The sequence below is a fragment of the Microbacterium sp. NPDC087868 genome (assembly GCF_044900755.1).
Classification (GTDB): domain Bacteria; phylum Actinomycetota; class Actinomycetes; order Actinomycetales; family Microbacteriaceae; genus Microbacterium; species Microbacterium galbinum.
The window spans coordinates 114,538-338,192 of sequence record NZ_JBJDNO010000003.1; the positions used below are offsets into that span (position 1 = coordinate 114,538).

Genomic DNA, 223,655 nt, shown 5'->3' on the forward strand with positions numbered 1-223,655 from the left:
ATCCCCTGCTCCTCGGCGAAGCGGGCGATGGCCGTCTCGGTCACATCGCCGATTCCGCGACGCGGCTTGTTGAGGATGCGGCGCACCGCCATCTCGTCGGCGGGGTTCGCGACCGCCACGAGATACGCCAGCGCGTCCTTGATCTCGGCGCGCTCGTAGAACTTGGTGCCGCCCATGATCTTGTACGGCACCGCCGAACGGATGAAGATCTCCTCGAGCGCACGCGACTGGGAGTTCGTGCGGTAGAAGACCGCCATCTCGGAGTACGGCATGCCGGCGCGGTGCAGCGCCTCGACCTCGTCGGCCACGAACTGCGCCTCGTCGTGCTGCGAGTAGCCGGTGAAGCCGATGATCTTCTCGCCCTCGCCCCGGTCGCTCCAGAGCTTCTTCTCCTTGCGGTCGAAGTTGTTGCCGATCACCGCGTTGGCCGCCGAGAGGATGTTCTGCGTCGAGCGGTAGTTCTGCTCGAGCAGCACCACGCGCGCCCCGGGGAAGTCGCGTTCGAACTCGCTGATGTTGCGGATGTCGGCGCCGCGGAACGCATAGATCGACTGGTCGGAGTCGCCGACGACGGTGAGCGAGGCGCCAGCGGTGTCGGCGTTCTTCGGCTCGGGCTCCGGCTCGAAGATCATCATGCCGTTCAAGGCATACGGGTCGGGTGCCGACGACGATGCGAGGGGCCGCGTGAGCTCGTGGATGAGCGCGTACTGCGCGTGGTTGGTGTCCTGGTACTCGTCGACGAGGATGTGCCGGAACCGACGGCGATACGTGTCGGCCACCTCGGGGAACGCGCGGAACAGATAGACCGTCTGCCCGATCAGGTCGTCGAAGTCGAAGGCGTTCGCCTTCTGCAGCTGGCGCTGGTAGTCGGCGAAGACCTCGACGAAGATCCGCTCGGCGGGGTCCGACATGTTGGCCTGCCGCGCATAGGACTCGGCATCCGACAGCTCGTTCTTGAGCTTCGAGATGCGCGACTGCACGGATGCCGGGGTCAGCCCGAAGGCGTCGGCCTCGTGCTCCTTGACCAGACGCTTGATGAGCGCGCGGGAGTCACCCGAGTCGTAGATCGTGAACGACTTGGTGAACCCGAACTGCTGCGCCTCGCGCCGCAGGATGCGCACGCATGCCGAGTGGAAGGTCGAGATCCACATGCCGCGCGCCGCATCGCCGATCAGGCCCTCGACGCGCTCGCGCATCTCGCCCGCCGCCTTGTTGGTGAAGGTGATCGCGAGGATCTGGCTCGGCCAGGCCTCGCGGCTGCGCAGCAGCGACGCGATCCGACGCGTGAGCACGCTCGTCTTGCCCGATCCGGCCCCCGCGACGATGAGCAGCGCGGGACCGCGATAGGTGACGGCTTCGAGCTGCTGCGGGTTGAGGCCGGCGAGGAGGTCGTCCTGACCCTGCGGGCCGGCGGTTCCGGGAACGATGAGAGGAGCTTCGGTCATGGCTCTACGAGTCTAGGCGGCGCCACCGACACCACCGCCGCCCGTCTCCTCCCGCGCACGGTCCGGCATCCGCGACCGGAGCTCAGGCGATGCGCGTCCCCGGCGGCAGCATCCGTGCGGGCGTGCGCGTGCGCGACCACGCGCCGGCGAACAGCGACCCGGCGATCACGACCTGCACTCCGAGCCCGACGAACCAGCTCGGCACCGTGGAGTCGATCACCTCGCGCGGAGTCGGACCGGGGCTCCCCACCGCGCAGTCGTCCCAGCGCTGTTCGAGGGGCGACAGCTGCGCGCTGCGCACCCCGTACTTGATCTGCCCGAACAGATCGACCGGATACCCGCCGCTTCCGTACTCGGTGGGCGTGGCATCGGCCAGCACGACGAAGGGGTTCGCGGCGAGCGCCCACCACACGAGATCGAAGCGCGGCACCTCGTAGGTGTACTCCTCCCACTGGTCGCAGATCGGGCCGTTCTCGTCGTAGGGACGGCTGTAGTTCGTCGCCTCGCCGCGCACGGCGAGCCCGCCCAGCGCGAACACGATGAGCGTGCCGATCACCAGACCGGCGACCACGAGGTACGTCGTGGCGACCGAGAACAGCGGACGCGCGATCAGACCGCTCAGCCCCACCCCGATGGCCGCGACGATGACGATCTCCGCGGCCAGTACGAGGATCGAGATGAGCAGCACCAGCGGGTCCGCGCCCCCGCCGAGGAGTGAGAAGGCGAGGAAGGGCAGCGCGACGAGCAGGAATGCCCCGCCCGTCGCGATCGCGGCGACGAGCTTGCCGAGCATGATGTCGCCGGTCGAGACCGCGGTCACCTGGATCGCGGCGAGGGTCGCCGATTCGCGATCTCCGTTGATGGCGTTGCCGCTCAGCGTGGGCGACACGAGCACGACGAGCAGGAGCACCATGTTCACGACGATCGAGAAGATCCCCGCCCCCGGGGCGTCGCCGTAGGAGTAGACGGCGGACGACAGCGCTGTGACCCCGAGGAGCACCGCAGCGAAGACGCCGAGCAGCACGTACCAACCGACACTGCGCAGGCGCTGGGTCAGTTCGAGACGGGCGATGGTGCCGATATGGGCGATGCTCATGCTCCGGCCTCCGTTCCGGGGTGAGCCGTGGGCGGGGGTACGACCGTCGGATTCAGATGCAGGAACGTGTGTTCGAGCGCACTCTGCGCCGGCGCGAACTCCGAGATCGGGAGCTGCGCGGCGACCAGCCTCTGCAGCGCGTGCGCGGCGGACTCCTCGGTCTCGAAGCCGATCAGTACGGCTCCGCGGTCGGCGCCGAGCGACTCCGGAGCCACCCCGAGGGTCGACGCGACCTGCCAGGCGTCGGCGGCCAACCGATCGGTCGAGGCGCCGACCAGCCGGATCCGCCAGGCGCGGACGGATGCCTGGGCCGGCGCCGCGTCGACCACCGCCCCCGCGACGAGGAAGACGGCGTCGTCGACGACCTCCTCGAGCTCCGAGAGGATGTGGCTGGAGATGAGCACGGTGCGCCCCTCGGCGGCGAGACGGCGCAGCAGCACGCGCAGCTGCACACGGGCCTCGGGATCGAGTCCCGAGGCGGGCTCGTCGAGCAGCAGCACCCGGGGGTCGTGCACGAGCGCCCGGGCGAGCCCGAGCTTCTGCTTCTGCCCGCGGGAGAGCACCTTCGCGGGGGAATCGGCGAGCGGGGTGAGCCCGACGAGGTCGAGCAGCGCGGCGGCCCGATGCGCGGCATCCGTCGGTGCGATGTCGTACAGCCGACCCGTGGTCACGAGTGTCTCGCGCGCCGTCAGCGAGGGCCAGGCGCCGAGCGCGTCGGGCATCCACCCGAGCAGCCGGCGGGCGGCCAGCGGATCGACCATCGGGTCGACGCCGCCGATGCGGATCGTGCCGGTGTCGGGGGCGAGCAGCGAGGCCAGCATCAGGAGCAGGGTCGTCTTGCCCGCGCCGTTCGGCCCGACGAGTCCGGTCACCCGCCCCGGTTCCGCGCGCAGTGTGGCCGACCGGACGGCCTGCACCGTCCCGAAGGCCCGGCTGACGTCTTCCACGACGATTCCACTCATGCGGGCCAGTCTGGCATCCGGCTCCGACGCTCCCGCCGCGCACCGCCGGGTCGCTCCGACGCCGGCTCTGCCGGTGCCCGATCCCTCAGCCGCGGAAGAACGCCACGCCCAGGTCGGGGTGATCGACGAAGACGCCGTCGATCCCCTGTCGCGCGATCACGCCCCACTCCGCCTCGTAGTCGCCGAAGGCGCCCTTGCCCCCGTCGCCGCGGAACTCGGGCGCGAGGAAGGCGTTCTCGGGTCGGCACGTCCAGGTGAAGACCTTGAGGCCCCGCGCATGCGCGTCGGCGACGATCGTGTTGCCGTGTGCCAGCAGCATCTTCTTGCTCACGCTGATGCCGTCGACCGCGCCGATCAGGCCGTTGAGGCCCCGCGGTGCGACCGTCGCCTTGTAGGTGAGCGCCCTCTTGCCGTGGGCGACGAGCTGGTCGTAGGGGCGGCCGGACGATTCGATCAGGTAGATGTAAGAGGCCGGGATGCCCCGCGCCCGGAGCTGACCCAGCACGGTCTGCTCGAAGCACTCGATGATCAGCGGCAGTTCTCCGTCCGCCCAGCCGGCGGCCTGGAGATCGCGCTCGATCAGCGGCACGAGGTCGAGACCGATGCTCGCGAAGTACGTGGCGTGCTTGACCTCGAGCACCACGCCGATCTCGCGCCCGTGCTCGACCGACCCGCGCCGCACGAGGTCGAGCAGATCGACGAGACGCAGGATCGGCTGCCCGCCGTCGAAGCTGGCGCTCGTGGCGCGCACCTCGGGCAGACGCTCGCGCCCGCGGAGCGTCGAGAGCTCGTCCCAGGTGAAGTCCTCGGTGAACCAGCCCGTCAGCGCCTGCCCGTCGACCCGCTTGGTGGTGCGTCGATCGGCGAACTCCGGATGCTCCGCCACATCGGTCGTGCCCGAGATCTCGTTCTCGTGGCGCACGACCAGCACGCCGTCCTTCGTCGCGACGACATCGGGCTCGACGGCATCCACCCCCATCGCGAGCGCCAGCTCGTACGAGGAGCGGCTGTGCTCCGGGCGATACCCGGGCGCGCCCCGGTGTCCGATGACGAGGGGAGTTTTCCTGGGCACGCTCTCAGCGTAGAACACCCCATCGCGCGCCCCACGCCGGTATCGTGGAGGAAAGCGACCTACGACACCCTTCTGGAGTGAGGCCCACCATGAGCAACTTCGCATTCAACAACCCTGCTTTCAAGCAGCAGGATCCGCGCAATGTCGCGACCTACCCCGGCGCACCGCAGGGTGCTCGGGGAGCCCAGGCCGCATCGTTCCAGCACGCCACCGTCGACGCCGCGGCCAACGCGCAGCTCGAGGGCATGTACGCGGCCCCGCCGGCGGGCTCGATCGAGACCGATCGCATGTCCGTCGAGGACACCGTCTGGAAGACGGCCGGCCTGTTCGGCATCCTCCTCGTCACCGCGGCCATCGGCTGGGTGTGGACGCTCGGCGGCACCGACATCACCTCGTTCTCGACCGTCTCGCTCGTGCCGTGGATGATCGGTGCGCTCGGCGGTTTCGTCCTCGCGATGATCATCACCTTCACCTCGCGCAAGAAGGTGCGTCCGGCGCTGATCTTCGCCTACGCCGCCCTCGAGGGTCTGTTCATCGGTGGCATCTCAGCGTTCTTCGAGGTCCTCTACCCGGGCATCGTGCTGCAGGCCACGCTCGCGACGATCTCGGTCGTCGGCGTGACCCTCGCCCTCTTCGCCAGCGGCAAGATCCGCGCGTCGAAGAAGGCCACCAAGATCTTCATGGTCGCGATGGTCGGCTACCTCGTCTTCTCGCTGCTGAACCTCGTGCTCATGTGGACCGGCGTCCTGCCCGCGAGCCAGGCCTTCGGCCTCTACAGCGCCGAGATCATGGGCATCCCGCTCGGACTGATCATCGGCGTGCTCGTGGTCATCATGGCCGCCTACTCGCTGGTGCTCGACTTCGACCAGATCCAGCAGGGTGTGCGCAACGGCGCTCCCCGCGTCTACGGCTGGCTCGGCGCCTTCGGCATCATGGTCACGGTCGTCTGGCTGTACGTCGAGATCCTGCGCATCATCGCGATCGTCCGCGGCAACAACTGACGATCCGTCGTCTGTCGCTCACGAGGCCCGTCTCCCTTCGGAGGCGGGCCTCCTGCATGTTCCGACCCGCGGCGCAAGGGGTTTCCTGAAAGCTTCCTGAGAGCGCAGAATCGAGCGATCAGACGAAACTCGTCTGCACACAGGAGGTCATCATGAGCTTTCTCGGCTTTCTTCTTCTCGGTCTCATCGCCGGGGCCATCGCGAAACTGATCCTGCCCGGCAAGCAGGGCGGTGGATGGTTCATCACGCTTCTGCTGGGCGTCGTCGGCGCCCTGCTCGGAGGGTGGCTCGGCTCGCTGATCCTCAACCGCCCGCTCACCGAGTTCTGGGATCTCGGCACGTGGCTCCTCGCCATCGGTGGGTCGATCATCGTGCTGCTGATCTACGGCCTCATCGTCGGTCGTGGCAGTCGCAGCAAGGCCTGATCACCGCTCCGTGCGCTGATCGCGGCGCTTCGCCCCCTCCGGCCCCCGGTGGGGGCGAAGTCATGTCCGCTCGCCGCGCGATTTCGCCTCGAGCAGCGCACGTTCACGGTCATTGCCGGTGAGGGCGGCGGCCGTCGCGAACTCGCTGCGCGCTTCGTCCTCCCTCCCGAGGCGGCGCAGCATCTCCGCCCGTGTCGCCGGCAGCAGGTGGTACCCGCGCAGAACTCCGGATGCCTCCAGCTGATCGAGTACCTTCAGCGCCGAGGCCGGCCCCGTCGCCATCGCGACGGCGGCCGCGCGGTTGAGTTCGACGACGGGTGACGGGGCGAGCCGCCCGAGCGCCTCGTAGAGCACGACGATCCGTTCCCAGTCGGTCTCCTCGATCGACGAAGCGAGCGCATGGCACTCGGCGATAGCCGCCTGCAGTCCATAGGCGCCACGGCCTCGGCCGACGGCATCCGCCCGCGCGAGTGCGGCGCGTCCTCGCGTGATCCGGCTGCGGTCCCACAGCCGTCGGTCCTGGTCGCCGAGCAGCACCGGATCTCCCTGCGCGTCGGTCCGCGCCGGGAACCGCGCCGCGGTGAGCTCCATCAGAGCGAGCAGCCCGAGGGCGTCCGGCTCGCGCGGCATCAGCCCGACCAGCACACGCCCCAGCCTGATCGCCTCGTCGGCGAGGTCCGGCCGCATCCATTCCGGCCCGCTGCTCGCCGCGTGGGCCTCGTTGAAGATCAGGTACACGATGCCGAGGAGCGCCCCGAGACGGGCGGTGTGCTCCTCGCGCGGAGGAGTCTCGAACGGAACCCCCGCCGCGGCCAGCGTCTTCTTCGCCCGCACGATGCGCTGCTGCACGGTGGCCGTGGGAACCAGGAACGCGCGAGCGATCTCCTCGCTCGACAGTCCCGCGACCACGCGCAGGGTGAGAGCCACCTGGGCTTCGCGTGACAGCACGGGGTGACAGGCGATGAACATCAGCCGGAGCACGTCGTCGTCGACCGCGTCCGGATCCCAGGGCACGGCGTCGATCCCCTCGGCCTGCTCGCGCTCCAGGTCGTGAGCGAGCACGGCGATGCGATGGTCGAAGCGCTCCTGCCGCCGCCATCCGTCGATCGCTCTGCGCTTCGCGACGGCCGTCAACCAGGCGGCGCCGTTGCGGGGCACACCCTCGACCGGCCACTGCCGCAGCGCATCGAGCAGCGCCTCCTGGGCGAGGTCCTCCGCCCACCCGAAGTCGCCGACCATGCGGGCGAGCGTGCCGACGATCTTCGCCGACTCGATGCGCCAGACCGCGGCGACGGTGCGCTCCACCGTCCCCGGTGGGGGAAGGGGACGCACCGTCGCGTCGTCGGAGGAGGGGGTCATCTCACTGCTGGGCGCGCTGCGCCTGCTCCTCGCGCCAGCCTGCTTCCTTCTCGATCCACTCGTTGTCGGCGGGGAAGTCCGAGGCGTCGGTCACCCGGCGCACCTCGAGGAACGATCCGGGTCCGAGCGGTGCACGGCTCGCCCACTCGGCGGCCTCCTCGCGGCTCGACACCTCGAGGATCCAGAATCCGTTGAACAGCTCCTTGGTCTCGCCGTAGGGGCCGTCGGTGATGAGCGGGGTCTCGGCGCTGAAGTCGACGACGAAGCCCTCCGCGGCATCGGTGAGTCCCTCGCCCGCTGCCAGCACGCCGGCCTTGATCATGGACTCGTTGTACTTCCCCATCGCCTCGATGACCTGCTCGAAGGGGATCTCCTTGTACGCATCGACGGCCTCGTCGGTCGCGCGCATGATGAGCATGTACTTCATGGTGTTCTCCTTGATCGATGGGATCGTGTCTCGACCCTCTCATCAAAGACGTCGAACGGGAACGCGTCGGATCGACATGCGATCCGGAATTCTCCGAGATTTCTTCTCGAGCGCTCTCTCGAGCGTGTTCTCAGCGCCGGGGCGGCCGACGCACGGCCGCATCGATCACGGCGGTGAGCGCGCTCAGCGACTTCTCGGGGCTCCATGCCGCGGCCACCTCGGGGGCCTCGGCACTCAGCCGCGCGAGCAGCGCGGGGTCGGCCAGCACGCCGCGCAGGGCGGCGGCCAACGCATCGACATCGCCGCTCGGAGCGAGCACTCCCCCGCCCGCGCCCAGGACGTCGCGGATGCCGTAGCGCACGTCGTACGACACGACCGGCGCGCCGTGCAGCAGCGCCTCGACGATCGACAGCGGTTGCCCCTCGAAGGCGGTGGCGGTGAGCACGACCGAGGCCCGGTCGAGAACGCGCCCCGGGTCGTCGGTGTACCCGGCGAGCACGACGCGATCCGCCGCACCGAGCTCGGCGATGAGGGCGGTCAGGCGCTCCTGCTCCGGTCCGCCGCCCCAGATCTCGAGGCGAGTGTCGGGCACGTCAGCGGCGAGGAATGCGCGGATGGCCTGATCGACGCGCTTGCCCGGAGCCAGGCGTCCGAGCACCACGACCAGTCCCGGCTCCCGCAGGTCGTCGCGGCGCGCGACGGCCGCGATCGGGTTCGGCACGGTCTCGTTCCGCGCCGCCGTGCCGAAGCGTGCCACGACGTCGTCGCGCTGCGTCGCCGTCGGCCAGATCACGGCGTCGAAACGGTCGGAGAGGGCGAACCAGCGCGTCCACAGGGCGTTGGTCGGGGCATCCGCCGTGTAGGGAGCCTCGAGGTGGATGGTGTGGATCGTGTGGAGGATGCGCACGCGCGGATCCTGCCACCCCACGATGAGCTCGCCGAGCTGACGCGATTCGCAGATGACGACGATCGGGCGGTCGCCGAGGCCCGCGGCCAGGTGCGACAGCCACGCGCGGTACAGTCCGCCGAAACCGGCGACGCCGCCTACGACCTCGCCGTCCGCATCGAAGATCTGCACCGGCTCGACGCTCAGGTGCCAGTCGGGATTGCCCGGGATCACCGGGAGCGCGACGAACGGCCGCCCCTCGGCATCCTCGATCGTGCGGTACTCGACCCCCGGGTTCGCGACGAGGGCGGGATCGGCGACCGATCGCAGCCACGCGGTCGCTCCGCCCTCGGCGGCGACGGCCTCGTCGAAGAGATTGCGCAGGCGGGAGGCGTCGACCAGAGCACCGCGCGAGACGAACGTCTGCCGGTGCTGCGCGTGGTCGGCCGCGGTACCCGGATCGAAGGTGAGCAGCTGCGGCCCACGCCCCTCGGCCACGCCCGCACCGGCCAGCTGCCGGGCGCGCGACAGCGTCGCGATCGTGTAGCCGCCGTCGAGGTCGGGGATGAGCCGGCTCGACAGCACCAGGTACTCGGCGTCCGGCAGGGCCGGCGCCGACGCGGGGAGCATCGTCTCCCCTACTCCCACTCGATCGTCCCCGGCGGCTTCGACGTCACGTCGAGCACGACGCGGTTGACGTCGCGCACGCCGTTGGTGATGCGGTTCGAGATCTTGGAGAGCACGTCGTACGGCAGGCGCGTCCAGTCGGCCGTCATCGCGTCTTCGCTCGACACGGGACGCAGCACGATCGGATGGCCGTAGGTGCGGCCGTCGCCCTGCACACCCACCGAGCGCACGTCGGCGAGGAGCACGACCGGGCACTGCCAGATCTCCTGGTCGAGCCCGGCCTTGGTGAGCTCCTCACGGGCGATGGCGTCGGCCTCGCGGAGGATCTCCAGACGGTCGGCCGTGACCTCGCCGATGATGCGGATGCCCAGGCCGGGGCCGGGGAACGGCTGTCGGCCGACGATCGCCTCGGGGATGCCGAGCTCGCGCCCGATCGCCCGGACCTCGTCCTTGAACAGCGCACGCAGCGGCTCGATCAGCTCGAAGTCGAGGTCGTCGGGCAGACCGCCCACGTTGTGGTGCGACTTGATGTTCGCCGTGCCCGCGCCTCCGCCGGACTCGACGACGTCGGGGTAGAGCGTGCCCTGCACGAGGAACTTGACCGGGGCACCGCCGGAGGCCTTCGCCTCGGCGACCAGGTCGAGCTGCACCTTCTCGAACGCGCGGATGAACTCGCGTCCGATGATCTTGCGCTTCTCCTCGGGATCGGTGACACCCTTCAGGTGGCCGAGGAAGGTGTCGGCGGCGTCGACCGTGATCAGACGCACGCCGGTGGACTCGACGTAGTCCTTCTCGACCTGCTCGCGCTCGCCCTTGCGGAGGAGCCCGTGGTCGACGAACACGGCGGTGAGCTGATCGCCGATCGCCTTGTGCACGAGCGCGGTGGAGACCGCGGAGTCGACACCGCCGGAGAGCGCCGAGATGACGCGGGCGTCGCCCACCTGCTCGCGGATGCGCTCGATCTGCTCGGCGATCACGTTGCCGCTGTTCCAGTCGGACGCGAGGCCCGCACCCTTGTGCAGGAAGTTCTCGAGCACGCGCTGGCCGTGATCGGAGTGTTTGACCTCCGGGTGCCACTGCACGCCGTAGAAGCCGCGGTCCTCGTTCGCGAACGCCGCGACCTTGGTCGCGTCCGTCGTCGCGAGCACGTCGAAGCCCTCGGGAGCACGCGCGACCTGGTCGCCGTGGCTCATCCACACGTTCTGCTCGACGGGCTGGCCGCCGAGCAGCGTTCCGCCGTCACCCGTGATGACCGCATCCGTCGCCCCGTACTCGCGCAGGCCGGTGTTCGCGACCTCGCCGCCCAGGGTCTGGGCCATGTACTGGAAGCCGTAGCAGATGCCGAGCGTGGGCACGCCGAGGTCGAACACCGCGGGGTCGAGGCGCGGCGCTCCCTCCTCGTACACCGACGAGGGCCCTCCGGAGAGGATGATCGCGACCGGGTTCTTGGCGGCGATCTCGGCGGCGGTCGCGGTATGCGGCACGATCTCGCTGTAGACGCCGGCCTCGCGCACGCGGCGGGCGATCAGCTGCGCGTACTGCGCGCCGAAGTCGACGACGAGCGCGGGGCGCTGCTGGGTCTCGGACTGTTCGGTCAACGGGCACCTTCCGGGGCGGGAGCGGAGACCTCTGAGGCCTCTCGGGTGGCGAGGTAGGTCTTGACTTCACGGGCCACGATGGCCTCCATGAAGAACGACAGCAGCGGGATCACGCCGCCGAGGGCGAGCAGGATGAAGCGCGGGAACGGCCAGCGCATCAGGCTCCACATGCGGAAGCACGCGAAGAGGTACACGACGTAGAACCAGCCGTGCGCGACGAGGATCGCCAGCGACACGTTGAAGCCGTCGCCGAGCGAGGTCATCTCGCACGAGTTCGTCCAGGGGGCGAACAGCGACCACCACTCGCAGTCGGCTCCGGCGAGCACGCCGGCGAACCAGAGCGGTCCGCCCGATCCTCCGAGGAACAGTTCGAGGTGGATCGGCGTGTACTTCAGCACCATCTCCGTCAGCAGCAGGAGCAGCATGACTCCGGTGATGATCGACGCGATCTGGTAGAACTTCAGCGCACCGCGGATCGCCGGAAAGCTGGCGACTTTCGGTTCGGGCATGCGTCCAGTCTAGTCGGCGCGCCGCACCGCTCGATCCGGCGCGGATGGCCCGCGCTCGACGCCCTCACTGTGCGGGCGGCCGGGCGACCAGCGCTTCACCGTGACCCGTGAGCGCGCGCTCGGATGCCGCGGCGGGAACGAGCACCGTCGACCCCGCGGGGAACCCCTGTCCTCCCAGAGCGACCTCGCCATCGACCACGACGACGATCGCGAGCCCGGGATCGAGCATCACGGGCCCTCCGTCGACCGGAACCCGATCGAGGCGGAAGTACTCGTCGGCGGCGGCCGGGAACGCCGACCCCGATCGCGGCGCCGTGCGGACGAGGGCGTCGAGCTGTGCCCGGTCACGTCCGGTGCGGTTCACCGCCGTCAGGGCCAGCTCGAACCCGAGACCCAGATGCCCCTCGCCGGAGCCGTCGATCGCGAACCCCTCCCACTCGAGCAGGATCGAGAGGTCCTCGGGCTGCTGCAGTTCGAGCAGGAGGACACCCGCGCCGATCGCGTGCAGCTCCCCCGGCGGCACCCACACCACATCGCCGGGCCCGACCTCGATCGCGTGCAGCAGACCGAGGAGCGCGGCGACGTCCTGGCGCGCGACCAGATCGGCGAGAGCATCGGCCGTCACGTCCTCCCGCAGGCCGACGTGCACCGTCCCACCCTCGAGGATGTACCAGGCCTCGGCTTTGCCGTGCGCGCGGCCGAGATGCCCGGCCGCGAAGTCGTCGTGCGGATGCGCATGCACCGGCAACCGCTCCCCCGCGTCGAGCAGCTTGACGAGCAGGCGCGCGTCGTCACCCCAACGGCGGACGTGCTCCTCCCCCAGCCAGGCGATCGGATCCTCGGCGATCGCCTCGCGCAGCAGCCGCCCGTCGGGCAGGGTGCTGAGGCCGAGGGTCTCCTCGCCGCGGACCGTCGTCACCGATCCGATCCAGTCCTCGGGTTCGCGGGGCGGACCCCGGATCGCCGCGGAACGCGCGGAGGCGCTCTCCGCCGCGGTAGAAGCGCTCGGCCGGTCGGTTCGGGGCGAGGGCGATCGGGTTCATCGGGCAGCTCCATTCACATCGGCGTGCGCTCCATTCACATCCGCGTCGGCGTGCGCAGCATCCGCATCGGCGTGCGCAGCCAGGAACCCGCCGACGAAGGTATCGCCGAGACCGATCGTCGTCGGCTCCGCGATATCGAGGGCGAAGGCCGGCACGCCGACCGCTCCGGGGATGCCGCGCTCGACGGCGGCGACGAGCTCGGCGCCGCGGCGGTTCCGCGCCATCGCGGCCGTCTCCTCGGCATCCGACGACGAGAATCCATCGCCGAGCCGGTAGCGCGTCGCCGCGACCCGGACAGCGCTCTCGAGTGCTGCGCGGTGGCGCGCGGCATCCGATCCGACGGCGATCGCCCAGTGCCGGGTGTGCACGACGAGGGCGGGGGCGGGGATCAGCCGGGCGATCTCAGTGAGCGCGGCGATCACGTCGGCCGGATCGAGCAGATCGACGGATCGGCCCAGATACTCCTGCAGTTCGTCCTCGTTCATGCCGTAGACATCGATGCGGGAGAGCAGCCGGTCGCGGACGGTGTGAGAGAAGGCCCGCGTGTAGAAACCCGCGTCCTCGTAGTACACCAGCGCCTCGTCGGGCAGCGACGCGAGCGCGACGAGCAGCTCGTCGAGCCGGCGCTCGAGCAGGTCGTGGTCCTGCATGGTGTTGAAGCCCGACACCAGGAAGACGGATGCTCCGGCCAGGGCCGCCGGCAGATCGTCGGCGAGACGCATCTCGCGATTGGGCGGGTCGTTCGCGAAGATCAGCCGGTTCGCGCTCGGGGAGACGATGTCACCGTCGATCAGCCGCACGTGCGCCCCGACCGGGTACTGCACGATCAGGTGCGGATCGAGGGTGTCGCGGTCGGCCGACGACACGTACGAGACGCGCTCCGGCAGCAGACGGCGGACGTTGTCGTCGATGCTCACCAGATGCTGCACGCTCGGGATGCCGAGGCTGTCGAGCACGAGCCCCGCCCGCACCCCCGTGCCGCCGAGCGTCACGGCCACGTCGAAGTGCGCGGCGAATCGCTCGATCACCTCGGAGGACTCGACGAAGCGCTCGGCCCCGGTCCCGGCTGCGACGAACGCGAGCACGGCCACCAGGAGCGAGCGCTCGTCGACGATCGACGCCGCGGCGGTCAGCTCGTGCCGCCGGATGCGATGCTCCCGGGCCAGCCGGCCCACGACGGCGGAGTCCCACCGCAGTTCGAAGTCGACCGTTCCGCCGAGCCCCAGCACGAGCCGACCGCCCACATCACGTGCCATCCGTCGATCGTCCTCCCCGTCGAGATCCGTGCCGGTCAGTACAGGTCGGCTTTGCCGTCCGCACCGAACAGTTCGATCTTCTCAGCCGCGGTCGCCTTCAGGGCGGCGATCGGCTCGGGCTGGATCGCGTTCGGCTCACGCAGACGCTCGTCGGTGCCGAGGATCTCACGCATGCGGTTGTGGTACGAGACCTTGATGTCGCTGGAGATGTTGATCTTGTTGATGCCCAGCTCGACGGCGCGACGCAGTTCGGCATCCGGGTTCGCCGATCCGCCGTGGAGCACGAGCGGGATGCCGACCGCGGCCTTGATCTCCTGGAGCAGGTCGTGGCGCAGCTCGGGGTTCTTCTCGGCGGGGTACAGCCCGTGCGAGGTGCCGATGGCGATCGCGAGGCTGTCGACGCCCGTCTCCTCGACGAAGCGCACGGCGTCGTCGACGTTCGTGTAGATGATCTCCGCGGCACCCGACTCGCCGTAGCTGTCGTTCGCGCCGATCGTGCCCAGCTCGCCCTCGACCTGGATGCCCACCGCGTGCGCGGCCTCGACGACCTTGCGCGTGAGCGCGACGTTCTCGTCGAACGGCAGCAGCGACGCGTCGATCATGACCGAGGTGAACCCGGCCTTGATCGCCGTGATCATCTGCTCGTAGCTGCCGCCGTGGTCCCAGTGGATCGCCACGGGGACGCTCGAGCGGTGCGCGCGGGAGTGCATCGCCGCGATCAGGTCGGTCGTGATGTGCGAGACCTCGTCCGGGTGGATCGCGATGATCACCGGCGCGTTCTTCTCCTCGCTGATGTCCATGACTCCGTTGAACATCGCCCAATCGCTGATGTTGAACGCCGGGATCGCGAAGTTGTGCGCGTTGGCGACGTCGAGGATGGATTTTCCGGTGTAGAGCACGTGTTTCTCCTGTTTTCGTGATGGTCGAGGGCCCCGGGCGGGGTGGCGGTCAGCTCTTCACCGAGCCGGCCGTGAGGCCGCTGATGAAGTAGCGCTGGAAGAAGAGGAAGAGGATGAGCACGGGGATGGACCCGAGCACGCTCATGGCCATGATCTGGTTCCACTCGTAGGAGTGCTGCCCCATCAGGAGTTGGATGCCGATGGGCACCGTGCGCATGTCGATCGTGCGTGTGAGCGTCAGCGCGAACAGGTACTCGTTCCACGCGATCATGAACGTGTAGATGCCCACCGACACGATGCCCGGCACCGAGATCGGCACGAGGATGCGCCACAGCGCCGTGAACGAACCCGCGCCGTCGACGCGGACGGCCTCGTCGAGCTCGCGCGGCAGGGTGTTGAAGTAGCCGGTCATCATGATGATCGCGTAGGGCAGCGTGAACACCATGTACGTGAGGATCAGCCCGGCGTAGGAGTTGTAGAGGCCGAGGCCGACCATCAGGCCGAAGTACGGGATCAGCAGCGTGATGGGCGGCACGGCCTGCACGCTCACGATCACCACGTTGAGGATGCGCTTGCCCCGGAAGTCGAAGCGGCTGAAGGCGTAGGCCGCCTGGATCGCGACGATCAGGGTGAGGATCGTGACCGACCCCGCGACGATGTAGCTGTTGAGGAAGAACCGCACCGTCTCGGCGTTCGTGAAGATCGCGATGTACGCGTCGAACGAGAAGGTGTCGGTGATGAGCCGCGGGGGCAGCTCGAAGATCTGGGTGTTGGACTTGAACGAGCTCGAGAGCATCCACAGCACGGGTCCGGCGGCGAAGACGGCTCCGATGATCAGTCCGATCATCAGCGAACCCTTCGCGACGACGCGGCGGTTCTTGACGGTGAGCGCCATGATCAGTCCCTCGCTTTCTGGTGACGGACGTAGAACACGGCGAGCACCATCGACATCAGCAGCACGAGCACGGCCGAGGTGGCGGCGAGCGAGAAGTCGTACTTGGCGAAGGCGAGCTTGTAGGTGAAGGTGCTGAGCACCTCCGTGACGTCGATCGGACCGCCGCCGGTGGTCATCCAGATGAGGGCGAACTGCTGCGAGGTCCAGATCAGGTCGAGCAGCACGAGGCTCACGATGATCGGCCGCAGCTGCGGGATCGTGACGTTCCAGAAGCGCTGCACGTTGCTAGCGCCGTCGACGGTGGCCGCCTCGTGCAGTTCGGCCGGGACGCCCTGGAGGCCGGCGAGCAGGCTGACCATGAAGAACGGGTACCCCGCCCAGATGTTGATGAAGATGATGGTGCCCAACGCCAGCTGCGGAGAGGCGAGCCATTCGATGTCGGTGTTGAGCAGGAAGTTGATCACGCCGTTCGGGGCGAGAAGCATGCGCCACAGCACCGCGATCACCGCGACCGTGAACAGCCACGGCAGAACGTAGAGGGCCCGGAACAGCGAGCGCGAGACCCGCCCGAGGAGCGGGCTGTTCAACATCATCGCGAACGCGAGACCGAGCACCAGGTGCGCCAGCACGCTCGCGACCGTGAACAGGATCGTGTTGCCGGTGGCCTTCCAGAAGCGGGGGTCGGAGAGGACCTCGACGTAGTTGGCGATCCCGACGAACTCGGGCGACTTGTTCAGGATCACGTTGTCCTGGAACGAGTATCCGATCACCATCACGATCGGCACGATCATCAGGACGAACAGCAGGATGATCGTCGGCGAGAGGAAGGCGTACGACTCGGTGGTCTTGCGCAGTTGCCGTCGGCGCCGCGAGTGCGGCACCCCGGTGACGATCACCTCGGTGTCGTCGGTCGTTCTCAGGCTCATGAGGTGCGGGCTCCTAGGTTGGTCGGGTGCCGCACCGCATCATCGGCGATGCGGCACCCCGTTCAGGCGGGAGGCGAGGAGCTCAGAACTCCGCTTCCCAGGACGTCTGCGCCGCCTTGAGCGCGTCGGGGATCGACTGCTGCCCGTCGAGTGCGGACTGCAGCTGCTCGCCGAACTGGCGCATCAGCTCCTCCGCCACCGGCAGCCCGGTGAACTCGTTGGCGGGGTAGCCGGCCTGGTAGATGTCGAACGCGGTCTTGAACAGCTCGTCGTCGTTCACGAAGTCGGGAACCGAGGTCGAGTTGCCGGGGAAGGCCTTCGCCATCGTCGACAGAGTCGAGTTGGTCTCCTGGCTCATGAGGAACTCGACGAGCTTGAACGCCGCCTCCTTGTGCTCGGAGTTCTCGGCCACGCCGATGCCCCACGAGGCGTAGGGAATGCCGCGTTCGCCCTCGTATCCGTCCTCGGCGGGGATCGCCGAGATCGAGAACTCGAGGTCGGGGTTCGTCTCGCGGATGAGGTTGATGTGCGCGAGCGAGTCGATCATCATGCCGGCCCGGCCGTTGGTGAACTCCTCGACCTTGTCCTGCTCCTTCATCGTGAACGAACCGGAGGCGATCACTCCCGCGTCCCACAGCTCGCCGATGTACTCGACCGCGGAGGTCACGTCGTCGTTGGTGAGATCGGGCTGACCGTCCTTCAGCATCGAGCCGCCGGATGCCCAGACCCACGACATGACGTCGTTCTGCACACCGTTCGGCGCTTCGAGGGAGAGCGGGAGGACCCACCCGGAGACGTCGCCCCCGAGGGCGGAGACCTTCTCCGCGGCATCCGCGAACTCGCTGCGGGTGGCGGGCGGAGCGTCGACACCGGCCTCGGCGAGGAGCGCGTCGTTCGTGAACATCGGATACACGAAGTTGACGACCGGGATCATGTACGTGCTGCCGTCGACCTGGATCTGGCTGGCGAGCTCGCTGTCGTCGTAGTCGTACTCCTCCATCAGCGCACTGAGGTCGGCGATGACTCCCTGCGAGGCGAAGTCGTTGACCCACGCGCCGTCGAGACCGACGACATCGGGCATGGTTCCGGACGCGGCTCCCGCGAACAGCTGCTCCTTGGTGGAGGCGTACGGCCCGCTCACGAGATCGACCGTGATCCCGGGGTTCGCCGCCTCGAACTCGTCGATGAGGGCGCGGAACTCGCCGTCGGGCAGTTCCGGCTCCCACCACTGGGCGAACTCGATCGTCACGTCGCCGCCATCCCCACCGCTGTCGCCGCCGGTGCTGGGCGCGCAGCCCGCCACCGCCAGAAGGGTCACGGCCGCCGCGGCGGCTCCGACGATGTTCCGGGTGCGTCGCTGCCCCAGTCGCACTGTGCTCATCACTTCTCCTCTTCGAGATCGTGCCGCATCACGCGCTTCAATGCTTGTTCATGCGGTTTTGAGCCATGTTATGCCCGGATTTGCCGCGACGTCAAGCGCCAATCTGGAGATGTCGTTACAGATTTCTTCCGCAGGGGGCCGATATTCCGCAGATAATCAGCCATGCACTCGATATGCCGTTTTCTGCACAAGTCTGCGGTGTTCGTCGCTTTCGTGTGCTAGAGATGTCTGCATGGAAACATCCGCACCGGCACATCGTCGTCGCCTCCCCGCGGGCAGGAAGGCCGATCTCGCCAGCTACGTCGAGCAGACGGGGCAGGTCACGGTCGGCGATCTCGCCGAGCACTTCGGCGTCTCGATCGACACGATCCGCCGCGATCTCGATCAACTCGACCGCGAAGGCGTGCTCGTGCGCACCCACGGCGGTGCCGTGAGTTCCGCGACCGGGCCGCTCAAGGACCGCGCCCTCGACGTGCGCATGCGCGTGCAGACCGAGGAGAAGGAACGCATCGCCCGCATAGCCGCCGGTCTGATCGAGGACGGCTCGGTGGTGATGCTGAACGCCGGAACGACGACGTTGGCGGTCGCTCGCGCGCTTCGCAATCATCAGGATCTGACGATCGCGACGAACAACCTGCGGATCCCCGCCGAGCTCGCCCCCACCGCGTTCCGCGACCTGTACGTGTTCGGCGGTGCGGTGCGCTCGATCACCCAGGCGACGACCGGACCCGTGACGTTCACGATGACGCCCGGCGGCCCGGAGGTCGACATCCGCTGCGACCTCGCGCTGATCGGCGTCGGGGCCGTCGACGAGGGCGGGTACTCGGCCTCGAACCTCGGCGACGCCGCGATGATGTCCGAGATGATGCAGCGCGCCGAGCGCACCGCGATCCTGGCGGACTCCTCGAAGATCGGGCGCCGGTTCTTCGCGCAGATCGCGCAACTCGACCGGGCCGACTACCTGATCACGGATGCCCCGCCGCCCCCGCACATCGCCGCAGCCCTCGCGCAGGCCGACGTGCAGGTTCTCGTCCCCTGACGACCTGACAGCGACCTGAACGACGACGGAGGCCGCCGGGATCGCTCCCGGCGGCCTCCGCTTCGATCAGCGGGGTGGGGTCACCACCATCCGCCGATCAGATCGAGGATCCAATCGATGATGCCGCCGATGATCCCGCCGATCGTGCTCGCCTTCTTGACGGTGACGGATGCCGTGGCCTCGTCTCCGTCCGACTGCGACACCGCGACGGTGTAATCGCCGGCCTTGGTGTTCTTCGGAACCGTCACCGAGCCGTCGAACGAGCCGTCGCCCGCGACCTGGATCGTACCGACCTCGATCGGCGCGCCCTTCTTCGGTCGCAGCTGCACGGTCACCGTCTCGCCCGGCGCATAACCCTCACCCGTGATCTGCAGCTTCTTGCCTGCCGTCACCTTCGAGGAGCCCAGGTCGATCGTGCCGGCGAACTCCGCCTCACCCGTGATCGTGAACGGCACCTGAACCGTCGTGCCCGTCGCCGGGACCGAGACGGTGAGCGCCTGCTCACCGCTCGCTCCCGCGGGGACGGTGAAGGTGAGCGTCGCACGTCCGGCCTCGTCGGTCGTGTCGACGATCGCCGGGTCGATCGCACCCGCGGCGAGCTGGGTGTCCCCCAGCGAGAGCGTCACCTCGCCCGGTGCCGGCTCTCCCGCGCTGAACGCGAGCGACGACAGCGCGACGGTCACCTGATCGCCCGCGCTGTACCCGTCGGCATCCGCCGGGCTGACCGTGACGCCGACGGCGCGCTGCGCCTGATCGGGCGTCGCGGTGCCGTTCGCGTCGAACCAGTCGACCATCGACTGCAGATCGATCTTGCCGGTGTCGCGCTTGCCGGTGCCCTCTCGGAAGGTGACGAAGTTGTCGCCGCCCGCCGCGAGGAACGAGTTCGCCGCGACGGTGTACTCGGCCGCCGGGTCGATCGGGGTTCCGTCGAGCGTGATCGAGGTGATCCGCGCTCCCTGCGCCGCCGTGGGGTCGTACGTGTAGACGAGCCCCTCCGAGACGCCGAGCTTCAGGAACGGACGCGCCGCCCCCGCGGGCTGCCACTGCTCCTCGAGCACGCCCTTGAGCTGCTCTCCCGTCAGGGTGAGCGTCACGAGCGTGTTGGCGAACGGTTGCACGTTCGCTGCCTCTCGATAAGTGACGTTGCCGTCGGGATCGGATGCCCCGCTCGACGCGTACGCGAGGTTCGCGCGCAGACCGCCGGGGTTCATCAGGGCGATGTCGGCATCCGTCGACCACTTCTGCACATCGGCGACGAAGTTGCCGATCGTCGACTCGCCACCGCGGTTCTCCGAACCGTTCGCCTGACGCGCCCGGTTGAAGTCCGCCGTGATCTGCCCGACCTCGACCGCACCGAGCACGTCGGCCTCGGCCTTCGCCTTCGCGACGATCTCGGCGACCTCGGGCACTGCCGGGTAGAGCGGCTGTCCGTTGGCGGTGAGGGGCTTGATCTCGTTGGTGATCGAGATCAGGTCCTTCGTGGTCGGGTCGACCTGGATGTTCATCAGCCCCAGGTTCTCGCCGTACTGCCCTGCCGAGACGACCGGGCGGCCGTCGATGACGTGGTTGTAGGCGAGGTGGGTGTGAGCCGAGACGATCGCATCGACATCGTCGTCCACGCCGTAGACGATCTCACCGAGCGGCGAGTCGGGCGTGACCGCCGCGACATCGGTGCTCTCGGCGCCCTCGTGCACGAGCAGGATGATGACGTCGGCCTCGCCGTTGGATTCGTCGCCGTCGCGCAGATCGTCGGCCACCGCGTTCACGGAGTCGGCGATGCTGCGCACCTCGAGGTCGGCGATCCCCTCCGGGGAGACCAGCGAGTCGAGATCCTCGGTGACGGCTCCGATGAAGCCGACCTTGACGCCGTCGAGCTCCTTGACCCACGCGGGGGCCAGAGCGGGCTCGCCGGTCTCGGTCACGAACACGTTCGACGCGATGTACTCCCAGTCCGCGCGTTCCTGCACGCGATCGCGCAGGTCCTCCCAGCCCTGGTCGAACTCGTGGTTGCCCGCCGAGCTCACATCCAGACCGGCCGCGTTGAGCGCGTCGATCGTGGGGTTGTCGTCGTTGATGAACGAGGTGAACGTCGATGCACCGATCAGGTCTCCCGCTCCCGCGAAGATCGTGTTCGGGTTCTCGGAACGGAACTGCTGCACGGCTCCTGCGAGCACAGCGGCACCGGCGGCGGCGCCGTCGGCTTCGATGCGTCCGTGGAAGTCGTTCACCGTGACGACGTCGATGCTCACCGGCGGGATCTCCGAGGAGACGCCGACGATGATCGGGTCGTGGTCGCTCGACCGGTAGGGCGTACCCGCCTCGGTGGCTCCGAACGCGTAGCCGCGGTCGCTCCACTCGGGCGAGTTGATGCCCCAGACGCCGGCTCCGGTGATCGAGGAGGCCAGCGACGGCGATGCGATCACGTGGTCGAGCGAACCCAGCTCGCCGTCGAACGAGTACGTGTACTGTCCGTCGGTCTTATCGGCGACGAGATCGCTCCAGCCCGCCGACGTGAACACGTCGATCGGGTCTTCCTTGCCGTAGGCGTTGAAGTCGCCGATCAGCAGCAGGTCGCTGCTCCCGGTCGACTGCTCGAGGTCGCCGGCGAAGTCGAGGATCGCCTCGGCCTGCGCCACGCGGTCGGCGTTGAAGAAACCCTGGCCGTCGGCCGGCTCGGCACCCGCGCCGGTGGGCGGGGACTTCGACTTGAGGTGGTTCGCGACGACCGTCACGACCCGTCCGTCGATGTCGAACGCCTGCGCGATCGGCTCACGGGCGTTGCCCCACACCGACTCGTCGGTCACGGTCGCACTGTCGCCGACCGGTGAGACGGCATCCTTCTTGTAGATGATCGCGTTGGTGATGTAGTCGGTCGTCGTCGCGTCGTTCAGGGCGTCGGGCGTCGGCACGAACGCCCACACCTCACCGCCCGCCGCGTCGTTGAGCCCGTCGACGAGGTCGGCGAGCGCCGTGTCGATCGGCTTGCCGAGCTTGACCGAGTTCTCGATCTCCATGAGCGAGACGATGTCGGCGTCGAGTCCGTTGATCGCCGCGACGATCTTGGACTTCTGGATCGCGAACTGCTCCGCATTCGCCGCGCCGCGGGCGTCGGGGTTCTCGCTCTTCAACGTCGTGAAGTAGTTGAAGACGTTGAACGACCCGACCTGCACGTCGCCGCCCACGTCCGGAGCTGTCTCGGGGCGCGGGTTGGTCTGCTCGAAGCCGACCTTGAGCTCGGCGGGCGAGGAGTCGTCGATCGGCACGGTCGGCTGCAGCCGCCAGTCGTCGAAGCCCCACTGCAGGATGTAGCCGGCGTCGCTGAAGTCGACGACGTCACCCGTGCGCACGACCTGGTCGGTCGTGAAGTACGGCTGCTGACCCGGGTGGTTGTTGTTGTTGACCTGCAGAGACCACGCGTCGTCCAGCAGGATGCGGTTCGCCCGGTTGGCGGCCGCGATCGCGGCGGCATCATCACCCGGACGCGTCGTCTCGGTGCTCTTGACGTTGAGGTCTTCCCCGGCGTTCAGCCACAGCGTGCCGAAGTTGTAGAGCTGGTGGCTCGACGCGAGACGATAGGTACCGGCCGGGGCGACGAGCATGTTCTCGTACTGCTCGCGGTCGGCGCCCACGACGGTGTCGGGGAGAGGGGTGACCTCGGGCAGACCGGCATCGGCCGTGACGACCTCGACACCCGCGAGAGCCGTGGGCGAGATCTGGGTCTGGCCGAAGTACTCGCTCACCCGCCCGGTGACCGAGACGAGGTCGCCGATCTCGAGAGTCGGAGCGAGGGCGTTCAAGAAGACGAACACGCCGTCGGAGGCGCCGGGCGTCGCGTCCTCGGCGCCGCCGGAGCCCTGCGTCTGGATCACGATGCCCTTGTAGCCGCCGGTCCGGTAATCGGCGGTGACGATGCCCTCGACGGTGACGGTCTGACCGTTCACGGGAGAGACGTCGCCGGTGCCCTGCACCTCGGCGATCGTGTGGGTGGCCGGCGTGCTCGCGACCGCGGCATCCTCCGCGGGGGCCGCCGGTGCTTCTTCGGGCGCGGGCGCCGCTGCCGCGTCGTCCGCCTCGTCCTCGGCGGCCGGCGGCGTGAACGGGGCCTCCTCCGGTGCGGGGGAGGCGGTGTCGTCCGGCGCGGGGGTCGCCGGAGCCTCGGTCTCGGTGCTCGACGATGCGGGGGCATCGACGGGCTCCTCGGCGAAAGCGGGGGCCGCGGCGAGCGACCCGAAGGTCAGCGCGACGGCGGTGGTCAGAGCGAGAGCGCCGGTGCGCCCCCGCTTCCGGAATTCTGACGAATCGACTCCCGTGCGGGCGTCGTCGTGGGGGGCTGACATGCGAACGGTCTCCTCGACATTGTGGATTTCGGTGACGTCGGGCCCTTGTGGGGCCTGTCGTGCGAGCGCCCGGAGCGTGTGTCCGGACGCGCGCATGTCTTCGACCCTACGGAGAGGGTCCGACATCCTCAATGGTGTTCGCCGTTTGGTCACCGACTGCTCACCGGCCGCGCACGGCCGCATTCCCGAGGTGTGCGTGTCAGGCGGACGCCGCGGCGGCGTCCTCGAATTCCTCGACCTCGCGCTCCCACGCGTCCTTCGCCAGGCGGTACCAGAGGTAGAAGGCGAAGCCCGCGAAGATCGCCCACTCGACGGCGTAGAACACGTTGAGCCAGTTGACCGGCGACATCTCGTTCGGCGCAGGCGAATCGATGTCGACGAGCCCGGCGGATGCCTCGATCGCGGCGAGATACGGCCGATACACGTCGAGCTGGTCGGTGTCGTGCCAGAAGCTGAGCAGCGCGGCCGTCGACATCCGGTTCATCCGGTCGGGCTCGTCGTGCGGCGGCGGGACCGGTCCCTCGTCGGAGATGATGCGGCCGGCGATCTCGACGGTGCCGCCGTCATCGGCGTTCAGCTCGTCGATCGCCGCGTCCGCGCTCTCGCGGTCGGGTGCCCATCCAATCGCGACGGCGATCGAGGTGCGCTCGGCGACGCGCAGCTGACCGGTCACCCAGTAGCCCTCGACGCCGTCGTTGTAGCGCTGCGAGACGACGAGGAAGTCGCCGGGCACCCAGGTGCCCGAGGTCTCGACCCGCTGACCGACGAGCGGCTCGGGAAGGTACTGCCCCGGTTCCACGACCTCATCGAGCTGTTGCACCTGCTCCGTCGCGCCCGGCTCGGGCGGGTCGGTCTCGATCGCACGTTCGAGCTGCCACTGGCCGAGCCAGGCGAACACGCCGGCCACCAGCAGGCAGAACAGCAGCATGCCGATCCATCGCCCGCGCAGCATCACCTCACGGAGGGTCGGCGGGAACAGCGGGGCGGACGACACGGCGGCGATACGGAGGATCAGGCTTCGTACGGGGCGAGGACGACCTCGACCCGCTGGAACTCCTTGAGGTCGGAGTATCCGGTGGTCGCCATGGACTTGCGCAGCGCACCGATGAGGTTCGCGGTGCCGTCGGCCACGGGAGCGGGGCCGTACAGGATCTCCTCGAGCGTGCCGATCCCTCCGACCTGCACGCGACGACCGCGCGGCAGCTTCGGGTGGTGGGCCTCGGGGCCCCAGTGGTAGCCGTGACCGGGCGCATCGGTGGCGCGGGCCAGCGCGACGCCGAGCATGACGGCATCCGCCCCCATCGCCAGCGCCTTCACGATGTCGCCGGAGGTGCCCACGCCGCCGTCGGCGATGACGTGCACGTAGCGTCCGCCCGACTCGTCGAGGTAGTCGCGACGCGCCGCCGCGACGTCGGAGACGGCGGTCGCCATCGGCGCGTGGATGCCGAGGGTCGCGCGCGTGGTCGACGCCGCTCCCCCGCCGAAGCCGACCAGCACACCGGCCGCGCCCGTGCGCATGAGGTGCAGCGCGGCCGTGTAGGTGGCTGCGCCGCCGACGATGACGGGCACGTCGAGGTCGTAGATGAACTTCTTGAGGTTGAGGGGCTCGACGTCGCTCGACACGTGTTCCGCCGACACCGTGGTGCCACGGATCACGAACAGGTCGACCCCGGCCGCGGCGACCGTGTCGTAGAACTCCTGGGTGCGCTGCGGCGTGAGCGAACCGGCGACGGTGACGCCCGCCTCGCGGATCTCGGCGAGACGCTGCGTGATGAGCGCGGGCTTGATCGGCTCCGAGTACAGCTGCTGCATGCGCGCGGTCGCCTGGGAGTCGCCGAGGCCGGCGATCTCGGCGAGCAGCGGCTCGGGGTTCTCGTACCGGGTCCACAGGCCCTCGAGGTCGAGCACGCCGAGGCCGCCGAGCTGCCCGAGCATGATCGCCGTCTGCGGGCTCACGACGGAATCCATCGGCGCCCCCAGCACGGGGATCCCGAAGCCGAAGGCGTCGATCGTCCAGGCGGTCGACACGTCCTCCGGGTTGCGCGTGCGCCGCGAGGGCACCACCGCGATGTCATCGAACGTGTACGCGCGACGCGCGCGCTTTCCTCGGCCGAGCTCGATCTCCATGGTCACCACTCCAGACTACCCGGGCGCGGAGGCGGTCGATGGCTGGGAGACTGGGAGCGACATCGGGAGGATGCATGGGAGCGGATGCCGCAGCGGTCGTCGTCGTGGGCGGCGGGGTCATGGGACTCGCCACCGCCTGGGAGCTCGCACGACGCGGGAAGCGTCCCGTCGTGCTGGAGCGGTTCGCCCGCGGCCACCGCAAGGGGGCGTCGCACGGAGCCACGCGCAACTTCAACAACGCCTACGACGAGAATCACTACCTCGACCTCCTCGTGCGTGCGCGGGAGGGGTGGGACTCGCTCGGTGACGTCGGCGGGGCTCCCCTGTTGCGGCTGCACGGCCTCGTCACCCACGGTGATGTCGACCTGCGGCGGATCCACGAGCGCCTGGCCGCGCGCGGCATCCCGGCCGAGGTGCTCTCCGCAGGCGAGGCGGCCCGCCGCTGGGCCGGCATGCGCTTCGACGACGACGCGCTGTGGTCGCCCGACGCCGGCGTCGTGCGCGCATCCGCTGCCCTGATCGAGTTCGAGCGCCGCATCCTCGCCGCGGGCGGCGACGTGCGATGGAGCACGCCGGTCGCCGCGATCGACGACCGCGGGGAGGGCATCGACATCGCTCTCGCCGACGGCTCGCACCTGCGCGCCGAGACCGTGGTGGTCACGGTCGGCGCCTGGAGCCGGAACCTGGTCGGAGAGCTCGGGCTCCCCCGCCTCACGGTCACCGAGGAGACGCCCGCGCACTTCGCGCCGGTCGACGACGCCGTCTGGCCGTCGTTCAACCACTACGTCGATCCGGCGGAGTACCCCGCGACCGTCTACGGCATGCCCACTCCCGGGGAGGGCGTGAAGGTCGGCTTCCACCGCGTGGGCGACGAGGTCGATCCCGACGCCCGCCCGCACGTCCCCACGCATCTCGACACTCTCGCCGGCTACGTGCGCGAGTGGATGCCGGGACTCGACGCGGCGAGCGCGGTGCCGATCAGCTGCACGTACACCTCGACCGACGACGGCGCGTTCGTCCTCGACCGACGCGGCCGGATCGTCGTCGGAGCGGGCTTCTCGGGCCACGGGTTCAAGTTCGCGACCGGGATCGGGGCGACGCTCGCGGATCTCGCGCTCGACGAGTCGGCGCGCGCCGCCGAGCCGTTCCGGCTCCCCCACGTGAGCTGAGAGGTCGGAACACGCCGCAGGACGGCGTCCGCACGCGGCGAGTCATGACCCCTCACCGGGATGTCAGACGTTGCGCAGGCCCTCGAGACGCAGCGCTTCCGTGCGCAGCTCGACCGGAAGAGTGAACCAGAACTCGGTTCCCTTCCCCACCTCGCTGCTCATGCTCATGGTCCCGCCGTGCGCTTGAACGATGGCGCGAGTGATCGTCAGCCCGAGCCCCACTCCGGGCACCGCGTTCCGGGTCGCCGTCGAGGCGCGGAAGAAGCGAGTGAACAGCATCCCCTGCTCTTCCTCCGGGATCCCGAAACCGGTGTCCTCGATGCAGATGCGCGCTTCGCCCTCGCGCATCTCCAGGCGCGCGGTGACTCGTCCGCCGCTCGGCGTGAACTTGATCGCGTTCGACAGGAGATTGTCGATCGCCTGACCGATTCGGCCGGCGTCGACGAGGAGACGGATGGGTTCCGCCGGGATGTCGGAGAGGAGCTCCACGCCGTTCTTCTGAGCGTTCGGCCCGGACGACTCGACGGCGGATCGCACGAGAGCGGACAGGTCGGTTTCCGCCTTCTCGAGTGGGAATCGGCCGGACTCCGCCTGCGCGGTGAAGAGCAGGTCGCCGACAAGGTTCAGAAGGCGTTTCGCGTTCCGCTCGATCACGGCCACGAAGTCCTGCTGGTCAGCGGTCAACGGTTGTTCCGGATCGTTCTGCAGCAGGTCGAGGAACCCGATGATCGCGCTCAACGGCGTGCGCAGTTCATGCGAGATCATGCCGACGAACTCGTCCTTGAGGCGTGCGACCTCGACGGCCTTGGTCTCGTCCGTGATGACGAGCAGATAGCCGCGCTGTGCGCCATCCGTCCCCTGGTACAGCGACAGCGTGAGACGCACGGGCACGCTGGATCCGCCGGCGGTGGTCATGTCGACATCGGCTTCGACCGTGCGGCCCTCGTCGACCTCGTCGAGCAGGGCGCGCATCCCGGTCGGGTCGTCGAGCGAGCGGGGAGTCGCGGGATCGGCGAACAGGCCGAGTGCCGAGGGATCGAAGAAGCGATTGACGGTCACATCATCGAGCGCCTCGTCGACGGACAGACCGATGAGGCGCTCCGCTCCGGGATTCCAGGCGATCACGACGCCCTTGCGGTCGGTGGCGATGACCGCCTGAGCGGTGATCGAGCTCCACAGGCTGCTGAACGACTCCAGGAGGAACTGGTACTGCTTCTCGCTGGCCTGGAGCTGCTGGACCATCGAAAGGTTCGCCGAGAGCGCCGCCGTGCGCTCGACGACGAGCGACTCCGCTTGAGCGGTGCGCAGACGCTGGAGGCGTGAGAGCTCGTTGACGATCGCCCCGGCCACCGCGAAGACGAGGGGGCTGATCACGCCGCGGAGCCAGGCGAGCTCGCCGGCTGCCGAGTCGAGCGCGATCGGCATCAGGAAAGCGATCGACGTCAGGACCCCGATCAGGAAGACCGGACGCAACCCCGGCGAGGCGGCGAGCCAGATCACCGGGAGCAGGACGAACGACGAGAACAGCGACGCGGTTCCCCCTGTGCCGACACGCAGCACTCCGATGGCCAGGATGTCCACCGCGGGGATGAGGAGCACGATCCAGCCGTCGTGAACGCCCCGTGCCGCGAGGACCGCGGCGAGTGCGGTGACGAGCCCCACCAGAGCGATACCGACGATCGCCGCCGCCGGATTCGTGGCCTGGATACCGGGTACCGCGATCACGAGCAGCCCTGCGACGCCGACGGCGATGGCCGTGGGGCCCTGCTTCATGAGCGGTGTGGGGTCGTCGAAGTACCGCTGCCACCCGCGCTGCACGGGAGCGGGGGCGGCCGCCGTGCCCAAGGACTCGTATCGATTCATCGGTCGACTCCCGCGACGGCCCGGCGCAGGGCTGCCCCGCGCACGGGCTTGGGGAGCGCGGCATCCGCCGTCGGGTACGACGCCACGTCGAGCACGGAGCTGATCACGAGGAAGCACCGCGGGAACGTCTCCCGCACCAGGCGCGCGCACTCCGTGCCGGAGATACCCGGGAGCAGCAGATCGAGCACCGCGAGCGAGGGGTCGATGTGCGGGAAGGCCGAGATCGCCGACTCGGCGTCACCGGCGGAGAACACGTCGAAGCCCTCGCGGTCGAGATGACGACGCAGCAGCGACATCTGGTCGAGGTCGTCCTCGACCACGAGGGCCAACGGGCGTGCGCTCATCGGAGGAACATCTCGCGGACGACGACCACCACGACGACGACGGCGATGGCGGCGAGCGCCTGCCAGATCAGCCGCTTCTCGGAGCGTGCGTCCTGCTCGATCTCCTCGGCCTCGGCCTGGGGTGTGGGCATCTCGGTCATGAGTCGACCCGTCCGACCTTCTCGGTCTTGATCCAAGAGGCGTCGGCGCGACGCCACTCCTTGATGTAGGAATCCACGGTGATGGCGCACAGCAACGAGCCGTATCCGCAGATGTAGAGCAGGAGGCCGGCGAAGAACCGCCCGCCCGGCAGCTTCTCGACGGCCCGGGCGAGCCAGACGCCCAGCATCGAGATCGGGCCCCAGAGGTAGAAGACGAGGGCCCAGACGAAGAGGGTGTCGTCGTTCAGCGACCCGCCGAGGGCGAGCACGGCGTCTTCGAACGCCCAGGGGAAAAGCGCGATGGCCATGAGGATGAGCGCGCCGAGGCCCGGGAACATGATGGCCTCGCGCCAGGAGTGCCGACCGATGCGCCCGTCGAGTTGCACGGAATAGAGCATCGAGAACAGATAGATGCACGCGGCCGCGATCCACATGAACCGGAAGACGAACTCCGCGATGTCGCTGTGGAAGATCAGCAGGATCACGAGCGCGGTCGCCGCGACCAGCATGAAGGCGGGCAGCAGCAGGATCGTGAACCATGCGAGCCCGAACGAGAAGCTGCCCAGCTGGTGGTCGGGGCTCGGTCGGAACCACAGGTGCTTGTAGATCGACGTCAGCTGCACGTTGCCGCGCGCCCACCGCAGACGCTGTTTCCAGAGTGCGTCGATCGTGCGCGGTTCCTCGGCCAGCACGACGGCGTAGGGCTCGAACACCGCCCGCCGCCCCTTCAACTGGCCCTCGAAGGTGGTCATGGTGTCCTCGGCGAGGGTGCCGGTGGGGATCCGTCCGCCGATCGCCTCGAGGTTCGCCCGCGAATGGAGCTGCGCCCCGCCGGCGAGGCACGCGATCGCCCCGAGCACGTTCTGGGTGCGTCGGGCGGAGAGCTGGCCGATGATGTACTCGACCCCGATGAACCGGGTGAGGTAGTTGCGATCGCGGCTGCCCTCGGCGATGTACGCGGTCACCGCGCCGACCTTCTCGTCGGCGAGGTGCCGGGTGAGCTTGCGCAGTGCGTCGCGGGCGAAGATGACGTCGGCGTCCATGATCAGCACGGCTTCGGTCCACGGGTCGGCGAGGGCGATGTCGAGTCCGTGATTGAGGGTGTGAGCCTTGCCCTGTCCGCCGACCTCGCGCCGCAGGTGTTCCACGCGTCCCGGGTGCTGCGCCGCCTTGGCCCGCACGATGTCAGGGGTGTCGTCGGTGGACGCGTCGTCCACGACGAAGATCCGCAGCCGCTCCTCCGGGTACTGCAGCTGCAGCAGCCGTTCGATCGCGGGCCCGATCACGAGCCCCTCGTTCCACGCGGGGATGATCACCGCGACGTTCGGGTGATGCGGGGCCGCCTTCCCGTAGTGGTTGCGGAACGCGTGCATCGGCAGCGAGAGGAACTGCAGCCCCGTGTTGATGACGGGCAGCGTGCCGACGAGGATGCAGAGGATGAGCACGATGACGATCGCCGTCTGCCACCATTCGAGCTGGTCGATCACGGCAGCGCCTCCGCTCCGAGCAGGTCGCGCACGCGGGCGTACCGGCCCACGTCACGGGCATCATGGCTGTCGGTGGAGGCCACCAGCTCCGCACCGGCGGCGCGGAGCGCGGCCAGCGACGCGGGCTCGGGGCATCCCCACTTCTCGTTGACCTCGACGAGCGTGCCCGTGCGAGCGGCGGCCTGCGCCCACGCCGTGAGGCGCTCCTCGCCCAGGTCGCTCTCGGCGAGACCGATCTTCGGCAGCAGCGAGAAGCAGTGGGCGAGCTGGTTGCCCGGGTGGCGTTCCATCGCGGCGATGACTCCGGCGACGAAGTCGTCGAGCACGTCCGTCGTCGCCCACCCGTCGGCGATGCGTTCGCGCACGGCGGTCGGGCCGAGGGGCCCGTCGGCCCCGGGGAACTGGTGGTCGGCGATCAGGATGCGATCGATCCCCGCAGGCAGTTCGGGGATGTCGAGAGTGCCCGCGGTGTCGAGGATCTTGGCCTCGACCCCCGTGAGCACGGTCAGCCCCTCGGGCACGCGCAGGGCCGCGATCGCGGAGACGTACTCGGGCACCCAGGTGGTGTCGCGGCGCACGTGGTCGACGATGCGGAGGGTCTCGAGGCCCGCGACGACGGCGGCCGCGACGTTCTCCTCGGGAGTCGAGACGGCGTCGTCGGAGAAGGTGGAGTGGACGTGGTGATCGCCGCGGAGGATGCCGATGCTCACGCTTCCTCCTGGTGACCGGCGTGCTCCGAGACGAGCACGTCATCGATCTCGACCACGATGTCCTCGAGGAAGCGCACCGAGGCGAGCTCCCGGAACGGAAGCCGCTCGGGCAGTTCGGCCCCCAGGAACAGGTCGACCACGAGCGAGGGGATGTCGACGCCCGCCGCGATCGTGAGCGGCAGCGCGCCGGGGAATCGCGGGTTGACCTCGAGCAGCACGGCGGCTCCGGTGCGGTCGCGGCGCAGTTGCACGTTGGCGACACCCACCAGCCCGATCGCCCGGGCGATCTCGGCGGCGGTCTCCTCGAGCTCGGGATCGTGCACGGTGCGCCCGGCGATCGCGACGCCGGAGTCGACACGCGCGCGGGTGCGCGGCACCGCGGCGACGACCCTCCCCGCGGCATCGGCGATGACGTCGACCGAGTACTCCTCACCGGGCAGGAAGTCCTGCACGATCAGTCCCTCGTCGAGCGGGAGCGCGTCGAGCGCGGCCCGATCGGGCACCAGGCGGATGCCGCGGCTCCCCGCACCCTGGCGGGGCTTGGCGAAGACGGGGAACTCCCACTCGATCGCGAGCGCGTCGGGACCGGCCAGCACGGTGCGCGGTGCGCGTCCGGTGGGGGCGCACCGCTCGGCGAGCAGCAGCTTGTCGAGCGCGGTGTCGAGGGTGTCGGCCGAGGGCGCGGCGAGGACGGCGGGGGCGAGTTCCTCGCGCCGGCGGGCGAGCGTGATGAGTTCGACGTCGACGGTCGAGATCACGAGGTCGAGGCGGTCGTCGACCACCAACTGCGCGAGAGCCGGCACGAAGTCGTCGGCCTTGCCCGGCGGCACCAGACGCCGTTGCTCGGCGGGCACGAGGTAGAGACCTGCCGCCCAGCCGTCCATGTCGGCTGCGAAGACCGTCAGCTCCGGTCGGCGCAGCAGCGAGCGGATGACGGCGACGCCGGCGGGTCCTCCGGCTCCGGTCACGAGGACGCGGGCCACGTCAGCCCTCCTGTCGGATGAGCTCATGAGCGCCGACGAAGGCCGCCGTCTCGCGGACGATCTCGAGCGGCTCCACCGCCACGCCGCCACCGAAGCGCGACCAGTACCGAGCGGTCGCCCGCACGAACTCCGGCTCGAGGTAGGCGCGGCTCGCGGTCTGCGATCCGAAGCAGTCGAGCAGGCGCAGCTTCTGGTCGACGAAGCCGTCGATGCGCACGAAACGCGTCGGCCGGAAGTCGATCGTCGACGAGGGGCTCTGATAGCAGGCGACCGTGCCGACGCGGCGGGTGGCGACCGTGGTCGCCTCGTTCACGGCGCGGTGATCCTGATGACGGTCGTGCGCGGAGTGCGTGTAGACGATCGTGGGCTGGATCTGCTCCACGACCTCTTCGATCAGGCGCACGGTCGACCCGCCACCGGAGATCTCCGTGTCGACCAGATCCTTGAGGAACAGGCGGGCGCCGATCAGCTCGGCGGCGGCCAGCGATTCGTTCTGACGGCTGTTGGCATCGCCCCCGCGCGCGCCTCGCGACAGGGTGAGGATGGTGATCTCGTCGCCCGCGGCGGCGTGCGCGGCGAGCACTCCCCCGACGCCGATCTCGACGTCGTCGGGATGGGCTCCGACCGCGAGCACGATCTCCTTGCGGCGCCCTTCCTCGCGACGGCGGCGGCCTTCCTCGGCGAGGTTGCGCACGACTTCGACGAGACGCGCGTTGTCCAGCGGCTTGGTCAGGAACTCGTCGGCCTGGGCGCGGAGCGCCGAGACCGCGTACTCCACCGAGACGTGGGCGGTCATGACGACGACGGGCACTGCCGGCACCTTGCGACGCAACTCCGCCAGGAGCTCGAGTCCGTTCAATCCGGGCATCTCGATGTCGGTGATGACGACGTCGGGGCGGATCTCGGCGACCTTCTCGACCGCGACGAGACCGTCGGGGGCGAGGTCGACCACGCACCCGGCCCGTCGCTCGAGCACCGTCTTCACGAGCAGGGAGACGTCCTGGTCGTCATCGACGACGAGGACGCGGATGGCATCTACGGACAATTCGGCTCTCCTTGGGGAGATTCCCGACCGCTGGGGGCGGTATACCACCGATGCGTTCGCCACCGGAAGCACGCGGGAAAGGGCGAGCAGGTTCCTCACGATTGTGGCACACGCCCTTCGCCTGACGGCGCGCGACGCCACGCAGAGAACGAGGGACGGATGCCGCGGCATCCGTCCCTCCCCTCATCCGCGCGAGCGGATCACTTCTTGTAGTTGGGCGCCTCCACGACGATCTGCACGTCGTGCGGGTGCGACTCCTTGAGCCCGGCCGAGGTGATGCGCACGAACTTTCCGCGAGTCTTGAGCTCTTCGATCGTGCGGGCGCCGACGTAGAACATCGACTGACGGAGACCGCCGACGAGCTGGTACGCGACGGCGCCGAGCGGTCCGCGGTACGGGACCTGCCCCTCGATGCCCTCGGGGATGAGCTTGTCGTCGCTGGGGACATCGGCCTGGAAGTAGCGGTCCTTGGAGTAGGAGGTCTGCTTGCCACGCGTCTGCATGGCACCGAGCGAACCCATCCCGCGGTACTGCTTGAACTGCTTCCCGGACTGGAAGACGATCTCGCCCGGAGACTCGTCCGTGCCGGCGAGGAGCGATCCGAGCATCACGGCATCCGCACCGGCGACGAGCGCCTTGGCGATGTCGCCCGAGTACTGCAGCCCGCCGTCGGCGATCACCGGCACGCCCGCGGGGCGGGCGGCGAGGGAGGCTTCGTACACGGCGGTCACCTGCGGCACACCGACGCCGGCGACGACGCGGGTGGTGCAGATGGAGCCGGGGCCGACGCCGACCTTGACCGCGTCGACTCCCGCGTCGACGAGCGCCTGTGCACCCTCGCGGGTCGCGACGTTGCCGCCGATGATGTCGATGTGCGCGAAGGACTCGTCGGCCTTGAGGCGCTTGACGAGATCGATGACACCCTGCGACTGGCCGTTGGCGGTGTCGACGACGAGAACGTCGACACCGGCGTCGCGCAGCGCCTCGGCGCGCTCCCACGCGTCGCCGAAGAAGCCGATCGCCGCACCGACGCGCAGGCGACCCTGGTCGTCCTTGGTGGCGAGGGGGTACTTCTCGCTCTTGTCGAAGTCCTTGATCGTGATGAGTCCGGCGAGCTTGCCGTCGGCGTCGATCAGGGGGAGCTTCTCGACGCGGTGCTTCGCGAAGAGGGCGATGACCTCGCCGGCGGCCACGCCGACGGATGCGGTGACGAGCCCCTCCGACGTCATGACGTCCTTCACGAGGGTCGACTGGCGCTCGAAGCCCGAGACGAAGCGCATGTCGCGGTTCGTGATGATGCCGACCAGACGGCCGTCGCCGTCGACGACGGGCAGGCCCGAGATGCGGTACTGGGCGCACAGCGCGTCGACCTCTTCGACGGTCGCGTCGGGGGTCGTGGTGATCGGGTCGGTGATCATGCCCGACTCGCTGCGCTTGACGCGGTCGACCTGCGACGCCTGATCGGCGATCGAGAGGTTGCGGTGCAGGATGCCGATGCCGCCCTCGCGCGCCATCGCGATCGCCATGCGCGCCTCGGTGACGGTGTCCATCGCGCTGGAGAGAAGAGGAGTGGCGACCGAGATGCGACGCGTCACTCGCGAGGAGGTGTCGGCCTCGCTGGGGATGACATCCGTGTGCCCGGGAAGCAGCAGGACGTCGTCGTACGTCAGTCCGACGAAACCGAAGGGATCGTGCTGTTCCATGGATGCTCCTCCTGCGCGTGTCGCGCGACGCCGAGTTCGTGGGGCCGGCCGGATCCGGCCGGGAAACCGTATGAAGATTCTAAGCGGAGAGCGGCCGAGAACATTCCCGGAGCCGGGCACCGTGACGAGCCTGATCGGCCCACCGGTGTATTGGTACCGCTCTCATTTCGATCAGATTAAAGGTGTAGGCGAAACGCAGATCGCCCACTACAGTCAAGTGCGTCGTCCAACCCGAGACGGTCGAAGTCTGTGCGAAGGTGCACTCACCCTGGAGGTTGCGTGGGATCCACAACAATCGCCGTCCACCGGAAGAAGCCGTGGCTGGTCGCGTTCATCGGAGTGCTGCTCGCACTCGGCGCGATCCTCATGCAGCCGCCGCTCGCCGCCTCGGCAGAGACGACAGACGACGGTCAAGAGGTCACCGACTTCTACTTCGGCGGGGTCATCACCTTCGACGACGAGCCGGTCGAGGGCGTCGAGCTCTCGGTCTCCGGCAGCGGCTTCGAGGGTGAGACCGAGACGGATGCCGAGGGCAAGTGGCGCCTGTACGTGCCCGAGAAGGAGACGTACACGATCACGGTGAACGAGGAGACGCTCCCCGACGGTGTGATCGTCAACGCGTCGCTCCTCCCCGAGGGCACGCAGCCGATCTCCGGCACGACGGCGTCGTTCGAGGTGGAGTTCGGTCTCACCGGAACCAAGATCCTCAACCTCTTCCTCGGCGAGGGCGAGCGCATCACCGTCAGCTTCATCGACCAGCTGGCCTCGCGCCTCGTGGGCGGCCTGAACTTCGGCCTGCTCCTCGCACTCGCGTCGATGGGCGCCGCGCTCATCTACGGCACGACCCGACTGTCGAACTTCGCACACGCCGAGATGGTCACCTGGGGCGGGCTCGTCGGAGTCGTGACGACCTCCCTCTGGATGCTTCCTCCGTGGCTCGGCATCGCCGCGGCCGTGATCGCCGGCGGTCTGCTGGGCTGGGCCATGGATGCCGGTCTCTGGCGTCCGTTGCGGCGTCGCGGGCTGGGAGTCGTGCAGCTGATGATCGTCAGCATCGGCCTCTCGCTCGCGCTCCGCTACCTCTTCCAGTACATGATCGGTGGCGGCACCTACCAGCTCCCAGGCGCGAGCCCCGAGCCCATCCGGCTCGGACCCATCTCCTTGTCGTACATCGACATGATCGCGATGGGCGTCAGCATCGTCGTGATCATCGGGGTGGCGTTCTTCCTCACTCGCACTCGGGTCGGCAAGGCCACGCGGGCGATCTCCGACAACCCGCAGCTCGCCGCGGCATCCGGCATCGATGTCGACCGGGTCGTCCGGTACGTCTGGATCCTCGCCGGAACGCTCGCCGCGATCTCGGGCGTGCTCTGGGGCTACTTCCGCCCCGGAGTGACCTGGAACATGGGCATGCAGATGCTGCTGCTCATCTTCGCCGCGATCACGCTCGGCGGTCTCGGCACCGCCTTCGGCGCGCTCGTCGGCTCGCTCATCGTGGGTATGGCCGTCGAAGTGTCGACCCTCTGGATCCCCTCCGACCTGAAGTACGCGAGCGCGCTGGTCATCCTCATCGTGATCCTTCTCGTCAGACCGCAGGGCCTGCTCGGCCGCAAGGAAAGGTTGGGCTGATCATCATGGACTTCGGATCCATCTTCACCAACACGGCCGCTTACCTGTTCAGCCCCATCACGCTGGCATACGCGCTGGCCGCCACGGGTCTCGCCGTGCACTTCGGTTACGCCGGACTGCTCAACTTCGGCATGGCGGCCTTCATGGCCATCGGCGGCTACGGCTACGCGATCTCCGTGCTCTCGTTCGGGCTGCCGTGGTTCGTGGGCATGCTCATCGGCCTGCTCGGTGGCGCGCTCTTCGCCGTGCTCCTCGGCATCCCGACCCTGCGTCTGCGCGCCGACTACCTGGCCATCGCCACGATCGCAGCCGGCGAGATCGTGCGCCTGCTCTTCACCACGCAGGTCTTCGACGAGTTCACGAACTCCGCCGACGGCCTCGCGCAGTACAACGGCGGCTTCCGCGATGCGAACCCGTTCCCCCCGGGAACCTACGGGTTCGGCCCGTGGACGTACACGGCCAACGACCTGTGGAACCGCGTGTTCGGGCTCATCGTGCTCGCCCTCGCCGTGCTCCTCGTCTGGGCGCTGATGCGCAGCCCCTGGGGGCGCGTGCTCAAGGGCATCCGCGAGGACGAGGACGCCGTGCGTTCGCTCGGCAAGAACGTCTTCGCCTACAAGATGCAGGCGCTGGTCGTCGGCGGTGTGCTCGGTGCGGCAGGCGGAATCGTCTTCGTCCTCCCGTCGGCGGTCGTCCCCGGCAGCTACTCGACGTCGCTGACGTTCTTCCTCTGGACGATCCTCCTGCTCGGCGGTGCGGCCACCGTGTTCGGCCCGACCCTCGGAGCGGTCCTGTTCTGGGTGGTCAACGCGTTCCTCGCGAGCCTCCTGCCGCAGCTGGCGAATGCCGGTCTGCTGCCGATGACCGACAAGCAGGCGGCGACCGTCGTCTACATCGTCGTCGGCGTCGCACTCATGCTGCTCGTGATCTTCCGCCCGCAGGGCATCCTCGGAGACAAGAGGGAGATGACCTTTGTCAAGTGAACTGACCCCCGAGCCGGCCGCCGCGCCGGCGACGGGAAGCATCAAGCGTCCGAAGACCACCGGTCTGACGAAGGGCGAGGTCAAGCCCGGCGTCGCCAAGGTCGACCCGATCCTCGTCGTCGACGCGGTGCAGCGGCGGTTCGGCGGCATGACCGCCGTCGACGTCGAGCACCTCGAGATCCCCCGCGGCGCCATCACGGCGCTCATCGGACCGAACGGCGCCGGCAAGACCACTCTCTTCAACCTGCTCTGCGGTTTCGACAGGCCCAACAGCGGCACCTGGTCGTTCGACGGCAAGAACCTGTCGGGCATCCCGTCGTTCAAGGTGGCCCGCATGGGTCAGGTGCGCACGTTCCAGCTCACGAAGTCGCTGTCGCTGCTCACGGTCCTCGAGAACATGAAGCTCGGGGCCACCGGGCAGCGCGGAGAGGGCTTCTGGTCGAGCCTGTTCCCCTTCCTCTGGCGCGCGCAGGACACCGAGATCGAGGGCAAGGCGCGTGAGCTGCTCGCGCGCTTCAAGCTCGACGCCAAGGAGAAGGACTTCGCCGCCGCGCTCTCGGGCGGTCAGCGCAAGCTCCTCGAGATGGCCCGGGCGCTCATGAGCGACCCGACGCTGGTGATGCTCGACGAGCCGATGGCCGGCGTGAACCCGGCCCTCACCCAGTCGCTGCTCGACCACATCCTCGACCTCAAGGATCAGGGCATGACCGTGCTCTTCGTCGAGCACGACATGCACATGGTGCGCCACATCGCCGACTGGGTCGTCGTCATGGCCGAGGGCCGCGTCGTCGCCGAAGGCCCGCCCGACCAGGTGATGGACGACCCCGCGGTCATCGACGCGTACCTCGGCGCCCACCAGGACGTCGACCTCGGTGCCGTCACCGGTCGCATTCCGGTCGTCGCCGACGCCGAGGCTGCGCGCATCCGCGAACAGATCGAGGCCGAGGCAGAGGCAGAGCTCGAGGCGACGGATCCCGTCGACTCCGACACGAAGGACAACGCATGAGCGAAGACAAGGTGGTCGTCGAACTCACGGACGTCCACGCGGGCTACCTTCCCGGCGTGAACATCCTCAACGGCGCGAATCTCGTCGCGCGTCAGGGCGAGCTGATCGGCATCATCGGCCCGAACGGCGCCGGCAAATCGACGCTGCTCAAGGCGATGTTCGGCCTCGTCAACGTGCGCGGTGGAGAGATCACGCTGAACGGCGAGAGCATCGTGGGCCTCAAGGCCGACAAGCTCGTCAAGCGCGGGGTGGCCTTCGTGCCGCAGACGAACAACGTCTTCCCCTCGCTGTCGATCGAGGAGAATCTGCAGATGGGGCTCTACCAGAACCCCAAGATCTACGCGGAGCGCCTCGAGTTCGTCACCGGCATCTTCGCCGAGCTGGGTAAGCGTCTCAAGCAACGCGCCGGGTCGCTCTCGGGCGGTGAGCGGCAGATGGTCGCGATGTCGCGGGCGCTCATGATGGACCCGTCGGTGCTGCTGCTCGATGAGCCCTCGGCCGGCCTCTCCCCCGTGCGTCAGGACGACGCGTTCATCCGCGTCTCCGACATCAACAAGGCGGGTGTGACGACGATCATGGTCGAGCAGAACGCTCGCCGTTGCCTGCAGATCTGCGACCGCGGTTATGTGCTCGACCAGGGCAAGGACGCGTACGAAGGCACCGGGCGCGAGCTGTTGAGCGACCCCAAGGTCATCGGACTGTACCTCGGGACGCTCGCCGACGACGTCGCCTGAGCGCTGCGACGAGGGGCGGGATGCTTCGGCATCCCGCCCCTTTCGCATGCCGCACGGCGGTGCATTCATGGCTACCTGCCCGCACGAAGAAGGCCCCGGATGCGAGCATCCGGGGCCTTCCGAGTGATCGGTCGATCAACTCATCGATTCGATCAGTTGGTGCGCTCGATGGTGTTGCCCGCGACGTACTTGTAGATGCCGATGGTGGCGCCCTGCGGGTCGCCGTTCTCGTCGAACGTCACGTCGCCGGAGTAGCCGTCGTAGTCGGCCGTGCCGCCGTCGTTGATGATCTCGGCGCACTCGGCGAAGCTGGTGCACTTCTCACCGTCGCCCGAACCGCCCGAGACCTCCTGCATCTTGGCCGCGATGTCGGCGCCCTCGGTCGAACCGGCCGCGAGCGACGCGAGCGCCACCAGGATCACGGCGTCGTAGGCCTCGGCCGCGTAGGTGAAGTCCTTCACCTCGGGGTTGCCGGCAGCCGTCCACGACGCCTGCAGGCGATCCGTGAAGTCGTCCTCGAGTGCAGGGCCCGCCTTCGTGCCCTGCGCGCCCTCGAGCGAGACCGAGATCTCGTCGCCGTAGTCGGACAGGTTGCCGTCGACCATGTAGAACTTGTCGGCCGAGATGCCGGCGTTCACCAGCAGCGGCGCGATGGTCTTGAACTGCTCGAACGACACGATCGCGACGGCGTCCGGGTTCTGCGCCTTGATCGACTCGACCTGCGCATCGAACTGCGCGTCGCCGACGTTGAACGAGACCGACTCGACGACCTCGCCGCCGGTGCCCTCGAACGTCGTGGTGAGCGCGTCGTTCAGGCCGGTGCCGTAGGCGTCGTTCTGGTAGATGATGCCGAGCGTCTTGGCGCCGTCCTCGGCGATCAGGTTGCCGAGCACCTCACCCTGCAGCAGGTCGCTGGGAGCGGTGCGGAAGTAGAGTCCGTCGTCCTCCCAGGCGGTGAAGTCGGGGGACGTGTTCGACGCCGAGATCTGGAGGATCCCCGCGCTCACGTTTCCGTCGAGCACCAGCTTCGAGACACCGGAGGCGGCCGCACCGACGATCGCACTGACGTCAGCGTTGCGCAGCTTCTCGATCGACGTCTCGTACGCCTTGGTGTCGGTGTCGCCCTCGTCCTCGGCGGTGAGGTCGATGGTGATGCCGGCCTCCGCCGCGTTGACCTCCTCGACCGCGAGTCCGACACCGGACTCCATGGGCGGTCCCAGGAATGCCAGCGACCCCGTCTTCGGCAGCAGCGAGCCGAGCTTGAGGGTGAGATCGGTGGCGGGCGCGCCGCCGTCGGACGAGTCATCGGACGGGGTGCTGCTGCAACCCGCGATGACGAGGGCAGACGCGCTGACAAGCGCAATGCCTGCGAAGATCTTCGCGGTGCGCGAACCCTTCAGTGCCTTCATAATGCTCCCTTGCGTAACTGAGAGTGGACGTGACCACAGTCGAGTGCTCTAACCCTAGGGCGCAGAAGCGCTCCGTAGGGGTCGCAAGTGTTTCGGTGCGTTAACGATCCGCTACGCGGTGGAATACCGGTTTCAGACGATGGGCGTGGGAGCGGTCCTTCGCCCTCGTCGCGCGGCGAGCAGCAGGTCGATCACGAACACGACGATCGCGATCCAGACGATCACGAAACCGGCCCAGCGCTCGGCCGGCATGGGCTCGTGGAGGAAGACGACGCCGATGACGAACTGCATCACCGGGGTGATGAACTGGATCATCCCGATGACGGTGAGATCGATCCGGCGCGCACCGGCGGCGAACAGAAGCAGGGGCACGGCCGTCGCGATCCCGGCGCAGGCCAAGAGCACTGCGTGCCATCCGCCGTTCACGCCCATCGTGAGGCCCGCCGGGGTCTGAGCCACCAGGATGAGCTGCACGACGGCGATCGGGATCAACCAGAAGGACTCGAGGGTCAGACCGCTGACGGCATCCACCGCCGGTCCGATCTGCTTCTTGATGAGTCCGTACAGACCGAAGGAGGCCGTCAGCGAGAGGGCGATCCACGGGAACTCGCCGTGGGCCACGATGATCACGACCACGGCGACCGAGGCGATCCCGATCGCCGCCCACTGGAGCCGGCGGATCCGCTCGCGCAGCACGAACACGCCCAGGAGCACCGTCGTAATCGGGTTGATGAAGTATCCGAGGCTCGTCTCGACCACGTTGCCCGTCAGGGTGCCGATGAGGAACACCTGCCAGTTGACGTAGATGAGCAGGCCCGCGAGCGCCGTCCAGCCGAGGAGCTTCGGCCGCCGGATGATCGCCAGGAACGAGGTCCAGCCCCGCATGACGGTGAGGAGCAGGAGGCAGAAGACGAACGACAGCAGCACCCGCCAGGCGACGACCTCCCACGGCCCCGTGGGCACGAGAAGCAGGAAGTACAGCGGCAGCACGCCCCACAGCAGATAGGCACCGCCCGCGTACGCGACTCCGGAGGTCTGGCTCGACGAAGCGCGGGGGACGGAACTCACCGCACAACACTATGCCCGCGGTGCGCATCCACTGGCGGTTCCGTGGCCTGCCGGATGATTTCGGCAGGAATCGGATGCCGCGTGGCGGATGCTGCGCTTTCTTCCCGGGGGGGGGCAGGCGCACGGCTGCACGAGATCGAGACGAGCACGTCGTGGAAGATCGGATCGCGCCTCACGTCCGTGGCGCGTGCGCTGCGACTTCCCCGACCATCGTCGCTCCGACGGCGCGGGCGCGACGACTCCGCCTCGCGCTGACGAAGAAGGGGCCCGGATGCCGAAGCATCCGGGCCCCTTCTCGGGAACGCTGAATCAGCGGACGACGACCGCCAGGACGTCGCGAGCCGACAGGACGAGGAACTCGTCCGCACCGAACTTGACCTCGGTGCCGCCGTACTTGCTGTAGAGCACGCGGTCGCCGACGGCGACGTCGAGCGGAACGCGGTTGCCGTTGTCGTCGATGCGACCGGGGCCGACCGCCACGACCTCGCCCTCCTGGGGCTTCTCCTTGGCGGTGTCGGGGATGACCAGGCCACTCGCGGTGGTCTGCTCGGCCTCGACCTGCTTGATGACGATGCGGTCCTCGAGCGGCTTGATGGAAACCGACACGGTCTACCTCTTCTTTCTTGACGCTGACACGAAAGACTTGTTCGCACTCTCAACCCGAGAGTGCTAACGCCAGTGTAGGCGCTTCGCTGGCACTCATGCAACGCGAGTGCCAGCCGCGCCGCCCGCGTAGGCTGTGCGAGTGGAGATGTCTGAGCTGCAAGCGCTGCTGACCCCCGTCGGGCTGGAGTTGCTGGATGCGCTCGGCAGCGTCGAGTCGACGGACGGGGTCGCGCGCGCGGTGTCGCGGTTGCGGGCCGACGGACACTCCCCCGAACTCGTCTCGGCCGTGGTCGGCCAGGCGCACCTGCGTGCGAAGGCAGGAGCGAAGTTCGGACCGTTCGCCGAGCGGATGCTGTTCACCCGCGCGGGCCTCGAGCAGGCCACACGTCTCGGCGTCGCCGCCCGCCACGCCCAGCGCATGCGCAGCGCCGGGCTGACCCGCATCGCCGACCTCGGCTCCGGGATCGGCGGCGATGCCCTCGCCTTCGCCGGAGCCGGTCTCGATGTGCTCGCGGTCGACGCCGACCCGGTGACCGCGGCGATCGCGGCGTACAACCTCGCCCCGTTCGGTGAGAGCGCGACCGTGCAGCACGGCACCGCCGAGAGCGCCGACCTCGACGGGCGCGACGCGGTGTGGATGGACCCCGCCCGGCGCACGGCCGGGCACAGCGAGACCCGTCGCGTCTCACCCGACGACTACTCCCCCTCGCTGGACTGGGCATTCGCGCTCGCGTCCCGCGTGCCGACCGGGATCAAGCTCGGCCCCGCGCACGATCGCGATGCGCTGCCGGCCGATGCCGAGGCCCAGTGGGTCAGCGCCGACGGCAGCGTGGTCGAACTCGTGCTCTGGACCGGGGCTCTTGCTCGGGCCGGCGTGCGCCGCGCCGCGCTCGTGATCCGCGGCGAGCGCTCGCACGAACTCACCGCCGGCGCCGACGCCGTCGACGCCGAGGTGCGCCCGCTCGGCGCCTTCCTGCACGAACCCGACGGAGCGGTCATCCGGGCTCGTCTGATCGGCGACGTCGCCCGCAGCCTCGATGCCGGCATGCTCGACGAGAAGATCGCCTACCTGACCTCGGATGCCGCGCTCACCAGCCCCTTCGTGCAGTCCTTCCGGGTGCGCGAGACGATGGCCGCGAACCCGAAGGCGATCAATGCCGTGCTCAAGGCGAACGACATCGGCACGCTGGAGATCAAGAAGCGCGGAGTCGATATCGACCCGGCGCAGTTCCGCAAGAAGCTCACGCTGCGCGGTGGTGCCTCGGCCACGTTGATCCTGGTGCGGGTCGGAGACCAGCGCCGCGCGATCCTCGCCGACCGGGTGTCGGCCGCCGAGTAGGTCAGCCGGCTCGGGCTTCGGTGATCGTCAGGTAGGGCGTCTGGCTCGCGGTGAAGGCGAGGGTGAGCGACGAGCCGGGCCCGGAACCCGATCCGTCGTCCGACACGAAGGTGGACAGGCCGACGTCGATCGCCGTCGTGGAGGGCAGGCAGACCGCATCGAGCTGTGCGGCATCGACGATCAGGCAGGCCTCGGGCTCGACCGTCTCGCCGTATCGATTCGCCATCCAGACCGGCTCGTCTCGGAAGTAGCCGACGACGCTCAGGTTCATCTCGAAGCCCTGCGCGACGAGTTCCTCCGCCCGCGTGCGCTCGTCGCCGACGAACTGGGCGAGGATCGATGACGACGAGTCCCACTGCTGGATCGATGCGATCGGATCCCCGTCGGTGGCGACCACGATGTACGCATTGATCGTCGTGAAGACGGCGGTCACCTCGTCGACGGTCTCGCCGGGGCGCATGACCGCGACGTTGATTCCGACGTTCTGGAAATCGGACGTGCGCTGGCACTGGGATTGCGTCGCCTCGTCGACATCGACGACGGCGCAGGTCAGATCCCCTTCGCCCTTGGTGCCCAGCCAGACGATCGCACCGGAGTCGTCGTCCTGCCCGACCGCGCGCAGTGTGCCGGGGTCGAAGTCGGATTCGTCTTCGAGGAGAGCGCGCCGCTCCTGCTGCTCCGCGGTCAGCGCGATCGCATCGGACGGCGGCGCGAAGACGGCCCAGCCGATGCCGATCCCCAGTGCGAGCAGCAGCGCTGCGGAGACCGTCACGAACCGCCAGTGCCGACGCAGCACCGCGCGCGTCCCCGGAGCCGCCTCCGGTTCTCGTGCGTCCGCGGAATCCTTCGCCGCAGCATCGGCATCTTCCGGTCCGGGTCCGAGCAACTCCTCGAGAGCCGGTTCGCTCTCGGCCCGCCCATCGGACGCCGGGGCCGGGGCGGGCGACGTCATACCTGGGACCGTCTCCCTCGCGTCAGGGATCGGAAGCGAGACCTCACGGACGATCGCAGCGTGCGCCTGCTCCAGGTCGCGCAGACGGCGAGCGTCTTCTGACGTGAGTCCCCCCGCACGTCCGTACGCTTTGCGCTGCAGACGGCGCAGTTCCTCGTCGGTGCTCATCCCACGCTTCCCGGCGCGGGATCGCGGGTGATCTCGAGATACGACGGCCCCGCCCCGTAGGCGTACGAGATGCGGGTCGTGCCCCCGGTCTCCTCGTCGGGCCGTTCGAAGACCAGGGACCGCGGGCCCGTCTCCTCCGCCGGGATCGGATCGCACAACGACAGCGGAGATTCGTCGGAGCCGTCGTAGATCACGCACGTCTCACCGGTTGCAGTACGCGTGGCGGCCCAGATGGGAGTCTCACGGTCGTACCCGGTGATCCAGAGACTCGTCCGCTCGAACCCGAGCGCCACGAGGTTCTCGGCGATCCTCGTCTCTTCCGCGTCGTAGAAAGTACCGAAGTCGTCCGGCTCGCCGTAGATGAAGCTGTTCGCGATGACCGCCGGGCGTCCGTCGAGAGTCAGGAACAGTTGCGCCGACACCTGGCGCTTGAGCTCGTCGTCGACGTCGACGGTCAGCACCGCATCCATCCCCGAGGAGCGCACCGCATCCGTGCCGTTGCACGTGGGTCGGTACACCTCGCCATCACTGAACACGAGGCACGTGGAGGCCCCGTCCCCCTTCGTCGCGGCCCACACGACCACGTCGGCCTCGACCGCCATGACTCGGATCGAACCGGCGTCGTACTCGCCGCCGTCGACGAGGCGCTGCTGCCACTGCTGCTGCGCCTCGCCGATCACGATGACGTGTTCGGCCGGCCTCGTGAGCAGCCAGCCGGCGACCGCGCCGATCCCGAACACCACGACGATCGCGACCGCGATCGTGATCGCCCGTCGTATCGCCGACCGACGGGGCCGGTCGATGGACGGATTCTCCGCGCTCTCCTGGTCGTGCGGGTGTGCGTCGATCTCCGATGAAACGACCTCGCCGCCGGGCGTGACCGGATCCGGACCGGAGGGATGCTCGACACGCGGGTCCCGGTCACGACGGGAACCGAGTTCCTCGAGACGTTCCAGCTCAGCGGTCGTCAGCCCGCCCTCGCGCCCGTACGCGCGCGCCTGCAGGGCGCGCAGTTCGACGGCTTCCTCGGCGTCGAGCATCCGGCGTCAGCCCAGTCTCTCGAACTGCATGCCGGCCCAGACGAGCCAGCCCAGGCTGTACACCGTCGCGGTCAGCCCGAGCACGAGCGCCCAGCGCCCCATCCCCCGACTCTCGACCGGTCGGCGCAACGACATGATCGACGCGATGATCGCGACCACCCCCACCGGCAGGCCCCAGCCGACGAAGAACGAGGCGCCGAGGGCGACGATCGCCGCGAGCAGCGCCCACGGAGCGAGACGGGCGTCATCGACGACCATCTCGGTCTCGGCGGGCGCCCACGCGGTGCGACCCGTGGGGTCGTCCGCATCCGGACCGCTCACGACCACGGGCTCGATGCCCACGGGGCCGGTCGGCAGCCGCGTGTATCCGTCGCGACGCGCTCCGGGCAGTCGTGCGGAACCTGCCGGGCTCTCGACCTCGCTGCTCGGCCGGTCGATGCGCGGACTCGGTGAAGGCGTGGGCGTCCCCGGTGCGGGCGTCGGCTCCGTGGAGTCGGTCATACGGTGACCGCCTCGGCGACCTGGATCTCCGTCACGGGAAGCGTCGAATCGGCGCCGAAGGCGAGCGTGGACGGCTGCTTGCCGGAGGAGATCAGCTCGGCGGCGAGCGCCGCGATCATGGCCCCGTTGTCGGTGCAGAGCGAGAGCGGCGGGATGCGTACCGTCACGCCCGCCGCGGCTGCGCGCTCGAGGGCGACGTCGCGCAGGCGGCGATTGGCGATCACGCCCCCGCCGAGCAGCAGTCGGGGAACCCCGAGGTCCGCGCAGGCGGCGAGCGCCTTCGTGACGAGCACATCGACGACCGCCTCGCGGAAACTCGCCGCGACATCCGCCACCGGCACCTCGACGCCGTCGGCCTCGCATTTCTCGACCCAGCGCGCGACCGCCGTCTTCAGCCCCGAGAACGAGAAGTCATAGCGGTGCTTCGCCAGGTCGGAGGCGCGGGACAGCCCGCGCGGGAAGCGGATCGCGTTCGGGTCTCCGTCGACGGCCGCCCGATCGATCTCGGGCCCACCGGGGTACGGAAGCGAGAGCAGGCGGGCGACCTTGTCGAACGCCTCTCCCGCCGCGTCGTCCATCGTCTCCCCGAGGAGTTCGACGTCGGTCGTGAGGTCGCGAACGTGCAGGAGCGAGGTGTGCCCGCCCGACACGAGAAGCGCGATCGTCGGGTACTCGAGAGGTTCGGAATCGGCCGTGAGGATGTCGGCGGCGATGTGCCCGACGAGGTGGTTGACCGCGTAGAGCGGTTTGTCGAGCGAGACCGCGAGCCCCTTGGCGGCCCCGACACCGACCATGAGCGCGCCGGCGAGACCGGGACCGCTCGTGACGGCGACGGCATCGAGGTCGGCGAGAGCCACGCCCGCCTCGGCCAAGGCCGCGTCGATCGACGACTGCAGGGCCTCGAGGTGCGCACGGGCCGCGACCTCCGGCACGACGCCCCCGTAGCGGGCGTGCTCGTCCATGCTCGAGGCGATCGTGTTCGACAGCAGAGTGCGTCCGCGTACGATCCCGATGCCCGTCTCGTCGCAGCTCGTCTCGATCCCCAGCACCAGCGGTTCGCTCATGCGCTCACCTCACTCCCCATGCCGGAGTCGTTCCCCGGCGACCTGCGCAGCACGAGCCGCATCACGATCGCATCCACATCATCCGGCTGATAGTAGCGGGGGCGTCGTCCGATCTCCTCGAAACCCTCTGAGAGGTACAACCCCTCCGCAGACGGGTTGTCGGCTCGCACCTCGAGGAACACCTCGCGCGCCCCGCGCTCGCGCGCGGCATCGAGCAGGGCGCGCAGCAGAGCCCGTCCCCGCCCCGCCCCGCGATGGTCGGCGTCGAACGCGATGGTCTGAATGTCGGCATCCGCACTGCCGCGCAGCGCGCGCACACCGCCGTAGCCGATGACCGAGCCCTCTTCGTCGTCGACGAGGTAGCGCCCGTGCTCGCTGACCAGTTCGTCGGCCATCGCCTCGGCGCTCCACGCGTCGGTCGGGAACGAACGCCGCTCGATCCCCATGATCGCGTCGAGGTCGGCGGCGGTCGCATCGCGCAGGGTCACAGCCCCACCCGCTTCGGGGCGGCCGGCTGCTTCACGTCGGGCTGGCGGAGGTAGAGGGGCTCGGCGCCTGCGAGTTCGCGACCGGCGGCGTGAGCGCGGGCGCCGACGCGAGCGAGATCGACGGCCGACAGCGCGGCGACGTCGATCCGGCGGATACCGTCGAGGTGCGCGTCAGCGTCGACGACCGGAACGAGCACGGTGTCGGCGAGCACGCGCGGAAGTCCGTCGGCATCGACGCCGTCGAAGACCGTGATCGCGACCTCGCGTCGTCGCGCGTCGGTGACGATCGCGAACGGCCCGGTGACGGCATCCGTCTCGATCGCCGTGAGCGCCGCCGCGTGATGGCTGGGTACGGGGATCACCGGGATGCCACGACCGAGCGCGAAAGCCCGGGCGGCGGCGATCCCGATGCGGAGCCCGGTGAAGGGGCCGGGGCCCATGCCCGCGACGACGTGCGAGACGTCGTCACCACCCGACGCGGCCAGCGCCTCGACGAGCAGGTCGCCGATCACCTCGGCGTGCCCGAGCGGGTCGCTCGTGCCCGCCTCGGCGCGGCACGCGCCGTCGGGATCGATCAGCGCGACGGCGCTGCCCAGGGAGGTGTCGACGGCGAGAATCACCTCTCCAGGGTAGTCGCCGTTCACGGGTGGCCGTCGGCCGGGCTGTCGCGCCGGGAGCGAGGGGACTCAGGCCTCGATGCGCGTCATGGTGAAGTAGCGCGGCGCATCGGCGTCGAGCTCGGCCGGATCGATCTCGCCGCCGTCATCGCCGACGGGACGCTCGAGCTCGATGTCCCACCAGGCATCGGCGAGGTCCTCCGCCATGCCGCGTCCCCACTCGACCACGACGACCGATCGCGCGAGATCGAGGTCGAGGTCGTCGAGCTCGGCTCCGGAGCCGAGCCGGTACGCATCGACGTGCACGAGCGGCGCTCGGCCGACCAGCGACGGGTGCGTGCGTGCGATCACGAACGTCGGGCTCTGCACCGGCCCCCGTACACCGAGCCCCTCGGCCAGGCCGCGCGTGAAGGTCGTCTTCCCGGCGCCGAGGGGACCTGTGAGGATCAGCAGGTCGCCGGCTTCGAGCTGCTCGCCGATCAGGAAGCCCAGGCGCTCCATGTCGTCGGAGGAGGCGACCTCACGGCGCCCGAGGAAGGCGGGATCGACGCTCATGTCGTCCTCCGCGGAACGCGCGCTCCGATGCGGGTGACGATCTCGTAGTTGATCGTGTCGGCGGCATCCGCCCAGTCGGCGGCCGAGGGCACACCCAGCGTGGGGTCGCCGAACAGCACGACCTCATCGCCGATCGAGACCGGGGTGTCACCCACGTCGACGACGAACTGATCCATGGCGATGCGGCCGACGTTGGTGAAACGCTGTCCGCCGATCGAGACCGGCAGCCGACCCGACGCGTGCCGGGGCACGCCGTCGGCGTATCCGAGCGGCACGAGCGCGAGAGTCGTGTCGCGGTCGGTGCGATGGTCGTAGCCGTACGAGACGCCGGTACCGGCGGGCACCCGGCGCACGGCGGCGACGGCTCCGCGGAGCGTCATCGCCGGACGCAGGCCCAGTTCGGCGGAGGTGCGGTCGTCGAACGGCGAGAGCCCGTAGATACCGACCCCGATGCGCACCGCATCGAGCCGCATCTCGGGTCGGTCGATCGCGGCGGCCGTGGCGGCGATGTGCCGGATCTCGGGATGGATGTCGAAGGATGCCGCGACCTCTACCCCCTCCTCGAACTTCGCCAGAGCTGCGCGATCGTCGTCGAGGGACGTGTTGGAGAGATGGCTGAAGAGTCCCACCACCCGCAGACGTCCGATGCGTTCGTGCCGGGCGGCCTCGGCGAGGACCCGTGCCCAGTCCGCCGGGGCGATGCCGTTGCGCGACAGACCGGTCTCGAACTTCAGATGCACGGCGACGGGGCGATCGACGCTCGCGACAGCCGCGGCGGCCTCGAGTTGATCGAACGAGGAGATGCCGAGCTCGATGTTCTCGGCCGCCGCACGGTCGAAACGCTCGCCGGGCGCGTGCAGCCACGCGAGGATCGGGGCGGTGATCCCCTGCCGGCGCAGCTCGAGCGCCTCGGGGATCTCGGCGACGCCGAGCCTCGTCGCGCCGCCGGCCAGTGCAGCCACGGCGGCAGCGGCCGCTCCGTGACCGTAGGCGTTGGCCTTCACGACGGCGATGACCTCCACACCGGTCAGACGGCGGAAGTGGCGGACGTTGTCGGCGATCGCATCGATATCGACGGATGCCTCGCGGAACGGAACGGTCACGGCTGGCCTCCCTCGGCGACGACGAATGCGGTCGCGAGTCCCGCGTCATGACTCATCGTGAGGTGCAGGGTCGCGATCCCGCGCTCGACGATCACGTCGGCCGTCGATCCCGCCAGCACGAAGTACGGCCGCCCCGATTCCTCCGATGCGATCTCGATCTCGGTCCAGTGCACGCCGTCCGAGCCGCCGAGCGCCTTGATCAGCGCCTCTTTCGCGGCGTACCGGGCAGCGAGCGACGGAAGCCGGAGGCTCCGCTCCGCGGGCGCGAAGAGACGCTCCAGGAGACGAGGGGTGCGCTCGAGGGTCCGCTCGAATCGCGGGATGTCGACGAGGTCGATGCCGGTCCCGATGATCACGGTTCCAGCCTACTCGCGGCGCACGGTCGGACCCGCGCACCGCGAACCCGGCTCATTCGACGGTGACGGACTTCGCGAGGTTTCGCGGCTGGTCGACGTCGAGCCCCTTTGCCGTGGCGAGCGCCATCGCGAAGATCTGCAGCGGGACGACCGCGAGCAGCGGTTCGAACATCGCGCCGGCGAGCGGGATGCGGATGACCTCGTCGGCGAAGGGCAGCACGGCGGCGTCGCCCTCTTCGGCGATCACGATGACCCGGGCTCCGCGAGCGCGGATCTCCTGGATGTTCGAGACGACCTTCGAGTGCACGAGCGCCGAGTGGCGGGGCGACGGCACGAGCACGAACACCGGCTGCCCGGGCTCGATGAGCGCGATCGGACCGTGCTTGAGCTCGCCGGCGGCGAAGCCCTCGGCGTGGATGTACGAGATCTCCTTGAGCTTGAGCGCGCCCTCGAGCGCGATCGGGTAACCCACGTGGCGGCCGAGGAAGAGCACCGAGCGCGTGTCGGCCATCCACCCGGCGAGCTGGGAGACGTGCTCGTTCTCATCGGCGAGCACCCGGGCGATCTTGTCGGGCAGGGCGCTGAGCTCGTCGACGTCGGTCGACGCGTCGGCGACCGAGCCGCGCACGCGCCCCATGTGCAGACCGAGCAGGAGGAGGGCGGTGATCTGCGCCGAGAAGGCCTTGGTCGAAGCGACCGCGACCTCGGGGCCGGCGTGCGTGTAGACGACGGCATCCGATTCGCGCGGGATCGTCGCGCCCTGCGTGTTGCAGATCGACAGCGTGCGTGCGCCGCGCTCGCGGGCGTACTTGACTGCCATGAGCGTGTCCATCGTCTCGCCCGACTGGCTGATGGAGACGACGAGGGTGTCGGCGCCGATCACCGGGTCGCGGTAGCGGAACTCGTGCGCGAGCTCGACGTCGACGGCGACACGGGCCCACTGCTCGATCGCGTACTTGCCGACGAGCGCCGCGTACGAGGCGGTGCCGCACGCGGTGATGATGACGCGATTGATGCCGAGGAAGAGGTCGTCGAGTCCGTCGAGCTCGGGGATCACGACCTGGCCGTCGTGGATGCGCCCGCGGATCGTGTTGGCGACGGCCTCGGGCTGCTCGGAGACCTCCTTGGCCATGAAGCTCGCCCATCCGCCCTTCTCGGCGGCGGCGGCATCCCACGAGACCTCGAAGGGCTCGGGTTCGACCGGGGTACCGGCGAAGTCGACGACGGTGACGGCGTCGGGCGTGATCGACACGATCTGGTCCTGACCGATCGCGAGCGCGTGGCGGGTGTGCTCGACGAAAGCGGCCACATCGGAACCGAGGAAGTTCTCGCCCTCGCCGAGGCCGATCACGAGCGGGGAGTTGCGGCGGGCGCCCACGACGAGCCCCGGGTGGTCCTGGTGCACGGCCAGCAGGGTGAACGCGCCCTCGAGGCGGTTGACGACGCTACGGAACGCGAGCTGCAGGTCGCCGCCGTTCTGCGCGTACTCGCGGCCGAGCAGGGCTGCGGCCACTTCGGTGTCGGTCTCGCTGCGGAACGCGACTCCGGCGGCGACCAGCTCATCGCGGAGCGACGCGAAGTTCTCGATGATGCCGTTGTGGATCAGCGCGAGCTTGTCGTCGTCGGCGAGATGCGGGTGCGCGTTGACGTCGGTCGGGCCGCCGTGGGTGGCCCAGCGGGTGTGACCGATACCGGTCGTGCCGTCGGGCAGCGGGGCGTCGGAGAGCGAGTCGCGCAGAGCGCTGAGCTTGCCCGCCTTCTTGCGCATGCCGAGCGCTCCGTCGCCGTCGATGACCGCGACGCCCGCGGAGTCGTATCCGCGGTACTCGAGGCGGGCGAGACCGGCGAGAAGGATGTCCTGGCTGGGGCGCGGGCCCACGTATCCGACGATTCCACACATGCCGTCAAGAATAGGCGCGTTTTTTTGCGAGCCGTCCGAACAATCGACCCCGCCCGACGGGTCAGAGCTTGCGCAGGAGCACGCTCTCGACCGAGTGATCCGCGCCCTTGTTCAGCACCAGGCGGGCGCGATGCTTGGTCGGCATCACGTTCTCGACGAGGTTGGGCATGTTGATCTCGTTCCAGTACCCGAGGGCCGTCGTGATCGCCTCCTCATCGGTGAGGTGCGCGAAGACGTTGAAGTACGACGACGGATTGCTGAACGCACCCTCGCGCAGGGCGAGGAAGCGCTCGACGTACCAGTTCGCGATGTGGTCGCTGTCGGCGTCGACGAAGATCGAGAAGTCGAAGAGGTCGCTGACCGCGACGTCGTTCGGCGCCGCCGGCGGCTGGAGCACGTTCAGCCCCTCGACGATGACGACGTCGGGGCGACGCACCACCACGTGCGCGTCGGGAACGATGTCGTAGCGCATGTGCGAGTAGAAGGGCGCGCGCACTTCGGGCGCCCCGCTCTTGACCTCGGTGAGGAACTCGATGAGCGAACGCCGGTCGTAGGACTCCGGGAAGCCCTTGCGCTCCATCAGGCCGCGACGCTCGAGCTCGGCGTTCGGATAGAGGAAACCGTCGGTCGTCACCAGCTCGACACGCGGCGTGCCGGGCCACCGGCTCATCAGCTCGCGCAGGAGACGGGCGATCGTCGACTTCCCGACAGCGACGGAGCCGGCCACACCCACCACGAACGGGGTCGTCGAGTCCTCCTCCTGGAGGAACGAGCTGGTCGCCGCGCCGAGACGCTTGGTCGACGTCGCGTACAGGCTGAGCAGGCGGCTGAGGGGCAGGTAGACCTCGCGCACCTCGTCGAGGCTCAGACGATCGCCGATGCCGCGGATCTCCACGACCTCGGTCTCGCTGAGCGGCTGATCGAGGTCAGCGGCCAATCGCGCCCATTCCGCCCGCCCGATCTCTCGGTACGGCGAGAGGGGCTGCGTGGGGTCGACGGTGGTCACCCGACCATCGTATCGGGGCGACGGTAGTCTCTACGCGTGCGCCTCGGAGTCCTCGACATCGGTTCCAACACCGTCCACATGCTCGCCGCCGACGTGCGGCCGGGCGGGCGTCCGCTCGCGACGACGAGCGATCGCTCGGTGCTGCGCCTGATGCGGTATCTGCTGCCCGACGGCTCGATCTCCGAAGAGGGGGTCCTCGCGCTGGAGCGGGCGGTCGCGCAGGCCCGCCGGGTCGCCGAGGAGGAGCGCGTCGATGCCCTGCTCGCCACCGCGACCAGCGCGGTGCGCGACGCCGCGAACGGTGCAGAGGTGATCGCACGGATCGAAGCCGCTCTCGGGCAGCCGCTGCAGGTGCTCGACGGCGAGACCGAGGCCGAGCTGACGTTCCTCGCGGTGCGGCGCTGGTTCGGGTGGTCGGCGGGTCAGATCCTGCTCCTCGACATCGGTGGCGGTTCGCTCGAGATCGCCGCGGGAGGCGAGGAGCTCCCGGATGCCGCGGCATCCGTTCCGCTGGGCGCCGGGCGCATGACCGTCCAGTTCCTGCCGAACGATCCGCCCGGGGAGGACGACGTCGAGCGTCTGCGCGCGCACGCCCGCGACACCCTCGATCAGGTGTTGCCCCGCTTCGCGGACCTCCCTCGTCCCGACCACGTGGTCGGATCATCGAAGGCCATCCGCTCTCTGGCGCGCCTCGTCGGGTACCCGGTGCCCGGGTGGTCGGGATCCGAGCGGATGCTGCTCCCCCGCGCGTCGCTGGGATCCTGGATCCCTCGCCTCGCACGCCTGCCCGCGTCGGCCCGGCAGGAGCTGCCGGGCATCACACCGGATCGCACGTTCCAGATCGTCGCCGCCGCGGTCTCGCTGCACACGGCGATGACGGTCCTGAAGGTCGACGAGCTCGAGGTCTCGCCGTGGGCGCTCCGCGAGGGAGTGCTCCTGCGCTACATCGAGCAGCTGGGTCAGTCCCCGACCTGAGCTGGCGTCGGCCGCAGGGGCGCGAGCGGCTGCTCAGGACGGGGACTGCGCTCGGTGAAGAGCCGGGATCCTCAGAGCGCGAGGCGCTCGCGCACGATATCGGCGAGGCGGTCGGCGTAGGCCTGCGCGGATTCCGCATCGGCGGCCTCGACCATGACGCGCACGAGTGGCTCGGTGCCGGACTTGCGCAGCAGCACTCGCCCGGTGTCGCCCAGCTCGGTCGCGACCGCGCGGACGGCGGCCTGGACGACCTCGTCGTCATCGACACGGTCCTTGTCGACGCCACGCACGTTGATGAGCACCTGCGGGTAGACGGTCATCACGGCCGCGAGCTCGGCGATCGTCTTGCCCTGGCGCGCCATCTCGGCGACCAGGTGCAGACCGGTGAGCAGGCCGTCGCCGGTGGTGGCGAACTCGCTCATGATCACGTGACCGGACTGCTCGCCGCCGAGGGCGAAGCCGCCGGCGTTCATGTCTTCGAGCACGTAGCGGTCGCCCACCGCGGTCTGACGCACCGTGATGCCGTGCTCGCGCATGGCGACGTGCAGGCCGAGGTTGCTCATCACGGTGGCGACGAGCGTGTCGTCGGTGAGATGACCGCGCTCCTTCATCGACACCGCGAGGATCGCCATGATCTGGTCGCCGTCGATGACGTTGCCCGCCGCGTCCACGGCGAGGCAGCGGTCGGCATCGCCGTCGTGCGCGATGCCGATGTCGGCACCGAGACGCACGACCGCCTCCGCGAGGTTGTCGAGGTGCGTCGAGCCGACGCCGTCGTTGATGTTGAGACCGTCGGGTTCGGCACCGATGACGATGACATCGGCTCCCGCGTCGCGGAAGGTCTCGGGCGAGACGCCGGAGGCGGCGCCGTGGGCGCAGTCGAGCACGACCTTGATGCCCTCGAGCCGATTCGGCAGCGACCCCAGGAGGTGCACGACGTACCGGTCCTCGGCATCCGAGAACCGGTCGATCCGACCGACGCCCTCGCCGGTGGGGCGCAGCATCTCGCCGGACATGGCGGCCTCGATGCGCTGCTCGACGACGTCGGGCAGCTTGACGCCGCCGCGCGCGAAGATCTTGATCCCGTTGTCGGGCGCCGCGTTGTGCGACGCCGAGATCATGACACCGAAGTCGGCGTCACGGTCGGCGACGAGGAACGCCAGCGCGGGGGTCGGGATGACGCCCGCCTCGAGCACGTCGACGCCCGAGGAGGCGAGACCGGCGGCGACCGCCGCGGTCAGGAAGTGTCCCGAGACCCGGGGGTCGCGAGCCACGACTGCGGTCAGACGCTTGCCTTCGGCTTTGCGTGCCTCCGCAGTACGGCCCTGGCCCAGGACGACAGCAGTCGCCTGGGCCAGGGTGAGCGCGAGGTCGGCGGTGAGGATGCCATTGGCAAGCCCCCGCACACCGTCCGTGCCAAAGATCGGCATCGGAAGCAGTGGACCTTAACGCTTCGAGTACTGAGGCGCCTTGCGGGCCTTCTTGAGTCCAGCCTTCTTGCGCTCCTTGACGCGAGCGTCGCGCGAGAGGAAGCCGGCCTTCTTCAGGGTCGGGCGGTTGTTCTCCTCGTCGATGCCGTTGAGGGCACGGGCGATGCCGAGACGCAGCGCACCGGCCTGGCCCGAGGGGCCACCACCGGAGATGCGCGCGATGACGTCGTAGCCGCCGGCGAGGTTGAGGACCGTGAACGGGTCGTTGATGAGCTGCTGGTGCAGCTTGTTCGGGAAGTAGTCCTCGATCGAACGGCCGTTGACCGTGATCGTGCCCGAGCCGGGGATCAGACGCACGCGGGCGATGGCCTGCTTGCGACGACCGACTGCGGCGCCCGGAACGCTGAGCACGGGGCGGGGGGCCGCCTCGACTGCGTCGGTCTCGGGGGTCGAGGTCGAGAAGCTCTGGGGGGTTTCGGTGGTGTCCTGGATGTCAGCCACGAGTATGTCCTTAAGTCTGTACGGCGCTTACTGGGCGACCTGGTCGAGGGTGTACGGCTGGGGCTGCTGCGCGGCGTGCGGGTGCTCTGCACCGACGTACACCTTGAGCTTGGACAGCTGCTGGCGGCCGAGGCTGTTCTTCGGGAGCATGCCACGGATGGCCTTCTCCACGGCGCGGACCGGGTTCTTCTCGAGGAGCTCGGCGTAGGTGACCGACTTGAGGCCGCCCGGGTAACCCGAGTGGCGGTAGGCCAGCTTCTTCTGGAGCTTCTGACCCGTGAGCGCGACCTTCTCTGCGTTCACGATGATGACGAAGTCACCGGAGTCGATGTGGTTGGCGAAGGTGGGCTTGTGCTTGCCACGCAGGAGCGTTGCCGCGTGCGAGGCGAGACGGCCGAGAACGACGTCGGTGGCGTCGATGACGACCCAGTCACGCTGGACCTCGCCGGCCTTCGGGGTGTAAGTGCGCGTCACGATAGTGCTGCTTTCTTGTGTCGAACGGAGAAGTTCGTGAATCCCACTCCGGGGTGGTTCTTCCCGAGAGGGAGGAACACGCCAGTGGAGGGCTCACGTTCGGATGATGCACCCCGCCGACGAGCGGCACGGGCACCAAAGAGACAGCATACGCTACCGAGCGCGGTCCCTCAAACCGGCCTCACGCGAGGTCGGACCGCTCCCCCGGCGTCAGCACACGCAGCCGGTGCCCCTGCTCGGCGTGCTCGAAGATCCCGACCAGCCGCTCGAGGGTCTCCGAGAAGTGGAGCCATCCCTCCGCGTGCACCGGCACGATGACGGCATCCGCCAGCACGCCCGCCGCCTCGAGCGCCGTCCGCGCGTTCAGCGTGAGATCGGTGTCGCCGAAGGCGCCGACGTTCGCGGCGCCCGTGAACAGCACGGCGATCGCGATCGCCGGGAACCGCTCGCCGATGCGGCGCACGAGATCGACCGAGGCGTTGTCGCCCGAGACGTAGACGGTGGGCTCGCCGGGCGCCTCGAGCACGAAACCCGTGACGAACCCGACCACGGCCTCCGCCCCCTCGGGTCCGTGGAGCGCGGGCACCGCCGTCACGGTGACATCGCCGATCCGATGCTCCTGCCACGGTACGAGCCCCGCGACCTGCGGGATCCGCGTCGCCGACTCCGCCGTGCCCAGCACCAGCGGCACCTCGGGCAGCAGGGCGCGACCCGCGTTGTCGAGGTTGTCGGCGTGCTCGTCGTGCGACAGCAGCACCACGTCGATCGGGCCGAGCGCGGAGGGACGCACGGCCGGACCCGTCAGCTTGCGCAGGCGTGATCCTCCCTCGTACACACCGGGTTCGTCGAACGTCGGATCGGTCAGGAAGCCGTAACCGCCGTACGTGAAGTACAGCGTCGGCCCGCCGACCAGGACTGCGGGAATCGTCGTCATGCTTCGAGTCTGCGGCATCCGGGTCTGCGGCGTCAGTCCGGATGCACCGAGACGAGGATCGGACGATGATCGCTGGTGCCCTGCGGCAGGGTCGTGATCCGCTCGATCTCGAAGCCCGTCGACGTCGCGAAGTCGTAGTGACCCCGGAACACGCGATAGCGGGTGTAGGTGTGGTCGTCGCTGAGGGTCAGGGCGTACCCGTGGTCCCGCACGGCCTGGCCGAGATTCTCCTTGAACACCGGATAGTTGTAGTCCCCGACCATGAGCTGCGGCAGCCCGTCGCCGAGGGCCGCCAGCGACGTCAGCGCCGCTCGGATCTGGTGCCGTCGCAGCGAGTTCAGCGCCGTGAGCGGAGCCGCGTGGAAGGACCCCACGATGATCTCGCGCCCCTCGTCGATGTCGACCAGCCGCGCGGCGAGGATGCGCTCGTGTGCGGGCTTGAGCATGCGGTCGTGCAGCGACTTCTTGAGCCCGATCGCCCGGATCTCGCGCAACCGGAACGTGCTCGACCGGTAGTAGAGGGCCAGCCCCAACCGGTTGCCCTGCGTCGCATCGGCGAGCACGAGGCCTCCGATGCTCTCGGGCAGGTGCTGCACGTCGCACTCCTGCAGGCACAGGATGTCGGGATCGTGCTCGCCGACGAGCGCCACGAGCTCGCTGGCGGCCCGGTGCTTGCGGAGGTTGTACGAGATGACCTTCATGATCGTTGCCACGCTACCCCCGGCCGCTATGGGTGGGCTCCGGGTTGTCTTGGCCGCGCGGGTCTGTTATTGATTCACTCGCTGTCGCGTCGCGCCCGCGTCTGCTCGGCGCGGGCGGCGAGCAGATCGTCGGCCGGATAGCCGACCTCGGTGAGGATCAGCCCCCGCGCGGCGAGCACCTTGAACTCGCTCGTGCGAGTGAGGGCGTCGCGCAGCACCACGAGGTCGCCGATGTCCAGTCGTCCCTCCCCCACGGCCACGCAGGCGCCGACGAGCGCGCGCACCATGCTGTGGCAGAACGCGTCGGCCTTGACCTCGGCGACCAGCACTCCCTCGGGATCGCGGGTCCACCGGTAGTCGAGAAGCGTACGGATGGTCGTGGCCTCGTCGCGGGGCTTGCAGTAGGCGGCGAAGTCGTGCAGGCCGATGAGGGTCTGCGCCGCGGCATCCATCGCCGATGCGTCGAGTCGGCCCCGCACGCTCGTCGTGTCGAGGCGGCGCAGCGGATCGAATCCGGCGATCTCATCCGCGAGCCGGTAACGGTAGCGGCGCCAGACCGCCGAGAACCGCGCGTCGAATCCCTCGGGCGCGATCGAGGTACGGTGCACCGCCACATCGGAGTACGCGCCGAGCACTCCGCGCATCCGTCCGGCGATCGAGGCGGCCGGGTCGAGGGCTGCGCGTCCGTGCCGAGACTCGATGCGCGCCCACTGCGCGTCGTCGAGGTCTACGTGCGCGACCTGGCCGGAGGCGTGCACTCCGGCATCCGTGCGTCCGGCGACGACCAGCCGCACGTCGGAACCCACGATCCGCGCCAGCGCCTCTTCGAGCGTGCCCTGCACGGTGCGCAGCGTCGGCTGCCGGGCCCACCCGCGGAAGTGGGTTCCGTCATAGGCGATGTCGAGCCGGATGCGCACGTCGACAAGCCTAGGACACCCACGACGACGGCCCCGGAGCATCCGCGGATGCCGGGGCCGTCATTGCGATCCGGGAAGGGTCAGATGCCGCCGTCGATCGAACGGATGGTGGTCGCCGGCTCATCCGGCACCATCACCTGGGTGTCGCGGTTCAGGCTCTCGCCGCGGAAGAACCGCTTCGACCGCGGGAACAGGTACCAGACGAACATCAGCACGAGACCGAACGCCAGCGATCCGATGCCGATCACGAAGGTGCCGCCGATGCCGAACAGCACGGTGTAGCCGTAGTCGACGTCCCACATGTCGATCGCCGACTGCACGAACGCCCCGGTGAGCATCAGTCCGCCCAGCAGCGGGAAGAGGCCCTTGAAGAAGAACTCGCGCGGCGAGCGGAAGATGTCGCGACGGAAGTACCAGACGCAGGCGAAGCCGGTGATCGCGTAGTAGAACGCGATGGCGAGGCCGAGCGACAGGATCGAGTCCTGCAGGATGTTGTCGCTGATGAGCGTCATGCCGATGTAGTAGACCGAGGCGACCACGCCCATGACGATCGTCGAGAACGACGGGGTCTTGTACTTCGGGTGCACGTCCTTGAACTTCGCGGGAAGCGCACGGTAGACGCCCATGGCGAGGGTGCCGCGCGCGGTCGGGAGGATCGTGGTCTGCGTCGAGGAGATCGCCGAGATGATCACCGAGACCACGAGAACCCACCCGAACGGTCCGAGCAGCCCGTCCTTGATGGCGAGGAAGAAGTCGTCGGCGTTGGCCTCGTTGCCGAGTCCCGTGCCGGTCTCGCCGAGGCCCGCGTACATCATGGCCGCGATCGTGACCGCGACGTAGGTGAAGAGCAGGATGACGGTGGTGAGCAGAGCCGCGCGGCCCGGGATGCGCTTCGGGTCCTTGGTCTCCTCGTTCAGGGCGAGGCAGGTGTCCCAGCCCCAGTAGATGAAGAGGGCGAGCAGGATGGCCTCGGTGAAGCCCGACCAGTCGGTGAACGCGAACGGGTTCAGCCACTCCATGTCGAAGGGCGTCGGGTTCGGCGCCGTTCCCGCGAAGAACTGCCAGAGAGCAGTGACGATGAAGATGCCGAGGGCGAGGTACTGGATGCCGAGCAGAATGTTCTGGATGCGCTCGCCGATCTCGACCCCGCGCCAGCTCACCCACGTCATCGCGGCGATGAAGACGACGGCCACGACGACCACGCGCCAGTCGTTGTTGGCGAGGTCCTGCCCGATCAACGACCAGAAGTAGACCGAGGCGATCTGCGCGAGGTTGGCGAGCACGACCATGCCCGCGACGGCGACGCCCCAGCCGCCCATCCAGCCCACCCACGGGCCGAACGCCTTGGTGCCCCAGGTGAACGTCGTGCCGCAGTCGGGCACGGCGTTGTTGAGCTCTCGATACGCGAACGCGATGAGGAGCATCGGCACGAAGGCGATGATGAAGGCGATGGGCGCCTGCGCGCCGACCGCGAGGACCACGAAGCCGAGCGTGGCGACGAGCGAGTACACGGGCGCGGTCGAGGCGAGACCGATGACGGTCGAACCCCAGAGCCCGAGTGTGCCTGCCGCCAACCCCTTGCCGTCGGGCCGTTCAAGGTGGATGGGCGTCGTAGCTGCCATGGTCAGACAGTAGGGCCATTGCGGTTATCGCGTCAATGACTTTCTCCGAACGACTGATTCCATCCGCGAATGGGTACGCGCGCGACGAAATCCGCAGTTCAGTAGTTCAGCGAAATCCGCAGTTCAGTTTCGCCCGAGCATCCCGTCGGCATGGTCGGCGATCCAGGCCATCAGCGGCAGCATCCGCTCCATGAGGTCGCGCCCGAGCGGGGTCAGGCTGTATTCGACGTGCGGGGGCACCGTCGGGAACGACTCGCGGTGCACGAGGCCGTCGTCGGCGAGGGTGCGCAGCGTGGAGGCGAGCATCTTCTCGCTTATGCCGTCGACCTCGCGGCGCAGCTCTCCCCAGCGCAGCGTTCCGTCCGACAACGACGAGAGAACGAGAACGCCCCACTTGCTCATCACGTGGTCGAGGATCACGCGGGTGCTGCACCCCTGCTCGAAGACGAGCGGGGTGCTCTCCCGGATCTGCGCATAACTCACCGTCATGTAGGTACCTTACTTCAAAGTGGGTACCCGCAGGTCGGAAGGTTTTGAATCAGCGCGGGGTTGTCGAAGGTGTCATTCCCATGAAAGGACCCTCATGACCATTCTCGTCACCGGCGCCACCGGACAGCTCGGCCGCCTCGTCATCGACAGCCTCCTCGAGCGCGGCGCGGAGCCGTCGTCGATCGTCGCGGGCGTGCGCGACCTCACCAAGGCATCCGACATCGCCGCCCGCGGCGTGCGCACCGCGGTCGTCGACTACGACCGGGCCGACACGATCGCGGCGGCGCTCGAGGGCGTCGACTCGGTGCTCCTGATCTCGGGTTCCGAGGTCGGTCGCCGCACCGCGCAGCACCAGGCCGTCATCGACGCGGCGAAGGCGGCCGGAGTCGGCAAGCTCGTCTACACGAGTGCTCCGAAGGCCCCGACGAGCGATCTCGTGCTCGCCCCCGAGCACAAGGCGACCGAGGAGCTCATCGCCGCGTCCGGCATCCCAGCCGTGATCCTGCGGAACAACTGGTACACCGAGAACTACGCCGGCGACATCGCACAGGCCCGCGAGACCGGCGTCGTGGCGGCCAGCGTCGGCGATGGCCGCGTGGCCTCGGCGAGCCGCAAGGACTTCGCGGATGCCGCGGCGGTCGTGCTGCTCGAGGACGGCCACCTCGGCCAGGCGTACGAGCTCGGCGGCGACGTCGCATGGACCTACGACGAGCTCGCCGCTGCGATCGCCGAGGTCATCGGCAGCCCCGTCGAGTACCGCGCGCTGACCGCCGAGGAGCACGCCGCCGCTCTCGAGTCCGCGGGTCTCGACGCGGGAACCGTCGGCTTCGTCACCGCGCTCGACGCGGGCATCCGCGACGGCGCACTGGCCGACACCGACGGGACGCTCGCGCGTCTGATCGGCCGCCCGACCACTCCTCTCGTGGAGGGTCTCCGCCCGCTGGCGTGACCTCGACGGCGTCTCCGTCGCAGAAGGCCCGGTGTCCCTCGCGGATTCCGGGCTTTTCTGCGCCCGGGCGCGGGCGGGCCGCTAGTCTCACGAGTATGAGCATCGACGCACAGGCCGCCCTCGACGCGATCACCGCCGAGGAGCGGGAGCTGGACGTCGATCGTTTCACCGTGACGGATGCCTGGGAGGTGGGTGCCTGGCTGCACGCACGCGCCGTCGCCGACGCACTGCCGATCGTCGTGTCGATCGTTCTCGGCGGCCAACGCGCCTTCCACATGGCGGCGCCGGACACGAGCGCTCTCAACGACGCCTGGCTGGAGCGGAAGTTCCGCGTCGTCGAGCACTTCGGCCGCTCTTCTCTGGGCGTGCACTACGACTTCCTCTCCCGGGGCGAGGACTTCGAGCGCTCATCCCGTCTCGACCCCGCGCTGTACGCGGCGGCGGGCGGCGGGTTCCCGATCCGGATCGGCGGAACGCTCGCGGGCGCGATCGGTGTGAGCGGCCTCGAGATGCACGCCGACCATGCTCTGGTCGTGGAGGCGCTGCGCGCGCACCTCTCGCGCTGAGACGATCCTCCGCCGCGTCAACCCCCTGGGCCCGGGGCGCTCGACGCGCGATGGTGGTCGCATGGCGAAGAACGTGCGCACGCTCCGTTGCACCCCGGCGGATGTCTTCGAGGTGCTCGAGAACGGATGGCTGTACCCGGCCTGGGTCGTCGGCGCCTCGCGGATGCGCGAGGTCGATGAGACCTGGCCCGCCGAGGGATCCCAGCTGCATCACTCGGTCGGTGTCTGGCCCGCCCTCCTCGACGACACCACCGTCGTCGAGGAGTGGTCACCCCCGGATCGCATGGTCATCCGTGCGAAGGGCTGGCCGATCGGAGAGGCTCGGGTGACCCTGAGGGTCCGCGCGCGGGACGGCGGCGCCATGGTGCGCATCGATGAGGAGCCGGTGAAAGGGCCCGCGACACTGCTCCCGAGCCTGATCACCACGCCGCTCCTTCGCTTCCGCAACGCGGAGACCCTGAACCGGCTGGCGTACCTCGCCGAGGGCCGCGCTCGCTGACCCTTCGGTCGCCAGCGCAGAACACTGCACCCGCCTCACTGATCGGAGAAGCACATGACCTCCCCCCTCCTCACTTCCCCCGCGCAGCTCCCCTCCGCACGCGGACCGCTCGGCGACGCGGTGCGGAAGCGCCTGACCGGCGAAGCGGACGCTGTGACCGTGCGGAGTGCGCAGGCCGCGGTGGCCGAGGCATCCGATCTCCTGCACGACGACGACGTGCAGCTGGCGCTCTTCCTGCTCTACGCCTCCGCGTACGGTTCGCTCCCCGGACTGGATCCTCGCCTGGAGTGGGATCCCGAGCTGATCGCGGTCCGTGGCGTGCTGGAGGCGGCCTTCGAGCAGCGCCTGCGCGAGGTCGTTCCGATTCCGGAGATGCCGGAGCCCACCGTCGATGCCGTCGGGCGCGCGCTGTTCGCACTCGCCGCGGACGACGACGGACCTAGCCTCTCGCGTTACCTCGCCCGCAAGGCGACCCCTGAGCAGGCCCGCGAGTTCTTCCTGCAGCGTTCCGTCTACACGCTGCGCGAGGCTGACCCCCACTCGTGGGCGATCCCGCGGCTCACCGGCCGCGCGAAGGCGGCGCTCGTCGAGATCCAGTCCGACGAGTACGGCGGTGGGCGCCCCGAGCGCGTGCACGCGGAGATCTTCGCCGCCGCGATGCGCGGTGCGGACCTCGACGACACGTATGGCACCTACGTCGATGATGTGCCGGCGATCACTCTCGCGTCGCACAACATGATGTCGATGTTCGGACTGAACCGTCGGCTGGTCGGTGCGATCGTCGGTCATCTGGCGGCCTTCGAGATGACGTCGTCGATCCCGAACAAGCTCTACGCCGACGGCCTGCGCCGACTCGGCTACGGCGAAGACGTCACCGACTACTTCGACGAGCACGTCGAAGCGGATGCCGTGCACGAGCAGATCGCCGCACGCGATCTCGCCGGTGGACTCGCCGAGGACCGACCGGATCTGCTGCCGGACATCATGTTCGGAGCCGCGGCATGCCTCGCGGTGGACGGCTGGGTCGGGGAGCACATCCTCGAGGCCTGGTCGCGCGACGAGTCCTCGCTCCGAGAGCGGGGGGACGTATGAGCGTGCACGACGAGCATCCGACGATCACCGCGTATCCCGACGGGCCGCTGTTGGTGCGCGGCGCGATCGACCTCCGCGACGCGGACGGCAACGCCATCGAGCAGCGCCGGCGCACCGTCGCACTCTGCCGCTGCGGTCTCTCGGCCATCAAGCCGTTCTGCGACGGCACGCACAAACCCGCGGGCTTCCGCACCGAGGATTGATGCGTCGCCCGCCCTTCCGTTCGGCGCTGCAGGCAGCGACGCGTCCCGCACGACTTCTGCTGGTCGCGAAGACCGCGCTGGCCGTCGGGATCGCGTGGTTCATCGCGCGATACATGCCGGGGGTCACCGACGAGTACCCCTATTACGCACCCCTCGGCGCGCTGGTGAGCATGTACCCGACGCTGATGGGGTCGGTGAAGTCCGGGCTCCAGACCCTGCTCGGACTCGCCGCCGGCATCGGGCTGGCCTCGATCATCGTGCTCACGGTGGGTCCGACGTGGTGGTCCATCCCGATCGTCGTCGGGCTCGGGGTGCTCCTCTCGGGCACGGGGTGGTTCGGGGTGGGGCGCGAGTACGTGCCCATGGCCGCCCTCTTCGTGCTGATCATCGGCGGGCAGAATGCCGACGATTACTCCCTGGGGTACCTCACCCAGATGTCGGTCGGGGTCGTCGTGGGGCTCGTCGTGAATCTGGCGATCGCGCCGGCACCGCTCACCGCCGAGGCGACGGCAAGCCTGCGTCTCTTCCGCGAGCGACTCGCGACGCACCTGCACGACATCGGTGAGGCGGTGTCGGATTCATGGCCGCCCGAGAAGGAGCAGTGGGCCGACGACGCGACCTCGCTCGCGGAGACGGCCCGTTCGCTGCGCTTCGCTCTCGTCGAGGCGGACGAGAGTCGCCGAGGCAATCCCCGCGCGTGGGGTCGACGCGGGGAGACCGACGATGCGCACCGACAGCTGGAGGCGTTGGAGCGGATCTCGCAGCACATCAGGGACATCGCGGACTCGCTCGCGGACACGATCTGGGATCGCCCCGCGGCGATCGACCTCGATCTCGAACTCCCCGCTCCGCTGACCGCCGCCTGCCATGCGGTCGCCGAGGTGATCGCTCTGCAGGATGCCTCGACGTCCGAAGCGCATCGCATTCGAGGAGAGGCGACGCGCGCCGTGCGTCTCCTCCTCGAGACGGTCGATGATCGCACGATCGAGTTGCGTCAGTCGATCGGCCCCGGTGTGCTCGCGGCGATGCATCTGCGGCGGATCCTGATCCTCAGCCGTCCCCCCGCCGATGCGCCCTCGGATGAGGTGCGGTAGCAACAGAAAACCCCGGTCCGAGGACCGGGGTGAATTCCTGTAGCAGGAGCGGGGCTTGAACCCGCGACCTCACGATTATGAGTCGTGCGCTCTGACCAGCTGAGCTACCCTGCCGCGACGCATCCGCGTTCTGCAGAGACGAATGCTGCGAGCCCCGAGTCAGGATTGAACTGACGACCCCTTCCTTACCATGGAAGTGCTCTGCCACTGAGCTATCGGGGCGTGCTGCCCCTCGCGGGGCAACCACACGAGAATACCATCACTGTGGCGTCCTCATGAAATCGAGCCGGTCAATACTCGTAGCGACCGGCGTTCGCCTTGAGCCACGGCAGCGGATCGATGGTCGATCCGTTGACGATGAGCTCGAAGTGCATGTGCGCGCCGTACGAACGGCCGGTGTTGCCGGTCTTGCCGATCACGGTTCCCACGGTGACCTTGTCGCCCGTCTTCACCTGCAGCGAGCCGTACTGCATGTGCGCGTGGTGGCTCGTGATGACCTCGCCGTCGACGACGTGGTCGATGTACACGGTGACGCCGTAGGCGCCGCCCTGCTCGGTCGCGAGGCGCACCGTGCCGTCGGCGATGGCCTGGACGGGAGCGCCGTTGCCGGGCACGAAGTCGATGCCCTCGTGCAGGCGGCCGCTGCGCATGCCGTAGCCGTAGCTCATGCCGACGCCGACGAGGAACGGCCACTGGATGGCGGCCTCGGGGTCGTTGGTGAAGACCTCGTTGGAGTAGTTGATGCCCTGTTCGGCGGCGACCTCGACGAGGGATATCGTGCTGAAGTCGTCGCCGCGGTCGAGGGCTTCGTTCTGCACGTCGGACGACGTGACGAAGGCCTGGATCTCATCGGATGCCGCGGACTTCTCATCGGCGGCCGCCGGGGCGACGAGCGACGTGGAGGCGGCCGAGGTGCCCTGCACGGCGGCGAGAGCTTCGGCGGGGAGGGTCATCGACACCGCGAGGAGACCGGCGAGGCTCATGACACCGAGGGAGGCCCCGACGGTGACGACCTTGCGGATGCGGCCGGACCGGCGCGGGGCGAGGTGCACGATCTCTTCGATCGACGACTTCTCGACGGGCACGGAGGCGGTCGCGCGGTGGAACGCCGATCCCTTGAACGCCTGCGAAGCCTGCTCGAACGCGTCGATGAGGTTCTCGGTCGGCGCGGGGATGGCGGGGCCGTCGATGATGATCGGCTCGTCGCTCACGACGAGGGGGACCTTGGCCGGCTTGGGCGTCGATTCGCCGAGCTCGGAGACGACATCGTCGGGCGCGGCGATCTTCTCGACGGACTCGTCGGCGGCGATGGCCTCGGCCGCCAGCATGCGGGCGGCGCGACGGGACAGCGGCGCGGAGGTCACGGTGGCCGCGGGGGATGCAGAGGCTGTCGCCGTCTCTCCCACCGCGGTGGCCTCGTGGGCCTGAGTGCGGAGTCGGCTGGAGCGGCGCGTGGGCGCAGATTCAGCCTGGGGATTCTCGAAGGGCAAAACGATTCTCTCGGGGTCGTACGTCAAGCTCGGGGGCGCTTACTCATCTTCCGCCTTCGGGCGGCGGAAATAACGATCGCATAAACACTACCTCGCCTCGGCTGGGAAAGCCATGAGTCATTCATCTTTCGCGCCGATCCGTTCGATGAGGCGCGCGTGCACGGCGCTGCCGCCAGCGACGATCAGCGGACGCTGAGTGTCGACATCGAACCGCGAGACCTCGCCTCCGGCCTCGCGGACGAGCAGCGCTCCGGCCGCGAAATCCCAGGGCTTCAGACCGCGCTCGAAGTATCCGTCGAGGCGTCCGGCGGCGACATAGGCGAGGTCGAGCGCCGCCGCTCCCATCCGCCGCAGGTCCCTCGCGATCGGCATCACGCGCCTCACCGTCTCGATGTCGCCGTCGTGCGTGGCCGGGTCGTATCCGAAGCCCGTCGCCAGCAGGGCGCCTGCGGGCGTCTCGTCGGTGACCGCGAGTCGTTCGTCGCCCAGCCAGGCGCCGTGCCCGCGCGCGGCCGAGAACAGTTCACCCAGCGCGGGTGCGAACACGACTCCGGCGAGATGCTCCCAGCTCGCCGGGTCTGCCGTTCCGCGCACGGCGGCGATGCTGACGTTGTAGGCGGGGATGCCGGTGGCGTAGTTCACGGTGCCGTCGATCGGGTCGACGACCCACGTGATGCCGGTCTCGCCCTGCGCCGCCTCGGACTCCTCGCCGAGGAACCCGTCACCCGGCCGCGCCGCGTCGAGCCGGGTGCGGATCAGGGCCTCGACCTCGCGGTCGGCCTCGGTGACGATGTCGGCCAGCGTGGTCTTGGTCGCCGCGAGGGTGACACCCTCGCGGCGCCGGCGCTGCGCGAGCGCGCCGGCCTCGCGTGCGATCTCCTGCGCGAGCTCGGCGAGCTCGACCTCGATCTCGTCGCTCACTGCGGAGGACGCGGGGCGGGAGGCGGCGGCGGGAAGGCTTCCTGCGTGTGCGGAGCCGAGGGCGCCGACTGCGGGGGTGCGGGCTGCGGGGGCGCGCTCGGGTACGCGAATCCGGGATCGGCGGGAGCGGTCGGCACCGGAGGCACTCCGGGAACCGCGGGCGCCTGCGGCTCGGGAGCCACCGGGAACGACGTTGCCGGGAGCGCAGCCTGCGGCACGTAGGCCGTGGGCTGTCCCGTGTAGTAGGCGTTCCAGTCGGGGCTGCCGTCGGGCAGTGCGGGCAGCGGGGTCACACCGTCGGCGAAGGTCGGCCACGAGAGGAACGCGCTGGCCGGAGGCGCCTGCTGAGCCGGCTTCTTCGGAGCAAAAAGCGCGTTGAGCAGGGGAACGAGCGTCGTTCCGACGGCGGCGAGGATCGTCAGCGCGACGACGATGCGCCAGTAGAGCTCGACGTACTCGAACGAGTCGGGGAAGGTCAGGTAGAACACGAGCATCGCCACGAGGCCACCGAGGAAGACGACCGTGATGATGTAGATCACCCGGTTGAACGTGGTGGGGTGGCGCTGCGCCGCCGGGGTGAAGAGGCGCACGTGCAGCAGCGCGAGCTGCAGGATGCCGACCACGAGGAGCAGCTGGAAGAACCGCGCCGCTCCGTTGAAGTAGTAGTCGTCTTCGGGCAGCCAGATCTTGAAGGCACCGACGATCAGCGCGATGATCCAGGTGACCATACTGGTGAGCGCCAGCCAGTCGGGGCGCTTGGGCGCGAGTCCCGCCTCGAGGATCGCGATGCCCGCGAATCCGGCGAACAGCAGGATCGTGAGGAATGCCCGGCCGATCAGGCCGTCCTGGTCACCGATCAGCACCCACACGACGCAGACGAGCGCTGCGGCGATCAGAGCCCCGATGGCGATCCAGATCGCTCCTCTGATCAGGAGCGACATGTTCTTCTTCTCTTCGGTCACGGTCTCCGGCTGGGACATGACGACCCTCCCCCTCTAGCGGCGTTGCCCCTCATCCTGCCATGCGAGCAGGGGCGGGCACTGCCCCGACGCCCCGGATGTGCACAAGCATCCGAAAGCCGACGTCGGTGCAGTCCGGGTCAGTCGGCCTTCTTCGCGAACGCGGCGATCCGCGCCTGCGCGTCGGGCGTCTGCATCGCGGCGCCGATCGAGAGCGCCTCCGCGGTCAGCTGCTCGGCGAAGGTGCGCTCGGGTTGCGCGCGCACCAGGTGCTTCGCCTGCCCGTAGGCATCCGCGGCACCGGCGAGCCAGAAGCGGGCGATCTCCTCGCCGCGAGCCCGCACGAGGGCGGCCTCGGCTGCCGAGTCCTCGCCCGTCACCGTCTCGGCCGCGAGGCCCCACTCCACCGCTTCGTCTGCGGTGAGCAGGCGATCCTGCAGCACCAGCTGCAGCGCTCGACGTTGCCCGACCGCACGGGCGAGCTGCGCCGAGACCGACAGGTCGGGCGTGAGGCCGATGTTCGCGTAGAGGCTGCCGAGCCGCGATCGTGAGCCGACCACCGCGTAGTCGCTGCTGAGCAGGATCCCGAGGCCTCCGCCCGCGGTCGTGCCGTGCGCGGCCGCGACGACCGGCACCGATGACTCCGTCAGCGAGCGGATGCCGGTGTTGATGACCTCTGCCAGGGCCGTGATCTCGTCGCCCGACCCCATCGTGGTCGCCATGTCGATCACGTCCCCGCCGGCGCAGAACGCGGGCCCCGCCGCATCGATCAGGATCGCCTTCACATCGGAACGCGACGTAGCCTCGCCCGTGGCGTCGCGCCACGCGTGCGCGAGATCGGCGTTGAAGGCGTTGAGCCGAGCCGGGCGGTTCAGCGTGAGCCGAGCCATCCCCTCATCGACCGAGAACAGGATGGCATCGCTCATGGCTTCTCCTTCGAGCACAGGACGTTGCGTCCAGCGTAATCGCGGTCAGGCGTACTGCCACACCCGCGAGACGAACGCCTCCATGCGGCGGCGAGTGCCGTCGAGGCGGAAGTCGACCTGCCCGTCGGCCAGGACCTCGTTCGGCGCGAGCGGGTGTGCGAGCCGCACGTTCTCGTGGCACGAGAGGTCGGCGCAGATGTAGGTGCCGAACGAGTCCCCCCGCTGCCCCGCTTCCCCCGCCCGTCGCGCCGAGAACAGCGTGACCTGGTTGCCCGGCTGCATGGTGCGGCAGATGTCGCACATGCCCGATCGGCCGCGCCCCGGGTCGGAGGCGCGCAGCACGATGCCGACGATCTCGCCGTCGTGCGGGATCAGCACGTACCCACGGCGCCCGGCGCCCGGATCGCGCCACGCGAAGAAGTCGAGGTAGTCCCAGTCGACCAGCACGAAGTCGTGCGGCATCTCCATGACCCGGAGTTCGTCGGCATCCGCATTGACGAACGATGCCCGCACGTCTGCTTCGGTGAGCGCTCGCATCGTCCCAGTCTAGGAAGTCGCGGGTGGGAACGGCTCGTAGAGTGGCGGGATGGCACACGCACTCGTCACCGGAGCATCCCGCGGCATCGGCCGGGCCACCGCGATCGCACTGAGCGCTCGTGGCGATCGCGTCGCGGTGCACTACGGCAGCGACCGGGACTCCGCCGCCGAGACGCTCGCTCTGCTGCACGGCGACGGCCATCACCTGGTGGGCGGCGATCTCTCGGATCCGACGGATGCTGCGGCCATCGTCGACGAGGCGATCGCGGCGCTCGGGGTCATCGACGTGCTCGTGAACAACGCCGCGATCGCGCCGAGTCCGGCGACCTTCCATCGGGTGGATGCCGTGGACTACGCCACCTGGCAGGAGGCATGGACGCGGATGCTCGACGTCGACCTCCGCGCCGCCGCCAACGTCTCCTATCTCGTCGCCAACGCGCTGATCCGCGCGGGTGCCGGCGGATCGATCGTGAACATCGGTTCACGCGGCGCCGACCGCGGCGAGCCCGACTTCCCCGCCTACGGGGCGGCGAAGGCGGGACTGCACGCGCTCGGCCAGTCGCTGGCCGTCGCGCTGGCTCCGCACGGCATCGCCGTCGCGACCGTCTCCCCCGGATTCGTCGGGACCGAACGGCAGCAGTCGAAGCTCGCCGGCGCCGAAGGTGATTCCGTGCGCGCGCAGAGCCCGTTCGGCCGCGTCGGCACGCCCGAGGAGGTCGCCGCCGCGGTCGTCTACCTCACCTCGCCCGAGGCGCAGTGGGCGTCGGGTGCGGTGCTCGATCTCAACGGGGCGTCGTACTTGCGGTGAGCTCCGCGGACCTGAACCGGAAACGAAGAAGGCCCCGCGATCGCGGGGCCTTTCTGGTGGCGAGTGAGGGATTCGAACCCCCGAATGCAGTGCAGTCTGATTTACAGTCAGATCCCTTTGGCCGCTTGGGTAACTCGCCAGAGCGCACCCGTCCAACTTGAACAGCCAACCGGGGGCACGAGTATTTATAGTACCCGTCGAACGCCGGTGGATGAAATCGAGCTGTCAGCTGCCCTGCACGCCTCGCGCAGACTCCGTGAGCGACTCGGGAGTGCGCAGCAGACCGCCCTCGGCTCGGCACGTGGCCGCCGCGATGTCCATCGCCCGATGCAGCAGCGCCTGCCACTCCTCCGCCGCCTCAGGACGCGCTCCGACGAGCCCCGCAGCGACGGCGGCGAGGGTCGCATCGCCCGCGCCGACCGTGTCGACGATCGGCCCCGGCAGCGTCGCGATCGGCGCGGAGATCGTCGCGGCATCCGTCTCGATCACCGCGCCCTCCGAGCCCGCCGTCGCCAGCACCGCGCGCACGCCGAGACCACGCAGACGCGCGCGCAGCGCGTCGAGGTCGCCGTCGTACAGCAGCGTCGCGTCATCGGCGCCCACTTTGACGATCTCGGTCGCCGCGGCGAGGCGCTCGAAGCCGCGCACGAACTCCTCCCGGTCGCTGAGCATGCCCGAGCGCGGGTTGGGATCGATCGCGAGGCGCGCGTCGCCGACGGCATCCGCCAGCGCGTCGACCTCGGCCGGAACATCGAACGGGAAGCAGCTGATCGCCACGAGATCCGAGTCGGCGATCGCCTGCCGCGCGGCATCCGAATAGCGGATGCTGCGCCGCTGCGCCGCCTCGTTGAAGACGTACTCCGGCTCGCCACCGGCGGAGCGCTGCACGATCGCGCGCGAGGAGCCGTGCGGGGCCGGCTCGGCGATCAGCGTGACTCCGTGGTCGTCGAGGTACTCGCGGATGTGCTCGCCGGCCGCATCGTCGCCCACCATGGCGATCAGCGTCGTCGGCACCCCCAACCTGCGCAGGCCCACGGCCACGTTCAACGCGGCCCCGCCCACCAGTTCGCGGATGCCCGTCTCGTCGCGGATCTCGTCGATCAGGGCGTCTCCGATGACGACCGCGGATCGGGAAGAAGTGTCTGTGCTCACCCGCCCGACATTACCGCGCCCCGCCGTCATCGTCCGCTCGCACGGCTCGGGATGACCGAGGAGTACGGTGTGGCTATGAAGGCACGCTCCGTTGCCGCCGTCGCGGCCCTCCTGCTCATCGCCGGCCTCACGGGCTGCGGCGCCGCCTCCGACGGCGACGGGGGCTCCTCCGCCTCTCCGTCGCCCTCGGAATCGGAATCGCCCACCGAGTCGGCATCCGCCTCCCCCACCCCGTCACCGACACCCACCGCCGGCGCCGTAGCACTGCCGACCGACTGCCGCGCGATCCTCTCGGAGGACGTGCTGTCGCAGCTCGGCGAGACGCCGCTCAACGACGCCGCGTTCGGACCGTCGGGCGTCGGCCCGAACGGAACCCTCACCTGCATCTGGCGAGACCCCGGCGCCGACACCACCGGCCTCGTCACCACGATCGAGCGCATGAACCGCGGACCCGCGCTCGACCTGCTCAACGACCTCGCCGACACCGAGGGGTTCAGCTGCTTCACGCCCGACGGCGGCACCCGCTGCGAGAAGATCTGGCAGAACGAGCAATACCCCGTGACCGACGGGCGCACCCTCTTCTGGCGCGACGGCATCCTCATCGACACCCAGTACTCCAACCTCGCGCCCACCGGCTACACGGCCAGCATCATCGCGAGCATCTTCGACTAGGCATCCGCCCGCTCGGATGCCGGTAGGTACGACGAAGGCCCCGGGGAGAACCCCGGGGCCTTCGTTCACTCACTCACACTCAGTTGTAAGTACCGGGCGTGATGTCGTCCGTCGAGAACGCGTCGAAGTCGACGTAACCGAAGTCACCGTCGGCGTACGCACCGTCGGATGCGAAGATCCGGTTCGGGTAGCGCTCGCTCTTGGCCTCTTCCGTGGCCTCGACCGTGACGTCGCGGTACTTCGAGAGACCGGTTCCGGCGGGGATGAGCTTTCCGATGATGACGTTCTCCTTGAGACCGACCAGCGGGTCGCGCTTGCCCTGCATCGCAGCCTCGGTGAGCACGCGGGTCGTCTCCTGGAAGGAGGCGGCCGACAGCCACGACTCCGTCGCGAGCGACGCCTTCGTGATACCCATCAGCTCCGAACGGCCCGACGCGGGGCGCTTGCCCTCTGCCACGGCCTCGCGGTTGATCGCCTGGTAGCGCTTGAGGTCGACCATCTCACCCGGCAGCAGGGTCGTGTCGGCGTGATCGACGACGGTGACCTTGCGGAGCATCTGGCGGACGATGACCTCGATGTGCTTGTCGTGGATCGGCACACCCTGCGAGCGGTACACGCCCTGGACGCCGTTGACGAGGTAACGCTGCACCTCGCGGGCACCCATGACACGCATGACCTCCTTGGGGTCGAGCGTGCCCACCAGGATCGGCTGACCGACCGTGACGTGCTGTCCGTCCTCGACCAGGAGCGTCGCACGACGCAGAACCGGGTAGATGACCGGCTCGTCGCCGTTGTCGGGCGTCAGGATGACCTTCTTGGCCTTGTCCGTCTCGTCGATCGTGATGCGGCCATCGGCCTCGGCGATCGGCGACGCACCCTTGGGGGTACGAGCCTCGAACAGCTCCTGCACACGGGGAAGACCCTGCGTGATGTCGTCTGCCGACGCGGAACCACCGGTGTGGAAGGTACGCATCGTCAGCTGGGTACCGGGCTCACCGATCGACTGGGCCGCGATGATGCCCACGGCCTCGCCGATGTCGACGGTCTTACCCGTCGCCAGCGAACGGCCGTAGCACTGCGCGCAGACACCGACGGCGGAGTCGCAGGTCAGGACCGAGCGCACCTTGATGGTCTCGACACCCGCCGCGACGAGCTTGTCGATGAGCACGTCACCCACGTCGTCACCGGCGTCGGCGAGGACCTCGCCCTTGCTGTCGACGACACCCGAGGCGAGCGTACGGGCGAACACCGAGTTCTCGACGTTCGCATCGCGCACGAGCTCACCCTGCGAGTTCGGAGCGGCGATCGGGAGCTCGAGGCCCTTCGACGTGCCGCAGTCCTCTTCGCGGATGATGACGTCCTGCGAGACGTCCACCAGACGACGGGTCAGGTAACCCGAGTCGGCGGTACGCAGAGCGGTGTCGGCCAGACCCTTACGGGTACCGTGCGTCGCGATGAAGTACTCCGCCACCGACAGACCCTCGCGGTACGAGGAGATGATCGGACGCGGGATGATCTCACCCTTGGGGTTGTTCACCAGACCACGCATACCCGCGATGTTGCGGATCTGCAGCCAGTTACCACGGGCGCCCGAGGACACCATGCGGTTGATGGTGTTGTCCTCCGGGAAGTGCGCCTTCATCGCGGCCTGCACCTCGTCGGTCGCCTCGGTCCAGATCTTGATGAGCTCCTGGCGACGCTCGGCGTCGGTCGTGAGGCCCTTCTCGTACTGGGACTGGACCTTCGCGGCCTGCTTCTCGTAGCCCGCGACGATCTCGGCCTTGTTCGGCGGCGTCAGGATGTCGCTCAGGGCGACGGTCACACCGGAGCGCGTGGCCCAGTAGAAACCGGCGTCCTTGATGCGGTCCAGCGACGCAGCCGTCTCGACCTTCGGGTACTCCTCGGCCAGCTTGTTGACGATCTGCGACAGCTTGCCCTTGTCGGCCTGCTCGCGGACGAAGGGGTAGCCCTTCGGCAGCGCGTCGTTGAAGATCGCCTGACCCAGCGAGGCGTCCACGAGACCGTGGCGCTCGTACCCCTCGGGCGCTTCGCCCTCGAGGAACGTCAGACCCGGGATGCGGATGCGGATCTTGGCCTGCAGGTCGAGGGTTCCCTCGTCCTTCGCCAGGATCGCCTCGCCGACCGAACCGAATGCACGGCCCTCACCGGCTGCGCCCTCCTTGACCGTGGTCAGGTGGTGCAGACCGATGATCATGTCCTGCGAAGGCAGGGTCACCGGGCGGCCGTCGGACGGCTTCAGGATGTTGTTCGACGCGAGCATCAGCACGCGGGCCTCGGCCTGAGCCTCGACCGACAGCGGCAGGTGCACGGCCATCTGGTCACCGTCGAAGTCGGCGTTGAACGCCGCGCAGACGAGCGGGTGCAGCTGGATGGCCTTACCCTCGACGAGCTGCGGCTCGAACGCCTGGATGCCGAGACGGTGCAGCGTGGGCGCACGGTTGAGCAGCACGGGACGCTCGCGGATGATCTCCTCGAGCACGTCCCAGACCTCGGGACGGGTGCGCTCGACGGCGCGCTTCGCGGCCTTGATGTTCTGCGAGTGCCCCAGGTCGATCAGGCGCTTGATGACGAACGGCTTGAAGAGCTCCAGAGCCATCTGCTTGGGCAGACCGCACTGGTGCAGCTTGAGCTGCGGTCCGACGATGATGACCGAACGGCCCGAGTAGTCGACGCGCTTTCCGAGCAGGTTCTGGCGGAAACGACCCTGCTTACCCTTCAGCATGTCGCTGAGGGACTTCAGGGCGCGGTTGCCGGTACCGGTGACGGGACGACCACGGCGACCGTTGTCGAACAGAGCGTCGACGGCCTCCTGCAGCATGCGCTTCTCGTTGTTGACGATGATCTCGGGGGCACCGAGGTCGATCAGACGACGAAGACGGTTGTTGCGGTTGATCACGCGGCGGTACAGGTCGTTCAGGTCGGAGGTCGCGAAGCGGCCACCGTCGAGCTGCACCATCGGACGAAGCTCCGGCGGAATGACCGGGACGACGTCGAGGACCATCGCGGCCGGGCTCATGCCGGTCTCGAGGAACGAGTTGACGACCTTGAGACGCTTGATCGCACGGATCTTGCGCTGGCCCTTGCCCTCGGCGATCTGCAGGTGCAGGTTCTCGGCCTCGGCCTGGAGGTCGAAGGCGGCGAGACGACGCTGGATCGACTCGGCACCCATGTAGGCCTCGAAGTACTGACCGAAGCGGTCCTGCAGCTCGTGGAAGACGTCGTCCTCGGGACGCAGTGCGCCGACCTCGAGCGTGCGGAAGTCCTCCCACACGCGCTCGAGCTTGGCGATCGCCTCGTCGGCACCCTTGCGGATGAGCGACATCTCCTTCTCGGCGGCGTCCTTGACCTTCTTCTTGGCGTCGGCCTTGGCACCCTCGGCCTCGAGAGCAGCGAGCTCCTCCTCGAGACGAGCGAGGCGCTCGGCGATCTTGGAGTCACGGCGGTCGCCGAGCGTCTTCAGCTCGAGACGGACGTTGTTCTCCTGCGTGCCCAGGTCGCGGTGACGAGCATCCTCGTCGACCGAGATGACCATGTACGCGGCGAAGTAGATGACCTTCTCGAGGTCCTTCGGCGCCATGTCGAGCAGGTAGCCCAGACGCGAGGGAACGCCCTTGAAGTACCAGATGTGGGTGACGGGAGCGGCGAGCTCGATGTGCCCCATGCGCTCACGACGAACGGAGCTCTTGGTGACCTCCACGCCGCAGCGCTCGCAGACGATTCCCTTGAAGCGGACGCGCTTGTACTTTCCGCAGGCGCACTCCCAGTCGCGGGACGGTCCGAAGATCTGCTCTCCGAAGAGGCCGTCCTTCTCGGGCTTCAGGGTGCGGTAGTTGATGGTTTCGGGCTTCTTGACCTCGCCGTAGGACCACGCGCGGATGTGGTCTGCGGTCGCCAGGCCGATGCGAAGCTCATCGAAAGTTGTGGACTCGAGCACTAGTTCTCCTGTGTCGGAAATTCTTTTTGAGAAGTCTGCTTCGGGGGGCCCGGGAGTTGCGTCCCGGGCCCGTCCGAAGGATTAGATCTCGTCGATCGAGGCGGCCTCGAAGCGGCTGGAGATGTTGATACCGAGCTCTTCCGCGGCGCGGAACGCCTCGTCGTCGGTGTCGCGGAGGTTGACCAGCGTGCCGTCGGCCGAGAGGACCTCGACGTTCAGGCAGAGCGACTGCATCTCCTTCATGAGCACCTTGAACGACTCGGGGATGCCGGGCTCCTGGATGTTCTCGCCCTTGACGATCGCCTCGTAGACCTTGACGCGGCCGAGGATGTCGTCGGACTTGATCGTGAGGAGCTCCTGGAGGGCGTACGCGGCGCCGTAGGCCTCGAGGGCCCACACCTCCATCTCACCGAAGCGCTGTCCACCGAACTGCGCCTTACCACCGAGCGGCTGCTGGGTGATCATCGAGTACGGACCCGTGGAACGTGCATGGATCTTGTCGTCGACCAGGTGGTGCAGCTTCAGGATGTACATGTAGCCCACCGAGATCGGCGCCGGGAACGGCTCACCGGAGCGGCCGTCGAACAGCTGCGTCTTTCCGGACGAGTCGATCAGGCGAACGCCGTCGCGCGTCGGGAGCGTCGAGTCGAGGAGACCGGAGATCTCCTCCTCCGACGCGCCGTCGAACACCGGGGTCGCGACCTTCGTACCGGGAGCGGCCTCGAAAGCCTGCTCCGGCAGACGCACGGCCCACTCGGGGGTGCCCTCGACCTTCCAGCCCTGCTTGGCGATCCACCCGAGGTGGGTCTCCAGCACCTGGCCGAAGTTCATTCGACCCGGGATGCCGAGCGGGTTCAGGACGATGTCGACCGGGGTTCCGTCCGCAAGGAACGGCATGTCCTCGATCGGGAGGATCTTCGCGATGACGCCCTTGTTGCCGTGACGGCCGGCGAGCTTGTCGCCCTCGGTGATCTTGCGCTTCTGGGCGATGTAGACCACGACGCGGCGGTTGACGCCCGAGCCGAGCTCGTCGTCGCCGTCCTCGGCGTTGAACTCCTTGACGGCGATGATCGTGCCCTGCTCACCGTGGGGAACCTTCAGCGACGTGTCGCGGACCTCGCGGCTCTTCTCGTTGAAGATCGCGCGGAGCAGACGCTCCTCGGCCGACAGCTCGGTCTCGCCCTTCGGCGTGACCTTGCCGACGAGGATGTCGCCGGGGCGGACCTCGGCACCGATGCGGATGATGCCGCGCTCGTCGAGGTCCTTGAGCAGCTCCGGGCTGACGTTGGGGAGGTCACGGGTGATCTCCTCCTTGCCGAGCTTGGTGTCGCGCGCGTCGACCTCGTACTCCTCGATGTGGATCGAGGAGAGGGTGTCGTCCTTCACCAGGTCCTGGCTCAGGATGATCGCGTCCTCGAAGTTGTAGCCCTCCCACGTCATGAACGCGACGAGGAGGTTCTTTCCGAGGGCCAGCTCGCCGTTCTCGGTGGCGGGGCCATCGGCGATGACCTCTCCGACCTCGATGCGCTCGCCGGCGGTGACGACGACCTTCTGGTTGTAGGAGGTGCCCTGGTTGGAGCGGTCGAACTTGCGCAGGTGGTACTCCTGCGTGCCGCCCTCGTCGAGCATGACGACGACGCGGTCCGCGGAGACCTCGGAGACGACACCGGCCTTCTCGGCGGTGATCACGTCACCGGCGTCGATGGCCGTGTAGCCCTCCATACCGGTTCCGACGAGCGGCGAGTCGCTGCGCAGCAGCGGCACGGCCTGACGCTGCATGTTGGCACCCATGAGGGCGCGCTGCGCGTCGTCGTGCTCGAGGAAGGGCACGAGCGAGGTCGCGACCGACACCATCTGGCGCGGCGAGACGTCGATGTAGCCGATCTCCTCCGGGAGGAAGAGGTCGACCTCACCGCTACCGCCCTTGGGGCGCGCGAGGACGTGGCTCTCGCGGAAGCGACCCTTGGCATCGAGCGGGGCGTTGGCCTGCGCGATGTTGAAGTCGACCTCTTCGGAAGCCGTGAGGTAGTCGATCTGGTCGGTGACGACGCCACCCTCGACCTTGCGGTACGGGGTCTCGATGAAACCGAACGAGTTGATGCGCGCGAACGTCGCGAGAGCACCGATCAGACCGATGTTCGGGCCTTCCGGGGTCTCGATCGGGCACATGCGGCCGTAGTGCGACGGGTGGACGTCACGGACCTCGACGCCGGCGCGGTCACGCGAGAGACCACCCGGGCCGAGCGCCGAGAGACGACGCTTGTTGGTCAGACCCGCGAGCGGGTTGTTCTGGTCCATGAACTGCGACAGCTGCGACGTTCCGAAGAACTCCTTGATCGCGGCGACGACGGGGCGCACGTTGATCAGGGTCTGCGGCGTGATCGCCTCGATGTCCTGCGTGGTCATGCGCTCGCGGACGACGCGCTCCATGCGCGACAGTCCGGTGCGGACCTGGTTCTGGATCAGCTCGCCGACCGCGCGGATGCGACGGTTGCCGAAGTTGTCGATGTCGTCGGTCGCGAGACGGATCTCGGCCTTCTTGCCGCCACGGATGCCCGAGAAGGTCTCGGTGCCCGCGTGGATGCGCACGAGGTATTTGATCGTCGCGACGATGTCTTCGACCGTGAGGACCGAGTCCGTCAGCGGCGCGTCGAGACCGAGCTTGTGGTTGATCTTGTAACGACCCACCTTCGCCAGGTCGTAGCGCTTCGGGTTGAAGTAGAAGTTGTCGAGGAGCGCGCGGGCAGCCTCGGCGGCGACCTGCTCGCCCGGACGCAGCTTGCGGTAGATGTCGCGGAGCGCATCTTCCTTCGTGACGATGGTGTCCTTCGCGAGCGTCTCCTCGATCGAGGTGAAGCCGGCGAACTCCGCCAGGATCTCTTCGCTCGTCATGCCGAGGGCCTTGAGGAAGACGGTCACCGACTGCTTGCGCTTGCGGTCGATGCGCACGCCGACCTGGTCGCGCTTGTCGATCTCGAACTCGAGCCATGCACCGCGGCTCGGGATCACGCGCGCCGAGACGATGTCCTTATCGGACGTCTTGTCGGGCGTCTTGTCGAAGTAGACACCGGGCGAACGCACCAGCTGCGAGACGACGACGCGCTCGGAGCCGTTGATGATGAACGTGCCCTTGCCGGTCTGGAGCGGGAAGTCGCCCATGAAGACCGTCTGGGTCTTGATCTCACCGGTGAGGTGGTTCATGAACTCGGCCTCGACGTACAGCGGAGCGGCGTAGGTCTTGCCACGCTCCTTGCACTCCTCGATCGAGTACTTCTCGGGCTCGAGGTACGGGTTCGTGAACGAGAGCTGCATCGTCTCGCCGAGGTCCTCGATCGGGGAGATCTCCTCGAAGATCTCGCCGAGACCGCTGATCTCGTTGACGTCGGTGCGGCCGGCCTTCTTGGCCTCGGCCACGCGGGCCTTCCAGTCGTCGTTGCCGACGAGCCAGCCGAAGGACTCGGTCTGGAGGGCGAGAAGGTCGGGGACCGTCAGCGTGTCGGAGATCTTGGCGAACGAGAGGCGGGAAGCTCCGCGTCCGTTCTTGGTGGTGGTGGATGTGGATGCGTTGCGAGCAGCAGCCAAGGGAATAACCTCCGTGAGCCCCGCAGGGCTTCTCGATTCCTTTGTCGTCAGGTGGAGTGTGCGCTCAGAAGCTCAACGAAATGCCGACCACCATATGAGGGCATGGAGAAGCGAGCGCAACTACTAACTATAGACACGAATCTGCGACATGGCAAGTGGAGTCCTTGACCAATATCGGATGCTGCGGTATTGGCATCCGTCAGCGCGGTGTGGCGAGCATCACACCCAGGTCCAGGTGACGAGCACCGACTCTGCGGTCTGCTGGCGCTCGGCCGCCGGCACCGTGTCGCTGAAGGAGAACGTCACGACGTAGGTCTGGTCGGCGCTGCTGACGTAGTACTGGTCGACGACGTAGGAGACGCCCTCACTCGACATGGCCGCCGAGATGTGCGCGGACTCGGAATCCGCGACGACGACGCGGTCGTGCACGACGACGTCGGTGGCGCCCACCGTCTCGAGTTCCTTCAACCCCAGCGTCTCGACCTGGTCGGGCGTGACGACGCCGACCGGGGACTTGAGCACGTTCACGTTGTCGGCGAACCCGTCGGCGTCCTGGAGATCGGCGGCGAAGCTGTCGGGATCGAACCCGGGGATCTCCTGCTGCGGGTCCTCCCACCCCGCGGGCGCCATGAACGTATAGCCGTCACCGGCGATCGTGGCTCCCGTCGCGGGCGCTGCGTCGAGTTCGCCCGCCGTCGTCTCCTCCGCCTCGACCTCGGACGAGGACCCGCTCGTCTCCTGCGGGGTCGGGATGAGCGTCGAGCACCCGGTGAGGGTGAGGGCGGCGGCGACGAGCAGGGCAGCGGATCGAAGAGGAGTACGCATGCGTCACATGCTATCCACTGCCTGCGACATCGCCGGCCGCCCGCCCCTCACGACGCGATGTCGAGCTCGTTCCCGGGGATCGAGGCGAGCAGACGACGCGTGTACGGATCGCGCGGGTTCGTGAAGATCTCCTCCGACGATGCGGCCTCGACCAGGCTGCCGTCCTTCATCACGCAGACGTAATCGCTGATGAGACGCACCACGGCGAGGTCGTGCGAGATGAAGAGATAGCTGAGCCCGTACTCGCTCTGGAGGTCGCCGAGCAGGGTGAGGATCTGGTCCTGCACCAGCACGTCGAGGGCGGAGACCGGCTCGTCGCACACGATGAGGTCGGGCGAGAGCGCGAGCGCACGGGCGATCGCGACGCGCTGACGCTGACCGCCCGACAGCTCCGACGGATACCGCCCGAGCATCGACTGCGGCAGGGCCACGTCGTCGAGCAGCTGGCGCACGCGGGCGCGACGCTCGGCCCCGCTCCCCCGGCGATAGAACTCGAGGGGCTCGGCGATCAGACGCTCGATCGTGAACATCGGGTTCAGGCTGGAGTACGGATCCTGGAAGATCGGCTGCACGCGCTGGCGGAAATCGCGCGTCTCGGCACGACTGAGTGACGCGACGTCCTTGCCCTCGAAGCGGATCAGACCGCTGGTCGGCTCGATCAGCTTCAACAGCATTCGCGCCGTCGTCGTCTTGCCCGACCCCGACTCCCCCACGATCGCGACCGTCTCGCCGCGCGGGATCGCGAGCGACACGTCGTTGACCGCGACGAAGTCCTCGCCGCGTCCGCGCACCGGGTACACCTTGGTGAGGCCCTCGATCTCGACGATGTGGTCGGCCTTCGCAGCGGAACCGGAATCCACGGACGCTTCGGCCGTGGCATCCGCTCGTTCCTCGACCTGGAAGGCCTCCGGACGCAGGCGCGCGGCCGCCACCGAGGGGGCGGCCTTCACGAGGGACTGCGTGTACGGATGCTGCGGATCCTCGAGGATCTGCCGGGCGGGGCCCTGCTCGACCACCTTGCCGCGGTGCATCACCACGACGCGCTCCGCGCGCTCGGCGGCGAGACCGAGGTCGTGCGTGATGAGCAGCACGGCGGTGCCGAGCTCGCGCGTCATCGCACCGATCTGATCGAGGATCGTGCGCTGCACCGTGACGTCGAGCGCGCTCGTCGGTTCATCGGCGATCAGCAGACGCGGCTTGCAGGCGAGGCCGATCGCGATCAGCGCGCGCTGCCTCATGCCGCCCGAGAACTCGTGCGGATACTGCTTCGCCCGCTTCTCGGGATCGGGCAGGCCGGCGGCGGTGAGCGCCTCGACGACCTTCTGCTGCACGTTCTGCCGCGTGGCGAGGCCGTGCGCGAGCAGCGTCTCGGCGACCTGGGTGCCGACCTTCGCGACCGGGTTGAGGTTCGACATCGGATCCTGCGGGACGAGACCGATGTCGCGCCCGCGGATCGTACGGAGCTCGTTCTCGCCGGCGTGCGCGATGTCGCGCCCGTCGAGACGGATGCTGCCGCTGGCGACCCTGCCGCCGCCCGCGAGGAGGCCGATGATGGCCATCGCCGTCGTCGACTTGCCCGAACCGGACTCGCCGACGATCGCGACCGTCTCACCGGGCGAGATCTCGAGGTCGACCCCCTCGACGGCGTGCACGACGCCGTCCATGGTGGTGAAGTCGACCGCGAGCCCCTCGACAGAGAGGAGCGGGGTGTCGTTCATCGTGTTCTCCTGGGCGTTCATCGGGCACGCGTCCTCGGGTCCATGGCCTCGCGCAGCGCCTCACCGAACAGGGTGAAGCCCAGCGCGGTGACCGCGATGCAGATGCCGGGCAGGAAGGCCAGCCACGGCGCGATCGAGAGTTCCGCCTGCGCGTAGGTGAGCATGCGACCCCACTCCGCCGTCTCGGGGCGACCGCCGCCGAGACCGAGGAACGAGAGCGCTGCGGCGTCGATCACCGCGGTCGCGAGCGTGAGCGTGCCCTGAACGATCACGGGACCGATCGCGTTCGGCAGCACGTGCGACATCGTGATGCGACCCCGACCGAGACCGAGGGTCTGCGCCGAGAGCACGTAGTCGCTCGAGCGCTGCTGCAGCATCGAGGCGCGCAGCAGGCGGGCGAAGATCGGCACCTGGGAGGCACCGATCGCGATCATCACCGCGAACGGCGTCTGGCCGAGGATCGCCGCGATCGAGACCGCGAGGAGCAGGTTCGGCACCGAGAGGATGATGTCGACGAAGCGCATGATCACGGTGTCCACCCAGCCGCCGAAGGTACCGGCGAGGAGACCGAGCAGCATGCCGCCGACGAGTCCCATCGCGGTGGAGATGACGCCGACGAGCAGCGACGCCCGCGCACCCCAGATCAGCTTCGAGAGCACGTCGCCGCCGAACCGATCCAGGCCGAGCGGGAACTGCGGCAGCTCCCCCGGTCCCGGGATGTAGGTCGGGGTGATGAACTTCGCCCCGGGGAGCGCGGTCTCGGGATACGGGGCGAGCAGCGGGGCGAGGCCCGCCACGAGGAGGAACAGCAGCACGATGATCGCGCCGATCCACGCCGTGGGGTTGCGGCGCAGACGTCGGAAGACGTCGCGCCAGAACCCGCCGGGCCCTTCCTTGATGCCGGCCTGGGCGATCGCGACGGTGTCGATCACGCCGCCGCCCTGGGCGGGTGGGAGTGCGACGCTCATGACATCGCCCCCTTCCGGATACCGGTGATGGTCGTCATTGGACCCTCACTCTCGGGTCGATGAAGCTGTACGAGACGTCCACCGCGAGGTTGATCAGCGCGTACGCGATCGCGATGAAGATGATGAAGCCCTGCAGCACCGGGAAGTCCCGGGTGAAGATCGCCCGGGCCAGGAACGACCCGATCCCCGGGAAGGCGAACACCGTCTCGGTGAGCACCGCCCCCGAGATGAGCAGACCGGTCTGCAGACCGATCGTCGTGATGACGGGCAGCATGGCGTTGCGCAGGATGAAGCGGTTGCGGAGCGTCGACGATCCGACGCCCTTCGCGCGCCCGGTGCGCACGTAGTCGGCGTTCTGCACCTCGAGCACGCTCGCCCGCGTGATGCGCACGATGATCGCGAGCGGGATCGTGCCCAGCGCCAGAGCCGGGAGGATCAGGTGCAGGATCGCGTCCCACGCGGCATCGAACTCGCCCGTGATGAGACCGTCCCACACGTAGAAGCCCGTGGGATGCGTGGCGTCGATCCTCGGATTCTGCCTGCCGTCGGAGGGCAGCCAGCCCAGTTGCACGGCGAAGATGTACTTCAGGATGAACGCGAGGAAGAACACCGGGATGGTGATGCCGATCAGGCTCAGCACGACCGAGGCGTGGTCGCTGAACTTGCCGTGGCGGCGCGCCGCCCAGTAGCCGAGCGGGATGCCGACGCCTACCGCGAAGATCAGCGCGACGACGCTGAGCTCGATGGTCGCCGGGAAGCGGCGGAAGAACTCCTCGACGACCGGCCGGTTGGTCTGGATCGAGGTGCCGAAGTCGCCCTGGAGCAGCCTCGTCACCCAGACGAAGTACTGCTCGATGAGCGGTTTGTTGAATCCGTAGAGTTCGTTGACCCTCTCGATGGCCTCGGGGGTCGCCTTCTCACCGAGAAGGGCGACGGCCGGGCCGCCGGGGAGGGCTCTGACCCAGGCGAACAGCAGGATGCTGAGGCCGATCAGAGTGGGGATGAGGAACAGCAGTCGCCCGCCGATGGTGCGCAGCACAGAGATCTCCGTAGATCGGGCGCACACCCTTCGTCTCGCTCCGCTCGCTCAGGGACCGGGAGGCCGGTCCCTGAGCGAGGAGCGGAGCGACGAGACGAAGGGTGCGCGTCGGTCGGGCCTACTTGGTGAGGACGATGTCCGTGAAGACCTCGTCGTTCACCGGGCTGGCCGGGTAGCTCTCGACGCGCGGATCGAACGCCAGCGTGGGCGCCGGGTGCGCGAGCGGAACACCGGGGATGAACTGCGCGACCATCTCGTTGATCTCTTCGTACAGAGCCGTCTGGTCCTCGAGGTTCGAGACGCCGCGCGCCTCGTTCAGCTTCTGGAACAGCTCGGGGTTGTCGAAGCCCCACTCGGAGCTCTGCTGGCCGAAGAAGACGCCGACGAAGTTGTCGGTGTCGTTGTAGTCACCGGTCCACCCGAGGAGGTGGATGCCGTGGTCCGACGTGCCGGTGGTGCGGTCGAGGTACTCGACCCACTCCTCCGAGACCGGGGTGGTCTCGACGCCGACGTCTGCGAGCTGCGACGAGAGAACCGTGAAGATCTGCTCGGGGTCCGGCATGTACGGACGCGAGACGTTGACCGGGTAGTTGAAGGTGAGCTTCAACGGGTTGGCCTCGTCGTAGCCGGCCTCGGCCAGCAGCTCCTTGGCCTTCTCGGGGTCGTAGTCGAAGGTCGTGACATCGGGGTTGTAGCCGTTGACGACCTCGGGCACGAACTCGATGGCCTTCTCGGTGCCCTCGGGGAGCACCTGGCTGATCAGCGCATCCTTGTCGACCGCGTACGACAGCGCCTCACGGACCTTCGGGTCCTGCAGCTCGGGGATCGCCTGGTTGAACGCCAGGTAGAGGATCGTGAACGGCGGGCGCGACACCATGGTGAAGCCGTCGTCCTCGAGAGCCTTCGTGTCGGCCGGGCCGACGAGGTCGTAACCGTCGATCGAGCCGGACTCGAGCGCCTGGCGGCGAGCGGTCGGGTCGTCGATCGTGCGGAAGATGATCTCGTCGATCTGTCCGGCGTCACCCCAGTAGCCGTCGTAGGCCTTGAGCGTGACCTGCTCGCCCGGTGCCCACTCCTCGAAGGAGTAGGGACCGGTGCCGACCGGGTGGCCCATGGCGTACTCCGAGAGCTGCGGAGCCTCGGCGGATCCGCCCACCTCGTCGGCGCCGAACTCCTGCATCGCCGAGGGGCTCTGCATCGCGAACGACGGCAGCGACAGCGAGGCCACGAAACCGGCGAAGGGCTTGTTCAGCTCGATCGTGACGGAGTAGTCGCCGTCGGGCGTGCACGACTTGTACACGGCATCCGCCGCGGTGTCGGCGTAGCCCTTGAAGAGCTTGTTGTAGTAGTAGCCGAAGGCCTCGGAGGCCGCGAGACCGGTCCAGTTGTACCAGCGGTCGAAGTTGACGCAGACGGCCTCGGCGTTGAACGGCGTGCCGTCCTGGAAGGTCACGTCCTCCTTGAGGGTGAAGGTGTGGCTCATGCCGTCCTCCGACGACTCCCAGCTCTCGGCGAGGAGCGGCGCGGGGTCGGCCGTTCCCGGCTCGGTGCCGACGAGACCCTCGAAGATCTGCCGGGAGACGCGGAAGCTCTCGCCGTCCTGCGCGAACGCGGGGTCGAGGCTGGCCGGGTCGGACGATGCGGCGAACACGAAGGTGCCGTCGACGTCGCCGGACCCTTCCGAATCGTTGTCGCCGCGCTCGCTCGCGACACAACCCGCGAGGGCGAGGGCGGCGATCGTCGCCCCCGTGATGGCGACGAGACCGCGTCGTCGAAGTGGTGACTGGTGCATGGATGAACCTTCCCTGTGGGGCGTTTCGCTGCGCATGCGAGCATCGTCGCCCGCATGGTGATTCCCTCGACGCTACTCAGTGGATGTTGGTATGCCAAGACTCTCGCGTTACGAGAGTGTTGCGATCCGGTATCGCGATCTCCGGACCCGGGTCTCAGCGCCGGTGGTGCACCGCGGCGTCGTGCGTGAGCCGAAGCGGGATCGCCACGGGCTCGCCGCGGTGCTGCACGACGCGCACGAAGAGCACGTCGACGAGGGCCAGCTGCGCGATCCGGCTCGACATCGCCGCCATCCGGAAAGGCGACTCGTAGGCGTGCGTGAGGAGCACGAGCTCGGCGGTCCGCGCGAGCGAGGAGTCGGCGACACCGGTCACCGCGACGGTGAGCGCACCGGCATCCCTCGCCACCTCCAGCGCACGCAGCGTCTCGACCGTCTCGCCGCTGTGCGAGAAGGCGACCGCCACGTCGTCCGACGTGCGCAACGCGGCCGCGGTCCGCGCCAGGTGCGGATCGGCCGAGTGCGAGACGGCGCTGCCGATGCGCGAGAGCTTCAGCTGCAGATCCTGCGCGGCGAGCGATGAGGCCGCCTGGCCGAAGAGGTCGATGTGGCGGGCCTCGACGATGGCCCGCGCCGCCCGATCCAGGGTCGCCGCATCGAGCCCGTGAGCGGTCCTCTCGATCGCGTCGATCTGCTGGGCCGCGAGCTTCGCGGCGATCGTGGCGGGGCCGTCGTCGGCCGAGATCGTCGTCGAATCCAACCCGAAGCGCGCCTGCTGCGCCTGGGCCAGCGTCACCGAGCGCGCGACCGCCACGCGCAGCTCGCGGTAGCCGCTGAAGCCCAGCGACTGCGCGAAGCGCGCGACGGTCGACAGCGATGTGCCGCACAGCTCGGCGAGGTCGGTGATCGCGAGTTCGACGACGAGCATCGGGTCGTCGAGGATCCGCTCGGCCACGCGCGTCTCGGCCGCGCTCAGCTTGGGGGCCGAGCGGCGAACCAGCGCGAGAACGTCGTCGTCCATCGTGCGCACCCGTCTCAGCCGGCGGCGCCGACCAACCGCTCCCGTGCCATCTGCGCTCCCAGCCTGCTGGCGGCTCCCACCTCGATCGTCGGCAGCGGTAGTGCCGTGCGTGCGGCGAGGCCCACGTTGACGACGACCGCATCGGGGTCGCGCACGGCCGCGCGCTCCACGAGTGCACGCTGCGCGGCATCCGCATCGGGACGGTCGATGAGCAGCACGGTCGTGCCCTCCGTCGACACCGCGTCGTCGAGCACCCGATCCTGCTCCTCGACCGAGGTGTGCGCGACGTCGAGGCGCACGCGGCGCCCGTCGTCGGCGAGCGTCGCCGAGACGTACGCCGAGGCGCTGTCGACGGCCAGCGTCGAACGGCGGCGTGCATCGACGACCGACAGAGCGGATGCCGCGGCCGGGGCGTCTCCGACGACGCTGATCGCGCGACGCACGACGTCGGTCGCGTCGAACTCCTCGATGCCGTCCGGCACTTCGGCGGCGGCCGCACGGAGCTTGCGCGCGAGCGCCGTCACGCGGCCGGCGGCCTCCTCGACGCGCTCACGGGAGAGCGACCCGTCGCGCAGCGCTGCGACGATGCCGTCGCGCGCGGCGCGGAAGTCGCGCTCGTCCTGGTCGGGGAGGGCATCGTCGCCGGGGTTCGTGGGGTTTCCGATGCAGAGCAGGTCGGCGCCGGCCGCGAGGGCCTGCGCCGCTCCCCCGCCGATCCCGACGGTCTCCCGGATGGCCGCCATGTCGAGCGCGTCGGTGATGATGACGCCCTCGAAACCCCACTCGCGCAGCATGCCGAGCACGCGCGGGTTGAGGGTGGCGGGCCGGTCGCCCCACGCCGGGACGACGATGTGGGCGGTCATGATGCTGTCGACCCCGGCCTCGACCGCGGCACGGAACGGCGCCAGGTGCACGCGCTCGTACTCGTCGATGTCGAGCGCGATCTCGGGCAGCGCGTGGTGCGAGTCGAGATGCGTGTCGCCGTGACCCGGGAAGTGCTTGATGCACGCGGCGACGGCGCCGTCCTGGATGCCGTCCACCGCCGCGATCACGTGACGCGTGACGAGCGGCTCCTCGGAACCGAACGCCCGCACGCCGATCACGGGGTTGCGCGGATCGGTGTTCACGTCGGCGACGGGACCCAGCACGACGTTCGCGCCGACCGCACGCACGCGACGGGCGAGCTCGGCACCGGTGCGCTCGGTCGCGACGAGGTCGTCGAGTGCGCCGAGCTGAGCGGCTCCGGGGAGCGTGGACCCGGTGGCCGACTCGAGGCGGGTGACGCTGCCGCCCTCCTCGTCGACGCCGATCAGGGCATCCGGGTTGGCGGCCAGGATCTCCGCGCTCAAGGCCGACAATCCCTCCCCCACGTTCTGGCCGAAGTACACGACGCCGGCGAGGCCGTCGCGCAGCTCGGAGGTCAGCCAGGCGGGCGCCTCGGTGCCGAAGAAGCCCGGCCAGAGCACGCCGTTCGCGAGGCGCTCGAGGTCGTCGGTCATCCCTTCACGGCTCCCGCCACCATGCCCGAGGCCAGACGGCGCTGCACGATCACGAAGAAGATCATGACCGGGAGGGTGATGATCGTCGACGCGGCCATGATGCTGCCCCAGTCATTGGCGAACAGGCCGAAGAACGACTTGAGACCGATCGAGACCGTGTACTGGTCGGTCTGGGCGCCGAGGATCGTCATCGCGAAGATGAACTCGTTCCACGCGGTGATGAAGCTGAAGATGCTCGTCGCGACCAGGCCCGGCATGACCAGCGGCAGCAGGATCGAGCGGAACATGCGCCACCAGCTCGCGCCGTCGATGTAGGCGGCCTCTTCGAGTTCGACCGGGACGGCCGCGACGAATCCGCGGAGCATCCAGATACCGAACGCGAGCGAGAGCGCCACGTACACGACCATCAGACCGAGGATGCTGTTGAGTAGTCCGAGGCTCTTCACCTGGAGGAACAGCGGGATGACGAGCGCCTCGAGCGGCACCATCTGCACGACGAGGATCATCATGAGGATCGTGGTGCGGAACTTGAACTTGAAGCGGGCGACCGCGACTGCGGCGAGGAGGCACACGAGCGCGCTCACGACGACGGTGACGATCGCCACGATCGCCGAGTTGCGCAGGAACGTGCCGAACCCGCCCTCGGTGAGGACGAACGCGAAGTTGTCGAAGGTGAACTCCTGCGGCAGCAGCGACTGCCCACCGCTCGAGGCCTTCTTGTCGAAGGCGCTGGAGACCATCCAGTAGACGGGGAACAGCGTGAAGATCAGGACGGCCGCGACGGCGATCCCGATACCGATGCGGGAGCGGAGGGATGCGCGCGGGTTCACAGCTCGTCCTCCTTCATGAGGGATCGGATGTACACGATCGTGATGCCGATCAGCACGAGGGTGAGCAGCACGGCGAGGGCCGCACCGAAGCCGTAGCGGTTCTGACCGAACGACTCGACGTACGACCAGACGCCGAGGTTGAGCACCTGGCGGTTGCCACCGCCACCGCCGGGCATCAGGTACACCTGGGCGAAGACCTTGAAGTCCCAGATCGTCGACAGGATGATGACGACCGAGAAGACGGGCTTGAGGGTCGGGAAGATGATCTTCCAGAAGCGGCGCCACGCGCCGGCGCCGTCGAGGGCGGCGGCCTCGAGCATCTCCTTCGAGACGCCGAGGAGTCCGGCGAGCACGGTGATCGCGACGAACGGGAAGCCGTGGTGCACGACATTCAGCAGCACGATCGCGTAGAACGACCACTGGTTGGTGAACCAGTTGATCGACTGGTCCATGAGGCCGAGGTCTCGCAGGACGGAGTTGAAGATGCCGCGGTCGGCATCGAAGATGAAGGTCCAGACGTAGGTGCCGGTCACGGCGGGCATCGCCCACGCGACCATGATGCAGCTCGAGACGATGACGCGCCACGTGGTGCCGAGGCGAGCGAGCAGCAGGGCGACGAGCGTGCCGACCGCCACGGTGACGAAGACCGCCACCGCGGCGAACCCGACGGTGTTGGGCAGGACCACCGTCCACAGGGTCGGGTTGGTGAGCGCCTCGACGTAGTTGTCGAAGCCGATCCAGTTGTTCTCCCCGGTGTTGATCTCGCGCAGACCGTAGTCCTGCAGCGAGTAGATGAACACCTGGATGAGCGGCCAGAGCATGAGCACCGCGAGGATGATCAGCCCGGGCGCGAGGAGGAGCCAGGGGCGGGCCGTGACGATCGGGAGACCGCGACGCTTCCGGCCGCCGGCCACGGAGGCGGAGGTGGACTCCGCCTTCGTGGCCGGCAGTGGCGCTTGCACCATCGACATGGAAGGAGTGCTTCCTTACTGGTTGAGCAGGTCCGTCATCTCAGCGGCGGCATCCTTCGTCGCGGTCGCGACGTCCTTCTGCCCGCTGAGGATGGCCTGGATCATGGAGTTGGTCGTCTTCTTCGCCTGGACGGCGCCGAAGTTCGGGGTGACCGGGACGGATGCTCCGCCGTCGACCATCTGCTCGGCGAACGGTGCCACGAGCGGGTCGGTCGAGGCGAGGGCCTCTTCCATCGCGGACTGGACGCCCGGGAAGTAGCCGGTCTCGTTCGACCACTGCTCGGCGAACTCACCGGTGGTCATGAGCTTGACGAACTCCCACGCGAGGTCGGCGTTCTTGGTCGTGTTGAAGACCGAGAGGTGCGATCCGCCGAGCACGGACGGGGCGATGCCGCCGTCTTCGCCGGGGATGACCGCCGCGCCGATCTTGCCCTCGAGGTCGGGGTTCGCCTCAATGAGCGACTTCGGCGTCCACGAGCCCGAGAGCATCATGGCGACGTTGCCCTGCGTGAACGCGTCACGGAGGTCGGTCTCCTTCCAGGTGGTGGCACCTGCGGAGGAGAAGCCGTGCTCGGTCGCGAGACCGGTGTAGAACTCGATGCCGGCCTGCGACTCGGTGCTGTCGAGCTCGCTGGTCCAGGTGTCGCCGTCCTTCGTGGCGATCTCTCCGCCCGCACCCCAGACCCAGGGGTAGACCTGGAACTCGGCGTCACCGGGAACCGGGAACGGGAGCATGTCGGGCTTGGCGGCCTTGATCGCGTCGCCCGCGGCGATGATGTCGTCCCACGTCTTCGGAGCCTCGAGACCGAGCTCCTCGAACACGTCGGCGCGGTAGACGAGCGAACGCACGCCGGCGTACCAGGGCATGCCGTAGAGCTCGTCGTCGTAGGTTCCCGCGACCTCGAGGCCCTCGACCAGGTCGTCGCGCAGGCCGTCCTCGGCGTCGACGTACTCATCGAGCGGGAGGAGGGCGCCGGCGTCGGCGAACTCGGCGGTCCAGGTGGTGCCGGTCTCGGCGATGTCGGGGGTGGTGCCGCCGGCGATCGAGGTGACGAAGCGATCGTGCGCGTCAGCCCACTGGATCTCCTCGATGTTGACCGTCGCTCCGGTCTCCTCTTCGAAGGCCGCGGAGACCTTGTCGTAGAAGGCGGTGGAATCGGGGTTCGTGCCCTTCATGATCCAGACGGTGAGCTCCTGGCCCTCTCCGTCTGCTGCTCCGCCGTTGTCGCCGCCGCCGGCGCAACCGGCCAGCGCGAGCGAAGCCACGGCGCCGAGCGCCACGACCGGAAGAATGCGCTTGTGCATCAGTGGATCTCCTCTTTGAAACGTCCTGGGGATGGACGAGTGGGTGCTCGCCCTGTCGAATAAGTATCTACGACTAACTAATTGCCTGCAAGTTTTTCACACGATCGTCACATGCTTGTGACAATCGTTTCCGTGGGGCCTTCACAGGCATCCTCCCGGGGCCCTGGCTATGCTCTCGGGATGCCTCGCGCCCGCCACAAGGACCGATCCACCGTCGCCCGCCACGCTCCCCTCCCCACCCCGGGACCGATGAAGGGCTTCCTCAAGATCGCCGGGATCACCCTCGGCGTCGTCCTGGTCTCGGCCATCGCCGTCGGCGCCTTCGTCGTCGTCGACTACATCAACCGCTTCAATGCCGACGCGGTGGCGCTCGAGGACGCGCCGGAGGTGGAACCTCCGTCGATCAGCGCCTTCCCGGGCGAGTTCAGCGTGCTGCTCATCGGCACCGACGAGTGCGGCGAGGTGTCAGGCGGGCTCCTCGGCGAGCGCTGTTCGGAAGCCGACGGCGGCATCCTCAACGACGTCAACCTCCTCGTGCACGTCTCGGCCGAACCCCGCAACGTCACCGTCGTCTCCCTGCCGCGCGACCTCATGATCGAGACGCCCGAGTGCACGCGCGAGGACGGATCGATCGCCTCGGCGACCAGCAAGACGCAGATCAACTCGATCTACCAGAACGCCGGGCTCTCCTGCGTCGCCAAGACCATCACCGACCTCAGCGGCGTCGATATCCCGTTCGCCGCGAAGATCGATTTCGATGGCGTCATGGCCATCACCGACGCGATCGGCGGCGTGGAGGTCTGCATCGGCGGAGACGGCATCCGCGACGAGAAGGCGGGCATCGACTATTGGGCGCCCGGACCCCGGACCGTCTCGGGTTACGAAGCGCTGCAGTTCATCCGCACGCGCTACGGGGTCGGTGACGGCAGCGACATGGCGCGCGTCTCGAACCAGCAGCAGTACATGTCGCGACTGGTGAAGAAGATCCTCAGCGATGAGGTGCTCAGCGACCCGAGTAAGGTGCTCGGGCTCGCGAACACGGCCGTCGACAACATCAAACCGAGCACCGAGCTCGGCAACCCGGTGCGCATCGCGCAGCTCGCCCTGTCGATCAAGGACGTGCCGTTCAGCGACTTCGTCTTCGCGCAGTATCCGGTCTTCGAGGACCCGGACGACAGCGACCGCGTCGTCCCGAACTACGAGGCCGCCGAGACCCTGTGGTCCGCGCTCGCCGCCGGTCAGCCGGTGCAGCTCACGGGCGACGCGACCAACAACGGCGGCGTCGAGGTCGTCGACCCGGGCACGGCGACCGACCCCGGGACCGCCCCCTCCACCGACGCACCGACGACCGAGACCCCGGCGCCCCGCGCCACGCTCGACCCGAGCATCTCGGGCCAGACCGCCGAACAAGAGACCTGCACCAACGGCCGCCAGCGCTGATCGGCGCGGCACGAGCGCGTAGGCTCGCAGGCATGGGACGGATGCGCGCACGCGACACCGAGCATCCGCAGGCGAAGCTCGATCACGGCGGCGTCGCCACCATCGCCCCCTCGGAGTTCACGAGCGGATTCGAGCTCATCGTCGACGGCACCCCGCAGTCGCACGTCGATCTCGACGACCCGACGCACCTTCACTTCGAGTACATCGTGCGCATGGGCGCCGTGATCGATCAGCTGCCCGCGGGACCGCTCACCGCCGTGCATCTCGGCGCCGGCGCCCTGACCGTGCCGCGCTACATCGATGCGACCCGTCCGGGATCGCGGCAGCAGGTGATCGAGTGGGAGGCGCCCCTCGCGGCGCTCGTGCGCGAGCATCTCCCGCTCCCGAAGGGGGCGTCGATCCGTATCCGCATCGGGGATGCGCGCGAGGGCGTGCAGAAACTCCCCGCCGCCCTCACCGGCGCGTGCGATCTCGTCGTCTCCGACGTCTACTCCGGCGCGCAGACCCCGGCGCACCTCACCAGCGTCGAGTTCTACCGCGAGGTCTCGCAGCTGCTCTCCCCGGGAGGGGTGCTGCTCATCAACGTCGCCGACGGCCCTGGACTCGCCTTCGCCCGCCGACAGGTCGCGACCGTCGCCGCGGTGCTCCCCGAGGTCGCGGTGCTCGCCGACACGCAGGTGCTCAAGGGACGCCGCTTCGGCAACCTCGTGGTCGCGGCATCCGCCTCTCCCCTGCCCACCGAGTGGCTCCCCCGCCTGCTCGCCGCGGGCCCGCATCCGGCGAAGATCGCGCAGGGCGCCGAGGTGAAGACGTTCGTGCAGGGCGCGCACATCGTCACCGATGCGGATGCCGTGGCCTCTCCGCGACCCGACGCCTCGCTCTTCCTGCGCTGATCCGCATCCGGGATGCGGGCACGCGGGCGTGCCGACCCGACGACCGGGTCAACGGCATGCAGACTGGACGGGGACGCTGCGGAAGGAGAGCAATGAGTTTCATCCGGGGATACGACCGGGAGAACCTCCGCGAGCTGGTCGATATCGACGAGTGCGCGGTACGGCTCGAAGAGATCGAGGATCAGCGCAGCCTTCCCGCTCTGCTGGAGCGCGTGTGGTTGCTGAAGGTGCTGGGACGCCTCGACGAGGCGCTCGCCCTCGCGGAGACGACCGTGCGACAGGCCCGGATGGCGGGCACGCGCAAGGACGTGCTGCGCGCCCGTGTGCTGCGTGCGACCGTGCAGCAGTTCCGTGGCGCGCACGCCGCCGCCGAGCAGGAGCTCGCCGCGTGCGCGGAGGAGGCCGAAGGCCAGGGCTGGATCACGATCGCCGCATTCGCCCACCAGCACCGCGGCAAGAACGCCTTCGACGCCGGAGATTTCGACACCGCGCGCGACAGCTTCAAGCAGTCGCTGTTCCTGCGCCGCGAGGCCGGCGCGGCAGATCGCGAGCTCGAGGTCACGCTGCTGGCGATCGACGCGGCCGAGCGCCGTCGCCCGTCGCAGCTCGTCGCCGGCTGACCGTGCGCACCGGCCGTTCACCCCGGTGTCGGCGGTATGGCTTAGCCTGAGCGCATGGCGGATCTTGACCGTGTGCGCATCTGGGGTGAGGCGCTCATGACGATGTACCTCGACGACTCCTGGTCGTTCGGCTTCGACCATGCCAAGCGTCGCGCCGGGCAGTGCGACTACACGAAGAAGCGCATCACCGTGTCGCGCTATCTCGCGGCACGGTTCGACGACGACGAGATCCATCAGGTGCTGTTGCACGAGGTCGCCCATGCCCTCGCCGGGCACGCCGCCGCGCACGGTCCGGCCTGGAAGCGCGTGGCACGCGACCTCGGTTACGTCGGCGGCACCACGCACCACGGCGAGACCGCCGTCGAGCTCGCGCCCTGGATCGGCCGCTGCCCCGCCGGGCACGAGACTTTCCGGCATCGCCGCCCGACCCGCGCCACCTCGTGCGCCCAGTGCTCGCGCACCTTCGATCAGCGATACCTCTTCACCTGGACGCGGCGCGAGATCACGGCCGACGTGAAGCTCGCCGCGCAGTCGCCGCGCTAGGGCGCTGGGCTCTAGAGCGTGCGCGGGCCGTCGCTCGCGTTCTCCGAGGAGGCCGTTTCTTCCGGGTCGTCGTGCGAGAGGGTCGCGCCCTGCTGACCGTCGGCCGCTGCCCGCGAGGCGCGCCCGCGTCGCAGGAGAGCCGTGACCGCGCGCCACCCCACCAGCAGCACGCCGAGGGTCAGCGTCGCGACGATGATGAATGCGAGCTGAGCGGTGTCCCCCGTGGCCACGCGCAGCAGCATGCCGCCGGCGACGGTCACGACCCAGACGACCACGCCCCACAGCACCGACCACGGCCGACGCGGGCGACCGGGCAGCAATGCGGCGAGCGCGTGACCGACGAGCAGCGCGACCAGGAACGGCCAGGCGGTGAGCAGGAATCCAGCGGGGCTCTCGTCGTGAGAGGCGCGGCCGATCACGGCGAAGATCAGAACCAGCACGGCGTCGACGATGACTGCGGGGAGGAACCTCATGCCCCGACCCTACGCTCGTGCCCCGCGCACACGGTGCTGCCCCCGGGCGTGCCGCCGGCTGTCTCAGGCGAAGGCCGTGAACGCCCGGTCGCGGAGCACGGGCACCGCCGAGACGGCGTCGAGACGGGATGCCGCGGCGACCGCGTCGGCATCGGCGGTGTCGCGCGCCGAGCCGCTCGCCGAGACCAGGTGCCCGAGCGCACGGCGCAGAGCACGGAAGCCCTCCGCCGCGACCGCCGCATCGGGCGCCGTGTGATCGATGCCGAGGTCGGTGAGCGCCGCGATGATCGCTCCGGCGGCGAGGTGGTCCTCGACCGCGAAGCGCACGTCGTTCGAGCCGTCGCGCTCCCCCGCGGCGATGAGGGCGACCGAGGTGCGCGCCTGACGCTCCTCCTGGATGGCCTGCACGGTGCGTGCGACGGCGGTGGCATTGCGGATGCCTCCGACCAGCACCGTCGCTCCTCCGGCGGCGGCGGTCACCGCAAGCGCCGGTGCGACGGAGTCCGTCGACCACACCGCCGCCTCGGCCAGATCGATCGCGGCACCGTCGGCGACGGCATCCGCCAGTCTCGACGAGAAGTGCAGTACGTCGACGATCACGACCACGTCGGCCTCGGCGAGTCGTGCGAGGCCGGCGAGCCCCCAGTCGAGGCGGACCTGATAGGTGGACTGATCGAACGGCGACGGCATCCGTCCAGCCTATTCCGCACCGTGAGGGGTCAAGATACGCCGCCCGCGCGGCCGCGGCCGCGGCGTGTCTTGACCCCTCAGCGGGGCCCTCCAGCCCGCCGTCAGTCGGCTGCCAGCGCCTCGACCGGCGCGACCCGCGTCGCGAGCCGGGTCGGCGTCGCGGCGGCCACGAGCGTCAGCACCGCCGTCGCGACGACGATGATGACCACCGGCAGCCACGGCACCTGCGGAGCGACGAGCCCGGCGGGCGTGAAGTCCGGCAGCACCGGCACCGAGCCGAGCAACGACTGGGCGGCGATCCACCCGTAGGCGACTCCGAGCACCAGGCCCGTGAGCGTCGCGGCCACCGTGATGTGCGTCGCCTCGAGCAGCACCATCCGGCGCACCTGCGCGTTCGACAGCCCGATCGATCGCAGCAGCCCGAGCTCACGGCGCCGCTGCACGACACCGATCGTGAGCAGGTTCACGAGGCCGACGGCGGCGATCACGGCCGAGACGGCGACGAGCACCATCATGATCGAGGCGAAGGCGTCGAACGGCGCGAAGAACTCCGGCGGCACCTCCTCGGAGGTCTGGTTCATCATCAACCGCTTCGCCGACTCCAGCGCGACCGCGAACATCGTCACGAGGGTGACGCCCATCACCACGCCGATCGCCATGCGCGACGATCGCTCGGGATACCGCAGCGCGTTCTCGGCGGCGAGGCGCGCGGTGGCGCTGGACCCGAACATCCGCCCGACGAGGCGCAGCACCGGCGGCATGAACAGCACCGAGCCGAGCGCGAGACCGGTGAACGAGAGCAGGCCCCCCACGAACGCGACGACGACCCCGAGCGGCGTCACGAGTCCGACCAGCACCCCACCCGCGAGCAGGGCGGCACCGGCGATGAGCAGCACCCAAGCGCCGACATGACGCCCGGCCCTGCCCGACACCTCATCGTGGGCGCGCTCGACAGATCCGCCGATCGCCTGCAGGGGCGTCACCGTGAGCACGCGTCGCGAGCCGACCCATGCCGCGACCCAGGTCGTGAGCGCGACGCCCACGGCGGGCAGCACGAGGAACGGCTGCGCGAGGGTGAAGTCCGCCGGCACGTTGGCGATCAGCATCCGCCCGATCTGCACCCCGAGGGCAGCGAGCGCAACACCGACGATCACGCCGGTGAGCGCGCCGATCACGCCGACCACGAGGCCCTGTCGCCCGACCTCCGCACGCTGCGAGCGCGCAGTCGCACCGACCAGGCGCATGAGCGCGATCTGACGGGTGCGCCCGGCGATGATCGTCGAGAACGTGTTGGCGGTGACGATCGCGGCGACGTACATCGCGACCCCCGTGAGCAGCACCGAGAGGATGGCGACGACGATCGCGAGCGTGTCGCTGTCGCCGATGAACGGGTCGGCCTGCAGCACCGCACCGATGAACGCCGTCACCTCGACGAGGATCACCCCGAACGCCGCCGACAGCGCCGCGACCAGGATGCTGGCGCCCATGCCTCTGTCGCGCAACCACGCGAGACGCGGAGCCGTGGCGGCCGTCTCGGGCACGACGGTGCCGACCACCGAAGCCGTGCCGACGGCGGTCATGCCGACACCTCGGCGGCGAGCATGTAGGCCGAGATCTCCTCGGCGGTCTGGCGCGGGTGGTCGGCGACGATGCGACCGTCACCGAGGTAGAGCACGCGGTCGGCGTGGCTGGCCGCGATGGCGTCGTGGGTGACCATCGCGATCGACTGGCCGTGCTCACGGCTGGCGGCCTGCAGCAGCTGGAGAACCTCGCGTCCGGTCTTCGAGTCGAGGTTTCCGGTGGGTTCGTCGGCGAAGACGAGGTCCGGCGCGGTGGCCAGGGCACGGGCGATGGCCACGCGCTGCTGCTGTCCGCCCGAGAGCTGGTGCGGACGGTGGCGCAGGCGCGAGCCCAGACCCAGCGTCTCGATGAGTCCGTCGATGCGCGCACGCTCCAGCGCGCTCGGCCGGCGCCCGTCGAGCTCGAACGGCAGCAGGATGTTGCCGAGGGCATCGAGTGTGGGAACCAGGTTGAACGCCTGGAAGATGAACCCCACGCGTCGGCGGCGCAGGATGGTGAGGTCGAGGTCGCCGAGACCCGTGATCTCGGTGTCGCCGATGAACGCGCGCCCCTCGGTCGGCGTGTCGAGGCCGGCCATGATGTGCATGAGCGTCGACTTGCCCGAGCCCGACGGGCCCATGATCGCGGTGAACTGACCGCGGCGGATGCCGACGCTGACGTCGTCGAGCGCCCGCACGACTCCCTCGCCGGAGCCGTAGGTCTTCTTCAGGTTCTGGACGCGGGCGGCGAGGCCCAGGTCGGTGGTCGTGATCTCCATGTCTCCGACGCTACGGAGCAGGTGCCGTCGCGGTCGTCGCCCGGCGGATGCATCCGCCTCCGCCTGGAGGATGATCCCGACGATGCCGCAGGGAGGATGCCGGGGGGGCGTGCTCGGGCGAGGCGGATCTCAGGCGAGGCCGTGCTCGAACGCGAACACGACGAGCTGCACGCGGTCGCGCAGGCTGAGTTTGGAGAGGATGCGGCTGATGTGCGTCTTGACGGTCGCCTCGCTGAGGAACTCGCGCGTCGCGATCTCACCGTTCGACAGACCGCGTGCGGCGAGCGCGAAGATCTCCCGCTCACGATCGGTGAGGTCGGCGAACTGCGGAGGAACCGGGGTCGGCGCATCCGCGAAGTGCGCGAACAGCTCACGGGTGGCGGATGCCGCGATCACACTCGACCCCGCGTGCACGGTGCGCACGGCGGCGAGCAGGAACTCGGGGTCGGCGTCCTTCAACAGGAATCCGCTCGCCCCCTGACGAATGGCCCGGGCCGCGGCCTCGTCGAGGTCGAAGGTCGTCAGCATCACGATGCGCGGCGCGTCGGGGCGCCGGAGGATCTCGGCGGTCGCGGTGAGGCCGTCCATGACCGGCATCCGGATGTCCATGAGCACGACGTCGGGTCGGGTCTGCTGTACGACGTCGAGCGCCTCGCGCCCGTCGCCGGCCTCGCCCACGACCTCGAGGTCGGGCTGAGAGGCGATCAGCATCCGCACACCGGCACGGAAGAGGGACTGGTCGTCGACGAGGACGACTCTGATCATGACGTGACTCCGATCGGCAGCATGCCGTAGACGTGGAACTGCGCTCCCCGGCGCTCGGCATGCAGACTACCGCCGACCAGCTGGGCGCGCTCGCGCATGCCGATCAGGCCGTGCCCGCTCTGCCCCAGCTGCACGGGAGCAGGCCCCGGCGCGACGGTGTTCGCCACCCGGATCTCGACCCGGTCGGGCAGCCACGCCAGGTGCACGTCGACCGCTCCGTCGCCGTGGCGGATCGCGTTCGTGAGGGCCTCCTGCAGGATGCGGTAGACCGCGAGCTGGATGGCCGCGGGCGGCTCACCCGGGGGCACGGGGTCGACCGTGATCCGCGGTTCGATGCCGGCGTGCCGCACCTGCGCGAAGAGCGTCTCCAGGTCGGCGAGCGTGGGCTGCGGTCCGTCGCCCTGGCGGTGACGCAGCTGGGTGAGGAGCATCCGCACGTCCGACAGCGCACCGCGGGCGGTCTGCGCGATCGTGCCCAGCGCCTCGGTCGCCATCTCGGGCTTCGCTGCGGCGGCGTAGCGGGCTCCATCGGCCTGCGCGATCACGACGGCGAGCGAGTGCGCGACCACGTCGTGCATGTCGCGGGCGATGCGCACGCGCTCCTGCTCCTCGGCGGCCACGGTCTCGGCCTGCGCGCGCGCCACCTGCGTGGCGCGACCGGCGAGGATGACCCGCCAGAGCAGTCCCGCTCCCCATGCCATCACCATCGCCAGCACGAACAACGAGCCGAGCAGCACGGAGGTGAGCGCGGCGCGCATCACGCTCGCGGCGTCGGTGATCAGTTCGCCCGACCACGCCAGCCCGAAGTACGCGCCGCCGACGATCCCGCCGCCGAGCGCCGAGGCGCCGCCGAGCCACAGCAGTCGTCGGCTGCCCCAGGCCGCCGTCGCGAACAGCACGACCAGCACGCCGAAGTCGAAGGGTACGGGTGGCAGCCCCGCAGCCATCTGGAGGAGCGCACCGAACCACGCGACGCAGAGGGCCAGAGCCGGGGCCAGGCGGGCGATCGCGGCGGCGCCCCAGACGATCGCTCCGACGACGAGGTAGGCCGTGACCGACCACCCGCCGTCGACGATCCAGACGCTGAGGCCGCCCGAGCCCGGCACGAGGGGGATGCCGACCGTGAGACCGAAACCGATGACCGCGCCGACGATGTCGAGGGCGAGCCAGGTGCGGGAGACGGGACGGAACACGCTCTCACGCTACGCGAGCGGAGGGCGCCCCGCGTCCGTCTGGGGATGTATCCCGAGTGCGACCGGCCGTCAGGCCCGGGCGATGATCTCGCCGTGCGGAACGAGGTACCAGCCGTCTCCGGCATCCGCCCATCGCTTCCAGGCGTCGCTGATCGCCTGCAGCTCGGAGGGGCCCGCGAGGCCGCTGTCGACGAGCTGGCGCGCGAGCGCCGATTCGAGGATGCGGTCGGCCCACATGCCGCCCCACCACGCGCGCTCCTCGGGGGTCGCGTAGCACCAGGTGGATGCCGTCGCCCTGACGTCGTCGAAGCCGGCGGCGCGCGCCCACGAGAGCAGGCGTCGCCCGGCGTCGGGCTCTCCCGCGTTCGCCCGGGCGGCCGCGCGATACAGGCGCAGCCACTCGTCGAGCTCGGGCAGCAGCGGGAACCAGATGAACCCGGCGTAGTCGGCGTCGCGCGCCGCGACGATGCCGCCGGGCACCGTGACCCGTCGCATCTCACGCAGGGCCTGCACCGGATCGCCGACGTGCTGCAGCACCTGGTGCGTGTGCACGACGTCGAAGCTGTCGTCGGCGAACGAGAGCGCGTGCACGTCTTCGATCGAGAAGTCGACGTTCGGGAGGCCGCGGTCCGCGACGAGGTTCCGGGAGAGCGCGAGGGCGTTCGCGTCGATCTCCGTCGCCGTCACGTGCGCGACGACGGTCGCGAACTCGGCCGTGATGCTGCCCGGACCCGCGCCGACATCGAGGAGGCGGGCGGCCGGATCCAGGTGCGGGCGGAGATACTCCGCGGAGTTCGCGATCGTGCGGGAGCTGTGCGAACGGAGAACGGTCTCGTGATGTCCGTGCGTGTACGTGGCCATGCCCCAGTCTGGCACGGGCCGCGATGGCGCCCGTCAGCGCAGCTCGGCGGCGATGCGGCGGATCGCCTCGCGGTCGGGCTTTCCGGAGGAAAGCGTCGCGATCTCGTCGACGAGGATCAGGCGCGCCGGACGCGCGTGCTTGCCGAGCGCCTCGGCGACGGCGTCGCGCGCGTGCACGAGCTGGTCGGATTCGCTGCGGCGCAGCACCTCGCCGCGGGCGGCGACGATGACGGATGCCTCGCCCCACCGCTCGTCGTCGATGCCGACCACCACGGCCTGATGGAGACCCGGCACCTGCCGCACGATCCGCTCGACGCGATCGAGGGAGATGTTGATGCCGCCCGACACGATGACGTTGTCGGCGCGACCGTGCACCCGCACGACCCCGTTCTCGACCAGACCGAGGTCGCCCGTGCGATACCAGCGGATGCCGTGCTCGTCGCGCACGAACACCCGCGAGGTCAGCTCGTCGTCGCCGAGGTAGCCGTCGGCGAGCATGGGCCCCGCGATGCGCAGCTCTCCGTCGACGGTGCGCACCGAGACGGTGTCGAGGGGAACCCCGTCGTAGACGCATCCGCCGCTGGTCTCGGTCGAGCCGTAGGTGCGCACGAGGCGCACGCCCAGATCGGACGCCCTCTCCCGCAGCGGCTCGGGCAGGGACTGCCCGCCGACGAGGATCGCGCGGTAGGCCTGCAGCGCGGCGCGCACGGCGACGTCGTCGGCCGCGTCGAGCAGCGTCGAAACCTGCGCCGGTACGAGCGAGGTGTACAGCGCCTCGTCGCCGTGACGCAGCATCGACAGCGTGGCGTGCGCGAACGCCTCGGGCGAGAACCTGCCCGACAGCGCCACCGGTTCGGTGCCCGCGAGGATCGAACGCACGAGCACCTGGAGACCCGCGACGTACCCCGTCGGGAGGGCGAGCAGCCAGCGCCCCGATCCGATGCGGTCGGCGGTCGCCTCGGCGCTCGTGCGCAGAGCCTCGGCGCTCAGCGCCACGCGCTTGGGGATGCCGCTCGACCCGGAGGTCGCGATCACGACGGCCGTGCCCACCGGAACCCGATCGGGCACGTCGGCGAGCATCCCGAAGCCGAGCGCCGGACCCCCGTCGAGCGCCCGCCGCAGCGCGACACTCAGCGGCTGCGGATCATCGGCCTCGATCGGGATCAGCGCGGTCATGACGGTGCCTCAGTAGTGCCAGGGGAACGACGACCAGTCGGGGTCGCGCTTCTCGAGGAACGAATCGCGCCCCTCGACGGCCTCGTCGGTGCCGTAGGCGAGACGCGTCGCCTCGCCCGCGAAGACCTGCTGCCCGACGAGTCCGTCGTCGACGGCGTTGAACGCGAACTTGAGCATGCGGATGGCGGTCGGCGACTTGGTCAGCACGGTGCGGGCCATCGCGAGCGCCTCGCGCTCGAGCTCGGCGTGCGGCACCACGCGATTGACCGCGCCCATCTCATAGGCGCGCTGCGCCGAGTACTCCTCGGCGAGGAAGAACACCTCGCGGGCGATCTTCTGCCCGGTCTGGCGGGCCATGTACGCGGAACCGTATCCGGCGTCGAAGCTGCCGACGTCGGCATCCGTCTGCTTGAAGCGTCCGTGCTCGGCGCTGGCGATCGTGAGGTCGCAGACCACGTGGAGCGAATGCCCGCCTCCCGCCGCCCATCCGGGCACGACCGCGATGACGACCTTCGGCATGAAGCGGATCAGACGCTGCACCTCGAGGATGTGCAGGCGGCCTCCGCGTGCCGAGTCGTGCACGGTGGTCTCGGAGTCGGAGTACTTGTACCCGTCGCGCCCCCGGATGCGCTGGTCGCCGCCCGAGCAGAACGCCCATCCACCGTCCTTCGCGCTGGGGCCGTTGCCCGTGAGCAGCACCGCGCCGATGCGCGGGTCCTGACGGGCGATGTCGAGCGCACGGTAGAGCTCGTCGACCGTGTGGGGGCGGAAGGCGTTGCGCACCTCCGGCCGGTGGAAGGCGATGCGCGCGATGCCTCCGTCGTTCGAGACGTGGGCCGTGATGTCGGTGTAGTCCTCGGCGCCGGGCGCGAGCTGCCACTCGGCGGGGTCGAACAGGTCGGAGACGAATGCGCTGGTCACCTCTCCACCCTATTCCCGCTCGCGGCTGCTCCCCCGTCGCACTTTCCGTCGGAAAGATCCGGCCGGACCGACGGAAAGTGCGACGGGAACGGCGGCGGGAGATGAGAATGAGACCCATGACGCCCGAACTCAGCGAGATCCTCTCCACCGCACGCGTGGTCGCCCTGCCGATGCACACGCGATTCCGCGGCGTCGACACCCGGGAGGCTCTCCTCTTCGAAGGCCCCGAGGGATGGGCCGAGTTCTCGCCCTTCATCGAGTACGCGGATGCCGAGGCCGCCACCTGGCTCGCCGCGGCGATCGACTTCGCCTGGCGCCCGCAGCCCGCAGCCCTGCGCGACGGCATCCGCGTCAACGCCACGATCCCCGCGGTCGAGGCCGCGCGCGTGCCCGACGTGCTCGCGCGGTTCTCCGGATGCCGGACCGCCAAGGTCAAGGTCGCCGAGCCCGGGCAGACGCTCGCCGACGACATCGCCCGCGTGCGCGCCGTGCGCGAGGCGATGGGACCGGAGGGCCGCATCCGCGTCGATGCGAACGGCCTCTGGAACGTCGACGAGGCCGAGCACGCCGTGCACGCGCTCAACGAGTTCGATCTCGAGTACGTCGAGCAGCCGTGCGCGACGGTCGAGGAACTCGCCGAGCTGCGCACCCGCGTGAAGTACCTGGGCATCCCGGTCGCCGCCGACGAGAGCATCCGCAAGTCGTCCGACCCGCTGGCCGTGGCTCGCGCCGGAGCAGCCGACCTCATCGTCGTGAAGGCGCAGCCGCTCGGCGGAGTGACCCACGCCCTCCAGCTCATCGCCGCGACCGGGCTTCCGGCGGTCGTGTCGAGCGCCCTCGACACCGCCGTCGGGCTCTCGCAGGGCGCCGCCCTCGCCGCCGCCCTCCCCCACCTCGACTACGACTGCGGCCTCGGCACGGCATCGCTCTTCCTCGACGACGTCGCCGATCGGCGCCCCCGCGACGGGGTGATCCCCGCCGACCGCGTCACCCCGGACGGTGCCGCGCTCGACCGCCTCGCCGCCGACGACGACCGCCGCGACTGGTGGCTCGCGCGCCTCGAACGCAGCTACCGCGTGCTCGACGCGGGCTGAGGCGGCTCAGACCAGGAGCAGATCCACCAGTCGGCCGAGTTCCTCGCTGCCTGCGCTGCGCAGCTGGGCGTCGTCGTGCCCGGCCATCGCGCCTCGCACGGTCATGCCCTCCCAGACGATCATGAGGATGCGGCCGGCGACCTCGGCCGGCACTCGCAGCCGCAGCTCCCCGGCGTCGACGATGTCCGTGACGATCTGCGCGATGCTGCCGACCATCTCGCGTTCCTGCGCCAGGTACGCCGCTCCGAACTGGGCGTCGCGGAGCGCGCGGATGCGGATCTCGCTCATGAGCATCACGCCCATGCGGTCGTCGCTGCCGGAGTCCATCACCTTCTGCAGCAGGTCGGTCGGATCGCAGCCGGGCACCAGGCCGCCCTCGGCGGTGATCTCGGTCACGCGCTCGCGCACCGCGTTCACACGGGTCTCGGCGACACGTCCGGCGAGCATCAGGAAGAGCTCGTCCTTCGATTCGAAGTTCGAGTAGAACGCCCCGCGCGTGAAGCCGGCGCGCTCGCAGACCGCCTCCACCGAGGCGCCGTCGAGGCCGACCTCCGCGAAGAGCTGCTCGGCCGCCTCGAGCAGGCGGGCGCGCGTGTTCTCACGACTCCGGGTTGCCGGTATCGACATCGAAACCTCCTGGTGTTCGCGATCGTGACGATTCTCACACCCCGCACACAGATTTCCGAATGCGGGCGACCTTACGATACATCTATGTATTGGATACACCTGTGTATCCACCTCATCCCCCATCCTCCGGAGGAACCCGCGTGTCCACTCTCCTGTCCTCACTCGGTCGCTGGTCGTTCCGGCACCCCTGGCGCGTGCTCGGCTCATGGCTGCTCGTGCTCGGCCTCGCGGGCACCGGGGCACTCGTGCTCGGCTCCGGCACGGACAACACGTTCTCGATCCCCGGCACCGAATCGCAGGCCGGCCTCGAGCAGCTCTCCCGTTCGTTCCCGCAGGTGAGCGGCACGAACGCGCAGTTCGTCGTCGTCGCCGCCGACGGCGATCAGGTCACCGACGACGACTATCGCGCGCACATCGAGGACGCCGTCGACGAACTCGGCGGCATCGACGACGTGCTCGCCGTCACATCGCCCTACGACGAGATGGTCGACGGCATGATCAACGACGACGACACCGCCGCGATCGTGCGCCTGCAGTTCGACGGTCAGTCGACCGACGTCTCGGAGGCGACCAAGGACGAGCTGAGCGCCGCGGTCGACGATCTCCGCTCGGCGTTGCCGGACGGCTCGCAGACCGCACTCGGCGGCGATCTCTTCGCGACCGAGATCCCGGGCATCACGCCGACCGAAGCGGTCGGCCTCATCATCGCGCTCCTCGTGCTCATCGTCACGTTCCGCTCGTTCGTGGTCGCCGGTCTCCCCCTGCTCACCGCCATCCTCGGCGTCGGGATATCGATGGCGGGCATCTTCGCCGCCACCGCCTTCGCCACCGTCTCGTCGACCACCCCGCTCCTCGCCCTCATGCTGGGCCTGGCCGTCGGCATCGACTACGCGCTGTTCATCATGGCCCGGCATCAGGATCAGGTGCGCGCCGGCGTCGACCCCGAGGAATCGGCATCCCGCGCCGTCGGCACCGCCGGCTCGGCCGTCGTCTTCGCCGGGATCACCGTGCTCATCGCCCTGATCGGGCTCGGCTTCGCCGGCATCCCGTTCCTGACGACGATGGGCATCGCCGCCTCCGTCGCCGTCGCGATCGCCGTGGCCATCGCGGTCACCCTCACTCCCGCCGTGCTCGGCTTCATGAAGGGCCGCATCGTCGGCCGCCCCCGACGGGAGCGCGCCGCGACGAAGAAGGACGGATCCGCGCGCGCCCCCCGCCGGGCGTTCAGCGAGCGCTGGGTCGGCGGTGTGACGAAGCATCCGGTGCTCGTGTCGATCGCCGTCGTGCTCGGTCTCGGCGTCGTCGCGGTGCCCGCCCTCAGCCTCGACCTCGCCCTCCCCAACGCCGGCGTGCTGCCGAAGGACTCCGAGGCCCGCCAGAGCTACGACATCGTGGGCGAGGAGTTCGGTCCCGGCTTCAACGGCCCACTCATCCTCACCGGCACGATCGTCACCTCCACCGATCCGGTCGGGCTGATGGACGACCTCGGCGACGCGGTCGCGAAGATCGACGGGGTGAAGGACGTCGCGCTCTCGACCCCGAACGAGACGGCCGACACCGGCATCGTGCAGATCATCCCCGAGACCGCGCCCGACGACCCCGCCACCGCCGACCTCGTGCGCGAACTTCGCTCGCACCACGACGAGTGGCTCGACGAGTTCGGCATCGACCTCAAGGTCACCGGGTTCACGGCGGTCGGGATCGACATCTCCGACCAGCTCGGAGGCGCTCTGCTGCCCTTCGGGATCTTCGTGATCGGGCTGTCGCTCGTGCTCCTCACCATCGTGTTCCGCTCGCTGTGGGTACCCGTGACGGCGGCCCTCGGCTACCTGCTCTCGATCGTCGCCGCCTTCGGCGTGGTCGGCGCGGTGTTCGAGTGGGGCTGGTTCGCCGATCTGCTGCACGTGGCGAAGGTCGGCCCGATCATCAGCTTCATGCCGATCGTGCTCATGGGCGTGCTCTTCGGCCTCGCGATGGACTACCAGGTCTTCCTCGTCTCGCGCATGCGCGAGGACTTCGTGCACGATCGCGCCTCGCGCTCCGCCTCGCGCGCCGAACGCCGGGCCGCCGCTCAGCGCGCCGTCCGCAGCGGCTTCACGGGATCGGCGAAGGTCGTCACCGCCGCCGGACTCATCATGTTCGCGGTGTTCGTCGCGTTCGTGCCCGAGGGCGACTCGTCTCTCAAGCCGATCGCGCTGGGCCTCGCCGCCGGCATCGCGATCGACGCATTCCTCGTGCGCATGACGCTCATCCCCGCCCTCATGGCGATCCTCGGCGAACACGCCTGGCAGATTCCGGCCTGGCTCGAGCGCATCCTCCCCCGCGTCGACATCGAGGGTGAAGCCGTCGAGCGCGAACGCCATCTGGCCGAGTGGCCGGGCGACGGCTCGGTCGTCGCGGCCGACGAGCTCACGGTCAGCACCGACGCACCGGTCGTGGAAGCCTTGTCGTTCCGGGTCGCTCCGGGCGAAGCGCTGATCGCGACCGGTGGCGACGCCCGTGAGCGGCGGACCCTTGCTCTGGCCGTCGCCGGTCGCGTGTCCGCCGACGAGGGGCGACTCCGCGTCGCCGGGCACCTGCTCCCCGGCCGGGCCGCCTGGGTGCGGGCGCACGTCGGCTGCGTGATCGTCGACGACGCGGATGCCGCACTCGACGACCTCGCCGAGGCCTTGCGCGGGCGCTCGGAGGTCGTGGTCGTCGACGGCATCGACCGACTGTCCGGAGGCCGACGCGACCAGGTGACGGCGATGCTGCGGGATGCCGCGGCCACGCGTTCCCTGGCCGTCTTCGCCACGGCGTCCGATGCGGCGACCGCCCGCACGATCCTCGCGGAGGCCGGCTGGCCCGACGCGAACCTTCTCGACACCCGCGCCCCGCGACGGGCGACCGCAACCACCGAGGTGACCGCATGACCCTCCCCATCGAACGCGCACGCTCCCGCAAGCCCATCACGTGGCTGACGATCCTCGGCATCCTGCTGCTGCCGGCGGCGATCGGCGGCATCCTCGTCACCGCTCTCCAGAATCCGACCGAGCGCCTGGACTCGATGACCGCCGCGATCGTGAACCTCGACGAGCCGGTCGAGATCGATGGACAGGTCACGCCCCTCGGGCGTCAGCTCGCGTCCGGACTCGTGGAGGGGTCGGACGACCTCGACTCGAACCTCACCTGGGTGATCTCCAACGAGGACGACGCCGCCGAAGGTCTCGCGAACGGCGACTACCAGGCGGTCATCACCATCCCCGAGGACTTCTCGTCGGCGGCCACCTCGGCCGGGCGCACGATCTCCGAGGGCGAGGGCACGCCCGAGAAGGCGACGATCGAGGTCACCACGCCCGACGACGGCCTCGTCGCCGACGACCTCATCACGGGGCAGATCGCGAACGTCGCGGCGTCCACGCTCGGCACCACGCTGTCGGAGGCCACGACCGAGAACATCCTGGTCGGCTTCACGACGATCGGCGATCAGATCGGCGAGGCCGCCTCCGGAGCACTCGACCTCGCGAACGGCGCACGGGATGCCGCGACCGGCGCGGCCGCGATCCCCGACGGCGCCACCCAGCTCGCGACCGGCGCGGGCGACCTCGGTACCGGCGCCACGTCGCTGGCGACCGGTCTCGACACGATCGCCACGAACACGCGGCAGCTCGCCGGCGCCGCGGGCGAGCTCGGGGCGGGGCTGACCGGTGGGGCGGCCGATCTCGAAGCGCAGGGGATCGTGCCTGCCGAGTTGACCGACGGCGCCTCGAAGGTGGCCACGGGCATCAAGGGATACGCCGAAAGCTGCGTCCCCGAGGTGTTCGGCGAGGAGTACTGCAAGGGACTCGTCGACCTCGCCGAGGGGGCTGCGGGGACGTCCGCCGGCATCCAGGGCGTTGCAACGCAGGCACCGGCCACGATCGCGGCGCAGTTGCGTGAGGCAGGCACCGGCGCCAGCCAGATCTCGGCCGGGCTCGACCAGCTCGCGACCGAGGGAGTCGACCAGTCCGCCGCGGGAGCCCGCGCGCTGGCGACCGGCGCGGGCCAGCTCTCGAGCGGCGCAACCGAACTCGCGACCGGCGCCACCGAACTCGCGACGGGCCTCGACACCCTCGCGACCGGCGCGGGCGACCTCGCCGGCGGTCTGCGCACGGCATCCGATTCGCTCCCCTCGTTCAGCGACTCCGAGTCGACGTCGATCGCCTCGGTGATCGCGGACCCGGTCGAGTCGACCTCGTCGATGGACACGATCTTCGGCCCCACCGCCATCCCGCTGCTCGCCGCGGTGGTGCTGTGGTTCGGGGGCCTGGCGTCATTCATCGTGATGCGCGCGCACACCGCCCGCACACTGACGTCGCGCCGCTCGTCGCCGACGCTCACACTGCGCGCCTTCTGGCCCGCCGCGCTGATCGGTGCCGGGCAGGGACTGCTGGTGTCGATCATCGTGCAGTTCGTCGCCTCGTACGATGCGGCCGCCTGGTGGACCTTCGCGGGCACCGCCGTGCTCGCGGGTGTCGTCTTCGCCGCGGTGAACCAGGCGCTCGTCGCGATCTTCGGCGGAGTCGGACGCTGGGTCAGCGCCCTGATCGGCGTGCTGGCCGTCGCGACCGGGTTGATCTCGACCGTGCCGGACTGGCTCGCGGGCCTCGGCGCCGCGCTTCCGACCTCACCCGCATTCGCGGGACTGATCGCCGGGAGCGGTTCCGCCGTCGCCGGCCTCGTCGTGTGGGGTGTGCTCGCCCTCATCGCGACCACCCTCGCGGTGGCCCTGCGCCGCACGACCTCGGCCACGGCGGTGCTCGCGACCTGAGCCGCGGCATCCGCCCTGTTCGTTCGTTCCCCCCACCCCACCCCGCCTCGGGAAACGGAGACGTCCGGGCCGCGCGGCGGCGAGTCGTGCGAACGACACGCCCTGTCGCCGGCATCCGATCTCCGTTTTCGAACCCACACGCACGACGCCCCGCCTCCGGAAGGAGACGGGGCGTCGTCAATAAGGGGGCGGATGCCTCAGCTGATGCCGGAGTAGGCGTGCAGTCCCTTGAAGAACACGTTCACGATCGTGAAGTTGAACAGCACGGCCGTGAAGCCGACGATCGCGAGCCAGGCCGAGGGGTTTCCCCGCCAGCCGCGGGTCGCGCGGGCGTGGATGTAGCCGGCGTAGAGCACCCAGATCACGAAGGTCCAGGTCTCCTTGACGTCGAAGCCCCAGAAGCGGCTCCACGCGTAGTAGGCCCAGATGGAACCTGCGATGAGGGTGAAGGTCCAGAGGATGAACCCGATGATCGTGAAGCGGTACGCCATGCTCTCGAGTCGCTCGGCCGAGGGGAACGTGCGCAGGAACCCGGGGCCGGTCTTGGCCGCGCCCTCCGAGACGAGGCGCTCGCGCCGCGACTGCATGAGCTGGATGACCGAGAGCGCGAAGGCGAGGGCGAAGAACGCCGTGCCCAGCGAGGCGACGAAGACGTGGATCACGAGCCACACGCTCTTGAGCGGGTCCATGAGCGGTGTGACCTCGACGTAGAAGTTCGTCGACGACAGGCCCAGCAGCACCACCACGAGGCCGGTGATGAACGTGCCGAGGAAGCGCAGGTCGACCTTGACCAGCACGATCAGGTAGACGGCGATGATGAGCAGCGTGCCGATCATCGCGAACTCGTAGAGGTTCGCCCACGGCACGCGACCGGCCGCGAAGCCACGGGTGAGGGTCGCACCGAGGTGGAAGATGAACGCGAGAACGGTGAGCGAGGTGCCGATGCGCGCCATGACGAAGCGCTGGGGCTTCGGCTCGATGGGCTTTCCGGTGGCGGTGAGCGTCGCTCCCCCGCGCGCGCCGGCGCCGACCAGCTCGGCCTCGCGCACGGTCTGCGCGTCGGCGGAGATCTGCGAGCGGCGCGCGAGGTCGAATGCGAAGGCGATGAAAGCCGCGGCGTAGATCGCGATCGCGGTCCAGAGCAGGACCGGCGAGATCACTTCGAGGTCGAACATGGTGTCAGTCTACTTTCGGGGAGTCGGATGCCGTCGGGTCGGCATCCGCGAGATCTTCGGTGAGGTCGTCGGCGGCGGGTTCGCGGGCGACCGTACCCCCGGCTGCATCGAGCAGGCGGCCGTGGCCGGCGACGATGTCGTCGAGCGCCACCGCGATCGTCGGGTCCTCGCCGCGGGCGAGGCCTGCGTACTCGAGCGAGACGGAGTCACCCTCGACCGTGGCCTTGACCCACATGCGGCGGCGGGGCACGAACAGCGCGAGCATGAGTCCGCCGAGCGCGAGCACCGCGAAGCCGAGCACCCAGACGCCGGACTCGTCGCGGTGGATCTGCAGCGAGGCGAAGCGCTTGACCGACTGGGTGGCGTCGGTCGCACCCTCGGGCGACTCGTCCTCGAAGGTGACCGTTCCCATGCCGTTCGGCAGGTCGGCGGTCTCGCCCGGAGCGAGCTCGATCGAGTCCTTATCGACCGCGCGACCGGTGAGCTGGGTGAGGTCGGTGGTGTCGAGCACGTAGACCGACCGCGGGGTGCCGTCGTTGATGCCGAGGTCGCCCGAGTACACGTCGAGCGTGAGGGTCGGGTTGGTGAGCGCGGGGTAGGCCGAGAAGAACGCGCCCGTGTCGAGCACGGCGGTCGTCGGGTAGAAGAAGCCCAGCAGGCCGAGCTGCTCGGGGAGTCCGTCGGTGACCTTGATCACGCCGAGCGAGGTCATGTTGGTGTCCTGCGGCAGGAACGGCACGCTGTTCGTGAACACCACGTCGCCGTCGGCGTTGCGCACCGTGATCGTGGGGGCGTAACCGTTGCCGAGCAGGAAGATGTCGTCGTCGGCGACGGGCAGCGGCTCGTTGACCTTGATGGAGCCGGTGCGCTCCTCCCCGTTCTCCTTGACCGTGACGTTGGCCGAGAAGTCGCCGGCCTGGCCGGAACCCGCCTCGCCGAACGGGGTGTACGAGACATCGAAGGTGTCGAGGCGCATCGAGTAGGGCGCGAGGGCGTCGTCGGCGACGAACCGTCCGCGGTTCATCGAGTCGTAGTCGACGAGCGTGTTCGCGAACGTCTCGCCCTCGACCAGCACCCGCTGACCGGTATACGCGAAGCCGCCGCCGATGGCGACCGTGACCAGCACGCCGACGAGCGCGAGGTGGAAGAGCAGGTTGCCGGTCTCGCGCCAGTAGCCGCGCTCGGCCGACACCGAGAAGGTGCGCCCACGGTCGTAGCGCTCGACCCGATACCCGAGTGCCTTGAGCTGCTTGGTCGCGACGGCGATCGATGCGGATGCCTCGGCCTCGGCATCCGTCTTCTCGCCGTTCCCCGCGGTCGCGGAGAGATCGCGGGTGACGGCCCGGAAGTCGTCGAGCCGCTGCAGCCGCGCGGGCGTGCGGGGCGGGCGGGCCTGGAGCGCCTTCCAGTGGTGCCGGATGCGCGGGATCACGCAGCCGACGAGCGAAGTGAACAGCAGCAGGTAGATCGCCGAGAACCACGGCGACAGATAGACGTCGAAGAGCTTGAGGCCGTCGAGGATCGGGAAGAGATCGGGGTTGTCGCGCTGCCACTGCGTGACACCGTTCGGGTCGGCCATGCGCTGCGGGAAGATCGATCCGGGGATCGCGGCGACCGCGAGCACGAGCAGCAGGATCAGCGCGGTGCGCATCGAGGTCAGCTGGCGCCAGCCCCAGCGCAGCCACCCGACGAAACCGAGGCGCGGCTGCGTGATCGAGTCGTCGCCGTCGACGTGGTCGGACGGCCGCAGCGGATCGCTGGACCTGGGCGTCTTGCTGCTCACGGCACTCTCGTTCTTCCGGGTTTTCTTCTCGGTCGCCTCGTGATCAGAGCGGGAGGATGACACTGCTCATCACCGCCGTCAATCGGGACATGATGTCGGTCCACAGCCCCGTCACCATCAGCACGCCGAGGGCGATCAGCAGCACGCCGCCGATGATGTTGACGACGCGGATGTGGCGGCGCAGGAATCCGATGGCCGTGGTCGCCCAACCGAAGCCGAGGGCCACGAGCAGGAACGGGATGCCGAGGCCGAGGGAATAGGCGAGACCGAGGGCCCCCGCGCGCACCGGGTCGCCGGCGTTGAAGGAGAGGGCGAAGATCGCCGTCAGGGTGGGGCCGAGGCAGGGCGCCCAGCCGATCCCGAGGGCGATGCCGAGCAGCGGCGCCCCGATGACGCCGTACTTGCCGTCGACGTGGAAGCGCAGCTCACGCTGCGCGAAGCCGAACAGCCCGAGGAAGACGAGCCCCATGAGGATGATCACGACGCCGAGGATGCGCGTGATGAGCTCGCCCCACTGGATCAGGAAGACACTCGCGACACCACCGAGAGAGGTGATCGCGACGAAGACGGCACTGAAGCCGGCGATGAAGAGAAGCACGCCGATGACGAGGCGACCGCGACCCGGGGCCGAGGCATCCGTCGACGCGGTCGCGCCGTTCACCGGGCGGGGAGCCACGGATCCGCCGAGGAAGCCGAGGTACCCCGGCACGAGCGGCAGCACGCAGGGAGACAGGAACGAGATGAGCCCGGCGAGCAGAGCGACCGGGATCGCCAGCCAGAGCGCTCCCGAACCGATGATGTCCTGGGGATTCACGCGCTCTCCGCGAGCGCGTCCTTGACGAGCGTGGACAGGATCGAGGTCCCGTCGATGGGCCCGATGATGCGGGCGGCGACGCGGCCCTGCTTGTCGAGCACGAGAGTGGTGGGGGTGGCCTGGATGGGCGTCTCGGCCGCGAAGGCGAGCTTGGCCTGCGCGGTGTCGACGTCGATCAGGCTCGGGTAGGTGATCTCGAACTCGGTCGAGAAGGCCTTGGCCGTGTCGGCCTGATCGCGGGTGTTGATGCCGATGAACGACACACCCTGGTCTTCGTACTCCTGCCACACCGACTCGAGATCGCCGGCCTCGACGCGGCACGGCGCGCAGCCGGCGTACCAGAAGTTCACGACCGTGACCTGGCCCGCGATGTCGGCGCTGTCGAAGGCCTCGCCGTCTTCGGTGACGCCCGAGAAGTCGATCGGCTCGCCGCGCTCGGCGACGGGGATCTCCTGGATCGCGCCATCGGCGGCGACGTAGCCGGTGTTCTCACCGCTCAGGAACGACTCGCTCACGGCATCCGGAGCACAGGCGGTCAGGCCGACGGCAAGCACCGCGGCGAGCGCGACTCCGACCGCACGCCGGGAACGGCGAGTGCGGGAGGGGCGGCCGCTGCGGATCGGGTGAATCCTCGAGGCGAGTGGCACGGTTACGAGTTTACGCCGAGGTTCCTATGGTTAGGCCGGACGCGGGCGCCGTCACCGGAGCCCCTCAGAACCGCGACAGCACGTCGTCGACGCCGGCCCGGAAACGCGGACAGGTGGCGATGTCGTGCGAGCGGCAGCGCAGCGCGTGCTCGGTCATCTCGCGCGAGCGACGCATCTCCTCCATGCGGCGGTCGATGTCGTCGATGTGCGACTGCAGCACCTGATGGCGCCCCCAACTGCTGTCGTCGAGCAGCACCGCGATCTGATCGAGCGTCATGCCCGCGGCCTTGCTGCGCTGGATCACGGCGATACGCACGACGTCGTCTTCGCCGTACCGACGGCGGCCGGCGTCGTCGCGAGCGGGGGTCAGCAGTCCGACCGACTCCCAGTGGCGCAGCACGTTGGTGGGCAGATCGACGCGGGCGGCGACATCGCCGACGGACCACGGATGCTCGGCATGTGACTTCATCCCAACATGAAGTCACAAACGGAGCGTGGACGCAAGGTCCGCCGCTCGACCGCCGAAGCGACGCCGTCAGTCCCGGCACTCCCTCGTGATGAGGTCGGCGACCTTCTCGAGGAAGTCGCTCACCACCGCCGACTGCTCGGCGCTCAGGTCCGTCGCGATCCGGTGGACGGCGACCGCCGTGGCGTCGAGCCCCTCCGAGGGATCGATCCGCCGCAGGGGAACGAGAAGCTTCGAGCGACTGTCCGCGGGATTCCGCTGCGTGGTGATGACCCGCGCGGTCTCGAGCTTCTCGAGCGCCTTCGAGATCGCGGCGGTCGTCACCTGCAACTCGGACGCGAGGTCACCGGGAGTGATCGCCTGGTTGCGATGGTCGGCCTCGGCGATGAGCCGGGTGATCTCGCGAAGCAGCGGACTCGGTCCACACGACGCCTGACGTCGACGCGCCAGCTGGTCCTCTGCGACGCGCACGCGCTCCACGGCGCGGGCGACGTCGAGCGCGTACGACTGATCGATCGCGTTCCAGATGGTGGCGGGAGCCTCCGCGGTGCTCACCTCAGTCCTCCTGATTGATCAGGGACAACCACTTCCCGAAGCGCTCCCCCTCGGCGCCCGCGCCATCCTCGTTCGCAGCGATCTCTTCCCGTTCGATCATGTCCCGCTCCCTCCGTGTGGTGCGACCATCCGGACAATGCTCGCAAAACTAGATTACTAGCCGAACTAGTGATGTCAACCTCGCGCCCCGTCGCTTGACTTCATCCCGACATGAAGTCACAGACTGATCGCGAACGCAAGATCCACCCGGTCGGAAGGACCCCTCATGTACGACGTGATCGTGATCGGCGCAGGCCCCGCGGGCCTGCAGGCGGCGCTGACGCTGGGACGGATGCACCGCTCGGCGCTGCTGCTCGACTCGGGCGAGTACCGCAACGGCACGGTGCTGCACATGCACAACGTCGCCGCGAACGACGGCACCCCGCCCGCCGACTTCCGGGCGACCGCCCGCGCCCAGCTCGCGGAGTACGCCGACGTCGAGGTGCGCGATGTCCGCGTCGAGCGGATCGACGGAGAACAGGGGGCGTTCACGCTCGAACTCGCCGACGGCGGCACGGTCGCGGCGCGGCGCATCGTGCTCGCGACCGGCATGGCCGACGAACTGCCCGCGATCTCCGGGCTGCAGGAGCTGTGGGGCGTCGGGGCGTTCAGTTGCCCGTTCTGCGACGGGCACGAGCATGCGGGCAAGCCGATCGCCGTGATCGGAGAGGCCGCCCGCGCCGCCCATCTGATCGGGCTGCTCGGCCGGATCGTGTCGTCGATCACGGTCTTCCCCACCGAGGGTTCCTTCGCGGAGGAGGATCGCGCGACCCTCGAGGCGCTCGGCGCCGTCGTCGCCCCCTCGTCACCTCTGTCGATCGCGCGGGAGGGAGAGACGGTGACGTTGACCACGGCGGAGGGCGAAGCATCTGTCGCCGGCATCTTCGTCGCCTCGGTGGTCTCGCGCCAGCGCGCCCCGTTCGCCGAGCAGCTCGGACTCGCGATGCTCCCGTCCGGCGCGATCGAGATCGACGACTTCGGCCGCACCTCCGTCGCTGGGGTGTCGGCGGCGGGCGACATCGCACACCGCGCCTCGCTGCCCGGCGCGATGGCTGCGGTCGCGCTGGCGGTCGCGGCGGGTCAGCTCGCCGCCGTCGGTCACATCCAGTCGCTGATGGCCGAGGGCGCGTAGCTCCCAGGGCCTCGAACGGGACGCCTCAGACGGCGCCGACGTCGACCGCGCCGCCCGTCGCCGCGGGTTCGGCGTAGTCGACCTCACGCCACACGTCGCCGACCCGCTCGAACGAGGTCACGCTCGACAGGGCGCAGCGCCGGGTGCGCGGATCGTGCCGCAGCGGGAGTCCGGCGACCGACAGGTGCGTGATCCAGATCGGTGCCTGGTGCGACACGATCACCGCGTCGCCCGCCTCGGTGGTGTGCCAGAGCTCGTCCATCGCGGCGCGCATGCGCTCGGCGACCGAGACGTACGGCTCGCCCCAGCTGGGCACCGAGGGCTGCCGCAGATGCCACCAGTTGAGCGGGTTCATGAGCGAGCGGCGCATCTGCGTGCCCTCGAAGACGTTGGTCGGCTCGATGACGCGTTCGTCGAGCACCGGCTCGAGGTGGAAGCGCTCGGCGAACGGGGCGGCCGACTCCTGCGTGCGCTCCAGCGGCGAGCACCGCAGGGCCTCGACGTCGCGACCGAGACCGGCGACGTGCTCGGCCGCGTCGAGCGCCATGCGCCGTCCGTCGTCGCTGAGGTGGAAGTCGGGCAGACGGCCGTAGAGCACGCGGCCGGGATTGTGGACCTCGCCGTGACGGACGAGGTGCAGACGGGATGCCGGCACGTCAGGCCTTGCGGTAGCGGGAGTCCCCGAACCCGAGGATGAAGTACCCGATGAACGGGATCAGGAACAGCAGGAAGAACGAGAACGCACCACCCTTGCCGAAACGATCGCCCACCTTGACCGCGACGACGATCGCGAGGATGACGTTGGCGATCGGCACCAGGTAGAGCAGCACCCACCAGCCCGACATCCCGGCGATGCGCAGCAGGAAGATCGCGTTGACGATGGGGATCAGCGCGAGGATGCCCGGGTACCCGGCCTTCGTGAACACCTTCCACCAGGCGATCGCCAGCAGCACGTAGAAGATGATGCCGATGACGCTCGTGGTTCCCGAGAAGAACGCGGAGACGAAATCGGGGACGACCGGTACATCGGCGGCGGGGACGAGGGCGAGTTCCATGGGAGCACCTTCCTTTTCCCTGCCACCCTACTGATCCCCTCCGCCCGCCGGAGACACGCCGCGCGCCCCCGTAGAATGGGCGGGTTCGCCCGTTCACAGAACAGAAGGAATACTCCGTGCTTCGCACCCACTCGGCAGGCTCACTGCGAGCCGAGCACATCGGTCAGACCGTCACCCTCGCGGGGTGGGTCGATCGCCGTCGTGATCACGGAGGAGTCGCGTTCATCGATCTTCGGGATGCGTCGGGCATCGCCCAGGTCGTCATCCGCGACGAGGAGATCGCCCACCCGCTGCGCAATGAGTTCGTCCTCAAGGTCACGGGCGAGGTGTCGCGCCGCCCCGAGGGCAACGCGAACCCGAACCTGCCCACCGGCGAGATCGAGCTCATCGCGACCACCGTCGAGGTGCTCAACGAGTCCGCGCCCCTCCCCTTCCAGGTCTCGACGGCGCTGGCCGATAGCGAGACCGTCGGCGAGGAGGCCCGCCTCAAGTACCGCTATCTCGACCTGCGCCGTCCGGCCCCGGCATCCGCCCTTCGCCTGCGCTCCGACGTCTACAAGGCGATCCGCGACGTGCTGCACGCCGACGACTTCACCGAGGTCGAGACCCCGACGCTCACGCGCTCCACGCCGGAAGGCGCCCGCGACTTCCTCGTGCCCGCGCGCCTGAGCCCGGGCAGCTGGTACGCCCTGCCCCAGTCGCCGCAGCTCTTCAAGCAGCTGCTCATGGTCGGCGGCGTCGAGAAGTACTTCCAGATCGCGCGCTGCTACCGCGACGAGGACTTCCGCGCCGACCGCCAGCCCGAGTTCACGCAGCTCGACATCGAGATGAGCTTCGTCGACCAGGAAGACGTCATCCGCCTGATGGAGTCGCTCGTCGTCGCCATGTGGAAGACGATCGGCGTCGAGGTGCAGACCCCGCTGCCGCGCCTGACCTATGCCGACGCGATGGCGAAGTACGGCTCCGACAAGCCCGACCTGCGCTTCGGCCTCGAGCTGGTCGAGGCGACCGAGTACTTCTCCGACACCACGTTCCGCGTCTTCCAGGCCGAGTACGTCGGCGCCGTGCGCATGCCCGGCGGCGCGGGCCAGCCCCGCAAGCAGCTCGACGCCTGGCAGGACTGGGCGAAGCAGCGCGGCGCGCGCGGTCTCGCCTACGTGCTCTTCAACGAGGACGGAACGCTCGGCGGCCCCGTCGCCAAGAACCTCTCCGAGGCCGAGCAGGCGGGTCTCGCCGAGCTCGTCGGCGCCGAGGCCGGGGACTGCGTGTTCTTCGCCGCGGGCGCCACGAAGGAGAGTCGCGCCCTCCTCGGCGCCGCCCGCGTCGAGATCGGTCGCCGCCTGGGCTACCTGAACCCCGACGAGTTCGCCTTCACCTGGGTGGTCGACGCTCCGATGTTCGAGCCGGCGGCAGATGCCGTGGCCTCGGGTGACGTGGCCGTCGGCGCCGGAGCCTGGACCGCCGTGCACCACGCGTTCACCGGACCGAAGCCGGAGTTCGAGGCGACGTTCGACACCGACCCCGGATCGGCCCTCGCCTACGCGTACGACATCGTGTGCAACGGCTCCGAGCTCGGTGGCGGCTCGATCCGCATCCACCGCGAAGACATCCAGAAGCGGGTCTTCGAGGTCATGGGCATCAGCGACGAGCAGGCCGATGAGCAGTTCGGCTTCCTGCTCGACGCGTTCAAGTTCGGTGCACCGCCCCACGGCGGCATCGCGCTGGGCATGGACCGCGTGCTGCAGCACCTCACGAAGACCGAGTCCATCCGCGAGGTCATCGCGTTCCCGAAGTCGGGCAACGGCTACGACCCGCTCACGGCTGCGCCCGCTCCGATCTCGGCCGAGCAGCGCGCCGAGGCCGGCGTCGACTACGAGCCGGAGGACGACGAGGCCTGACCCTCTGCCCCCTGTGGGGATGCTTCGACAGGCTCAGCAACCCGGTTCCGGGTGCTGGGCCTGTCGCGTTGCTGGGCCCCTGAGCCCGTCGAAGGATCCATGGGGTGACCTCAATCGATTCCACGATCGTCCGTGTGCACCAGCACGGTGCGACCCTCCGGCGCGCCGCGGGGGCTCGCTGCCTCGCAGCTACTCTTCGCTGGCTGACCAGCCTGACCTCGTCGCGTGTTGGAGTCTTGTGCGTGCCGGTGTCAGGGAGTCCAGACGTCCAGGACGTCGCGACTCGCCTCCCTCAATTCGGTGGCCTCGACCTCGAGGGAGCCCTCTTCGATGCCGATTCCTTCGAACAAGTAGTAGAGCGTCAACGCGCCCTTCGGAGGCAGCGGCCACAACCAGGCGCGAAACTCGGTCGTCCATCGATCCCCGCTACCCTCGCCACCGCCACCGGAGAACGTCAAGGTGGGACCGTCCGGCTCCTCAACACCGCGTGGAAGGCCACGCGAGTCAGCTGTCGCATCCGCGCGAGAACCGTCCGACAACATCACACCAAGCCGCATCTGCCGCGTCGGGTCCGGGCGGAACCCGCGCGGATGCAGAAGGTCACGCAGGTGCCGCTCCCTCTCGGAATCAAGACCCGCTTCTATGCCCATGTCGAACCGCAGGACGAACTCCACGCCAGCACGGTACACATCGACCCGTCGCAAGCTGAGACGCGCGCCCGGCACCCTCGCGAGGCGTCTGACCAACGGGACCGCAACGGGCAGCTCGTCCTTCGGCGGATAAAGCCAGGGCGAGGCTTCAACAGCCCGGATGGGAGTGGGCGCAGATTCCGGGGGCAGCTCTGTGAAGAAGACCATCTTTCGAGTCCAACAAGCGAACGCACTCGCGTCAAGCCAAGTCGGAACTGGTTTATCGTGCAGCACTCACGTCAGATGTCTGAGCGCACCTCCGACTTCGTCTTGTCTCGACTTAGTGCACCAGTCCGAGCGCCGGGGCGAGGTTCTCGTTCCACACGTCGACGCCGAGCTTGGCGATCAGGGCGATCACCACGACGAGGAAGACCACGCGGATGAACTTCGTGCCGCGCGAGATCGCCATGCGCGACCCCAGGTAGCTGCCCGCGACGTTGGCGACCGCGAGAATCCCCCCGAGCACCCACAGCACCGAGCCATGCGGGATGAAGAGCAGCAGCGCACCGAGGTTGGTGGCGAGGTTGACGATCTTGGCCTTGGCGCTCGCCTGCAGGAAGTCGTAGCCGAGCAGCGCGACGAGCGCGATCACGAGGAACGTCCCCGTTCCCGGCCCGATCATGCCGTCGTAGAAGCCGATCACGAGACCGGCCGCGCCGGCCATGATGTGGTGCTTGTGCCCGTGGAAGCGCAGCATGGTCGCCGCGCCCATCTGCGGCCGGAAGGCGGTGAAGAGTGCGACAGCGAGCAGGGCCACGACGATGATCGGCTTGAACGCCGCGGCGGGCAGCAGCGTGGCCACCGCGGCGCCGCCGAACGATCCGGCGAGCGCGATGAGGGCCATCGGGATCGCGGTGCGGATGTCGGGTTTCGCGCGCCGATAGTAGGTGACGCTGCTGGTCGCAGTGCCGAACACCGAGGCGAGCTTGTTGGTCGCGAGCGCCTGGATCGGCGCGATCCCGGGGATGAGCAGCAGCGCGGGCAGTTGCAGCAACCCACCGCCCCCGACGACGGCATCGATCCAGCCCGCGGCGAAAGCGGCGATGACGACGAGCAGCAGCATCCCCCAGGTGAGCTGCTCGAGTCCGAGCACGGTGCCGATATCCACCCGGCCATGATTCCAGAGACTCGGGCGTGCACCGGCATCTGCTCGTCGGCGTGCGACGCGCCCGCTGGCAGACTGGAGCCATGATCGAGGCCCTCCCCCTGCCGTACCCGTTCGCGTCGCGCCTGGGGAGCGCGGTGTTGCGCCGCGCGACGGCCGACGACACGGATGCCGTGATCGCCCTGCTCGCCGACGACCCGATCAGTGCAGCGCGCGGCGATGTCGCCTCGGCGGAAGACCGGCCGGCGTATGCCGAGGCGCTCCTCGAGATCCTCGCCGAGCCGTCGAACGACCTGCTCGTCGTCGAGCTCGACGGGGCGATCGTCGGCACTTTGCAGCTCACCTCGATCCCGGGCATGGCGCGTCGGGGCGCCCGGAGGCTGCTCGTCGAGGCCGTCCGGGTGCAGAGCGACCTGCGGTCGTCGGGCATCGGGTCGGCCGTGATGCGCTGGGTCGGCGAGCAGGCCGCACCCGCGGTCGGAGCAGCGATGGTGCAGCTCACCTCCGATGCCGCGCGCACCGACGCACACCGCTTCTACGAGAAATTGGGGTATATCGGGTCACATCTCGGTTTCAAATACACGGTAGAGACCGCCTGAACTCCGCGCCACGACGCGGCGCACCCCACCCCGCCACCACCCGGTCACCCTCCGTTCACCCACGCCGCTCCGGCCGGTAACTCACGGCCCATAGTTTCCTCTCGCAACCCGAACCGGCGCACCGCCGGTCACCCGAGAGGACACTCATGGCACGCTTCACCCGCCGCGCGCGCATCGGCGCCGGTATCGCACTGGTCACCACCGCCGCTCTGGCACTCACCGCCTGCTCCGGCGCCGCCGACGCGACCGACGCCGGCGAGGGCTCGACCGACGCCGCGACCGCGACGTCCGTCGCCGACTTCGGCACGTTCGCCGACCTCGAGGCCGCCGCCAAGGCGGAGGGCCAGCTCAACGTCATCGCGCTGCCGCGCGACTGGGCGAACTACGGCGAGATCCTCGACCTCTTCGCCGAGAAGTACCCCGAGATCACCATCAACGAGGCTTCCCCCGACGTGTCCAGCGCCGAGGAGATCCAGGCCGCCGAGACCAACAAGGGCCTCGACACCGCTCCGGACGTCTTCGACATCGGCCTCACGGTCGCGCTCCAGAACACCGACTACTTCGCCCCTTACAAGGTGCAGACGTGGGACGACATCCCCGCCGAGCTCAAGGAACCGACCGGTCTCTTCGTCGGCGACTACGGCGGATACATGTCGGTCGGCTACGACTCGTCGAAGTTCGACGCTCCCGCCGAGCTCGCCGATCTGCTCTCGGCCGACTACAAGGGTGCCGTCGCGATCAACGGCGACCCGACCCAGGCCGGTGCCGCGTTCGCCGCGGTCGGTCTCGCGACCGTCCAGTCCGAGGGCACGCTCGACGACTTCCAGCCCGGCATCGACTTCTTCTCGGAGCTGCAGAAGGCCGGCAACCTGCTCAAGGTCGACGTGACCACGGCGACCGTCGCGAGCGGCGAGACCCCCGTCGTCTTCGACTGGGACTACCTGAACGCCTCGCACAAGGCCGACAACCCCAACTGGGAGGTCGTGGTCTTCGACGGCACCGGCTACGCGGGCTACTACAACCAGGCGGTCAACGTCGACGCCCCGCACCCGGCTGCGGCGCGCCTGTGGCAGGAGTTCCTCTACAGCGACGAGGTGCAGAACCTGTGGCTCGGCGGCGGCGCTCGCCCCGTGCGCATGGAGGCCATGACCGAGGCCGGCACGATCGACGCCGACCTCGCTGCGGCTCTGCCCGAGGTTCCCGAGGAGACGGTCGTCCCCACCGAGGAGCAGTCCACCAACGCCGGCACGCTGCTCGGTGAGAAGTGGGCAGCGGCGGTCCAGTGACGGCGCTCGTCGACACGGGGGCGGATGCTCCGGCATCCGCTCCCGCTACCACCGCCGGGCCCGCGCACACCGCGCGGGCCCGGCGGTCCGCGCCCTCCTGGGCCTGGTTGGGTCTCGTGCCCTTCGCGGCCTACATCGTGCTGTTCCTGGCCGTGCCGACGCTGCTCGCGATCGGCTCCGGTTTCTTCACCAAGGACGGCTCGTTCACCTGGACCAACGTGTCGGCACTGGGCGATCCCGTCGTACTGAACGCGTTCGCCAACTCCGCCTGGATCTCGCTCCTGACCGCCGTCGTCGGCGCCGTCGTCGGCGCGCTCGTCTGCTACGCCCTCCTCGGGATGAATCCGCAGGGCGCGATCCGCTCGTCGGTGGATGCCGCGGCCGGAGTCCTCGCCCAGTTCGGCGGCGTGATGCTGGCGTTCGCCTTCATCGCGATGATGGGCATCCAGGGTGTGCTGACGGTGTTCCTCAAGGACACGTTCGGCATCAACATCTACGAGAACGGCACGTGGCTCTACGAACTGCCCGGCCTGATCCTGCCGTACATCTACTTCCAGATCCCCCTCATGGTCATCACCTTCATGCCGGCCCTCGCCGCGCTCAAGCCGCAGTGGGCCGAGGCGAACCTCACCCTCGGCGGCACGCGCACGAGCTTCTGGCTGCGCATCGGGCTCCCGGTGCTCGCCCCGTCGTTCCTCGCGAGCCTGCTGCTGCTGTTCGCGAACTCGTTCTCCTCTTACGCCACGGCCGCCGCTCTCGCGAGCCAGGGCTCGCAGATCGTGCCGCTGCAGATCCGCACCGCACTCACGAGCGAGACCGTGCTCGGTCGCGAGAACCTCGCGGGCGCGCTCGCCCTCGGCATGATCGTGGTGGTCGGCGTCGTGATGGCCCTGTACTCGCTGATCCAGCGTCGGGCCGCGAGGTGGCAGTCGTGAACCGTCTCGCCCCCTCGCTCACGACCCGCTGGGTCATCGGCATCCTCGTCGGCCTGTTCTTCGCCATCCCGCTCGTGTCGACGTTCCTCTACACGCTGCGCGACACCGAGAGCGGGCTCTCGTTCGACCACTGGCTCGCGCTGTTCGACCCCGCCGCCTCCGCGGCGATCAAGCCGATCTGGATCGGTCTCGGCAACTCGCTCATCCTCGCCGTCGTCACCGTCGCGATCGTGCTGTTCCTGCTCGCGCCGACGATGATCCTGGTGAACCTGCGCTTCGGCAAGCTCAAGCCGATCTTCGAGTTCGCGGTGCTGCTGCCGATCTCGATCCCCGCGATCGTGCTGGTCGTCGGTCTCGCCCCGATCTACCTGCAGATCGGCCGCTCGGTGGGCACCGGCACGTGGACGCTCGCGTTCGCGTACGGCATCACGGTGCTGCCCTTCGCCTACCGCTCGATCCAGGCGTCGATCGACGCCGCCGACCTGCGCACGCTCTCCGAGGCCGCACGGTCGCTCGGGGCGAGCTGGCCGACGGTCGTGCTCAAGGTGCTGGCGCCCAACCTCCGCCAGGGCCTGCTGGCCGCGTCGCTCATCTCCATCGCGGTGGTGCTCGGCGAGTTCACCATCGCCTCGCTGCTGAACCGGCAGGTGTTCCAGACGGCCATGGTCGTCGTGCAGAAGCAGGACCCGTACGCGCCGGCGATCTTCACGCTGCTGGCACTTGCGCTCGTGTTCCTCCTTCTCCTCCTCATCGGTCGCGTCGCACGCGGCAACGGAAAGGCCCACTCATGACCATCGATCACGCACTCCCCCGCACCCAGGACAACCTGCTGCTCGCCGAGGCGGGCGAGGGCACCCGGGTGCAGCTGCAGAGCATCGTGAAGAGCTACGCGGGCAACCGCGTGCTGCACGGCGTCGACCTCGACATCGCCCCGGGTGAGTTCGTCTCGCTGCTGGGTCCGTCGGGCTGCGGCAAGACCACGCTCCTGCGCGTGCTCGCGGGCCTCGAGGGCTCCGACGAGGGCGCGGTGCTGCTCGGCGGTCAGGACGTCTCGCGCGTCCCGACCAACAAGCGCGACATCGGCATGGTCTTCCAGTCGTACTCGCTGTTCCCGCACCTGCGCGTCGCCGAGAACACGGCCTTCGGGCTGCGCCGCCGCGGGGTGTCGGCATCCGAATCCGCGAAGCGCGCGAAGGATGCTCTCGCCCTGGTCGGTCTCGCCGACTTCGCCGACCGCTACCCGCACCAGCTGTCGGGCGGCCAGCAGCAGCGCGTGGCACTGGCGCGCGCCCTGGTCACCGAGCCCAAGGTGCTGCTCCTCGACGAGCCGCTGTCGGCGCTCGACGCCAAGGTGCGCGTGCAGCTGCGCGACGAGATCCGCCGCATCCAGCTGCGCCTGGGCATCACGACCGTGTTCGTCACGCACGACCAGGAGGAGGCGCTCGCCGTCTCCGACCGGATCGCCGTGATGAACTCGGGCCGCATCGAGCAGATCGGGTCGCCGGAGCAGCTCTACACGACGCCGTCGACCGCCGGTGTGGCCGCGTTCGTGGGTCTCTCGAGCATCGTCGCCGGCGTCGCCGAGGGCGACCACGTCGTCGTGTGGGGACAGCGGCTGCCGCTGCAGACGCCCGCCGACGGCCCGGTCGACGTGTACCTGCGCCCCGAGAACGTGTTCTTCGCTTCGGAGGCGGATGCGGCAACCGACGCGATCGTCGAGGAGAGCACCTTCCTCGGCAGCATGCGTCGCACGCTCGTTCGCACCGAAGCGGGAGAGATCGTCCGGGTGCAGCACGCCCCCGGCATCCACCCCGCCTTCGGCGATCGCGTCCGCATCGCGGTCGCGCCCGAGCCCGTAGCCGTGCACCCGCGCGCCTGAATCCCGCCCTACCGCCGCACGCGGTCGGGCGCTACCGTGATGCACGAGAGGCCCTCCGCCTCGCAGACACCACAGAGAGGATGCCTCATGGCAGGCAAGTTCGAGCTCTACACCGACAGGTCCGGCGAATACCGGTTCCGCCTCAAGGCCGGCAACGGTCAGGTCATCGCGACGAGCGAGGGCTACTCCTCGAAGTCCGCCGCGGAGAACGGGATCGAGTCCGTGCGAACCCACGCCCCCGACGCCGAGGTCGTCGAGGTCTGATCCCTCCTCCACAACGATGAGGCCCCCCGGAGCATTCGCTCCGGGGGGCCTCATCGTGTGTGAACGTCTCACAGCACGCGCGAGAGGAAGTCCTTCGTGCGCTGGTGCTGCGGGTTGCCGATGACCTCGCGCGGGTCGCCCTCTTCGACGATGTGACCGCCGTCCATGAAGATCAGGCGCGAGCCGACCTCACGGGCGAAGCCCATCTCGTGGGTGACCACGAGCATCGTCATGCCCTCGTCGGCGAGCGTGCGCATGACCTGCAGCACCTCGCCGACCAGTTCGGGGTCGAGCGCCGACGTCGGCTCGTCGAACAGCATCATGTCGGGGTTCATGCACAGCGCACGCGCGATCGCGACGCGCTGCTGCTGCCCACCCGACAGATGCCCCGGGAACGCCTTCGCCTTCTCGGCCAGGCCGACACGGGCGAGCATCTCGTGCGCGATCTTCTCGGACTCCACCTTGCCGCGCTTCTTGACGCGCTGCTGGGCGATCGTGAGATTGCCGAGCACGTCGAGGTGCGGGAACAGGTTGAAGCTCTGGAACACCATGCCGATGCGGGTGCGCACACGGTCGATGTCGGTCTCGGGGTCGGTGATGTCGATCCCCTCGATCAGCACCTTGCCGCCGGTCGGCTCCTCGAGCAGGTTGACCGAGCGCAACAGCGTCGACTTCCCCGAGCCCGAGGGGCCGATCACGCAGACGACCTCGCCCTTGGTGACGGTGAGGTCGATGCCCTTGAGCACCTCGTTGTCGCCGAAGGTCTTGACGAGACCCTGGATATCGATCGCCGGGGCGTGGACATCAATCAGTTCGGTGATCATCGCTGCCTCGCCATCCTTCGCTCGAGCCACGCGCTGAAGCGCGTGAGGGGGATCGTCACGATCAGGTAGAGGATCGCCGCCATGATCAGCGGTGTCGCGTTGGAGTTCTGCGTCGCCGCATCACGGGCGAAGTTGGTGAGCTCCTTCGACCAGATGAACGTCCCCGCGATGAACAGCAGCGAGGTGTCCTTCAGGAGCAGCACGAACTCGTTCGTGAGCGGCGGGATGATGATGCGGAACCCCTGCGGCACGACGATCCAGAACGTGGTCTTCATGGGAGACATGCCGAGCGAACGCGCGGCCTCGGTCTGCCCCTTCGGAACCGCCTGGATGCCGGCGCGGATCGTCTCGGCCATGTACGCCGAAGCGACGAGGATGAGACCGATCAGCCCCAGGACGACGGGGCCGCCCAGGTCCTTGCCCGGCACTCCCGACGCGATCGGCAGGATGAAGGCCACGGCGAAGATCGTCAGGATCGCGGGAAGCCCACGGAACAGTTCGATCCATGCCGTGGCGATCCACCGGAACGGGAGGATCGACGACATCTTCAGCAGCGCCAGGATCACGCCGAGCACCAGTCCGAGGATGAAGGCGACGGCCGTGAACCACAGCGTGTTGACGAGTGCGGTGGTGATGATCCCGGGGAACATCTTGACCGCGATCTCCGGGTTGAAGAACAGCGGACCGATCTTCGCCCAGTTGGTCCCGACCGCCGCCCAGACGACGATGGCGATCAGGACCGCGTAGACGATGTAGCGGTACAGCTTGCTCTTGGTAGTTCGCTTCAACGCCATTGTGAAGGACCTCCGAGACGACTACGACGCACGGATCAGTTGGCCGTGAAGTAGGTGTCGTAGATCGTCTGGTACTCGCCGCCGTCACGCAGTTCCTGCAGGGCGTCGTTGACGGCCGCGAGCAGCGCGTCCTTCTCGCCCTTCGCGAAGGCGAAGCCGTACGACTCGTCGGTGTTGTAGGTCTCGACGATCTCGTAGGCGCTGTCGGCCTTCTCGTGCTCGAGGTTCACCGGCTGATCCTGCAGGATCGCGTCGATGAGGCCCGACTGCATTGCCGGCCACAGCTCGCCGTCCGAGGGGTACTGCACGAGCTCGGCGCCCGTGGCGTTCTCGGTCGCGTAGGTCTCACCGGTGGTGCCCTGCTGGACGCCCACGTTCTTGCCGGCGAGGTCGTCGATGCCCGTGATGCCCGAGTCGGTGCGCACGAGCAGCGACTGCAGCGAGTCGTAGTACGGGTCGGAGAAGTCGATGTTGGCCTTGCGCTCGTCGGTGATGGTCATCGCCGAGGCGCCGATGTCGCACGTGCCCGCGGCGAGGGTCGTGCCGGACTGCAGCGCGTCGAAGCCCACGTCCTGCACCGAGAGCTTGAGATCGAGCTTCTTCGCGATCGCGTCGAGAAGGTCGATGTCGAAGCCGGTGTAGCCGGTTCCGTTGTCGCCACCCTCGAACTCGAACGGTGCGTAAGGGATGTCGGAGCACACGGTGAGCGTGCCGGCCGTGACCAGTCCGTACTCGTCACCAGCGGCGGGTTCGCTGGATCCGGAGTCGGTTCCGCCGGCGCAGCCTGCGAGCGCGAGGGTTGCGGCAGCCACGAGTGCGAGGCCGGCGAAGGTAGTGCGACGGTGCATAACAGCTCCTGAGAGTCGATGGCAGGGTAAGGCCCACCGAAGTGGGCCGATAGGTGAACATCCTGGCACGTGCCGGGTGGATGCCCTACTAAGAGTGCCCGATCCAGGATTACGGTTTTGTTTCGGTGCGTTACGCGTGCGGGGATCAGATCTCGAAGTCGACGGCGACCCGTGCGCTCACGACGGACCGGATGTATCCCGACGCCTCGACGTGCGCGGGGTGCACCTGATACTCGTCGAGCGCCTCGACGGAGTCGAAGTCGGCGACGAGCACGACATCCCAGTTCGACTCCGGCAGCACGACGTTCGCGCCGGCCGAGATCGACAGCAGCTGCGGCACGACACCGTCGAGGGCGTTGAGGCGGCGGGCCACCTCGGCGGCCTGCGCGGCGCGTTCGTCGGCGTCCTCCGAGGCGAGCTTCCAGGAGACGACATGGCGGATGGTCATTTCAGGGCCTCCTCGAGGGCGGTGCGCAGTCGGTCCGGCGAGAGTCGCCAGTGCGCGTGCAGTTCTCCGTCGATCAGGACGACGGGGATCTTCTCCCACCACAGATCGAACAGGGCGGGGTCTTCGGTGATCGAGGCCTCGACGATCTCGATCCGCTCGGCCGCGGCATCCGGCAGCTCGGCGACGACGGCGTCGATGACCTCGGAGGCGACGTCGCAGAGGTGACAGTCGGGCTTGCCGATGAGGGTCAGCGTGGTCACGCCGAGGGAACCTCGACCGCGCGTCCCTGCGCGATCCATTCGCCCGTGCCGCCCTCGACGTTGGTGGCGTCGTAGCCGCGCGCTTCGAGCGCCTCGACGACGCGAGCCGAACGGCCGCCGGCCTGGCAGATCACGTCGAACGACTCGGCCGGGAGCTCTTCGAGTCGGTTGCCGATCTCGGACATCGGGATGTTGACGGCGCCGGGCACGTGGCCCGCCGCGAACTCGTCCTTCTCGCGCACGTCGATGAGCGGCGTGCCCGTGCGGTCGGCGAGTTCGGTGACGGTGATCGACTTCATGGCTTCCTTCGAGCTGCTCGGACCTTCGGCAGAGACACAAAGCGCCCCCATTCGACATGCTCCGAAGAGCTGTCGGGGGCGCTCGTGTCTTGGCCGCTTACTTCTTGTTGCGGCGCTGGTGGCGAGTCTTGCGAAGCAGCTTGCGGTGCTTCTTCTTCGCCATGCGCTTGCGGCGCTTCTTGATGACAGAACCCACGGAAACCTCACTAAGTCAGGGGGTTGGGCGTCGCGATGATCGGACGCCCGGGTACGGGCACGGAAAAATGCCTCGGATCAGTCTAGCAAACCGTCGGGCCTGCGCCGTCACACCGACGATGCGGGCGCCCGCACGGTCAGCCGACGTCGGCGATCGGGCGCTGGAGGGCGTCCGCCACGGCGGACTCCGGCACGCGATAGCTGCGTCCGAAACGGATGGCCGGCAGGTCGCCGGAGTGCACGAGCCGATAGACGGTCATCTTCGACACGCGCATGATCCCGGCCACCTCAGCAACAGTGAGGAACCGGACGTCAGGAACTTCGGGCATCCCACATACCCCTTTCTCGAATGAGCACACTCTATGGGTTGGCAGTGACGCGTGTAAACCCTTGGGGCCGGTGTGAACAGTGGGACTCACGGTGCCGTCACTCGTCACAGCAGAGGCATAGCCTCTCTCCGAGGTTCACTCAGCCGAAAGTGTCACACTCGGCGCAGGACCGGGGCAGGCACCGCCTCGGGACACGCGGGCTGGGGCCCGCGGCATCGCCCCCGACGACAGCCCCCCGGTCGCCGGGGGCGAACTGTGTCGAGCGGGGCGTCAGGCGCCGAGTCGCTTGAGGGCCGTGGCGACCACGTGCTTCGCGGATGCCGCCGCGCGCCCGACCACTTCCGCCGCGTGCGCGGCACTCTCGGGGATCGGGGCCCCGGGGTAGGCGATGTCGGGGGCGTCGTCGCCGAACGCGTCGACGAGGAAGGGCACCAGCCAGTCATCGACGACCTCGAGCGGCTCGACCGCGAGGCTGTAGAAACGACGCTGACCGTCTTCGCGCACGGTCACCAGCTCGGCGTCGCGGAGCACCTTGAGGTGCTTCGACACCGTGGGCTGACTGATGCCGAGGTCGGCGACGATCTGGCTGACGCTCGTGCCCGCTTCTCCTTCGGTGGTGCGCCGCAGGAGGAGCTGGAGGATGTCTCGCCTCGTACCGTCTGCGATCACGTCGAAGATGTCGGTCATGTGTTCAGGGTAGTCGTCCCCGGCACGGAGTACCATGACGAGGGCTCGGTCGCAGGTGCTGAGCCGGCGCCGATCTGCGGCGGAGGCAGACGAAAGGGGACGCGATGTCGGGCATCGTGTCTGCGTCGTCCCCCAAGCAACGCCTGCGCAATGTCGCCGCCCACGGTCGCCACATCCTCACCTCCTCGCCCTCGCGTCTCGCGATCGTGGTGTTCGCGCTGCTGATCCTCGTGTTCACGGTGCTGCTCTCGCTGCCGATCGCTGCGGCCGATCGCACCGTCACCCCGCTCAGCGACGCGCTGTTCACGGCCGTCTCGACCATCTGCGTCACCGGCCTCGCGACCGTCGACATGGCGAACCACTGGTCACCGTTCGGGCACGTGCTCATCTTCGTCGGCGTGAACATCGGCGGTCTCGGCGTTCTGACCCTCGCCTCCCTCATGGGCATGGTGATCTCGAAGCGCCTGGGGTTGCGCGCCAAGCTCCTCGCCGCGGGCGACACCAACCCGATGCGCGCGCACGGCGGCGTCGTCAACGAGAGCCAGACCGTCCGCCTCGGGGAGGTCGGCCAGCTACTGCGCACCGTCGCCTTCTCGGCGCTCATCATCGAGGGCGCGCTCGCCGTGCTCCTCTACCCCGGACTCGTGATGGCCGGGGTGAGTCCGATCGCCGCTCTCTGGGAAGCCCCATACTTCGCCGCGATGGCGTTCACGAACACGGGCTTCGCCCCCAACGACGGCGGCGTCGCGGTGTTCGCCGACGACTACCTCGTGCTGTCGCTGCTGATGGTCGGCGTCTTCCTCGGAAGCATCGGCTTCCCCGTGATCTACTCGCTGGCCAAGCACGTCTGGCACGTCAAGCGCTGGTCGCTGCACACCAAGCTCACACTCGTGACGACCGTGCTGCTCTTCGTCCTCGGGGCCGCCGTCTTCCTCATCCTCGAATACCAGAACCCGAAGACCTTCGGCTCGATGGATGCCGCCGACACGACGTTCCAGGCCTTCTTCCTGTCGGCGATGACCCGCTCGGGCGGTTTCAACGTGATCGACATGGCCGACCTCAACGGCTCGTCGCTCGTCGCCGCGAGCATGCTCATGTTCGTCGGTGGAGGATCGGCGTCGACCGCCGGCGGAATCAAGGTCACCACCCTCGCGGTGCTCGCGATCGCGGTGTGGTCCGAGGCGAAGGGTCGCCAGTCCGTCGAGGTGTTCGGCCGGCGCATCCCCAGCGACGTGCAGCGCGTCGCGCTCAGCGTCGTCGCCTGGGGAGCCACGATCGTCGCCCTGTCGACCATCGTCATCGCGCAGATCACGAAGGCCGACATCAGCCACGTGCTGTTCGACGTGATCTCCGCCTTCGCCACCGTCGGACTCTCGACGGGCCTCACCGCCGAGCTCCCCGACGCCGGCTCCTACGTGCTCGCCGCCACCATCTTCATGGGGCGCATTGGTACAGTGACTCTCGCCGCGGCAGTCGCCGCGACATCGCGATCGCAGTATTACTCACTGCCCGTGGAAAGGCCGATCGTTGGTTGAAGTCCTCCGGGGCGACGCTCCCGTCCTCGTCATCGGTCTCGGCCGGTTCGGCGCCGCCTGCGCGGGCGAACTCGATCGTCTCGACCGAGAGGTCCTCGCGATCGACGGCAACCTCGAGCTCGTGCAGAAGTGGTCGGATCGCGTCACGCACACCGTGCAGGCCGATGCGAAGAACATCGACGCCCTGCGCCAGATCGGCGCCCAGGACTTCCAGGTGGCGGTCGTCGCGGTCGGCTCGTCGATCGAGGCATCCGTCCTCATCACCGCCAACCTCGTCGACCTCAAGGTCCCGCAGATCTGGGCCAAGGCCGTCTCGCAGTCGCACGGCAAGATCCTCGCCCGCGTCGGAGCGAACCACGTCATCTATCCGGAGCGCGAGGCCGGCGAGCGCGTCGCCCACCTCGTCAGCGGCCGCATGCTCGATTTCATCCGCTTCGACGACGACTTCGTGCTCGCCAAGATGTACCCGCCGAAGTTCATCCGAGGCATCGGCCTCAACGAGTCCGGCGTGCGCACGAAGTACCGCGTCACGGTGGTGGGCGTCAAGAGCCCGGGCAAGCCGTTCCGCTACGCCGAGGCGAACACGATCGTCACGAACCACGACCTGATCATCGTCTCCGGCACCAACAGCGACATCGAGCGCTTCGCCGCCCTCGACCGCTGACGCGCGCGACTCGTACAGGTCGGGCGAGGCGTCAGGCGTCAATGTCGAGAGTGATGTCGACGACGTCGTCGATGCCGATGCCCTCACCGTCCTGCAGAGCCTTCTTGATCGGGACGATGTAGCCGCCGTCCTTCGGCCAGAGCGACGTCGTCACGCGCGTTCCGCCGATCGTGACGGATGCCGGGATCATCCCCCACCCGTAGGTGACGACCGCGGCAACCTCGCCGATCATCACCGCTTCGGTCTCGGGCACGGTCACGAAGTGGAACGGCGCGGGCCCGCGCCAGAACCAGATCTCGCCCGAGAATCGCAGCCGCATGGTCACGCCCCGGCGGCGAGCTCCCGAGCGCGCGCCAGCGCGGCCGCCGAAGCATCCGCGAACGTCTTCTCGAGGTGCGCATCCTGCAGCACCGCGATCGCACGCTCGGTCGTGCCCTTCGGACTCGTGACCCGTCGGCGCATCTCGGCCGGGGTCTCCCCCGACGCTTCGAGCAGCGCCGTCGAGCCGATGAAGGTCTGCTCCGCCATCAGGCGGGCGTCCGCCTCGCTGAAGCCGAGACCGAGGCCGACCTTCGTCCATTCCTCGATGAGCAGGAAGACGTAGGCGGGGCCCGAACCCGAGATCGTCGAGAGCGCGTCGATCTGCGACTCCGGCACCTCGATCACGGCGCCAACCGTCTCGAACAGGCGGCGCACGAGCGCCATGTCGTCGGGCGTCGATGCAGGGCCGGCGGCGAGACCGGTGACCGCCTTGCCGACCGTCGCCGGGGTGTTGGGCATCGAGCGGATGACGTGCACGTCGGCGCCCAGCGCGTCTGCGAACGTGGCCAGCGTCACACCGGCGGCGAGACTCACCACGATGGCGTCCGGGGCGAGGTGCGGGGCGATCTCGCGGAGCAGATCCGGCACCATCCCCGGCTTCACGCCCACCAGCACGATCCGGGCGGAAGCGAGTGCGTCGCGGTTACCGTCGGGACGCTCTTCGAGGGCGATGGTCGTGACGCCGGGAAGGTCGGCGAGGTCGGCGGCACTCACCCGCGAGCGGTTCGTGGCGGTGATCCCACCGTCGACGGCGACACCCGAGGCGACGACGCCGCGCAGGATCGCCCCTCCCATCGAACCGGCACCGAGGAACGCGAGAGCGGGGAGAGAGTCAGCCATGTCGTCATCCTACGGCGGGCGCACCTGCGATCCCCAGAGGGGGCGATCTAGACTCGACGCATGAGTGCATCCGGCGGCGGCAAGGCGATCATCGCAGCGTTCCTGGCGAACATGGGCATCGCGCTCGCGAAGCTCGTCGCCTGGCTGCTCTCGGGGTCCGCGTCGATGCTCGCCGAGGCCGTGCACTCGATCGCCGACTCCGGCAACCAACTCCTGCTCCTGCTCGGCGGACGCAAGTCGCGCCGCGAGGCCGACCGCGCGCATCCCTTCGGCTACGGCCGCGAGCGATACGTCTCGGCGTTCGTCGTGTCGATCATCCTGTTCTCCCTCGGCGGCCTGTTCGCCATCTACGAGGGCATCGACAAGCTCACGCACCCGCACGAACTGGACCCCGTGTGGTGGTGGCTGCCGATCGTCGTGCTCGTGATCGCGATCGGACTCGAGAGCTTCTCACTGCGCACCGCGATCAAGGAGAGCAACCTCGTTCGCGAGAAGGGGCAGTCCTGGGTGTCGTTCGTGCGCCGCTCCAAGGCGCCCGAACTGCCCGTCGTTCTGCTCGAGGACACCGGGGCGTTGGCGGGTCTGAGCTTCGCACTGCTCGGCGTCGGGCTCACCGTCATCACCGGCAACTCGGTGTTCGACGCGATCGGCACGCTCATGATCGGTGTACTGCTGGTGCTCATCGCGATCGTGCTGGGCATCGAGACCAAGAGCCTGCTCGTCGGCGAAGGCGCCACCACCGCCGACCTCGATCGCATCGTCGACGCGATCGCCGCCGGCGACGAGGTCGAGAAGCTCATCCACATCAAGACCCTCTACCTCGGCCCCGACGAGCTCATGGTCGCGGCGAAGATCGCACTGACTGCCGACAAGTCGGTGCGCGAGGCCGCCGACGACATCGATGAGATCGAGGCACGCATCCGCGAGGCCGTTCCCGCCGCACGCGTGATCTACATCGAGCCGGACGTGTACCGGCCTGCCCTCGATCCGGAGCCCCCGACGGACGCGTTCGTCTTCAAGTCCTCGGACTGACCGGCCAGGCCGCAGCGTCAGCGCTTGCGGGCGAAGAAGTCGCGCAGCAGGGCGGTAGCGGCATCCGCTTCGAGTCCCCCGACGACCTCGGCCCGGTAGGGCAGACGGCGATCGCGCAGCACGTCGTACATCGACCCCGCGGCTCCCGCCTTGTCGTCCCACGCCCCGAAGACGACCCGTCCGATGCGCGCCTGCAGGATCGCTCCGGCGCACATGAGGCACGGTTCCAGGGTGACGACGAGGGTGTGCCCCTCGAGATTCCAAGAGCCGACGGATGCCGCGGCCCGGCGCAGCGCCTCGACCTCGGCGTGACCCGTGGGATCGTGCGTCTCCTCGCGGGTGTTGCGCCCCTCGGCGATGATGCGACCGGCGGAGTCGACGACCACGGCACCCACCGGGATCTCGTCCGCGGTGCTCGCCTCCGCCGCGAGCACGAGCGCACGGCGCATCGCGGGCAGGTCGGCGGCGGTCATGGATCGAGCCTACGACAGCGGCATGCGGCGTCCGCCGCGCGCGGTGCATCCGATGTCGTGCCGGGCCGCTCGGCGCATTAGCCTGTATTCCATGCGTGTTCACGTCGCCGACCACCCTCTCGTCACCCACAAGCTTTCGGTGCTGCGCGATGCGCGTACCCCGTCGCCGGTGTTCCGCCAGCTGACGGAGGAGCTCGTGACGCTCCTCGCGTACGAGGCGACCCGCAACGTCAAGGTCTCTCCGATCGAGATCACGACCCCCGTCACGACGACGATGGGTGTGAAGATCTCCGAGCCCCGCCCGATCGTCGTCCCGATCCTGCGGGCCGGCCTCGGCATGCTCGAGGGCCTGGTCAAGCTGCTCCCGACCGCCGAGGTCGGATTCCTGGGCATGGTGCGCGACGAGGAGACCTTCGAGCCCACGACGTACGCGGAGCGTCTTCCCGACGACCTGAGCGACCGGCAGTGCTTCGCCATCGACCCGATGCTCGCGACGGGCGGCTCGCTCGCCGCGGCCATCCAGTTCCTGTTCGATCGCGGGGCGAAGGACGTCACGGCGATCTGCCTCCTGGGCACGCCCGAAGGCGTCGCGGCGATCGAGGCGCTCGTCGGCGACCGCGATGTGACGCTCGTGCTGGGTGCGCTCGACGAGCGTCTCAACGAGAAGGGGTACATCGTGCCCGGCCTCGGCGACGCGGGCGACCGCCTCTACGGCACGGTCTGATCCGCAGGCGGCTGTTCAGCCCACGATGAGGCGGTACGCACGCTCATCCCCGTAGTGCTCGAAGCCGGCGCGCGCGATGATCGGCGCAGAGGTCGAGACGCGTCCCTTCACCAGAGCCGTCATGGCGCCCCATTGCGCCGCGATCCGGAGGCGCTCGGACAGGACTGCACGGTAGGCGCCGCGTCCGCGATGGTCTTCGAGAGTCGCCGCGCCCCAGAGACGCGCGAAGCCGTCGGCGAGTGTCCACCCTCCCGTGCTCACCGGCTGCCCCGCGAGGCGCGCGAGCACACGTCCGTGGGTGCGCGACTCCAGCGACGCGGTGAGCTCATCGAACTCGGCACGGAGGCCCTCGTCGTCGAGAGCGAGCTGCTCCCACACCGCGACGTTGATCGCGTCGACCGCTCGGATCTGGTCGAGGTCCGTGACCAGCTCGGCGATGGCCCCGTTCGGCGGAAGTGCTGCGGCCGCGGCCTCCCCATCGATCGGTCGTGCGAACACCGCGACGGTGTCGATGTGTTCGGCTCCACGCCGGCGGAGCTCATCCTCCAGATCGGGCTCGTCCGAGGGGTTCGTCCAGAACGTCAGGGTGTCTTCGCCCCAGCGCACCGTACGGGAGATCGCATGGTCGAGAATCTCGTCCGCACGCCACGAGGAGCGCACCTGCGACCCTCGTACTCCCCCACCGAAGCGAGGCGGGTAGCGAACGAGGAGCAACTCCGCGTTCTCGCTCTCGGATCCTCGGGGGAACCACGCCCACTCCGCGGCTGCTCGAAGTATCTCGTCTCGGGTATGCACAGGTTCGCCTCGGTCAGTCCGCCGCGCCCACCAGGCGGGCGAAGGCGCTGAGCCGCGCCACGCCCTCCGGCGTATAGGGAAGATCGTCGAGCAGTGCCGGCGAGTGGATCAGGTAGGCGACGCACTGCGCGCGGGAGATCGCGACGTTCAATCGGTTCTGCAGAAGCAGGAACTCGGGACCTCGCGGGGCATCGCGTCCGCTGGAGGCGGCGAGCGAAGTGATCGAGACGACCGCTTCCTTGCCCTGGAAGTTGTCGACGGTTCCGACCGGGACATCGCCGAAGCCCGCGGACGCGAGCACCTCGTGCACGAGCTGGCGCTGCGCGTTGTACGGCGTGATGACGATGATGTCGGCAGGGGTGAGCGGGCGGGTCGTCGTGTTGTCATCGTCGGTGTCGGCGTTGGCGCCGGTGTTGTCGGTGAACGTCCGCCCGACGAGATCACGGACGATCCGCACGACCTCGGCGGCCTCCTCCGGCGACTGCGTCGCGTTGCCACGGTGTCTCAGCGGCACGACGTGGAGCCCGGGGTCGATGCCGTCGACGGATCGCTTCTCGGTTCCCGGCGCGGAGGCGAGCTTGCCGGCGTAGGCGAGTTTCGACACCGGCGCGGCGACGAACGGATGCATGCGCCAGGAGCGGGCGAGGAAGTAGCCGTACTCGGGGCGCACGACCGCATCGCCGTCCATCACCCATCCCAGTGCCGAGGTATCGACGGGTTCGGGGTGAGCACCCTGACTGACCTGCGGCAATTGCTGCGGGTCGCCGAGGAGCAGCAGGCGCTTCGCACCCGCCGCGACCGCGATGGTCGAGGCGAGCGAGAACTGTCCCGCCTCGTCGATCACGAGCAGATCGAGACCTCCACGCTCGACGCGGGCGGTGTTGCTGAAGTCCCAGGCGGTGCCCCCGACCACGACACCCTCATCGGCGTGCTCGGCGAGGAAGGCCGCCATGCCGCTCTTCGGGATCACCGTGTACGCGGGATCGGAATCGGGGTCCTTCGGCGCCTTCGCGACCTGCGCGGGCGCCACGCCGTCGGCGACGACTCGGGCGAGCAACGTCTCGATGATGGCGTGGGACTGCGCGACGACCCCGATCTTGAACCCGTGCTCGTTCACGAGCCGGGCGATCACGCGTGACCCCGTGTAGGTCTTGCCCGTTCCGGGAGGCCCCTGCACCGCGAGGTAGCTGCGGTCGAGGTCGAGCACGCCCCGGACGATGGCGTCGATCGGGTCGCCGGCGACGGCCTCCACCGGCGGAAGCGGCGCGCCCGAGCGTGTACGCGGCGGGATCCGGCGCAGGATGTCGGTCGCCGGATCTTCCGGGAATCCCGGAGCTGCGGCGTGCACGGCGTCGGCCCATTCGTCGATCGCTCCCTGCAGGGAGACGACCCGCGGCGGCGCGGCGGGCGTCAGGGCAAGGGGGAGCTCGTCCCAGGTCTGCCCCTGGATCGCCGTCTCGGTGATGAGGAATCCGTCGTCGAGAACCTCGGCCACCGTCACGGCGTGCGGCACGTGCACCGCGCGCGAAGGGATGTCGACGTCGAACGGCGCCGGTGCCTCGTAGAGTGCGAACGGCTGCGCTCCCACACCCAGCGTCGTTCCCGGCGAGACCTCACCGCGGATCTCGATGTCGCGGGACATCACCCGACGTCCCTCGCCGATGCTCCACTCGCGGCGCACGACCGAGGAGCCCGCATCGACGCGCACCACGTCGCGCGTGCCCTCCCACATCGTGACGGGCTCACGGAGCCGCTGGAAGTGCGAGACCCAGAAGCTCTTGGCCTCGCGCGGGAAGTAGTCGATCGCCGCTGCGGCGATGCGATGGACCTGGCCGTCCTGGCCCGCGTCGACGGCGCGCTCCGCGTCGGCGAGGAGGGCCACCGACCGCGGAGAGGGCTCGTAGATCACCTGGTCGGCGGCGTCGGGAGGGGCGGGGCTGACGCCCTTCTGCCGCGCGATCTCGATCAGCCAGTTGCGCAGACGGCGCGTCGAGACGCAGTCGTAGCGGTTGTAGTCCGCGAGATCGGCGAGCACCGCGTCGGCATCGCTCTGCTCGCCCGCCGCAGCGAGCTCACGCGCGGCGACGTATTGCACGATCGAGTCGTCGCCCTTCTGCACGTCGCTCGTGCGCACGTCGTCGCCCATGTAGAGCGGCTCGAGCTTCTTGATGGAATACGAACGCGAACCGACGCGAACCGTGCGCAGCACCAGGGGGTAGAGGTCGACGAAGACCCCCTCACGGAGCAGTCGATCGACCTCGCCCTCGCGCACTCCGTGTCGCGCCGCCATCGCCACCAGGTGCGAAGTCTCGTAGGGCGCGTAGTGGTAGATGTGCATTCCGGGGTGGGCGGCCCGGCGCACCGCGACGAAGTCGAGGAAGGTCTCGAACGCGCGGCGCTCCTCGGCGAACGTGTGCGCCCAGATGGCCGTGTACTGGTCGGCGTTGTCGACCCAGCCGAAGAGATAGTCGATGCCCCAGTGCGACTCCCCGATCGGCGCCGGCTCCGTGTAGAGCGGGTCGCCCTCGAAATCGAAGAAGATGTCGCCGTGGCTCGGCACCGGGAGGGTGTGGATCGCCGGCGCGTAGTGCACGTCGAAGGTGGGGGCACCGCTGGCATCGGCGCGGAGCTGCAGAGCGGCCTGCGCACGGAGCCCTTCGAAGGTGTCGACGTTCATTCCCGCCGGTGCCGCGGGCGCGGTGGCGAGCTCGTCGATGGTCGCGATACCCGCCGCACGCAGTCGGGCGCGCTGGACAGGACGCATGCGTGCGACCATCAGCAGGTCGCGGTGCGCGATCACCTGTTCCTCGCACGTCGCACAGCGGCCGCAGGCGACGACCTGCAGATCTCCCCGGTCGTCGCCCCAGGCGAGCGGATCGCCCTCTGCTCCCGCATCGATGCGTCGATCGGAGATCAGCGCGCGCAGGCGGGCGCGACGCACCTGGAAGAGCGGGAGCAGGTCGTCGACGGCGTGCGTGCTCAGCGTGCCGTCTCCCAGGATGAGATCGACCTCGTCGGCGCGCGGCACTCCCAGTCGATCGAGTTGGTCGACGTATGCCGCGAGCTGCATCAACGCGGTGACGCGCGCCTTGCGCGCCAGTTTCGAGTCCTGCACCCGCCAACGGCCGTCGGCATCGCGTCGCAGGAAATCGGCGAACCCCACGAACTCCTCGGTGGCGAACGCCGCCTGGAAGACGACCTCGGCATCCGAACGCAGAGCCGCCAGGCTCTCCTCGACCGCAGCACCCAGCGCCGCGGCATCCGTCGACGACACCTTCGCGATCTGGCGCACCGCGTCGTCACCGAGCTCGGCGACGTACCGCGCGAGCACGTTCCGCTCGTGGACGTCACCGAGCAGCGCCGCACGCGCGAGCGTCGCGTCTTCGGGCTCTTCGACCGCCGGAACCCGGCCCAGCTTGGCGTCGATCGCACGGCACCAGGCGAACTCGCATTCGGCTGCGGCCTTGAGGTCGCTGGCGCTCCAAATGACGCGCTGCGCCTGAGTGTCGATCCGCACGATGCTCCATTTCGTCGTGCTTCGACACTAGCTGCGGCATCCGACATCGCCGCAGCTCACGGCACCCGGGTCAGCGCCACCAGGTGTCGTCGGGCGTCACGGGGAGGTTGCGCTTGTGCTGGGTCGCGAGGTAGCGCGCTTCGATCCGGCCGGCCACGTCGGAGTCCACCGGGCGCCCCTCGAGGAAGTCGTCGATCTGCTCGTAGGTGAGTCCGAGCTCGTCCTCGTCGGCGCGTCCGGGTTGTCCGTCGAGCAGATCCGCCGTCGGCACCTTGAACGCGAGCCGGTCGGGGGCGCCGAGGAACTGCAGCAGCGCGCGACCCTGTCTCTTCGAGAGGCCGGAGAGCGGCAGGATGTCGGCGGCCCCGTCACCGAACTTCGTGTAGAAGCCGGTCACGGCCTCGGCGGCGTGATCGGTGCCGATGACGAGGGCGCCCTCGTGCCCGGCCAGCGCGTACTGCGTGACCATGCGCACCCGTGCCTTGATGTTGCCCCGGTTGAAATCGCTGATGTCGCTGGTCACGGCGAACTCGATGTCCTCTTCGACGCCGTCGACGCCGTTCTGGATGTTGACCTCGACGGAGCTGTCGGCGGCGATGAAGGCGAGTGCCGCCTCGGCATCCGCTGCGTCGTGCTGCACCCGGTACGGAAGGCGCACGGCCAGGAAACGGGCTTCTCCGCCTTCGGCACGCACGCGCTCGACCGCGAGCTGTGCGAGGCGACCGGCGAGCGTCGAGTCCTGACCACCCGAGATTCCGAGCACGTAGCCTCGGGCGCCGGTGGTGCGGAGGTAGTCGGCGAGGAACTGCACCCGCCGTTCGACCTCGGACTCGGGATCGATCTCGGCGCGAACACCGAGGGCATCGGAGATCTGCTTCTGCAGGGACACGGCTTCCTCCACTCTTCCTCCTCCCAGTATCTCCCGGTCCTGTTACGGAGGGATGACGCATCGCGCATGCCCCGCGGCTTCGCGTCGCCCGCCGGCACCTGGCAGGATGGCGAGGTGAAACTTCTCGTCGCCGCCATGGCATCCGAACTCGAAGCGTTCCCCGCGAACCTCGAAGGATTCGATCAGCTCGTCACCGGCGAGGGCAAGATGCAGGCGACGTACGCCCTCACACGCGCGCTCGACGCGAAGCCCTACGACGAGGTCGTCGTCGTCGGCACGGCGGGTGGGATCGATCCGGATCTCGACGCGAGCGTCCACGAGATCGGGAGCGCCCTGCAGCACGACGTGTTCGATCTCGACGGCATCGCGGGCCAGCACGTCTCACTTCCGGCGCGCGTGTCGACGGGTCGCGACGGCGTGCTGATCGCGACCGGCGACAGCTTCGTGGGCGATGCCGGCATCACGGCGGTCATCCGCCCGTCCGGCGCCGGACTCGTCGATATGGAGACCTACGCGTACATCTGGGTCGCCGAGAAGTTCGGGGTGCCTATCCGGGCGTTCCGCGCGATCTCGGATCGCGCGGAGGAGGGCGCGCTGGTCGATTTCCGGGCGGCGATCGCCCGGTGCAGCGTCCAGCTGCGCGAGGTCATCCGGCAGGAGTACGGCGTCTGAGCGGCGCCGCCGTCCGCGCATGTGCGCGGATACCGCGTCCGCACGTCTGAGCGGATGTCGCGTCAGCGCGTCTCGATGACGCTGGGCCCGGCACTCGTCGCACGTACGCGGAGCTGCGCCGGGAACTGATCCTGCATCGCCTCGACGTGACTGATCACGCCGACGGTTCGACCGCCCTGCCGCAGTTCGTCGAGCGTGCGCATCGCGACGTCGAGGGTGTCGGCGTCGAGAGACCCGAAGCCCTCGTCGATGAAGAGCGTGTCGAGACGGATGCCGCCGGCCCGGGCGGTGACCACCTCCGCGAGTCCGAGCGCGAGTGCGAGGGAACTCAGGAAGGTCTCGCCGCCCGAGAGCGACTGCGCGGGACGTGTCTGCCCGGTGAAGGCGTCGTGGACGACGATGCCGAGCCCCGATGCGGCGCCGCGTGCGGCGAGGGCGTCGGAGTGCCGGAGCTGGTAGCGGCCCGTGGACATGTCGCCCAGCCGACGGTTGGCCGCCTCGACGATCTCCTCGAGCTCGGCGGCGAGCACGAAGGTCTCGAGCGTCATCTTTCGTGTGTTCGGGCCCCGACCGGCGATCGAATCGGCGAGGTTCTGCAGCACGGCGTGCTCGGCCATCTCCTCGGCGCTGCGACCGTGCTCGTCTGCGGCGGCCGCGGTGAGCGACGTCAGCCGTTCGAGCACACCCGCTGCGGCTCCGGCGGCGGAGACTGCGGTGATCCAGCCGGCCCGGGCGTCGGCGGCGGATGCTTCGAACGGCGCGATGTCGATCGGTTCGTCGGGGAGCGCACGCATCTCGAGCGGCAGGAGGATGCTCTTCTCCTTCTCGCGGCTCACGGCGTGCCGGGTGATCTTCTCCTCGAGTGCGTCGCACTCGCGCGGCGAGCGCAGAGCCGCGCGGGCGTCGTCGATCGTCTCGAAGGGCGAGTCGGTGAGTGCGCTCCGTCGAGCCGCCTCGGCCTCGGCGCGAGCGAGCTCCCGCTGTTCGAGGTCGCGGAGCGCGGAGGCGAGCGCCGTTGCAGCGGCGATGCCGTCGCTGTTGATCGCGATGCGCGATGCGACCGAAGGGAATTCACCTCGCGCTTCGACGATGCGCGCTTCGGCTTCTCGGGCGCTCTGCTCCTGGGCGGCGAGCGTCTCGCGTGCCGCCCCCACTGCCGCCTCCGCGGCGGCGCGCTCGTCGTCGAGGGCCTCCGCTCGCGCGGAGATCGCGGAGATGGCGGCGTCATGGGTGGCGAGAGCACTCTGCGCATCGATCGAGGATCGCCGCTCGGTCTCGAGCGCCTCGAGTTCGGCCAGCGCCGTCTCTGCGGTACGACCCTCAGCGGCGGCCTCCGCTCCGGCGATCTTCTCGCGGAGCGACACGTGATGCTCGGAGGCGGCACGTTCCCGTCGAGCAGCCAGGTCACGCACGGCCTCCGCGGCCTCGACGTCGTCTGCCGACACCGGGTCGGCGTGCACGGCGGGAGCCGGATGCTCGCGCGACCCGCACACGGGGCACGGTTCCTGAGCCGTGAGAGTGGATGCGAGTTCTCCCGCGAAGCCGTCGAGGCGCCGTCGACGCAGGAGCGCGAGCGCGGTCTGAGCCGTCGCCACCTCGTCGGTCGCCTCCGCGAGCGCACGCTCGGCCGCGGCGCTCTCCTCCCGCAGCTCTTCGCGACGGCGCACGGCCTCCGCGCGGGTGATCGCCTGGTCGCGCCGTCGGGTGAGGTCGTCGAGACGGTCAGCGGTGCGCCTCGCTTCGTCGCGGGCGTGGGTTTCCCTGGCGAGCTCGGCGGGCAGGTCGCCCTGCTCCCGGACGAGCTCGGCGACGCGTGCGGCGGCCTCACTCGCCGCGGCACGCGCGCGTTCGATCTCCGCGTTGCGGGAAGCGGAACCCTCCTCGAGCAGAGCGGCCTGCTCCCATGCGCCACGCTCGCTCAGACGCTCGGCAACCCAGTCGTTCAGCAGGTCGACGGTGGGGGCGTCGAGACCCGCATCGACGGCGCCCCACTCGTCTTCCGCGATCCGCGCCGACTCCGCCGCGGACTCCGCGGCGCGTGCGGCCCGTTCGGCGGCATCGATCACTGCGCGGAGGGCCTCGGCGCTGCGCGCGGACGCGAGCGCGACCCGATCCTCGTCGATCTGCGGCTGCTCGGCGTCCAGTATCGCGAGCGCGGCACGCGAACGGTCGCGTTCGCTCTGCGCCGCACGTTCCTCACGAACCTCGGCGAGTCGGGCATCCGCCGCCGCGAGTGCGCGCTCGGCATCGTCGCGTTCGGCACGGCGGCGCTCGCTGCGATACGCGGCTCGCGCCTCGGCGCGGCGAAGATCGTCGAGGCGTCCGCCCGTGTCGGCGGCGGGCACGTCCCGCGACGCCGCGGCTCCGGGTGTCGGCCCACCGCCGGAAGCGCCGGCGGACTCGGAAGCGAACGGCTCATCCGCCGCCGCAGCGCCTCCGGACGCCGCGGACTCGCCGGACGCCGCGGACTCTCCGGACGCCTCGGACTCCGCGGTGTGCGCGCGCTCATCCGCTCCCAGCGCCTCCCGAGAGACGAGCGCCTCGGCCTCGTCGAGCCGCGCTCCGATCGTCGCCAGACGCAGGTCGAGTGCGCGTTCCGACGCTCGACGCCGCTCATCGAATCGCGTTTGCACGTCGTCGAACCGCTCGGTGCCGAACAGCCGGCGGAGAAGTGCCTGGCGGTCCTTGCTGTTGGCGAGCAGGAACTCCGAGAAGCGGTTCTGGGCGAGGAGGATCACCTGCAGGAACTGCTCGCGGCTCAGTTGGAGGATCTCGTCGAGCTCGTGAGCGACGACGACGGCGCGGGCGGCTCGCCCGATCCATCCCGACTCCGTGTGCTCTTCGAGAGCCACCGCCGGTGCCTGTTTGGTCAAACCGCCCCCGCGCTTGGCCGGGCGCAGGTACTCGGGCGAACGAGTGACCCGATAGCGACCCGCCGGGGTGCTGAACTCGATCGAGACCTCGGAGATGTCATCGGGCTCGCAGTAGTCGCTGCGCAGCCGCTTCTCGCCGCCTTCGTAACGCGGCACTCCGCCGTAGAGCCCGAAGCACACGGCATCGAGGATGCTCGACTTCCCCGCACCCGTGCGACCGGCGATCAAGAAGATGCCGTCGTCGGCGAACGAGTCGAAGTCGACGACCTGGCGCGAGCGGAACGGACCGAATCCCTCGGCCTCCAGGCGGTGCAGGCGCATCTAGACGAGCGCCTCTGCGCGCACCCGGTCGTCGAGCACCTCACGGATGAGCTCGATCTCACGCGCCGTGGGCCCGTGGCCCTCGCGGACGTGCTCGAGGAAGGCGGCGATGCGTTCGTCGTCGCTCACGGCCTCGCGCAGACGCGCCGCGTACGACCCTTCACCGCTCTCGACCGTCGTCGCCGGCAGGTGCTGCACCAGTGCGCAGAACGGAAAGCGCTCACGGAGGCGGCGCATCGGCTCGGTCTGCGGAAGCGCGTCGGTGTAGGTCGCGCACACCCAATCCTCGGCGTGAGCCGCGACGTTGTCGTCGGAGAGGATCTCGTCGAGGGTGCCCGTCAGAGTGACGAGCCGGCGCGGAACCGGGAGGTCGAGCCACTCGACACCCGCGAGCCCGCTCTCTCCGATCTCGACGAGCCAGGAGCCGCGCGGCTTGCTCTGCTCGCCGAAGCTGTAGTGCAGCGGCGCTCCGGCATAGCGCACGCGGTCGCTCAGGCGGTTGCGGCCGTGGATGTGCCCGAGAGCGACGTAATCGGGGCCGTCGAACACCTCGAGCGGCACGACGTCGAGCCCGCCCTGGCGCACCTCCCGCTCGAGCCCCGTCGTCGCATCCACTCCGGCGGCGAAGCAGTGGGCGATCGCGACCGAGCGCCCGCCGTGACGCGCCATGCCCTCGCGGACGAGATGCATGGCATGCGCCATCGTCTGCGCCTGGGTGCGCAGGGGACGCCCCTCGGCATCGCCCTCGGGCCAGTGCTGGCGCACGATCGCGGGCTCGAGGTAGGGGATCCCGTAGAAGTTCACCGGACCGTCGACATCGTGAATCGTCACCGGCGTGCCGATCGCCAGCGGATCGGTGAGCACGTGGATGCCCTCGCGCAGCAGCCGGGCCTGGAAACCGAGTCGGGCCGCCGAGTCGTGGTTGCCGCTCGTCACGACGACGCTCGCCCCCGTGTCGTGCAGCGCGACCAGCGCATCGCCGAGCAGGGTGTAGGCGGGACCCGATGGCGTCGCGGAGTCGAAGACATCGCCCGCCACGACCACGACGTCGACCGCGTGCTCCCTCACCTGCGCCGTGAGCGCTCCGAGCACCTCGGCCAGCGCGTCCATGGTCGAGTTGCCATGGAAGGTGCGGCCGATGTGCCAGTCGGAGGTGTGCAGGATGCGCATAATCACACGGTACGAAGGGCCACCGACATTCCGTCCGAGGCGTGCCGCAGCAGCCGTTCCCCGGCGGCGGATCGACGGGGCCGATCGTCAATCCGCCGCCCGACGGGCGACCGGCTCCGCTCAGTGCGCGGAGGGGACGGCCTCTCCGAGCGACGGCAGCAGCTCGCTCTTCGATCCGCGAACCATGGTCGCCGCGATCACCGAGGCGGCGACCATGAAGATCGATGCGGCGATGAACGTCCAGCCGTAGGCATCCGTGAGCCGCTCCGGACCGACCTCTGTCTGCGCGTGTCCACCGACCGCGGCCGCGTAGACCGCCGTGAACACCGACAGCCCGATCGATCCGCCGATCTGCATCGCCGAGTTCGCGACCGCCGACGCCACCCCGGCGTCGTGCGGCGCGACCCCCGAGAGCGCCAGGTTCTGCAGAGGGATGAACACGAAGCCCATCCCGATCCCCAGCAGCACCAGCGCCGGGGCGATCTGAACGACGTACGCACCGTCCGGTGTGATTCCCGAGAGCGTGAACAGGCCGACCGCAGCGATCAGCGGGCCGACCACGAGCATCGGGCGCGGGCCGATCACGGGCAGCAGCTTGGTCGCGATCGGCGCGAGCACCATGGTCGCGATCGGGAGCGGGAGGCTCGCGAGCCCGGCCTGGAGCGCTCCCATGCCGAGAACGAACTGCAGGTGGAACGTCAGGTACACGGTCGCGCCGATCATGATCGCGCCGGCGACACCCTGGATGAGGAACGCGCCGCCGCGCACGCGGTCGGCGACCACACGCAACGGGAGCAGCGGGTGCGCGGCCCGACTCTCGACCCAGACGAAGAGTCCGAGGAGCACGCCGCCGAGCACGAGGAAGCCGATCGTCAGGGGCTGCGCCCACCCGCCCTCGGCGAGGCTGAACCCGTATACGAGGGACCCGAGTCCGAGGGTGACGCTCAGGGCACCCGCGATGTCGAGGCGCTTGCTGCCCTCGGCCGCGCTCTCGGTCAGCACGATCGCCCCACCGGCCACGCCGATCACGACGAAGACGAGGTTGACGAGCAGGCACCAACGCCAGTCGGCGAATTCGGTCAGGACGCCGCCGAGCAGCATGCCGATGGCCGCGCCGGTGCCGGCGACCGTGCCGAACACGGCGAAGGCGGTGTTGCGCTCCCGTCCAGTCGGGAACGTCACGGTCAACAACGCCAGGGCCGCCGGCGCGAGGAGGGCGGCGAACACGCCCTGCAGGCCTCGCGCGAGGACCAGCTCCCAGCCCTGCTGGGCGAGACCGCCGTAGAGGGAGGCGGCTCCGAAGCCGAGCATGCCGATCAGGAACGCCCGCTTGCGTCCGATGAAATCGGCGATCCGGCCGCCCAGGAGCAGGAGCGCTCCGAAGGCGAGGGCATAGGCCGTCACGACCCACTGGCGCTGCACGTCGCTGAGATCGAGAGCGGCCTGAGCACGAGGCAGGGCGATGTTGACGATGGTGCCGTCGAGGACGACGACCAGTTGGGTCAACGAGAGGACGACGAGCGCCCACCATCGGGTCTGAGGGCGGGCGCGCAGGGATGACGACATGGAAAAACCTCCGGTGTCTGGTGAAGGATGCCGGAGGTTTCGAGCCTCGGACCAGCGCGCCGCGGGCGCCTGACCACCTCAGCCGACGGGGCTGAGCAGAGCTCGACTATAACAAGTCGATCGAGAGGTTCGTAAGCGGAAGGTCCCCTGACCCACCCTCGTCACGACGATCGGCACGCGGTGATGCGAGATGCGCGGTGCGCGATCACCTGTGCGGCGTGCGGGGCTGCGCGATGCGAGATCAGGGCTGCCCTCCGCCCACAGGTGCCGGGACTTGCCCCTCCCGGCGGGGGTTGTGCCCGCCTCGTCGTGACTACCGACTTCCGCTACTCCTCCAGATCGTTCGTCCAGTTCGCCTGCTGGATCCGGTTGTCGAGTTCGCGCAGCTCCTGCGCGACCCGATCCGCGTTCGCCCGCAGCTCCGCCACGGGGAGCGCCGAGATCTGTCGCAGCTCCGAACGCATCTGCCGGGGGAACTGCGTGTTGCCGGATGCCGATGCCGCGGCATCCGTCAGCAGCGAATGCCGGAGCCGCAGCACGTCCCGCGTCGCGAGCGCGTCGGTCATCGTGCCGTCGGTGCCCAGATCGAGCCGTGCATTCGTGGCGTTGATCCGGCGGATCAGATCGCGCAGCCGTGCAAGATCGGTTTCGGCGTCGACCAGCAGCGCGTTCGCGTCCTCGGAGGGCTCCTCCCCCTCCTGGAAACGGGCGTTCGCTGTGATCCGCGCGCGAAGCTGTTCGATCCGGCGCTGCAGATCGGCCCGTGCGGTGAGTGCCTCGGCGAGTTTCATACGCCCCATCCTTCCAAATCGACGTCGTAACACAACGTCACGGACGAGGCGGTCACCGTGAGCGCAGCAACGACGCCTTCTCGGGGTGCGCCGAGAACCAGTCGGCGACGTACCAGCAGACCGCGTCGACCTTGCGGTCACCCCGCTCCTCGATCTCGGCGACCGCGCCCTCGACGACTGTCCCGGCATAGCCGTGGCCGCGGAAAGTCGGGATCGTGAAGGCCCGAGTGAGCGCGATGGTGCGACCGTCGTCGCGGTAGTCGAGCACGCTCACGAGCTGCCCGTCGCGGGTCAGCGTGTAGCGGGAGGCGTCCTTCTCGTCGGTGAGGATGAAGCCGGAGGCGAGCGTCGATTTCGTCATCGGAACCACGTTACGCCCGCCGCGCGATCGTGTGGTCGTTTTGACACGGGCCGACACGATCGGACATAATCCCCCCATGACCACCAACGCACGCCCTTTGTCCGCCCAGGAGGCGAACGGGACTGCCGGGATGATGATGCCCGGTCGCGTTGGCATGTGTTGCCGAATGTGCAGCTGAACGAACAGCCACCCGCCCGACCCCGTCCCTCGCGATCTTCGAGGCAGGGGTCCCCGAGCATCCACCCTTTGCTCGCTTCCCGGCTCGCCCCGGTCATTCATGCAACGCATCAGAGCCCATCGGCTCACGTCCTGAGGACTTCATCATCATGTCGAACATCGCACTTCTCGAGCGTCCCGCCACCGCCCCGCTGCGCACCGTTCCCGCACGCACCGAGGCAGACGCACCGTTGAACACCGCCGCCGATCTTCCCGCCGCCCGTTCGCCGCGCGGCTTCGCCCTCTACGTCGGTCTCGACGAGATCAAGGCCGCCGAGGCCGGCGTGAGCCTTCCGCTGCTCGTCGACGCCCTCCGCCGCACGCTCGCCGAACTCGCCCCCGGCGCCGAGACGCACGCCACGGTGGCCCTCGCCCCGCACGGCTCCGGCGGCAAGGACCTCGACGTGGTGCGTCTCGCCCTGCACGAGCCCGGCGCGATCGCCCGTACCAAGGCCGCGACCGAGGACGACGCTGTCGACGAAGAGGGCGGCGTGACGGTCGACATCTCGCGCAAGCGCGTGCTCATCGACGGCGAGTCCGCGGCGTTCACCTACAAGGAGTTCGAGCTGCTGCAGTACCTCGTGCTCCGCGAGGGCCGCACGATCGAGCGCTCGGAACTGGTCTCGGCCCTGTGGCAGGCCCAGGACGACGAGACGCCCGGTGAGCGCACGATCGACGTGCACGTTCGCCGACTGCGCGCCAAGCTCGGCCGCTACGAGGACATCGTCCGCACCGTGCGCGGCATCGGCTACCGCTTCGATCGCCACGCCGATGTCGTCATCCGCTACGGACACGGCACCCCCTCGCCCGACCGCTTCTGACCCGCGCACCCATCGCTCTGTCGGACGCCCGACGTAGGGTGGGCGCATGACGATGACAGCGGATGCCGATGCGGCCGAGGCCGCGCGCGCTCCGCACGAGATCGTGTACCGACCGGAGCATCCGCTCGACCTGCTGCGGACCGTGGGGATGCTGCGTCGCGGGCGGAACGACCCCACGACCGTCATCGACGGCGGCGTCATCTGGCGCGCTCTGCGCACCCCCTCCGGCATCGCGACGATCGCACTCCGCGCCTCTTCGGGAGAGGTGCGGGCGACCGCCTGGGGCCCGGGGGCCGGCGATGCTCTCGACCGGGTCCCCCGGCTCTGCGGGGCCGACGACGACGCAGAGGGCTTCGATCCGACCCGGCATCCGCTGATCGCCGATGCCGCCCACCGTCACCCCGGTCTGCGGCTCACGCGTACCGACGAGGTGTTCGACGCGCTCGCGTGCGCGATCATCGAGCAGAAGGTCACGGGCATGCAAGCCTTCGGGGCCTGGCGTTACCTCGTCACCCGCTACGGCGAGCGCGCCCCCGGCCCGGCCCCGCGGCCGATGCACGCCGCTCCCCCGCATTCCGTCTGGCGCACGATCCCGTCGTGGATCTGGCAGCGCGCCGGCGTCGAGCCGCCGCAGTCGAAGACGCTCGTGCGCGCGGCGCAGCGCGGCGACAGCATCGAACGCGCCACGCGCGCCGCAGAGACCGGCGTCGACCGCGACCGCGTGCTCACCAGCCTGCCCGGGATCGGCCTCTGGACCTCGGCCGAGACGCGCATCCGCGCGCTCGGAGATGCGGATGCCGTGAGCGTCGGCGACTATCACCTGGCGCACCAGGTCGGTTATGCACTGACCGGCACGCGCACGGACGACGACGGGATGCTCGCGCTCCTCGCCCCGTGGGCGGGCCATCGGCAGCGGGTGCTCCGCCTCATCCACGCCAGCGGCGTGCAGGAGCCGCGCCGAGGTCCGCGCCTCGCGCCCGAGGACCACCGCGCCCGCTAGCCCTAGGCTGTGACCATGAACCCGTCTCGTCGTCGACTCGCGCTCCGCCTGATCGTCACCGTCGGCCTGCTGGTACTGGGCGTGGTGATCGGCCTGATCTTCCAGAACGTCTGGCTCGGCGTGCTGCTCGCCGCCATCGTCTGGATCGGGTGGTTCCTCGGCTACGAGTCGCGGCGCGGGCACAACGCCGGCGTCAACGACGAGGACCATGGCATCGAGCTCTGATGCCCCTCCTCGATCATCTCGGCATCACGGTCGCCGACCTCGAACGCGGGCGCGCCCAGTTCGCCCCTGTGCTCGCCGCGCTCGGCTTCGCGATCGGTCACGGCGACGACCACTCGCTCTCCTGGAACAAGGATGACGAGACCGAGCTGATCCTCATGGCACCGCGCGACGACGACCCCGAACCGCACCGTCACGGACGCGTCGGCTGGCAGCACCTGGCGTTCGCCGTCGGCTCCCGCGAGGACGTCGAGCGACTGCACGCCATCGCGGTCACCGCCGGCTGGACACCCGTGCGCGAGCCCAAGGAGTACCCGCGCTTCACCGAGCGGTACTACGCCTCGTTCGTCGAGGACGACGGCGGCATCCGCATCGAATTCATGCACAACCCTCCGCGCGACGTTTGACACCCGAGATCAGACGACCGGCGACGCCTCGACCTCGGCGGGACGATCCGTGAACGCCGTCTTCGGCACGAAGACGAGAGTGACGGCCGCCACCAGGGCAGTGACGCCGCACACGATCCACACGGTGAAGTACCCGGCGAGCGACCCGGCGGTGCCCTCGGCCGCCGCACCGGCCGATTCGGCCACGCCGTTCAACAGCGCGATGCCGAACACGCACGACGCGATCGCCCCGCCCACGGTCTTGACCGAGTTCGTCAGGCCGGTCGCCACGCCCGTCTGCGTGGCGGGCGCACCGGATGCCGCCGCCGCGGGAAGCGCAGCCACGAGCGCTCCGGAGCCGAGCCCGGCGATCACCATGTTCGTCACGACCTGCGCGTAGGTGTCGTGGAACGGCAGGAACAGCAGGAACCCGATCCCGACCAGGAGCGACGCGCCCATCAGCGTGAGCCGGGGCGTGGTGCGACGGGCGACCATCGGGAACAGGAGCGCGCCGGCGATCATCGCGATGAGATAGAGCCCGATGATGAGCGAGGTCTGGAAGCCGGAGGTGCCCAGCCCGTAGCCGTGCACACCCGGGTCCGTGCGCGCGAAGGTCGACAGCGGAGCCTGCGCGCCGAGCACGCTGACGCCGAAGAGACCGGCGGTGAGGAACACCGGGCCGAGGGCCGGTGAGCGGAACATGCGCACGTCGATCAGCGGATCGTCGCGGCGGAGCTCCCAGAGCACGAACGGCACGACCAGCACGATCCCGAGCAGCACCACCGCCCACGACCACGGGTTCACGAGGCCGCCCTCGAGGCGCAGCAGGCTGAGTCCACCGGTGAAGCACACGAGGGCGAGCGAGATGAGGATGAGCCCGACCGTGTCGAACGCACCGCCCGTGGGGTCGGGCGACTCCTTCACCCCGAACAGGATGACGAAGAAGCAGAAGACGATGAGGATCGCCGGCACGAGGAGCACGACCGTCAGCGGCAGCACGTCGACGAGTGCACCTCCGGCGAGCGCCCCGAGGATCGCTCCCCCCTCGAGGGCGGCGACGAGGAGACCGGCGGCCTTCGCCGTGATCGTGGAGCGCCCCTCCATCCGGCGCGACCGCGACCAGATCAGGGCGATCTCGAGCGGGAGCCAGACGACGTAGAAGCCCATGAGCGTCCACGCGACGAGGAAGACCCAGAACGAGTCGGTGAACGGCAGCACGAGTGCTGCCGCGGCGGTGAGGGCCGTCGAGATCAACAGCATCCGCTTGTGGCCGACCATGTCGCCGAGCTTCGCGAAGGCGGGCACCACCAGGGCCGACAGCATGAGCTGCGTGCCCTCGAGCCAGTTCACGTCGGCGTCGTGGATGCCGAGGTGCCGGGCGATGTCGGTGAGCATCGGGGTGTAGTACCCCTGCAGCACGCCGCTGGTGAACTCGACGAACGCGAGGTAGCCGACGACGGCGGCCAGGGTGCCCAGTGTGCGCGTGCGCGTCATCGCGACTCCTGCTTCTCGTGGGGCCCCCGGACCCATCGAGGGGCGACTGAGATCACACTAGCCGTTCGAGGAGAGCGCGATGGAACCGCTCTCCCCGCGCGAGGGCGGCGATCTCGACGTTCTCGTCGACGCCGTGGATCGATGCCCGCTGGGCGTTCGACATCTCGAGGGGAGCGAAGCGGTACACCGCAGGGGCGAAGCGATGGAAGTGCCGGGAATCCGTCGCCGCCATCATCACGTACGGCACGGCCGGCACGCCCGGGTGCGAAATCTCGAGCGCCTCGGCGAGCAGCGCGAACTGCGCGTTCTCGGTCGACGATTCGGGCGACGGTTCGCTCGCCTCGACGACCTCGACCTTCACGAGCGGGTCGCGCACGCGCCGACGCACGCGCAGCACCGTCTGCTGCGTCGTCTCTCCGAGCGCGATGCGCAGGTTGACGGTGGCGGATGCCTGCGACGGGAGCACGTTCGCCGCGGTCCCGCCCGACTGCATCGTCGGCGCGACGGTCGTGCGCACGAGCGCCGCCGGCTCTCCCCCGAGCGCGGCGAAGACCCGCGCCGTGAGCAGCGGCGCGGAGGCGAGCACCCGGAGCAGGTGCCGCGCCGATCCGGGCGTCTGATCGGCGAGGCGCGACAGCATCCGAAGGATCGCCGTCGACGCCCGCGGCCGGAACGTCGTGGGGCCCAGCCGATCGACCGCGCGCGCGATGCGCCGCACCGCCGTGAGGGTCGGCGGGGCGGAGGCATGACCGCCGTCCCCGCGGGCCGAGAGCCGCACGGTCATCACGCCCTTCTCGCCGACGCCGATCATCGCCGCACGCCCGGGTACGAACGGCAGGGGTGCATCGACGACCGCTCCTCCCTCGTCGACGACGAGCCAGGGAACGATGCCGCGGTCGCGAAGCACCGCGGCGATCTCCTGCGCCGCGTGCCCGTAGGTCTCCTCGTTGCCACCGAACGACAGGTAGACATCGCGCGCAGGGACGAAGCCGTCGGCGAGCAGGTTCTCGACGGCTTCGAGCACGACGATCAACGGCCCCTTGTCGTCGAGCGCGCCCCGCCCGTACACGATGCCATCGGCGATCACACCGGCGAAGGGAGGATGCGTCCAGGCATCGCTCTCGTCGACCGGGACGACGTCGTAGTGAGCCATCAGCACGACCGGCCCATCGGATGCCTCGGCCCTCCCGCGCCAGTGGAAGAGGAGCCCGAAATCGGTGTGGCGCTCGAGCGCGAGGCTCTCGTGCGTCAACGGGTACAGCTCGGCGATCAGGGCGACGAAGGCGTCGAACGGCTCCCGTCCGCGCTCATCGAGCTCGGCCGAGACGGTCGGCAGCTGGATCATCCGCGAGAGGCGTTCATCGATGCCGGGGCGCACGGTGGGGGTCACGTTCGCCATCGTATCGACCGTGTCCGCCTCCGCAGGAGCGAGGAGGAGAATGGAGGGGTGAGCCTCTTCGCCTTCGCCCCCTCCCGTGGACCGCGTTGGCCCCTCGCCCTCCAGGCCGCGATCGGCATCGCGGCACCGATCGCCGTGCTGACCGTCCTCGGCCAGGCACCGCTCGGTTATATCGCCGCCTCCGGCGCCTTCACGGTGCTCTACGCGGGCTCCGCCCCGGTGGTCGATCGTGCGCGGGTGCTACCGATCATCGCCGTCTCGCTGCTCCTGAGCGCCGCCCTCGGCATCCTCGTCGCGGGGAACACCCTCGTGGTGAGCATCGGTGTCGTGGTGGTCGCGACCGTGAGCGCGGCTCTCGCGTTCGGCTTCCGGCTCGGCCCTCCCGGCCCCCTGTTCTTCGTGCTGGTCTACGGCCTGTCCGCCCACGTCGTCGCCTCCGGAACGATCGACCCGTTCGTCTATCTCGCAGCCCTCACCGGCGGTTGCCTGTTCTCGTACCTCGTCGCCCTCGCGCCGCTCGCGCTCCCCCGCATCCGGCGGATCCGGGCGCGCCCGCTGCGGGAGATCCTGCCCGGGCCGGCCTGGAACGCGGATTCCCGGATGCTCCTGCTCCGCGTCGTGATCGTCGCGATCGTGGGCGTGCTGCTCGGCCTCGTGATCGATCCCGATCGCACCTACTGGATCGTCGGTTCGGCCGTCGCCGTGATCGGTGTGGCCGCCGCACGACGCGCCGCCTTCCAGCGCGGGCTGCATCGGATGCTCGGCACCGTGGTCGGTGCCGGCCTCTACATCCTGCTCGCGCTGCTGCACCCGGCCGGCATCTGGCTGGCTCTGCTACTGGGGCTGCTGCAGTTCTCGATCGAGCTCGTCGTGGTGCGCCACTACGCCCTCGCCCTCGTGTTCATCACCCCGCTCGTGCTGCTGCTGACGGGCGCGGCGACCGGAAGCATCGGGTCGCTCGACGTCGCGGGCGAGCGGATCGTCGACACGATCGTCGGCGCGGTGCTCGGCGCCGCCTCGGGTGTGCTGCATCCGCGGGCGGAGGCGAGGGATGCGTGAGGGCGCGCTTCCCCTCCACCGATGACGACCTGAGCGAGTTTTCCACCGATCGTGCTGAGCGGTCTGAACAACCGTGCGAGCCTTGGCAGGATGGACGCGACGACGCACACGAGGGGGATGATCGCCATGACCGAGCCACAGATCTGGACGATGATCGGCGCATTCGCTGCGCTGATGTTCGGCATGATGACACGCAACTTCGGCCTGGACAGGGAGTGACCGACGTGATCCGGGACGGCTCGATCGACGAGTACCACGCACGCCTCGCTCCGGCCGACCGCGAGATCGCCGACCTGCTCGCCGCGGAGATCGAGCGCGGTCTTCCCGCGGCGACCGGCAAGGTCTGGCACGCGCATCCCGTCTGGTTCCTCGACGGCAATCCGATCGTCGGCTACAGCAGGCTGAAGGACGGGATGCGGCTGATGTTCTGGAGCGGGCAGTCGTTCGCGGCACCGGGTCTTGAGGCATCCGGGTCGTTCCAGGCCGCCGATGTGCTCTTCGTCGCGGCCGACGACGTCGACACCGACGCGGTCGCCGCCTGGCTCGCCGAGTCGCGCGCGATCCAGTGGGACTACGAGAACATCCGCAGGAATCGCGGCCTCGTCAAACGCACCGCGTTCTGAGCGGCGCCTCGCGACCGAGTCCTGGCGGCGGGAACACGAACCTGCGCTCGGCGGTTGCATCGGTGGAGGCATCCGCCGAGAGGAGACGCACATGGAGCTGACGCTCGTGACATCGGCGTTCTGCGGTGCGTGCGCGCGCACTCGCGCCGTCCTCGCCGACGCCGTGCGGTTCCTGCCGGATGCGACCGTGACCGAGATCGACGTGGCACGCGATCCCGACGCGGCGGAGTCCCTCGACATCCGCTTCACCCCGACGGTCATCATCCGCGCGGCGAACGGCGAGACGGTCTTCCGCGCGGAGGGCGTGCCGACCGTCCCGCAGGTGCTCACCGCCGCGGTTCGCGCTCTCCCCGCCTGAACCGGGACGCGCTCGCCGACCTCTCTTGTGCGCGGTGACGGACCGACGCAGACTGATCGTGCCTCGAACCCGGGGCATCCCTCTCACCAGGAGCAGTCATGGCGAATCTCAACCCGTACCTGTCGTTCCGCACCGACGCCCGCCAGGCGATGGAGTTCTATCAGCGCGTGCTCGGCGGAGACCTCGACATCAGCGTGTTCGGGGACTTCCCCGACATGGTGCAGGATCCGAGTCAGAAGGACCTGGTCATGCACGCGCAGCTCACCACGCCCGACGGCCTGGTGCTCATGGCGTCCGACACCCCCGACGGGATGCCCTACGAGAAGCCCGCCGGGATCTCGGTCTCACTCAGCGGCAACACGCAGGCGCGCACCCAGGAGGTCTGGGACAAGCTCGCCGAGGGCGCGACGATCACCATGCCGCTCGACGTTCCGCCGTGGGGCGGAACGTTCGGGATGCTCGTCGACCGGTTCGGCATCGACTGGATGCTGCACGGCGACCCCGAGGAGTGACGCGCGTCAACGCAGGGCGTGCGCCTCGATGAACGCGCGCAGCGCGTGCTCGTCGTCGGCCATCTCGGTGACGTGCTGGGGGGCGCCGAGCATCTCGCGGAGTTCCTTCGAGTAATCGAGCTCGACACCGATAGCCTCGTTGATGGTCTCGGCGAACTTGTGCGGCTTCGCGGTCTCGAGAACGAGCATGGGCACGCCCTCCTCCACGTACTGACGCGCAACCTTCACTCCGTCGGCCGTGTGCGGGTCGATGATCTCCTCGGTCGAGGCGTACACCGAACGGATGGTCTCGAGCCGGTCGGCGTGCGTCGACGTGCCGCTGACGATCCCGTACTCGAGCGCGAAGCGCGGCTGATCGCCGGCGAAGTCGAAGTAGCCCTGCTCATCGAGGTCGCGCCAAGCGCCGACGACGCGCTCGGGGTCACGGCCCACGAGCTCGAAGATGAAGCGCTCGAGGTTCGATGCCTTCGAGATGTCCATCGACGGGCTCGACGTCGCGAGCGTCTGCGCCGCGTTGCGCGGCCGGTAGACACCCGTGCGGAAGAACTCGTCGAGCACGTTGTTCTCGTTGGCGGCGAGCACGAGGCGGCGGATCGGCAGCCCCATCTGCTTCGCGAAGAAACCGGAGAGGATGTTGCCGAAGTTGCCCGACGGAACGGTGAACGACACCTCGGTCGGGCCGTCGGCATCCGTCGCCCGCAGCCACGCCCAGAAGTAGTACACGACCTGTGCGGTGATGCGCGCGAGGTTGATCGAGTTCACGGCGCCGAGGTTCTGCGCCCGCTTGAAGTCGAGGTCTCCGGCGAGGTGCTTGACGAGGTTCTGGCAGTCGTCGAACACGCCCTCGACGGCGATGTTGTGCACGTTGTCGTCGTCGAGCGAGAACATCTGCGCCCGCTGGAAGGCGCTCATGCGGCCCTGCGGCGAGAGCATGAAGACCGAGACGCGCTCCTTGCCGCGCAGCGCGTGCTCGGCGGCGGATCCGGTGTCGCCCGAGGTCGCTCCGAGGATGTTGAGCACGGATCCCTTGCGCTCCAGCGCGTACTCGAGCACCTGCCCGAGGAACTGCATCGCCATGTCCTTGAAGGCGAGCGTGGGGCCCTCCGAAAGGCCGACGAGCGTGAGACCGTCGCCGATCGAGCGCAGCGGCACCACGTTGCCCGGGAACGGCGCGTAGGCCGCCTCGGTCATCCGGGCCAGGTCTTCGCGCGGGATGTCGGTGGCGAAGAGGCCGAGCACCTCGGTCGCGAGCTGCGGGTAGGTCAGTGCCCGCCAGCGCTCGAGCGTCTCGGTGTCGACGGTCGGCATCTCGGCCGGGACGGCGAGCCCCCCGTCGGGCGCGAGGCCCTCCAACAGCGTCTCGCTGAACGGCTGCGGCTGCATGCCACCGCGGGTGGAGATGAACTGCACGTTGGCTCCTCGGTTCGGGACTTCGGCACGTCCATTCTCGCAGGACGTCGGGCGCGTCGATGACGCGATGACGGATGCCGCCGCCGGCGCCTCCGAAACGATCCGTCAGAACAGCGACGCGGGCAGCGCACCCTCGTGCTCGAGCAGCCAGCGCTTGGTCTCGAGACCGTGGCCGGGGACGCCGCCCGAGTACCCTCCGAGACCGTCGCCCGCGACGACGCGATGGCACGGGACGATGAGGGGCACCGGATTGGCGCCCATGATCGATCCGATCCCCCGGGCGGGGACCTCGGTGCCGCTCCGGGCCGCGAGGCCGCCGTAGGTGAGGGTCTCGCCGTGGCCGACGGTCTCGTGCAGCACCGTCAGCACGGCCCGTGTCGCGACGGTCTGCTCGCCGAGATCGATCGGCAGGTCGAACCGCGTCAGTCGACCGGCGAAGTACGCGTCCACCTGCCCGAGGGCTTCGCTCAGCAGCGGATCCGGGCCGAGGTCGGCCCCGGCCGGGGCCTCGGTGATCCACGTCACGCGCGTGACGGCCGAGCCGTCAGTGACCACGCCGATGACTCCCACCGGCGTCGGCAGCGTTCCGAACCACGACATGCCCCGGGCTCCCTCCGGCCGCAGCCCCGCAGAGGATCAGACGAGTTCGGAGACGAGGGTCTCGATCCGCGCGCGGATCTCATCCCGGATCGGGCGCACCGCGTCGATCCCCTGCCCGGCCGGGTCGTCGAGCGTCCAGTCCTCGTAGCGCTTGCCGGGGAAGAACGGGCAGGCGTCGCCGCATCCCATGGTGATGACGACATCCGATGCCTGGACGGCCTCGGTCGTGAGCACCTTCGGCTGCTCGGCGGTGATGTCGATGCCGAGTTCGCTCATCGCCTCGACCGCGACCGGGTTGATCGCGTCGGCGGGCATCGATCCGGCCGAGCGCACCTCGATGCGGTCTCCCGCGATCTCCCGCAGGAATCCTGCGGCCATCTGCGAGCGGCCGGCGTTGTGCACGCACACGAACAGGACCGAGGGCTTAGCGGCAGCGGAGGTCATGATGCCAGGATAGGCGGCTCAGATCCACCCGCGCTCCTCGGCGAGGAGAACCGCCTGCTGGCGGGTCGCGACCGAGAGCTTGCCGAGGATCGCCGAGACGTGATTGCGCACGGTTCCCGGGGCGAGCGAGAGGATGCGGGCGATCTGCCCGGTCGTCTCGCCGCGCCGCCCCGCACGCAGCACGTCGAGCTCGCGATCGGTCAGCGGCGAGCGCTCGTCGCTGAGGGCATCGGCGGCGATCTCCGGATCGACGTACTTGCCGCCGGCCGCGACCTTGCGGATGACCGCGGCGACCTCGTTCGCTCCGCGGGACTTGGGGAGGAAGCCCGACACCCCCGATGCCAGCGCACGACGCAGCACACCCGGCCGCGCGTGGCGGGTGACGACGACGCAGCGGGTCGCGATGGCGCGGTTCAACCGCTCGGCGACCTGCACACCATCGAGGCCCGGCATCTCGAGGTCGAGCAGGCACACGTCGGGCTCGAGGCGCAGCGCCTCGGCCACCGCTTCGTCGCCGTCACCGCACTCCGCCACCACATCGATGTCGTCTTCCAGCCGCAGCAACGCGGCGAGCGCCGACCGGATCATGCCCTCGTCGTCGGCCAGCAGCACGCGGATCATCGCGCGTCCTCCGCGGGGACGGTCGCGGTGACGACGAACTCCCCGCCGTCGTCGCGCACGTCCAGCGCTCCGCCGACCTCGGCGAGACGGCGGCGGATGCCGTCGAGGCCCGAGCCATCGGCATCCGATTCCTCACCCTCCGCACGGTCGTTCGCGATCGTGTAGCGCCAGTGCGAGCCGTCTCGAGCGAGGGTGAGCCGTGCCCGCGCGCCGCCGCCGTGGCGCAGGGCGTTCGTGGTCGTCTCGCGGATCACCGGCCCGAGGGCGGATGCCGGCGCGGATGCCGCGTCCGGAGCGATGCGCGCTTCGACCTCGAGGCCCGCGGCGGTGAGCAGGTCGCGGGCGTTGGCGAGTTCGTCGCCCAGCGGCACCGAGCGGAAGCGGGTGGCGAGGTCGCGCGTGCCCTGCCTTGCGTCGTCGACGCTGGAGCGCGCCGCGCGGAGCTGCTCCATGCCGGCATCCGCGTCGACGGGCATGAGTCGCTCGGCGAGTTCGAGCTGCAACGCGATCACCTGCAGATGGTGCCCCTGCAGATCGTGCACGTCGGTGGCGACGCGCAGACGCTCCTGGGTGGCCGCGAGCCTGACCTCGGAGGCTCTGGCGCGGTCGAGCGTGTTCAGCACATCCCACCACCACAGCGTGCTCACCGTCATGATCGGCAGGAGCGCGGTGTAGAAGATCGGCATCCACCACACGGCTGCCGCCTCGTCGTGCGCATCGATGAATCCGAGCGCCCCCATGACCAGCACCGCCGCGATGGTCACGCGGTACCGCACACCGGCCGGCCAGTTCAGCAGCGCGAGCGACTGGACGATGGGCATGAGCGCGAGCTGCCAACTGCCCAGCGCGATGCCCGCGACGACGCCGAACGCCACCGCGACGGTCATCGGCAGGAGGATGCTCCGCCATGCGACGCCGGGCTCGGCATCGACGCGGTGCCGGTAGTCGCGCAGCAGGAGAGCGGTGGACGCCCACCAGATCAGGCCGCCGATGGCCACGATCATGCCGGGCACGATGCTCTCGGGCTCGGCGAACGCGAGCACCGTCCAGAAGAACACCAGCATGAGTTCGAGGAACAGCACACCCGACACCGTGTACCACCAGGTGGCGATGATGCCGCGCGCGAGTTGGCGGGCTCCGGGTGTCGAGGGGGTGCTCACCCCACCACCCTAGAGCCGTGACAGTTGTCACCCCTCGGTCGTGCGGAGCGCGTGCATTCCGGTGACACCGCGGCACTGCCGGGATCGGACCCCAGCGGGTGAACTGGATGCATCGCAACGGAGAGACCGTTGCCGCACAGACCCGGAGGACACCATGAACCTCATCGAGACCTTCCAGAACCTGGTCGCCCAGGTGCCCGAGCTCGTTCAGCCGCTCATCGTCGCCCTCGCGGGTGCCGTCCCGTTCATCGAGGGAGAGGGCGCCGCCTCGATCGGCATCATCGGCGGCATCCATCCCGTCGTCGCCGCCATCGCGGGCATCGTCGGCAACTTCCTCTGCGTGCTGGTGCTCGTGCTCGCCAGTTCCGGCGCACGGCAGGCGATCGTGCAGCGCAACCGCTCCCGTCAGCTCGTCGCGGCCGGCGGCGACGCAGCGGCGATCGAGACGCCGGAGGCGGCGAGCCCGCGCAAGCAGAAGTTCCAGAACGCTCTCGAGCGCTACGGCGTTCCCGGGGTGAGCCTGCTCGGCCCGCTGCTGCTGCCGACGCAGTTCACGGCGACGATGCTCGCCGCGACCGGCGTGAGCAAGACGCGGATCCTCTTCTGGCAGGGACTCGCGATCGTCGCCTGGACCACGCTCCTGACGATCATCGTCGGCGGCGCCGTGCACGTGATCGCCTGACGCGAGATCCCCGGAGGGAGATGAGGGGCGGCATGTGGGGACCGCCGCCCCTCGGGTGTGGTGCCCGAAGCACCGACGTGATCGGGGAGATCACTTGAGGGCCCTGGGGAGGGCCCGTCGAGTACAACGAGGGGCGTCGGAGAATCTGACGCCCCTCGTTCATGGCGTTTCGGTGACCTGACAGAATGGACGCGTGCACCCGTCCAGAAGACCCGCCGTCCTGCGCGGGTTCGCGGCATCCGCCGTGGCGATCTTCGTCGCACTGGCCGGGCACGTCACCGCCGGCGGGGCGATGCCGGGGCCGCTCGGAATCCTCGTGCCGTGGGTGCTCTCGTTCATGGTGTGCGTGCTCCTCGCCGGCCGCCGGCTCTCGGTCATCCGGTTGAGCATCTCGGTGGCGGTCAGCCAGTTCCTCTTCCACACGCTCTTCGTGCTCGGCACGATCACGCCGTCGGGCGTCGTCGCCCCGCACGTGCACGGTGCCCAGCTGGTGCTCCCGGCCGCGGGCGCGATCCCGGATGCCGTCGTCGCCGACGGCACCATGTGGATCGGACACGTGGTCGCCGCCGCCCTCACGATCGCCGCTCTGCACCGCGGTGAAAGGCTGCTCCTCGGTCTGCGCGATCTCGCGCAGCAGAGCATCCGCTGGGTGCGGCGCCGCGTCACCTCGGCGGCCTTCGTGGCACCCGCGCGCCCGCTCGCGGCGCCTCCCGTCTTCTCCTCCCCCGTCGCCCTGCGCGATGCCCTGCTGCTGTCGACCCTGCGCGGTCGAGCACCACCTCTCTCCCCCGCGATCTGATCCGCGCCTGCGGCCTCTATGCCGTCAGGCGATCACGCCTGCGCCGGCACGCTGCCGCGCGGGCATCCGAACGCACATGCGGCGTCGGCTTCCCGGCGCCCGTTGAGAGGTCTGTCATCCATGTCCCCTGCCCGCAGATTCGCGGTCGGGATGGCGGTGGCGGCTGTCGCGGTGTTCGCGACGGCCGTGCCGGCATCCGCCCATGATTCGCTCGTCCACAGCACGCCCGAAGCCGACGAGAGTCTGGCCACGGCGCCCGAGAGCATCACCCTGACGTACTCGGGCGAGCTGCTCGTGCTGGGCGATTCCACCCAGGGCGCGGTCGTGCTCGTGATCGACGAGAGCGGTCGCGATTGGGCGACCGGCGACGTGGAGGTCTCGGGTAGCACCGTCACCGCCGCGGTCGAGCCCGGAATGCCCGATGCCGGGTACCAGGTGCGCTGGCAGGTGGTCTCGGAGGACGGGCATCCGATCTCGGGCATCGTCCCGTTCACGATCGGCGACGCCGAACCGATGACGGCGACGCAGGCACCGACGGATGCCGATGCTCCCTCGTACGTTCCGGACGCCTCGGATCAGTCCGCTGATGAGACCGACGGCGGCCTGCGGTTGCTGCTCGTCGGCGGCGCGGGCGCGGCGATCGCCGTCGTCGCCCTCGTCCTGTATCGAATCCTCCGCCGTCCGAAGACGGCACCCGCCGCGTCCGCCGAGGGCGACGCCGCGGAAGAGAAGTGAAAGGCATTTCCATGAACACCCCTACGAAGAACCTGTCCCGTCTGACCGCGCTCGTCGCCGTGTCGCTGCTCGCCCTCACGGGATGCGCCGCTGCCGAGACGCCCACAGAGGCGGCCCCCGCGGGCGAGACCGTCACCATCGAAGACGCCTGGGTCAAGGCCACCGACGAGGACATGTCGGCGGCCTTCGGCACGCTGACCAACAGCGGCACGGATGCCGCCACGATCGTGTCGGCCGAGACCGACGCCGCCGGCATGGTCGAACTGCACGAGACCGTCGAGAACGAGGCCGGCGAGATGGTCATGCGCGAGATCGAGGGCGGGTTCTCGATCCCCGCCGGCGGTTCGCTGGAGCTCGTTCCCGGCGCCGACCACATCATGCTGATGGGGCTCACGGGCGCCCTCAGCGCGGGCGACGAGGTCACCGTCACCCTCACGTTCTCGGACGACTCGACGTACGCCTTCACCGCTCCGGTGAAGGACTACTCGGGCGCCAACGAGAACTACGAGGGCGACGAGGGCGACGACCACGAGGGCATGGAGCACTGATGCCCCCGCGCACCGAGGGTGCGCGCTCCGATCGCTCCGGGTCGACCCGGCGGCAGTTCCTCCTCGGAGGGGCTGTCGCCGGTGTCGGCGCGGTCGCGGCGATCGGGGTCGACTACGCCCTGAACCGGCAGGACGCCGGCACCGCAGCCCCCGCTTCGACGCCGATGAACGGCGAGGAGACCGTGCCGTTCCACGGCACGCATCAGGCCGGGATCGACACCGCCGCGCAAGCGCACGGACTGTTCCTCGCCCTCGACCTGCTCGACACGACGGATCGCGACGGCCTCACCCGGCTGCTGCGCATCCTCACCGATGACGCCGCCCGCCTCACGCAGGGGAAAGCGGCGCTCGCGGACTCCGAACCGGAGCTCGCCGCTGCGCCCGCACGCCTGACCGTCACGTTCGGGTTCGGCCCGGGCCTCGTCGCACGCGCGGCGGGCGTGGCGCCGGAGTGGCTCGCTCCCCTGCCGGCGTTCTCGATCGATCGCCTGCAGCCGGAGTTCTCCGACGGCGACCTGCTGCTGCAGATCGCCGCCGACGATCCGCTCACGGTCGCGCACGCGGCGCGGATGCTGTTGAAGGACGCCCGCAGCTTCGCGTCGCTGCGCTGGAGCCAGCAGGGCTTCCGCCGCGCGTACGGCACCGAGCGCCCGGGCACGACGATGCGCAACCTGTTCGGCCAGGTCGACGGCACCGCCAACCCCGAACCGGGAACGACCGAGTTCGACTCCGTCGTGTGGGTCGAGGACGGATGGATGGCCGGCGGCACCGGTATGGTCGTGCGCCGTACGCGGATGGACCTCGACAAATGGGATCGTCTGGATCGCAGCGGGCGCGAGGCATCCGTCGGTCGCACACTGGCGAACGGCGCACCGCTCACCGGCACGCAGGAGTTCGACGAACCGGACTTCGACGCGACCACGGCGGTCGGTTTTCCCGTGATCCCCCCGTTCGCGCACATGCGCCGCGCCCGCGGCGACGACGGCGAGAAGATCTTCCGTCGCGCCTACAACTACGACGAGCGTCCGGCAGGCGCGAGCGTGTCGGAGTCCGGCCTGATCTTCGTGTCGTTTCAGGCCGATATCGATCGGCAGTTCACGCCGATGCAGCAACGGCTCGCCGACCTCGATCTGCTCAACGAGTGGACGACGCCGATCGGCTCGGCCGTGTTCGCGATCCCGCCCGGATGCCGCGAGGGCGGCTTCATCGGCGAGACGCTGCTGGGCGGCTCGTCGTGACGGTCACGGAGGCCGCGCCGCCGGCCGCCTCGCGACCGGGCCGCGCGAAGAAGCCCCGGTGGTTCGGAGCCCTGATGCTGCGGTTGCACTTCTTCGCCGGCATCCTGGTGGGGCCGTTCATCCTGGTGGCGGCGCTGAGCGGTGCACTCTACGCGCTCACGCCGACGCTCGAGCAGGTCGTCTACGCGCACGAGCTGCACGCGCCGGCATCGTCGACGTCGCTCACCCTCGCCGAGCAGATCGGGATCGCCGAGGAGCACGTCGGTAAGGAGGCGACGTTGTCGGCGGTGCGCCCTGCGCCCGAGCCGGGTGACACCTCGCGCATCCTGTTCGCGCAGGACGGGCTCGCCGCGAGCGAGTCCCGCGCCGTGTTCATCGACCCCGGCACGGGCGAGATCCGCGGAGACCTCACCGTCTACGGCACGAGTGGGGCGCTGCCGCTGCGCACCTGGATCGACAACCTGCACCGCAACCTGCAGCTCGGCGAGATCGGCCGGTACTACAGCGAGCTCGCGGCATCGTGGCTGGGGATCGTCGTCGTGGCGGGCCTCGCGCTGTGGATCATCCGCATCCGCAAGGCGCGCGCGAAGCGCGATCTGCTGCGGCCGAACCCGACGCACACCGGGTATCGGCGGGTCTTCGGCTGGCACGCGTCTCTCGGGGTCTGGGTCGTGCTCGGGGCGCTGTTCCTCTCGGCCACCGGCATCACCTGGTCGCAATTCGCCGGCGCGAACGTCTCGAGCCTGCGCGCCTCGCTCGACTGGGGCACGCCGCAGCTCACGACCGCGCTCGACGGAGCGGATGCCCCGGTCGACGAGCACGCCGGGCACCACGGGGCGGTGTCCGCTCCGACCGGTGCGGCGAATCCCGCCACCTTCGATGCGGTGCTCGCGATCGCGCAGCGCACCAACGTCGACACCGGGCTCGTGGAGATCAGCCCTCCCCCCGCGCCAGGCTCGGCGTGGGTCGTGCGCGGGATCAAGACGAGCTACCCGACCGAGGTCGACTCGGTCGCGATCGACGGCACGACGATGCAGGTCGTCGATCGGATCGACTTCGCCGAGTTCTCACTACCGGCGAAGCTCGCGCGGTGGGGCATCGACCTGCACATGGGAGTGATGTTCGGTCTCGCGAACCAGATCGTGCTGTTCGTGATCGCCCTGGCGATCGCCGGGATGGTCGTGCTCGGGTACGTGATGTGGTGGAAGCGGCGACCGCCGCGGTCGGCACGGAGGTTCGGGGGCTCGCCACCGCCGCGCGGGGTGCTGCGCGACGCCCCGTGGTGGGGGCTGGCGGCCGTCGCGGCGGTCGGCGCGGTCATCGGGTTGTTGCTCCCGTTGGTCGGCTGGACCCTCGTGGGGTTCGTGCTGATCGACGTCGTCGCGGGACTCCTCTCGCGACGTTCGGCGTAACCGCGGCATCCGCGCTTCGGGATCCCGGGGAACGGCGGCCGCGTAGGTTGGGGGAATGGATGCTTCCGATCTGCGCGGCCGCACGATCCTCGTCACCGGAGCGAACGCCGGCATCGGCTACTGGTGCGTCGAGCAGCTCGCGACCCGCGGGGCGCGGGTACTGCTCGGATGCCGCTCCGCCGAGCGAGCGGCGACGGCGGTCGACGCCGTTCGCACCCGGGTGGCGGACGCCGATCTGCGCGTGCTGCCCCTCGACCTCGGATCGCTCGAGAGCGTTGCGCAGGCGGCATCCGGCATCGGCGAAACGCTCGACGCCGTGATCTGCAACGCCGGCGTGAAGGCGGCGACACCCGATGCCCGCACCGCCGACGGGCTCGACCTCATGGTCGGCACGAACTTCCTCGGGCACTTCGCCCTGATCGCACAGCTTGGCCGAGCACTCGCGCCCGACGCCCGGGTCGTGGCGGTCGGCTCACTCGCGCACCGTTTCGCGCAGCTCGATCCCGCGCGCATCACCGCTTCCTGGCGCGGATCGTCACTGCGTCAGTACGGCCGCTCGAAAGCGGCGCTCATGGCGTTCGCGTTCGAACTCGACCGCCGGTGGTCGGGATCCGGGCGCTCGGCGCTCTGCGCGCATCCGGGCTACGCGGTGGACCCGCTCACGCCCGAACGGCCCGGTCTCGCCGCCGGCTCCCGCCTCGTGCGGGCGCTGGCTCGTCCGACGCGCGCGCTCGTGCAGGGGAAGGACGCCGGCGCTCTGCCGATCGTGCACGCGTCGACGGCGACGGATGCCGCGGGCGGCGAATACTGGGGGCCGGGTGGGCTGCTCGAGTTCCGGGGAGCGCCGAAGCGAGTCGCCGCCTCGGATGCCGTGCGCTCACCCGAGACCGGGGCGGCGCTGTGGTCGGCCGTCGAGGCGGCGACCGGGGTCGTCTTCCCGGCCTGAACGATCAGCCGGCGGGCGGGATCAGCCGGCGAGCTCCGGGATGACGACGTTGACGGAGTACGACGACCCTTCGACCTCGGAGATCGTGACGGTCGCGGCGTACTGATCGCCGCCCTGGATCGCGGTGCACTCGAGGCTGTAGCCGTTGGACACCTCGTGCGATCCGCCCGGGCAGAGCACGCTCGGGCTCGGGAGCACGCCCGCGTCGGTCAGCGCCCGCGCAGCGGTGACGCCGATCTCCTCGGCGGTCAGCGTCAGGGTTCCACCGGTGTCGGTCGCGGGGCTCTCGCTCGGTTCGGGCGCGGGAGCGTTGTTCGGGGCATCCGCGACCTGCACCGAAACCGTGACGTTCGTGCCGTCGACCTTCGTGAGGGTGACGTCGGCGTCGAACTCGGCACCGCTGGCCGGATCTGTGAGAAGGCACGGCACGACCGAGTCCTCCTTCAGGGGAATGCTGTCGTCGCCGCAGTCGATCTCGGGGCGCTGGCCGATCTCGGCCTCGAGCGCGTCCTCCGCGAGCGTCGCGATGTCGTCGGGCGACGCGGTGGCGGATGCCGAGAAGGTGCAGCCCGTGAGCGCCGTGGCGAGAAGGCCGGCAGCGGCGGCGAGAATGGCCAGTCGAGAAGTGCGCATGGAAGTGTCCCCCGTATCGATGTCCCGGCCAGAGTATCGGCACGCCAGGTGGACGTCGCGTTCCCGCGCCCGGCGCCCCGGCATCCGTTCGATACTCGCCGAGCCACCCCTCAACGACCGAGCGACCCCTTTCCGCACCGCCCGCAGAGGGGTGGCTCGCGCAGAAAGGGGTGGCTCGGCGAGAGGTGGCTCGGCGACGGCGCGGCGAAGGTCAGACGGCCGGGGCCGGCTCCTCCTCCTCCGCGCGCGGGGTCACCCTTACGCGCGCGATTCGGCGGCGGTCGAGCTCGGCGACCTGGATCGTCGCGCCCGACACCTCGACCGTGTCGCCGACGGCGGCGAGGCGTCCGAGCTGTTCGGTGATGAACCCGGCGATCGTGTCGGACGAACCGCGGGGCAGCTCGAGACCGGTCGCCTCCTCGAAGTCCTGCAGGTTCAGACGGCCGTCGATCGCTCCGCCCGGGAGATCCATCTCGGCGGTGTCGTACTCGTCGAAGATCTCGCCGACGACCTCCTCGACCAGGTCTTCGAGCGTGACGAGCCCGTCGGTGCCGCCGTACTCGTCGACGACGACCGCGATGTGGTGCCCGTCGGCGCGCATTCGCGTGAGGGTCGGCAGCACGCGGGCGGTCGACGGGATGTACGGGATGTCACGCAGCAGCGTCTGCACGGGACGCGACGGATCGTCGCCCGCCGCCTCGAACAGGTCGCGCACGTGCACGAAGCCGATGATGTCGTCGATCGACTTGTCGGCGACGGGGTAGCGCGAGAACGGCAGATCGCGCACCTGGGCCATCGCCTCGGCGGCCGTCGCGGTCTCGTCGAGCGCGACGACCTCGGGGCGGGGCCGCATGACCTCGCTGATCTGACGTCCGCGCAGCGAGAGCACGTCGTCGAGGATGCGGCGCTCGTCATCGGGGAGGCCCTGATGCGAGGCGACGATGTCGCGCACCTCCTCGTCACTGAGTTCTTCACCGGTCTTGTTCGGATCTCCGCCGAGCAGACGCACGAGCGCGTTCGTCGACACCGACAGCAGCCAGATCACCGGCCGCATGACGATCGCGAAGCCGTTGAGCGCGGGCGCCACGGCGTACGCGAACTGCGCATTGCGCTGGATCGCGAGGCGCTTGGGCACGAGCTCGCCGAGCACGAGCGACAGGTAGGCGATCACGAGCGTCAGCACGATCGTCGCGATCGTGAGAGAGATCGCCGGATCCAGACCCCACGACTCGAACAGCGGCGCGACGGACGGCGCGATCGAGGTCGCTCCGTAGGCCGCCGATGCGAAGCCGGCCACCGTCACGCCGATCTGCACCGCGGAGAGGAAGGTGTTGGGGTTGCGGGCCAGAGCCGCGACCTTCGCCCCGCGCTTGCCGCGCAGGCCGATCGCGTTGATCTGGCTCTCGCGCAGCGTGACGAGCGCCATCTCCGTCGCTGCGAAGACACCGCCGATCAGGACGAACGCGAAGACCAGGGCGATGTTCCAGAGCAGGTCGCCCATCAGCGGGTCACCTGCTCGGTGCGGGGGTGCGCGCCCGGGGTGAACCGGGCGCTCGTACTGTCAGAGTCCGAAGAGTCAGAACAGTGGGCGTTCAAGGAGATCTCCTTATTTGTCGGTGTTCTCGGTGGCGGAGGCGACGGCCGCGGGATCGCGGCGCGTCTTGAGGAGACTGGCGACGGTGGCGACTGCGATGGTCGCACCGATGAAGAGCAGCGAGAACCAGATCGGGATCTCGGGCGCCCAGAGCACGGGCTCGCCGCCGTTGATGAAGGGCAGCTCGTTGACGTGCAGGGCGTGGAAGACGAGCTTCACGCCGATGAAGGCGAGGATGACCGCGAGACCCTGCGCCAGGTAGACGAGACGCTCGAGCAGGCCGCCGATGAGGAAGTACAGCTGGCGCAGACCCATGAGCGCGAAGGCGTTGGCGGTGAAGACGATGTACGCCTGGTCGGTGAGCCCGTAGATCGCGGGGATCGAGTCGACGGCGAACACGAGGTCGATGAAGCCGATCGCGATGATCGTGAGCAGCATCGGGGTGACGAAGCGCTTGCCGTTCTTGACGACCGTGAGCTTGTCGCCGTTGTACTCGTCGCTGACCGGCAGGTGGCGGCGCACGAACGTCATGAACCGACCGTTGGCGGGGTTGCTCTCATGGTTGCTGAACGCCTGACGGTAGGCGAGCACGAGCAGCAGCGCACCGAAGAGGTAGAAGATCCACGAGAAGTTCTCGATGAGCGTCGCGCCGACGGCGATGAAGATGCCGCGCAGGATCAGGGCGATCACGATGCCGATCATCAGCACCTTCTGCTGGTACTTCTTCGGCACGGCGAACCCGGTCATCACGATGAGGAAGACGAACAGGTTGTCGATCGACAGCGCCTTCTCGGTCAGGTACCCGGCGAAGTACTCACCGCCGTAGGTCCATCCCGACACGACGCCGATGCCGACGCCGAAGAGCAGCGCGAGGCTGATGTAGAAGATCGACCAGCGGGCGGACTCGCCGATCGACGGTTCGTGAGGTGTGCGCACGTGCGCGAAGAACTCGTACACGAAGAACGCGATCGTCACGGCGATCGTGATGATCCAGATCAGGGGGGTGACATCCATGAGGACTCCAGACTCGGCGTATGCGGCAGCAGCGCCAAAGTCTTCTCCATTCCTTCGATCAGGAACCGGCGGCCCGGGATGCGAACGCATCCGTAATGACGAAACCACCGTGGCGGAGTACTCCCCTTGGTGAGATCAGTCTAGAGCATGCGGACGGATGCTTTCTGACGAGGTTCCCTGAGACGCCAGTACGCTCGTCTGGCATGGAGTTCTTCCCACTCATCGAACGCTTCGTGTCTGCGCACTTTCCTCGGGCGGACGTCGTCGTCCTCGCCGGGAGCACCTCGCGATCGCAGCGGACTCCGACGAGCGACATCGACCTCCTGATCCTCGGCGATCATCTCTTCGACGACGGCCGCGAAAGCCTCGCCGCGACCTATCGGTTCGAGGGCGAGGTCTTCGAGGTGTTCGCCTACACGTCCGCGGGTTACGAGACCTGGGCGACGAGAGGTCTGGAGCAACACCGACCGGTGATCGTGCAGATGCTTCTCGACGGTGTGACCGTGCGGGGAGACGAGGAGCGTGCCGGTTACCGACGCGCATGGGAGCCTCGATACGCCGAGGGGCCCATACTCACCTCCGCGGAACACGACCGCCGCCGGTACGTGATCACGGACATCCTCGACGACTTCGTCGATGCGACCGATCCCCTGGAACTGCACGTGCTCGCGTCCGCGCTCTTCGAGCGGACGGCGGAACTCGTCCTCCTGACGAATCACCGATGGATCGGTGCAGGGAAGTACCTTCCTCGGCGTCTTCGGGAGTTCGATCCCGAGCGCGCCGAGCGCCTGAGCGCTCCTCTTCTCACGAACGACCACGCCGCGTTCGCCGGTCGCGTCCGCGAAGAACTCGAGCGCGCGGGCGGTCGCGTGCAGGCGGGGTACTCCCGCTGACCTGCGACCGCGGAATTTCCGCGTACTTCTTCGTGTTAGTTGAAATGTCAATCAACCGAAAGAAGCACCATGCTGATCGCCTACTGGATCGTCGCCGGCATCCTCGCCCTCGCCTATGTCGCCGCCGGAGGGATGAAGGTCGTGCAACCGCGCGAAAAGCTCGCCGCCGCCGGCCTCGCCTGGGCACCCGACTTCCCCGCGTGGTCGGTGAAGGCCATCGGCGCATGAGCCTGACACCTGCGGCCGGCGCGTGGCGCGCGGCATCCGTCTCGACCGCCGGCGCGGCACCCGATGACACGCGCATGGACACCGTCGAACTGCTCGTGCGCGATCTCGACGCCATGACCGCGTACTACCAGCAGGCCGTCACGCTCGACGTGCTCGACCAGTCCGGAGCCACGGCCACCCTCGGCCGAGGCACGCAGAAGATCATGAGACTCCGCCAGGAGAAGGACCTGCCGAACGCGAACCCGCGCGGCGCAGGGCTCTATCACACGGCGATCCTGTTCCAGGATCAGCACCAGCTCGCGGCATCCCTCCTGTCGATGGCCGAGCGCGTTCCGCAGACGTTCACCGGCTCGGCCGACCACCTCGTCAGCGAGGCGTTCTACTTCACCGACCCCGAGGGCAACGGCCTCGAGCTCTACCACGACCGTCCGCGCGACGAGTGGACGATCCTGCCCGACGGCGGGGTGCAGATGGCCTCGCTCGCCCTCGACCCGAACGCGTTCCTGCAGCAGTGGCTGACGACGGATGCCTCGACGTCGGGAGACACGGCTGCGATCGGTCACGTGCACCTGCAGGTGGGAGACATCCCCTCGGCGAAGGCGTTCTACGCCGGAGTGCTGGGGTTCGATGTGACGGCCGATCTCGGCAGCGCCCTGTTCGTCTCGGCGGGCGGCTACCACCACCACATCGGCATGAACACCTGGCAGAGTGCCGGCGCCGGCCCGCGGGCCGCCTCGCTCGGCCTCGGCGATGTGCGCATCGTGGTGCCCACCCGCGACGACGTCGAGGCGCTCGCCGACCGCATCCGCTCGCACGGCGTCGACGGCGCCGACGATGGACACGCGCTACGCCTCGCCGACCCGTGGGGCACGCGCCTGGTCATCACGCCGGACGCCGCCTGACGGCATCCACACAAAGAAGAAGGGGCGCGGGCGGCACACACTCCACCCGCGCCCCTGGTCTCATCGGGCTACCGCGTCACGTACGACAGGCTGTCGAAGCGGAGCAGGTCGCCCGAGGTCTTCACGATCTTGATCGTGTGATCCCCCTTCTTCACGTCGTCGAGCGTGAAGAGCACCTGCTGCGTGAGGCGGGTGTCGCTGTGCAGGTCGACCGTGTCGACGAGGTTGCCGTCGAGGTAGATCTCGGCGGTGCCCTGATCGGGTCCGGTCGCGCCGGTCAACGTCAGCTTCTTGCCGCTGAACGTGAACGAGACCGCCGCTCCGTCGTCGGCCGTGGCGTGCACGTCGTCGCGGTGGTCGCCGCGGAACCTCAGCTCGAGCCCGGTGTCGCCATCCGGCAGCGCCGCGAGGAACCCGCTCGCGAAGGTGATCTCGTCACCCGCGATCGTGTAGTCCGTGCCGTCGGTGAGCGGCGTGCCGTCGCGCGAGATGCTCTGCAGCTCGCTCGGGTCGCGCAGCAGCGTGACGACGGCATCCGCCGGGGTCGCCCGGTCGAAAGCGAGGTGGTCGACGTCGATCACGCCCTCCTGCACGATGTCGAGGCGGTCGTTCAGCATGAACTGGCCCGACTTCTTCACGACGCGCAGAGTGTGCGAACCGTTCGGAAGATCGCGCACGCTGTAGACCTGCTGCTGCACCCCGCGGCCGTCGGCCTGGAAGGTGTCGACCGTGTCGACGAGCACGCCGTCGAGGTAGATCTCGGCCTCCCCCTGCGAGGAGTGCGTCTCGGTGAACCAGTCGATCCCGGTGCCGACGAACGAGTACTCGAACGCCGACCCGTTGGCCTCGCTGTAGTGCACGTCGTCCTGGTAGTCGCCCATGCCGCGTCCACCGCTCTGACTCCACGTACCGCTGTAGACGATGCCGGGGTCGTTGTTGTTGATCGTGCGCACGTTCGACGGGCCGGGCTCGGGAGCCGTGCCGCCCTGCGACGAGTCGAACGACGAGACCGTCAGGGCCTGGGCGCGGGCGGGCACCTCGGCGCCGCCGTTGCGCGTCCATGCGCCCTCGTAGGTGAGCCGTGCGTCGTCGTCGTTGAGGGTGAGCGTGCTGTTCTTCGCCGGCGTGAAGGTGAACAGGCGGGTGCCGTGCACGGGCACGTCGGTCGCGACGAACTCGCCGGTCGCCTTGCCCAGGTTCTTCTTCTTCCAGAGGTCGCGCACCTTGACCTCGCCCTCGACGCCGAGGTCGGCGAGCGAGACCGTGATGTCGGCGTCCGTGCGTCCGAGGTTGAAGACCGCGACCGTGACGGAGCCGTCGGGGTTGGTCGAGAACCACGTCTGGCGCGACGAGCCGGTCGAGACGGGGTGCGCGGGGCGCCCGGCCTGGTTGACCGCGATGACCTCGTCGTTGGTGAGCAGCTCGAGACCGTAGGCGTCGAGGTTCGTCATGTCGTTGCCGAGGTACATCGGCACCGACGACACGGCCCAGAACGTGGCCGCGGTGCGGCGCTCGTCCTTGGTGAGGCCGTCCATCTTGCCGTTGCCGACGTTCAGCGAGTCGAAGTCGTTCCAGCCCGAGTTCGGCCCCGCGTGCCGCCACCACTCGGCGGCCTTCGGGAAGAGCCGGGCGATGTTGTCCCACGTGGTGAGAGCTTCGTTCTCGCAGTAGCACTCGACATCCCAGTCGATGCGCCAGCCGTCGGCGTGCTCCTTCCAGTAGTCGGCGTAGCGGATGTCGAGCGCCCAGGAGAGCTCGAACCAGATGTTGTTGCGCTTCAGCGCCTGCGACCACGCGGCGACGTCGTCGCGGGCATCGAGCGAGAGGTCGCCGACGCCGGAGCCGGGGGTCACGCTGTCGAACTTGACGAAGTCGATGCCCCACTCGCCGAGCATGTCGGCGATCGAGTCGATGTAGGCCTGGCCGCAGGGGGTGGAGAAGTCGATGCGGTGGCCGATGCCCCAGTAGTCGGCCTGCTGCAGCGGCCGCTTGACGACGTCGGCGGTCGTGCACTCGGGGGCGCCGTAGACGGGGTACGCGGCTTCGTAGACCGATTCGGAGATGCCGGGGATGAAGTAGAGGCCGATCTTCTGGCCGTTGCCGTGCACGTGATCGATCACGGCCTGCAGGCCGTTCGGGTACAGCGTCTCGCTCGGGATCGGGCGGCCGTACTCGTCGTTGCTGCCGTTCCAGCCGGCGTCGATGTTGATGTACTCGTAGCCGTGGCTCTGCAGCTTCTCGTGCATGGCGTCGGACTGCGCGATGATCTGGTCGGCGCTGATCCAGGCCTGCCCGTTGCCCGCGTAGACCTGCATGCTGTAGCTGCTCCAGCCCATGTAGGGCTTGTCCGCGAGGGACTCCTCGTCGGTGTTCGTCGCGGCGACGACGCTCGTCGCTAGTGCCGCCGTGACCGGGGTCGCAGAGACCTCGGTGGCGGATGCTGCGGATGCCGTGGCGGCACCTGCTCCGAGCACGAGTGCGCCGACGGCGAAGCACGCCGCCCATCGCAACCGTGTTGTCGAACGGATGGTGTCGAACATGATTTCCTCTCGGTGGTTTCGACGGTGAAACCCCAGGCGCTCCGTCGCGTTGTCCCCAGGAAAGAACCGGACCCGACGGCCCGGCCAATTACTTGACACCGGTAATTAATCATGAATACGCTGAGACCGCAAGCAAACATCCGAGGTTTTGACAGGAAGATCGATGTCGCTCTCCGCAGCAGAAAACCCCTCGTCCGCCGCCGGAAATCTCCGGCTCTCGTGGGCTGCCCCGGCGACCCGATGGGAGGAAGCGGCCCCGCTCGGCAACGGGCGGATCGGCGCGATGGCCTTCGGCGGCGCCGACGCGCGCTACGCCCTCAACGACTCCACTCTGTGGTCGGGGACGCCCGACGGACCCGCCCACGCGCTGCGAGACGTGATCGCCGCGGGCGCGGGCCCCGCACGCCTGGCCGAGGTGCGCGCGGCGCTCGACGCCGACGACGTGCGCCGCGCCGAAGACCTCCTCATGGCGTTCGAGGGACCTTACTCGCAGGAGTACCTGCCGCTCGGCGACCTGCACGTACGGATCACGGATGCACAGCCGGACGACCCCGCGCGCATCCTCGACCTCGACGACGCCGTGCTCCTCGAGACGCTGCGCATTCCCGGCGGCACGCTGCGCCGCCGGTCGTGGGTCTCGGCGCCCGCGCAGGTGCTCGTGATCGAGATCGAGGCCGACGCCGAGTTCACGGCATCCGTCGCGCTGACCACTCCCCTGCACACCGATGGCCTCGTCGTCCGCGACGGCGGGATGACGCTCGGCGTCGTGGCCCCCATCGATGGAGCGCCTCTGCACGAAGGACCGCTGCAGACGCCGCTGCGGTACGCCGACGACGAGGGCTACGACGCCTTCGCCGCGGCATCCGTCGCGTGGCGCACCGACGGCCGTGTCGAAGTGACCGCCGACGGTGTCGCCGTCCACGGCGCCCGGCGCCTGCTGATCTTCCTCTCCTCCTCGTCTCGCGCCGCGTCGTGGTGGGCCGGCGCGAGCGAGGAGGAGTGGCGGAACGTCTCGCGCGAGACGATCCGGAACCGCGCGGCGGAACAGGCGGATGCCGCCGCTCGCCGCGAGGCATCCGCGCTGTTCGACGAGCACGTCGCCGACCGGCGAAAGCTGACGCGCGCGCGGTTCGCGATCGGCGGGCGGCGCGCGGGCACCTGGGACGTCGAGCGCGACCTGCTGCGCGGCGACGACCTCACCCTCAAGACGACCGTGATCGCCGAGTTCGGCGCGTATCTGCTCGCCTCCTGCTCGCGCGCGGGCAGCCCGGCCGCGAACCTGCAGGGGATCTGGAACGCGGAGCTGCGCCCGGCCTGGTCGTCGAACTACACGATCAACATCAACACCGAGATGAACTACTGGGCGGCTCCCGTGCTCGGCCTCGACGACTCCTTCGAGCCGCTGCTCGCGCTCGTCGAGAAGCTCGCCGAGAACGGCGCCGACGTCGCCCGCGAACTCTACGGCGCGCGTGGCTGGGTCGCCCACCACAACAGCGACGTGTGGGGCTGGGCGCTGCCGGTCGGCGACGGTCACGGCGCCCCGAGCTGGGCGATCTGGATGATGGGCGGCGTCTGGCTGACCCACAACCTCTGGGACGCCTACGAGTTCGGTGGCGACCGCGACCTTCTGCGCGCCCGCATCTGGCCCGTGCTGCGCGGCGCCGTCGAGTTCACTCTCGACTGGCTCGTGCCCGACGCCGACGGACGCCTGCGCACGTCCCCCTCCACCTCCCCGGAGAACTCGTTCTTCGCCTCGGACGGCGAGGGCACCGCGATCGGCCTGACGTCGGCATCCGATCTGCTGCTCGTGCAGGGCCTGCTCGAACGCGCCCTCCAGGCGATCGACGCCCTCGACCTCGACGACCCGACGCTCGCGGCCGAGATCACGAGCGCGCTCGGCGCCCTCGCCCCGGTCGGCATCCGTGCCGACGGGCGCATCAGCGAGTGGTCGGCCGACGTGGTCGAGGTCGAACCGCTGCACCGACACCTCACCCCCGTGCTCGGCATGTATCCGCTCGAGGTGACGACGCGCGAACGCACCCCCGAGTTGTTCGATGCCGGCATCCGCCTGCTCGACGCGCGCGGCCCCGGAGCGATGGGGTGGTCGTGGGCGTGGAAGATCGCGCTCCGCGCCCGCATCGGCGACGGCGAGACCGCCGCTTCGCTGCTCGACGAGGCGCTCACGCCGTTCGACGGCGATGCCACGCGTCACGGCCCGGTCGACGGCTCGGAGTGGGGCGGACTGCTGCCGAACCTCTTCAGCACGCATCCGCCGTTCCAGATCGACGCGAACCTCGGCTTCCCGGCCGCGATCGCCGAGATGTTCGTGCAGAGCCACGGCGGCGTCGTGCGCCTGCTGCCCGCGCTGCCGGCCGCGTGGACGACGGGCGAGGTGCAGGGCATCGGCGTGCGCACCGGCCTCGTCGCCGACGTCGCGTGGTCGGAGGGGCACCTCACCGGGGCGATCCTGCACAACCGCCTCGCCGAGGACCGCACGGTCGACGTCGAGCACGACGGGCACCGCGTGACGCTGACCGTGCCCGCGGGCGGCACTCTCTCGGTGCCGGTCGGCGCCGATGCTCTGAGCGGAGCTGTCGATGCGCGGTGAGTTCGTGACGGTGGACACCCCGACCACGCAGACCGAGCCCGCCGACTTCGACGCCTTCTGGGCCGAGACGCTCGACGAGACGCGACAGCATCCCCTCGGCGTGACGATCGAACCGCATCCGACCCGCTTGACCGCGATCGACGTGTTCGAGGTGACGTTCGCCGGATTCGGCGGCACGCAGATCCGCGCCTGGCTGCGCGCGCCGCACGGCGCCACCGCCCCGCTCCCCGGGCTCGTGCAGTTCTTCGGATACGGCAACGGCCGCGGCCATGCCCTGCGCGACCTGCGCTGGGCCGCCGCGGGCTACGCGCACCTCGTGGTCGACGCCCGCGGGCAGGGCCACGGCGACACCGACGACGACCACCCCGACGGCGGCCCCTCTGCCGGCGGGTTCCTCACCCGCGGCCTGCGCTCGCCGCACGAGTACTACTACCGTCGTGTCTACGCCGACGCGGTGCGGGCGGTCGAGGCCCTCCGCTCGCTCGACCTGATCGACGCATCGCGTGTGGGCGTCGTCGGCGCCAGTCAGGGCGGCGGGATCGCGCTCGCCATGGCCGGGCTCGTGCCCGACCTCGCCGTCGCGATCATCCAGGCTCCCTTCCTCAGCGAACTGAATCGCGCCGCCGACCTGAGCAACGAGGCTCCGTACGCCCTGCTGACCCAGTACTTCGCCGACCGCCGGCTCGATCGGGCGGCGGCCCTCGACACCCTCCGCTACTTCGACGCGGTGAACCACGCGAAGCGCGCGAACGCTCCGGCGATCCTGAGCACCGGGCTGCGCGACGGGGTCACGCCCCCGGCATCCGTGCTCCCCGCCTTCACGGCTTACGGGGGCGAGAAGCACGTCGTTCTCTGGCCCGACAACGGCCACGAGGCCGGCGGCGACCTCGACGAGGAGAACGCCCTCGAGTTCGCCGCCGCCCGTCTGCGCCCGTGATTCGCTACGGTTGCCGATAACGAACGAGGAATTGATGGACCACGACACGTCGACGCGCACCACCCTCATCCGATCCGCATCGGATGCCGGATCGAAGGTGTTCGCGACCATCCTCACGCGCAGCCCGATCAGCCGTATCGAGATCGCCCGGCACACCGGCCTCTCGCAGGCCGCGGTCACGAAGGCCGTGTCGCCGCTGGTCGCAGCGGGGCTCGTCGATGCACCGCCCGCCGAGCACCGCGACGGCAATCCCGGGCGACCCGTCGCCCCGGTGTCGATCGTGCCCGGAGCGATGATCATGCTGGGTGTGAAGGTGAACGTCGACGAGGTCATCGCGGTCGCCACCGACCTCACGACCACGGTGCTCGCCTCCGAGCACCGTGCGCTCGCGGCCCACGACCCGGATGCCGTGCTCGAGGCCATCGTCGAGGTCACCGCCTCTCTCGAGAGCGAGCTCGGGCCGCGGTCCGCCGCGATCGCCGGGCTCGGCGTCTCTATCTCGGGCGACGTCGACAGCCGCCACGGCATCGTGCGCGAGTCGGCCATCATGGGCTGGACCGACGAGGACTTCGCCGCGCGGCTGCGCGACCGGATCGGCCGGCCGGTGACCCTCGAGAACGACGTGCACGCGCTCACCGTCGGCGAGCACTGGTTCGGCATCGGCCTGGGCACGGCCTCGTTCGCGATCGTCACGATCGGCCGCGGCATCGGAAGCGGACTGCACGTGAACGGCCAGGTCGTCAGCGGCGCCTACGGGGTCGCCGGCGAGATCGGGCACCTGCCCCTCGCCGATCCCCGACGCGTATGCCCGTGCGGGCGCAACGGCTGCGTCGAGGCCGTGGCCGCGACCCCCGCCATCGAAGCGGCCGTCTCGGCCGCACACGGTCGGATCATCGGCATCGACGAGGCCGTGCGCCTCGCCCACGACGGAGACCCCGCTGCCGAGGCGGCGTTCCGGGAGGCGGCCGAGATCGTCGGCACCGCCATCGCCACGCTCGTGAACCTCACCGGCCCCGAACTCGTCATCATCGGGGGCGAGGGCGTGTCGAACTTCGACCTCTTCGACGAGACGCTGCGCAGCGCCTTCGAGGCACACGCCTTCGGCGCCGCGGCGCGTTGTCGCATCGTCGCACGCCCGCACACCTTCGAGGACTGGGCCCGTGGCGCCGCCGCGGCCGCGATCCAATCCCTCGTGCGCTGAGCTCGGTTCCGCGGAGCGGGGCCACTCGACAGGCGGAGGGACCCAGTCCCTCTCGCTGAGGGTCAAACCGTCGCAACCACTCACCCCACGCAGAACTGCCCGGCGGAAGCATCCGCCGGGCAGTCCTTCACCTCACTCGCTCACAGTGCGTCGTAGAGCTCCTGCTGCAGTTTGAGGTAGCGGTCGACGCCCAGGCCGTTCAGGTCGTCGATGTACGACTGCCATGCGCCGTCGTCGTTGATGTCGCGCTGCCCCGTGACGAACTCCGCCTGCGCCTGCGTGATGTAGGTCGCGATGTTCGTCTGCAACTCGGCGATCTCCGCCGAGGTGTCGGGGTTCGGCCACAGCTTCTCCGACGGGAAGACGAGGCTCTCGTCGGGAGCGAACGGCTCGTAGAGGTTCGTGGCCTCGAGCAGACGACGCTCGTACCCGTCGGGCGCGTAGATGTCCTCCGGCACGACCTGCGAGTTGCGGAACTCGAGCGAGTCCCAATACTGAGCCATCGAGCGCCAGGCGGAGTTCGAGGTCTCGTCGTACGTGAGCGGCTTGAAGGTCGGCTCGAGCTCGGGGTCGAGAGCGACATCGCCCGCCTCGGCCGGAACCCAGGCTTCGCCCTCGGGGCCCATGGCGCCGAGCTTGTCACCCTCATCGGTCACGAGGTAGTCGATCGCCTTGATCGCCTGGATGCGCTCCTCTTCGCTCGACTTGTTCGTGAGCGCGAACATGCCCAGCGAGCTGATCGGCGAACGGTAGGTCGCGTACTGCGTGCCGTCCGGGCCCTTCACCGGCGGCACCGCGTCGTAGTGCGTGTCGCGCCCGTCGGGCGAATCCTGCGTGACGATCTCGTACGGGTGCAGCACCGCCGCGGCACCGAGGATCTCAGCCTCGGCGTTGTCGCCCAGCGCGCGCAGCGACTCGCCGTTCTGGGTGAACGACGCCGTGTCGATGAGCCCCTCGTCCGCGAGCGACGAGATGTACTTCAGGCCTTCGCGCCATCCGTCGGTGGTCGCCGAGAGCGTCACCTGGTCGCCGTCGAGCACCATCGGCGGCGGGCTCGTGGGCGAGCCGTACGGGGCGTAGGTGAAGGCGTTCATGAAGTAGTTGATGACCGGTTCGCCCGACGATGCGCTGAGCGCGACCTCGTCGGCCTTGCCGTTGCCGTTCGGGTCGTCGTTCTTGAACGCGCGCAGCATCTCGCGCAGTTCCTCGGTGTCGGTCGGCTGGTCGAGACCCAGCTTGTCGAGCCAGGTGGAGTTGACCCACAGCTTCGACGGGTAGCTGCAGTGGAAGCACTCGGTCCACTGGGTGATCGCGTAGATGTGCCCGTCGGGCGCGGTGACCGACTGCTTCCAGTCGGGCTTCTCGTCGAAGCGCTCCTTGAGGTTCGGTGCGTACTCGTCGATGAGGTCTTCGAGGGGCACGAGCACGCCCTGCTGCCCGTACTTGAGCACCTCGCTGCGAGAGAAGGCGTCGACCCACGGCACGAGGAAGTACGCGTCGGGGTAGTCGCCGCTGGCGAGCGACACCTGGCGCTTCTCTCCGGCGACGCTGCCGTCGTAGGTGGTGGTCTGCCAGTCGAAGTCGATGTCGAACTTCTCCTCGAGCAGCTTCGTGAACGCGTTGTCCTTGAGCGAGCCGTTGTCGCCCTGCGGGCCGAACGCGACGAGCTTGCCGTTGTCGTCGCTGGGCGACGTGCATGCCGCCAGCGCTCCTGCGGCGAGAGCGAGGGCGCCTACGGCCGCCGCTCCTCGGATGATGCTGTGTCTCATTGCCGGAATCTCCTTTGCCCGGGTAATGGGGGTGTGTGGTGGTGGGTCTGTGAGAGGGGTCAGCCCTTGACGGCGCCGACCATGATCCCCTTGTTGAAGTACTTCGCGACGAACGGGTAGGCGACGAGCATCGGGATGGTCGCGATGACGACGGTCGAGTACCGCATGAGGTCGGCGAGTTCACGGCGCCGCAGCTGCTCGGCGACGTCTCCGCCCCCGCCCGAGTCGTTGAGGATCAGGAGTCCCCTCAGCACGAGCTGCAGGGGTTGCAGGTCGGCGTTGCGCAGGTAGAGCAGGGCGTCGAAGTACGAGTTCCACTGCATGATCGCGTACATCAGGGCGATGACGGCGAGCAGGGGCTTCGCGAGCGGCACGACGATGGTCCAGAGGATGCGCAGTTCGGATGCCCCGTCGAGCTGTGCCGCCTCGTACACCTCGTCAGGCACGGCCGAGCGGAAGTACACGATCGCGATGATCACCTGCCAGACGCCGATCGCATTGGGCAGCAGCATCGACCAGCGGGTGTCGAGGAGGCCGAGGGACTGCACGACGAGGTACATCGGGATGACGCCACCGCTGAAGAGCATCGTGAATACGACGCCACCGGTGATGACCTTGCGTCCGAAGAGCTGGGTCCGCGAGAGCGGGTAGGCGACGGCGACCGTGCCGAGCACGCTGATGAGCGTGCCGACGACGGTGTAGAAGATCGAGTTGCCGAATCCACGGAGGATCGCGGGGTTGCCGAGCGCCTCTTCGTAGCCGCGGAGCGTGAAGTCGACGGGCCAGAACAGCACGCGGCCCGCCGAGACGGCCTGGGGGCTCGAGACCGAGCTCGCGAGGATGTTCAGCAGCGGCAGCAGCACGACGAGCAGGAAGACCGTGAGCAGGATGTAAGCCGCGGCGATGAACACTCGGTCGGTCTTGGTCTCCTTGACCTTGACGCCGCGGGTGAGCGGGTCGCGCTTCGGCCGGCGCTTCTTGTTCTTCGCGACGACGACCTCTTCGGTCAGGAGCGCCTCGGTGTTGATCGTGGTCACCACAGTCCGTTTCCCGTCACTCGCTTCGACACCGTGTTCACCACGAGCAGCAGCACGAGGCTGATCACGGCGTTGAAGAGCCCGATCGTCGCCCCGAGACTGAAGTTCGCGTTGAGGATGCCCGTTTTGTACACATAGGTCGGGATGATCTCGGATGTCGAGAGGTTGAGGGCGTTCTGCAGCAGGAACGCCTTCTCGAACCCGATCGCCATGATGTTGCCGACGCCGAGGATGAGGATGATGGATGCCGTGGGCAGCAGCGCCGGGATGTCGACGTTCCAGATCTTCTGGAGCCTGCTCGCGCCGTCGATCTTGGCGGCCTCGTAGAGCGAGGTGTCGACCGACGCGAGGGCGGCGAGGTAGATGACGGCCGAGTATCCGGTCGTGGTCCAGATGTCGGTGGCGACGTAGATGTGCCGGAAGAAGTCGGCGCTGGCGAGCAGATCGACCTGCCCCGCGCCGAAGAAGCTGAACGTGCGCCCGAGGAGTCCGACGCGCGGCGAGAGCAGCAGGATCGTCATCGACACCACGACCACCGTCGAGATGAAGTACGGCGCGTAGGTGACCATCTGCACGGTGCGCTTGAAGAAGCGCAGTCGCACCTCGTTGAGCGCGAGGGCGAGGATGATCGGCAGCGGGAAGCTGGCGAGCAGGGTGTACGCGGCGAGGATGAACGTGTTGCCGACCAGGCGCGGGAAGACGGGGTTGCGGAAGAGGTTCGCGAAGTTGTCGAAGCCCACCCACGGGCTGCCCCAGACGCCGTCGATCGGGTTGTAGTTCTTGAACGCGATGACCGCGTTGGCCATCGGGATGTAGCGGAACACGATGAACCAGATGATGGGGATCAGCAGCAGGAGGTACAGCTGCCAGTAGCGGCGCAGGCTGCGACGGAACCGGGACTGCCGTTTCCGTCGTTCCACGGGTGCCGCCGCTGTCGCGGTGGGGAGGTCTTGCTCGACACTGAGCGTCATGTCTGCCTTCTCGGGAGAATTACTTTACGTCGTAATATAAACACCGCCGAGGCCGATGCGCAACCCGAACATCCGACGTCTCGTCACGACGCCTTAGCCTTGGCTTGGAAAGATCGCCAGACAGGAGTCCCATGGCCGCAGAGATCGACGAGGCCGAACGCGCCGCCCGCGCCGCCCACCTCAAGGAGCGGATCTACCTCACGTTCGCCGCGCTCGCCGTCGTCATCACGCTCTCGACCCACGGCCACGTGAGCGCCGGCGAGGCGGCGACGACGCTCATCGTCACGGTGATGGGCACCCTGCTCGCCGTCTTCACCGCCGACCTGATCTCGCACCTCGTCGTACATGAGCGGCTCTTCACGCCGCCCGAGCTGCGGCACGCTCTCGCGTCGAGCTTCGGGGCGCTCAGCACGGTCGTGCTGCCGTTCGTGTTCCTGGGATTCGCGGGGCTCGATGCCTGGTCGACGGATGCCGCGCTGCGCGCCAGCGCGATCGCCCTGCTCGCCTCGCTCATCGTCATCGGCTGGATCGCCGTACGGCGGATGCCGTTGACGTGGTTCCAGCGCCTCGTCGCGCTCGGAGCCGAGGCGGCGCTCGGCCTCGCCGTCATCGGCTTGCAGGTGCTCGCGCACGGGTGATCCTGGCGCGACATATTCGCACACACGCATGTTCCAGGGAGTCAACGCCCTGCCGTGATGGCGGCGGCGCACGTATCGTCGCGGCATGAACGCACAACTGAAGATCGCAGGGCAGAACCCTGAACTGCTGGGCCTGGGGTCCGTCCTCGTCGGTTCGCTTCCCGCCGCACTGATGACCGATGACGCTCCCGACCACTACACCGTCGAAGCGGTGTTCACGCGCAAAGCCGATCGCGATGAGGTCGATGCGATCCAGAGCAGCGAGATGCGCGACCACCTGTCCGCGAACGGATACCCGACGGTCGAGCTGCACGTGGCGGACCGTCGCCTCGAGATCGCGAACACCAATCTGGAAGAGCTTCGCGATGGCCTCGCCTCCGTGCTCGCGCAGCGGCTCGCCGAGATCACGACCGCCCTGCACACGGCCCGTGCGCAGGCGGCCGACCGATTCCAGATCGCCTCCGACCGCGAGCAGGAGCGCGCGGCGCTGGTCGCCGCGCTCGCCGACGCGGTCGTGTTCACCCCTCCCTCCGGAAGCGATCGGTCGTCCGACGACGACTCCCGCATCGAGGACTGGGTCGAAGAAGGAGGCGCCGTCCGCAGCTAGCGGCGACGCCGGAGAAGGAGGTCGTCATGGACGACATCCGCCAGACCATCCGCACCCGTCCGCGCGAGGGCACCGCGCGCGCGACGAGCGCGTTCACCGAGCTGGCGCAGCAGGTCCGCCACCAGGGCCTGCTGCGCCGCCGATACGGGTACTACTGGACGAAGCTCATCGCCGCGCCACTGGTCGTCGCCGTGTGCCTCGCGGCGTTCGTCTGGATCGGTGAGTCGTGGTGGCAGCTCTTCACGGCCGCCGCGCTCGCGATCGTCTTCACCCAGATCGCCTTCCTCGGCCACGACGCCGCCCATCGGCAGATCTTCGTCTCGGGGCGCTGGAACGACTGGATCAGCCTGATCCTCGGCGACCTGCTCGTCGGCATGAGTTACGGCTGGTGGCAGCACAAGCACACCCGCCACCACGCCAACCCGAACAAGCTGGGGTCCGACCCCGACATCGAGTTGCCCGTCATCGCCGTGACGGCCGAGACGGCGGCGAGGCACCGCGGTCCGGTGCTCACCTGGATGCGCGGACACCAGGGCGTGTTCTTCTTCCCGATCCTGCTCCTCGAGGGGCTGTCGCTGCACGCCTCGGGCGTGCGCCGAGTGTTCGCGCGCGGTCGTCTCGAACGGCGATGGGTCGAGGTCGCCTTCCTCGGCATCCGCCTCGGAGGCTTTCTGACGCTCGTCTTCCTCGTGCTGTCGCCGGGCATCGCGTTCGTCTTCCTGGCCGTGCAGTTGGGCCTGTTCGGCTTCTATATGGGGATCGCCTTCGCTCCGAACCACAAGGGGATGCCGGTCGTGCCGCGCGACATGACGCTCGACTTCCTGCGGCGTCAGGTCATGATGAGCCGGAACGTTCGGGGCACTCGCCTGCTCGACGTCGTGATGGGCGGGCTGAACTATCAGATCGAGCATCACCTCTTCCCGTCGATGCCCCGCCCTCACCTCCGCCGTGCGGCGCCGATGATCGCCGAGTACTGCCGCGCGCATGACGTGCCGTACACCTCCGTCGGCCTGCTCACCTCGTACGCCATCGTCGTGCGCTACATCAACCGGGTCGGACTCGGCGAGCGCGACGTCTTCACCTGCCCGCTCGTCGAGCAGCGGAGCCTCATCGGCTCCTGAGCCGCCGCCCGCCCGTTGCCTCGCCTCTCGGCGACTGGAAGACTCGGGCGATGACCTCGGATCACGGCTTCCCCGAACACGTCTTCGATTCGCTGGGGGTCGCGCCGGCGCCTTTCCCTGACTTGATCGGTGGGTCGGTCCGCATCGTCGAGAAGCGCCCGACCGACGGACCGGTGACGGTGATGACTTTGGGCGCCTCACGCCTGCCGACCGACACCGGTGAACAGGTCGAGCTGGCGGTCGAGGTGATCGACGGACAGCAGGGGGCCGCTTTCGCCGCGCTCGAGATCGTCTGCGACGACATCGCCCGCAACCGCCGGGTACCTCCGGTCGGCGCCCCCTGGCGCAATACCGAGCCCTTCCTCTCGGGCACGCGAATCACGGCGATCATGGCGACGGGCTCTCGGTGGGGAAGCTCGTTCGACGAGGTGCGGCACGAGGGTGCCCTCGTCGGCCATGTGCGCACGCTGCGCCTGCTCACCGACACCGAGGCGGCGTTCGCCGCGGCACGCGGCTGGGAGGCGCTGGTCGCCGAAGCGGGCTCGCTCGACGCGCTGCTCGACGTGACCCGTGACGATGCCGTGGCGGCCCCTGCAGGCATCGCCGGCAACCGTCCCGTGTTCCTCTCGAAGCTGCACGCCGAGCATCCGCCCCGCTGGGTCACGTTCACGGGCGCGCACCTGCAGTCGGTCACCGGACTCGAATCGGATGCCTACATGAACGACTCCGCGAACCACGAGGTGTGGTCGGTCGACTCGTTCCTCGCCCGGTTCCCATGGATCTCGGACTTCGCCCGGCAGGCCCTTCCCGGCCAGACGGCGCTGTTTACGGATGCCTCCGGGGCTTACGTGCTCGAAGACGACTAGGCCCCGGGCCGTCGAGGTCTCACTGCGCGGGCAGGCATCCGCCGTCGAGGATGTAGCCGGCATCCGTCAGCACGGCCCGCACGGTGTCGACCGTGAACGTGCCCGCCGTGCGCAGCCCTTCGAGGTCGATGCGCAGAGTCTCGACGACGGCGGCGCTCGCCTCGTGCGTCGCGCTGTCCCCGACCCCCTCGTCAGGATGAGCTTAGGGCTGCGCCCCGGTCGGTGTCGTCCCCTTCGCGCCTGCCGATGATCTCTCCACGGCGGCCTCGGTCGCAACCCAACTGGCGAGCATCTTGAGCTTGTCCTCGGAGGGGGTGCCCGGCTCTGCGGTGTAGGTCGCCATCCGCAGTCCCGGGTCGGCCGGCAGCTCGAAGGCCTCGTAGACCAGCTTGATCTCGCCGACCACCGGGTGGTTGAGTCGTTTGGTGCCGCTGCGGTGATAGCGCACGTTGTGGGCGGCCCACAGCATCCGGAATCGGTCGCTGCGCGTCGACAGCTCTCCGACGAGGTCGCTGAGCTTGCGGTCGTAGGGGTTGCGCCCGGCCTCGCCGCGCATCGCCGCGACGAGGTCTTGCGTGTTGCGGTCCCAGTCGATGTAGAACTCCTGCGCCGCGGGGTTCAGGAAGGCGAAGCGCGCACTGTTCGGATCGGTTTCGGCCCACAGCGGCGAGTACAGCGCCCGACCGAGGGCGTTCGCGCCGAGGTAGTCGAAGTAGTTGTTGCTGACGAGGGCGGGCGCGCCGGTCATCGCATCGAGCAACCGTTGGATGCTGGGGCGGATCGTCTCGGTCTTCTTGCGCGGTTTGCGCGCGACGGGTGAGGCGTTGGCCGCACGGGCGAGATCGAAGAGGTGCGCGGTCTCGGCGTCGTCGAGCTGCAGTGCCCGCGCGAGCGCGTCGAGCACACTGTCGGAGACGCCCGAGAGGTCGCCGCGCTCCAGACGCGTGTAGTAGTCGACACTCACGCCGGCGAGCAGTGAGACCTCTTCGCGGCGGAGCCCCGGCACGCGACGGTTGCCCCCGAACGCCGGGAGTCCGGCCTGGTCGGGGGTGATACGTGCGCGCCTCGTCGAGAGGAACTCGCGCGCTTCGCTGCGGGTGTCCATGCTCCGACCGTACGCCTCGCGGCGCGGCGAAGGGAGGTACTGGCAGTACCGGGGAGGACCGTCACTGCCCCGGATGCCGCGACCGGCGTGTGATGGAGGCATGACCTCGACACGGCACAGAGCGGCGATCCTGACGATCATCCTCGTCAGCTACTTCATGATCCTGCTCGACAACTCGGTGATCTTCACCGCGCTGCCGAGCCTGCAGTCCGAGCTCGGGCTGTCGGCGTCTCAGCTCGCCTGGGTGCAGGACGCCTACACGCTGGTGTTCGGCGGTCTGCTGCTGCTCGGGGCCCGAGCCGGCGATCTGCTCGGCCGACGGCGCGTGTTCGTGTTCGGTCTCGCGGTGTTCGCGATCGCCTCGCTCCTCATCGCCGTGGCGCCCGCCGCGTGGTGGATCATCGCCGCACGGGCGCTGCAGGGAATCGGCGCGGCGATCGTCGCGCCGTCGGCCCTGTCGCTGCTCACGGCGAGCTTCGAGCGTGCCGAGCGCGACCGTGCGGTCGCCTGGTACGCCGCGACGGCGGGCATCGGCGCGAGCCTCGGGATGCTGGTGGGAGGAGCTGCCGCCACACTGCTGAGCTGGCGCGCGGGGTTCTGGCTGAACGTGCCGATCGGCGCCGCGATGATCGTGCTCGCGCCGCGGTTCCTGCCCGAGACCGAGACGGCACGCGGACGCTTCGACGTTGTCGGCGCCCTCACTTCGACGCTCGGCATCGGCGCGCTGGTCTTCGGGCTCCTGCACGGCTCGGAGGCCGGATGGTCCGACCCGATCGCCCTGGCCTCTTTCGCGGCCGCGGTCGCCCTCCTCATCGTCTTCGTGCTCGCCGAGGCGCGGGCCGCGCAGCCGATCCTGCCGCTGCGGCTCTTCCGCAGCCGCACGCGCACCGGTGCATATCTCGTGCGCCTCACCTATCTCGGCGCGATGATCGGGTTCTTCTTCTTCACGACGCAGTTCCTGCAGGGCGTGCTCGGCTTCACGGCTCTGCAGGCGGGGCTCGGCTTCCTGCCGATGACGCTGGTGAACTTCGTCGTCGCGCTCGCGATCCCGCGGCTCGTGGCTCGCATCGGCGGCACGTGGCCGCTCGTCGTCGGCATCGCGCTCACGCTGGCCGGGATGCTGTGGCTCGGCAGGCTCGGCGCCGACAGCACCTACGTCGCGGGCGTCGCCCTGCCGATGCTCCTGATCGGCGCGGGCCAGGGGCTGGCATTCGCCCCGATGACCTCGTTCGGCATCGCCGGAGCATCCGCATCGGATGCCGGTGCCGCCTCGGGCGCCGTGAACACTTTCCACCAGGTGGGCATGTCGCTCGGCCTCGGCATCCTCGTCGCGGTGGCCGCGGCATCCGATGTTCCCGGCGCCGCCCCGGCGGCCGCCCTCTCCGCCGAGGTGTCGTCGGCTCTCACCGGGGCCGCCGTGCTCGTCGGCATCGCCCTGGTGCTGGCCCTCGCTCTGATCGTCCCCGGCCGCCGCCCGGCCGGGGTGCAGGGAGGTAACACCAGCCCCTCCCACTCCCCCGCATCCGTTCCCACACTGGAGGTATGACCATGAATCTCACACTCAACAACGGCGTCACGATGCCCGCGCTCGGCTTCGGCGTGTTCCAGGCGGCGCCCGACGAGACGACGGCGGCCGTGACCTCGGCCCTCGAGACCGGCTACCGGCTCATCGACACCGCTGCCGCCTACGGCAACGAGCGCGAGGTCGGCGAGGCGATCCGCCGCTCGGGCATCGCCCGCGACGAGATCTTCATCGAGACGAAGGTCTGGATCAACGACTTCGGCTACGACGAGACGCTGCACGCGTTCGAGAAGTCGACCGGCAAGCTCGGCGTCGACACCCTCGACCTGCTCATCCTGCACCAGGCGCTGCCCTCGCGCTTCGACCTCACGGTCGGCGCGTACAAGGCCCTCGAGACGCTGCTCTCCGACGGACGCGTGCGCGCCATCGGCGTCAGCAACTTCATGCGCCGCCACCTCGATCGCCTGGCCGGCGAGACGTCGGTCGTGCCCGCGATCAACCAGATCGAGGTGCACCCGTACTTCCAGCAGCGCGACGTGCAGCAGGCGGATGCCGCGGCCGGAACGATCACGCAGGCCTGGTCGCCCATCGGCGGCATCACCGCGTACCGCCCGAACGGCGCATCGGCCTTCGACGATGAGACGCTGCAGGCGATCGGTACCGAGCACGGCAAGACTCCCGCGCAGGTGATGCTGCGCTGGCACCTGCAGCAGGGCCGCTCGGCGCTGCCGAAGTCGGTGCGTCCCACGCGCATCGCCGAGAACTTCAACGTCTTCGACTTCGAGCTCACCGCCGACCAGCTCACCGCGATCGACGCGCTCGACACCGATGTGCGCCGCGGCCCCGAGCCCGAAGACGTCACGCTCGAGACCTTCAGCCGCGAGATCCCCGAAGCATGAGTCGTGCGGCGGGCGCAGCGGGAGCGATGGGTGCGCTGATGGCAGCGGGCCTGACCGGCTGCGCCGCCGCACCGACGGATGCCGTCGACTACCGTGACGGCACCTACGAAGCGACCGGGTGGTACGGCTCGTTGCCCTCCCATCAGGACCTGACGCTGACCATCGAGGATGACCGCGTCACCGAGGTCGCCATCACCGCACCGGCCGAGGATCCGACGTCCCTCGAGCACCAGCAGCGGTTCGCCGCAGCGCTCGGCGACGAGATCATCGGCCGCGACATCGACTCCATCGCGCTCGACCGCCTGGCGGGAGCCAGCGGTTGCTCCGAGGGGTTCATGAACGCTCTGGCCGAGATCAAGGACTCGGCCAGGGCCTGACGCACACACGGAGAATCATGACTTCCCTGAACATCCTTCTCGTCGGTGGCACCGGCAGCATCGGCCGCCACGTCGCCCGGGTCGCCACCGAGGCGGGCCACCGGGTCCGCGTGCTCAGCCGCCGCGCGAACGGCGAGGGCACGGTGCGCGGCGACCTCACCGATCCCTCCACACTCGCCGATGCGGTCGACAGCATTGACGCGGTCGTGTTCACCCACGGCACGCACGGTGGCGAGGCAGGGTTCCGCGACGTCGACTACGGCGGCGTGCGCAGCGTCCTCGCAGCGATCGGCGATCGCCCCGTGCGCATCGCGCTGATGACCGCGATCGGCGTGACGTATCGGGACGGGTCGTACAACCGCACCAGCCATGCGCACGATTGGAAGCGCCGTGGCGAGCGCCTCGTCCGCGCGAGCGGGCACCCATACACGATCGTGCGTCCGAGCTGGTTCGACTACAACGACGACGACCAGCACGAGCTGCACTTCCTGCAGGGCGACACCCGCACCGCCGGCAGCCCGGCCGACGGGGTGATCGCCCGCGCGCAGATCGCCGAGGTGCTCGTCGCCGCGCTGACATCGGATGCCGCGACGAACAAGACGTTCGAGCTGGTCGCCGAGCGGGGACCCGCGCCGACCGACCTCGATCCGCTGTTCGCGGCCCTCGATCCCGACACCGGGATCGACGGCGCCCACGATGTCGACAACCTGCCGCTGGGCGAGGAGCCCGCGAGCGTGCGCGCCGACCTGGATCGGGTGTCGCCCGGTCGGATCTAGCTGCGTCGCCGGTACGGCCAGGGGTGGTCGGGGCCTCGTCGTTTCCCAGCCGCCTCGTCGCGGCGGTACCGGCGCACGGCGCGCACCCCGCGTTCGAGAGCCCACAGGCATCCGCCGATCGCCACCAGCGGCATCGCGTCGAACGGCAGCCGGATGAACTCGGGAGCCAGCTCCGCGACCACCGCGATGGAGACCGCGACCACCGCGAGCGCGCCGACCATGACGAAGAGCGGCAACCTGCCGGCGTCGCGGAAGACGGCGCGGGCCGCCGAGTCGAGCTTGCCGCCCGGGAAGACCTCCCGCGCCGCGCGCGGCAGGAAGCCGATCACGACGAGGACGCCGATGATCGTCAGCCAGTTTCCGCCATCGCCCATGCCTGCCGCCTCTCTCCGGGATGTGCCCGTGAAGGAAGACGAGTCAGCGGGCCGGATGTGACGAGAGGCGCCGGCGCTACCGCTGTCCGATCTCAGCGCACTTGTCATGAAGTGAGACGACAAAACCGCGAAAACTCGCCAGAGTCGTGCTAGTCCTTCCCGCTGATTTGTCTCACGACAGTTGTCAGTATTTCTGGACGTCCGGCGACGGTGACGCACGCGACGAGCGCGCATGTCCACAACCCGTCTGGTCGGCCTCCTCCAGCGCCGGAGTCAAGCGCTTGGGCCGTCAGTGGCAGAGAATACGGGGATGACGTTTCCCTTGTTCTGCCTGCTCCTCGGCGCCGCGGTGATCGCCAGCGGCATTCTGCTCCTTACGCCACTCGGGCGGCATCGCCGGGCGGTCGTGATCACAGCGATCGTCTTGCTGAGTGCAGGGGTGTTGGCCGTTTTCGAGATCGCAGGATTGCTCCTCGAGGTCGTTTTCAGCCCGGATTGGCTTCCCGATCAGAGCTAACGAGTTCAGATCGTCTCTCAGCTCGTGCGAAGTCATCGCGTGGAGTCAGCCGGCCCCTCGGCGCCGGGCTTTTCCCCTCGCGAGGCCGGAGGCCATGACGACGATGATCACGACGGACACGACGGTGAGCAGCCCGCCCAGTCCCGCAACAGTGCGGCCCGGGGTCCCATGCCCCTCGACGAGAGCCACGCTCGGGTCGGTAGCGCTGTAGATCACCGTGACGCTGGAACCTAAAGCGGGCTTCGCGTCCGGCGCCCAGTCGGCCCAGACCGAATGCACAGAGGCGTCGCCGGCGAGGTACTCGGCTCTGAAGTTGTGCGTGCTGGCCTCGGCCCCGTCATTCACTTCGACCACGGTTCCCGTCGCGCGCGAACCGTTCGCGACGAGTTCCCGGTCAGCGGCGTTGAGCATCGAGCCGATCACCAGCAACACGGGCCCGACGACGAGGAGGGCGACGATCACGATCGTCCGGAACACGGGGTGGTACACAAAGCTCCGGGGCGCGTTGCCGGAGTTGCGGGGCATCGTCACGCGCCCATCACATCACAGGCTCATCAGCTCCCATCAAGGACATGCGGATCACAGTCCGGGGTCCACCCCGGCTGCCGCCTGCTTGGCACTTCTGCGCTCGAGAGGGGCGCTTCCTCCCCGCCGATCGGCGCGGAGCAGGTGGACGAGATTTCTCCTGATCCGGTAAGACAGGACACTTGTCTGATCGCACTGGATTTCGTCGTGACGTGAGACATGACTCCCGCGGATTCTCGCGGGAGTCATGAACGGTTCTGAGGTCGATCTGTCTCGCGAGACCGGTCGGTCAGGCCATTGCTTCGCGCACGAGCGCGGTGTCCACAAACTGTTCGAATCGCACGATCAATCCTCCTCGTACGACGAATGCGTGGGCGACACGTACGTCGAGAGGCTTCCCGGTTGCGCGGTGGGTTGCGGTGTAGCGAGCGAGGACGACGACGTTCTCGCCGTCCACGACATAGCTGTCGTCATGCGCCGTCCAGCCGACCCAGTCCGCACCGAGCTTCTCCATCACGGCCGAGGTCACGCCCTCGGGCGTGCGGTAGGTGCCCGCGAGGGGGAAGCCCGCCATTTCCTTCCACTCGACGTCGGGTGCGAGCGTTGCCCGCAACGCGTCGAGGTCTCCCGCGGCGGACGCCAGGTACTGTCTGCGGACCACATCGCGAGGAGACGTGGACAGCTCCGGCGTGGTGTTTTCGTTCAGCCCCATGTCATCTCTCCCTTCGCAACCTTCGGCCCGATCTGAGCTGCGATGAGCATACCCACGGACGGGTAGCGCTCGACAAGCGCGGCGGTGACTGCAGCGCCGTCGGCTGACTGGTCCAAGATCGCCTCGAAGAACTGCAGGTAGCGGCGCGTGTAGTCGATCGCGCTCGCGTCCGTCGCGGTGTCGGGCAGGCGGTGGCCGGGGATGACGATCTGCGGTTCGAGTGCCTGCATCTCGTCGAGGAGCGCGATCCAGGCCGCGCGCAGTTCCGGCGTGGCAGTGTCGGCAGTCCACACGTGCTCCTGCTGGAAGAGAAGCACGCCGCCGAGGACGGCTCGGTGCTCAGCGTTCCAGAGGTAATGGCGATCGGGTAGCGTTGCCGACCCGCCCTTGAGTTCGAGCCGCTGACCGTCGACGACGAGCGCGTCCGCGTCGAGCGGGGCGAGGTCCACGAGGCGGGTCGGGAGGTTCTCGCCCAGCGCGGCCCAGGCCTTGAGCTTTCCTTCGAAGGTGTCGCGGATGTGGTCGATAACGATCGGGGTGGCGACGAGCGCCGCATCGGGGAACGCGTCCGCAACGACCTCGAGCCCGAAGTAGAAGTCCGGGTCCGCGTGGCTGACGAACACCGTCGTGAGCCGCTTTCCCGAGTCGAGGACGGCGGCGACGAGACGGTGGCCGTCGGCGCGTGTGAATCCGGCGTCGACGAGAAGCGCTTCCGACTCGCCGGTCACGAGGACCGCTGATTTGTTCTTCGACCCGGCGGGGAAGTCGAGGTCGAAGACATCGAAGTTCAGGGACATGGTCATGGTTCCTTCCTGAATGAGCTCGTGGTTCGAGCCCGGGCGAGAATCCCTCGCACTCCAGGTCCAACGAAAGCTGACTGCTCAGCTATTCCCGATCTGTCCATGATTTCACGAGGCGAGCATCGGTGCTTCTCTGCGGCGTACGCTGGCGTCGTGGGGAATGATCAGGAGTTCGCATCGGCGAAGGCGGCCGCGAACGATCCGCGAATACTCGTGTTCGGTCGGCTGCTGGGAGCTGCCAATGGCCTGGAGTATCTGCTCGGCACGGCGCTCGAGGAGGCGACCGGCCTGAGCCACTCGCTTTTCGAACTGCTGCTGATCGTCGGCCGCGCGGGCGAAGGCGGGATATCCACGAAGGGCATCGCGCAGGCCAAAGTACTCACCTCGGGGGGCGCCACCCGGCTCGTGCACCGCGGCGTCGAGTTGGGGCTGGTGAGCCGTCGTGCGTCGACCGAAGACAGGCGAGTCCAGATCGTCGAGCTCACCCCGGAAGGTGAGCGCCTCGCCGTCGAAGCGTCCACCGTCCACGCACGCAACATCGAGCAGCTCGTGCTAGCAGCGCTCCCTGCGAACGATCTCGGCGCTTTCGAGGAGTCGGTCAAGACGCTCAGCAAGCACGCCGCGAATCAGCTCCCCGTCATGCCGTGACCGGGGCGCCGGCCGCTCATGAGTCGAATCGATCCCGGCAGTGCAGCCACGGCTATGGCGCCGACCGCCCGCAACGCGCGATGATGTCGTGGCTGGGCAAGTCAATCGGCGGTGAGCCTGAGAGTGTCTTCGGGTGCGATCGATTCAGTAACCTGATCGGGTGATTCTCGCCCCTCGTCGTGTACCTGATCGAGCAGAGCTCGACGTACTCATGCCCGTGTACGGTTATCGCTTCACCCGCACCGGAGGGGTATCCGGCACCGCGGCATCGAGAGACCCGGCCGACATCGCCGCCGCCGAGGCGCTCGGGTGGCCCGTCCGTTCGCCGGAGCCGATCGAGCGCACCGGGGTCTTCAAGCGTGCGGTCGCCGCGGCTACGACGCTCGACGAGCACAGTGTGCTCGCGGCTTTCGTCGCCGGGCTGGGCAGCGCTCCGCGAGGGCGGCAGACGGTGATCTCCTTCGCCTGGGCGCGGCACCTGGCGGATGCGCCCGCCACCCACGACGGTCTCCCGGATTGCGGCCTCGACGCCGTGCCCGCGGAGATCGACATCACCGAAGCGCTCGTGCGTCTGGCCCTGGGCTGGGCATGGAACGAGCTGCCCTACCACTACCTGCCCGATCTCGAGGCGGCAGCGAACGAGGGTCTCCCCCGCCCGACCGAGGAGGATCGGGAGCGTCTCAGCGCCCTGCTCGACGTGATCGCGGCGCAGCCGGAGGGCACGCGAGCGGGTGCCCTGGAGAAGGCGATCGCCCGAGAGAAGATCCTTCCGGGAACCGACAAGTACCAGCGCTACGGCATCCTCATCGGTCTCGCCGAGTTCGGAGTGTTGCCGAGCACGCGCGCCGTCAGCTGGGATCGATTCGTCTCCCACACCGAGACCGCGGAAGCGTGGTCGGGCGGGCCGCGATCCGACATCACCCCGCCGCTCTCCGGCTGGCATGGGGGCATCGACACGGAGCGGGCAGCGCGGCTGCAAGATGTCTGAGCCACCTTCCACCGATGACGCCCTGCGGGGCCTGTTCGCGCGACCGGGCATGTATGTGGGAGCGACGAGCTATCTGTCAGTGGTCACGTTCCTGAACGGCATGTCGTGGGGGATGTCTTTGGCGGGCAGAGACGAAGTCTTCGGGGACGACGGTGCCTCTCCGTCGTTCTACGACTGGCTGTGCGGCCGGGTGAGTGTGGTCTCACATCCCGCGCTCGGCTGGCACCATCTGCCGCTGTTCCTGATCTCCGGACTCGAACGCGATGAGCACCGTCGGCCGATTCTCCCACCTGAGCGCGATGAAGAGGCGATTAGGGTGCTGGGTGAGCTCTTGTCTCAATACCGCAATGAGCGAGGCATCAGAGTCCGGTAGGGGAACCCCAACCGAGCAGCTGACCTTCCACTCACCCTTCGGGCGCGGCTTGCGTGTCGACGACGGGAGTCGATCGGGGGTCTTCGGGATCCCACCCGGAAGCCAGCGCATGACGAACGACGACCCGCACGTCATTCGGACGAATTCCGACCGGTTTGCCAGGCAAACTCGCAAACCGAAGGGTCAACAGTCCTCCAGCGAGCGCCGCGAGTTCAACACGGACGACAGTCGAGCCATAGCCCACGTCCCCGAGTCTGCTGATCGTCCAGTGGAACGTCTGCCCATCAACGTCGAGCGTCCGCCGTCCGCGAAGCGGCATCGTCATCCTCGTCCTCCTCTTCATGTGTGCGCGCCTGTTGGGGGATTGATCTCCGACACCAGCACCCACAGGGCGGTCTCGATGCCGCGAGTGCCTCCGGCCCGGAGGTCGCGGGAGAGGCGCGGGGCCGCCAAATCGATGCTCACGGATAGATCCTCGGGGGAACGTGAGTGCTCCGCGCTACCCCCACGCCCCAGAGCGTGTAGCCGGTCAACCGGGGGCCACTCTTCGTTGCGTCGAGGTGTAGCGATGTCGACTGGGTGATGGTTCTCGCCGGCGTCGCGACGGATCAGTGCCCTTTGGTGGATTGGCCTACGAGAGTGTCCGATCTCGCCAGAGTTGTCGTGACGTGAGACATGACTCCCGCGGAATCTCGCGGGAGTCATGAACGGTTCTGAGGTCGATCTGTCTCACGAGACCTGTCAGGATTTCGCATCCGAACCGAGAGCTCCTCCCTCACCACTTCCTTCGCGGCGCGACAACATCTGGCTGTTTACGCCCGAACCACCCGAATCGCCAGCCGCGTCGGGGGACGTCAGCTACGTCACTCGCGGATCGCTGAGGTCGGTGATCCGCTCGAGCACGGGGCGGTCGAGCTCGATGCCGGCGTCGAGCAGGCGGTCATCGTTCGCCTCCCACTGCTGCGCCGTCCACTCCCCGTCGTCGTGCGGCCGAGGGGAGTCGCTCGGGCGGCGCTCGCCCCGCAGGGAACGCTCCGCGGCTCGGACGATCTGCAGCGGGTCCCTGTCGTCGTCGACGGCGGGCCTCAGCTCGCGCAGCGCCCACGGACGGTCGATCCACGCGAGCATCTTCGCGACGCCGTTCCGGTTCGCGCCGCTGTCGTGCTGGGCGTCGTGCAGGAACGACAGGGCCTCGTCGGCCGTGAACACGTCACGATGGGTGAGTGCCAGTCGCGCGTAGGCGTCGCGCTGCGGGTTGCCGCGGAATCCGCTGATACGAGTCGCGGCCGCGCACCGCCGGACGGCATCGGCGGCCTCGTCGGCGTGCGCGCCCGCCCAGAGCAGATACTCCGCGGCCTGCACGATCGCGTAGGGGTTGTCGGTCGCGAGGTCGAGCCCGCGGATCACCGTCACGGCGCGCTCCTCCATCCCGCGGAGTTCGAGGGCGCGGCACATGCCGAGCACGGCACCGATCAGGCTGTCGGATGCCGGACCCGCGAGCAGCGCGTGCAGTGCCGCCGTGATCTGCGTCGACCAGGCGGATGCCGCGAACGCGATGTGCGGTGACGGATCCGTCGACGGGGCGATCGTCGCGGCGAGGTAGGTGTCGGCGGAGCGCGCGGCGGGAGCGAGGGCCGCCAGGATGCGATCCGGCAGCGAGAGGTCGTCGAGTTCGCCGATCTCACTCCGGAAGGCGGGGTCGACGACGGCGGTGAGGTCGTCATCATCCGTCTCGATCAGGCGGATGACGTTCGACGCGAACAGGACTGACGCGTGGCTGCGCAGGAGCGTCTCGCGGGCGTCGGACGACGCCGGGAACGTGCGGGGAATGTCGGGCACCCAGGCCGCGAGCAGCCGGTCGACGTCATCGCGGGGCGCGTCGGCGCGGGCGAGGATGCCGGAGGGCACCGAACGGAGAACGACGCCGGATTCGGGGATCGCACGGAGATACGCGACAACCGCCACCAGCACCCACGGCTCGGTCTCGATGCCGCGGGTATCTCCGGCGCGGAGGGCACGGAGGGCGCGGGAAAGCCGCGCGGTCGCCGCCGAATCGATGCTCATGGATACATCCTCACAGGGGCCGCGACGACTCGAGGAAAACACCAGAGCCGGAGGGGAACTCCTCACGACATTTCCGTAATCAAACCGTTGCATTCGTTACCTCGCCGTTATACAGTGATCACACGGTGAATGTTTGCTGTGGCACTCACCGAATGTGATTGCAGGACACTCTTGGTGCAAGGGACAAGGGCCGGTCGGGAGCCTCTCCGATCGGCCCTTACTGCTGCCCCCGAGGCCGGTATCCTGTAGGGATGACCGATCGCAAGCTCGCCCTCGCCGCCTGGGAGAGCCTGTTCCGCGCGCAGCACGAGGTCTTCCACGACATGCTCGCCGACTTCGACGGCACCGACATCAGCCAGGCCGAGTACGACGTCATGCTCACGGTGACCCGCTCCCCCGACATGACCGCCCGTCTGCGCGACATCACGGCCAACATGCTGATCAGTCAGCCGAGCGTCTCGCGCCTCGTCGACCGCATGGTCACGAACGGCCTCGTCACCAAATGCGCCGACCCCGACGACGGTCGCGGATCGCTCATCACCGCGACGGATGCCGGTGCGCGCGCGTTCCGCGCGGTCGCCACCGTGCACGGGCGATCCATCGCCGAACGCATGTCGGCCCTCGACGACGACGAACTGCGCACGCTCCGCGCGCTCTCCGACAAGCTGCGCCGCTCCTGATCGCACCTCCCGACACCGGCGGTTGCCCACACGGGGACTTCTCCCCTCGGCATCCGTTCCTGTGATCTGGCAGGGTGGGAGCTGAGTCCCGCACGCCGCGGGAACGCAGACTTCCCCTTCGGGGGATCAGGGAGGTCACCCATGGAGCTCGCCGGAATCGTCGGCATCCTCGTCATCGTCGGCATCGCCGTCGTCATCGTCGTCGTCGTCCTGCTCATCCTGCTGCTGTTCGCACGCAGCTGGATCAAGGTCGCCCGCGCCGATGAGGCGCTGGTCATCTCGGGACGCAAGCAGAAGGTGCAACGCGCCGTCGTCGGCGCCGACGGCACCAGCCGCCCCGAGATGTCGGAGTCGCCGGTCACGGTCATCGTGAACGGCAAGTCGCTCGTCAACCCGATCACGCAGCGCCACGAGATCATCTCTCTGCGCTCGCGCCAGGTGTCGCTCAACGCCGAGGCGCAGTCGCTCGACAGCGTCACGCTCAACGTCGACGGCGTCGCGATCGTCAAGATCGGCTCCGACCCCATCCTCGTGCGCCGCGCCGCCGAGCGTTTCGCCTCGCAGGACAAGGCCATCGAGCAGTTCACCACCGAGCAGCTCGAAGGTGCCCTGCGCGGCATCGTGGCCACGCTCTCGGTCGTCGAGCTCATGCGCGAGCGCAAGAAGTTCTCCGACCAGATCGCCGCCGACGTCTCGCAGGAGCTCGCCGAGCAGGGCCTGATCCTCGACTCGTTCCAGATCAAGGGCATCACCGACAAGGTCGGCTACATCCAGTCGCTGGGTGCTCCCGAGATCCAGGCGAAGCGCCAGTCGGCCGAGATCTCGCAGACGAACGCCGACCGTGCGATCAACCAGAAGTTCATCGCCAACCAGGAAGCCAACCTGGTCGAGCAGACCGCCCTCGACACCAACACCGCCAACGCGAACGCCGGCATCGGTCGGGCGCGCGCCGAGGCGGAGCAAGCCGAGAACCTAGCCCGCGAGCAGGCGCAGCAGGCGGTTCTGCAGCAGCAGGCCGAGAACAAGCAGGCCCAGCTCGACGCCGACGTCAAGCGCGTCGCCGACGCGCAGCGATACGAAGCTGAGACTCGCGCCCAGGCCGAGCTCTACACGCGTGAGCGCGCCGCCGAGGCCGCCGCGATCGAGCAGGTCAAGCAGGCCGAGGCCCGCACCCGCATCGCCGAGCAGCAGGCGCAGGCCGACAAGGCCCGTGCCGACGGTGAGGCCGCAGCCGCGGTCGCCAGCGCGACCGGTGAGGCCGAGGCACTGCGCTCGAAGGCAGAAGCCGAGGCCGAGGCTCGTCGCCTGCGCGCCATCGCCGAGGCCGACGCGATCCGCGCCGAGGGTGAAGCCCGTGCCGCCGCCGTCGAGGCGGAGGCCAAGGCCATCGCCTCCAACCAGGACGCCTTCCTCTCGCAGCGCGTGCTCGACGTGCTGCCGTCGATCATGGCCGAGTTCGCCAAGGGTTACTCGGCGATCGGCAACGTGTCGATCATCGGCGGTTCCGGCGAGGACGGCGCCTCGCACGTCGTCGGCGCCGACAGCGCGAAGGCACTGCGCTCGGTGTTCGACAGCGTGCAGTCGGCGACCGGTCTCGACCTCGCCGGCATCATCCAGGGCCAGGCCGTGGGCCGCGGATTCGGAGCAGGAGTGGCTGAAGCATCCGCCGCCGCCCCCGCCGCCGCCGCACCGACGCAGCGCGTGCCGAACCCGACGACTCCCCCGCCGCCCGCCGACCACGCGGAGTAGTCACCAGCAGGACACAGCGGATGCCGCGGCCGTTTCGGTCGCGGCATCCGTCGTTTCCGCCGTACCCAACTCAGGAAGAACTGGGCCGCGCAGTCTGTTTCCACCCCGATCCAGGCCGATCCCGGCCGGTTTTCCTGAGTTAAGTACACCCGCCGCGGGCCGCACCCCGTCTACTCGCCCTTCTCGACCGAGGCAGACTGGACCCATGACCTCCGCCGCCTTCGACCTCGCCGCGATCGGCGCGGGGCTCTCCTTCGCCTCCGCGATCGACGAGCTCCAGGCGGCGCTCGACACGAGTGCGTCGGTGGTCGTGAGCGCCCCTCCCGGCACGGGCAAGACCACGCTCGTGCCGCCGCTGCTCGCAACGCGATCGCCGGGCCGCGTGATCGTCACCCAGCCGCGCCGCGTGGCCGCCCGGGCCGCGGCGCGCCGGCTCGCTCAGCTCGACGGGTCGCCGCTCGGCACGCGCGTCGGGTTCACCGTCCGCGGCGAGCGCGCGGTCGGGCCCGAGACACAGGTCGAGTTCGTCACGGCCGGGGTGCTGCTGCGCCGCCTGCTCGACGATCCGGACCTCGCGGGTGTGGATGCGGTGATCATCGACGAGGTCCACGAGCGCGCACTCGAGACCGACCTGCTGATCGGCCTGCTCTCGGAGGTGCGCGAGCTGCGCGATGACCTCGTACTCATCGCCATGTCGGCAACGCTGGATGCCGACCGCATCGCCGCCGTGATCGGCACCGATGGCCGGCCCGCGCCGATCGTCGACCACCGGGTTCCCGCCTACCCGCTCACCGAACGGTGGGCGCCGAGTCCCGCTCCGCGCCTCGACGAACGCGGGGTGACCTGGGCGTTCCTCGATCACGTCGCGCGCACCGCGGCATCCGCTGCTCTCGATCTGCACCGCGACGATCCCGCTGCCGACGCGCTGGTCTTCGCACCGGGCGCGCGCGAGGTGTCGGAGATCGCTCGCCGCATCCGCGACACGACCGACGTGTTCGACGTGCGGGAGCTGCACGGTCGGATGCCGGCGGCCGAACAGGATGCCGTGATCCGCGGCCGCCGCCCTACCGAAGAACCCCGCATCATCGTCACGACATCACTCGCGGAGTCCTCGCTGACCGTGCCGGGCGTGCGACTGGTGGTCGACACCTGCCTGGCCCGCACTCCGCAGCGCGACGCCGGGCGCGGGATGACGGGCCTCGTCACCACCGTGGCCTCCCGTTCGTCGAGCGTGCAACGCGCCGGCCGCGCGACCCGGCAGGGAGCGGGGACGGTCGTGCGCTGCGTCGATGAACGCACCTATGCCACGGCGCCCGCGCGTCCGACTCCCGAGATCGCCTCGACCGATCTCGCCGATGCCGCTCTGCTGCTCGCCTGCTGGGGCGCACCGGAAGGCAAGGGTCTGCGACTGATCGACCCGCTCCCCTCCGAGAGCCTGGCCGACGCCCTCACGGTGCTGCACGGCCTGGGCGCGATCGACGACGACGGTCGCGCGACGCCCGAGGGCCGAGCCCTGGCACGCATCCCGACCGATCCGCGGCTCGCCCGCGCTCTGCGTGACGGCAGCCCGGTCGTGGGCTCTCGCCTCGCCGCCGAGGTCGTCGCGCTGCTGGGCGGCGACGTGCGCACGGCGGACTCCGACGTCGCGCAGGCGCTCATCGCCCTGCGGGGCGGACGAACTCCGGACTCTCGCCGGTGGCGCAGCGACGCGGATCGCCTTGAGCGCCTGACGACCTCGGCAGCGGGTGTGCGCTCCGATCTCGACGGTGTCGGCCTGGTGATCGCCCTGGCGTTCCCCGAACGGATCGCCCGCCGCGTCGACCGCACGGCGAACGGGGCGACGTTCCTGCTGGCCTCCGGTACCCGCACGGGAGTGAGCGGTTCGCTCGCGGCCGTCGAGTGGCTGGCCATCGCCGACGTCACGCGTGCGTCCGGGCGCGCGGCAGCCGGTTCGGGGGCGGTCGTGCGATCGGCTGCGATGCTCACCGAAGAGCAGATGGAGCGGGCGGCGAGCCACCTGCTCACCGACCGCGTCGAGGCGGAGTTCGTCGGCGGTCGCATCCAGGCGCGTCGCGAGCGCCGGGTGGGCGCCATCCTGCGCTCTTCGGCTCCGGTGCGCGCGTCTGCCGACGAGGGGCGGGATGCCGTGCGCCGCACGCTGCAGCGCGAGGGGCTGAGCATGTTCGCCTGGTCGGCATCCGCCGTCGAGCTGCGGAGCCGCCTGGCGTTGCTGCACCGGGAGCTGGGGGCGCCGTGGCCGGACGTCTCGGATGCCGGACTCCTCTCGGCCCTCGATTCCTGGCTCGCACCCGAGCTCGACGCTCTGGCCAGCGGTACCCCCGCGGCCCGGCTCGACCTGACCTCGGCACTGCGACGTCTGCTCCCGTGGCCCGAAGCCGGGCGTCTCGACGAGCTCGTACCGGAGCGGCTCGAGGTGCCGAGCGGCTCCCGCGTGCGCATCGCGTATCCGACCCCCGACGATCCGGATGCCCGGCCGGTCGTCGCCGTGAAGCTGCAGGAGTGCTTCGGCTGGGCGGAGACTCCCCGGTTGGTCGACGGCCGCGTGCCGGTGCTCTTCCACCTGCTCTCCCCCGCCGGGCGCCCGCTCGCCGTCACCGACGACCTGACCTCGTTCTGGTCGGGGCCCTATGCGCAGGTGCGCGCCGAGATGCGCGGCCGCTACCCGAAGCATCCGTGGCCCGAGGATCCCTGGGCGGCTGCCCCGACCCGACACACGAAGAACCGCTCCGCGCGCTGAGGCCGGTCGCCGCGGTCAGCGCGTGCGCCGGCGCAGCGTGAGCGAGGCGAGAACGAGCGCGCCGATCGCGAACGCCACCACGATGAGCAGCGGCCCGAACACCTCCCATCCTTCGTCTCCCGCCGCGACGGCGTTGATCGTGTCGATCGCGTGGCTCAACGGCAGCCAGTCCGAGATCGCGGAGAGCACGTCGGGCATCTGGTCGCGGGGCATGAACAGGCCGCCGAGGATGATCTGCGGGAAGACGAGCAGCGGCATGAACTGCACGGCCTGGAACTCGGTCTGCGCGAACGCACTCGCGAGCAGTCCGAGCGCGGTGCCGAGCAGGGCGTCGACGATCGCGACGAGCCCGAGCTGCCAGAGCGGCCCCTCGACGTCGAGCCCGCACACTCCCACCGCGAACGACACGGTGATCACCGCCTGCAGCAGGGCCATGACTCCGAAGGCGAGTGCGTACCCGAGGATGAAGTCGGCCTTGCCGAGCGGCGTCGTCATGAGTCGCTCGAGCGTGCCCGATCGGCGTTCGCGCAGCGTGGTGATCGAGGTGATCAGAAACATCACGATGAACGGGAACAGTGCCAGGATCGCGCCGCCGAACTGATCGAACACCCCGTCCTGGTCGCTGAACAGCCAGGCGAAGAGCCCGACGAGCAGGCTCGGGGCGATGAGCATGAGGGCGATCGAGCGGGGGTCGTGACGCAGCTGCGCGAGCACGCGCCCGGCGGTCGCGAGCATCCGTGCGCCGTTCAACGCGGGGCCTCCGTCCCGCGGGCGCGGCGCGATCGGCGCGTCTCGCCGGCACCAGGACCGGCAGGAGAGACGGATGCCGCGGCCTGATCGCGTTCGATCAGCGTGAGGAACGCGGCCTCGGCGTCGGGGGCGCCGGTCTCGTCGAGGAGTCCCTGCGGGGTGGTGTCGGCGATGATCCGGCCGTCGCGCAGGAGCAGCAGACGGTCGCAGCGGGCGGCTTCGTCCATCACGTGGCTCGACACGACGAGGGTCACGCCGCGATCGGCGAGGCCCCGGAACAACGCCCACAGTTCGGCGCGCAGCACGGGGTCGAGGCCGACGGTCGGCTCGTCGAGCACGACGACCTCGGGCGATCCGATGAGGGCGATCGCGAGCGACACGCGATTCAGCTGCCCGCCGCTGAGCGACTCGACGAGCTGGCCGGCCTGCGCGCGCAGCCCGACCTCGGCGAGCACGCGATCGACATCGCCCTTCGGCGCCTTCAGTAGACCAGCGAAGTACGCGAGGTTCTGTCGCACCGTGAGGTCGGCGTAGACCGCGGCGCCCTGGGTTCCGTAGGCGACGCGGTGACGCAGCTGCGGCGATCCGCCCGGTTCCCCCCGCACCGTGACCCGACCCGCGTCGATGCGCTGCACGCCGACGATCGCGCGCATCAGGGTGGTCTTGCCGCAGCCCGAGGGTCCGAGCAGCCCGGTGATCTGTCCGCGAGGAATGCTCAGATCGATGCCATCGAAGACCTGTACGGGCCCCCTCCGCACCCGGAGCCCCGTGATCTCGACCGCGGCTCCCTCGCCGCCCACCGAACCGCTCATGGTGCGATTATGCTCCGGCAGGAATGCCCGAGCTACCCCTCAGCACTCGATGACGTTGACCGCGAGGCCGCCCTCGCTCGTCTCCTTGTACTTGGTCGACATGTCGAGTCCGGTCTGGCGCATGGTCTCGACGACCGCGTCGAGCGAGACGTAGTGACTGCCGTCGCCGCGCAGGGCGAGGCGGGCGGCGGTGACGGCGGTCGAGGCGGCGATCGCGTTGCGCTCGATGCAGGGGATCTGCACGAGGCCCCCGATCGGGTCGCACGTGAGTCCGAGGTGGTGCTCCATCGCGATCTCGGCGGCGTTCTCGATCTGGCGGTTGGTGCCACCCATCACGGCGGTGAGTCCGCCTGCGGCCATCGCGCAGGCCGATCCGACCTCGGCCTGGCAGCCGCCCTCGGCCCCCGAGATCGAGGCGTTGGCCTTGAAGAGCGACCCGAGAGCCGTGGCCGTCAGCAGGAAACGACGGATGCCGCGGCGGCGGTTCGCCTCGGCGGTCTGCTCCTCGTCCAACGCGTCGGAGGCGGCGAGCGCCCGAGCATCCGATTCGAATCCCAGCAGCGCGCTGCCGACCAGCTCGCCGTAGGGGGTGACGGCGTTGCCCGCCCCGAGGCCGGAGTCGGCGAGGAAGCGCCACCAGTACATGGCGACGGCGGGCAGGATGCCGGCGGCACCGTTCGTCGGGGCGGTGACGACGCGTCCGCCCGCGGCGTTCTCCTCGTTGACGGCGAGCGCGAAGGCACCGAGCCACTCGCCCGGGAGTTCGCGGTGGCCGTCGGCCTCCGAGGCGTCGAGCTGCCCGCGGATGACGCCGGCACGTCGCTTCACCTTGAGGATCCCGGGCAGTACACCGTCGGAGTGCAGGCCGGCGTCGACGCATCCGGCCATCGCGTCCCAGATCGCGTCGAGCCCCGCGGCGACCTCTTCTTCGCTGCGCAGGGAGGTCTCGTTGAGGCGCGCGACCTCGGCGATCGAGAGGCCGTGCTCGTCGCAGAGCGCGAGCAGCGATGCGGCATCCGCGTAGGAATAGGGGAACCCGGAGGTCGCGAGCGCGGCCTCCTCGCCCTCCCGTCGGATGAACCCACCGCCGACGGAGTAGTAGGTCTCCTCCGCCACCGCCTCGCCGTCGCTCGCCCACGCCGTGAGCGTCATGGCGTTCGGATGCCCGGGCAAGCGCGTGCGCGGGGCGAAGACGATATCTTCCTTCGCGAAAGCGACCTCATGGGCGCCGGCGATGACGAGGGGCACCCCCGCGGGATAGTCGCTCCACGCCGATCGCACCGCGGCGGGGTCGCAGGTCTCGGGCGAGAGTCCTCGGAGGCCGGCGACGACGGCATCCGGGGTTCCGTGGCCGATGCCGGTCGCGCCCAGCGAACCGAAGAGCGTGCACCCCACACGCGAGACGCGATCGAGTGAGCCTGCGGCGGCGAGCCGCTGCGCGAAGTCGAGAGCCGCCCGCATCGGTCCGACCGTGTGGGAGCTCGACGGCCCCACTCCGATGGAGAAGAGGTCGAAGGCCGAGACGTACGCTGTCACCCCTCCAGGCTACGCCGGATCGTCGATGTCGGTTCACCTTCATTAACCCGCTGACTCACTACTGTGGGCGTGTGAGTGATGACACCGGAATCCTGATCTTCCTCGCCGTCGGCGTTCTCGTCGTGATCGGCATCGTCGTCTTCGGCGTGCTGAGCTCGCGCCGCAAGAAGAACGCCACCAGCCGCACGTTCAGCGTGCGCTCCGGCCGCATCGGCACGCAGCCGTTCCTCGAGAGCAGCGACCTCGCCCTCGACGACACGCGCCAGGAGGAGCTCTTCCGACTCACCTACGAGATCGGCGGCTCGCTGCAGATCCCGTCCGACGACGAGCCCGACGACCGCACCGTGCACATCTCGCGGATCGGCCGCAGCCTGCGCGCCGGATTCCCGCAGGCGAAGATCGGCCTGTCGGTGTACTTCCGCGAGTGGGAGAACAGCGAATTCCCCGCGCGCTTCCCCGTGCGCGGCGACCACGGCACCACGGCGGTAACGATGGATGCCGCGGGCGTGACGGCCCTCGATGCGAACAGTTCGATCGTCTGGACCTCGCCGTGGCCGGCGCTGCGGTTCTCGAACGGACCCGACCTGGTGCTGCTCGACGGCGCCGGCAAGACCGTGCGCCTGCAGCCGGCGGATGCGCAGCCCGAGGTCGAGGAGATCGTCATCAAGTACGGCACGCTCCAGCAGATGCACTTCTGAGCGCGCGTCAAGCCCCTTCAAGCGGGGTAGCTGCGACGGCATCCTGAACGTCAGACATCGCGAAGGGAGCGATCATGACGAACAGCACCCCCGAACCCACCGACGACCTCTCCGCCGAGGCGCAGACGCCCACGCCGACTCCGGCATCGGATGCCGAGGGCGAAGTGACCACGCCGGATGCGGCCGAGTCACCCGAAGACGCCGATCCGAGCGAGGTGCCGAGCACCGAAGACCTCCAGGAGCCGAGCACCGAGAAGGACCCGGGTGAAGAGCCCAAGGCCCCGAAGCGCGACGAGCCCGAACCCGACCATGAGGCGGTCGGCATCGGGGTCGTCGACACCGAGGACTGAATCCTCCCGCGCTGAGGGGTCAAGACGCGCCGCACCGCTCACCGCTCACGCGGCGTGTCTTGACCCCTCACGGAGGGTGGGTGCCTACTCGACGAGCTTGCCCGCCGTGTCGACCTCGCGCATGAGCTCGGCGATCTCCTCGGGGATCTCGGGGATCGCCTCGCGCGTCACGCCGTCGCGCGGCGACCAGACGAGGTTCACCTGCAGCGTCGGGTCGGTGTCGGGGAAGTCGCTGCGGTTGTGGCATCCGCGGGTCTCACGACGCTCGAGCGCCGCCTCCATCGTCGCCCGCGCCGCGAGCGCCGATGCCTTGAGGTCGAAGGCGTGCGCGAGGTCCTGGAACCCGGCGATGTCGGGGTGGATGCCGATGTCTTCCATGCGCCCCTCGATGAGGTCGAGTTCGGCGAGGCCCTGACGCAGCCCCTCCTCCGAGCGCACGACGCCGGCGTGCTCGGTCATGGTGTTGCGGATCGCGCGCTGCAGGGCGCGCACGTTCTCGCGTCCGTCGGCGGCGAGGAGGTCGTCGATCTCGGCTCGTGCGCCGGCGACGGCATCCGCTGACCGCTGCTGGGCGTCGAGCGATGCCGCGTGCTCCATCGCGGCCTGGCCGACGATGCGTCCGTAGACGAGCAGTTCGATGAGCGAGTTGCCGCCGAGGCGGTTGGCGCCGTGGAGCCCGCTCGAGGCCTCGCCGATGGCGTAGAGGCCGTCGACGTCGGTCTGGTGGTCTTCGGGCCGCACCCACACGCCGCCCATCGAGTAGTGCGCGGTCGGCGCGATCTCGATCGGGTCGGTGGTGATGTCGAGCATCTGCAGCTCCATCATCGTCTGGTAGACGCGGGGCAGGCGGGTCATGATCGTCTCGCGCGGCAGGTGCGAGACGTCGAGCCAGACGCCGCCGTTCTCGGTGCCGCGCCCCTCTTTGATCTCGGTGTACGCGGCGAGCGCGACGCGATCGCGGGTCGACAGCTCCATGCGCTCGGGATCGTACTTCGACATGAAGCGCTCGCCGAGGGCGTTGCGCAGGATGCCACCCTCACCGCGCGCCGCCTCGGAGATGAGGGTGCCGGCCGCGTTCTCGGGCTCGATAATGCCGGACGGGTGGAACTGCACGAGCTCGGGGTCGCGGAGGCGGGCGCCGGCGTCGACGGCGAGGCGGAACGAGTCTCCGGTGTTCTCGTCGCGGCGCGAGGAGGTGCGGCGCCAGATGCGGTTGTGTCCACCGGCGGCGAGGATGACGGCATCCGCGTGGATCAGGTAGCGCGTACCGTCGGCCTGGTCGAAGCCGTAGGCGCCGAAGACGACGTTGTCGCGCACGAGCAGGCGGGTGATGTAGACGTTGTCGAGGATGGGCACCTCGAGCTGCTCGGCCTTGCGCACGAGGGTGCGTTGGATCTCGAGGCCGGTGTAGTCGCCCGAGAAGGCGGTGCGGCGGAAGGTGTGCGCGCCGAAGAAGCGCTGCGAGATGCGTCCGTCGTCTTCGCGGGCGAAGTCCATGCCCCAGCGTTCGAGGTCGCGGATGCCGCGTTCGGCGCCCTGCGTGACGATCTCGACGGTGTGGGGGTTGGCGAGCAGGTAGCTCTCCTTGATGGTGTCGGCGGCGTGCTGCTGCCAGCTGTCGTCGGCGTCCATGGTGCCGAGGGCGGCGTTGATGCCGCCGGCGGCGAGGGAGGTGTGGGCATCCTGTCGGGGGCGTTTGCCGACGGCGAGGACGTCGATGCCGTGTTCGGCGACCTCGATCGCCGCGCGCAGCCCGGATCCTCCGGTGCCGATGACGAGGATCGTGGTGGAGATCTGACGTTCGCGAGTACTCATGCTCTCGACGCTAGTTAGGTCACCCTAATAACTCCAATGCATAGTTCCTCTTCGAACCATGTTGGTAGCCTATGGAAATGAACCTCGAGCAGTTGCGCGGATTCGTCGAGGTCGCCCGCCTCGGGCACTTCACGCGGGCGTCCGAATCGCTGCACCTCGCGCAGCCGTCGCTCAGTCGGCAGATCTCGACGCTCGAACGCGAACTCGGCGCCGAACTCTTCCATCGCGCGCGCGGCCACATCGCCCTCACCTCCGCCGGCGAGACGCTGCTCCCCCGCGCCCAGCGCATGCTCGCCGAGGCCGAGGCGATCAAGGAGGAGATGGGCGAACTCGCCGGCATCCGTCGCGGACGCGTGCGCCTGGGTGCCCCGCCCACCCTGTGCATGAGCCTCGTCGCCGAGGCACTCGCGGCCTTCCACGTCGCACACCCCGGTGTCGAGCTGCAGCTCGCCGAGGCCGGATCGCGCGCGCTGGTCGAGCAGGTCGCGGTCGGCGCGGTCGACATGGCGCTCATCACCGAATCGGCCGGCCCGCCACCCGCGGGCGTGAGCCTGACGCGGATGCCGCTGCTCACCGAAGAGCTCGTCGTCGTGTCGTCGGCGTCTCAGCCGCCGGTGTCGACAGCATCCGCCATCGGCCTCGACGAGCTCGCCACCCTGCCGCTCATCGTCTTCGACGAGACGTACGAACTGCGCGCGACGACGGATGCCGCGTTCCGCAGCGAGGGCCTCGAACCCGTGCCCGTGCTCGCCGGCGCCGAGATGGACGCCGTACTGCGCTTCGTCGAACGCGGCCTGGGCGTCGCCGTCGTGCCCGCGATGGTGCTGCTCGACCAGCCCGGCTTGCGGTCGATGCGCCTGTCGCACCCCATGATGACCCGCACGGTCAGCCTCGCGCACCGCTCGGACGTGCGGCCGGCGATCGCGGTGTCGGCCATGCGGAAAGTGATCGTCGCGACCGCGGTGGAGGTCGCGCGGCGGGACCCGGCGATCACGAGCCTGGTGGAGGGGTAGGGGCATGGGCGCGCTCCCCGTCGTGGGACACGAGCTCATCCACCTCGACCGCGGGACGTCCATGTGGGTCGCGATCACTCGACTCGCCGCGCCGGAAGCCGACGATCCGGCAACGATTGCCGCGTTGATCGCCAGTCCCGGCTACGCCGACGATTACATCTCGCCACCTGGACTCACGCCCGACTCCGTCGACGAAGCCTCGGTACACGGGAGATGGTGGCTGACGGCGATCACGGTCGACGGCTTCACGCCGACGACGGCGGATGCGGCCATCGAGCGCATCCGCACCTGGGTCGATGATCAGCCGTGGACCGATCCCGATTATCGCCAACCACCCGATGTCTTCGAGCGGTTGGAGATCGCATTCGAGGCGCTCCGCTCCGGCACGATTTACGCGCTGGCGAATCCCGGCGAGGAGCACGAGCACGAGTACGGGATGGCGGTCGGCTCCATGGGGTTCCACGAGTTCGTCGTGATCGATCGGGTGCAGCGGATCGTGAGCGTCATCGTCGCGGCGGACGACTAGTCATAACGGAAGCACTCCTCGGATCACGGCGTCCGGTCCTTCTCCATCGGCGGGATCCGGCGATCGAAGACTGGTGGAGATACAGCGATGAGGTCTTCGAGACGCAACGCGGCTGCGGAGGCGAGGAAGCTCGCTCCCACGACGAAGAGCGTCAGCGGACCGTACGGAGCTAGCGCCCGCCAGAACAAGAGGGTGACGAGGAACGCGAGAGCGAAGATGGCACCCCAGACGATTCCCGATCGCGCGAAGACTCGTTTCGGTGTCAGGTGGTGGACGGTGCGGCAGAGCACCACGATCGAGGCGTTCACGAGGAGCCCAGCGAGCAGGAGAAGCTGGAGGATCGATGTCGCCATCGCCCACGCATCGCTCGCGCGCTCTCGCAGATCGGTGGTCATCGCGTGGTACCCCAGGATCACGAACACCGTCAGCACCGCGACGATGAGGGTGGACCCCGTGAGGAAGAGGAAGCGTCGCACCGATCGGCGCCACCGGACGGGGAGCGGGAATGTCGGGCCGGCCGACTCTCGAGCCGTCGCCGCGGGCTCATCCGCCGGCGTCACTCCCGCCTCGCGGCCTCGGCGTGCTGAGAGCCAGAATCCGAGTGTGCTCGCGCCGAAGCCGACGGCGACCATGCCCACGATGCCGATGTCTCCGGCGAAGACGGCGTAGGTGACGCCGCAGATCAGCGACATGATTCCGGGCCCGGCAGCGGCGTCGATCAGCGCCGGCGGATGCCCCGCCTGACGCTCCGCCGAGAGCACATGCCAGCTGATGAGCCCCGCCAGCGTGACGATCACCGCGTGCGCGGGCAAAGACATGATCGCGACGCCGAACCAAGACGAGGTCGTGACCGGTCCGAGGAGTCCTTGAAGCGCACCGACGATGTACGGCGTCACCGTCGCCTGAAGCACTGCGACGATGATCCCGGTAAGGAAGAAGCCCCACCGGGTGCGGGAGGAGGAGGCCCAGGGAGACTCGGGGGCGCGGCGACGCGCTCGCTCGGGCGAGCGCCGAAGGTCCGGCACGGCGGCGGCGATGGGAGCATCATCCACGTTCGTTCGCCCCTCTCCGCGCTTGTTCGATCATCAACGCCGCCGCGTGCACGATCAGACTCCCCGCGACGAGCGCCCCGAGCCAGATGGCTCCGCGGAGAGCGTCCAACGCGAACGTCGCGACGACCACGTACCCGAAGGGAATCAACACGCCGTTGGCGATAGCCACGCCGCCGACGGCTCGGCCCCAGGTGAGGCGCGGCCTCGTGTGGAGCGCAGCGAGAGTGACGAAGACGACCGGGATGCTCAACACGACCAGAACGACGAGAAGGATGACGATCCTCAGCGCTGCCAACAGGCCCCCGTCGGCCCACTGGAGATACACGGCCTCATGAACCAGCGCGAATGCGCCACTCACGATGAGGGAACCGCCCGCGAGGAAGAGTGCCCGCCGTCGCGTGAGGGGTGAGTTGAACGCGGGCCCGTCGCCATTGCCGCGGGCTGTTTGATCGACGATTGTCCGCACGTGCTCAGCCATGACTCTCCACCGGAACAGCGACGTCGCAGCTACCGTCCCCGTAGTCGATACCGAGCGGAACGGATTGTTCGTAGACCGGCTCACCACCGCTCCAGACCAACTCGATCCCGTCTATGCGCCTGACGGCGTCGGCATTCGTCACATCGACGACGACCAGCAGCACCCCGGCGCTGCGATCGCCTTCAGAACTGAGGAACAGACTGCGATCAGCCGCCGCCGTGAGCACGCTCCCAATCTCGCCGCCCGTCAACTCCGCCAGGGGCGGGAGCGCCGGAAGCAGGATCGCATCTTCGATCTCGCCCGCATACCGGTCGGGAACGGTTAGCTCCGAGAGATACCCGTACGCCTGCGCGAGCAGTGTCAACTCGATGGCGATGTAGACGCGCTCCGCACCGGCGTCGACCGAGAGCAGACAGTCACGCGGAACCGCCACCGCGAGGTCTGCGCGTGTGGGATTCCGCATCCCCACGAACATCCCAATCAACGCCAGAATCATCGCGACGACGATCACCGCAGCGAGGATGATCGTCGCGCTGCGCCAGTTGTGGCGTTGCAACTTCATGCGCTCGTACTCGGCGACGATGTTCACCAGCGTCATCGCGGGTAGCTCACCATCGCGAACACGAACGTCGCCAGCGCGAGAACGATCAGGCTCGCGGCAAGCCACACTCGAACGGTTCGCTGCCGCCGTCTGAGACTTCGCCCCGTAGCCGAGACCGCGACGAGGACGCCGGAGACGACCGCGGGGAGACCCACGAGCGCAACGAGCATCGGCCCCTCACTTCCCGGACTCATCATCGCCTTCCAATGAAGTTGAGTCGGGCTCCGATCCAGAACGTGACGTCTCGTAAACGATGCCGAACTCTCGCTCGGCCGCGAGCAGATAGTCAGCAATAATCTGCGCGTGAGCTTCATCGTATGAATCGATGGCAAGCAAGCTCTTCGACGAGATCTCCACGAGTGCACCCAGGTCACGGACTTCAGCGATGAGGGTTCCTTCATGTCGATGGGTCCCGGCGGGGAAGAAGACACGGAATCCGTAGTGCCCTGCGTCTTCGACCACGCGATCGAAGATATGGTTCCACGGCCCCTCCGCTCGTGTGCTCACCCGATCCCCCAAGGCGACGTCATAGAGGAAGAACGGGATGCAGCACACCTCGACCTCCGTTTCGCTGATCCGGCGCGTCCAGAGCTGTTCGTACCGCCACGGCTCCTCGAGTCGCGCCTGGAGGATGAAGTTGGCGCGCTCCCGCCAGATCGGAGATGCGTGCACGGCGAACGTCTCCGCCGGCGACTTCTCGCGCTTCATCTCCGCCACCGCGTATGACTCTCCGTCATATGCCGAATTCACGACCGCGCGCACCGATCCGGCGAGTGCGGTCACATCCTCTTCCGAAGGTTCGCCACCTTCGACGAGAAGGGGCTTCGCTGACCGGTCGCACACGAACCCGTTGAGCGGGTACCCCGAGGCACCTGCGCGCAGAAGAGAGGAAGGAGATGAATCAAGTGCGGTCCAGCGCAGCACCCGGTCCCCGATGTACGCGGAATCAGCCTCGACCCAGCGATCCCCCCGGCGGAGCAGGTCATCTTCGACGACGAGCACGTCGGCGTCAGCCATCGCCGACAGGAACTCGTCGATGACAGCATCCGCCGCGTCCAGGTGCACCCCTCGCGAGAAATCATCGAGAGCTGCTGCGTCAACGACGGGAGCGATGACGCGCGCGCTCTCGACCTCGGCGAGGCGCACTGCGACCTGTTCGCACAGCGCCGACCCGCCTTCGAGTGATCTGCGCGACCAGGCGACAGCATCCTCGATCACGGGTTCATGCCATGCGAGCTCCGTCACTTCGTTGCTGTGCACGCGGGCGTAGTGCGGCCTCGCGTCGGCTGCCCGCCCCCTCCACGCTCGAACCGCATCGGCGACCCTCCACCACTTCACCATCGCGCCAACATCCCCTCTTCCACCCCAGACGACACCGACGGCACCACCTCAACCGCGACCACGCGACGGACGAACATCCAGATCAGTCCGACGCCAATGAACAATGGACTCCCCAGCACCATGCACATCGGCACGGCGCGGGCCCACCCCTCGACCTGCACCTCGTCGACGACGAACCAGAGCCAGAATGTGACTGGCCCGCACGATGCGGCGATCGCCCCGCTGACGGAGAGGTGCCACGGAACGCCCGTCTTGCGAATCATCAGCCGCACCAGCACGCAGACCACCACTGCGACGGTGAACGCCACGGGAAGAGCAGCAATGTTGCGCGCGAGGGCGTCGCGGCGCTCTTGTGCGAGAAGCTCCCAGGCGGCGGTGAAGGACGGTGTCCACGACCCGACGGAGATCGCCAGCGCGAGCGCCGCGAGCCCGAGATATGCGAACGCCGCGATGATCGTCTGCCAGACCGCACGCGTGCGCAGCGACATTACCGACGCGTCACCTATGCCTGCCTCTGGTCGCACCAGAACCACCCCCTCATGAATAAGACGACCCATGGCACCGAACATGACGGCGCTACGCCACCTGTTACGCGAACGAGACGAGAAGCCTCGAGTGCTTCAGCGTGCGAACACCATCGGGAGCATCAGCTCCAGCGCCTGCATGGTGAGAACGACCGTCCAGTACGTCATCGCCACGAAGGCCAGCGACTGCGAGATCACCGACACCATCAGCGGCGCACGCTCGGTGCTGCCCTGCCGCCGGACGACGACGTGTCGCCCGATCACATAGACCAGGGGCGACAGGAACGTCCACGCCCAGGGAAACGGCTGGAAAAACCCGCGGCCCGTCAGCGCGCGCACATCGAGCACGGCAAATCGAACGGATGCCGCGTACCCGCCCCATCCCAGAATGAACGACGTCCACAGCCACGGGCTGAAGAAGAGTTCGAAGAACAGTGACATGAGCTCGCTCGCGACTTCCGCGGAGTCGTATGTCGGCCGGTTGGCGCGCGCGAGATCTTCGGCCATCAGTTGGAGCATCTGCGGGAAGATCCGTTGCCAATCAGCGAGGTAGCCGAACGCCAGAATCGACGTCAAGATCGGCAGGGCGACGATGAGCCAGTTCCAAACGGTGCGCGAGCTTGCCGGCGGAAAGCTCAGCACTGACGGGGCGGTCATGCGTCGGCCTCGTGCTCGGCATCCGTCCGGTCGTCGAGGTTCACCGTCGTGTAGAGGTCGACGCCGAGCGCCGCGATCTGCGCCATCAGTTCGACCGGCAGCACGAATCCGCCCTGGGTGGAGTCGGAGTCGGCCGTCCACCAGATGCAGGTCTCACAGTCCGCCGGAAGCAGAGGCACCCTCCCCGCTGCGGGACGGCAGGCATCGAGCAACCAGCGCAACGCGACCGTGCCGGTTCGGTCGTCTTCGGTGTTGTCCATCCGGTCGGAGTCGATGCACCAGACGTTGCACTCCTGCACGCGCCCCGAGCGCAGAACTGTGCCTCTGGGGATGACTCCGGTGGGCTGGATGCCGAGCACCTCCGTGATCGATTCCAGTGGCGTCTCCATCGATCGCACGACGAATAATGCCAGTCCGGATTGGATCATGCGCGCCCCTCACCCCTTCGTTTGTTCGTCATCGCTCTTGAAGCTCTTCCAGAATCTGTAGAGCCCGTTTCCCAGCGCGATGATGCCGAGGCCGCCGGCCACGGTGACCTCGAACGGTTGGTCTTCCCGCCTCGTAGTCGGAACTCCATCGCGGACATCCAGCCAGTACGCGAGCGCCATCAGCGCGACCCCCGCGAAGAACAGGAGGAGGTTCAACCACCGATACGCGTTTCGCCTGCGGGCGCTCACTCTTCCTCCGATCACCTTGAACGCGCCTAGCGTTCGCAGCCCTGCGTTGCGGCGTCCGCCACTCCACTGAAGAGACGACCGAGCGCACGAATCATGACGCGACTTCGACAGATCCCGCGCTACTCCAGGCTGAACTAGAGCAAGTCGTTCAGGCTGACTCGATGCCACTCGCCCTTCCCCATATGAGAGACACCGACGAAAGGCGGTCGCTGTTCGGCCCGAAACATGAGTCGGAGAGGACCGTTCATCAGGAGCGACACAGTGTTGAAGTCGTACGAAGCGAGCGCATGCCGCAACCGGGTGTGCTGCGCCCAACCGTGCACGAGGACCCAGGCCAGAAACGCGATGGGGATGACCAGCCACAACAGGATGCCGCGAATGAACATGAGCAGGAGTCCGCCGACGATCTCGAGAAACCGCGCACCACGGGTCGAAGCATTCACAGTGCTCTCCTCCCTCTCTCCAGCAACCACTGCACCACCGCCGGAGGGAAGTCGTGTTCGAAACAGTAGAGACATTCCGTCTCGTCCCCCTACGTGGCTCGCAGGAACGAGCCGGAGCTGGGGCATCATCTCCGCGCACCCCAGGAGCTCACCCCACCGCCCGGAAGTGCGACGACCATCGATCCGTCCGACCAGCCCGCCGACCAGGCTTCGAAGCGAGGATCTGGCGCGACCGTGAGAGCAAGACCGCCGACGAGCCTGATCGAGAGCTTTCCGGTTTCTTCGTCAGCGGTGGCTGCTTCGATCACTCGGCCGTGGAGAATCACCCCGAGTCGCAGGTCGGCACCGAGGTTCTCAGGATCGATCATCGTCGACGCGACCGCTGATTCTGCGAGCTCGAAAGGGCATTCAATGCGGATGGCGGCTCGTCCGGATAGCACGAGGGTCACGCCCTGTTGTGTATCGATCGCATCTATTCGACGTGCTCGAATGTCGATCTCCACTGTCACCACCTCTCAAGCAGGTCGTAGGCGCGATGGGATTGCGCGGCATGCACGCCAGACGCACCCTCCGTGATCGCGACCCTCACAGGCGATCCAGTTCGTTCCCGGAGGAGTCGCGCACCAGATAGTCGCCGGGCAAGGGCACCCACACCGCGACTCCGTTTGGCCACACGACGATCTCGACACCGGCCATAGCACTCACGGGAAGCTCCAGCGTCAACCAATCTCCCCCCTCCACAACGAACGACGTCCCGATCGGCTCGAACCCAATCTCAGACGAGCTTCCCTCCGTTACGGAGATCTTCAGCGTCGTCCGGTCCTCGTTCATTCGCACCTTCCCCCTCCACAGGCTCCGAATCGGAGCCCTCAAAGAGAAGACGATGAACCCCGCAGATTATGACGCGAGTCCCCGCATCCAGATCGCCCCAAGTTCGTTCGTCATGCTTCATGTGGCGCTACATCCCGATCAAGCGCGCGAGGTAGTCGATCTCCGCTTTCGAGACCACTCCATCGACGAGGTCGCCGATCTCATCGAGCCTGCCGACGACTTCGATGAGCTCTTCTTCGTATCCCGATTCGTAGATGAGATCGATCGCCTGACCCGCCTCGTCATAGCCGTACGCGTTCGTCTCACCATCGGATGCCTCCGACTGTGCCAGCCAGCACAACCGACTTGCACGTTGATTTCACTCCCCGCTCCCGGCGTGGCGCACCCACACCGTCCGTGAAAACTCCCAACTGAGCGCGCGATCCCGCATGGAGCGCGAGCAAACGTACTCGGCGGAGTACGAGTCGCCCCATGGTGTCCGAGGGTAGGGGCATCGATATTCTTCTCGATCGCTGGGGAACGAGAAGAATCTATCCGCAAACAAGTAGATCGACGGTGGCTCGTCTGACGTGTCTCGTGCTGGCATTGCTAGGTCAGGCAAGTTGGTGTCGACGTCGGACGAGTACCCGTACGGAAGGGCGAGCCGCGCATGCGACGAAGAGGGACGATTTCGCGCTACAAGCGAAAAGAGGTCGAGAACCGCGACTCGTGACATGACGTCCACGCCGGAGATTTCGTCAGCGTGGGCACTGACGAAAGTCCCTCGGGACTGGTTCAGCTCATCGCTCGCATGAGCAATCCATTCGAGGACTCGCGAATTAGCCACGTGGAATCACCCATCCGTTCCGCTGCAACCAGGCGATCTGGTCACGCGTCAAGTTCGCCACACCGTGCTTCCACGTGCCGTCGACGTTCAAAGCCGCTCCGTTCGAGAAATGGACGTGCTGCTGGTCGCCCGTCACCTTACCTGTGTCGACTCGTCGGATGCCGGAGGGAGCTTGACCTCGATTGATTTGTTGATTGAGCTGGTTCGGCGACGAAGGCCTCGATCCACCTGCGTTAGCGTCATTGCCGCTCGGCGTTTCGTTGAACATCGTTTGGGCGCCGTCGCCCACCGCGGCTGCCCCGCCGACGATTGCAACGCCGCCGAGGATCGTTCCTGCGGAAATCGAGACGGCGCCGGCGGCGGCGGTCGTGCCTGCGCTCGTCACAGCGACGGCACCTGCCGATGCGAGAATCGTTGCGCCGCAGATGCCTGCTGTGGCGGCAATACACGCGATTCCGAGCCCGACAAGAAGCGCACCACCGACGATCCAACCGGCCGCGGCCCATTGTTCCGATGTCCATGGACTTGCGGAGAACGGCCCACCCTGGGACGACAAAGGCACGGGGCCCGCACAGGTTTCATACGAGTAAACACACGGCGGGTGGCTCGCTGCGGTCCAGTCATCCGACTCACCCGACGGGTTCGAGACCTTGCCCTTGGGCAGCGACTTCACCACCTTCGAGACCGAGTTAGCCAATGAATTCATGTTCATCGCCGCGGATGCGGCAGCGAGCCCGCCCTTCGTCGTCGACTTCTTCACGTTGGTGTTGCCGAACCCCGCCGCAAATCCACCCTTCTTCGAGGCATACCCAAGGTGGTCACTGAACGCCACGGGCGAGTTCTCGACATACGCGAACCGGTTCAACGACTGCGGGCGCACCAGCAGACCGCGCCACTCATCCGGCTGCACCCACGACCCGGTCGCGGTGTCGTAGTCACGGGCGTAGTAATGATCCAGCCGGAGAGTCGCATCACCCGGCTGCCCGTCATTACCGACCAACGACGCCCACCCCGTGGACTCGAACCCGGCAGCACCGAAGTCCGCGTAATCCACGAGATCCGTGATCCGGCCCCCAGCATCCGCCGTCGCCGTCGCATTACGCGCATCACCCAACACCCACGCATCGTCGTACGCACCCGACTGGAACACGACCTCACCCGTCGGATCCCGCAACAACTCCGTCGCCCCGTGCAACCCGCTATCCGTCGCAACCGGATCAAGACCATCCCACGTCGTCCCGGTCGTATCCGACCCGAACGCCGTCTCATCCGTCACCGACGTCCGACGATCCAAACCGTCATACGCATACGACGTCGACCGCCCCTCCGTCTGCGTCGACAACAACCGCCCCGCCGCATCATGACCAAACGACGTCGGAACGCCATTCACCGTCTGAGACGGCCGATTACCCGCACCATCGAACGAGTACGACGCAGAACCCGCATTCGCACCCGTCGTCTTGGTCGACGTGAGCTGACCGGCGGCGTTGAACTCTGCCGTCAGATGAGAATCCCCCGCCTCGGCGCCCGTGACATCCCACGACGTAGCACGAGCACTTTCCCCGCCCGCCGCTTTTGGCATTTTGGTATATCGGGTGCGGGCGTTTATCCGTCGCGAATTTCGAATTCGTGCGGGGCGGGATCCTTCGACAGGCTCAGCGACCCAGTGCAGAGGCTGAGCCACCAGGTGAAGAGACTGGGTCCCTGAGCTTGTCGAAGGGTCCCCCACAAGACACTCCTCCCCCGGCACAACTTCGGAGATCCGATTCGACACACCGCACGAACGGATGCCGCCACCGGCGCGTCGCGCCACAACTCCGAAGTTGTGCGGGGGCGAGACACTCCCCGGGGACGAGAAAACCCCCGCCGCTCTCGCGACGGGGGTTTCATCTGCTGTGCGCCCGAAGGGACTCGAACCCCTAACCTTCTGATCCGTAGTCAGATGCTCTATCCATTGAGCTACGGGCGCCCAGCCCGCTCAGCGGGCCGTGGAATAGCCTACATGAGACTCGACGCGAAAGCGAAACGAGCCCCTCAGGCGGTCTCGGCGGACTCCTTCTCGGCGTCCTTCTCCTTCTTCTTGCGCTTCGCCTTGGCGCGCTGCAACGACGACAGCGCCTGCAGATCGACGAGCCGCAGCGCCTGCATCCGCGCCTCGCGCATGCGGGAGTAGTCAGGATCCTGATCGGGACGCATGCCCTCGACGCGCAGTCGACGGTCGAGGTTGTGCCGCACGTCGGACCACGCACCCTCGCGTGCCTCTTCGACCATCGCGCCGAGCTGCTCGGGGTCGTCCATCATCTCGCGCAGCTTCGCGGCGACACCGCTCGACTGCTTCGCCCGCCGTCGAAGATTGCGCACATCGCGGTCACGGTAGTCGTGCGTGCCGCGCGGATCGGAGTGCCGACCACGCGCCCGCTTGCGCAGGGCGGTGACGTTCGCGGCCGCAGCCTCGGACTCCTCGGCCATCGCTCGCAACGCCTCACGGGCGTCGGCGATGTACTTCTCGGTGTCGAAGATCCCGTCCTCGGCGATCGTCCCGACGAGGATGTGGTTCTTGATCGCGAGGCGCGCCGCAGCGGTCGCGATCGCGACGCCTTCGGCGATGGCATCCGCTGTTCGTCCCACCGGAACCTCCTCCCTTCGAGCGTACCCGTATCGCCCGCGCGCAGCCTCGGCCAGAATGGGCAAGAGCCCGCTCGGCTCGCCCTCGAGGAGTATGCATGCGGCCACTGACATTGCCCGGAAGCACGACCGTCATCACCGGCGCGGCCAGCGGCATGGGGGCCGAGGTCGCCCGCCAGCTTGCGGCCGCCGGCGCGCACCTCGCCCTCATCGACCACAACGCCGAGGCGCTGCAGGCCCTCTCGACCGAACTCGCCGGTCCGCGCAACCCGAGCGCCCCACCCGTCACCATCCACGTGGTCGACCTTCGCGACGACGACGCGGTG

General features: G+C 69.0%; 226 protein-coding genes and 4 tRNA genes (2 of these 230 only partly in view). 80 read left to right on the top strand and 150 right to left on the bottom strand.

The window, feature by feature from the left end; genetic code table 11:
• The 4 genes from ACI2JZ_RS10705 to ACI2JZ_RS10720 form a co-directional block, all read right to left on the bottom strand.
• On the bottom strand, positions 1–1,445 hold the 5' portion of the coding sequence (locus ACI2JZ_RS10705; protein ID WP_404597498.1) for an ATP-dependent helicase. The gene continues 1,018 nt to the left of window position 1, outside the view; only the first 1,445 of its 2,463 coding nucleotides appear in the window; its start codon is at positions 1,443–1,445; the stop codon falls past the left edge of the window.
• Between the two features lie 82 nt (positions 1,446–1,527).
• Entirely contained in the window at positions 1,528–2,541 is a 1,014-nt protein-coding gene (locus ACI2JZ_RS10710; protein WP_247623148.1) for an ABC transporter permease, read from the bottom strand.
• Positions 2,538–3,503, bottom strand: a complete 966-nt coding sequence (locus ACI2JZ_RS10715; RefSeq protein ID WP_404597499.1) for an ABC transporter ATP-binding protein — start codon at positions 3,501–3,503, stop codon at positions 2,538–2,540. Before ACI2JZ_RS10715 ends, ACI2JZ_RS10710 begins: the two co-directional genes overlap by 4 nt.
• An 85-nt stretch (positions 3,504–3,588) precedes the next feature.
• On the bottom strand, positions 3,589–4,575 hold the full coding sequence (locus ACI2JZ_RS10720) for a glycerophosphodiester phosphodiesterase family protein (protein ID WP_404597500.1): 987 nt from the start codon (positions 4,573–4,575) through the stop codon (positions 3,589–3,591).
• Between the two features lie 89 nt (positions 4,576–4,664).
• On the opposite strand from ACI2JZ_RS10720, the gene ACI2JZ_RS10725 reads away from it, so the two are divergent.
• Both ACI2JZ_RS10725 and ACI2JZ_RS10730 read left to right on the top strand, forming a co-directional pair.
• A complete protein-coding gene (locus tag ACI2JZ_RS10725) occupies positions 4,665–5,576 on the top strand; it encodes a Bax inhibitor-1/YccA family protein (protein WP_247623151.1) in 912 nt (303 codons plus the stop codon).
• Positions 5,577–5,728: 152 nt separating this feature from the next.
• Entirely contained in the window at positions 5,729–6,001 is a 273-nt protein-coding gene (locus ACI2JZ_RS10730) for a GlsB/YeaQ/YmgE family stress response membrane protein (protein WP_247623152.1), read from the top strand.
• Between the two features lie 60 nt (positions 6,002–6,061).
• Here ACI2JZ_RS10730 and ACI2JZ_RS10735 read toward each other — a convergent pair whose 3' ends face one another.
• The 11 genes from ACI2JZ_RS10735 to ACI2JZ_RS10785 all read right to left on the bottom strand — a co-directional run bounded on the left by ACI2JZ_RS10735 (position 6,062) and on the right by ACI2JZ_RS10785 (position 17,807).
• Entirely contained in the window at positions 6,062–7,360 is a 1,299-nt protein-coding gene (locus ACI2JZ_RS10735; protein ID WP_404597501.1) for an RNA polymerase sigma factor, read from the bottom strand.
• A gap of 1 nt (position 7,361) precedes the next feature.
• Positions 7,362–7,787 (bottom strand): YciI family protein, encoded by a 426-nt coding sequence (locus tag ACI2JZ_RS10740; RefSeq protein ID WP_247623154.1) that lies wholly within the window; start codon positions 7,785–7,787, stop codon positions 7,362–7,364.
• Positions 7,788–7,917: 130 nt separating this feature from the next.
• Positions 7,918–9,303: a glycosyltransferase gene (locus tag ACI2JZ_RS10745; protein ID WP_404597502.1), complete on the bottom strand. Its 1,386-nt coding sequence runs from the start codon at positions 9,301–9,303 to the stop codon at positions 7,918–7,920.
• An 8-nt stretch (positions 9,304–9,311) separates the two neighbouring features.
• Positions 9,312–10,898 (bottom strand): glutamine-hydrolyzing GMP synthase, encoded by a 1,587-nt coding sequence (guaA, locus tag ACI2JZ_RS10750; RefSeq protein WP_247623156.1) that lies wholly within the window; start codon positions 10,896–10,898, stop codon positions 9,312–9,314.
• On the bottom strand, positions 10,895–11,407 hold the full coding sequence (locus ACI2JZ_RS10755) for a DUF3817 domain-containing protein (RefSeq protein WP_247623157.1): 513 nt from the start codon (positions 11,405–11,407) through the stop codon (positions 10,895–10,897). The genes guaA and ACI2JZ_RS10755 overlap by 4 nt, the downstream gene beginning before the upstream one ends.
• Positions 11,408–11,471: 64 nt before the next feature.
• Positions 11,472–12,326 (bottom strand): class I mannose-6-phosphate isomerase, encoded by an 855-nt coding sequence (locus ACI2JZ_RS10760; RefSeq protein WP_404597503.1) that lies wholly within the window; start codon positions 12,324–12,326, stop codon positions 11,472–11,474.
• Positions 12,327–12,446: 120 nt separating this feature from the next.
• On the bottom strand, positions 12,447–13,706 hold the full coding sequence (locus tag ACI2JZ_RS10765; RefSeq protein WP_404597504.1) for an ADP-dependent glucokinase/phosphofructokinase: 1,260 nt from the start codon (positions 13,704–13,706) through the stop codon (positions 12,447–12,449).
• Between the two features lie 35 nt (positions 13,707–13,741).
• A complete protein-coding gene (locus ACI2JZ_RS10770; protein ID WP_336640827.1) occupies positions 13,742–14,605 on the bottom strand; it encodes a ketose-bisphosphate aldolase in 864 nt (287 codons plus the stop codon).
• A gap of 49 nt (positions 14,606–14,654) precedes the next feature.
• Positions 14,655–15,500: a carbohydrate ABC transporter permease gene (locus ACI2JZ_RS10775; protein WP_247632737.1), complete on the bottom strand. Its 846-nt coding sequence runs from the start codon at positions 15,498–15,500 to the stop codon at positions 14,655–14,657.
• 2 nt (positions 15,501–15,502) lie between these two features.
• Entirely contained in the window at positions 15,503–16,426 is a 924-nt protein-coding gene (locus ACI2JZ_RS10780; RefSeq protein WP_247623162.1) for a carbohydrate ABC transporter permease, read from the bottom strand.
• A gap of 82 nt (positions 16,427–16,508) precedes the next feature.
• Positions 16,509–17,807: a sugar ABC transporter substrate-binding protein gene (locus ACI2JZ_RS10785; protein ID WP_336640828.1), complete on the bottom strand. Its 1,299-nt coding sequence runs from the start codon at positions 17,805–17,807 to the stop codon at positions 16,509–16,511.
• 232 nt (positions 17,808–18,039) lie between these two features.
• Here ACI2JZ_RS10785 and ACI2JZ_RS10790 point away from each other — a divergent pair, with 232 nt between their 5' ends.
• Positions 18,040–18,846 carry a DeoR/GlpR family DNA-binding transcription regulator gene (locus tag ACI2JZ_RS10790; RefSeq protein WP_404597505.1) on the top strand — a complete coding sequence of 269 codons (807 nt, stop codon included), beginning with the start codon at positions 18,040–18,042 and terminating at the stop codon, positions 18,844–18,846.
• 80 nt (positions 18,847–18,926) lie between these two features.
• Here ACI2JZ_RS10790 and ACI2JZ_RS10795 read toward each other — a convergent pair whose 3' ends face one another.
• From ACI2JZ_RS10795 to ACI2JZ_RS10805, 3 genes are all read right to left on the bottom strand, one after another.
• Positions 18,927–23,183, bottom strand: a complete 4,257-nt coding sequence (locus ACI2JZ_RS10795; protein WP_404597506.1) for an ExeM/NucH family extracellular endonuclease — start codon at positions 23,181–23,183, stop codon at positions 18,927–18,929.
• A 199-nt stretch (positions 23,184–23,382) separates the two neighbouring features.
• On the bottom strand, positions 23,383–24,135 hold the full coding sequence (locus ACI2JZ_RS10800) for an SURF1 family protein (protein ID WP_247624719.1): 753 nt from the start codon (positions 24,133–24,135) through the stop codon (positions 23,383–23,385).
• Between the two features lie 59 nt (positions 24,136–24,194).
• A complete protein-coding gene (locus tag ACI2JZ_RS10805; protein ID WP_404598113.1) occupies positions 24,195–25,310 on the bottom strand; it encodes a GuaB3 family IMP dehydrogenase-related protein in 1,116 nt (371 codons plus the stop codon).
• Positions 25,311–25,348: 38 nt separating this feature from the next.
• Here ACI2JZ_RS10805 and ACI2JZ_RS10810 point away from each other — a divergent pair, with 38 nt between their 5' ends.
• Positions 25,349–26,479, top strand: coding sequence for an FAD-dependent oxidoreductase (locus tag ACI2JZ_RS10810; RefSeq protein WP_404597507.1), 1,131 nt, complete (start codon positions 25,349–25,351; stop codon positions 26,477–26,479).
• Between the two features lie 63 nt (positions 26,480–26,542).
• Here the strand turns inward: ACI2JZ_RS10810 and ACI2JZ_RS10815 are convergent, their stop codons facing one another.
• The 8 genes from ACI2JZ_RS10815 to guaB form a co-directional block, all read right to left on the bottom strand.
• Complete coding sequence (locus tag ACI2JZ_RS10815; RefSeq protein WP_404597508.1) at positions 26,543–28,342, bottom strand: sensor histidine kinase; 1,800 nt, start codon at positions 28,340–28,342, stop codon at positions 26,543–26,545.
• Positions 28,339–28,686, bottom strand: a complete 348-nt coding sequence (locus ACI2JZ_RS10820) for a response regulator (protein ID WP_404597509.1) — start codon at positions 28,684–28,686, stop codon at positions 28,339–28,341. The genes ACI2JZ_RS10815 and ACI2JZ_RS10820 overlap by 4 nt, the downstream gene beginning before the upstream one ends.
• A complete protein-coding gene (locus tag ACI2JZ_RS10825) occupies positions 28,683–28,826 on the bottom strand; it encodes a hypothetical protein (RefSeq protein WP_247623169.1) in 144 nt (47 codons plus the stop codon). The genes ACI2JZ_RS10820 and ACI2JZ_RS10825 overlap by 4 nt, the downstream gene beginning before the upstream one ends.
• Positions 28,823–30,313, bottom strand: a complete 1,491-nt coding sequence (locus tag ACI2JZ_RS10830) for a glycosyltransferase (RefSeq protein ID WP_404597510.1) — start codon at positions 30,311–30,313, stop codon at positions 28,823–28,825. Before ACI2JZ_RS10830 ends, ACI2JZ_RS10825 begins: the two co-directional genes overlap by 4 nt.
• Positions 30,310–31,023, bottom strand: coding sequence for a PHP domain-containing protein (locus ACI2JZ_RS10835; RefSeq protein WP_404597511.1), 714 nt, complete (start codon positions 31,021–31,023; stop codon positions 30,310–30,312). The genes ACI2JZ_RS10830 and ACI2JZ_RS10835 overlap by 4 nt, the downstream gene beginning before the upstream one ends.
• Complete coding sequence (locus ACI2JZ_RS10840; RefSeq protein ID WP_247623172.1) at positions 31,020–32,006, bottom strand: ATP-grasp domain-containing protein; 987 nt, start codon at positions 32,004–32,006, stop codon at positions 31,020–31,022. The genes ACI2JZ_RS10835 and ACI2JZ_RS10840 overlap by 4 nt, the downstream gene beginning before the upstream one ends.
• Position 32,007: 1 nt before the next feature.
• Positions 32,008–33,051, bottom strand: a complete 1,044-nt coding sequence (locus ACI2JZ_RS10845) for a response regulator (protein WP_404597512.1) — start codon at positions 33,049–33,051, stop codon at positions 32,008–32,010.
• Positions 33,052–33,251: 200 nt separating this feature from the next.
• Positions 33,252–34,754: an IMP dehydrogenase gene (guaB, locus tag ACI2JZ_RS10850; protein WP_247623174.1), complete on the bottom strand. Its 1,503-nt coding sequence runs from the start codon at positions 34,752–34,754 to the stop codon at positions 33,252–33,254.
• Between the two features lie 366 nt (positions 34,755–35,120).
• Between guaB and ACI2JZ_RS10855 the strand changes: the two genes are divergently transcribed.
• Genes ACI2JZ_RS10855 through ACI2JZ_RS10870 form a run of 4 tightly spaced genes read left to right on the top strand, consistent with a single transcriptional unit; the run spans position 35,121 to position 39,106 of the window.
• The gene (locus tag ACI2JZ_RS10855) at positions 35,121–36,383 is read left to right on the top strand and encodes a branched-chain amino acid ABC transporter permease (RefSeq protein WP_404598115.1); all 1,263 of its coding nucleotides are present in this window, start codon (positions 35,121–35,123) and stop codon (positions 36,381–36,383) included.
• A gap of 5 nt (positions 36,384–36,388) precedes the next feature.
• On the top strand, positions 36,389–37,366 hold the full coding sequence (locus ACI2JZ_RS10860; RefSeq protein ID WP_247623175.1) for a branched-chain amino acid ABC transporter permease: 978 nt from the start codon (positions 36,389–36,391) through the stop codon (positions 37,364–37,366).
• Positions 37,356–38,372 (top strand): ABC transporter ATP-binding protein, encoded by a 1,017-nt coding sequence (locus tag ACI2JZ_RS10865; RefSeq protein WP_372491560.1) that lies wholly within the window; start codon positions 37,356–37,358, stop codon positions 38,370–38,372. The genes ACI2JZ_RS10860 and ACI2JZ_RS10865 overlap by 11 nt, the downstream gene beginning before the upstream one ends.
• On the top strand, positions 38,369–39,106 hold the full coding sequence (locus tag ACI2JZ_RS10870) for an ABC transporter ATP-binding protein (RefSeq protein WP_247623176.1): 738 nt from the start codon (positions 38,369–38,371) through the stop codon (positions 39,104–39,106). The genes ACI2JZ_RS10865 and ACI2JZ_RS10870 overlap by 4 nt, the downstream gene beginning before the upstream one ends.
• A 152-nt stretch (positions 39,107–39,258) precedes the next feature.
• Here the strand turns inward: ACI2JZ_RS10870 and ACI2JZ_RS10875 are convergent, their stop codons facing one another.
• The 3 genes from ACI2JZ_RS10875 to groES all read right to left on the bottom strand — a co-directional run bounded on the left by ACI2JZ_RS10875 (position 39,259) and on the right by groES (position 42,189).
• Positions 39,259–40,515, bottom strand: a complete 1,257-nt coding sequence (locus ACI2JZ_RS10875; RefSeq protein ID WP_247632748.1) for an ABC transporter substrate-binding protein — start codon at positions 40,513–40,515, stop codon at positions 39,259–39,261.
• Positions 40,516–40,647: 132 nt separating this feature from the next.
• Positions 40,648–41,583, bottom strand: coding sequence for an EamA family transporter RarD (gene rarD, locus ACI2JZ_RS10880; RefSeq protein ID WP_404597513.1), 936 nt, complete (start codon positions 41,581–41,583; stop codon positions 40,648–40,650).
• Between the two features lie 309 nt (positions 41,584–41,892).
• The gene (groES, locus tag ACI2JZ_RS10885) at positions 41,893–42,189 is read right to left on the bottom strand and encodes a co-chaperone GroES (RefSeq protein WP_017203655.1); all 297 of its coding nucleotides are present in this window, start codon (positions 42,187–42,189) and stop codon (positions 41,893–41,895) included.
• 145 nt (positions 42,190–42,334) lie between these two features.
• Here groES and ACI2JZ_RS10890 point away from each other — a divergent pair, with 145 nt between their 5' ends.
• On the top strand, positions 42,335–43,528 hold the full coding sequence (locus tag ACI2JZ_RS10890) for an SAM-dependent methyltransferase (RefSeq protein WP_404597514.1): 1,194 nt from the start codon (positions 42,335–42,337) through the stop codon (positions 43,526–43,528).
• A gap of 1 nt (position 43,529) precedes the next feature.
• Here ACI2JZ_RS10890 and ACI2JZ_RS10895 read toward each other — a convergent pair whose 3' ends face one another.
• The 11 genes from ACI2JZ_RS10895 to coaA all read right to left on the bottom strand — a co-directional run bounded on the left by ACI2JZ_RS10895 (position 43,530) and on the right by coaA (position 53,278).
• The gene (locus ACI2JZ_RS10895) at positions 43,530–44,648 is read right to left on the bottom strand and encodes a hypothetical protein (RefSeq protein WP_404597515.1); all 1,119 of its coding nucleotides are present in this window, start codon (positions 44,646–44,648) and stop codon (positions 43,530–43,532) included.
• Positions 44,645–45,688, bottom strand: a complete 1,044-nt coding sequence (locus ACI2JZ_RS10900; RefSeq protein WP_404597516.1) for a hypothetical protein — start codon at positions 45,686–45,688, stop codon at positions 44,645–44,647. The genes ACI2JZ_RS10895 and ACI2JZ_RS10900 overlap by 4 nt, the downstream gene beginning before the upstream one ends.
• A 6-nt stretch (positions 45,689–45,694) precedes the next feature.
• A complete protein-coding gene (locus ACI2JZ_RS10905; protein ID WP_404597517.1) occupies positions 45,695–46,189 on the bottom strand; it encodes a hypothetical protein in 495 nt (164 codons plus the stop codon).
• A complete protein-coding gene (tsaD, locus tag ACI2JZ_RS10910; RefSeq protein WP_404597518.1) occupies positions 46,186–47,253 on the bottom strand; it encodes a tRNA (adenosine(37)-N6)-threonylcarbamoyltransferase complex transferase subunit TsaD in 1,068 nt (355 codons plus the stop codon). The genes ACI2JZ_RS10905 and tsaD overlap by 4 nt, the downstream gene beginning before the upstream one ends.
• Positions 47,250–47,741: a ribosomal protein S18-alanine N-acetyltransferase gene (rimI, locus tag ACI2JZ_RS10915; protein ID WP_404597519.1), complete on the bottom strand. Its 492-nt coding sequence runs from the start codon at positions 47,739–47,741 to the stop codon at positions 47,250–47,252. The genes tsaD and rimI overlap by 4 nt, the downstream gene beginning before the upstream one ends.
• Positions 47,738–48,361 (bottom strand): tRNA (adenosine(37)-N6)-threonylcarbamoyltransferase complex dimerization subunit type 1 TsaB, encoded by a 624-nt coding sequence (gene tsaB / locus ACI2JZ_RS10920; RefSeq protein ID WP_247623186.1) that lies wholly within the window; start codon positions 48,359–48,361, stop codon positions 47,738–47,740. The genes rimI and tsaB overlap by 4 nt, the downstream gene beginning before the upstream one ends.
• Before the next feature lie 66 nt (positions 48,362–48,427).
• The gene (gene tsaE / locus ACI2JZ_RS10925; protein ID WP_247955714.1) at positions 48,428–48,913 is read right to left on the bottom strand and encodes a tRNA (adenosine(37)-N6)-threonylcarbamoyltransferase complex ATPase subunit type 1 TsaE; all 486 of its coding nucleotides are present in this window, start codon (positions 48,911–48,913) and stop codon (positions 48,428–48,430) included.
• Entirely contained in the window at positions 48,910–50,016 is a 1,107-nt protein-coding gene (gene alr / locus ACI2JZ_RS10930) for an alanine racemase (protein ID WP_404597520.1), read from the bottom strand. The genes tsaE and alr overlap by 4 nt, the downstream gene beginning before the upstream one ends.
• Positions 50,013–50,372: a holo-ACP synthase gene (locus tag ACI2JZ_RS10935; RefSeq protein ID WP_247632760.1), complete on the bottom strand. Its 360-nt coding sequence runs from the start codon at positions 50,370–50,372 to the stop codon at positions 50,013–50,015. Before ACI2JZ_RS10935 ends, alr begins: the two co-directional genes overlap by 4 nt.
• A gap of 52 nt (positions 50,373–50,424) precedes the next feature.
• Positions 50,425–52,272: a glutamine--fructose-6-phosphate transaminase (isomerizing) gene (glmS, locus tag ACI2JZ_RS10940; protein WP_247632761.1), complete on the bottom strand. Its 1,848-nt coding sequence runs from the start codon at positions 52,270–52,272 to the stop codon at positions 50,425–50,427.
• A 61-nt stretch (positions 52,273–52,333) separates the two neighbouring features.
• A complete protein-coding gene (gene coaA, locus ACI2JZ_RS10945) occupies positions 52,334–53,278 on the bottom strand; it encodes a type I pantothenate kinase (RefSeq protein WP_247623191.1) in 945 nt (314 codons plus the stop codon).
• A 36-nt stretch (positions 53,279–53,314) separates the two neighbouring features.
• On the opposite strand from coaA, the gene ACI2JZ_RS10950 reads away from it, so the two are divergent.
• On the top strand, positions 53,315–54,253 hold the full coding sequence (locus ACI2JZ_RS10950) for a Ppx/GppA phosphatase family protein (RefSeq protein WP_404597521.1): 939 nt from the start codon (positions 53,315–53,317) through the stop codon (positions 54,251–54,253).
• Between the two features lie 71 nt (positions 54,254–54,324).
• Here ACI2JZ_RS10950 and glmM read toward each other — a convergent pair whose 3' ends face one another.
• From glmM to ACI2JZ_RS10990, 8 genes are all read right to left on the bottom strand, one after another.
• Positions 54,325–55,683, bottom strand: coding sequence for a phosphoglucosamine mutase (gene glmM / locus ACI2JZ_RS10955; protein ID WP_247623193.1), 1,359 nt, complete (start codon positions 55,681–55,683; stop codon positions 54,325–54,327).
• A gap of 15 nt (positions 55,684–55,698) precedes the next feature.
• Positions 55,699–56,184, bottom strand: a complete 486-nt coding sequence (gene rpsI / locus ACI2JZ_RS10960; protein ID WP_247623194.1) for a 30S ribosomal protein S9 — start codon at positions 56,182–56,184, stop codon at positions 55,699–55,701.
• Between the two features lie 27 nt (positions 56,185–56,211).
• Entirely contained in the window at positions 56,212–56,658 is a 447-nt protein-coding gene (gene rplM, locus ACI2JZ_RS10965; protein WP_102194388.1) for a 50S ribosomal protein L13, read from the bottom strand.
• A gap of 181 nt (positions 56,659–56,839) precedes the next feature.
• On the bottom strand, positions 56,840–57,592 hold the full coding sequence (locus ACI2JZ_RS10970; protein WP_404597522.1) for an MBL fold metallo-hydrolase: 753 nt from the start codon (positions 57,590–57,592) through the stop codon (positions 56,840–56,842).
• 32 nt (positions 57,593–57,624) lie between these two features.
• Positions 57,625–58,293: an endonuclease/exonuclease/phosphatase family protein gene (locus tag ACI2JZ_RS10975; protein ID WP_247624723.1), complete on the bottom strand. Its 669-nt coding sequence runs from the start codon at positions 58,291–58,293 to the stop codon at positions 57,625–57,627.
• A 74-nt stretch (positions 58,294–58,367) separates the two neighbouring features.
• Positions 58,368–59,210: a tRNA pseudouridine(38-40) synthase TruA gene (truA, locus tag ACI2JZ_RS10980; RefSeq protein ID WP_404597523.1), complete on the bottom strand. Its 843-nt coding sequence runs from the start codon at positions 59,208–59,210 to the stop codon at positions 58,368–58,370.
• Between the two features lie 80 nt (positions 59,211–59,290).
• Positions 59,291–60,832, bottom strand: coding sequence for an APC family permease (locus tag ACI2JZ_RS10985; RefSeq protein ID WP_402787605.1), 1,542 nt, complete (start codon positions 60,830–60,832; stop codon positions 59,291–59,293).
• A 123-nt stretch (positions 60,833–60,955) separates the two neighbouring features.
• Positions 60,956–61,321 (bottom strand): helix-turn-helix domain-containing protein, encoded by a 366-nt coding sequence (locus ACI2JZ_RS10990; RefSeq protein WP_247623198.1) that lies wholly within the window; start codon positions 61,319–61,321, stop codon positions 60,956–60,958.
• A gap of 94 nt (positions 61,322–61,415) precedes the next feature.
• On the opposite strand from ACI2JZ_RS10990, the gene ACI2JZ_RS10995 reads away from it, so the two are divergent.
• The 6 genes from ACI2JZ_RS10995 to ACI2JZ_RS11020 all read left to right on the top strand — a co-directional run bounded on the left by ACI2JZ_RS10995 (position 61,416) and on the right by ACI2JZ_RS11020 (position 65,724).
• Positions 61,416–62,270 (top strand): SDR family oxidoreductase, encoded by an 855-nt coding sequence (locus ACI2JZ_RS10995; RefSeq protein ID WP_404597524.1) that lies wholly within the window; start codon positions 61,416–61,418, stop codon positions 62,268–62,270.
• Between the two features lie 95 nt (positions 62,271–62,365).
• Complete coding sequence (locus ACI2JZ_RS11000; protein WP_404597525.1) at positions 62,366–62,836, top strand: heme-degrading domain-containing protein; 471 nt, start codon at positions 62,366–62,368, stop codon at positions 62,834–62,836.
• A 61-nt stretch (positions 62,837–62,897) separates the two neighbouring features.
• On the top strand, positions 62,898–63,335 hold the full coding sequence (locus ACI2JZ_RS11005) for an SRPBCC family protein (RefSeq protein ID WP_404597526.1): 438 nt from the start codon (positions 62,898–62,900) through the stop codon (positions 63,333–63,335).
• 54 nt (positions 63,336–63,389) lie between these two features.
• The gene (locus tag ACI2JZ_RS11010; protein ID WP_404597527.1) at positions 63,390–64,427 is read left to right on the top strand and encodes an iron-containing redox enzyme family protein; all 1,038 of its coding nucleotides are present in this window, start codon (positions 63,390–63,392) and stop codon (positions 64,425–64,427) included.
• Entirely contained in the window at positions 64,424–64,630 is a 207-nt protein-coding gene (locus ACI2JZ_RS11015) for a CDGSH iron-sulfur domain-containing protein (RefSeq protein ID WP_247632770.1), read from the top strand. The genes ACI2JZ_RS11010 and ACI2JZ_RS11015 overlap by 4 nt, the downstream gene beginning before the upstream one ends.
• On the top strand, positions 64,630–65,724 hold the full coding sequence (locus ACI2JZ_RS11020; protein ID WP_404597528.1) for an aromatic acid exporter family protein: 1,095 nt from the start codon (positions 64,630–64,632) through the stop codon (positions 65,722–65,724). The genes ACI2JZ_RS11015 and ACI2JZ_RS11020 overlap by 1 nt, the downstream gene beginning before the upstream one ends.
• A 40-nt stretch (positions 65,725–65,764) precedes the next feature.
• On the opposite strand, the gene ACI2JZ_RS11025 is transcribed toward ACI2JZ_RS11020, so the two are convergent.
• The 7 genes from ACI2JZ_RS11025 to ACI2JZ_RS11055 form a co-directional block, all read right to left on the bottom strand.
• Positions 65,765–65,838: transfer RNA gene (locus tag ACI2JZ_RS11025), tRNA-Met, on the bottom strand.
• Between the two features lie 36 nt (positions 65,839–65,874).
• Positions 65,875–65,946 (bottom strand) — tRNA-Thr (locus ACI2JZ_RS11030).
• A 68-nt stretch (positions 65,947–66,014) separates the two neighbouring features.
• On the bottom strand, positions 66,015–67,088 hold the full coding sequence (locus ACI2JZ_RS11035) for a M23 family metallopeptidase (RefSeq protein WP_404597529.1): 1,074 nt from the start codon (positions 67,086–67,088) through the stop codon (positions 66,015–66,017).
• 243 nt (positions 67,089–67,331) lie between these two features.
• Positions 67,332–68,135 carry an inositol monophosphatase family protein gene (locus ACI2JZ_RS11040; RefSeq protein WP_404597530.1) on the bottom strand — a complete coding sequence of 268 codons (804 nt, stop codon included), beginning with the start codon at positions 68,133–68,135 and terminating at the stop codon, positions 67,332–67,334.
• A complete protein-coding gene (locus ACI2JZ_RS11045) occupies positions 68,132–69,115 on the bottom strand; it encodes a hypothetical protein (RefSeq protein ID WP_404597531.1) in 984 nt (327 codons plus the stop codon). The genes ACI2JZ_RS11040 and ACI2JZ_RS11045 overlap by 4 nt, the downstream gene beginning before the upstream one ends.
• 119 nt (positions 69,116–69,234) lie before the next feature.
• The gene (locus ACI2JZ_RS11050) at positions 69,235–70,020 is read right to left on the bottom strand and encodes an enoyl-CoA hydratase/isomerase family protein (RefSeq protein WP_404597532.1); all 786 of its coding nucleotides are present in this window, start codon (positions 70,018–70,020) and stop codon (positions 69,235–69,237) included.
• Positions 70,021–70,065: 45 nt separating this feature from the next.
• Positions 70,066–70,557 carry an FBP domain-containing protein gene (locus ACI2JZ_RS11055; protein ID WP_247623208.1) on the bottom strand — a complete coding sequence of 164 codons (492 nt, stop codon included), beginning with the start codon at positions 70,555–70,557 and terminating at the stop codon, positions 70,066–70,068.
• A 49-nt stretch (positions 70,558–70,606) separates the two neighbouring features.
• Here ACI2JZ_RS11055 and ACI2JZ_RS11060 point away from each other — a divergent pair, with 49 nt between their 5' ends.
• Positions 70,607–71,365, top strand: coding sequence for an SDR family NAD(P)-dependent oxidoreductase (locus tag ACI2JZ_RS11060; protein ID WP_247632775.1), 759 nt, complete (start codon positions 70,607–70,609; stop codon positions 71,363–71,365).
• A 54-nt stretch (positions 71,366–71,419) separates the two neighbouring features.
• On the opposite strand, the gene ACI2JZ_RS11065 is transcribed toward ACI2JZ_RS11060, so the two are convergent.
• Positions 71,420–71,504 (bottom strand) — tRNA-Tyr (locus ACI2JZ_RS11065).
• Between the two features lie 86 nt (positions 71,505–71,590).
• Positions 71,591–72,517, bottom strand: coding sequence for a carbohydrate kinase family protein (locus tag ACI2JZ_RS11070; protein WP_404597533.1), 927 nt, complete (start codon positions 72,515–72,517; stop codon positions 71,591–71,593).
• A gap of 75 nt (positions 72,518–72,592) precedes the next feature.
• Between ACI2JZ_RS11070 and ACI2JZ_RS11075 the strand changes: the two genes are divergently transcribed.
• A complete protein-coding gene (locus ACI2JZ_RS11075) occupies positions 72,593–73,189 on the top strand; it encodes a hypothetical protein (protein WP_404597534.1) in 597 nt (198 codons plus the stop codon).
• Between the two features lie 79 nt (positions 73,190–73,268).
• On the opposite strand, the gene rpoC is transcribed toward ACI2JZ_RS11075, so the two are convergent.
• The 12 genes from rpoC to ACI2JZ_RS11135 all read right to left on the bottom strand — a co-directional run bounded on the left by rpoC (position 73,269) and on the right by ACI2JZ_RS11135 (position 92,691).
• Positions 73,269–77,144, bottom strand: a complete 3,876-nt coding sequence (rpoC, locus tag ACI2JZ_RS11080; protein ID WP_247623213.1) for a DNA-directed RNA polymerase subunit beta' — start codon at positions 77,142–77,144, stop codon at positions 73,269–73,271.
• 81 nt (positions 77,145–77,225) lie between these two features.
• The gene (locus ACI2JZ_RS11085) at positions 77,226–80,726 is read right to left on the bottom strand and encodes a DNA-directed RNA polymerase subunit beta (RefSeq protein ID WP_247623214.1); all 3,501 of its coding nucleotides are present in this window, start codon (positions 80,724–80,726) and stop codon (positions 77,226–77,228) included.
• 219 nt (positions 80,727–80,945) lie between these two features.
• Positions 80,946–81,551: a hypothetical protein gene (locus ACI2JZ_RS11090; protein ID WP_404597535.1), complete on the bottom strand. Its 606-nt coding sequence runs from the start codon at positions 81,549–81,551 to the stop codon at positions 80,946–80,948.
• 47 nt (positions 81,552–81,598) lie between these two features.
• The gene (locus ACI2JZ_RS11095) at positions 81,599–83,290 is read right to left on the bottom strand and encodes an ABC transporter ATP-binding protein (RefSeq protein ID WP_404597536.1); all 1,692 of its coding nucleotides are present in this window, start codon (positions 83,288–83,290) and stop codon (positions 81,599–81,601) included.
• A complete protein-coding gene (locus tag ACI2JZ_RS11100; RefSeq protein WP_247623217.1) occupies positions 83,287–84,237 on the bottom strand; it encodes an ABC transporter permease in 951 nt (316 codons plus the stop codon). Before ACI2JZ_RS11100 ends, ACI2JZ_RS11095 begins: the two co-directional genes overlap by 4 nt.
• Positions 84,238–84,271: 34 nt before the next feature.
• Entirely contained in the window at positions 84,272–85,276 is a 1,005-nt protein-coding gene (locus ACI2JZ_RS11105; RefSeq protein WP_247623218.1) for an ABC transporter permease, read from the bottom strand.
• Between the two features lie 118 nt (positions 85,277–85,394).
• Positions 85,395–87,068, bottom strand: coding sequence for an ABC transporter substrate-binding protein (locus ACI2JZ_RS11110; RefSeq protein ID WP_247623219.1), 1,674 nt, complete (start codon positions 87,066–87,068; stop codon positions 85,395–85,397).
• 154 nt (positions 87,069–87,222) lie between these two features.
• A complete protein-coding gene (locus tag ACI2JZ_RS11115; protein WP_404597537.1) occupies positions 87,223–88,086 on the bottom strand; it encodes a MurR/RpiR family transcriptional regulator in 864 nt (287 codons plus the stop codon).
• 14 nt (positions 88,087–88,100) lie between these two features.
• Positions 88,101–89,585 carry a glycoside hydrolase family 3 N-terminal domain-containing protein gene (locus tag ACI2JZ_RS11120; RefSeq protein WP_404597538.1) on the bottom strand — a complete coding sequence of 495 codons (1,485 nt, stop codon included), beginning with the start codon at positions 89,583–89,585 and terminating at the stop codon, positions 88,101–88,103.
• Positions 89,582–90,415, bottom strand: a complete 834-nt coding sequence (locus ACI2JZ_RS11125; protein ID WP_247623222.1) for a carbohydrate ABC transporter permease — start codon at positions 90,413–90,415, stop codon at positions 89,582–89,584. Before ACI2JZ_RS11125 ends, ACI2JZ_RS11120 begins: the two co-directional genes overlap by 4 nt.
• Positions 90,412–91,386: a carbohydrate ABC transporter permease gene (locus ACI2JZ_RS11130; protein ID WP_404597539.1), complete on the bottom strand. Its 975-nt coding sequence runs from the start codon at positions 91,384–91,386 to the stop codon at positions 90,412–90,414. The genes ACI2JZ_RS11125 and ACI2JZ_RS11130 overlap by 4 nt, the downstream gene beginning before the upstream one ends.
• A gap of 15 nt (positions 91,387–91,401) precedes the next feature.
• Positions 91,402–92,691, bottom strand: coding sequence for a sugar ABC transporter substrate-binding protein (locus ACI2JZ_RS11135; protein ID WP_247623224.1), 1,290 nt, complete (start codon positions 92,689–92,691; stop codon positions 91,402–91,404).
• A 180-nt stretch (positions 92,692–92,871) separates the two neighbouring features.
• Here ACI2JZ_RS11135 and ACI2JZ_RS11140 point away from each other — a divergent pair, with 180 nt between their 5' ends.
• The 4 genes from ACI2JZ_RS11140 (at position 92,872) to ACI2JZ_RS11155 (ending at position 96,187) form a co-directional block, all read left to right on the top strand.
• Positions 92,872–94,131: an LCP family protein gene (locus tag ACI2JZ_RS11140; protein ID WP_404597540.1), complete on the top strand. Its 1,260-nt coding sequence runs from the start codon at positions 92,872–92,874 to the stop codon at positions 94,129–94,131.
• 32 nt (positions 94,132–94,163) lie between these two features.
• Complete coding sequence (locus ACI2JZ_RS11145; protein WP_404597541.1) at positions 94,164–95,024, top strand: spermidine synthase; 861 nt, start codon at positions 94,164–94,166, stop codon at positions 95,022–95,024.
• Between the two features lie 92 nt (positions 95,025–95,116).
• Entirely contained in the window at positions 95,117–95,644 is a 528-nt protein-coding gene (locus ACI2JZ_RS11150; protein ID WP_247623227.1) for a hypothetical protein, read from the top strand.
• 54 nt (positions 95,645–95,698) lie between these two features.
• Positions 95,699–96,187: a SprT-like domain-containing protein gene (locus ACI2JZ_RS11155; protein WP_247623228.1), complete on the top strand. Its 489-nt coding sequence runs from the start codon at positions 95,699–95,701 to the stop codon at positions 96,185–96,187.
• A gap of 11 nt (positions 96,188–96,198) precedes the next feature.
• On the opposite strand, the gene ACI2JZ_RS11160 is transcribed toward ACI2JZ_RS11155, so the two are convergent.
• The 9 genes from ACI2JZ_RS11160 to ACI2JZ_RS11200 all read right to left on the bottom strand — a co-directional run bounded on the left by ACI2JZ_RS11160 (position 96,199) and on the right by ACI2JZ_RS11200 (position 104,604).
• Positions 96,199–96,660, bottom strand: a complete 462-nt coding sequence (locus ACI2JZ_RS11160) for a DUF3054 domain-containing protein (RefSeq protein ID WP_404597542.1) — start codon at positions 96,658–96,660, stop codon at positions 96,199–96,201.
• 63 nt (positions 96,661–96,723) lie between these two features.
• Complete coding sequence (locus ACI2JZ_RS11165) at positions 96,724–97,350, bottom strand: 2-phosphosulfolactate phosphatase (RefSeq protein ID WP_247623230.1); 627 nt, start codon at positions 97,348–97,350, stop codon at positions 96,724–96,726.
• A 101-nt stretch (positions 97,351–97,451) separates the two neighbouring features.
• Positions 97,452–98,930: an FtsX-like permease family protein gene (locus tag ACI2JZ_RS11170; protein ID WP_404597543.1), complete on the bottom strand. Its 1,479-nt coding sequence runs from the start codon at positions 98,928–98,930 to the stop codon at positions 97,452–97,454.
• The gene (locus ACI2JZ_RS11175; protein WP_404597544.1) at positions 98,927–99,688 is read right to left on the bottom strand and encodes an ABC transporter ATP-binding protein; all 762 of its coding nucleotides are present in this window, start codon (positions 99,686–99,688) and stop codon (positions 98,927–98,929) included. Before ACI2JZ_RS11175 ends, ACI2JZ_RS11170 begins: the two co-directional genes overlap by 4 nt.
• Positions 99,689–99,817: 129 nt before the next feature.
• Complete coding sequence (locus tag ACI2JZ_RS11180; protein ID WP_404597545.1) at positions 99,818–100,453, bottom strand: response regulator; 636 nt, start codon at positions 100,451–100,453, stop codon at positions 99,818–99,820.
• On the bottom strand, positions 100,450–101,646 hold the full coding sequence (locus ACI2JZ_RS11185) for a histidine kinase (protein ID WP_336640879.1): 1,197 nt from the start codon (positions 101,644–101,646) through the stop codon (positions 100,450–100,452). Before ACI2JZ_RS11185 ends, ACI2JZ_RS11180 begins: the two co-directional genes overlap by 4 nt.
• A 69-nt stretch (positions 101,647–101,715) precedes the next feature.
• Complete coding sequence (locus ACI2JZ_RS11190; protein WP_404597546.1) at positions 101,716–102,507, bottom strand: class I SAM-dependent methyltransferase; 792 nt, start codon at positions 102,505–102,507, stop codon at positions 101,716–101,718.
• Between the two features lie 33 nt (positions 102,508–102,540).
• A complete protein-coding gene (locus tag ACI2JZ_RS11195; protein WP_404597547.1) occupies positions 102,541–103,683 on the bottom strand; it encodes an AMP-binding protein in 1,143 nt (380 codons plus the stop codon).
• Between the two features lie 9 nt (positions 103,684–103,692).
• Entirely contained in the window at positions 103,693–104,604 is a 912-nt protein-coding gene (locus ACI2JZ_RS11200) for a 1,4-dihydroxy-2-naphthoyl-CoA synthase (protein WP_404597548.1), read from the bottom strand.
• Positions 104,605–104,720: 116 nt separating this feature from the next.
• Between ACI2JZ_RS11200 and ACI2JZ_RS11205 the strand changes: the two genes are divergently transcribed.
• The gene (locus tag ACI2JZ_RS11205) at positions 104,721–105,698 is read left to right on the top strand and encodes an o-succinylbenzoate synthase (RefSeq protein WP_404597549.1); all 978 of its coding nucleotides are present in this window, start codon (positions 104,721–104,723) and stop codon (positions 105,696–105,698) included.
• A 6-nt stretch (positions 105,699–105,704) separates the two neighbouring features.
• On the opposite strand, the gene ACI2JZ_RS11210 is transcribed toward ACI2JZ_RS11205, so the two are convergent.
• On the bottom strand, positions 105,705–106,325 hold the full coding sequence (locus ACI2JZ_RS11210; RefSeq protein WP_247623239.1) for a TetR/AcrR family transcriptional regulator: 621 nt from the start codon (positions 106,323–106,325) through the stop codon (positions 105,705–105,707).
• 140 nt (positions 106,326–106,465) lie between these two features.
• Between ACI2JZ_RS11210 and ACI2JZ_RS11215 the strand changes: the two genes are divergently transcribed.
• Positions 106,466–109,237 carry an efflux RND transporter permease subunit gene (locus tag ACI2JZ_RS11215; protein WP_404597550.1) on the top strand — a complete coding sequence of 924 codons (2,772 nt, stop codon included), beginning with the start codon at positions 106,466–106,468 and terminating at the stop codon, positions 109,235–109,237.
• Positions 109,234–111,114: a YhgE/Pip family protein gene (locus ACI2JZ_RS11220; RefSeq protein ID WP_404597551.1), complete on the top strand. Its 1,881-nt coding sequence runs from the start codon at positions 109,234–109,236 to the stop codon at positions 111,112–111,114. Before ACI2JZ_RS11215 ends, ACI2JZ_RS11220 begins: the two co-directional genes overlap by 4 nt.
• A gap of 197 nt (positions 111,115–111,311) precedes the next feature.
• On the opposite strand, the gene ccsB is transcribed toward ACI2JZ_RS11220, so the two are convergent.
• The 6 genes from ccsB to ACI2JZ_RS11250 form a co-directional block, all read right to left on the bottom strand.
• Positions 111,312–112,289, bottom strand: coding sequence for a c-type cytochrome biogenesis protein CcsB (gene ccsB / locus ACI2JZ_RS11225; protein WP_247623242.1), 978 nt, complete (start codon positions 112,287–112,289; stop codon positions 111,312–111,314).
• Between the two features lie 4 nt (positions 112,290–112,293).
• Positions 112,294–114,072 carry a cytochrome c biogenesis protein ResB gene (locus ACI2JZ_RS11230; RefSeq protein WP_404597552.1) on the bottom strand — a complete coding sequence of 593 codons (1,779 nt, stop codon included), beginning with the start codon at positions 114,070–114,072 and terminating at the stop codon, positions 112,294–112,296.
• 43 nt (positions 114,073–114,115) lie between these two features.
• Positions 114,116–114,886 carry a cytochrome c biogenesis CcdA family protein gene (locus ACI2JZ_RS11235; protein ID WP_404597553.1) on the bottom strand — a complete coding sequence of 257 codons (771 nt, stop codon included), beginning with the start codon at positions 114,884–114,886 and terminating at the stop codon, positions 114,116–114,118.
• Positions 114,883–115,533 carry a TlpA family protein disulfide reductase gene (locus tag ACI2JZ_RS11240; protein ID WP_404597554.1) on the bottom strand — a complete coding sequence of 217 codons (651 nt, stop codon included), beginning with the start codon at positions 115,531–115,533 and terminating at the stop codon, positions 114,883–114,885. The genes ACI2JZ_RS11235 and ACI2JZ_RS11240 overlap by 4 nt, the downstream gene beginning before the upstream one ends.
• A gap of 64 nt (positions 115,534–115,597) precedes the next feature.
• Positions 115,598–116,002 (bottom strand): MerR family transcriptional regulator, encoded by a 405-nt coding sequence (locus tag ACI2JZ_RS11245; RefSeq protein WP_247623246.1) that lies wholly within the window; start codon positions 116,000–116,002, stop codon positions 115,598–115,600.
• A 66-nt stretch (positions 116,003–116,068) separates the two neighbouring features.
• Positions 116,069–116,554 (bottom strand): MarR family transcriptional regulator, encoded by a 486-nt coding sequence (locus tag ACI2JZ_RS11250; RefSeq protein WP_404597555.1) that lies wholly within the window; start codon positions 116,552–116,554, stop codon positions 116,069–116,071.
• 265 nt (positions 116,555–116,819) lie between these two features.
• Between ACI2JZ_RS11250 and ACI2JZ_RS11255 the strand changes: the two genes are divergently transcribed.
• Positions 116,820–117,725 carry an NAD(P)/FAD-dependent oxidoreductase gene (locus ACI2JZ_RS11255; RefSeq protein ID WP_404597556.1) on the top strand — a complete coding sequence of 302 codons (906 nt, stop codon included), beginning with the start codon at positions 116,820–116,822 and terminating at the stop codon, positions 117,723–117,725.
• A 25-nt stretch (positions 117,726–117,750) separates the two neighbouring features.
• Here the strand turns inward: ACI2JZ_RS11255 and ACI2JZ_RS11260 are convergent, their stop codons facing one another.
• Complete coding sequence (locus tag ACI2JZ_RS11260; protein ID WP_404597557.1) at positions 117,751–118,380, bottom strand: histidine phosphatase family protein; 630 nt, start codon at positions 118,378–118,380, stop codon at positions 117,751–117,753.
• Between the two features lies 1 nt (position 118,381).
• Positions 118,382–118,780, bottom strand: a complete 399-nt coding sequence (locus ACI2JZ_RS11265; RefSeq protein WP_247623250.1) for a DUF5684 domain-containing protein — start codon at positions 118,778–118,780, stop codon at positions 118,382–118,384.
• 116 nt (positions 118,781–118,896) lie between these two features.
• On the opposite strand from ACI2JZ_RS11265, the gene aspS reads away from it, so the two are divergent.
• Positions 118,897–120,678 (top strand): aspartate--tRNA ligase, encoded by a 1,782-nt coding sequence (gene aspS, locus ACI2JZ_RS11270; RefSeq protein ID WP_247632804.1) that lies wholly within the window; start codon positions 118,897–118,899, stop codon positions 120,676–120,678.
• A gap of 251 nt (positions 120,679–120,929) precedes the next feature.
• Here the strand turns inward: aspS and ACI2JZ_RS11275 are convergent, their stop codons facing one another.
• Both ACI2JZ_RS11275 and ACI2JZ_RS11280 read right to left on the bottom strand, forming a co-directional pair.
• Positions 120,930–121,352, bottom strand: a complete 423-nt coding sequence (locus ACI2JZ_RS11275) for a hypothetical protein (RefSeq protein WP_404597558.1) — start codon at positions 121,350–121,352, stop codon at positions 120,930–120,932.
• Between the two features lie 295 nt (positions 121,353–121,647).
• On the bottom strand, positions 121,648–122,430 hold the full coding sequence (locus ACI2JZ_RS11280) for a sulfite exporter TauE/SafE family protein (RefSeq protein WP_404598117.1): 783 nt from the start codon (positions 122,428–122,430) through the stop codon (positions 121,648–121,650).
• Between the two features lie 125 nt (positions 122,431–122,555).
• On the opposite strand from ACI2JZ_RS11280, the gene ACI2JZ_RS11285 reads away from it, so the two are divergent.
• The 6 genes from ACI2JZ_RS11285 to ACI2JZ_RS11310 all read left to right on the top strand — a co-directional run bounded on the left by ACI2JZ_RS11285 (position 122,556) and on the right by ACI2JZ_RS11310 (position 127,435).
• Positions 122,556–123,071 carry a GNAT family N-acetyltransferase gene (locus ACI2JZ_RS11285; RefSeq protein WP_247623252.1) on the top strand — a complete coding sequence of 172 codons (516 nt, stop codon included), beginning with the start codon at positions 122,556–122,558 and terminating at the stop codon, positions 123,069–123,071.
• 146 nt (positions 123,072–123,217) lie between these two features.
• Complete coding sequence (locus ACI2JZ_RS11290; RefSeq protein WP_247955671.1) at positions 123,218–124,357, top strand: ABC transporter substrate-binding protein; 1,140 nt, start codon at positions 123,218–123,220, stop codon at positions 124,355–124,357.
• Positions 124,336–125,292 (top strand): ABC transporter permease, encoded by a 957-nt coding sequence (locus ACI2JZ_RS11295; protein ID WP_404597559.1) that lies wholly within the window; start codon positions 124,336–124,338, stop codon positions 125,290–125,292. Before ACI2JZ_RS11290 ends, ACI2JZ_RS11295 begins: the two co-directional genes overlap by 22 nt.
• Entirely contained in the window at positions 125,289–126,083 is a 795-nt protein-coding gene (locus tag ACI2JZ_RS11300) for an ABC transporter permease (protein ID WP_404597560.1), read from the top strand. The genes ACI2JZ_RS11295 and ACI2JZ_RS11300 overlap by 4 nt, the downstream gene beginning before the upstream one ends.
• A complete protein-coding gene (locus ACI2JZ_RS11305; protein ID WP_247632809.1) occupies positions 126,080–127,171 on the top strand; it encodes an ABC transporter ATP-binding protein in 1,092 nt (363 codons plus the stop codon). Before ACI2JZ_RS11300 ends, ACI2JZ_RS11305 begins: the two co-directional genes overlap by 4 nt.
• Before the next feature lie 87 nt (positions 127,172–127,258).
• Positions 127,259–127,435, top strand: a complete 177-nt coding sequence (locus tag ACI2JZ_RS11310; RefSeq protein WP_247623256.1) for a YegP family protein — start codon at positions 127,259–127,261, stop codon at positions 127,433–127,435.
• Between the two features lie 68 nt (positions 127,436–127,503).
• On the opposite strand, the gene ACI2JZ_RS11315 is transcribed toward ACI2JZ_RS11310, so the two are convergent.
• From ACI2JZ_RS11315 to ACI2JZ_RS11355, 9 genes are all read right to left on the bottom strand, one after another.
• Positions 127,504–128,259, bottom strand: coding sequence for an amino acid ABC transporter ATP-binding protein (locus ACI2JZ_RS11315; protein ID WP_336640900.1), 756 nt, complete (start codon positions 128,257–128,259; stop codon positions 127,504–127,506).
• Positions 128,256–129,053, bottom strand: coding sequence for an amino acid ABC transporter permease (locus ACI2JZ_RS11320; protein WP_336640901.1), 798 nt, complete (start codon positions 129,051–129,053; stop codon positions 128,256–128,258). Before ACI2JZ_RS11320 ends, ACI2JZ_RS11315 begins: the two co-directional genes overlap by 4 nt.
• Positions 129,054–129,088: 35 nt before the next feature.
• A complete protein-coding gene (locus ACI2JZ_RS11325) occupies positions 129,089–129,901 on the bottom strand; it encodes a basic amino acid ABC transporter substrate-binding protein (protein ID WP_336640902.1) in 813 nt (270 codons plus the stop codon).
• Between the two features lie 145 nt (positions 129,902–130,046).
• Complete coding sequence (locus ACI2JZ_RS11330) at positions 130,047–130,349, bottom strand: Dabb family protein (protein ID WP_247623260.1); 303 nt, start codon at positions 130,347–130,349, stop codon at positions 130,047–130,049.
• On the bottom strand, positions 130,346–130,609 hold the full coding sequence (locus ACI2JZ_RS11335; protein ID WP_247623261.1) for a glutaredoxin family protein: 264 nt from the start codon (positions 130,607–130,609) through the stop codon (positions 130,346–130,348). Before ACI2JZ_RS11335 ends, ACI2JZ_RS11330 begins: the two co-directional genes overlap by 4 nt.
• Positions 130,606–130,908, bottom strand: a complete 303-nt coding sequence (locus ACI2JZ_RS11340; RefSeq protein ID WP_247623262.1) for a rhodanese-like domain-containing protein — start codon at positions 130,906–130,908, stop codon at positions 130,606–130,608. Before ACI2JZ_RS11340 ends, ACI2JZ_RS11335 begins: the two co-directional genes overlap by 4 nt.
• Positions 130,909–131,005: 97 nt before the next feature.
• Complete coding sequence (locus ACI2JZ_RS11345) at positions 131,006–131,104, bottom strand: 30S ribosomal protein bS22 (RefSeq protein ID WP_003792170.1); 99 nt, start codon at positions 131,102–131,104, stop codon at positions 131,006–131,008.
• Between the two features lie 136 nt (positions 131,105–131,240).
• Positions 131,241–131,432 (bottom strand): helix-turn-helix domain-containing protein, encoded by a 192-nt coding sequence (locus ACI2JZ_RS11350; RefSeq protein ID WP_247623263.1) that lies wholly within the window; start codon positions 131,430–131,432, stop codon positions 131,241–131,243.
• Positions 131,433–131,702: 270 nt separating this feature from the next.
• The gene (locus tag ACI2JZ_RS11355) at positions 131,703–132,119 is read right to left on the bottom strand and encodes a helix-turn-helix transcriptional regulator (protein ID WP_247623264.1); all 417 of its coding nucleotides are present in this window, start codon (positions 132,117–132,119) and stop codon (positions 131,703–131,705) included.
• A gap of 104 nt (positions 132,120–132,223) precedes the next feature.
• On the opposite strand from ACI2JZ_RS11355, the gene ACI2JZ_RS11360 reads away from it, so the two are divergent.
• Both ACI2JZ_RS11360 and ACI2JZ_RS11365 read left to right on the top strand, forming a co-directional pair.
• The gene (locus ACI2JZ_RS11360; RefSeq protein WP_247955665.1) at positions 132,224–133,654 is read left to right on the top strand and encodes a TrkH family potassium uptake protein; all 1,431 of its coding nucleotides are present in this window, start codon (positions 132,224–132,226) and stop codon (positions 133,652–133,654) included.
• Complete coding sequence (locus ACI2JZ_RS11365) at positions 133,647–134,318, top strand: TrkA family potassium uptake protein (RefSeq protein WP_247623266.1); 672 nt, start codon at positions 133,647–133,649, stop codon at positions 134,316–134,318. The genes ACI2JZ_RS11360 and ACI2JZ_RS11365 overlap by 8 nt, the downstream gene beginning before the upstream one ends.
• 31 nt (positions 134,319–134,349) lie before the next feature.
• Here ACI2JZ_RS11365 and ACI2JZ_RS11370 read toward each other — a convergent pair whose 3' ends face one another.
• On the bottom strand, positions 134,350–134,637 hold the full coding sequence (locus tag ACI2JZ_RS11370) for a DUF1905 domain-containing protein (RefSeq protein WP_247623267.1): 288 nt from the start codon (positions 134,635–134,637) through the stop codon (positions 134,350–134,352).
• 2 nt (positions 134,638–134,639) lie between these two features.
• Positions 134,640–135,479, bottom strand: a complete 840-nt coding sequence (gene proC / locus ACI2JZ_RS11375) for a pyrroline-5-carboxylate reductase (RefSeq protein WP_404597561.1) — start codon at positions 135,477–135,479, stop codon at positions 134,640–134,642.
• Positions 135,480–135,539: 60 nt separating this feature from the next.
• Here proC and ACI2JZ_RS11380 point away from each other — a divergent pair, with 60 nt between their 5' ends.
• Positions 135,540–136,511 (top strand): cation diffusion facilitator family transporter, encoded by a 972-nt coding sequence (locus ACI2JZ_RS11380; RefSeq protein WP_247632813.1) that lies wholly within the window; start codon positions 135,540–135,542, stop codon positions 136,509–136,511.
• A 17-nt stretch (positions 136,512–136,528) separates the two neighbouring features.
• Here the strand turns inward: ACI2JZ_RS11380 and ACI2JZ_RS11385 are convergent, their stop codons facing one another.
• Positions 136,529–136,984 carry a nucleoside deaminase gene (locus tag ACI2JZ_RS11385; protein WP_247623270.1) on the bottom strand — a complete coding sequence of 152 codons (456 nt, stop codon included), beginning with the start codon at positions 136,982–136,984 and terminating at the stop codon, positions 136,529–136,531.
• A 91-nt stretch (positions 136,985–137,075) separates the two neighbouring features.
• On the opposite strand from ACI2JZ_RS11385, the gene upp reads away from it, so the two are divergent.
• Positions 137,076–137,708 carry a uracil phosphoribosyltransferase gene (upp, locus tag ACI2JZ_RS11390; RefSeq protein WP_247623271.1) on the top strand — a complete coding sequence of 211 codons (633 nt, stop codon included), beginning with the start codon at positions 137,076–137,078 and terminating at the stop codon, positions 137,706–137,708.
• Positions 137,709–137,723: 15 nt separating this feature from the next.
• Here the strand turns inward: upp and ACI2JZ_RS11395 are convergent, their stop codons facing one another.
• The 3 genes from ACI2JZ_RS11395 to nadE all read right to left on the bottom strand — a co-directional run bounded on the left by ACI2JZ_RS11395 (position 137,724) and on the right by nadE (position 142,909).
• Positions 137,724–138,368, bottom strand: coding sequence for a GNAT family N-acetyltransferase (locus ACI2JZ_RS11395; RefSeq protein WP_404597562.1), 645 nt, complete (start codon positions 138,366–138,368; stop codon positions 137,724–137,726).
• Positions 138,369–138,516: 148 nt separating this feature from the next.
• Complete coding sequence (locus tag ACI2JZ_RS11400; RefSeq protein ID WP_404597563.1) at positions 138,517–142,020, bottom strand: TM0106 family RecB-like putative nuclease; 3,504 nt, start codon at positions 142,018–142,020, stop codon at positions 138,517–138,519.
• A 70-nt stretch (positions 142,021–142,090) separates the two neighbouring features.
• Positions 142,091–142,909: an ammonia-dependent NAD(+) synthetase gene (gene nadE / locus ACI2JZ_RS11405; RefSeq protein WP_247632817.1), complete on the bottom strand. Its 819-nt coding sequence runs from the start codon at positions 142,907–142,909 to the stop codon at positions 142,091–142,093.
• A 114-nt stretch (positions 142,910–143,023) separates the two neighbouring features.
• Here nadE and ACI2JZ_RS11410 point away from each other — a divergent pair, with 114 nt between their 5' ends.
• Positions 143,024–143,581 (top strand): nucleoside phosphorylase, encoded by a 558-nt coding sequence (locus ACI2JZ_RS11410; protein ID WP_404597564.1) that lies wholly within the window; start codon positions 143,024–143,026, stop codon positions 143,579–143,581.
• A gap of 62 nt (positions 143,582–143,643) precedes the next feature.
• On the opposite strand, the gene ACI2JZ_RS11415 is transcribed toward ACI2JZ_RS11410, so the two are convergent.
• The 5 genes from ACI2JZ_RS11415 to ACI2JZ_RS11435 form a co-directional block, all read right to left on the bottom strand.
• Positions 143,644–146,775, bottom strand: a complete 3,132-nt coding sequence (locus tag ACI2JZ_RS11415; RefSeq protein WP_404597565.1) for an AAA family ATPase — start codon at positions 146,773–146,775, stop codon at positions 143,644–143,646.
• Complete coding sequence (locus ACI2JZ_RS11420; protein WP_404597566.1) at positions 146,776–147,945, bottom strand: exonuclease SbcCD subunit D; 1,170 nt, start codon at positions 147,943–147,945, stop codon at positions 146,776–146,778. It abuts the gene before it with no gap.
• 120 nt (positions 147,946–148,065) lie between these two features.
• Positions 148,066–149,511 (bottom strand): MFS transporter, encoded by a 1,446-nt coding sequence (locus ACI2JZ_RS11425; RefSeq protein WP_404597567.1) that lies wholly within the window; start codon positions 149,509–149,511, stop codon positions 148,066–148,068.
• Positions 149,512–149,837: 326 nt separating this feature from the next.
• Entirely contained in the window at positions 149,838–150,302 is a 465-nt protein-coding gene (locus tag ACI2JZ_RS11430; RefSeq protein ID WP_404597568.1) for a DIP1984 family protein, read from the bottom strand.
• Between the two features lie 52 nt (positions 150,303–150,354).
• Positions 150,355–150,663 carry a GNAT family N-acetyltransferase gene (locus ACI2JZ_RS11435; RefSeq protein WP_247623279.1) on the bottom strand — a complete coding sequence of 103 codons (309 nt, stop codon included), beginning with the start codon at positions 150,661–150,663 and terminating at the stop codon, positions 150,355–150,357.
• Positions 150,664–150,989: 326 nt separating this feature from the next.
• Between ACI2JZ_RS11435 and ACI2JZ_RS11440 the strand changes: the two genes are divergently transcribed.
• The 4 genes from ACI2JZ_RS11440 to ACI2JZ_RS11455 are packed head-to-tail and all read left to right on the top strand — an operon-like array spanning position 150,990 to position 153,329.
• A complete protein-coding gene (locus ACI2JZ_RS11440) occupies positions 150,990–151,700 on the top strand; it encodes a winged helix-turn-helix domain-containing protein (protein WP_404597569.1) in 711 nt (236 codons plus the stop codon).
• Between the two features lie 46 nt (positions 151,701–151,746).
• Complete coding sequence (locus ACI2JZ_RS11445; protein WP_404597570.1) at positions 151,747–152,700, top strand: DNA-3-methyladenine glycosylase family protein; 954 nt, start codon at positions 151,747–151,749, stop codon at positions 152,698–152,700.
• Between the two features lie 15 nt (positions 152,701–152,715).
• Positions 152,716–152,925: a hypothetical protein gene (locus ACI2JZ_RS11450; RefSeq protein WP_247623282.1), complete on the top strand. Its 210-nt coding sequence runs from the start codon at positions 152,716–152,718 to the stop codon at positions 152,923–152,925.
• A complete protein-coding gene (locus ACI2JZ_RS11455; RefSeq protein ID WP_247632824.1) occupies positions 152,925–153,329 on the top strand; it encodes a VOC family protein in 405 nt (134 codons plus the stop codon). The genes ACI2JZ_RS11450 and ACI2JZ_RS11455 overlap by 1 nt, the downstream gene beginning before the upstream one ends.
• Before the next feature lie 9 nt (positions 153,330–153,338).
• Here ACI2JZ_RS11455 and ACI2JZ_RS11460 read toward each other — a convergent pair whose 3' ends face one another.
• Both ACI2JZ_RS11460 and ACI2JZ_RS11465 read right to left on the bottom strand, forming a co-directional pair.
• Positions 153,339–154,802, bottom strand: coding sequence for an MFS transporter (locus tag ACI2JZ_RS11460; protein WP_404597571.1), 1,464 nt, complete (start codon positions 154,800–154,802; stop codon positions 153,339–153,341).
• A gap of 52 nt (positions 154,803–154,854) precedes the next feature.
• Positions 154,855–156,201: a M20/M25/M40 family metallo-hydrolase gene (locus ACI2JZ_RS11465; protein ID WP_404597572.1), complete on the bottom strand. Its 1,347-nt coding sequence runs from the start codon at positions 156,199–156,201 to the stop codon at positions 154,855–154,857.
• A gap of 48 nt (positions 156,202–156,249) precedes the next feature.
• On the opposite strand from ACI2JZ_RS11465, the gene ACI2JZ_RS11470 reads away from it, so the two are divergent.
• The 5 genes from ACI2JZ_RS11470 to ACI2JZ_RS11490 all read left to right on the top strand — a co-directional run bounded on the left by ACI2JZ_RS11470 (position 156,250) and on the right by ACI2JZ_RS11490 (position 158,753).
• The gene (locus tag ACI2JZ_RS11470; protein WP_404597573.1) at positions 156,250–157,260 is read left to right on the top strand and encodes an FUSC family protein; all 1,011 of its coding nucleotides are present in this window, start codon (positions 156,250–156,252) and stop codon (positions 157,258–157,260) included.
• A 90-nt stretch (positions 157,261–157,350) separates the two neighbouring features.
• A complete protein-coding gene (locus ACI2JZ_RS11475; RefSeq protein WP_404597574.1) occupies positions 157,351–157,479 on the top strand; it encodes a hypothetical protein in 129 nt (42 codons plus the stop codon).
• On the top strand, positions 157,476–157,883 hold the full coding sequence (locus tag ACI2JZ_RS11480) for a hypothetical protein (RefSeq protein WP_404597575.1): 408 nt from the start codon (positions 157,476–157,478) through the stop codon (positions 157,881–157,883). Before ACI2JZ_RS11475 ends, ACI2JZ_RS11480 begins: the two co-directional genes overlap by 4 nt.
• A gap of 91 nt (positions 157,884–157,974) precedes the next feature.
• Positions 157,975–158,241, top strand: a complete 267-nt coding sequence (locus ACI2JZ_RS11485) for a thioredoxin family protein (RefSeq protein WP_247623288.1) — start codon at positions 157,975–157,977, stop codon at positions 158,239–158,241.
• 98 nt (positions 158,242–158,339) lie between these two features.
• The gene (locus tag ACI2JZ_RS11490) at positions 158,340–158,753 is read left to right on the top strand and encodes a VOC family protein (RefSeq protein WP_404597576.1); all 414 of its coding nucleotides are present in this window, start codon (positions 158,340–158,342) and stop codon (positions 158,751–158,753) included.
• 6 nt (positions 158,754–158,759) lie between these two features.
• On the opposite strand, the gene thrC is transcribed toward ACI2JZ_RS11490, so the two are convergent.
• The 5 genes from thrC to ACI2JZ_RS11515 form a co-directional block, all read right to left on the bottom strand.
• Entirely contained in the window at positions 158,760–160,163 is a 1,404-nt protein-coding gene (thrC, locus tag ACI2JZ_RS11495; RefSeq protein WP_247955651.1) for a threonine synthase, read from the bottom strand.
• Positions 160,164–160,268: 105 nt separating this feature from the next.
• Complete coding sequence (locus ACI2JZ_RS11500; RefSeq protein WP_404597577.1) at positions 160,269–160,763, bottom strand: methylated-DNA--[protein]-cysteine S-methyltransferase; 495 nt, start codon at positions 160,761–160,763, stop codon at positions 160,269–160,271.
• Between the two features lie 36 nt (positions 160,764–160,799).
• On the bottom strand, positions 160,800–161,207 hold the full coding sequence (locus ACI2JZ_RS11505) for an arsenate reductase ArsC (RefSeq protein ID WP_247632831.1): 408 nt from the start codon (positions 161,205–161,207) through the stop codon (positions 160,800–160,802).
• Between the two features lie 18 nt (positions 161,208–161,225).
• On the bottom strand, positions 161,226–161,828 hold the full coding sequence (locus ACI2JZ_RS11510; RefSeq protein WP_336640923.1) for a response regulator transcription factor: 603 nt from the start codon (positions 161,826–161,828) through the stop codon (positions 161,226–161,228).
• Positions 161,825–162,988: a sensor histidine kinase gene (locus ACI2JZ_RS11515; protein ID WP_404597578.1), complete on the bottom strand. Its 1,164-nt coding sequence runs from the start codon at positions 162,986–162,988 to the stop codon at positions 161,825–161,827. The genes ACI2JZ_RS11510 and ACI2JZ_RS11515 overlap by 4 nt, the downstream gene beginning before the upstream one ends.
• Before the next feature lie 154 nt (positions 162,989–163,142).
• Between ACI2JZ_RS11515 and ACI2JZ_RS11520 the strand changes: the two genes are divergently transcribed.
• The 7 genes from ACI2JZ_RS11520 (at position 163,143) to ACI2JZ_RS11550 (ending at position 169,348) form a co-directional block, all read left to right on the top strand.
• Positions 163,143–163,670, top strand: a complete 528-nt coding sequence (locus tag ACI2JZ_RS11520) for a small multidrug efflux protein (RefSeq protein ID WP_247623295.1) — start codon at positions 163,143–163,145, stop codon at positions 163,668–163,670.
• Positions 163,671–163,863: 193 nt separating this feature from the next.
• Positions 163,864–164,469: a hypothetical protein gene (locus ACI2JZ_RS11525; RefSeq protein WP_404597579.1), complete on the top strand. Its 606-nt coding sequence runs from the start codon at positions 163,864–163,866 to the stop codon at positions 164,467–164,469.
• 120 nt (positions 164,470–164,589) lie between these two features.
• Positions 164,590–165,204 carry a copper resistance protein CopC gene (locus tag ACI2JZ_RS11530; RefSeq protein WP_404597580.1) on the top strand — a complete coding sequence of 205 codons (615 nt, stop codon included), beginning with the start codon at positions 164,590–164,592 and terminating at the stop codon, positions 165,202–165,204.
• An 11-nt stretch (positions 165,205–165,215) separates the two neighbouring features.
• Positions 165,216–165,752: a copper chaperone PCu(A)C gene (locus tag ACI2JZ_RS11535; protein ID WP_404597581.1), complete on the top strand. Its 537-nt coding sequence runs from the start codon at positions 165,216–165,218 to the stop codon at positions 165,750–165,752.
• Complete coding sequence (locus ACI2JZ_RS11540) at positions 165,752–166,990, top strand: Dyp-type peroxidase (RefSeq protein WP_336640928.1); 1,239 nt, start codon at positions 165,752–165,754, stop codon at positions 166,988–166,990. Before ACI2JZ_RS11535 ends, ACI2JZ_RS11540 begins: the two co-directional genes overlap by 1 nt.
• Complete coding sequence (locus ACI2JZ_RS11545) at positions 166,939–168,402, top strand: PepSY-associated TM helix domain-containing protein (protein ID WP_404598120.1); 1,464 nt, start codon at positions 166,939–166,941, stop codon at positions 168,400–168,402. Before ACI2JZ_RS11540 ends, ACI2JZ_RS11545 begins: the two co-directional genes overlap by 52 nt.
• A gap of 55 nt (positions 168,403–168,457) precedes the next feature.
• Positions 168,458–169,348, top strand: coding sequence for an SDR family NAD(P)-dependent oxidoreductase (locus ACI2JZ_RS11550; protein ID WP_404597582.1), 891 nt, complete (start codon positions 168,458–168,460; stop codon positions 169,346–169,348).
• 21 nt (positions 169,349–169,369) lie between these two features.
• Here the strand turns inward: ACI2JZ_RS11550 and ACI2JZ_RS11555 are convergent, their stop codons facing one another.
• The 3 genes from ACI2JZ_RS11555 to ACI2JZ_RS11565 all read right to left on the bottom strand — a co-directional run bounded on the left by ACI2JZ_RS11555 (position 169,370) and on the right by ACI2JZ_RS11565 (position 172,589).
• A complete protein-coding gene (locus ACI2JZ_RS11555; RefSeq protein WP_336640930.1) occupies positions 169,370–169,981 on the bottom strand; it encodes a DUF4333 domain-containing protein in 612 nt (203 codons plus the stop codon).
• A gap of 211 nt (positions 169,982–170,192) precedes the next feature.
• Complete coding sequence (locus ACI2JZ_RS11560; RefSeq protein ID WP_404597583.1) at positions 170,193–171,482, bottom strand: hemolysin family protein; 1,290 nt, start codon at positions 171,480–171,482, stop codon at positions 170,193–170,195.
• Positions 171,483–171,587: 105 nt separating this feature from the next.
• The gene (locus tag ACI2JZ_RS11565) at positions 171,588–172,589 is read right to left on the bottom strand and encodes a TerC family protein (protein ID WP_404597584.1); all 1,002 of its coding nucleotides are present in this window, start codon (positions 172,587–172,589) and stop codon (positions 171,588–171,590) included.
• 20 nt (positions 172,590–172,609) lie between these two features.
• Here ACI2JZ_RS11565 and ACI2JZ_RS11570 point away from each other — a divergent pair, with 20 nt between their 5' ends.
• The 3 genes from ACI2JZ_RS11570 (at position 172,610) to ACI2JZ_RS11580 (ending at position 174,612) form a co-directional block, all read left to right on the top strand.
• A complete protein-coding gene (locus tag ACI2JZ_RS11570; RefSeq protein ID WP_404597585.1) occupies positions 172,610–173,482 on the top strand; it encodes a nucleotidyltransferase domain-containing protein in 873 nt (290 codons plus the stop codon).
• A 69-nt stretch (positions 173,483–173,551) separates the two neighbouring features.
• Complete coding sequence (locus ACI2JZ_RS11575; protein ID WP_404597587.1) at positions 173,552–173,710, top strand: DoxX family protein; 159 nt, start codon at positions 173,552–173,554, stop codon at positions 173,708–173,710.
• The gene (locus tag ACI2JZ_RS11580) at positions 173,707–174,612 is read left to right on the top strand and encodes a VOC family protein (RefSeq protein ID WP_404597589.1); all 906 of its coding nucleotides are present in this window, start codon (positions 173,707–173,709) and stop codon (positions 174,610–174,612) included. Before ACI2JZ_RS11575 ends, ACI2JZ_RS11580 begins: the two co-directional genes overlap by 4 nt.
• 68 nt (positions 174,613–174,680) lie before the next feature.
• On the opposite strand, the gene ACI2JZ_RS11585 is transcribed toward ACI2JZ_RS11580, so the two are convergent.
• Entirely contained in the window at positions 174,681–177,152 is a 2,472-nt protein-coding gene (locus ACI2JZ_RS11585; protein WP_404597591.1) for a X2-like carbohydrate binding domain-containing protein, read from the bottom strand.
• A gap of 163 nt (positions 177,153–177,315) precedes the next feature.
• Between ACI2JZ_RS11585 and ACI2JZ_RS11590 the strand changes: the two genes are divergently transcribed.
• Genes ACI2JZ_RS11590 through ACI2JZ_RS11600 form a run of 3 tightly spaced genes read left to right on the top strand, consistent with a single transcriptional unit; the run spans position 177,316 to position 181,898 of the window.
• The gene (locus tag ACI2JZ_RS11590; protein WP_404597592.1) at positions 177,316–179,760 is read left to right on the top strand and encodes a glycosyl hydrolase family 95 catalytic domain-containing protein; all 2,445 of its coding nucleotides are present in this window, start codon (positions 177,316–177,318) and stop codon (positions 179,758–179,760) included.
• Positions 179,750–180,697, top strand: a complete 948-nt coding sequence (locus ACI2JZ_RS11595) for an acetylxylan esterase (RefSeq protein ID WP_404597593.1) — start codon at positions 179,750–179,752, stop codon at positions 180,695–180,697. The genes ACI2JZ_RS11590 and ACI2JZ_RS11595 overlap by 11 nt, the downstream gene beginning before the upstream one ends.
• Before the next feature lie 34 nt (positions 180,698–180,731).
• On the top strand, positions 180,732–181,898 hold the full coding sequence (locus ACI2JZ_RS11600; RefSeq protein WP_247955634.1) for an ROK family transcriptional regulator: 1,167 nt from the start codon (positions 180,732–180,734) through the stop codon (positions 181,896–181,898).
• 140 nt (positions 181,899–182,038) lie between these two features.
• Here ACI2JZ_RS11600 and ACI2JZ_RS11605 read toward each other — a convergent pair whose 3' ends face one another.
• From ACI2JZ_RS11605 to ACI2JZ_RS11615, 3 genes are read right to left on the bottom strand one after another with little or no spacing between them, the layout of a single operon-like run.
• On the bottom strand, positions 182,039–183,667 hold the full coding sequence (locus ACI2JZ_RS11605) for an extracellular solute-binding protein (RefSeq protein WP_404597596.1): 1,629 nt from the start codon (positions 183,665–183,667) through the stop codon (positions 182,039–182,041).
• A gap of 59 nt (positions 183,668–183,726) precedes the next feature.
• Positions 183,727–184,704 (bottom strand): carbohydrate ABC transporter permease, encoded by a 978-nt coding sequence (locus ACI2JZ_RS11610; protein WP_247632850.1) that lies wholly within the window; start codon positions 184,702–184,704, stop codon positions 183,727–183,729.
• Positions 184,701–185,675, bottom strand: a complete 975-nt coding sequence (locus ACI2JZ_RS11615) for an ABC transporter permease subunit (RefSeq protein ID WP_336640938.1) — start codon at positions 185,673–185,675, stop codon at positions 184,701–184,703. The genes ACI2JZ_RS11610 and ACI2JZ_RS11615 overlap by 4 nt, the downstream gene beginning before the upstream one ends.
• Before the next feature lie 131 nt (positions 185,676–185,806).
• On the opposite strand from ACI2JZ_RS11615, the gene ACI2JZ_RS11620 reads away from it, so the two are divergent.
• The 4 genes from ACI2JZ_RS11620 to ACI2JZ_RS11635 all read left to right on the top strand — a co-directional run bounded on the left by ACI2JZ_RS11620 (position 185,807) and on the right by ACI2JZ_RS11635 (position 188,907).
• Positions 185,807–186,313 carry a hypothetical protein gene (locus tag ACI2JZ_RS11620; protein ID WP_247623314.1) on the top strand — a complete coding sequence of 169 codons (507 nt, stop codon included), beginning with the start codon at positions 185,807–185,809 and terminating at the stop codon, positions 186,311–186,313.
• Between the two features lie 85 nt (positions 186,314–186,398).
• Positions 186,399–186,920, top strand: a complete 522-nt coding sequence (locus ACI2JZ_RS11625) for a hypothetical protein (RefSeq protein ID WP_247623315.1) — start codon at positions 186,399–186,401, stop codon at positions 186,918–186,920.
• Between the two features lie 26 nt (positions 186,921–186,946).
• A complete protein-coding gene (locus ACI2JZ_RS11630) occupies positions 186,947–188,041 on the top strand; it encodes a fatty acid desaturase family protein (RefSeq protein ID WP_404597599.1) in 1,095 nt (364 codons plus the stop codon).
• Between the two features lie 50 nt (positions 188,042–188,091).
• A complete protein-coding gene (locus ACI2JZ_RS11635; RefSeq protein ID WP_404597601.1) occupies positions 188,092–188,907 on the top strand; it encodes a suppressor of fused domain protein in 816 nt (271 codons plus the stop codon).
• Between the two features lie 202 nt (positions 188,908–189,109).
• Here the strand turns inward: ACI2JZ_RS11635 and ACI2JZ_RS11640 are convergent, their stop codons facing one another.
• Complete coding sequence (locus tag ACI2JZ_RS11640; protein WP_404597603.1) at positions 189,110–190,012, bottom strand: helix-turn-helix transcriptional regulator; 903 nt, start codon at positions 190,010–190,012, stop codon at positions 189,110–189,112.
• Positions 190,013–190,112: 100 nt separating this feature from the next.
• On the opposite strand from ACI2JZ_RS11640, the gene ACI2JZ_RS11645 reads away from it, so the two are divergent.
• Genes ACI2JZ_RS11645 through ACI2JZ_RS11660 form a run of 4 tightly spaced genes read left to right on the top strand, consistent with a single transcriptional unit; the run spans position 190,113 to position 193,586 of the window.
• Complete coding sequence (locus tag ACI2JZ_RS11645) at positions 190,113–191,558, top strand: MFS transporter (RefSeq protein ID WP_404597605.1); 1,446 nt, start codon at positions 190,113–190,115, stop codon at positions 191,556–191,558.
• Positions 191,559–191,560: 2 nt separating this feature from the next.
• Positions 191,561–192,433 carry an aldo/keto reductase gene (locus tag ACI2JZ_RS11650; RefSeq protein ID WP_404598121.1) on the top strand — a complete coding sequence of 291 codons (873 nt, stop codon included), beginning with the start codon at positions 191,561–191,563 and terminating at the stop codon, positions 192,431–192,433.
• Positions 192,430–192,810, top strand: coding sequence for a hypothetical protein (locus tag ACI2JZ_RS11655; RefSeq protein WP_404597606.1), 381 nt, complete (start codon positions 192,430–192,432; stop codon positions 192,808–192,810). Before ACI2JZ_RS11650 ends, ACI2JZ_RS11655 begins: the two co-directional genes overlap by 4 nt.
• A gap of 17 nt (positions 192,811–192,827) precedes the next feature.
• Positions 192,828–193,586, top strand: a complete 759-nt coding sequence (locus ACI2JZ_RS11660; RefSeq protein ID WP_404597608.1) for an SDR family oxidoreductase — start codon at positions 192,828–192,830, stop codon at positions 193,584–193,586.
• On the opposite strand, the gene ACI2JZ_RS11665 is transcribed toward ACI2JZ_RS11660, so the two are convergent.
• Positions 193,583–193,960 (bottom strand): hypothetical protein, encoded by a 378-nt coding sequence (locus ACI2JZ_RS11665; RefSeq protein ID WP_404597609.1) that lies wholly within the window; start codon positions 193,958–193,960, stop codon positions 193,583–193,585. The two genes, ACI2JZ_RS11660 and ACI2JZ_RS11665, sit on opposite strands and share 4 nt — an antisense overlap.
• Before the next feature lie 310 nt (positions 193,961–194,270).
• Here ACI2JZ_RS11665 and ACI2JZ_RS11670 point away from each other — a divergent pair, with 310 nt between their 5' ends.
• Positions 194,271–194,477: a hypothetical protein gene (locus ACI2JZ_RS11670; protein ID WP_404597611.1), complete on the top strand. Its 207-nt coding sequence runs from the start codon at positions 194,271–194,273 to the stop codon at positions 194,475–194,477.
• Between the two features lie 45 nt (positions 194,478–194,522).
• Here ACI2JZ_RS11670 and ACI2JZ_RS11675 read toward each other — a convergent pair whose 3' ends face one another.
• The 3 genes from ACI2JZ_RS11675 to ACI2JZ_RS11685 all read right to left on the bottom strand — a co-directional run bounded on the left by ACI2JZ_RS11675 (position 194,523) and on the right by ACI2JZ_RS11685 (position 196,517).
• The gene (locus ACI2JZ_RS11675; protein WP_404598123.1) at positions 194,523–195,002 is read right to left on the bottom strand and encodes a DUF3592 domain-containing protein; all 480 of its coding nucleotides are present in this window, start codon (positions 195,000–195,002) and stop codon (positions 194,523–194,525) included.
• Between the two features lie 289 nt (positions 195,003–195,291).
• Positions 195,292–195,714 carry a nuclear transport factor 2 family protein gene (locus ACI2JZ_RS11680; protein WP_404597613.1) on the bottom strand — a complete coding sequence of 141 codons (423 nt, stop codon included), beginning with the start codon at positions 195,712–195,714 and terminating at the stop codon, positions 195,292–195,294.
• Complete coding sequence (locus ACI2JZ_RS11685; protein WP_404597615.1) at positions 195,705–196,517, bottom strand: MBL fold metallo-hydrolase; 813 nt, start codon at positions 196,515–196,517, stop codon at positions 195,705–195,707. The genes ACI2JZ_RS11680 and ACI2JZ_RS11685 overlap by 10 nt, the downstream gene beginning before the upstream one ends.
• A gap of 150 nt (positions 196,518–196,667) precedes the next feature.
• Here ACI2JZ_RS11685 and ACI2JZ_RS11690 point away from each other — a divergent pair, with 150 nt between their 5' ends.
• The 3 genes from ACI2JZ_RS11690 (at position 196,668) to ACI2JZ_RS11700 (ending at position 198,523) form a co-directional block, all read left to right on the top strand.
• Positions 196,668–197,162: a MarR family winged helix-turn-helix transcriptional regulator gene (locus ACI2JZ_RS11690; RefSeq protein ID WP_404597616.1), complete on the top strand. Its 495-nt coding sequence runs from the start codon at positions 196,668–196,670 to the stop codon at positions 197,160–197,162.
• 211 nt (positions 197,163–197,373) lie between these two features.
• Positions 197,374–198,150: a hypothetical protein gene (locus ACI2JZ_RS11695; RefSeq protein WP_404597618.1), complete on the top strand. Its 777-nt coding sequence runs from the start codon at positions 197,374–197,376 to the stop codon at positions 198,148–198,150.
• A complete protein-coding gene (locus ACI2JZ_RS11700; RefSeq protein WP_404597619.1) occupies positions 198,143–198,523 on the top strand; it encodes a hypothetical protein in 381 nt (126 codons plus the stop codon). Before ACI2JZ_RS11695 ends, ACI2JZ_RS11700 begins: the two co-directional genes overlap by 8 nt.
• A 31-nt stretch (positions 198,524–198,554) precedes the next feature.
• Here the strand turns inward: ACI2JZ_RS11700 and ACI2JZ_RS11705 are convergent, their stop codons facing one another.
• From ACI2JZ_RS11705 to ACI2JZ_RS11715, 3 genes are all read right to left on the bottom strand, one after another.
• Positions 198,555–198,848, bottom strand: a complete 294-nt coding sequence (locus tag ACI2JZ_RS11705; RefSeq protein ID WP_404597621.1) for a hypothetical protein — start codon at positions 198,846–198,848, stop codon at positions 198,555–198,557.
• Between the two features lie 14 nt (positions 198,849–198,862).
• Positions 198,863–198,988 carry a hypothetical protein gene (locus ACI2JZ_RS11710; RefSeq protein WP_404597623.1) on the bottom strand — a complete coding sequence of 42 codons (126 nt, stop codon included), beginning with the start codon at positions 198,986–198,988 and terminating at the stop codon, positions 198,863–198,865.
• Positions 198,989–199,381: 393 nt separating this feature from the next.
• Positions 199,382–200,587: a hypothetical protein gene (locus tag ACI2JZ_RS11715; RefSeq protein WP_404597625.1), complete on the bottom strand. Its 1,206-nt coding sequence runs from the start codon at positions 200,585–200,587 to the stop codon at positions 199,382–199,384.
• A 251-nt stretch (positions 200,588–200,838) separates the two neighbouring features.
• Here ACI2JZ_RS11715 and ACI2JZ_RS11720 point away from each other — a divergent pair, with 251 nt between their 5' ends.
• From ACI2JZ_RS11720 to hrpB, 3 genes are all read left to right on the top strand, one after another.
• Positions 200,839–201,267, top strand: a complete 429-nt coding sequence (locus ACI2JZ_RS11720) for a MarR family winged helix-turn-helix transcriptional regulator (protein WP_247623366.1) — start codon at positions 200,839–200,841, stop codon at positions 201,265–201,267.
• A 141-nt stretch (positions 201,268–201,408) separates the two neighbouring features.
• Positions 201,409–203,016, top strand: a complete 1,608-nt coding sequence (locus ACI2JZ_RS11725) for an SPFH domain-containing protein (protein WP_404597626.1) — start codon at positions 201,409–201,411, stop codon at positions 203,014–203,016.
• A 205-nt stretch (positions 203,017–203,221) separates the two neighbouring features.
• Positions 203,222–205,774: an ATP-dependent helicase HrpB gene (gene hrpB / locus ACI2JZ_RS11730; protein ID WP_404597628.1), complete on the top strand. Its 2,553-nt coding sequence runs from the start codon at positions 203,222–203,224 to the stop codon at positions 205,772–205,774.
• Positions 205,775–205,789: 15 nt separating this feature from the next.
• On the opposite strand, the gene ACI2JZ_RS11735 is transcribed toward hrpB, so the two are convergent.
• From ACI2JZ_RS11735 to ACI2JZ_RS11745, 3 genes are read right to left on the bottom strand one after another with little or no spacing between them, the layout of a single operon-like run.
• Entirely contained in the window at positions 205,790–206,509 is a 720-nt protein-coding gene (locus tag ACI2JZ_RS11735; protein WP_404597629.1) for an ABC transporter permease, read from the bottom strand.
• 11 nt (positions 206,510–206,520) lie between these two features.
• On the bottom strand, positions 206,521–207,336 hold the full coding sequence (locus ACI2JZ_RS11740; protein ID WP_404597630.1) for an ABC transporter ATP-binding protein: 816 nt from the start codon (positions 207,334–207,336) through the stop codon (positions 206,521–206,523).
• 39 nt (positions 207,337–207,375) lie between these two features.
• Complete coding sequence (locus ACI2JZ_RS11745) at positions 207,376–208,872, bottom strand: L-serine ammonia-lyase, iron-sulfur-dependent, subunit alpha (RefSeq protein WP_404597632.1); 1,497 nt, start codon at positions 208,870–208,872, stop codon at positions 207,376–207,378.
• 71 nt (positions 208,873–208,943) lie between these two features.
• On the opposite strand from ACI2JZ_RS11745, the gene ACI2JZ_RS11750 reads away from it, so the two are divergent.
• On the top strand, positions 208,944–209,570 hold the full coding sequence (locus tag ACI2JZ_RS11750) for a hypothetical protein (RefSeq protein ID WP_404597633.1): 627 nt from the start codon (positions 208,944–208,946) through the stop codon (positions 209,568–209,570).
• 74 nt (positions 209,571–209,644) lie between these two features.
• Entirely contained in the window at positions 209,645–209,920 is a 276-nt protein-coding gene (locus ACI2JZ_RS11755) for a hypothetical protein (protein ID WP_247955609.1), read from the top strand.
• An 84-nt stretch (positions 209,921–210,004) separates the two neighbouring features.
• Here the strand turns inward: ACI2JZ_RS11755 and ACI2JZ_RS11760 are convergent, their stop codons facing one another.
• Positions 210,005–211,735 carry an L-aspartate oxidase gene (locus ACI2JZ_RS11760; protein WP_404597634.1) on the bottom strand — a complete coding sequence of 577 codons (1,731 nt, stop codon included), beginning with the start codon at positions 211,733–211,735 and terminating at the stop codon, positions 210,005–210,007.
• A gap of 77 nt (positions 211,736–211,812) precedes the next feature.
• Between ACI2JZ_RS11760 and ACI2JZ_RS11765 the strand changes: the two genes are divergently transcribed.
• Both ACI2JZ_RS11765 and ACI2JZ_RS11770 read left to right on the top strand, forming a co-directional pair.
• On the top strand, positions 211,813–212,748 hold the full coding sequence (locus tag ACI2JZ_RS11765; RefSeq protein WP_404597635.1) for a LysR family transcriptional regulator: 936 nt from the start codon (positions 211,813–211,815) through the stop codon (positions 212,746–212,748).
• Positions 212,749–212,752: 4 nt separating this feature from the next.
• Entirely contained in the window at positions 212,753–213,274 is a 522-nt protein-coding gene (locus ACI2JZ_RS11770; RefSeq protein ID WP_404597637.1) for a hypothetical protein, read from the top strand.
• A 23-nt stretch (positions 213,275–213,297) separates the two neighbouring features.
• Here the strand turns inward: ACI2JZ_RS11770 and ACI2JZ_RS11775 are convergent, their stop codons facing one another.
• The 15 genes from ACI2JZ_RS11775 to ACI2JZ_RS11845 all read right to left on the bottom strand — a co-directional run bounded on the left by ACI2JZ_RS11775 (position 213,298) and on the right by ACI2JZ_RS11845 (position 223,332).
• Positions 213,298–214,326 carry a hypothetical protein gene (locus ACI2JZ_RS11775; protein WP_404597638.1) on the bottom strand — a complete coding sequence of 343 codons (1,029 nt, stop codon included), beginning with the start codon at positions 214,324–214,326 and terminating at the stop codon, positions 213,298–213,300.
• Entirely contained in the window at positions 214,319–214,804 is a 486-nt protein-coding gene (locus tag ACI2JZ_RS11780) for a hypothetical protein (protein WP_404597639.1), read from the bottom strand. Before ACI2JZ_RS11780 ends, ACI2JZ_RS11775 begins: the two co-directional genes overlap by 8 nt.
• Positions 214,797–215,402, bottom strand: coding sequence for a hypothetical protein (locus ACI2JZ_RS11785; RefSeq protein WP_404597641.1), 606 nt, complete (start codon positions 215,400–215,402; stop codon positions 214,797–214,799). Before ACI2JZ_RS11785 ends, ACI2JZ_RS11780 begins: the two co-directional genes overlap by 8 nt.
• Positions 215,403–215,582: 180 nt before the next feature.
• A complete protein-coding gene (locus ACI2JZ_RS11790) occupies positions 215,583–216,746 on the bottom strand; it encodes a DUF4265 domain-containing protein (RefSeq protein ID WP_404597643.1) in 1,164 nt (387 codons plus the stop codon).
• Positions 216,740–217,234, bottom strand: coding sequence for a hypothetical protein (locus ACI2JZ_RS11795; protein ID WP_404597644.1), 495 nt, complete (start codon positions 217,232–217,234; stop codon positions 216,740–216,742). Before ACI2JZ_RS11795 ends, ACI2JZ_RS11790 begins: the two co-directional genes overlap by 7 nt.
• A 132-nt stretch (positions 217,235–217,366) precedes the next feature.
• A complete protein-coding gene (locus tag ACI2JZ_RS11800) occupies positions 217,367–217,927 on the bottom strand; it encodes a hypothetical protein (RefSeq protein WP_404597646.1) in 561 nt (186 codons plus the stop codon).
• Positions 217,924–218,355 carry a DUF4279 domain-containing protein gene (locus tag ACI2JZ_RS11805; RefSeq protein WP_404597648.1) on the bottom strand — a complete coding sequence of 144 codons (432 nt, stop codon included), beginning with the start codon at positions 218,353–218,355 and terminating at the stop codon, positions 217,924–217,926. Before ACI2JZ_RS11805 ends, ACI2JZ_RS11800 begins: the two co-directional genes overlap by 4 nt.
• A gap of 9 nt (positions 218,356–218,364) precedes the next feature.
• Positions 218,365–218,604, bottom strand: coding sequence for a hypothetical protein (locus ACI2JZ_RS11810; protein WP_404597649.1), 240 nt, complete (start codon positions 218,602–218,604; stop codon positions 218,365–218,367).
• A 134-nt stretch (positions 218,605–218,738) separates the two neighbouring features.
• Positions 218,739–219,047: a hypothetical protein gene (locus ACI2JZ_RS11815; RefSeq protein ID WP_404597651.1), complete on the bottom strand. Its 309-nt coding sequence runs from the start codon at positions 219,045–219,047 to the stop codon at positions 218,739–218,741.
• Positions 219,048–219,172: 125 nt separating this feature from the next.
• On the bottom strand, positions 219,173–219,550 hold the full coding sequence (locus ACI2JZ_RS11820; protein ID WP_404597653.1) for a DUF6188 family protein: 378 nt from the start codon (positions 219,548–219,550) through the stop codon (positions 219,173–219,175).
• Positions 219,551–219,632: 82 nt separating this feature from the next.
• Positions 219,633–219,878 (bottom strand): hypothetical protein, encoded by a 246-nt coding sequence (locus tag ACI2JZ_RS11825; protein ID WP_336640965.1) that lies wholly within the window; start codon positions 219,876–219,878, stop codon positions 219,633–219,635.
• 127 nt (positions 219,879–220,005) lie between these two features.
• Complete coding sequence (locus ACI2JZ_RS11830; RefSeq protein WP_404597655.1) at positions 220,006–220,218, bottom strand: hypothetical protein; 213 nt, start codon at positions 220,216–220,218, stop codon at positions 220,006–220,008.
• A 478-nt stretch (positions 220,219–220,696) separates the two neighbouring features.
• A complete protein-coding gene (locus tag ACI2JZ_RS11835) occupies positions 220,697–222,388 on the bottom strand; it encodes an RHS repeat domain-containing protein (protein ID WP_404597656.1) in 1,692 nt (563 codons plus the stop codon).
• Positions 222,389–222,600: 212 nt separating this feature from the next.
• Positions 222,601–222,673, bottom strand: a tRNA-Arg gene (locus tag ACI2JZ_RS11840).
• A gap of 65 nt (positions 222,674–222,738) precedes the next feature.
• Positions 222,739–223,332, bottom strand: coding sequence for an asparagine synthase (locus ACI2JZ_RS11845; RefSeq protein WP_247623389.1), 594 nt, complete (start codon positions 223,330–223,332; stop codon positions 222,739–222,741).
• A gap of 95 nt (positions 223,333–223,427) precedes the next feature.
• On the opposite strand from ACI2JZ_RS11845, the gene ACI2JZ_RS11850 reads away from it, so the two are divergent.
• On the top strand, positions 223,428–223,655 hold the 5' end (the start) of the coding sequence (locus ACI2JZ_RS11850) for an SDR family NAD(P)-dependent oxidoreductase (protein WP_404597659.1). Its footprint extends 630 nt past the window's final position; the window shows 228 of its 858 coding nt (coding positions 1–228); its start codon is at positions 223,428–223,430; its stop codon lies beyond the right edge, outside the window.

Bases quoted from the DNA above. Each gene is read 5' to 3' on its own strand.
- ACI2JZ_RS10815 (WP_404597508.1), bottom strand. From the start codon at position 28,342: ATGAATCGATACGAGTCCTTGGGCACGGCGGCCGCCCCCGCTCCCGTG.
- ACI2JZ_RS11135 (WP_247623224.1), bottom strand. From the start codon at position 92,691: ATGCACAAGCGCATTCTTCCGGTCGTGGCGCTCGGCGCCGTGGCTTCG.
- ACI2JZ_RS11485 (WP_247623288.1), top strand. From the start codon at position 157,975: ATGGAGCTGACGCTCGTGACATCGGCGTTCTGCGGTGCGTGCGCGCGC.
- hrpB (WP_404597628.1), top strand. From the start codon at position 203,222: ATGACCTCCGCCGCCTTCGACCTCGCCGCGATCGGCGCGGGGCTCTCC.
- ACI2JZ_RS11420 (WP_404597566.1), bottom strand. From the start codon at position 147,945: ATGCGCATCCTGCACACCTCCGACTGGCACATCGGCCGCACCTTCCAT.
- ACI2JZ_RS11045 (WP_404597531.1), bottom strand. From the start codon at position 69,115: ATGTCCCAGCCGGAGACCGTGACCGAAGAGAAGAAGAACATGTCGCTC.
- ACI2JZ_RS10900 (WP_404597516.1), bottom strand. From the start codon at position 45,688: ATGCTCGACGCCGAGGAAGCCGTCGAACTGCGCGCCCTGCAGGCGCGC.
- ACI2JZ_RS11645 (WP_404597605.1), top strand. From the start codon at position 190,113: ATGACCTCGACACGGCACAGAGCGGCGATCCTGACGATCATCCTCGTC.
- ACI2JZ_RS11020 (WP_404597528.1), top strand. From the start codon at position 64,630: ATGCGTCGCCCGCCCTTCCGTTCGGCGCTGCAGGCAGCGACGCGTCCC.
- ACI2JZ_RS11800 (WP_404597646.1), bottom strand. From the start codon at position 217,927: ATGACCGCCCCGTCAGTGCTGAGCTTTCCGCCGGCAAGCTCGCGCACC.
- ACI2JZ_RS11655 (WP_404597606.1), top strand. From the start codon at position 192,430: ATGAGTCGTGCGGCGGGCGCAGCGGGAGCGATGGGTGCGCTGATGGCA.
- ACI2JZ_RS11355 (WP_247623264.1), bottom strand. From the start codon at position 132,119: ATGACCGACATCTTCGACGTGATCGCAGACGGTACGAGGCGAGACATC.
- ACI2JZ_RS11190 (WP_404597546.1), bottom strand. From the start codon at position 102,507: ATGGCCACGTACACGCACGGACATCACGAGACCGTTCTCCGTTCGCAC.
- ACI2JZ_RS11675 (WP_404598123.1), bottom strand. From the start codon at position 195,002: ATGCCCCGCAACTCCGGCAACGCGCCCCGGAGCTTTGTGTACCACCCC.
- ACI2JZ_RS10785 (WP_336640828.1), bottom strand. From the start codon at position 17,807: ATGAGCACAGTGCGACTGGGGCAGCGACGCACCCGGAACATCGTCGGA.
- ACI2JZ_RS11285 (WP_247623252.1), top strand. From the start codon at position 122,556: ATGATCGAGGCCCTCCCCCTGCCGTACCCGTTCGCGTCGCGCCTGGGG.
- ACI2JZ_RS11700 (WP_404597619.1), top strand. From the start codon at position 198,143: ATGTCTGAGCCACCTTCCACCGATGACGCCCTGCGGGGCCTGTTCGCG.
- ACI2JZ_RS11210 (WP_247623239.1), bottom strand. From the start codon at position 106,325: ATGTCGATACCGGCAACCCGGAGTCGTGAGAACACGCGCGCCCGCCTG.
- ACI2JZ_RS11330 (WP_247623260.1), bottom strand. From the start codon at position 130,349: ATGACCATCCGCCATGTCGTCTCCTGGAAGCTCGCCTCGGAGGACGCC.
- ACI2JZ_RS10730 (WP_247623152.1), top strand. From the start codon at position 5,729: ATGAGCTTTCTCGGCTTTCTTCTTCTCGGTCTCATCGCCGGGGCCATC.
- ACI2JZ_RS11455 (WP_247632824.1), top strand. From the start codon at position 152,925: ATGCCCCTCCTCGATCATCTCGGCATCACGGTCGCCGACCTCGAACGC.
- ACI2JZ_RS11685 (WP_404597615.1), bottom strand. From the start codon at position 196,517: ATGACCATGTCCCTGAACTTCGATGTCTTCGACCTCGACTTCCCCGCC.
- ACI2JZ_RS11705 (WP_404597621.1), bottom strand. From the start codon at position 198,848: ATGACGATGCCGCTTCGCGGACGGCGGACGCTCGACGTTGATGGGCAG.
- ACI2JZ_RS11310 (WP_247623256.1), top strand. From the start codon at position 127,259: ATGGCAGGCAAGTTCGAGCTCTACACCGACAGGTCCGGCGAATACCGG.
- ACI2JZ_RS11110 (WP_247623219.1), bottom strand. From the start codon at position 87,068: ATGCACCAGTCACCACTTCGACGACGCGGTCTCGTCGCCATCACGGGG.
- ACI2JZ_RS10725 (WP_247623151.1), top strand. From the start codon at position 4,665: ATGAGCAACTTCGCATTCAACAACCCTGCTTTCAAGCAGCAGGATCCG.
- proC (WP_404597561.1), bottom strand. From the start codon at position 135,479: ATGGCTGACTCTCTCCCCGCTCTCGCGTTCCTCGGTGCCGGTTCGATG.
- ACI2JZ_RS10875 (WP_247632748.1), bottom strand. From the start codon at position 40,515: ATGAAGGCACTGAAGGGTTCGCGCACCGCGAAGATCTTCGCAGGCATT.
- ACI2JZ_RS11450 (WP_247623282.1), top strand. From the start codon at position 152,716: ATGAACCCGTCTCGTCGTCGACTCGCGCTCCGCCTGATCGTCACCGTC.
- ACI2JZ_RS11460 (WP_404597571.1), bottom strand. From the start codon at position 154,802: ATGACGCGCACGCGCACACTGGGCACCCTGGCCGCCGTCGTCGGCTAC.
- ACI2JZ_RS11100 (WP_247623217.1), bottom strand. From the start codon at position 84,237: ATGAGCGTCGCACTCCCACCCGCCCAGGGCGGCGGCGTGATCGACACC.
- ACI2JZ_RS11075 (WP_404597534.1), top strand. From the start codon at position 72,593: ATGAAGGCACGCTCCGTTGCCGCCGTCGCGGCCCTCCTGCTCATCGCC.
- ACI2JZ_RS10745 (WP_404597502.1), bottom strand. From the start codon at position 9,303: ATGCTCCCCGCGTCGGCGCCGGCCCTGCCGGACGCCGAGTACCTGGTG.
- tsaE (WP_247955714.1), bottom strand. From the start codon at position 48,913: ATGAGCGTCGATCCCGCCTTCCTCGGGCGCCGTGAGGTCGCCTCCTCC.
- ACI2JZ_RS10790 (WP_404597505.1), top strand. From the start codon at position 18,040: ATGGAAACATCCGCACCGGCACATCGTCGTCGCCTCCCCGCGGGCAGG.
- ACI2JZ_RS11415 (WP_404597565.1), bottom strand. From the start codon at position 146,775: ATGCGCCTGCACCGCCTGGAGGCCGAGGGATTCGGTCCGTTCCGCTCG.
- ACI2JZ_RS11520 (WP_247623295.1), top strand. From the start codon at position 163,143: ATGAACCTCATCGAGACCTTCCAGAACCTGGTCGCCCAGGTGCCCGAG.
- ACI2JZ_RS11305 (WP_247632809.1), top strand. From the start codon at position 126,080: ATGACCATCGATCACGCACTCCCCCGCACCCAGGACAACCTGCTGCTC.
- ACI2JZ_RS10860 (WP_247623175.1), top strand. From the start codon at position 36,389: ATGGACTTCGGATCCATCTTCACCAACACGGCCGCTTACCTGTTCAGC.
- ACI2JZ_RS11175 (WP_404597544.1), bottom strand. From the start codon at position 99,688: ATGGAGATCACGACCACCGACCTGGGCCTCGCCGCCCGCGTCCAGAAC.
- ACI2JZ_RS11770 (WP_404597637.1), top strand. From the start codon at position 212,753: ATGGGCGCGCTCCCCGTCGTGGGACACGAGCTCATCCACCTCGACCGC.
- ACI2JZ_RS10715 (WP_404597499.1), bottom strand. From the start codon at position 3,503: ATGAGTGGAATCGTCGTGGAAGACGTCAGCCGGGCCTTCGGGACGGTG.
- ACI2JZ_RS11320 (WP_336640901.1), bottom strand. From the start codon at position 129,053: ATGGCGTTGAAGCGAACTACCAAGAGCAAGCTGTACCGCTACATCGTC.
- ACI2JZ_RS10975 (WP_247624723.1), bottom strand. From the start codon at position 58,293: ATGAAGGTCATCTCGTACAACCTCCGCAAGCACCGGGCCGCCAGCGAG.
- ACI2JZ_RS10710 (WP_247623148.1), bottom strand. From the start codon at position 2,541: ATGAGCATCGCCCATATCGGCACCATCGCCCGTCTCGAACTGACCCAG.
- ACI2JZ_RS11715 (WP_404597625.1), bottom strand. From the start codon at position 200,587: ATGAGCATCGATTCGGCGGCGACCGCGCGGCTTTCCCGCGCCCTCCGT.
- guaB (WP_247623174.1), bottom strand. From the start codon at position 34,754: ATGGAACAGCACGATCCCTTCGGTTTCGTCGGACTGACGTACGACGAC.
- ACI2JZ_RS11060 (WP_247632775.1), top strand. From the start codon at position 70,607: ATGGCACACGCACTCGTCACCGGAGCATCCCGCGGCATCGGCCGGGCC.
- ACI2JZ_RS11155 (WP_247623228.1), top strand. From the start codon at position 95,699: ATGGCGGATCTTGACCGTGTGCGCATCTGGGGTGAGGCGCTCATGACG.
- ACI2JZ_RS11475 (WP_404597574.1), top strand. From the start codon at position 157,351: ATGGACGCGACGACGCACACGAGGGGGATGATCGCCATGACCGAGCCA.
- ACI2JZ_RS11510 (WP_336640923.1), bottom strand. From the start codon at position 161,828: ATGATCCGCGTGCTGCTGGCCGACGACGAGGGCATGATCCGGTCGGCG.
- ACI2JZ_RS11000 (WP_404597525.1), top strand. From the start codon at position 62,366: ATGAGCATCGACGCACAGGCCGCCCTCGACGCGATCACCGCCGAGGAG.
- ACI2JZ_RS11505 (WP_247632831.1), bottom strand. From the start codon at position 161,207: ATGACCTCCGCTGCCGCTAAGCCCTCGGTCCTGTTCGTGTGCGTGCAC.
- ACI2JZ_RS11340 (WP_247623262.1), bottom strand. From the start codon at position 130,908: ATGAAGTCGATCACCGTCACCGAACTCGCCGACCGCACGGGCACGCCG.
- ACI2JZ_RS11015 (WP_247632770.1), top strand. From the start codon at position 64,424: ATGAGCGTGCACGACGAGCATCCGACGATCACCGCGTATCCCGACGGG.
- ACI2JZ_RS11205 (WP_404597549.1), top strand. From the start codon at position 104,721: ATGACGCCCGAACTCAGCGAGATCCTCTCCACCGCACGCGTGGTCGCC.
- ACI2JZ_RS10805 (WP_404598113.1), bottom strand. From the start codon at position 25,310: ATGGAGATCGAGCTCGGCCGAGGAAAGCGCGCGCGTCGCGCGTACACG.
- ACI2JZ_RS11195 (WP_404597547.1), bottom strand. From the start codon at position 103,683: ATGACCGCGCTGATCCCGATCGAGGCCGATGATCCGCAGCCGCTGAGT.
- ACI2JZ_RS11555 (WP_336640930.1), bottom strand. From the start codon at position 169,981: ATGCGCACTTCTCGACTGGCCATTCTCGCCGCCGCTGCCGGCCTTCTC.
- ACI2JZ_RS10825 (WP_247623169.1), bottom strand. From the start codon at position 28,826: ATGACCGAGATGCCCACACCCCAGGCCGAGGCCGAGGAGATCGAGCAG.
- ACI2JZ_RS11315 (WP_336640900.1), bottom strand. From the start codon at position 128,259: ATGATCACCGAACTGATTGATGTCCACGCCCCGGCGATCGATATCCAG.
- ACI2JZ_RS11725 (WP_404597626.1), top strand. From the start codon at position 201,409: ATGGAGCTCGCCGGAATCGTCGGCATCCTCGTCATCGTCGGCATCGCC.
- ACI2JZ_RS11180 (WP_404597545.1), bottom strand. From the start codon at position 100,453: ATGATCAGAGTCGTCCTCGTCGACGACCAGTCCCTCTTCCGTGCCGGT.
- ACI2JZ_RS10820 (WP_404597509.1), bottom strand. From the start codon at position 28,686: ATGAGCGCACGCCCGTTGGCCCTCGTGGTCGAGGACGACCTCGACCAG.
- ACI2JZ_RS10755 (WP_247623157.1), bottom strand. From the start codon at position 11,407: ATGCCCGAACCGAAAGTCGCCAGCTTTCCGGCGATCCGCGGTGCGCTG.
- ACI2JZ_RS11765 (WP_404597635.1), top strand. From the start codon at position 211,813: ATGAACCTCGAGCAGTTGCGCGGATTCGTCGAGGTCGCCCGCCTCGGG.
- ACI2JZ_RS11055 (WP_247623208.1), bottom strand. From the start codon at position 70,557: ATGCGAGCGCTCACCGAAGCAGACGTGCGGGCATCGTTCGTCAATGCG.
- ACI2JZ_RS10765 (WP_404597504.1), bottom strand. From the start codon at position 13,706: ATGGCACGTGATGTGGGCGGTCGGCTCGTGCTGGGGCTCGGCGGAACG.
- ACI2JZ_RS11120 (WP_404597538.1), bottom strand. From the start codon at position 89,585: ATGACCGACGACCTCGAGCGCCTCGCGAACGGCGTGCTCTGGCCGGGC.
- ACI2JZ_RS11740 (WP_404597630.1), bottom strand. From the start codon at position 207,336: ATGAGCGGTTCGGTGGGCGGCGAGGGAGCCGCGGTCGAGATCACGGGG.
- ACI2JZ_RS11790 (WP_404597643.1), bottom strand. From the start codon at position 216,746: ATGGTGAAGTGGTGGAGGGTCGCCGATGCGGTTCGAGCGTGGAGGGGG.
- ACI2JZ_RS11170 (WP_404597543.1), bottom strand. From the start codon at position 98,930: ATGACCGCCGTCGGCACGGCTTCGGTGGTCGGCACCGTCGTGCCCGAG.
- ACI2JZ_RS11680 (WP_404597613.1), bottom strand. From the start codon at position 195,714: ATGGGGCTGAACGAAAACACCACGCCGGAGCTGTCCACGTCTCCTCGC.
- ACI2JZ_RS11255 (WP_404597556.1), top strand. From the start codon at position 116,820: ATGTACGACGTGATCGTGATCGGCGCAGGCCCCGCGGGCCTGCAGGCG.
- ACI2JZ_RS11795 (WP_404597644.1), bottom strand. From the start codon at position 217,234: ATGTCGCTGCGCACGCGTGCGGTCTGGCAGACGATCATCGCGGCGTTC.
- ACI2JZ_RS11590 (WP_404597592.1), top strand. From the start codon at position 177,316: ATGTCGCTCTCCGCAGCAGAAAACCCCTCGTCCGCCGCCGGAAATCTC.
- ACI2JZ_RS11620 (WP_247623314.1), top strand. From the start codon at position 185,807: ATGGCCGCAGAGATCGACGAGGCCGAACGCGCCGCCCGCGCCGCCCAC.
- ACI2JZ_RS11290 (WP_247955671.1), top strand. From the start codon at position 123,218: ATGGCACGCTTCACCCGCCGCGCGCGCATCGGCGCCGGTATCGCACTG.
- ACI2JZ_RS11825 (WP_336640965.1), bottom strand. From the start codon at position 219,878: ATGAACGAGGACCGGACGACGCTGAAGATCTCCGTAACGGAGGGAAGC.
- ACI2JZ_RS11140 (WP_404597540.1), top strand. From the start codon at position 92,872: ATGCCTCGCGCCCGCCACAAGGACCGATCCACCGTCGCCCGCCACGCT.
- ACI2JZ_RS11585 (WP_404597591.1), bottom strand. From the start codon at position 177,152: ATGTTCGACACCATCCGTTCGACAACACGGTTGCGATGGGCGGCGTGC.
- ACI2JZ_RS11160 (WP_404597542.1), bottom strand. From the start codon at position 96,660: ATGAGGTTCCTCCCCGCAGTCATCGTCGACGCCGTGCTGGTTCTGATC.
- glmM (WP_247623193.1), bottom strand. From the start codon at position 55,683: ATGCCGATCTTTGGCACGGACGGTGTGCGGGGGCTTGCCAATGGCATC.
- ACI2JZ_RS11720 (WP_247623366.1), top strand. From the start codon at position 200,839: ATGACCGATCGCAAGCTCGCCCTCGCCGCCTGGGAGAGCCTGTTCCGC.
- ACI2JZ_RS11780 (WP_404597639.1), bottom strand. From the start codon at position 214,804: ATGGCTGAGCACGTGCGGACAATCGTCGATCAAACAGCCCGCGGCAAT.
- ACI2JZ_RS11630 (WP_404597599.1), top strand. From the start codon at position 186,947: ATGGACGACATCCGCCAGACCATCCGCACCCGTCCGCGCGAGGGCACC.
- ACI2JZ_RS10985 (WP_402787605.1), bottom strand. From the start codon at position 60,832: ATGGCAGCTACGACGCCCATCCACCTTGAACGGCCCGACGGCAAGGGG.
- ACI2JZ_RS10810 (WP_404597507.1), top strand. From the start codon at position 25,349: ATGGCTGGGAGACTGGGAGCGACATCGGGAGGATGCATGGGAGCGGAT.
- ACI2JZ_RS11570 (WP_404597585.1), top strand. From the start codon at position 172,610: ATGCGGCAGCAGCGCCAAAGTCTTCTCCATTCCTTCGATCAGGAACCG.
- ACI2JZ_RS10990 (WP_247623198.1), bottom strand. From the start codon at position 61,321: ATGACGGTGAGTTATGCGCAGATCCGGGAGAGCACCCCGCTCGTCTTC.
- ACI2JZ_RS11540 (WP_336640928.1), top strand. From the start codon at position 165,752: ATGCCCCCGCGCACCGAGGGTGCGCGCTCCGATCGCTCCGGGTCGACC.
- ACI2JZ_RS10870 (WP_247623176.1), top strand. From the start codon at position 38,369: ATGAGCGAAGACAAGGTGGTCGTCGAACTCACGGACGTCCACGCGGGC.
- ACI2JZ_RS10995 (WP_404597524.1), top strand. From the start codon at position 61,416: ATGACCATTCTCGTCACCGGCGCCACCGGACAGCTCGGCCGCCTCGTC.
- ACI2JZ_RS10855 (WP_404598115.1), top strand. From the start codon at position 35,121: ATGCAGCCGCCGCTCGCCGCCTCGGCAGAGACGACAGACGACGGTCAA.
- ACI2JZ_RS10800 (WP_247624719.1), bottom strand. From the start codon at position 24,135: ATGCTGCGCGGGCGATGGATCGGCATGCTGCTGTTCTGCCTGCTGGTG.
- ACI2JZ_RS11115 (WP_404597537.1), bottom strand. From the start codon at position 88,086: ATGGACGACGACGTTCTCGCGCTGGTTCGCCGCTCGGCCCCCAAGCTG.
- ACI2JZ_RS11090 (WP_404597535.1), bottom strand. From the start codon at position 81,551: ATGCGTACTCCTCTTCGATCCGCTGCCCTGCTCGTCGCCGCCGCCCTC.
- ACI2JZ_RS11490 (WP_404597576.1), top strand. From the start codon at position 158,340: ATGGCGAATCTCAACCCGTACCTGTCGTTCCGCACCGACGCCCGCCAG.
- ACI2JZ_RS10795 (WP_404597506.1), bottom strand. From the start codon at position 23,183: ATGTCAGCCCCCCACGACGACGCCCGCACGGGAGTCGATTCGTCAGAA.
- ACI2JZ_RS11385 (WP_247623270.1), bottom strand. From the start codon at position 136,984: ATGACCGCCGCCGACCTGCCCGCGATGCGCCGTGCGCTCGTGCTCGCG.
- ACI2JZ_RS11370 (WP_247623267.1), bottom strand. From the start codon at position 134,637: ATGCGGCTGCGATTCTCGGGCGAGATCTGGTTCTGGCGCGGGCCCGCG.
- ACI2JZ_RS11350 (WP_247623263.1), bottom strand. From the start codon at position 131,432: ATGCCCGAAGTTCCTGACGTCCGGTTCCTCACTGTTGCTGAGGTGGCC.
- ACI2JZ_RS11580 (WP_404597589.1), top strand. From the start codon at position 173,707: ATGAGCCTGACACCTGCGGCCGGCGCGTGGCGCGCGGCATCCGTCTCG.
- ACI2JZ_RS11005 (WP_404597526.1), top strand. From the start codon at position 62,898: ATGGCGAAGAACGTGCGCACGCTCCGTTGCACCCCGGCGGATGTCTTC.
- ACI2JZ_RS10780 (WP_247623162.1), bottom strand. From the start codon at position 16,426: ATGAGCCTGAGAACGACCGACGACACCGAGGTGATCGTCACCGGGGTG.
- ACI2JZ_RS11595 (WP_404597593.1), top strand. From the start codon at position 179,750: ATGCGCGGTGAGTTCGTGACGGTGGACACCCCGACCACGCAGACCGAG.
- ACI2JZ_RS11095 (WP_404597536.1), bottom strand. From the start codon at position 83,290: ATGAACGCCCAGGAGAACACGATGAACGACACCCCGCTCCTCTCTGTC.
- ACI2JZ_RS11380 (WP_247632813.1), top strand. From the start codon at position 135,540: ATGAGTGCATCCGGCGGCGGCAAGGCGATCATCGCAGCGTTCCTGGCG.
- ACI2JZ_RS10905 (WP_404597517.1), bottom strand. From the start codon at position 46,189: ATGACCGACTCCACGGAGCCGACGCCCGCACCGGGGACGCCCACGCCT.
- ACI2JZ_RS11145 (WP_404597541.1), top strand. From the start codon at position 94,164: ATGGGACGGATGCGCGCACGCGACACCGAGCATCCGCAGGCGAAGCTC.
- ACI2JZ_RS11650 (WP_404598121.1), top strand. From the start codon at position 191,561: ATGAATCTCACACTCAACAACGGCGTCACGATGCCCGCGCTCGGCTTC.
- tsaD (WP_404597518.1), bottom strand. From the start codon at position 47,253: ATGAGCGAACCGCTGGTGCTGGGGATCGAGACGAGCTGCGACGAGACG.
- upp (WP_247623271.1), top strand. From the start codon at position 137,076: ATGCGTGTTCACGTCGCCGACCACCCTCTCGTCACCCACAAGCTTTCG.
- ACI2JZ_RS11425 (WP_404597567.1), bottom strand. From the start codon at position 149,511: ATGTCGTCATCCCTGCGCGCCCGCCCTCAGACCCGATGGTGGGCGCTC.
- ACI2JZ_RS10970 (WP_404597522.1), bottom strand. From the start codon at position 57,592: ATGACGACGATTCCCGCAGTCCTGGTCGGCGGGCCGACGCTGTACTTC.
- ACI2JZ_RS11500 (WP_404597577.1), bottom strand. From the start codon at position 160,763: ATGTCGTGGTTCGGAACGCTGCCGACGCCGGTGGGAGTCATCGGCGTG.
- ACI2JZ_RS11465 (WP_404597572.1), bottom strand. From the start codon at position 156,201: ATGGCGAACGTGACCCCCACCGTGCGCCCCGGCATCGATGAACGCCTC.
- ACI2JZ_RS11615 (WP_336640938.1), bottom strand. From the start codon at position 185,675: ATGACGCTCAGTGTCGAGCAAGACCTCCCCACCGCGACAGCGGCGGCA.
- ACI2JZ_RS11695 (WP_404597618.1), top strand. From the start codon at position 197,374: ATGCCCGTGTACGGTTATCGCTTCACCCGCACCGGAGGGGTATCCGGC.
- ACI2JZ_RS11660 (WP_404597608.1), top strand. From the start codon at position 192,828: ATGACTTCCCTGAACATCCTTCTCGTCGGTGGCACCGGCAGCATCGGC.
- ACI2JZ_RS11605 (WP_404597596.1), bottom strand. From the start codon at position 183,667: ATGAGACACAGCATCATCCGAGGAGCGGCGGCCGTAGGCGCCCTCGCT.
- ACI2JZ_RS11805 (WP_404597648.1), bottom strand. From the start codon at position 218,355: ATGATCCAATCCGGACTGGCATTATTCGTCGTGCGATCGATGGAGACG.
- glmS (WP_247632761.1), bottom strand. From the start codon at position 52,272: ATGTGTGGAATCGTCGGATACGTGGGCCCGCGCCCCAGCCAGGACATC.
- ACI2JZ_RS11010 (WP_404597527.1), top strand. From the start codon at position 63,390: ATGACCTCCCCCCTCCTCACTTCCCCCGCGCAGCTCCCCTCCGCACGC.
- ACI2JZ_RS11670 (WP_404597611.1), top strand. From the start codon at position 194,271: ATGACGTTTCCCTTGTTCTGCCTGCTCCTCGGCGCCGCGGTGATCGCC.
- ACI2JZ_RS11665 (WP_404597609.1), bottom strand. From the start codon at position 193,960: ATGGGCGATGGCGGAAACTGGCTGACGATCATCGGCGTCCTCGTCGTG.
- ACI2JZ_RS11575 (WP_404597587.1), top strand. From the start codon at position 173,552: ATGCTGATCGCCTACTGGATCGTCGCCGGCATCCTCGCCCTCGCCTAT.
- ACI2JZ_RS11785 (WP_404597641.1), bottom strand. From the start codon at position 215,402: ATGACGCTGGTGAACATCGTCGCCGAGTACGAGCGCATGAAGTTGCAA.
- ACI2JZ_RS11600 (WP_247955634.1), top strand. From the start codon at position 180,732: ATGGACCACGACACGTCGACGCGCACCACCCTCATCCGATCCGCATCG.
- ACI2JZ_RS11440 (WP_404597569.1), top strand. From the start codon at position 150,990: ATGTCGAACATCGCACTTCTCGAGCGTCCCGCCACCGCCCCGCTGCGC.
- ACI2JZ_RS11550 (WP_404597582.1), top strand. From the start codon at position 168,458: ATGGATGCTTCCGATCTGCGCGGCCGCACGATCCTCGTCACCGGAGCG.
- ACI2JZ_RS11560 (WP_404597583.1), bottom strand. From the start codon at position 171,482: ATGGGCGACCTGCTCTGGAACATCGCCCTGGTCTTCGCGTTCGTCCTG.
- ACI2JZ_RS11220 (WP_404597551.1), top strand. From the start codon at position 109,234: ATGACCCTCCCCATCGAACGCGCACGCTCCCGCAAGCCCATCACGTGG.
- ACI2JZ_RS11535 (WP_404597581.1), top strand. From the start codon at position 165,216: ATGAACACCCCTACGAAGAACCTGTCCCGTCTGACCGCGCTCGTCGCC.
- ACI2JZ_RS11245 (WP_247623246.1), bottom strand. From the start codon at position 116,002: ATGAAGTCACATGCCGAGCATCCGTGGTCCGTCGGCGATGTCGCCGCC.
- ACI2JZ_RS10895 (WP_404597515.1), bottom strand. From the start codon at position 44,648: ATGAGCACCGACGAGGAACTGCGCCGTCTGCAGCGCAAAGCGTACGGA.
- ACI2JZ_RS11635 (WP_404597601.1), top strand. From the start codon at position 188,092: ATGACCTCGGATCACGGCTTCCCCGAACACGTCTTCGATTCGCTGGGG.
- ACI2JZ_RS11445 (WP_404597570.1), top strand. From the start codon at position 151,747: ATGACGATGACAGCGGATGCCGATGCGGCCGAGGCCGCGCGCGCTCCG.
- ccsB (WP_247623242.1), bottom strand. From the start codon at position 112,289: ATGTTCGACCTCGAAGTGATCTCGCCGGTCCTGCTCTGGACCGCGATC.
- ACI2JZ_RS11265 (WP_247623250.1), bottom strand. From the start codon at position 118,780: ATGGAACTCGCCCTCGTCCCCGCCGCCGATGTACCGGTCGTCCCCGAT.
- ACI2JZ_RS11545 (WP_404598120.1), top strand. From the start codon at position 166,939: ATGCCGCGAGGGCGGCTTCATCGGCGAGACGCTGCTGGGCGGCTCGTC.
- ACI2JZ_RS10735 (WP_404597501.1), bottom strand. From the start codon at position 7,360: ATGACCCCCTCCTCCGACGACGCGACGGTGCGTCCCCTTCCCCCACCG.
- ACI2JZ_RS10890 (WP_404597514.1), top strand. From the start codon at position 42,335: ATGTCTGAGCTGCAAGCGCTGCTGACCCCCGTCGGGCTGGAGTTGCTG.
- ACI2JZ_RS11640 (WP_404597603.1), bottom strand. From the start codon at position 190,012: ATGGACACCCGCAGCGAAGCGCGCGAGTTCCTCTCGACGAGGCGCGCA.
- ACI2JZ_RS11530 (WP_404597580.1), top strand. From the start codon at position 164,590: ATGTCCCCTGCCCGCAGATTCGCGGTCGGGATGGCGGTGGCGGCTGTC.
- ACI2JZ_RS11625 (WP_247623315.1), top strand. From the start codon at position 186,399: ATGAACGCACAACTGAAGATCGCAGGGCAGAACCCTGAACTGCTGGGC.
- ACI2JZ_RS11325 (WP_336640902.1), bottom strand. From the start codon at position 129,901: ATGCACCGTCGCACTACCTTCGCCGGCCTCGCACTCGTGGCTGCCGCA.
- ACI2JZ_RS11565 (WP_404597584.1), bottom strand. From the start codon at position 172,589: ATGGATGTCACCCCCCTGATCTGGATCATCACGATCGCCGTGACGATC.
- ACI2JZ_RS11760 (WP_404597634.1), bottom strand. From the start codon at position 211,735: ATGAGTACTCGCGAACGTCAGATCTCCACCACGATCCTCGTCATCGGC.
- ACI2JZ_RS11755 (WP_247955609.1), top strand. From the start codon at position 209,645: ATGACGAACAGCACCCCCGAACCCACCGACGACCTCTCCGCCGAGGCG.
- ACI2JZ_RS11130 (WP_404597539.1), bottom strand. From the start codon at position 91,386: ATGTCGATGGTGCAAGCGCCACTGCCGGCCACGAAGGCGGAGTCCACC.
- ACI2JZ_RS11735 (WP_404597629.1), bottom strand. From the start codon at position 206,509: ATGCTCGCGACCGCCGGGCGCGTGCTCGCGCAGCTGCGTCACGACCCC.
- ACI2JZ_RS11360 (WP_247955665.1), top strand. From the start codon at position 132,224: ATGTCGGGCATCGTGTCTGCGTCGTCCCCCAAGCAACGCCTGCGCAAT.
- ACI2JZ_RS11150 (WP_247623227.1), top strand. From the start codon at position 95,117: ATGAGTTTCATCCGGGGATACGACCGGGAGAACCTCCGCGAGCTGGTC.
- ACI2JZ_RS11430 (WP_404597568.1), bottom strand. From the start codon at position 150,302: ATGAAACTCGCCGAGGCACTCACCGCACGGGCCGATCTGCAGCGCCGG.
- ACI2JZ_RS11165 (WP_247623230.1), bottom strand. From the start codon at position 97,350: ATGCCGTCGCCGTTCGATCAGTCCACCTATCAGGTCCGCCTCGACTGG.
- ACI2JZ_RS10740 (WP_247623154.1), bottom strand. From the start codon at position 7,787: ATGAAGTACATGCTCATCATGCGCGCGACCGACGAGGCCGTCGATGCG.
- ACI2JZ_RS11435 (WP_247623279.1), bottom strand. From the start codon at position 150,663: ATGACGAAATCGACGCTCGCCTCCGGCTTCATCCTCACCGACGAGAAG.
- ACI2JZ_RS10775 (WP_247632737.1), bottom strand. From the start codon at position 15,500: ATGGCGCTCACCGTCAAGAACCGCCGCGTCGTCGCGAAGGGTTCGCTG.
- ACI2JZ_RS11050 (WP_404597532.1), bottom strand. From the start codon at position 70,020: ATGAGCGATGCCATCCTGTTCTCGGTCGATGAGGGGATGGCTCGGCTC.
- ACI2JZ_RS11280 (WP_404598117.1), bottom strand. From the start codon at position 122,430: ATGCTGCTGCTCGTCGTCATCGCCGCTTTCGCCGCGGGCTGGATCGAT.